Below are 230,686 nucleotides of genomic sequence, written 5' to 3'. Positions count from 1 at the left end.
GCAGCTGGTGTGAAAGGGATTAACCTAAAAGAAAATGATTTTGTTGTGAGAGGGTTATTAGTATCGCCTGAGCAAGATCAAGATATTTTCTTATTAACACAGCGCGGTTCTGTGAAGAGAATGAAAATGAAAGTATTTGAAAAAGCAAGTCGCGCGAAGCGTGGAGTAGTATTATTAAGAGAATTAAAAACAAATCCGTACCGTTTTGTAGGTGCGGAGCTTGTCAAATTGACAGATAAAGTAATGATTCAAACAGAGAAATCAGGTATGGTTGAAGTTGATCCAAGTGGATGTAAGCCAGCAGATCAATATAGTAATGGTTCATTGGTTATTGATATAGATGAGGCTGGTAAAATTATTAAGATGTGGAAAGATACAACGCCAGAATGATGAAACAACTGGCTCGGAAAATTGATGTTAGTCGATTTTTTCGAGTCAGTTTTTCTTATTTGTATATAATTGGATGCATAATAACTATTTTCTATGTGAAAAAAGGATAAAGTTACATGATATATGTAGAAATATCATGGGAATACATTCATTTTCCTTTTGTAACATGGTATGATAGTATACATGTGAATTTGTATAACTTGGAGGAAAGTAAATGATCGCAGTTAGTAATGTAAGTTTAAGATATGGAGATCGTAAATTATTTGAAGATGTTAACATTAAGTTTACGCCAGGAAATTGTTATGGATTAATTGGAGCGAACGGTGCAGGTAAATCAACTTTCTTAAAGATTTTATCTGGTGAAATTGAAGCAAACACAGGTGATGTTATTATTACACCTGGTGAGCGTTTAGCAGTATTAAAGCAGAACCACTTCGAGTATGAAGAAATGCAAGTGTTAGAAACAGTTATTATGGGTCATACTCGTCTGTATGAAGTAATGCAAGAGAAAAATGCTATCTACATGAAAGAAGAGTTTACAGATGAAGATGGTATGAAAGCAGCTGAATTAGAAGGTGAATTCGCTGAATTAAATGGTTGGGAAGCTGAATCAGAAGCTGCAATCGTACTAAAAGGTTTAGGTATCGGTGAAGATCTTCACTACAAAACAATGTCAGAATTAACAGGTGCGGAGAAAGTAAAAGTATTACTTTCACAAGCATTATTCGGACAACCTGATATCCTATTACTGGATGAGCCGACGAACCATTTAGACTTAAAAGCGATTCAGTGGTTAGAGAACTTCTTAATGAACTTTGAGAACACTGTAATTGTTGTATCCCATGACCGTCACTTCTTAAACAAAGTATGTACACACATGGCTGATTTAGACTACGGAAAAATCCAATTATATGTTGGTAACTATGATTTCTGGTATGAGTCAAGTCAATTAGCTGCTAGAATGGCAAATGATGCAAATAAGAAAAAAGAAGAGAAGATTAAAGAATTACAAAACTTTATCGCTCGTTTTAGTTCAAACGCATCGAAAGCGAAACAAGCAACTTCTCGTAAAAAGTTATTAGACAAAATTACGTTAGATGATATTAAACCATCATCACGTAAATATCCATTCTGTGGTTTTACACCAGACCGTGAAGCAGGAAATGACTTATTATTTGTAGAAGGTATTTCAAAAACAATCGATGGTGAAAAAGTATTAGATAACGTATCATTCACAATTAATAAAGGTGACAAAATTGCATTTATTGGTCGTAATGATATCGCGTTAACTGCATTATTCAAAATTTTAATGGGTGAAATGGAAGCGGATAGTGGATCATTCAAGTGGGGTATTACAACTTCTCAAGCATACTTCCCACGCGATAACTCTGAGTTCTTCGACAACAGCGAATTAAACTTAGTTGATTGGTTACGTCAATTCTCACCGAACGATGAGAGCGACAGCTTCTTACGTGGTTTCTTAGGACGTATGTTATTCTCTGGTGAAGAAGTAATGAAGAAATCAAGCGTTCTATCTGGAGGAGAGAAAGTTCGTTGTATGTTATCAAAAATGATGCTTAGCGGAGCGAATGTATTAGTATTTGATGACCCAACAAACCACTTAGACCTTGAGTCAATTACATCCCTGAATGAAGGATTAATTAGCTACAAAGGTACGTTATTATTCACATCTCATGACCATCAGTTCGTTCAAACAATTGCGAATCGTATCATTGAAGTAACACCATCTGGTATTGTAGATAAGCAATGTACGTATGATGAGTATTTAGAAAATGATGAAGCACAAAAACAAGTAGACGGTATGTATAAATAAGTAAGCATGTGAAAGCGAACTAGCCTATGGCTAGTTCGCTTTTTTATTATCCGTTTTCCACAAATAATCCTTCTAATGGTTTCCAAGGATGAACTTCGTAGGTGAATTTTTCTTCTAGTACAGCAGGATCGTTTTCCGTAACTTCTTCCGCTTCTTCTAACGTTTCAACATTGATAATGACTAAACCACCAGTATGGTCGGTGAATGGTCCAGCAGAAACTAAGCGGTCTTGTAAGACATCGACTAAGTAAAGACGATGTGGATGTAATCCCTGTTCCCAAAATGGTTTATCGTCAATCCAAGCAGGCCCCTTTGTGTAAATAATTACTGCTCGCATTATTTATCCTCCACCTTAATTGTGATTTTCTTCACAATTAATTATAATATTTATTTCTATATGCTGTTTTATTTTTATTTCGATAAATTTTGCATCTGCATACGATGGAAAAATAGTCGCTTGTCTCATGCAAATATGTGTATCTAAACGTATGTTATAGGGAAGAGGCTATATGTTAGGTGAAAGGGGGCTGTAAGATGGCGGAGTATAGAGAAAAGCGCAGAAAAGATTCTTCGTACAAAGACGAAAAGTCTTATAGAAGACGTGATAAAGAAAGTGTGCGTTCAGATAGAAAAGACCGTGATAAGAGCGATTCAAAGTATGGAAGTAGAAAAGATCGTGATAAGAGTGATTCAAAGTATGGAAGTAGAAGAGACCGTGATAAGAGCGATTCAAAGTATGGAAGTAGAAGAGACCGTGATAAGAGCGATTCAAAGTATGGAAGTAGAAAAGATCGTGATCAGAGCGATTCAAAGTATGGAAGTAGAAAAGACCGTGATAAGAGCGATTCAAAGTATGGAAGTAGAAGAGACCGTGATAAGGGCGATTCAAAGCGTGAAGGTAGAAGAAATCGTGATAAAAGTGATTCAAAACGTGAGGGTAGAAGAGATAGTTCGAAGCGAAAAGAGAAACCTGTGCATAGTGAATGCGAAAAGTCTAAAAAGCGTGATCGTCCTGAGAAGAATGAGTACAAACAATCTTCGTATGATAACCACGAATATCAACAGCATGGTTGCGGATGGCATTGTTGGTAGAGAGATAGGTAGGTCAAAAAGCCAATGTATGCTTAATGTACATTGGTTTTTTCTTTGAAAAAGGTACCCGCCTTTTTTTCAAAACAAAGACAAGTATCCTTACATATTTTTCTTTCTTTCATATGTTAGTAGAGAAATAAGATTACCAATTTTAGAAGGAGGAAAGAGAATATGGGATATCATGAAGAAGAATTCACTAAAGAACATGACTGTGGTTGCAACGGTGGCGGAAACAACGGTGGAAACAATTGCACTTGTAAATGTAAATGTACTTGTACGTGTAAGGGAAATGATGATGGCGGTCATAGCGGTTGCGGATGCAAAAAACGTTGTGGATGCGGTGGACACGGAGGCGGCTCAAGCAGTGGTTGCGGATGCAGAAAATCTAGTTACGGCGGTCATAGTGGTGGCCATAGCGGCGGTTGTGGATGCAAGAAACAAAAAGGTCCTGGTTGTAGAACGTTAACTGGCTATTCAAGAAATTGTAACTGCGGTTGCAAAAATCGCTGGTGGTAATCAAATAAAAAGACCTCACACATTTCTGTGAGGTCTTTTTATTTATACATTATGCTATTCGAACTGACGTAACATTAGACAGAGGCACTCGTACTATACCTTGAGAAGCGGGAATAGTAAATAATGCAATTTCATTAACTAAGCCTTGAAAAACGGCTCTTCTTTCTGCCCTAGTACCAATGCGAATATATACTGTTGTTCCAACAGGTATACCAAATAGAACGCCAGCGCCTGTGGAGCGAAAGCGACGTCCATCTTCTTCTCGTCGGATATTATTATTAGAATTATTGTTAGTGCTGTTATTGTTAACGCCATCGTTGTCCCTAATAGTATTTGTATTCGTATTTGTGTCAGTGTTGGTATTTGTGTTCGTATTCGTGTTTGTATTATTAATGTTAATACTACGACGATTATCTATTCTATTGCTTCTATTTTGTCTATTCTTTTTCTTTCGTCTCCGCCGTCTATCTTGGCTCTCTTCTTGATTTCGTCGGTTTCGCCGATTTCTTGGTCCAAAGAACATGTTGTCCATATTCTCGATGAGTGACACATGTAACAACTCCTTTTCATTATTTATTCTTCATTAACAAGCGACAATAAGCCCACTAATTGAAGTTTAACTTTATAGTTATCTTATTCTTGTGATAGACAATGGGATTGTGTTTATGGTGTATAAACATAGAAAAATAGATTTTGAATTGTACATGAAAATGTTTATACATGATGGAGGCGATACATATAATTATATAAATACTCCATCTACGTGAAATGGGAAGTGAGTTACGGAAGGAGAATATGTTATGAATAATTGTAGCTACTTTGACTTGTTAGCATATTTAGGTGTAGAAGAGGCCCACCCAGGTGGATTTGAATTAACAAAAAAAATGTTAGGAGCTGTTAGAATTGCGAGTGGAATGAGTGTGTTAGAAGTAGGGTGTGGAACAGGAAAAACAGCTGGTTACATATATGAACAATATAAATGTGATGTTTCAGCGATCGAACCGAACAGTGAGATGTTTGCAAAAGCACAACGGAAATTTCATCAATTACAGCTGCCTATTAAATTATTCAATGCACAAGCAGAGAACCTACCTTTTCAAGATTCAAGATTTGACATCATTATTTCTGAATCAGTAACAGCTTTTTGTTATATCCCAGCTGCGCTAAAAGAGTATACGAGAGTGTTAAAAAAAGATGGAGTATTACTAGCTATTGAAATGACAAAAGAAAAGCAACTTCAAAAGGAAGAAGAAAAAGAGATTTGTCAGTTATATAATATTCCTAACATCTTAACTGAGGAAGAGTGGCGTATGTCATTTGCAAGAGCAGGATTTTCCAAATACAAAGTATTGTTGAGACAAACAATTGCGGAAACAACCCCTCATAATGGTGAGACAATGTTGAATCACCCCATTCCTTCACACTTATGGAATGTATGGAGTACGCATCAACATATCACCGAGAAATATAGAGAGGTATTAGGGCACCGGGTATTTATATGCAAAAAATAAAAGCCGACGATGAAGTCGGCTTCTCGTATTTTATTAGAAGAAGAATAAAGCAGCAAGAGCGATACCAGTAATGAAACCAAAGGCGATAGGATAGCCGCCCCAGCCCCAACCCCAGCCGCCACCACGACCATATCCGCCATCATAAGCGCATACGTCACCGCCGCAATCACGTTTTTTACGACGACGGCGACGTTTCTTGCCATTATTATCATACCCGCCATCACCGTTGTAGAAGAAGCTGTTATTGAAGAAATCATCTCGTTCTCTTCTATGTGAATTTTTGTGCTCACGTCTTTTTTTATCTTTACGAGAACATTCTTTTTCACCTTTGCGTCCATCACGATCGGATGAAGTTGGTTCAATCCACACGCGGTCACGCTCTACTTTTGTAATTTTTCCAACGTGTAGCTGACCATGCTTATCACGGATTTTTACTACTTTACCTTCGTACTTACGACATGTATCATAGTACATGAATAATCCCTCCCTTTCTTTAGTCACTATATGTATAACGTCCATGCCTTGCTTGTACGTTTAGCTCATTTATCGAAAATATATAGATGCTATTGTCTAGAAAAATAAAAGGAGAATGCAGAGATGATTTGTTTATTGGATGTAGATAATCAAGAAACAGCGAAAGAGTTATATACTATGCAACTAGAGTCATATAAGGTAGAAGCGAATTTAATTGATTTTCATGATTTGCCACCATTAAAGGAAACATTGGAAGTATTGCAAGCTTCACAAGAAACATTTTATGGATATTACATGGAAAACAAGTTAGTAGGTGCAATTTCCTATAAGGTAGTAGATAATGTTCTCGATATTCATCGTGTTATTGTGAAACCAACGCATTTTCGAAGAGGAATCGCGCAGGAATTGATGAAGAAGGTACTATATTTACCTAAGCAACTAGACAAAGTTATTGTGTCGACAGCAAAGAAAAATACTCCTGCAATTCATCTATATAAGCGATTTGGATTTCGATTAGTAGAAGAAATCTATCTAACTGATAAGCTGACACTAGTAAAGATGGAGAAGTCGTTCGTGTAAGTAAAGGGAGAGGTTTGTTTACATATCTCATTAAAAGGTATAAAATTCAGAATATAAAAAACTTTTTAAAAAAGGAAGGTTAATGTATGAGACATGTAGACACGACTCTTTCTTATGCGCAACTTTTAGACCAGCAAGATGCATTGGCATCATTCCGCGGAGAGTTCTATCAAAAAGAAGGTACGATTTATTTAGATGGAAATTCTTTGGGATTGTTATCCAAAAGAGCAGAGAAATCATTATTGTCTTTATTGAATTCGTGGAAAGAATTAGGGATTGACGGGTGGACATTAGGAGAAAATCCATGGTTTTATGTATCTGAACAGCTAGGATCATCTCTTGCTCCCTTAATTGGCACCGCTTCAGAAGAGATAATTGTAACTGGTTCTACTACGACGAATATTCATCAGGCAGTTGCAACATTGTATAAGCCTACTGCAAAAAGAACAAAAATACTTGCTGACGAATTAACATTTCCCTCTGATATTTATGCATTACAAAGCCAACTTCGCTTGAAGGGATATGACCCGGATGAACATCTTATTCGTGTGAAAAGCACTGATGGCCGTATACTATCCGAACAGGCTATTATCCAAGCAATGACAGAAGATGTGGCACTTATTTTATTACCGAGCGTGTTATATCGAAGTGGACAAATATTAGATATGAAGCTTCTGACAGAGGAGGCACATAAACGAAATATTATAATAGGATTTGATTTATGTCACTCAATTGGTGCAATTCCTCATGAATTATCTGAATGGGGTGTAGATTTCGCTGTATGGTGCCATTATAAGTACTTGAATGCAGGACCTGGGGCAGTTGCTGGTTTGTATATGAACAAGAAACATTTCGGTACGATGCCGGGCCTCGGCGGTTGGTTTGGTTCAAAGAAAGAGAAACAATTTGATATGGAACATATGTTAACACATGCTGAACATGCTGGAGCATACCAAATTGGTACACCACATATGTTAAGTCTTGCGCCGTTATTAGGTTCTCTCGAATTATTCCAAGAAGCAACGATGGGACGATTACGAGAAAAGTCATTACAGTTGACTCGTTATATGATGGATTTAATTGAAATAGAATTAAGTAACTATGGCTTTATTATTGCGAATCCATTAGAAGATCATCGACGTGGTGGACATGTTTATTTGGAACATCCAGAAGCAGCTCGTATATGTAAAGCATTGAAAGCAAATCAGGTTATTCCAGACTTCCGTACACCGAATGGTATTCGTCTCGCACCTGTTGCCCTTTATAATTCATTTGAAAATGTACATAGAGCAGTACAAACGCTAAAAACAATTATGGAAAAAGAACAATATAAGCAGTTTGAAAATACACGAGAGGTAGTTGCATAGCCAATGAAGAAATGGATAGATATTTCACAAGCGTTAACGAATGATATTGCTGTTTGGCCAGGTGATACCCCTTTTTCCTATGTAGTAAATTGGCCGATGGAACAAAGTGGCTCAGTAAATGTCGGCAAAATAACAATGAGTACTCATACTGGAACACATGTAGATGCACCATTCCATTTTGATAACAACGGAAAAAAGGTGCTAGATTTAGATATTAACGTATATATAGGAAAAGCAAGAGTAATTGATGTCTCTATGTTTGAGCAAGTTGGGATAAAAGAGTTAGAAAACTATCAGTTAGGTGGAGTGAGTCGTCTTTTACTCAAATTATCGCCAAATGCAAGTGATAGTGAATTCCCTCGTTATATTCCGTATATCGAAGAGGCGGCTGCATCGTATTTATGTGCGAAAGGCGTTCAATTAATTGGAGTCGATGTTCCTTCTGTTGATCCAGTGGAAAGTAAAGAGTTAGTAGCGCACCATGCTTTGTTTGCACATGGTATTCACATTTTGGAGAATCTAGTTCTTCACCATGTAAAAGAAGGGGAATATGAACTTATTGCTTTGCCATTAGCATTGCAAGACGCTGATGGTAGCCCGGTTCGCGCTGTATTACGAGAGATAGAGGGGGAGAAGAGTGATGACAGATAAACAAGTGGATAAAATAGAAGCTGGCATTCATACTGATTTTCGTAACAATATGACGTATGGTGATTATTTAAAGTTAGAAACGTTACTTAGTAGCCAACAGCGTTTATCAGATCATCATGATGAAATGTTATTCATCGTTATTCATCAAGTAAGTGAGTTGTGGATGAAGCTAATGTTGCATGAAATAAGAGCTGCGATTATAAGTATAAGTAACGGAGAACTTTCTCCGGCTTTTAAAATGTTAGCACGTGTATCGAAAATTCAATCACAAATTATTCATGCATGGGACGTACTCTCAACGTTAACGCCGTCGGAATATTTGGAATTCCGAGACGAACTTGGTCAATCTTCCGGGTTCCAGTCCTATCAGTATCGTATGATTGAATTTGCACTGGGATATAAAACACCGCATGTTCTTACTATTTATGAAAAAGATACAGAACTTTTGAACATATTACAAGAGGCATATGCAGCACCTAGCTTATACGATGTAGCGATTCGTGCACTTGCAAGAGAAGGGTTGCATATTAACGAAGAAATACTTACACGTGATGTGACAAACCCATATAAGAGTGACGATTCAGTCGCAAAGGCGTGGTGTGCTGTCTATTCTAACGTGGAGAAGTATTGGGATTTGTATGAACTTGCGGAGAAGTTAATTGACATTGAGGATTGGCTTCAACAGTGGCGTTTCCGTCATATGAAGACAGTTGAACGTATTATTGGGCATAAAGTAGGAACTGGTGGATCATCAGGTGTTACATATCTAAAGAAAGTATTAGATCATCGCTTTTTCCCAGAGTTATGGGATGTACGAACGACGTTGTAAGTTTATTCTGATGGTATGAAAGAGAGGAAGAAAATGAAGATAAAAGAGGTTACGGAATTATTGTACTCAGAGCAAGAGGAATTAATCGATCTTCTTATAGATGTGGTAGCGGAGGGGGCGTCTCTTGGGTTTCATGATCCCGTTCAGGAAGAGATTGCTCGGACATACTGGGCAAATCTTTTGAAAAAAGGTGTGATTTTATTCGTCGCATATGATAACAATGAATTAGTTGGCACGGTACAACTACATGTATGCAATCGTGAGAATGGATTACACCGCGGGGAAGTTGCCAAATTAATGGTGCATCCTAACGCTAGAAGAAAAGGAGTAGCGCACCGACTCATGCGTCAGCTTGAAGAGAAGGCAAAACAAAAGAAATGCACATTGTTAGTGTTAGATACACGTGCAGGGGATGGTTCGAACGACTTCTATCAAACAATTGGATATACGATATGTGGAAGAATTCCGAAGTTTACATATTCACTTTCAGAAAATGTCTATCATGATACGGTTTTATATTATAAGGAAATAGGTGAGTGAAAGGAAAGGAAAGGGGAGTGGAAGTAGGTGAAGTTAGGAGAGAGGATTAATAATTGGATTGATTCATACGATCGAAACAGTTATTTAAAAGGTTCGATATTAGTTGCATCGAATGAAATGCTTCTTGTGAATAAGGGATTTGGGATGGCCAATATAGAATATAACGTGCCTAATGAGCCTACAACGAAATATCGTATCGGTTCTATTAGTAAATCCTTCACTGCGATGGCTATTTTTCAATTACATGAAAAAGGAAAATTACATATAGATGACTATATCGCACAGTATCTCCCACACTATCCGAACGGCCACCAAATTACAATTTATCATTGTTTAACACATAGTTCTGGTATTCCTAATTATACGGGATTTCCAGACTTTTGGTCATATACAATGCGACTGCCATTGTCTTTACCACAGCTTATCGAAACGTTCAAAGATAGAGGAGTAGAATTCGCGCCTGGAAGTAAATTTGCTTATTCTAATTCTGGCTATGCACTGTTAACATCTATTATTGAAGTTGTTTCTGGGAGAACATATCCAGAGTATATACAAGAGAATATATGTGAACCGCTTGGGATGAAAAATACAGGTTGTGATAACGGGAAGAAAATCATTCCGAATCTTGCTGCCGGCTACTCATTTTGGGAAGAAATGATTTATCCGGCTCATGCTGACTTATCTTTTCCTTTAGGCGCGTACGGATTATATTCTACAACAGAAGATTTATTTATTTGGGATTATGCGTTGAAAACCTCTCATTTATTAAGCAAAGATTTAACGGAGAAAATGTTAACACCTAGTCTTACGCCATATGCATCTGGTTGGATGGTGTCCAAAGTATTAGGGCGAAAATGTATGTATCATTGGGGAGATATTAGTGGTTTTTCTAGTATATTTCTTCGCTTTGTTAGTGAGCAATTGACAATTATCTTTTTAAGTAATGTGAATATGACACCAGCAATGCCTTTAATGAAAGACTTAGCAAAGGTCATTTTTGGTGAAGATGTTATGTTGCCAGCTCCACTTGTACCAGTACCATCAACGAAGAAGATAGAATCTATTACGGGTAAGTATGTTCTTCAAGAAGATGAAACAAAAGTTCTCGAGATTTCTCTGCAACCAGAAGGTCTCTATTTAACACTTTCTAAAAAATATGGGGAACTATATAAATTTCAACTGATCTTAACAAATGAGGAATTAACAAGAACAATTTTTTCAACAGAGATGATTCATGAGCAACTAATCTTTCACTATACACTATCAGGTGGTATCGAAAGTATAGAATACCTAGATTGTGATGGTGGGAGTTTCACGCTTAGGAAGATATAAAAAGAGAAAGGAGAACAAAATGAGGATTATTTCCATTTGTCCAAGTAATACAGAACTCATGGCCTATTTAGATTGTCTACATATGCTAGTAGGCGTAGATGATTATTCAGACTGGCCGGAATCTGTCAAAGATTTACCACGACTTGGGCCAGATTTATGTATTAATATGAATCTTGTTGAGAGGTTACAACCAGATTTGGTAGTTGCTTCTTTAAGTGTACCGGGAATGGAGCGGAATATTGAGGAGTTAGAGAAGAGGCGGATTTCGCATATTGTGTTGAATCCACAGTCGCTAGAAGATATTAGTAATGATCTCCTAACATTAGCTGCCAAATTAGGTATACAAGAAAAAGGAGAGCAAGTCGTTGCTCGTTATCGTGATTTCCTTGCAGAGTATAGGAATATATCCGCTACAATTCAAGAGAAGCAGACACTTTATTGGGAATGGTGGCCAAAGCCGGTATTTTCACCTGGAAAGGTCAATTGGTTAACGGAAATTAGTGAATTAGCTGGTGGGGTGAATATATTCCAAGATGAAGATGTTGCGAGTGTACAAACAGGCTGGGAGACAATACGAAAGAAAAATCCAGCACATATTTGTTTAGCATGGGTTGGTGTACAGACGAATAAAATGAATCCAGCTATTGTTGCAAAGAGAGAGGGATGGAACGAGATAGAAGCAATACAAAAGGGGCACATTCACATTATGGAGGAGTCATTATACTGTCGACCATCGCCGAGATTACTTCTTGGTTTAAAGAAAGTAGCCGCACTTATTCATCCAGAAAAATACCCAGTAAATGATGGAGTAGATCCATTGTTAAGAGAAGAGATGAGGGAAAATAGAACGAACTAAATAGCACCTTTAAGTGATTTATTATCCTTAAAGGTGCTATTTAGTTTACATAAAAAGATACCAATATACATACGCAAGACCACAACCGAGCCATGAAATAAATCCGAAAATCGTTACAATTTTATTTTCGCTCCAGCCATACTTAATGCTGAAGTGATAGTGAATAGGTGACATCCTGAAAATTCTCTTACCCGTCATTTTGTAGAAATATACTTGAATGATAACGGAGAATTGCTCAGCAAAATAGATGATGAATAAGAGTGGTACAAGAATTTCAACATGCTCAATAACAGAGAAGAATACAAGAATTCCACCTATTGCTAAAGAACCTGTGTCACCCATGAAGCCCTTTGCAGGGTAAATATTGAAAATAAAAAAGCCCAATAGACAGCCTACTAAAGCAATAGATAAAATTTGTATTTCAATATGACTACTCGTTAAAAAGAAGAAAATAAAAGTTGGAATTGCTACATTTGTTAATAATCCGTCCATTCCATCTGTAAAGTTAATGGCATTTGCTGATCCTACTATAAAAAGTGAAATGAGAGGTACATACAAGAAGAGTGGCATGATAATGGAGAACTCTTTTGTAATATGTATCGTCGCATCAAATTCAAAGTAGTGAATTAAGAAAAATAAAAAGATAAATGTAAAGATAAATTGAAAGATTAGTTTCGTCTTTCCTGATACACCACCGGGATCTTTCTTCACTGCTTTCCATGAATCATCTAAAAATCCGATGAACCCAAACGCCACAAAGATTGCGCATAACAGAAGCATGAAATTGCTCGTTGAATAAAACAAGGCGACAAAGACTCCAATATAGAATACGATGCCAACCATAAGTGGTGTGCCTTTTTTTTGTTGATGATCAGGGGGTAATTCTTTCCTAATTGGTTGAATAACATTCATTTTTTTAAAGAAGAAGATAACAAAAGGTGTAATAAGTGTCACGAGTAAAAAGGAAAAAATGCCCGGATTAAACACTGTATACATTCATTATTCAGCTCCACTCATTAAAGAAAATTCAAACAATACGTTTTTATGTTATGACGTGAGTTGGAAGAAGGTACGGAGGCGAATGACATAACAAATCCATCATACCATTTATTGGTTATTTTGTGCACGTATAATTAATTATGTACAAGAAAAAAGAACATGAGCCATCATATGCTCATGAATATACATATTATGTGCTACTAAAGGAAGGATAAAGGACCAAGGAGACCTTTGTTCTTCCTTTAGTAACTATTTACTTAGTCTGTAAGAAAGAGTCATCGCGATGCAAATTGATTCTCTTCGATACTTGGATGGAGGAAGAGGATGAAGGGAAGAAGAAGTACAAGTACGAAGATTGCAGGAATCCAACTGACAAATATCCATCCTTTCGTGTAAGAAATATCGAATACATACGAGTACAATAGTCCGCTTGTGACTACTAACAATAACAGAAATATCATTTGAATCACCCACCTTATTTCACGATATGTTCCTTTTTTTAAAACGTGAGTATAGGGTATGGGGAGTAGAATGAAAATATAGTTCAAATGTATTCGTTTTCATAAATTTTGATTGCTTTATTTATTTTATGATTAGAAAGTTATCTTTATGGTCACTAGAAAAAAATAACCTTCTCCATGTGATGAAGGTTATTTTGCACCGGCTTGCAGCAGAATTTGTTCAATTTCTGTAAAGCCTTTTTCTTTTGCGTGTTGAAGAGGAGTAATGCCATCTTTATCTGGAATATTGACGTCGGCACCGTGCGTAATTAATAAAGAGATAACTTCTTGTTGTCTCGGGCCACCACTATTTAATACAATTGCCTCCATTAGCGCTGTCCATCCGAGGTTATTAATGTGATTGACATCTACTTTGGTACGAGTTAGTAGTTCTTTTACAACTTCTACGTGCCCGTGTTCCGAGGCAGGGATTAACGGTGTACCACCATATCGATTTGTTAATGTTGGATCTGCACCGGCATCAATTGTTAATTTCAAAATCTCCAAATATCCTTCTGCACCTGCATAAAGAAAAGGATTATCTTGTTGTTTATCTTGAATATTTACGTCAGCTCCGTTATCAATTAATAATTTAGCCATATCGTAATCATTGTTATGTGTCGCAATCATTAATGAGGTTCGACCTTTTGCGTCTTGGGCATTGATAGGTATGTCATCTTTAAGAAGCGTAAGTACTTTTTGTGTGTCCTTTGCCTCTACTGCTTGAAATAAGGTTATCTCTTGTTTGTTACAACCTTGTAAGAGTAGAGCGCTTAAAAGTATTACTATGTACCGTTTCTTCATCATTATCTCTCCCTTCTATATAAATAAAAATAGCCTCCTAATAGAACGGAAGGAGACTATTTCTAGTGTTATTGTAACGGATAGTTAGAACAAACTTCAACTAACAGGTTGTTATTTATGTTGGTTTCCGCTGACTATGCATTCTTCCAAGTAATAAAACACCAACAACTAGGACAATTGTTAGCCCCCATTTCAACATAGGATTGTTTAAGAAGAATGCTTGTAAAAATGGTTCATCAACAATCATTTTAGAAGCTGTCCATGCTAATACGGCAGATCCGATGTAAATAATGATTGGATAACGATCAATTAATTTAAGGATGAGGGTACTTCCCCATACAACGATAGGAATACTTATTAATAAGCCGAGAACAACCAATAAGAAGCTACCGTGGGAGGCACCAGCGATGGCAAGAACGTTATCAAGTCCCATTACAGTATCAGCAATAATGATTGTTTTGACAGCTGTCCATAAACTGTCGGACTTTACATCGCCATGTTCTTTTTCATCTACTAACAACTTGTACGCAATCCAAACGAGCAAAATCCCGCCGACAAGAAGTAATCCTGGTATTTTGAGTAACCACGTTACTGCTAGTGTGAGCAAAGCACGAATAATAATAGCACCAGCTGTTCCCCAGAAGATTACTTTCTTCTGTTGGTCTTTTGGCAAATTACGTGCGGCTAAGCCAATTACGATAGCGTTATCTCCTGCTAACACTAAATCAATAACGACGATGGATAATAAGGCTGACCAAAAGTCTGCTGTGAAAAAATCCATGAAAAACACCCCCTCATCTTAAAATTTTCCTTCCTGAACGAAAATATCCGTAGCAGTGTTATCCACTTAATCCTAAAAAAGAAGGAAGAGGGAGCTCGCTCTATACTTATTGTACGTATGTGTAGAAAAATGGAGTGGACATAAAAATAAAAAAAGAGAGCTGTTATAGCCCTCTTAACATGAAAGGTGTTTTAAGATGAATGTGCAACTTCTTCATACAATTCTATAGCTTCTTTCACTTGAAGTTTGTTTTTCACGATGCCATGAATCGCTTGTATCATGGCGAGTGGATACTCCGATTGCCAAATATTTCGGCCCATATCAACACCAGTAGCCCCTTGTTGTATAGCGTTGTATGTTAGTTCAAGGGCTTCTTCAATTGTATTAAATTTTGGACCACCTGCTATAACAATTGGTACTGGGCATGTAGAGGTGACTTTCTCAAAGTTATCACAATAGTATGTTTTTACGATATCAGCGCCTAGTTCAGCGCATACACGAGAAGCGAGTGCGAGGTATCGTGCTTCACGTTTTTGTAGTTCTTTCGCAACAGCAGTAATGCCTAGCACTGGTAAACCGTAGTCGTGGGCATTTGTCACGGTAAATGCTAAGTTTTCTAACGTTTGTTTTTCATAAGCTGAACCGACAAATACGGATACTCCGACACCGATTACGTTGTGGCGCAGTGCTTCTTTCATAGATGTTACGATAGCTTCATTTGCTAAATCTTCACCGACAACAGTGGAGCCTCCAGATACACGTAAGACCATTGGAGTACGGCAAGTAGTTGGCATTGTCGAAGATAGGACACCACGTGTTAAGAAGAGAGAATCCGTATATGGCAATAAAGTTTCTACCGTTTTATGAGGATGTTCTAATCCATGAATAGGGCCAAGGAAATAACCGTGATCTATTGCAAGCATGACAGCTCCACCATCTGGGAGAATGGTTTTTAATCTATTTTGAAATCCCCAAGTCATCTATTATCACTCCTTTGAAATAATTGGATTTGGTACTGTCACTGTATCTTTTTTAGATAAGTGAGGAGACTTAATAAAGAGAGCTTTGAACGGTGCTGTTGAATTATTAATAAGATAGTGTGATTCGTGTGGGCGTAATTGAAGAAGATCCCCTTTTTGAAGAGGCACTCTTACATCATTTATATAAAAATCTATTTCTCCTTCTAATACGTAGAATACTTCTTCGCATGTGGAGTGATGATGATTTGGAAAGTCTTGACCGGGTTTAATTACAACAATTCCACAATCAATGTTAGGGCCTTTCACTAAATATTTTGGTCCGCTATCTCCAAAGCGATAGTCGAAATCATTTTCGTTTACTTTTAACAAGGCATGTCGTCCTTCCGTATAGATTTCAAATAGAACCAGGTGCTTTCCACATATGTGATGTATAGCCGTTATCAGCTAAAGTAAGCTGCGTAGCATACACGGTTCGCCAATTTTCATAGAGAGAGGAATATTGCTTATGAACGTCCATGTTTGGCTCATACGTTGTATCCCATTTGACGAAAGTTTGAACGGCATCTTCAATTGTTTTGAATACACCAACACCAACGCCTGCCATTAGTGCTGTTCCTAGAGCTGCAGCCTCTTTAACGACAGGTACTTTTACACGGACCCCCAAGACGTCAGCGAGAATCTGACACCATAGCTTTCCTTTCGATGCTCCGCCAGCAAATATGACTTCTTGTGGAAAGGAACCAGTTAGCTGTTCAATTAGCTTCAAATTTCCTAGTGTAACGAAGCATGCATTTTCTTCAATAGCTCGGAATATTTCTTTCTTACCGCATATAGTAGAATCTAATGATAAATTGAGGAAGGACGGAGCAGCGTGTCGCCATGAAATAAAGTTCATTGTGTTAGAGAAGATTGGAATGATACCGTTAGAGCCAGGTGGTACGTCTTTAGCTTGTTCTTCTAATAATTCGTATGGATCCATATCAAGAGCGAGTGCTTTCTTTTTTTCTTCTTCACAGAAGGTATCACGGAACCATCTCATCACAAGCCCTGGAAAGAATGCGATTGTTTCATATTGCCACATGTTAGGGATGGCATGACAATTAACCCGTATGCGAGCGTCGGGGTCTGTATATGCTTCTGTAATATTTACTTCCTGTTGCCAAAAGCTACCACCACATATAAATGTTTCACCGTCTTTAATAACAGCCGATCCAATAGAAGCCATCTGTGCATCACCACCGCCAGTAACGACTGGGGTATTAATTGCTAATCCGGTTTCTTTGGCACTTTCTTTTGTAATGCTACCGATGATTGTACCAGCTTCGTTGACGGTAGGGGTATGGGGGAGATGGATCGTACACATTGTAGAAAGGGAAGATTCCCATTTGCGATCCGCTAGATGAAAGATTCCTGTTGTACAACCATTAGAAGGATCTACTTGCAGAACACCGGATAGTTTGTATAGAATCCAATCGTTAATCATCGAGAAGCTATGCATGTTGCGATAAATAGTTGGTTCATGAATTTGAAGCCAAAGAAGGCGCGGCAGGGCAGCTAGTGCTAATGTTTGGCCGGAAACAGTATAGATTGTTCTCTCCATGTTTTCTTCGATTTGTTTTAGTGCGACAACTTCATTAGAGGCCCTAGCATCAACGTTTGCGCACCCCCATATCTCTTTCCCGTCTTTGTCATACAAGACGAATCCTTCTCGCATACTTGTGGCACTAATTGCTTTAATAGTAGTAGGCCCTATCTTGCTTTTTTGAAGTACTTCACGTGTGCATTCTTTTACTAACTCCCAGTTTTTTTCGTAATCAAAGTCCATGGAACCTAGATAGGAGAGGTTTGGCGGATGGACCCATTCACGCTGTGCAATTGCCAGCTCATTCCCTTGTAAATCAAATAAGATAGCACGGATGCTGCCTGTACCTGCATCGTAAGCTAATAAAGCAGACATTAAGGTCCCCCTTTCTTCTGGAAAAATCCTGCTGTATCAACGTATGTCGCTGTTTATCCGTTTATGCGTACAGGTAGAATTGTCGTTGGAATTTTCTGGTGGTCACACGTTTGGTCACGCTTTTCCAAATACTTCGTCTAGCTTGTCCGATACAGTTCGCTGCATTTTCGGTAATACATGACTGTAGATATTCGAGCGTGACCAATCTTTCCGAAATTAGCTTAACATTCACGTTTTGGGCGATAAGTAAAGTCGCATGAGTGTGTTGTAGATTGTATATTCGGATACGGGGAAGTCCTGGTTTTTTCAGTCACTTTAAGTCGGAGTGCTTTAATCTATATTCCTTCAAAAAAGCTGATGAAGTTATAATTACTGCTCACAAATACATACGTTTTTATAATTATCAAAGGTTTCAAAAGAAATTAAACAACCTGAGTCCTTATAAATATAGAACGCAGGCTGCTTAATTGTGCTCTTTTAATACTGTCTACTTGACAGGGGTCACTGCATTAATGGGATGTGCCGCTTTTTACGTTGTAGAAAATGTGGTCTGCACTATGCACTAGTACAAGAAGACGACGCAATTTCCCAATATATTTGTGAGTGAAATTGGTAGGGGAAACCGAGTTTAATAGGAGTCTTGGAATCGCTATAAAAGGTGGATTAAGCGAATATACACAAGAAACTTTTATAGGGATTTGAACAATGGAGGTTGGTGGTAGGGGATTAAAGAGATGTAAAAGTCGATTTATTTTCCCAGCATATAGTCAACATCATATTACATTTTTTTACTTTCCGTGGTGTTATGATTAGCTTAACTCTCAACAGACAATTTGATAGAAAGACTAATTTCGAAAAGAATAGTTTTTTTGTTGAAAAATGGAAATAGGAGCATTAGCGACTGGAATTATGTTATCCGGAGGAACCGGTGCTGTATCAGCAAATACAGAAGGTGTAGATAATACTAAACAAGTTGCACCACTTGCATATTATTATAATTATGAGTACGGATTTCCTTATGAGGATGTTGATGGACAAAATAGCTATAGAACTACTAGTTTTTATAGACATGATGGCATTTTTGCCAATTCTTTTTATAGTGAAGGAAAAACGTGGTACTTGAAAGGTATTTCTCAATATAACCAAGATAGCAGTGCATATGGTCACTATGAGGCAAGCAAATAAAGTTTGAAGAAAAAAGCACTCATTTGAGTGAGGGAGGGACCTTATAGAACTATAATACAACACAAAAAGACGTATAACTCATGACGAGTTATACGTCTTTTCTACCTATGGAGTTCTCAAATACATTCCTGATGTACGATTATTATAATCACATCGTGTGTGGATTATGCAATAAAATTGGAATGCTTTGTATATGCATGTTACTCAATTAATACATATAGAGGTTAATGGATTATCAGAATCGACAAGAGTGCAGAGTTAGCAGAAAGCTATTTTAGAAAGCATACTTCTGTTGATCATGCTATTGATAGAAGCCCTCAACAAAAATAACCAAAGTGGATATAAAAAAGAGGCATCCTAATGAAAGGATGCCTCTTTTTTATCGTTACATTAATAAAAATTAAAGTTTTACGATGTTTGTAGCTTGTGGTCCGCGTTGACCTTCTTCTACTGAAAACTCAACTTTTTGACCTTCTTCAAGTGATTTGAAACCGTCACCTTGAATAGCTGAGAAGTGTGCGAATACGTCTGCTCCGCCTTCAACTTCGATGAAACCGAAACCTTTTTCTGCGTTAAACCATTTTACTGTACCTTGTGTCATTTTAATGACCTCCATTAATATATTTAATAAGATGACATTTCTTCAAAAAGAAAAAATTCACATATTACAAAAAGTAAAAAATAAACACTAATACTCTTTGTAATAGGTGAATTTATTGTTTTCTTGTAACAAATCTTATTGTATTTAGTATACAATAAGAAATTACATTTGTCTAGTACAGAGAGCACATACATTTAAAAAATATTGAAATGAAATTTGACAGTACTGAAAATAAAGAAGGCTTTAGTGAGTTTTACTCAAACAAATTAATAAATTCGGTATTTTATTATAGAAAGCTAACATTAACCACAGGACAAACACCTATGTCTATACGTCGCCAGATAGAAATGTTATATCAAGATTATCTAATACATGATATAGAGGGAATTAAAATTCTTAATAAAGTCATAGAAGATGAAGGCGATTTAGAAATTAAGAATATATAAGCATGAGTTAGTTCATGAGGGAATTTATAGTACAACAAAAGGATAGAACAACCGTTAATGAGAGCGTTTGAACTATCCAGTGTTTATTTGAAGTATAAAAACGGAGTAGGTAAGGAACTACGTATTCTTCCGATAATACATTCGATAAAAGAGCACACTGACCATACTACGGTTACTCGACGGTATCAACCCGCAGTTACTCGAGAAGCAGATATACTTATTTCAACAGGTGTTTGGCGAGCCTGTCTCATTCGACGGAACGCTAAAGCAATTCACGTTAACCGTACGCAAAAAAACTATAGATGTGGAGCCGTTCGACTACGATTATGCTACGGTTAAACCTTTGTTGAAAAAATACAGAATCCCGATTTATTGTAGAACTAGTATCGTAGATAATCGCCGGAGAAATGAGGAGCGGAAAGTCTACGCAATTACGTTCCGTGTTGACTACGCTGATATTAAATAACGCTCCGTCGCAATTGCTCTTATACTTAAAGGAAGGATATCTTTCGTCTTATTTGATTCTCCCTCTAATGGGGGATTTTAAAGAGGGGCTTTCAATCCTATAATGGAGAATAGAAGAGCTCTTGAATGCTTAGGGAGGAATAGAGATATGACATTCAACTACTTTGAAGAATTTTCGCGGAAAGTTGGAAATACCCCTTTAATTAAGTTAAAGTGTCAAGAAACAAAGAATCTTTCTATTTATGCTAAATGTGAGTGGCATAATCCTACAGGATCAATAAAAGATAGAGCAGCAATCGGAATGATAAAAAAATATCTAGATGAAACCAATGGAAAAACACATATTCTAGAGTATAGTGGTGGGAATTTAGCAAAATCAATTGGGCAGATTTGCTATCATCTAGGTATTGAATGTACTTTAGTATTGAGTTCTGGATCAGGGAATTCTTTATTAAAGGAATTAGATAATTACGGGGTTGAAATTGTTTTGGTGGATAAATCAGAAGGTTTTTATGCTGTTATTGAAAAAGCACTTGAGATTAGTAATAAAAAATTAGATTACTATTTTTTATTTCAACACTATAACCATGCTAACATTTTAAGTCATATAGAGGGAACGGGCCACGAAATTATTAGTCAAATGAATGAGAAACCAATTAATGCTTGGGTAGCATCTGCTGGAACGGGTGGAACCTTAATGGGAGTATATAAAGCTGTAAAGGAGTACACGTCTGATGTTGAATTACATTTGGTAATGCCTAAGGAACTGCCTTATGGTTCTGAACAGCCTCCAAATGGATTAAAGAAGTATGCTGGATCAGGCGGATTTGGTTTAGGACGGAAACAGTATTTTTTAGAAAAGGAAGATTATCTAATAAATAAGCAATGGAATTATTCATATGAAGATACTTTGTATGAAATGGCACGTTTTTATAGTGAGACTGGAATTAAAATCGGTACGTCTGCTGCAGCAAACTTATTAGCCGCAAAACAACTCGGGAGAGAAAAAGGAAAAGACTTCAATATTGTGACCGTTTTTCCTGATGCAGGGACTATAGAAGAGTGGTTAGATGTAGAAACCTTGTTATCAGAAAAATGAAGGTTGTATAGGCAGGTCTCTGGAGAAAGATACTTATTGTTTGAGCTGAAGAGTTTAGCATTGTAGGATGCATATCATATCGGTTAAATTGTATTCTTAAGTAAAATGCAGAGAGCTTGGGCAAGGAAACCAAGTTTGTAAAGAAAGCCTCATTAACAGTTACCATTATTAAAAACAATACTACTATTTAACAAAGTGAGAAACGAATATTTGATTGTTTTAACGCTAACTATTCATCCGTATTCTCGTCCTCATCATACTTATCTTCTATGTCTTCTATTAAGCTGAGTAACAACGTTAAGATAATTGCGGAAATAATGGCTACGATTGAAACTCCAGTAAGAGATAATTCAACAGCAGTTAATCCTAATGTTGATATGATGAAATAACCTGCACATAAATAAAAGAACTGGCTAAATACTGCATCTAAAATACCGATAAGACCTCTACCATTTAACCCTTTATCCTTATATCCAAAAAGCTTTAAAATACCGTAAAAAATAAAATCTGTAATAACTAACATGATAGATAAAAAGAAAACGGATGAAACTTTTGGATATGTAATTTCATTTGGCATCCAATCACTTACTATCAATATAAGGAATGCTGGCAGAACGAATGGTAAAGTTGAGGATAAAACCCCGATAAATATTGCTTGAGTGTGATTTGTTTTCCCCTTCATAAATTCTCCTAGTTGTTAATTAGTCTGTATTTTCTTCGATGTCTACTATTTCAGCTAGTTTATAAGACATCTTGTAACTTTTGCGCATCTATATAAATCCTGCTAAATGCTCTTAACGTAATTATAAGACCATTCAGTTTACCTGTAAATTAAATATCGGCATTCCCTTTAACCGAATGCATTGCTTTGTCTGAAACGATAGGAGTACATATGAAGTGAAGCAAGGTTAGTTATTCATAGGGATAAAGGACGAATTCATTTTGTCTTCGTTTCGTATTAATAGTATAGTAGAGATAGAGTTTTGTTAGAAAATTTTAAAAATAGGGGAGAGAGCAGAAGATGAATATATCAATCAATAAAGAGTTTGTATTACAAACAGCGAAAGAACTATTACAAATGGATAGTCCAAGTGGTTTTTGCTTCGATATTATGGAGAAAATTCATGCATATGCGAATAAATTTGGTTATGCATTTGAAACAACGAATAAGGGATGCGGCATTATTACGATACCTGGTAAGAGCAATGAAAAGGTAATTGGTCTATCAGCACATGTTGATACGTTAGGCGCAATGGTTCGTTCTATTACACCGAAAGGAACGCTGAAATTCACGATAATTGGTGGTCCAATCGTTCCAACGCTAGATAGCGAGTATTGTAAAATTCGTACAAGAGACGGGGGAGTTTACACAGGTACATTTTTAAGTACAAGCCCAGCTGCTCACGTATTCGTAGATAGTTCAACGAAAAAGCGTGATCCAGAAAATATGGAGATTCGTATTGACGAGAAAGTACGTTCAAAAGAAGATGTGGAAAAGTTAGGTATCTGTGCAGGAGATTACATATTTATCGATACGAAAACAACGGTAACAGAAAGTGGTTTCTTAAAGTCTCGATTTATCGATGACAAAGGTAGTGTAGCAGCGCTAATTGCGTTAATGGAATATATGAGCAGAGAGAAAGTAGAACCGTTATACACGACGAAAATGTTCATTTCTACATACGAAGAAGTAGGACACGGAGCGGCATACGTGCCGGAAGATATTACAGAAATGATTGCGGTTGATATGGGATGTATTGGAGATGACTTGAATTGTACAGAATACGATGTTTCGATTTGTGCAAAAGACTCTGGAGGCCCATATGATTACAACATGACGACGAAATTAGTAGAGCTAGCAAAAGCGAATAACCTTGATTACGTTGTTGATATTTATCCGATGTATGGATCAGATGTAACGGCGGCACTTAGAGCTGGAAATAATATAAGGGGTGCATTGATTGGACCGGGTGTACATGCTTCTCATGGTATGGAGAGAACACACTACAATGCACTTGAAAATACAATTAAATTATTATATGCATACGTAACGAAGGATTGATTTAGAGGGATACGGTGAAAAAGACAGTGGTGTTGTTGTACCCGCAGTTTAGTGAGTATGAATTAAGTGTTGCTTTGTCTATTTTAATGCAAGGAAAGAAACCAGTTGTGACAGTGGGAGTAACAAATGCGCCTGTGACGAGTGAAGCTGGGTTAACGTGTATCCCAGATACAACGATTGAGGATGTCAATTTGGAAGAGGTAGATAGCTTACTATTACCTGGTTGCATGGATATTGGTGTTGTGATGGACGATGAGGAGTTACTTGCTTTTATCGAAAAGGTTGCAACAGAAGAAAGAGTAATCGCAAGTATTTCTAGTTCACCTCTTCTATTAGCAAAATCAAGAGTACTAAAAGGAAAGAAATACACAGTCGGATTAACGGAAGAATGTAGGAGAGATACAGGTGTATTTGAGTTAGAGAATTATAGGGATGAACTCGTCGTACGAGATGGCAATGTTATTACAGCAAGAGGAAGAGGATTCATTGAGTTTGGGAAGTGCTTTGGTGAAGCACTGGAGTTGACGTTTGAAGAAGCATGGTACCGATAATAGTGTAAAACGTAAGAACTCGTCGATAGTAGACGAGTTCTTTTCATTATATACGTTGCAATAACCCATTAGGGCGTAAGCGGCCCATAACAATTTCATCGGCGAATGTACCATTTGTTTTCAAGCTACCTTTTTTACGTCCTTCTTCTACAAAGCCAAACTTTTCGTACAATGCTTTTGCTTTTGGATTAATGTGTAATACGGTTAGATCAACTCTCTCTAGTAGTAACCAATTATCAGCAAGATTGATTATTTTTGTTAACAATGCACTGCCGATGCCGTTGTTATGAAAAGAGCTATCGACAGCGATGTACATATCTCCTACGTGAGAGCGACGAGCTTGACCTTGTACTAATCCAATCCATCCAACAACATTCCCATTATGTTCAGCTACGAATTCATATTGAGTAGCGCTTAAATTCTTAATACGATTTTCCATCATATCAATTCGCATGCTAGGTAGAAATACTAAATAAGGAAAAACGTCTTCTTGCATGGCAATTCGGTGTATATCAGTAGCATCTTTCAATTGAATAGGACGAATAGTTAGTTCCATCAGATAGCCTCCTTAAAAATGATTAGAAGTATTTCGACAGCTGAAAAGAGGAATCCTTCCACCTAGGAACAATTCGTAATTTCACATACCATATTTTATGTGATTTTTAATAAAAACTAAAACAATAAATAAATTCGAGTTCGATGTGGTATTTATACGTTCATTTCACTTATAATAGGACAATACGTACATAAAAAGTAAAAGAGGATACATGATGAACAAAACATTTAATGAATACAAATTAAGTACTGACATTACAAATGCCTTAGAGCAGTTAAACTATACGAATCCAACAGAAGTACAAGTAAATGTGATTCCAGTTGCATTAGAGAAGAAAGATATCGTTGTGAAATCACAAACGGGTAGCGGAAAAACAGCATCATTTGGAATTCCTTTATGTGAACTTGTCGAATGGACAGAAAACAAACCACAAGCGTTAGTGTTAACTCCAACACGTGAGCTTGCGGCACAAGTGAAAGAAGATATCACGAACATTGGAAGATACAAACGGATTAAAGCAACAGCTGTATACGGGAAATCACCATTTGCGAAACAAAAATTAGAATTAAAGCAAAAGACACATATTGTTGTAGGTACACCTGGTCGTGTATTAGATCATATGGAAAAAGGTACGCTGCCATTAGAACGTATCGAATACTTAGTTATTGATGAAGCAGATGAAATGTTAAATATGGGCTTCATCGATCAAGTAGAAGCCATTATTAATCAGTTACCGACAGATAGAGTAACGATGCTATTCTCGGCAACCCTACCAGAGGACATCGAAAATTTAACAGTGAAGTATATGAAAAATCCGCAGCATATTGAAATTGCAGCAAAAGGGATTACGACAGATAAAATCGATCATCGTGTCATGGAAGTAGAAGAGAAAGCTAAATTTGATTTATTAAAAGATGTGACAACAGTAGAAAACCCAGATAGTTGTATCATTTTCTGTCGTACACAAGAAAATGTGAACACATTAGTAGACCAGTTAAATGAATTAGATTATCCTTGTGACAAATTACACGGTGGGATGATACAAGAAGATCGTTTTGCAGTAATGAATGAGTTTAAGCGAGGAGAATATCGTTATTTAATCGCAACAGATGTAGCAGCTAGAGGAATTGATATTGATAATATTAGCCTTGTTATTAATTACGATATTCCATTAGAGAAGGAAAGTTATGTTCACCGTACAGGAAGAACAGGACGTGCTGGGAAAAAAGGGAAAGCTATTACGTTCGTAACGCCTTATGAAGATAGGTTTTTAGCAGAGATTGAAGAATATATCGGATTTGAAATTAACAAAGTGAATGCACCGTCTACAGAAGAAGTTCAGGCAACTAGATTGGCATTCGAAGAGAAACTACAAGCTATGCCAAATTTAAAAGAAGATAAAAGCGAGCAGTTAAATAAAGGTATCATGAAGTTATATTTTAATGGTGGAAAGAAGAAGAAGATTCGTGCGGTTGATTTCGTAGGAACAATTGCAAAAATCGATGGCATAAGCGCGCAAGATATTGGGATTATTACCATTCAAGATAATGTATCATATGTAGAGATTTTGAATGGAAAAGGCCCGCAAGTATTACAAGTGATGAAGAATACGACAATTAAAGGGAAGTTGTTAAAAGTACATGAGGCACGTAAATAAGCTGTGACGGTCAAACTTTTGCTACAGATAGTTAAAAAAGAAATGCGAATCAATCTATGATTTGCATTTCTTTTTTTGTATAATCCTTATTATTTAGATAGTTTTTATCGGAGATGGATTTTTGAAAATAGGTGCATTCATTAAGAACAATAGCCAAGTATTGCCCATACTTTGGTTGGGAGAGTACTTCATACTAGGATTCTTTTCCACATATATGTTGTCTATTTTATTTTCAATATGCTTTCACTCGTTTACATCATAAGGGAATAATGAATTTAATACATGGAGGGTATGAAAGTGAATAATTTTCAACATGATTTACAAATGTTAAACCTCGGGAATTTCCAAACAGGAGATGTAACATACTGGGATCCATATAGTCAAAATTATGTATCATATGACTATCGTCGTTGTGGTGGTTGTGGTGGCGGAGGACGCTGTGGCGGTTGTGGCGGAGGACGTTGCGGAGGCTGCGGAGGACGTTGTGGTTGTGGAGGACGTTGCGGAGGCTGCGGAGGATGTGGCGGTTGCGGTGGATGCTTCCCATGCTTCCCATGTTTCCCTTGTGCAGTTGTTGTGTAATATAAATACATGTAGAGCCTTTGTACGATTAACATACAGAGGCTCTTTCCTATGGAAACAAGAGCATAATAGACAAAGTGTTGTACATAAAATGAAGATGAATATTTGTAAGGGAGGGGCGAAATGGAAAAGGTACATGAGATGATGCGACCTAAAATAAAGCGTGATACATTTTTTTATTATGATAATAAAAAAGGAGTCTATTTCCGTAATAACGTCAACTCTTTTTGGATGGAAGGAAACACCGTTGCTCAATGGATTGAAAAACTATGGCCGATGTTAAATGGTGAGCATAGTTTGCATGAACTAACGAATAGCTTACCTGAAGAGTATCGAAGGAGAGTCTATGATATTGTTGGGGCATTAGCAAAAAATGATTTTGTTCGTGACGTAAGCTCAGATAGATCACATGATTTGCGTCAAGATATTATTCATCGATATGCCTCACAGGTTGAATTTTTAGATAGCATCGGGAACTCTGGAGCAGCACGTTTTGAAAGCTATCGTCAAACGAAAGTGTTAGCAATTGGTTCGGGTTCGTTCCTTTTATCACTCGTTTCGTCTTTACTGGAGTCTGGTTTAGCGAAGTTCCATGTATTCGTTACGGACTCAAGCGCAACAAATAGAAAACGACTAGAAGAAGTTGTTGTTCATCATCGGAAATCAGATCAAGAAGTATCTGTTGGGGAAATGAAAGGAGATACATTTATACCAGGGATTATTGGGTCATATGATGCTATTTTATATGTATCACCAAATGGAAATAGAGAAGAGTTACAATTTTTTCATACACTGTGTAAGCAAGAAGGGAAATTGTTTGTCCCAGCTATTTGTTTAGACGGAGTTGGATTAGCAGGGCCGATTGTACATCCAGATTATGAAGGGTGCTGGGAAACTGCCTGGCGTTCGCTGCATAAACAGCTATTTACGACGAAAAAAGAAGAATGTGCACCAACAGTAGAATCGATATTGGCTAATATTATTACGTTTGAATTAGTAAAGAAAAGAAGTGGATTGGCAGAAGCTACGCAAGAAAATAAAGTATATATCATGAATCTGGAGACGTTGGAAGGACAGTGGCATTCATTCATTGGTCATCCTTCTCCTATCAATGTTGAAAGCATTCGTTATGTAGAGGATATTCTCACGCATATCGAGAAAGATACTCGCACTTGTTCTTCAACTGAATTATTTCAAACGGCTACTTCTATCACTTCCGAAGAGACAGGGATTTTTCATAAGTGGGAGGAAAGAGAATTATCACAAGTGCCGTTAGCACAATTTTGTGTGCAAGCAGTGAATCCTTCTTCAGATGGGCCTGCTGAACTTTTACGAGAAATTATTTGTGTTGGTTTGACACATGAAGAAGCACAGCGGGAAGCAACCTTATGTGGATTAGAGTCATATATGAAGTCTGTATATCCCTCTGTCCATGTGGGTGTAGGTACGAGTTCTATAGAAGGAATTTCAAGAGCATTACAGCAATGCTTAACGAATGAATTGCAGAAGAAAGAGAGAGAAATGAAGTTTGCACGTGTTCAATTAGAACCGATAGAAGATAAGCGCTGTGAGTTCTATTTACAAGCATTAAATACGATGAAACAAGAGTACACGATTGGGATAGGAGAAAATATTTGTGGTTTCCCTGTTATGTGTCTGCAAACAAATAACAATTCTTATTGTAGTGTCGCGTTGAATCAAACGTTAGCATTGCGGAATGTATTACAGTGTGCGCTAAGGGACCTTCAAAATAAAGTGAAATCATCATCTTTCTTTTCAATACAGTTACTTGAAGAGAAACCATCACCGTATATAAGTATTCCGGTGTACGAAGAAACCGAACAGCGTGAAACACTTCAATATGCGCTAAACGTGTTGCAAAAAGAAAAGAAGAATCCACTTGTATATGAACTCCCTCTGCATAGTTCTTTCCAACATGATGTTGTGATATATGGTGTCACATTGAGGGAGGAGGAGTAGAATGCGTGAACACATTACGTTAGTTGGAGATGGAATGTTAGCAAACTATGTATATCAAGAGTTAGCCACACAAGTAGAAATAATTCGCCAGACAGATTTTCACACACCTATTTCACCATCAACATCATTATTACTTGTCCTACATGATTACTGTGATGCAGTTGTATATAAAGAAGCCGAGCGTGTTTCTAGCTCTTTAGCTATTCCCTGGTTACGAGGGATGATTTCATTTGGAGAAGGAGTGATTGGTCCGTTAGTAAAACCATCAATTCCTGGATGTTCGCAATGTGCAGATATGCGTCATTTAATGGCGGGATCCGATCGACGAGAAACATTACAATTAAAGCGGGAAATTGCAGCATCTGGATACACGGGGAGAGATATGTGGGCATCTCGTACAGGGATATTACACATGGCACATATTGTTGTAACAGAAGTAAAGAAGATTCTAAAGAAAGAGGAAAGTCGATTATATCGTCACGTTAGCCTTGTTCATTTAATGACGTTAAATACGAGTACTCATTCGTTTGTTCCTGTATCGCTATGTTCGATATGTGGAACTGTTCAAGATGATTCTCCAGAATTAGCGACGATTACACTTAAGGAAAGTCCGAAGGTTAGTTCACATCACTATCGTTCTCGTTCTATTGATGATTTAAAGAAGTTTTTAGTAAAAGATTATTTAGATTACCGTACAGGATTTTTAAATGGGAAAGTACATGACCTTACTCCACCATTTGCGGATGTTGGAGTTAATCTTCCGATGCTAGTTGGAGATGAAGCAACAGCTGGAAGAACGACCTCTTATGCAATGAGTGAGCTAACTGCTATTTTAGAAGGATTAGAAAGATATTGTGGCATTGAACCAAGAGGGAAAAGAACGGTTGTACATGATAGTTATAATAATGTAAAAGAGCATGCGCTTTATCCTCCCAAAGTGGGGATTCATGCCAAAGAGAAATATGAAATGCCACGTTTTCCATTTCAACCATTTGATCCAAATCGAGCGATAAATTGGGTATGGGCATATTCATTTAAGGGAGAGCGCCCAATTTTAGTTCCGGAGTTATTAGCGTATTATAGCTTAGGGCATGAACGTGGATTTGTATATGAAACGTCTAATGGTTGTGCGTTAGGTGGCAGTTTAGTAGAAGCAATCTTTTACGGCATATTGGAAGTCGTAGAGCGTGATTCATTCCTCATGACATGGTATGCCCAATTACCATTGCCGAAGTTAGATAGTTCTTCGATACGGGATGAAGAATTGCAGCTAATGATGGAGCGCGTCGGTGCTGTAGCTGGATACGATATTTATTTATACAATGCTACGATGGAAAATGGTATCCCAAGTATATGGGCGTTAGCAAAAAATCAGAAAGAAGTAGGAATGAACATTATTTGTGCAGCGGGTGCACATCCAGATCCAGTTCGAGCAGCAAAAAGTGCAATATTTGAACTAGCAGGAATGATGCTTGTTTTAGATGAAAAGGCAGATAAAAACCGTAAGAAGTATCAAAAAATGTTACGTAATCCATCACTTGTTAGGCAGATGGAAGACCACTCGATGGTATATAGTTTGAAAGAAGCGGAAGAGCGATTGGGTTTCTTATTAGAGGAGAATCGCCCAATTCAAACTTTCGAAGAAGCGTTTCCTCCTCGACCACAACATGATGACTTAACAGAGGAACTAAAAGATTTACTACGAGTATTCCGAGAAAGAGACTTGGACGTAATTGTTGTTAATCAAACAACAGATGAGATTGTTAGGAACGGCCTTCATTGTGTAAAAGTAATTATTCCAGGAATGCTACCAATGACATTTGGATACGATTTAACTCGTCTAACAGGTCTAGATAGAGTATTAACAGTTCCAATGGAGATGGGCTATCGTGAGAATCCTTTAACCTACGAAGAGTTGAATCTGCATCCACATCCATTCCCATAGAAAAAGATAGGAGGGTGGATTATGCATTTAGATACGTTTCTATATCAGTTGCATTTTGATACAGAAAAAGCAATGTCGAGTGGTCATTCAGTTAATTGGGATGATAAACCATTACCGTACAAATTGTATCGTAATGTATCTAGCATTCCATTATGTACAGAAGTTCCTTTTAACATAGATTGTTTAGATGATACACGCCCGACTCTTCGTACTATTAGCCATTTGCTTTGGTACACATTTGGACTTACGCAGTTTAGTGAGCAAAATTTTCTAGAATATACGGCAGAACCACTATATTCTTATCGACGCTTTGTTCCCTCTGGAGGTGCCTTGTATCCAAATGAAGTATATATATACTTGAAAATGGATGACGTATCTCATGGTGTTTATCATTATGATGTTGCTCATCACCGCTTAATCTTAATAAGAGAAGGGAATATAGACAGTTATTTAAATCAAGCACTCGGTAATCGGTGTGAGATAGAGAAAGCATGTTGTACGGTATTTGTATCAACGATGTTTTGGAAAAATTTTTTTAAGTATAAAAATTTTTCGTATCGCCTGCAAGGTCTTGATGCGGGAGCTCTTATTGGTCAACTACTTGAAGTGACGAAGCGTTATCGATATGAAACAACTGTATACTTTCAATTTTTGGATGAAGCAGTCAATCATTTGCTCGGTTTATCGACAAATGAAGAAAGTGTCTATGCGGTTATTCCACTATCTGTAGATTCGACGATGGAGTGGTGTAAGAAGGCTGATGACAAGATAACAGCTACTGAATTATGTCAGGAACTTCCTAGAATTACGCACAATTATTATATTCGTTCTCGTCATATAGAAACGTATCCATTTGTACAAAAAGCGAACGAAGCGTGTATGTTGGAGCAATTTTCACCGATTCAACAGATGAAACAACAAAATAAAGAAATCAGAACCTCTAATAATATTCCGTTACCGAATGTAACAAGAATGACATACGATTTTGTGTCTAGTTGCCGAAAGCGATATTCTCCCGAAATGGATTTTATTTTAAAAAAGATGAATGTTTATGAGATTGCTAGTTTGTTTCATGAAGCAATGACTTCTTATAAGTATCGAAATGATATAGATGATTTAATAGAAAGTCCATCTCCACGTATATCCATATACAGTTCTTTCTATTTAGTAGAGGGTGTATTAAACGGTGCATATTACTACGATGTAAAGAAACATGTACTACAAGGAATACGGCACGGTGATCAACGAAGTGTATTACAATCCGCAATGACATTAGATAATGTTAATCTTCAACAAACACCAGTGTGTATCCACCTTGTCGGTGATAGAGAGTATATGAAACATTCATTAGGCTATAGAGGTTATCGAATACAGCAAATGGAAGCAGGTATGCTTCTCCAGCGATTATTACTTGCTGGAGGTGGGCTGAATATAGGAGGGCATCCCCTTTTAGGTTACAATTCTGTGCAATGCGATCAACTTTACGAGATTGATAAGTTAAATGAAACTACGCTTATTCAGCTTCCGATGGGGGCTCATTATCAGCGTTCATGGCTTAAAGCAGGGCTACATCATTAAAGGAAGGGGAATAATAAGAACCTTCCTTTTTTGTCGTGAGAAGAAAATTATACTGTCACAATCTTGTCATAAATGGGAAAATTTGATATGTTAAGAGAGAACGAATGATTTTGTACATATACATTACCTCTATTATGTACAAAGGGCTTACCGATGTAGAATCTTATATTCTACATCCATCAACTAGAAAAATGAAAAGGCTTCCACTGTTTTGAACGAAAATCTAGTATAGATTGGAGGAAGACAAAATGAAAGCTGAGAAAAATTTTTCCCCGGGTCTTGACGGTATTGTTGCTGCAGAGACAAGTATTTCTTTCCTCGATACGGTACAAAGTGAGATTGTCATTAGAGGATATGACCTTATTGAACTGTCTAAAACAAATACGTATTTGGACATCGTTCATCTTCTATTAGAGGGCGTTCTTCCAACTGAAGAAGAGAAACGGAAAATTGAAGATGAACTGAAAACAGAGTATGAAGTTCCGCAAGAAATTTTTAATATTCTTCACCTTTTACCACAACAAACACATCCTATGGACGGCTTACGAACAGGTATCTCAGCACTAGCAGGTTATGATAACGATATTGATAATTGTTCTGTTGAAATGAACAAAAATCGTGCCTACAAATTGCTCGGGAAGGTTCCAACCATTGTCGCAAATAGTTACCGCATTCTAAATAACCAACAACCATTAACTCCACTACAAGACTTATCTTACAGTGCAAACTTCTTTTATTTAGTCACAGGAAAGAAACCAACTCCACTAGAAGAAAAAATATTTGATACATCCCTTGTTTTATACAGCGAGCATGAAATGCCAAATTCAACATTTACTGCGAGAGTTATTGCTTCTACACGTTCGGATTTATACGGGGCATTAACGGGGGCAGTTGCTTCTTTGAAAGGAAACTTACATGGCGGTGCGAATGAAGCGGTTATGTATATGTTACTTGAAGCGAAAACAGTAGCTGAATTTGAAGAGTTGATTGAAACGAAGATATACAAAAAAGAGAAAATTATGGGCTTTGGTCATCGTGTCTATATGAAAAAGATGGATCCAAGGGCATTAATGATGAAAGAAGCATTAAAGCAATTATGTGATCAAAAAGGTGATTACCTTCTTTATGAAATGTGTGAAGCAGGAGAGCGGGTAATGGAGCGTGAAAAAGGAATCTATCCAAATTTAGATTATTATGCAGCTCCTGTATATTGGATGCTTGGAATTCCAATTCCGTTATATACACCAATTTTCTTGAGTTCTCGAACAGTTGGATTATGTGCACATGTTATGGAACAACATGCGAACAATCGAATCTTTAGACCGAGAGTCAATTATATAGGAGAAAGAAACCTTACAAGTAAACAATAGTATATACCATTAGGAAAATGGGAGCTAATCGGCTATCCATTTTCCATCCTTACATTACATTTTCGAGAGGTGGGAACGATGATGATTAAAACGAATGATATAACAAAAACAGATGTATTGTTAGAAGAAATTGCAGAGTATGTCCTACATAAAGAGATTACGAGTGAGGAAGCTTATTCAACTGCACGCTACGTATTACTAGATACGTTAGGTTGCGGTATTTTGGCGCTTCGTTATCCTGAATGTACGAAACTATTAGGACCAGTTGTACCAGGAACAATTGTACCAAATGGTAGTAGGGTACCAGGAACATCATATGTGCTAGACCCTGTACGAGGAGCATTTAATATCGGCTGTATTATTCGCTGGTTAGATTATAACGATACGTGGTTAGCGGCAGAGTGGGGACACCCATCAGATAACCTTGGTGGGATTTTAGCAGTAGCTGACTATATTAGTCGTGTACGTATTGTAGAAGGGAAGGAAGCATTAACTGTACATGATGTATTAGAAATGACAATTAAAGCACATGAAATTCAAGGGGTACTCGCATTAGAGAATAGTTTGAACCGAGTAGGATTAGACCATGTACTATTTGTCAAAATCGCAACAACGGCGGTTGTCGCAAAAATGTTAGGTGGAACGAAACAAGAAATTATTAATGCATTATCAAATGCATGGATTGATAATTCGAGTTTACGTACGTATCGTCATGCACCGAATACCGGTTCTCGTAAATCATGGGCAGCTGGAGATGCGACAAGTAGAGGGGTGCATCTAGCAATGATGGCGTTAAAAGGTGAAATGGGATATCCGACAGCATTATCAGCACCAGGATGGGGATTCCAAGATATTTTATTTAATAAGAAAGAATTGAAACTAGCACGTCCTCTTGGTGCGTATGTAATGGAAAATGTTTTATTTAAAGTATCGTATCCAGCAGAGTTCCATGCGCAAACAGCAGCGGAGTGTGCAATTAAACTACATGCAGAGATAAAAGATCGTCTTGATGAGATTGATCGAATTATCATTAAGACGCATGAATCAGCTGTACGTATTATTGATAAAGTTGGTCCACTCAATAATCCGGCAGACCGTGATCATTGCTTGCAATACATTACAGCTATCGGCTTATTATATGGTGATATTGTGGCAGACCATTATGAAGATGAAGTAGCAGCAGATAAGCGTATTGATTTCTTACGTGACAAGATGGAAGTAATAGAAAGCAAAACATATTCAATTGACTATTTAGACCCGAACAAACGCTCAATCGCTAATGCGGTGCAAATTCATTTCAAAGATGGTACTACAACAGAAATGCTAGAATGTGAATACCCATTAGGTCATCGCTTCCGCCGTGAAGAGGCAATTCCGAAAATCATGGATAAATTCTCAGCGAATATTCGAACACATTTTGCGAAGAAGCAAGTCGAGAAAATGGAAGAAGTGTGCTACAACGAAGAAGTAATGAAAGATATGCCAATTACGAAGTTCATGGAGCTATTTGTTACGCCATAAGGAGGAAATGTGATGTCTTGGATTGTAAATAAACAGCTTACACAAGTAGAGCTTGCAACACAATTTCGTGAACATATTTCGGCACCGGGAATTGTTCAAATTCCAGGAGCACATGATGCAATGGCCGGTCTTATTGCGAAAAAAGCTGGTTTTTCTACCTTATATTTGTCGGGAGCCGCGTATACAGCTAGCAAGGGTTTACCAGACTTGGGAATCGTAACATCAACAGAAGTAGCTGAGCGTGCAAGGGAGATTACTCGTGCAACAAACTTACCGTTACTTGTAGATATTGATACAGGCTTTGGTGGAGTGTTGAATGTAGCAAGAACAGCGAGAGAAATGCTTGAAGCGAATGTCGCGGCGGTACAAATCGAAGATCAACAAATGCCAAAGAAATGTGGGCATTTAAATGGTAAAAAACTAGTATCGACAGAAGAGCTAGTTCAAAAGATTAAAGCTATTAAAGAAGTGGCACCTTCTCTTCTAGTTGTAGCAAGGACAGATGCTAGAAGTGTAGAAGGAATGGAACAAGCGATGGCAAGAGCCACTGCATATGTAGAAGCGGGAGCGGATGCGATTTTCCCCGAAGCGTTGCAATCAGAAGAGGAGTTTCGTCTATTTGCCCAACGTGTAACAGTACCACTGCTTGCGAATATGACTGAGTTTGGTCAAACACCTTATTATACAGCAGAAGAATTTGAAGCAATGGGATTCAAAATGGTTATTTATCCTGTAACATCGCTTCGTGTTGCAGCAAAGGCATATGAACGTATTTTTCAGTTAATTAAAGAACAAGGTTCACAAAAAGAAGGACTTGATGATATGCAAACAAGAAGTGAACTATACGAAACGATTTCGTATTATGAGTTTGAAGAATTGGATAATACAATTGCAAAAACAGTGCTGTCAAAAGGGCAGTAAGTAGGAAATACCAGTAAATGTTCAATCATTTACTGGTATTTTTTGTCTTTACGTACATAAAAATCATTTTGTTCATAAAAACCATATTAATTACAGAAAATTCTATTTTTTCTAAAAACAGACATGCTATAATAATAGCGGAAGAAAAAGCGACATATTTTGACCTTTTCATAAATTTGACATATGATTAAGAAGGGAATGGGAAAAGTATGTAATAGTCTCTAAAACTTCCAGAATAACTATTAGTCTACATAAATTGATTTATAGTTCCATGGACTACTTTGTAGGCGAATTGGTGGAGGGAGAGGATGTTACGGAATCGTCATGAAAAGGTTGGAAAAAGGATCAATCATCGGTCATGGTTCTAGTAATCCTTTAGCATATTTCACCATGCCCGGGAGAGATGCATAATGTAACGACACAAGGGGGATTTAAATGGAAAAATCGGTTATGAAGCAAGCGTGGAACATGAGCTGGGATGCACATTATAAACTGAAACGTCTATTGAAGTTTTCAATGCCTGGCGGTACTTCATCTGTACAAAAAGCAGATAAATCATCACAAGTATCTACTGGAACAAAGAAAGATCCAAGTTATACTCCTGTTCAATTGACGGGTCTATTATTAGGTCCATTGATGTTTGCGTTAACATTATTATTCTTTTATCCAGAAGGACTTACTGATAGCGGAAGAGCCGTATTAGCCTGTACACTGTGGGTGGCAATTTGGTGGATTACAGAAGCAATTCCGATACCGGTAACATCGTTATTACCACTTGTTATTATGCCTGTAACGAAAGCCCTCGAAGGTGGCAAAGTATCAGCAGCGTACGGAGACCCTATTATTTTTCTTTTTTTAGGTGGATTTTTGATAGCGCTTGCAATGGAGAAGTGGAACCTTCATAAACGTATTGCGGTTATGATTATTATGGCAATTGGAACAAGCCCAAAGCGAATTGTACTAGGTTTGATGTCTGCAACTGGTTTCTTATCAATGTGGGTATCGAATACAGCAGCTGTAATGATGATGCTTCCAATCTGTACATCGATTGTTTATCAAGTAATAAAAAATGCGAAGGAAGCTAATATCGAGGAAGCTAAATTAAAGAGCTTTGAAAAGACGATGATTTTTGGGGTTGGTTTCGCAGGAACAATTGGAGGAGCTGCTACATTAATTGGTACACCTCCAAATATTATTTTGGCAGCAACGATTCAAAAGTTATATAATGTTGAAATTTCGTTTGCTAAATGGATGTTCTTTGCAACACCGATTGTTGTTTTTCTACTAATAGCTGTATGGTATTATCTTGTAACAGTCGCATTCCCAATTAAATTCAAAGAGTTACCTGGTGGGAAAGCAGTTATTAAGGAAGAAGCAAAGCGCCTAGGGAAAATATCATATGAAGAAACAATTGTACTTATTATTTTCTTGTTTACTGCATTTATGTGGATTTCAAGAACGTTCTTATGGACAGATCTTATCCCAGGTATTAGTGATACGATGATTGCTATTTTTGCAGGTATTTTATTCTTCTTAATTCCAGCAAAAAACAAGAGTGGCAAATTACTAAGTTGGGATGTATCTAAAGAGTTACCTTGGGGTATCTTGTTACTATTCGGTGGTGGCCTTGCGATTGCAGCTGGTTTCAAAGAATCAGGACTAGCTACTTGGATGGGAGAACAATTAAATGGATTAGCTGGTCTAAATTTATTAGTTATTATTATCATTATTACAACGATGGTATTATTCTTAACGGAAATTACATCAAATACTGCAACAGCTACAATGATTTTACCAATCTTAGCAGCTCTTGCAACGGCAATGGAAGTACATCCATTTGCATTCATGGTACCAGCAGCAATGGCAGCGACATATGCATTTATGTTACCAGTTGGTACACCGCCAAATGCGATTATCTTTGCTACTGAAAAGATTACAATTGGTGAAATGGTGAAATCAGGATTCTGGGCTAATATCATTGCAGTAGTTCTAATTGTATGTGGAACATACTTCTTATTACCAGCAATTATGGATATTCAGTTAGATGTATTCCCAGCAGATTTCAAAAAATAAACGATAGTTACACATAACCCGTAAGTGAGAATTTGTTCATTTGCGGGTTTTTTAACGAGAAAAAAGCCACGTTGAGTGTAGTATCAACAAGGCTTTACGTTTATTTTTTATTCTGCGTGATTTTCTTTAACTTTTTGATAGAACAATGCTACACTTGTTTGAATATATGGGTGTAACCATATATATAGGAGTCCCAATGTTGGGATGCAAAGTAGAAACCAACCAATAAAAGAAAGGTATAAGCAGAATAGTTTCCATCTGTAGCCCTTCATCATTTTACGGCTCTTTGTAATTGCTTCATTTGGTGAGAGTTCTGGATATTCATTTAAAATATACGGAGCTAACGCATATTCTAGCCCTTTTATGTAGATAAGCGCATATAGAATTATTTGAACTCGTAATCTGTAATCTCTATTACAGATGGCTTATTGTATCGTCCACCTTTACTTTGGTAAATAACCTTAGGTGTTATGCTTTTAAAGATACTACGAATAGAGAGCATCTTTGTTTCTTCGGAGAAACTGTGCCAGTTCTTGTGCAGCATTTCCATTGTACTTTTAATTTGTTGTTTATTAGCTTTTTGTTTAAACGACTCTAAGTTTTCGAGTATTTCTTCTTCCAAATCCTGCAGATTATCCATTCTTTTGTGGTAGTCTACTTTGCTGATTTCACCTTCGATATAAAGCTCTTTAATCCGTATTTTTTTATCCGAGAGGTGTTTAAGTTGCGTGCTTGTATCAAGACGAAACTCGTCCGAATTCGTTTCATCTTCAATTTTAAAATCTTTAAGGGTTATAATTAGTTTTTCTAAGAAAGCCTTTTGAACAGATTCATAACGTAATGTTTTTTGTGGGCATAAGCCTAGCTGGTTACGGACACATCTATAAGAATAGTAGACCTTACCGTCATCGTTTCGGCCATTTCGAGCAACACCTACAGTGCTTTTTCCACATTTCGGGCACTTTAATATACCTGTAAAGGGGTGGAATATGTTATTACGTGGTCGAGGGATGTATCGAGGAGGCATATTTTATTCTGTAAAGCTACTAATATGCAGAGAAGATATTATACGGTACCAGTAGAAGAACCTGTAGGTGACCTTCCAGAAATTGATGAGAACGGAATACCTATATATTATCTTTGTTTTATAGGAAAAGATATTATTGAAGATTTTCACGAGAAGGCTGATGGAAATGATGACCTCGCCAGGCAGTGGGCGAAAAACGGAGTCAGGCATGTAATAAAGTACGGGCTTAATACAGCTGATTATATTTATAACAGAAAGTTTGTTAGGAGATAAACACGAATGATATTCTTGAAATTATAATACAAAATGATGTGTCCTGTGATAGGATACATCATTTTTCTTTTTATATTGTTTTCTCAGTTTGAAATGCTTGCTGGAAATATAATTTATTAGGTTAGTTAATCTGTTTTAGAATGTAATTTTTATAAGATATATAAAACTGATAAAACATCAATATAATTCATCTTTCGATTTGAAAAGACAAATTTAGGTAATAAATGATATAATATCCTGCGTTGCAGTTTTTATAAAAAAAGGAGGTATTATAAAATTGAATAAGAACTTATTTTTAAGTTTTTCAATCTTTATACTATTGTTGAGTAATTCTTTAGGCGTAATACATGCAGAGCAAAAGAATCAAAAAAACAACATTGCATTTGTAGATGTACCTAAAGATCATCCATCTTATAAAGAAATAATGTTTATGGTGGAAAAAGATATAATTCAGGGTCATGAAAATGGCCATTTTGGTGCCAAAGACAACTTATCTCGAGAACATTTGGCTCTGTTTTTATATAATTATTTAAAGCCTAAAAATCGAGTGGAAAACCCATTTGTTGATATTGATTCTAATAGTTATAAGGATCAAATTTTATCTATGACAGCATTAGGTGTATTCAGTGCTGATTCAGAAAAAAAGTTTAATCCGAAAAGTATTGTAACAAGAGCAGAATTAGCTAAAGCTTTAGTGAAACTTTTTAACTTTAAATCATCTGATAACTATGAATTTATTGATATGAAAGATCACTGGGCTAATGAGTACGTAAAAACTTTGTATAGTAACGGAATAGTAAGTAAGACCAAAAATAATAAATTTAACCCAAATGGACCTGTAACTAGAGAGCAATTTTCGATTTTTTTCTCTAAAGCAATTCAAAAGATAGAGAAGGGTAGTGAGCAATCTGAATCAGAGAAGCCAACGTCTAGCCCTTCTATTAATCAGAAAGTGCTTAATACACCTCCTAAGCAAGCTGTAAGTGATAAGAAAGCCTCGAGTCCTGAACGTATTCATATACTGACAAAATTTGATTTGTACGAGGCCGAAGGTTTTTTCATGTCAAAAAAAGTAGCTTCGAATCTTAATCCACAGTGGGTAGATATAATAAAAAGAAGCGAGACAGATAGCAATTGGCTGTTAATAAAAAGCCATTTAGGGGAGAAATGGGTATACTACAACCCTAAACCAGAACATATCAATATACCAATAAATTATGATTTATATGAGTCAAATGACTTCCATTATGAAAAAGTAGCTTCGAACCTTACTCCACAATCAGTAAAGGTACTGGCTAGGGATCCTTTTAATAAGCACTGGATGTTAATAGATAGTCACCTTGGGCAAAAATGGGTTTACTATAACCCGGAATTAAAGCCTATTCATGTCAAATATGATTTTGATACTTATGAAACAACTAATCTAATTGGAGAAAAATCAGCTACTTTTGCGCCACAAACGGTAAAAACAGTAGCAAAGTACGAGGATAACTGGTATCAAATTGAAACAGGTAAAGGTAGGAAATGGTTGTATTATACAGGTGAACCTAAAGAAATAGCTATAAAGAGTTCATTTGATACATATGAAAAACCAATGACCTTCATGCAAACAAAATTACTGAGCTTTGCACCACAAACTGTAACTGTATATGCGAAGTATGATAACAATTGGTTATTGATTCAGACTTCAAAAGGGAAACAGTGGGCGTATTACAATCCTACACCCGAAAAGGTTTATATACCAATAAGTTTTGATTTATATGAAGAAGCATCTATTTATTCAAAAAAAGTAGCTTCAAATCTTACTCCACAACCAGTAAGTGTAATTAAGAAAGGCGACTTATTTGATGAAAACTGGATACTAATAGAAAGTAGTTTAGGGAGATACTGGATTTACTATAACCCAGAATTAAAACCTATTACATTAACAAACACATTTGAAGTCTATGATACACCGGATTTTACTAGACCTAAGGTAGGAACATATGATCCTCAAACGGTTAGACCATTTATAAAATCAGGAGAATTTTGGTATCAAATTGAAACAGCACAAGGTAAGAAGTGGATTCATTATAACCCTACTCCTGAAAAAATGTATATCTCTACATCATTTAATAGTTATGAAAAGATGTCCAGAAAGTCTCGAGTTACAGGTACATACAACCCTCAAACCGTAACAGTCATAGAGAAGTTAAATACGTTTTGGTACCTCATCAAAACTGAACAAGGCAACCAGTTTATCTATCTAGATAACTATAAACCTGGTGAAGTGCCACAATGGATAATTGATTTAGAAGAAGCTATGGATGATTTAATAGTACTTGACTTTAATATATACTTTGACTTCAATATGGACTTGACTGAGTTAGAGAAATGGCTTGCTGACTCAGATAAATGGCTCGCTGATTTAGACAAGATGAATGCTAATTTGGACAAGATGAACGTAGCGATTACAAAAAACATGAAGAAGGCAAAAGAGCATTTCAATGCAATAAATTGGAGGAACAATTCCACTTTAATCGAAAAGTTATCAGAAGGAATGAAAGACCTTGATTTTTCTGGTATTGTCCCTAAAGGTTCCTCTAATCGACAGCAAAATGATCAAGCCTTATATAATACAATGCTTCTTATGCCGATTCTTGGTAATGGTATGGCATTAGCAGAATTAATTTCCGGAAAAACTCTAACAGGTAAGGACCTTGACTCTACAGAATACTTAATAGCAGCATTGTCTGTTGTTGGTGGCGGTGGAATTAAAACTTTAGGTACCGTAACAAAAGCCCAGAAATTCTCTAGTAAACAAGTAGATTTATCATGGGCTAAAAAATATCAAGATAATTTTAGTGCTTATGAAATTACAGGTACAGTTAAAGTAGGTAAAGAAATCAGGGATGTAAGTAGAAGGGTATATAGATTAGAAGATATAGATTGGAAATATGTAGCGCCTAAAAATGTTAACCCAACTGGTAAATCTAATTTAGAAATTGCACTTCTTGGGAATGCCCCATATACTAAAGATAATCAGAAAATAGAATTGCATCATCTAACACAGAAAGAACCTGGTGCAATGGTAGAGATGTCAGAAAAGATACATGGAGATCTTTATGATGCTTTACATATAATTAAACCGGGAGATAGTTTTAGAAATGATCCGGCGTTAGAGAAACAATACAACAATTTTAGAAGTAACTATTGGAAGTTGCGTGCGAAAGAGGCTAACGGAGGGAAGTAAGGAAAATGAAGAATGAAATTATAAATATAATTAAAACCTACCAAAAAGAAAGAGATTTCATGGGAGGGGTACAAGAAAGTACTATCCAATATGCAGAACAAGTATTAAACGTGAAATTTCCTGAGAGTTATCGATGGTTTGTGGGGAATTACGGTAGCGGAGGTCTTATTGGTATAGAAATCTATGGTTGTGAAGAAATTGGTGTAGATTCATCTGTCATATACCAAACAAGAAGGTATAGGGAAGATTATAAATTCCCTTTAAATTATATTATCTTAAATGATATTGATGGGAAGGTCACTTGCCTAGATGTTGACGAAATGGATTCAGGAGAATGTCCGATAGTTTTTTTAGATAGACATACTAAATACCGCTATGAATACAATCATGAAAACTTTTATGAGTACTTTTTAGACTGTCTACAAAATGCTGTAGATAACTTTTATGAGGAAGAATAGTTAAGTCGCATATAAAGAAACCTATATGGTATAGTTCTAAAGATAAAAACCCTCGATTCACTTTAGCCGAGGGTTTTTATCTTTAGAATAATTTTATTTAATCCATTCAATTAATGTTAATTTTCTACACTTAGCACACGTATATTGCCCATCGTCTTTAGTAACACGTTGTTTGTAATCACAATTAGGACAAGCTATTACTTGCTTCGAAAGTCCTCCGGTGATAAAAGCGATTGATGTCCCGAAGAGAGGGATTGCTACGATTAATCCGATTAATGTAATCGCTAATGCTGCAGATACAATCAATCCACAAATACCTAGAATCACAAACATTATCCTAGAAAAAATATTTGATTTTTTATCTTTCTCCCTGATGACTTCTATTATAAAAGAATTTCCGTCTGCTGTTTTTCTTAACTCCATATACATACCTCCAGTGCTTTGTACATTCTATACATTATTTTTGCGAAATATGAACTGGAAACGAAACTGGAAATACTTCGATATTTTCATCAAGTATGTATAAATCATAAACAGAACATCTAAGCAGGGTAGCCATTTTATATAAGAGATCTGCTGGAGGAAATGTTCTATCATTGGTCCAGTTGTCCATTGTCTTATCAGATACTTCGAGCTGTTCAGCCAGCCATTTCTTTTTTATCCCACGTATTTTTCTTATCTCATCAATTCTATTTTTCATTGTAATCACCGATTATTTACTTCTATTCTAGAACATTAAAAACCTTTTTAAAAATAAAACTTAGAAAAATTTATAAGAAAACATGTAATAAATTACATGAACTGAAAATATTATTTATTAAAGTCTTACCTAAGTCACACCTGATAGTTTGATAGCTTGTTTAGGTCCTACCTAAGTCACACCTCAAAGTAGAGGAGGAGATGTCATCATGATTTTGTCCATTGATGGCGGTAGTGAAAATGTAAAAGCAGCAGGTGAAAACATCATAGATATATTTCCATCAGTAATTGGAGAATACAGAGATCGTAAAAAGAAAGATAAGCATGGCAGCAGTGATATGGAATTTGAAATCAACGGAAAAAGGGGTTTCGCTGGAAGCTTAGCAATAGTAGAAAGTGTGTTTACATCTACAATCAGAGGAGAAACAAAAGCTCATCATTATTTAAAAATACGTGTTTTATTGGCGCTACATCGTAATTGTAATGAGAGAAACGTGAAGATTGTAGCGGGTCAACCGATTAGCATGCATACAGACACAGAAAAAAATAAAATCATCGTAATGCTGAAAGGTGAGCACAAAATAACGGTAAATGGAGTGACGAAGGAGTTTTTTATAGAAGAATGCGTAGTGGGCTTAGAAGGAGCGGCAGCATATTTATGCATACAACGTCCAGGAAAGATAAGAATTATTGATATTGGAGGTGGAACGGTTAATTTAGCAACAATTTTGAATGGTAGTTTTGTAGATAAAGAATCAAGGACTTTACCCTTTGGTTTCAATTCTTCAGCAGATAAATCAAAAGGGGAGCATATTATTCAGGCGACTTATAATGAGGCTTACAATTTAGGATGGAGAAGCGATGATGAAGTTTATTTTGTAGGAGGACCAGCGGAAACTCTTATAAGTAAGGTTATTAATTATTTCAGTAATACACAAGTAATTGCACCACTTCTCGATGGAGAAATGCTTGAACCTGTTTTCGGTACTGCGGTGGGCTTACTGCTAATTGGGAGGGCTGTTTATGCCAAGGATGGTCAAGAAAACAGTGGTGTTTAATATGGAGGATCCTGATCAAATTTTATTACATGAGCATGCAAATGAACGTAAGAATTTTTCAGGATATGTAAAGCGATTAATCCAACGTGATCGTGAAGGGGGTTATTCGGTTGCGCCAGTGAAGATATCATCAGTAGAGAACCGAGCAATAAACGTAAAAAGTTTTATTTGAGGAGCGTGAGGCTAATGAGAAACATGAAGAAAATCTGTTACGACTTAGAAACGACTCCACTCTTATATGGCTCGGGATATTTGAATGATGTTTATGAAGAAGCTATCACGAAGAAGCAAAAGATGGCCGTATATCAACATTTAAATAAGCATGACGTCTATGGAGATAAGCAGTACAAAGGTTACTATGCGCTCAGTCAACAAATCCAACGTGATTTTTTTAATGTGAAACAGAAAGTTAATTGGGAGGATTTCTTTCAGACTCACGAGGTCCTGTTAGATACATTCGGCGAGTACAGTATTCAAGAACGTGATCCAGGTGATGAAGAGGATAGAAGCTACTGGAATTTAATAAAAAACCTGTAGGGAGAGGTTAGAATGGTTATCGGTGAGCTAATGTTCATGTACGGGGCCACAGCGTCTACTGTAGCCATCATTAAGATGTTCGAAGGTCCTAAGTTCAAACTTCCAAAATCATTTCTCAAGTCGTTTCTAACAGTACTTGTACACAGCTCAGTTATTTATGTTCTCTACGACCTTCTAAAAGGACTTCTATAAGAGAAATAAATATGGAAATAGAAAGTCATTGATATAACAGTGTTTGTATGTGTTTTTAAATTTCCAACAAAACGCAACTACCTAAGGAGGTATTTAGGATTATGATTTCATTACTTTTAATACCTACAGTGCTTTTGCTGGCAGCTTCGTTCTCACCTTACTTTAAACAGACGGATAGGGAGAAAATTCAATTGTTTTTTGAAATTGCAGGGATTGGTGTAAAGCATAATAACGAGATTCAATATCCGTCTTATAAGGCTACAGAAGACGATGATTTAAGTACGACGTATATATTTAGACTACCTTTGGGGATCCCAAGCAAACTCTTAGAAAAAATAGGAGGGGTTGTCGGAGAAGGTCTGAATAAACCTGTTCTAATTAAATATGAGAATTATGAGTTACGTATTAGAGTTTTCACCCATGGGTTGAAGGATAAAGTAACTTGGTGTAGATCAATGGTGAGAGAAGATAGCTGGGAGGTTCCTGTTGGCCAAATGCTGGAGGGAATGGCTTACCACGATTTTGATAAGATTCCACATGCATCAGTTGGGGGAACGACAAGGTATGGAAAGACAGTCTTTTTAAAAAACATTGTTACAAATTTAATACTAGCTAATCCAGATAACGTGAGATTTTACATTTTTGATTTAAAGGGTGGGCTAGAATTCAGTAGATATAAAAATTTAAAGCAAGTAATGAAAGTTGCTGAAAATACAGTTGAAACTTTTGAGGTATTAGAAGCTTTACTCACAGAAATTAGAAAGAAAATGGAATACATGAAACATAACTATATCACTAACATTGTGGAAAGTGATGAAAAAGAAAGGGTTTTTATACTTGTAGATGAAGCAGCTGAACTTTGTCCTGATAAAAGTATGCCAAAGCCTAAACGTGATTTACTCGGCGCGTGTCAGCATATGTTAAGCGAGATTGCAAGGCTAGGTGGGGGATTAGGGTATAGGTTAGTTTTTTGTACCCAGTATCCTACAGCAGATACTTTACCGAGGCAGATTAAACAGAACTCTGACGCGAAGATTGGATTTAGACTCGCTACGGGAGTTGCTAGTCAAGTTGTGATTGACGAGGACGGATTAGAAAAATTACCTTCATTATTACCTGGGCGCGCGATTTACAAAACAGATTGTAAACATGAAATGCAAGTCCCTTATATTTCTGATAAACATATGTGGCACGTTTTAAAAGATTGGGAGGTGACAAAAGATGAGCCGAAGCCAGTCTACGAAGTACCAGCAACAGAGCAAGCTAGACCGTCAGATACAAGTTTTATTGAGTTTAAGTAAATTAGAATTCGCAACAAGACGACAACTTATGGCCATCCACGATTTAGGTAGTATCCGAAATGCGAACTACTTTCTTAAAGATATGCAGAAATATATGAACGTTACGCAACATAAAAAGGAGTATGTTTATTATCTTAATAAAACAGGAGCGGAATTGATTGGGCATGCAAAACTTTATAAAAAGAATAACCGATTATCTCATACACTAATGAGAAATGAGGCATGGTTATTATGTTATTGCCCTGAGAGCTGGGAAATCGAGAGGCCGATTGAATTCGGAGCTGACGGCGAGAAGAAGGTAATCATACCAGATGCTCGTTATATGGATAATAGAATTCCCTGCTTTGTGGAAATAGACCGGTTACAGAGTATAAAAGAAAACGAAAATAAGATACAGACGTATAAGATACTATGTAATCTTTATAAGCAACGTGGGGTTACTCCAATCATACAATTCTTTACGATCTCTAAGATACGTCAAAAAAACCTTGAAAATCTAGGAGTTAAATATGACGTTTATCTGCAATCCCATGTTGTAGAGGAAATTTATTAATGAAAAACCCCTTCGCATATGTAGCGAAGGGGTTTTTCATGTTATTCAGTTTCCTCGATGGTAAACAAGTCTTCAATCTTCAAGTCAAGAGCGCGACTTACACGAATCAATGTTTCAATTTCATACCTAGACTGACGGTTAAAACGACTAATAGTAGCTTCTGTAGTTCCTGCCATTGCCGCTAAATCCTTTTGTCGTAATTCCCGTTCTTCTAAGATTGCCGATAAACGTGGCGTTACTTTCATAGTTATAGTACCTCCGTACATAATCGTTAATTACATATTACACTTGTGAAATTATTTCGTCAATAATCTATTGACTTACTAATTACACAAGTGTAATATGAAACTAATAAATTACTTAAGTGTAATTTGTAATTTTGTAAGTGAAATGAAAAAATACTGGATATTCTGCATCGAGCTTCTTGAGATTCTTCGTTTTTAAAACTGTGATTCAAGGGGCTTATTTTCTTATTGTCTTTTTTAGGACAAGCTGTAGAAATTTCCGAACGAGGAATGACCTAACACTCGTTAAACTTGAACAGGTTAGCTGAGCCGACGTCAGAAAGTCAAGCGTCCTAATGTGTAACGTTTCCTTGTTTGCGTTTTTAGGAGTCTAGGCGAGTACGGCCATAAACGGTACGGCGGTTGCTTGGCGTGTTACGGCACGGGTAGCAATGGATAAAAGAGAATACCAGGTTACGAGTAATTAAGAATAGACCAGTAGCGTAATTCTTCCCTGATCTCTCAACAAGTAGGACAAGCATTACTTGTAAAAAGTCTGTTGTGTAAGAAATTACAGTGTTGAAACAAGGTGTTACTATACGGATTCCTTAACCCGATAGACAATGTGGGAACGGTAATGAACGTCTACTTTATGTCACATTACTTTTTCGTTTTTGTGACATAAGGTAGTAGTTTTCTGCCCTAGCCGTTGTCCTATACCACTCAACCAATGTTGAAAATTGGCAAAGAAAAGTCAAGAAAAATCCTAAAAATGACTGAAATAAATTACAGGTTTTGTAAGTGAGTTAGAGTGCAGTGTAATAGGGTTAGTATTTTAATAAAGTGTGTGAGAATGAAAGAAAGGTATATGAAGATAGTGAAACTAAACAAGTAGAGGTGGGAATGGGTTTGAAATGGTGGGGGAGTGTAGTGATATTTACAGGTTTTAAAAATTCGGCTTTTGTTACTAAAGGTTATTCAAGAATGTAATAAGATCTATTAGTTCTTATTAACATTAATAGTATTATATATACTATATATAAATTATATATTTAATATTATATATAATAATATACAAAGGTATAGAATCTTTTAGGGGGTTACTTTTTATTCCTGAGGTTTTAAATAAAAGGGATTCTTAATTTAACCATGTCTTAAAAATAAGAGATTTATATATTTTCTATATGCGCTTATCCACCTGTAAGTGAGCCCTTTTATAATGCCTGGCACAATAAGTAGAAGGCTCCATAGCATCGTATATACTGCACTTAAAAAATAAAGACCAATCGCTTTTAAATAAGAATGTATGCTTGTAAAGTGTGTGAAGATTATATTCGCTGAGTAGCTTTCTCCTTTAACGAGCTGAAGATAAAGCTTGTTCTCTCCTAAAAAAATGGGGCTTCCAAATATGAAAATATAAATGAATGTGAAAAGATCCACTTCGGATACCCAACTATCATTGGAGAAAAAAACTTCTTCGACAATAAAAGGAATAAGGGATGTTAATGCAATTACTAGTAGCGAATAACCTAAAAATGTAGTATTACGAGGGCTTTTAATCCGTGAGGCTTCTGCTTTTAATTCTGAAATACGCAATCAAATCAGCTCCTTCTACGAAAATATGTATTTATCTTAATTATATCAGGTCGCTTGTCTTGAATATACAGAAATATACATAAAATTTTAAATACCGTTAACAAGTTACGATGTTAGTTTTGTTGATTAGGTAATTTTGTTATTATACTTATTGAGTAGAGCAGATTGCATCCAATTATAGTAGATTAGTATTAAATAAGTTTCAGCTAGTTAACTACAATTAGCTGATAAAGGAGAGTAAATTTTTTTGGCAAAACGGTCTAATGAGGAGAAGTATTCTCTATTAGGAACTATAGTAAGTGCTATTTTTGTAGTAATTTCATTCATATTCGGTATTGTTTCTATTGATTCAAGCTTAAATACGCGTAAGATTGATAAAAATATCGAGTATTTAAAGAGATATGAATGGTTTCAGGAAATGTATAACGATGAAAAATATAGAAAGTTATTTTTCACACGTTTGAAAATACGTACTTATTTAAATAGTTCTATTAGGGTAAGATTATTAGTTAAAAATGAGAAGGCTAGAAAGAAATTTTTACAACTAATAGAATTAGAAGCTGAAAAAATAAAATGACCTTTAGCTACGAATGTTTTGTGAGTAATCTATGAGACTATACTGTTCTTTTGAAGTGAAAATAAATGGTTATCTAAAAAAAATATGGCTACAGGAGAAATATATATAGATAGAACAAGCGAAATACTGGACCTGAAACATACAGGTGTGATGCCCTTTAGTTATGTGAATAGTAAACATATTGAAAGAAACAGAAGAAAAGAGGGGAAGGTAGTAGTATGACAAGAGGTATCTTCAGTTATTTAGAGGAGTTACAAAATGATCTATTTGTTTTAAAACCAGCGGATATTGAGCAGAAGTATTTTGATATTTGTAGAGAGTTGGCTGATTTAAAAGAAATAAATAAGATATATAGGATTAGTATGGAAGATTATAAGAACTCATTAGAGGAAAATTTAAAAGCAGCACTGGAACATATAACAGATGATGTAAAGGCAATTTATTTCGAGTATGACATAGATAATAATTGGGATGGCAATTATTATCTATGTCAGGAGTACAATGAGCTTTCCGAAGAGGATGATGACTGGGCATGTGAGTGGGAAATTTATATACAGGGGCCTGACTTTTATGAGTTTTCTGAAATGTATCAGATGAAGGGCGGATTTGGTGATGAAAAAGAGGAAATAGGTATAACGTTATTTTTAATAGTCAGAACAATGACTTTATTTTTAGGTTTGGCAAAAAAATATGATACACATATCCCTGTTTGTATAGCATACCATGATCAAGATCCTATTATGAGGACTAAAAAAGGTTAACTTTCTACGTTATATCTTATTTGATGGACAAGTCTAGAAGCTGTAGTTTTAAAGTGAGTAAATTAATCTCGATTGGTCTTAGAAATATATAATAGAAGGTGAATATAAATGTCGAATGAAAATTTTAATATTAGTGAAAAGATTATTGAGAAACAAATGAACATATTTAAAGAAATGGTCTCTTTCTACCAATGTGAAAATAAACAGTTTCCTACTCTTCAAGAAATTGAACAAACGTTAGTTATTGCATTGAAACATCAACAATCCATAGACTTTAAAGGTAACTATGAACTACTTTAACAATAGGGAGAAGATGGGATGATAGAAATTCATTTTAAGGACTGGGCAAAAAATCGCCCTAAAAAACACTATAATCACTTGCATGGATTACGAATATTTGAGTTGCTTCTCTCAGAAAAGATAAGAAAGCTAGGAATAGATTTAGGATAGTTTAACTATATGCCTGTTAATCCTAACAAAGAAGTATCAATTAAGATAAGCGAAGCTCTTGGGGAGATTAGCATATTCATTCCAGATGATTATATGGATTTTATAAATATCAAGTTAACAGAAGAGAAGTTCCAACATTTTTCTACGTTAATTCGTCAATATGTTATTCCGGTTTTGGAAAAACATTGTGATTTAGAACCATCAGAAATATCCGTATATATAGAGGAAGCACTTGATTATGTTATACAAGAAAATTATGAAGCAATCTTTTTAGTAGATAAAACACCGAAAAAAAGTCCTAGTCGTAAGAGAACAGCTATTTTAAAAGGGATACATCGTTCAGAAGGGTTTCAGTTATGGTGTGAAGTATATAATGAAAAAGGAAGAAGAGTAGTAAATCAGTTGTTTGTAGAAGAAGTTGGGAATGAAATTGTATATGCTAGATTCCTTGGTACGTTGAAATGGGAGAATGAAAACCATATTGTAATAAAGTCTAAAAAAAGTAGTTGGACGGCGGAAGTACATGTGGAGTGAGGATTTAAATATAAATAGATATTAATGTCTTTAATCATCCGAAAAAATAGTTAATTAAAAGGTCAATGATTTAGGGGAGATGAAGAGTGGATAAAGGAGTTATATTTAACGCACTAGATTATCAATTACAAGTAGGCGAAATTTCTATTTCAGTACCTGATCATAGTTCAAAGGAATATAGCATTTTTACTGATTTAGCAGATTTTTTTGGTGTGGAGACAAATAATGAAGCTCAGAAAATGTTAACGGTAAAAGTAAAAGATGAGGGAATAAGAGGTAAATTACACTTTGATGCAGAAAGTGATTTTGTTGGAATCTATTCGAGGAATGGAAAAGCAATATTAAAAGTGGCTGTATTATTGAATAAGTTAATGAAGGAGGATTTCAATTTATTAAATATACAAGAGTATGAGCAATTTATCGATTCATGGAAAAGACCTAAAAAACAGAAATGGGGAATTGGTGATATATTTTCTATTAAATTACCGAGTGGTACATACTTTTTCGGTCAAATTGTTGAGTTAAATGAGGGGGTAGCTCCTATTTGCTTAATCTTTGATTTGAATAGCAAACATATGCCCTCCACTCAAGAAATTTATGATGCTGAGATTATAACAGCAGTATGGATTAACTCTTATTACTTTGATGATTACACATTTAATGTCCTATTTAGAATGGAGATTATCGGTGAAGTAGGTTCAACAAATCGACGGGATCCAGTGCGAAATGTAACATGGTCTACCAGCTCTTTAGAAGAATTTTGTATGAATTATCAATTAGAATGGAAATCGGAAGTCATCGAAAATATGCTTTATAATAGGCATTTCGTACGGAGAAGAAAGTGCATGATAGAATAAAAAGATAAAGGTGATAGTATCAACAGGAAATAGTAAAAGGATAATTTTTTAATTGTAGAAGGTGAAGACGTTGTTCTTCATTATTTGTGTAGTCATGAATATGATATTTCCATCCGAATATAATACCTAATGTTCCTGCTTGTATTGTTTCACTGTTTGAAATATAGTGGATGCTATGCAATGGAATTTCTTCATGCTTTTAGCAAACTACTTCATATTAAACTTTCCTTATTATCGTGATACATTCACTAAAAAGTATTTTTTTCTGAAAAATCAAAATAAAAATCTTGACTTAGAATCTTCATATTGGATACAATGATACTCCGACTGTAAAAAATTGTGTCAATGGAGGTGCAGAAAGATAATGAATATATACGATGTAGAACAAGAAAAGTTAATTGAAACACTGCAGATGATCGACGAGCAATTGCATAGCTTAGAACAAGTGCCAGTGTATTACGGAGAAGATTTGACAGAGCAAGTGCTTGAAAGTGTGCGGAAGAATAGCCGTCAACGATTGCGTATTGCGGCGAATGAAAGTTACTTTGCTCGGTTGGATTTCCAAGAAGAGCATCAAAAAGATTCCACTCCAATCTATATTGGAAAAGTTGGAGTATCAGATGAAGAAACACAGCAACCACTTGTTATTGACTGGCGGGCACCAGTAGCAAGTATGTTTTATTCATTTACAGGTGGAGACGAAATGGCATTTTATGATTCACCAGAAGGAATGGTAGAAGGGTATGTTCATTTAAAGCGAAACATTGCGATTCGAAAGCGAGAGATTGAGCGAGTAGTTGATACATATATAAAAGGTAGCGAAGATTTGTCCTTATCAGATGACTTTCTCTTGTATCGTCTTGGTGAAAATAAAGATAATAAATTAAAAGATATCGTTTCAACAATTCAAGCAGAACAAAACGATATTATTCGTGCGGAAAAAAATGCACCTCTTATTATACAAGGAGTGGCGGGAAGTGGAAAAACAACAGTAGCCTTGCATCGATTGGCATACTTAATTTATGAATACCGTGAACAAGTGAAGGCAGAACGAATGATTATTTTTGCACCGAATAGTGTTTTCCTTGATTATATATCGAATGTTCTTCCCGAATTAGGAGTTGGTGATATTGCACAAACAACGTTTCAGGATTGGGTAATACAATTGCTTGATCATAGCGTATCGTTGCGTTCATCTGAGAAACAGTTGCTCCAACAATTTTCAATTCACCAACAAAAGGATGAAATGCAGGCTGGTCAATTAAAAGGGTCGCTGACTTTTCAAAGGTATATAGATGAAAGTCTTACACAGTTTGAACAAGAAATTCTTCCAATGAAAGACTTTGAAGCATGGGAATTTAGTATCTTACAAGCAAGTGTGATAAAAGAGTGGATGAAAGAATATGAGCATTATCCACTCGTAAAGCGAAGGGAACGTGTAGTAGCTCGTATAAAGCGTTGGATTGAAATTGAATTGAAAGAAGTGGGCGATGCTAACCGTCGGAAGCAGTTAAAAAAACAAGCGACGTCGCGCCTTACTTCATATTTAAAAAGCTGGCCAAAAGTAAATGCCATGACATATTATAGTTCGTTGATGCAAAAAGAGTCATTAGAGAAAGTTCTCCCAGTAGAAGTAATCAATGAAACGGGAAAAAATTGTCGTAAGAAAGAAGTAATGCTAGAAGATTTAGCGCCTCTTGCATATATTTACTTTAAATTAGAAGGCATTCAGCCAAGTCAAAAGTTTCATCACGTTGTCATTGACGAGGCACAAGATTTCTCACCGTTCCAACTTGCGGTATTGAAAGATGTAACGATTGGAAATTCGTTCACTATTTTAGGTGACTTATCTCAGGCTATTTACAATTATTATGGAATCGATGATTGGAATTATTTCCGCTCGTTATTTCCACAAGATGTTCATTACTTCGAGTTAACACGTAGTTATCGTTCTACAATGGAGATTATTTATTTTGCGAATGAGGTAATTAAGACAGCTAATATACCAGTCAGTCTTGCAACACCAGTATTCAGGAGTGGAGAAGCGGTTAAGGTGATGAAGGCAGATAACCAAATAGAATCCCTCCTAAAGGAAATAAGGAGACTACAACAAAAAGATACGAAAACAATAGCTATTATTGGCCGAACAGCGGCAGAATGTGCCACAATCTATGAAAGTATGCAAGAGATTGGAATAGAAGCAAGTCTTATTGAATCCAAGAATTTCACCTATACGGGTGGTATTTCCATCGTACCTGTGTATTTGGCAAAAGGATTAGAGTTTGATTCCGTATTAGTAATAGATGTAGATAGCCTTCATTATACGAAAACAGTACAAGATGCACGGTTGTTATATGTAGCGTGTACTCGTTCCTTACACGAGTTGACACTTTTCTATACGGATAAGATGTCGCCATTGATAGAACAGATTGATACTTCTTTATATGAAAATAAATGAGAAAAAGAGATGTGTTGCTATAGTAGAAAGCAACACATCTCTTTTTTATGATGCAGTGGAAGTATGGTTAACAATCGCTTCAATAATCGTATCCCAGTCATTGAAATGAATTTCATGACCTGTTCCTTCGAGAGGTAATAGAGAGGCGTGTGGAATTTCTTCTGCAAGTGCAATTCCGTGTGCGTATGGGAGCATGGTGTCTCCTGTACCATGTATAATTAATGTAGGAGCACTTATTTCTTTTATTTTTCCTTCATAATAATCATCACCTGTAAGGGAAGTATGATTAAATATGCTAAGTATATTATTCGCTCGTTGTACTTCTGTTCGTACTTGTTTTTCTACTCTCTCTTTGTCAAATGGATGTTTTGGGCCACACATTAAGCTAGAACCTTCAACTAAATAATCAATGACAGCTTCTTTATCCGACCAATCTAATGTAGCACCTTTCTTATGAAAAATGAAAATTCTTTCATCCATTGGAGGTAAATCTCTATCATTCTCCTCCGCACCGTATAAACAAGAAGCAATTAATGTTAGAGTTTGAATTCTTTCAGGTTTATTGACTGCCATGATTTGAGCAATCATTCCTCCTAATGACATACCTATAATATGTGCTTGTTCAATATTGTATATGTCTAGTACGCCAAGAGCATCGTTCGCTAAGTCTATAACAGTGTAGTTTGAACTACCAGGTGTATATGTAATAGAACGCCCAACATCTCGGTGGTCATAACGAATAACAAAGTACCCTGTATTGGCGAGTCGCTTACAGAATTCATCATCCCAATATACCATTGAGCACGTAGCACCCATAATTAATAAAATAGCAGGATTTGCTTTGTTTCCGAAACTTTCCGTACATATTGTAATACCATTAATATCGTTTATTTGTTCACCCATCATAATCCCTCGCTTCATTTAATAAATGAACTAGCCCTATTAGTTTAACATGGAAAAAGAAGGATATTTGTTCGTTCTTGTCGAATAAATTAATTATTATATTCGACAAGAAAAATGAAAGATGAGAACAGGTTCTTTCACATCGATTGACATATGATTTTCTAATATAGTCATACATAGTAAGGATTTTTAGTGATGATTTCTAAGGAGGCGTATGAAATGGAGACAGAGAGAATTTCAAAGTGGTTTGAGCATTTTGCTGATAGGGAGTGTGTAGGTTCTAGTGAACTATATGATTACTTATCACGACAGATAGCAAAAGATGAGGAATTAGTACAATTGGCTTCTTATGCTAGAGAAGGACAACCTGTTCCTAATTTGTTTTTAGGAGCGGTTCATTATTTATTGTTGGGTGGAAAAGATCATCTACTTAAATATTACTATCAAAGTATGACAGATAACCCGAAGAACATCGAAGAATCATTCCCGCATTTTAAAGATTTCTGTATAACACATAAAGAAGAAATTATTCTACTTCTTCAACAAAAAATCGTGCAAACAAATGAAGTAAGGCGCTGTGCATATTTGTATCCAGCTTTTTGTTACATATATGAAAAGACGAAGAAGCCATTAGCATTTATTGAAATTGGTACAAGTGCAGGATTGCAGCTTATTTGGGATAAGTATGCATATTCGTACGGTAAAGAAGAAGTATTTGGACATAAAGAGTCAGATGTACATATTCATGCTGAAATCATAGGGGAGAATAAGCCTCAGTTCCTTCAAGAGTCACCGCCAGTTACAGCGCGCATCGGTTTAGATTTACACATTAACGATGTGAAGAAAGCACACGATTCTTTATGGCTACGAGCATTGATTTGGCCAGAACATACAGAACGAGTAATACTCTTTGATCAAGCAGTGCAGAAATTACGAAAAGAAGAAGTAACATTGATAGAAGGAGACGGTGTAGGATTACTTTCTAAAATTGTGAAAACGATTTCGATTGATAGCACGTTATGTATTTATCATACACACGTTGCAAATCAAATGCCGTTAGAAGTGAAGAACTTATTATTAGAGAACATACAAAAGATTGGAAAAGAGAGAGACATTTTTCATCTTCATAATAATATATGCGATACAAAATTGCGATTAGATTCTATTGTGAGCGGTGTGGAGTCATCTGAACTTGTAGCGGAAACAGACGGACATGGTAGATGGTTTAAATGGGAATTAGTAAGTGTTAATAGTTGATACATGTATGTCGAAAGTTATTGATATTCACTTTATATGACCTTTGTTAGGATGAATATGTAATAAATCGATTAGAAAGGGTGAGAAACATGACAGTTAAGAAATTATATTGTTTACAAGTAGGTACAATTTCAAACGAACAATCACTTATTAATAGTTCACTGCCGCCTGGGAAATTTATCGATATTCCAATTTGGGCATATATCATAGTAACCGATAAAAATATTATGTTAATTGATACAGGTATGCCAAAAATCGCACTGGGAAATCGAGATGTTTTCAAAGGCACGCATGTAGAGGGGTTAATATTGCCTAATATGGTTGACAAAGATTTAATAAGTAACGCTCTGCAACAAATAGGGTATACAGTTGAGGATATTACATGTGTCATCAGTACACATCTTCATTTTGATCATGCTGGTGGTAATGAATTATTTAAAGATATTCCTATTTATGTACAAAAAGTAGAATATGAAGCTGCATTAGAAGATTATAATTACTTGAGAGAATGCGTACCGACAGATTTGAATTATCACTTCATTGAAGGTGATTATACAGTAGAAACGGGAGTTGAACTCTTATTTACACCCGGTCATTCGGCAGGACATCAATCTGTACTGCTTACAACAGAAAAATCAGGGAAAATACTGCTTACTATTGACGTAGCTTATACGAAGGATACTCTTGATAAGGAGCTACCAGCTGCTTACTACAATACAGATATGGCATTAGCATCAATAAAGCGGTTGAAGGATATAATTGATAAAGAAAACCCACTTGTTTTTTATGGACATGATATTGAACAAGGAAAAGAAATTAAGTCATACCCAGCATATTATTAAATTGTAAAGGATGGAAGTATGAATATAACAAAGATCACCACAATAATTGTAGCAGTGACGGTCATTATTGTAGGTTCTCTTTATTGGTATAAAAACAAAGGAATTAGTGAAGAGACTGCGCAAAAAGTAGAGCGAGCTGTCATTACTTATTCAAAAGAGAAACACAACGTTGATGTGGTCATTGAACGTGTACATCAGCCGATGCCAGAAGGTCAATTTGGTCCAGAGAACGTAACAGTAACGGGGCATGTGAAAGATGATAAGACAAAAGAAATATGGGCATTAGTTAATTATAAGAACAACTTTGAAGTTAGTCAGATATCTGTGAATGATTCTGTTACACAGACATATTATTCATTAGATAGGTTATCTAACTAGTGGAGGGATTCATGTAATGAAATCTACTAGTATATCCCGACATTTTGACACGCTGGAGAAGCAAAGAGAGTTATTTATACCTAACGTAAAATTACTTTCTAAAGAGCAACTATGGTATCGGATGAATGATGGAAAATGGTCAATTGGTGAACATCTTTATCATTTATATTTGATGGTACGCATGATTAAGGTTGTAACGAAATGTTCATTTGTACTTCTTCCATACGCAAAGTTACGTAGAAATGCGCCGTTCGAAACAGAGATACATGATATTTTTGTAGCATTTCAAGAAAAAAAAGGAAGAGGTATGAGTGCACCGTTTGTCATAGCGCCACCTAAAAAGGTTCGTTACTCAATGGATATAATGGAATTAGAGAAGGTATTAGAAGGCAAAACAAATGAACTTAAAACGCTAGTGGCGAATATAGAAGAAGAGGTTGCAGGACATATTCGATTTTTTGATCCAATGGCGAAGTATCCGAATTTGATTCAAGTTATCCAATTAGTAGCGATTCATGAGCAGCATCATTTTCGTATCATACAGAGGGCATGCGATATAGAAGGGACACACAATCGGTATAACTAAAGTGTGTCTTTTTTTATGTTACCCGTATCTTTTTTATACGTTTCTTCGTTATAAGAGGAAAGAGTTACTTATAACAAAAGGAGGAAATAAAATGAACCTTATACCATATGTAGTGGAGCAAACAAAACATGGGGAGCGCTCGTATGATATTTATTCACGATTATTGAAAGACCGAATTATTTTAATTGGTGATGAAATCAATGACCAAATTGCAAATAGCGTTGTCGCACAGTTACTTTTCCTAGCAGCAGATGACCCAGACAAAGATATTTCCATTTATATTAATAGTCCAGGTGGTTCGACTTCAGCGGGATTTGCGATTTTTGATACGATGCAATATATTAAGCCGGATATTCGTACAATATGTACTGGTATGGCAGCGTCTTTTGGTGCAATGTTGTTACTTGCAGGAACGAAAGGAAAGCGTTTTGCATTACCAAATAGCGAAATTATGATTCATCAACCATTAGGCGGTGCAAGGGGGCAAGCGACGGAAATTGAAATATCCGCTCGTCGTATTTTACGATTAAAAGAACATACTAATAACATCATTGCAGAGCGAACTGGCCAAGATATTGAGAAAGTCAGAAGAGATACAGAGCGTGATTATTTTATGAGTGCCGAGGAAGCGAAAGAATACGGGATTATTGATCATATTGTAAGCGCAACGTAAAGAAAAAAAGCTGTTATGTATACGACATAACAGCTTTTTTCGTTTTGTTTACTCGTATATGATAAGATGGAATATATGTGACCCCGTATCTTTTTGGCGTGATGATTCGTTATAAAAAATAGAGAGGTAGTAAAGGAGTGAATCTAATGACTAGTGAAATAGTGAAATATGTAGATAATGAAATAAATCATCATACAGATACATTAACTGCGTTGCAGAAGTATTGTAACTTCTTAACAAAAAATAAATGGGACGCAGATGACTTATATCAAGAAACGTTATTAAAAGCATTTAAAGCATATCACTTACATGCGAAAGTACAACCATCTTTATTAAAGAAGATTGCATATCATCAATGGATTGATGTGATAAGAAAACGAACATTTGAAGTAACAACCGACAAAGAGATGGAGCTTTTCGGTGAATATAGAGAAGATTACAAGGAATATGAAGAGATTGATATGATTTTACACCTTTTAACTCCAAAACAAGCAGTTATCTTTGTACTCAAAGAAGCGTTCTTATATCAATCAAACGAAATAGCACAGATTATGCAAACGACGGAAACAGCGGTAAAAGCAGCTTTAAGACGTGCGAGAAAGCGAATTTCTTTTTTTGATACAGAGGAAGAAATAGTTGATGAATATAGCAATGAGGAAGACGAACTTTTGCAATTAATATACCATTCTCTTCAGACAGAAGATCCAACACTGTTAATACAACTGATTCCGTCTATGCCGTTATTATTACCAGATATAGATGTTAAAGCATTAACCCCATCATTTTCATTAGCCGCTTAATAAACAGCAACTTCCTCTTTCTATGTTCTAAACAATGAAGAAATTTAGATGAGTATCGTTGTGTATGATATAGAACCTGTAAGAGAAGTACGCCCATACGAAAAGTATGATGAAACAATAAGAAACAGGCCATTTTTATTTTTAATGAAATAGATGGTAATGTTATTGGCGCCTATCATATAAAAAGCATGGCACGTGAACATCGTGTCATGCTTTTTATTCGTCTTTCATAATTTTTCATCCATACTTGAAACAGGAAATGCATTACCAATAACAGCTGCCCCGAGCATTGGTAATAACAAATTAATTGGGAAGAACATAAGTAACAATAGTGTCACAGCAATTGGCTTTTGCATTGCGTAGGCTAAAAGAGCTGTCGTTACAAAGGCAACGGAAGCGATAGGGTCAATATGTACAACGATAGATAGCGCGTATCCAATGCATGCCCCTGAAAAGATAAGAGGGAAAATATGCCCGCCACGCCAACCTGTACTTAAGCAAACAGCTGTAATGAACAATTTAAATACTCCAGAAAGAAATAGTAGGGAAAAGGATAAGGAACTCCAGTCATGGACTAATTCTTTTAATTCATGTTCTCCTGAAAAGAGTGTATATGGTAAGAATGTTCCTGCTACACCTAATAAGATACCCCCGAGTATTCCTAGTGCTACCTTATGTCGTTGAAATGGGTGGAATATCTTCTCTAATCCGTGTTCTACTTGAAGGTAGACGTACCCTGCACTTGCACCTATGCAAGCAAGTGGTAAAAAAGCAAGCCATTCACGGAATGTTAAAATAGATGCCCCGAAATTAACGATGAAGGACCCTCTATTATCTAATTGACCTAAAAGCAGGAAGACTGAAAATCCAGCTAACGTAGTTGCCAAATAAACAATGGTTTTGTCAGCTTTTGATATTTTCGTACGTAATTCTTTTTCATTTTCACTTGGAGCTAAGTACCCAAACAACGGCGCATTAAAAATGATGCTAAGTGTAGCGCCAATACCGACTTCTGTTAATGCATTCATTTCTTTTATCGTGAAGGAAAAGCGATCTCCAACCCATGTACAAAGCCCACCAATAATCCCAACAAGTGCGGCTTCTGGCCCTAAGCTAGCTCCAAACAATAATGCGATAAGAGCAGCCAAAATAACTTGGTGGATAAACTTATAATGAACTCTGCCAGTTTTCTTATATTCAGCCATTACTTCTGGCATCAAACGAGGATATGGTCCAAAATGTTTTTGTGCTAATCCCACTAGAACGCCACCAACAGTTGTTACAAGAATAGTGTAATAAGGTTGATATCCTAATACGTTCGGTATATTATGCCATATGAAGTGAATGCCTATATTTACAACGAGTAAAAATAGCCATGCAGCAAATCCAACAATTGAACCTAAAAACATCCCATAAACCATAAACAAAAGGCGATTTTTAATTAGAATAGCCATGATTTTGCCTCCTTTATAAGTTAGTATGGAGAGTTTGGAGGTTCTGATACCGTAAGATGTGAAAACTAACATAATATCACGTACCGTATTTGTGTTAGTTTGTTTACATGTACGGTAAGCAATACTACAAATAACCAAATGGATATTTATTGTCAATCTCTACTTGTATTCCATATGATATAGAAAAATAATTTGCGAATGAGCACATAAAAAATCAAAATGCTTGATTTCTAAAAATAGAGAATATATAATCACCTTAATCAAAGAAGATTCGATAAGCGATGAGAAGGACACGAATTATTTTTACGGCTTTACAGAGAGGGAGAGTAGCTGAGAACTTCCAAGCGCAGGGAACTAATTTACCACCTTCGAGCTGTATTGGGGAAACAAAGTATCCAATACCGTACATGCTACGTTACAGCAATCAAAGCTACTATACTGATACAAGTAGTATAATAGAAATTTGGGTGGAACCACGGGTATAACGCACTCGTCCCTTTTATAGGGATGAGTGCGTTTTTTATTTTTATAAAGAAAAAGCAATGAGAAGGACACGAATTATTTTTACGGCTTTACAGAGAGGAAGGGTAGCTGAGAACTTCCAAGCGCAGGGAACTAATTTACCACCTTCGAGCTGTATTGGGGAAATAAAGTATCCAATACCGTACATGCTACGTTACAGCAATCAAAGCTACTATACTGATACAAGTAGTATAATAGAAATTTGGGTGGAACCACGGGTATAACGCACTCGTCCCTTTTATAGGGATGAGTGCGTTTTTTATTTTTATCAAACAAAGAAATGGAGAGTGTATGAGATGAGTAAAAACATAATGATTCGTTTTCCAGATGGAAACATGAAAGGATTTGATAAAGGTGTGACATTAGAAACTATTGCCTCATCAATTAGCATTAGTCTAAAGAAGAAAGCAGTCGCAGGAAAAGTAAATGGTATGTTATATGATTTACGTCGAAAGATCGAAGAAGATGCTGAAATTGAACTAATCTTGAATGATTCAGAAGAGGGTATTGAAATCATGAGACATACAGCTGCTCACGTATTAGCACAAGCTGTACGAAGAATATACGGAGACATTCAGTTAGGTGTAGGACCTGTTATTGAAAATGGCTTTTATTATGATATGGATTTATCAGATGCAGTTTCAAACGATGACTTACCACGTATCCAAAAAGAAATGAAGAAGATTGTTGCGGAGAACTTTCAAATTGAACGACTAGAAGTTAGTCGCCAAGAAGCGGAAGAAATATTCCAACATGATTCGTTGAAACTCGAGTTATTGGAAAGTCTTCCAGACGGAGAAATTATCTCATTATATAAACAAGGTGAGTTTTTAGATTTATGTCGTGGTCCTCATGTACCGTCGACTGGATTTCTTAAAACTTTCTCTCTAACAAAAGTATCTGGTGCATATTGGCGTGGCGATAGTAATAATAAAGTACTTCAGCGTGTGTACGGTGTCGCTTTCGCATCACAAAAGCAATTAGATGATCACTTCCTCTTCATGGAAGAAGCCGCAAAACGTAATCATCGTAAACTTGGCAGTGAGTTAGAACTATTCATGTTCTCAGAAGAAGCACCTGGTATGCCGTTTTATTTACCGAAAGGTCAACTTATTCGTAACCAATTAGAATTCTTCTTACGAAGTATTCAACAACAACATTATCAAGAAGTACGAACACCATTTATGATGAATCAACGACTATGGGAGAATTCAGGTCACTGGGATCACTATAAAGACAATATGTATTTTTCAAAAGTAGATCATGCTGAATTTGCATTAAAACCAATGAATTGTCCAGGACATATGTTGATTTATAAAAATAAATTGCATTCATATCGAGATTTACCAATTCGAATCTCAGAGTTTGGGCAAGTACATCGTCATGAATTTAGCGGCGCATTAAATGGGTTATTACGTGTCCGTTCATTTTGTCAAGATGATGCACATATCTTCGTAACACCAGAACAAATCGAAAGTGAAATGAAATCAATTGTTCAATTAATTGATGAAGTATATGGCATTCTTGGCTTTGAATATAGCGTCGCACTTTCCACTAGACCGGAAAAAGCGATGGGTGACTTAAACTTATGGAATCGTGCGGAAGTTGCATTAACAAATGTACTTGAACAACTCGATATGCCATATGAATTAAATGAAGGAGACGGAGCGTTTTACGGGCCGAAGATTGATTTCTATATAAAAGATGCGTTAAACAGAAGTCACCAATGTGCAACAATTCAATTGGATTTCCAAATGCCTGAGAAATTTGACTTATATTACGTTGATGCGAATAATGAAAAGCAACGTCCAGTTGTTATACACCGTGCAATATTGGGGTCAATTGATCGTTTCTTCGGTATCTTAATCGAACACTTCGCCGGTGCGTTCCCAACTTGGTTAGCTCCAGTACAAGTAATGATTATCCCAGTCTCCCACGAAGTGCATAGTGACTACGCACAACAACTAGAAGAGAAATTCCGTCAACAACATGTACGTGTCGAAGTAGATATACGTAATGAAAAGTTAGGATACAAAATCCGTGAGGCAGGACTACAAAAGATTCCGTATATCTTAATTGTTGGTGACGAGGAAATGAACAACAACAGCGTAAATATTCGCAAACGTGGTGAACAGAAAACAGAGGTTCAAGTGGTAGAAGATTTTCTTCAGTCACTTCAAAATGAAATTGAAAATAAAGTGTTGTAATGAAAGAGCACTAATGATTCATGAGAAATCATTAGTGCTCTTTCTATCTAAGTGTATTTTATTGTACCAATCTGCTACGTATATAGCAGATTGGTACAATAAAATATATGAAAACTCAACTGAAGAAAAGGTAGAAATCATACGATGATTTGTGGGTGGGAACGAGAAAAAAGAAAGGGGATTGAAATGAAAACATATCCTTTAACAGCTAATGATTTTGCGTTAATTGATGAAGCAAAACGAAAAATTTCTTGTTTATATGAAGACGACAAACATCATATAGGAGCAGCGCTTCAAACGCAGTCAGGGAGTATTGCTTCAGCGGTTCATATAGAAGCTTATGTTGGACGGGTTGCAGTATGTGCAGAAGCTATTGCAATCGGAAGTGCAATTTCAACTGGTGATAAGTACTTCGATACAATTGTTGCTGTTAGTCATCCATATTCAAATGAAGAAGATAGAGAGCTAAAAGTGGTTAGCCCGTGTGGAATGTGCAGAGAGTTAATTTTTGACTATTCACCGGAATGTTTTGTGATTTTAGAGATAGACGAGAAATTACAGAAAACTAAAATTGGTGAACTAATTCCTTTAAAGTATAAAAGAGAAATATAACGTAAAAAACCTTGATTACTCTGTAGAGTAATCAAGGTTTTTTAGTAATTTATTAAGTTAGAGTAGGTATCGATTTTCCATTTGTTATTTTCCGTTTTTCTTTATACCATTTACGTAGTTGGTTAATATGAGCTTGGTGATACCTATTGTGATCTGCGATGTGCCATATACCCCAGCGAATAGTTGCGCTTGCATCGTTTTCATAAGGAATGATGGTATTTAAGTGCTTGTCAGTTAGTTGCATGCAAACAGATTTAAACATGTGAAAGACTTCATCATAATCAGAAAGAAGTTGTTTTAATGAAATACCGACAATGGATGGGATTTCATTGTTTTCATCTAACAAAGGGCCATATTTCTTTTCAAGGAGCGCTGGTATGGATTCATTCTTAATTCTGAAAACCCAGTTTAAATCTACATATGTCAAATGCCGTATTAATTGTGCGGTGCTATTGTATGTTTGATTTGGCCCTTTATAATCTAATTCTTCTTGTGACATATCTGCAATCATAGATAGTAATCTCCTACAATTACCTTCAACAGTAGAATAAAACATGCCTACAATCGGTTCCATTTTGGGGTTTCCTTTTAAGTCTAGAATCATTTCTTCACACCTTGACAGATTACAAATTTTGGTCATAAATCTAGAAGAACATATCTCTATTTACTTCAAATAGAGTTTTATTATTAATGAAGAAGTTTGATTTCTCGTTTAGCAGCAGGTAGTGATACTTGTTTTTTATAATAAATTGTACATTTCTCTATAATGACTTTTTATGTTTTCTAGTTTGTTTCTCCGCTAATAGATACGCCTTTGGTTAATTGACATAATAAGAGGTTTGGGTGTAATCTTAACTTTTTGGATTCACTTCACATTCAATGACCACCTTCCATAATTTAATCCACATAGGTAAATAATAATAATTGATGTGTGTAGAAGGAATTGTTTTATTTACTATCTTTCCATTTTTCCCTTTTCTTTTTTCTGCACTTTATCTTTATGTGCAAAATATATAATTAGCTAACGTTATTAAATAGTCCAGAATGATAGGTGACGATATTTAATGGATATAGTAAGGAGGAGATATTCATGCAACGAACCGTCTTAATTGTAGAAGATGAAGCTATTTTACGTGAAATTATGAAAGATTATTTGGTAAATGAAGGATATGCAGTGTTAGAAGCAGGTGATGGAAAAGAAGCGCTAATTCAATTTAAAGAGAACGAAGTCCACCTAGTTATTCTAGATATCATGTTACCTGAATTAGATGGTTGGTCTGTTTGTCGTAGAATTCGTAAAGAGTCAAATGTGCCTATCATCATGTTAACTGCTAGAGCTGATGAAGATGATACATTACTCGGCTTCGAATTGGGAGTAGATGATTATGTGACAAAACCATATAGTCCAGCTATTTTATTAGCAAGAGCCAAACGATTAATTGACAGTCGATCTTCTTCGCCAGTTATGAGAAACGAAGACACGTTAACTAAGAATGGTATCCATGTGCATTTTCCTTCTCGTACAGTAACGGTTAATGGAGAAAACATAGGTTTGACGCACACAGAGTTTGAAATATTAACATATTTAATGAGAAATCCAGGAATTATTATTACAAGAGAACAATTAATTACTAAAATTTGGGGCTATGAATTTGTTGGTGATGAACGCACAATTAACAGTCATATCCGCAATTTACGCCAAAAATTAGGCGACAAAGCAATCTGTATTGCCACTGTGGTCCGATCTGGATATAAATTTGAGGGATAGGTATGAAAAAAGGAATAGTATTAAAATTATTTTTACTAACAACAGCATTATGTACACTTATTTTAGTAACAATTTTTATTGGTCAAACGCTATTTTTTAAGCAATATTATGCCAATCGAAAAGTTGATGATATTCAAACGAATATGGAATCATTTGAAAAAGAATATGTACAAGCTGAAGGTGACGCGCAGAGAATTAAAGAGTTGGAACAAAATTTCTACCAAGAGAATACAGCATGGATTACTATGTTAGATAATGTAGGAAATATCAAATATGCAAATGATTTTTCTGTAGAAATTCAATTAGATCCTAATCAAAATGAAGTTTTTTCTAATCGTATAATTCAGATACCACTATATAATTTTATTAATTTGGAAGATATACAGCGGATGAAATTCTATTTAGAAGAAGGAAATCGGATCATTATTGATGGATTGCAAAGAGATGATACGGTAATTCCTGCCATTCTAACACTAGAGAACAATAAAGTAGCATTGGAGAATAGACACCTATCTGAAAAATTATATGGAAAACCTGATACAGTAGATCCCTTACGAAAAAAAAGTTCACAGTTATACTTAGCAGGAAGTGTTAAGAAAGTACAATTTCCGGAAGGCTTTAATTTTATATATACAAATCATGTGTTTATAGACAAGATAAAGCAATTTCAAGTGGAGTTAATATTGGATGAAAAATACAATGATTTAGCTTTTACAGAAATAATAGACTTTGAACAAAATGATATTAAATATAAAATTGTGATTAAGCCAACAAAAGATGTAAATGGTAAAATAAATTATATTTTTGTTATGACCTCCTTACAGCCAGTTGATGAAGCAGTAATGATGATAAAAGATTATTATATATACTTAATTATATTTGTATTAGTTCTTATTGTTTTGGTATCGCTCTATTACTCCAAAAGAATTTCTAAACCATTGTTAGAAATAAATAAGAGTACAAAAAAAATTGCAGATTTGGATTTTTCAGAGATGATTCCTATTACTACAAAAGATGAAATAGGTGACTTATCACAAAATATCAATAAACTTTCCAAAACGTTGCATTTGCATATTAATCAATTGCAAGCGGATATCGAGAAAGAAAAGCAATTAGAAAATACACGTAAAGAATTTATTGCTGGGGTTTCACATGAGCTAAAGACGCCCTTAAGTATTATGAAGAGTTGTATTTCTATTTTGGAAGACGGAGTTGCTAGTAATAAAAAGGATTATTACTTTAAAGCAATGGCAAAAGAAGTAGACAAAATGGATATGCTTATTATTGATATGCTGGAGTTAGCGAAATTCGAGTCTGGCACATATAAAATGGAAATGGATAATTTCTATATTAATGAAGTTATCGAGTACATATGTGAGCAATTAGATTCAAATATAAGAGAGAAACAGCTGCGTGTTCATAAACAACTAACTAACATTAAGGTAGTTGCAAATCAACATCGAATAGAACAAGTTATTACTAACTTTATAACGAATGCGATTCGTTATACACCAGAGAATGAACGTATTATTATTTCGACTATAGAAGAAAATGAACGTGTGAAAGTGTGTATAGAAAATAAAGGAGCACATATTGCATCGCAGCATTTAGAGAAAATATGGGACCGTTTTTATAGAGGAGATACGTCTCGCCAACGCTCTAAAGGTGGGACTGGACTGGGTTTGGCTATTTCAAAGAATATTTTAGAATTGCATGGTGTACAATATGGTGTATTAAATACGGAAGATGGAGTGTTATTTTTCTTCTATTTAAATAAAAACGTGTAGAATTTTAGTTCTGCACGTTTTTATTATTTGGCTCTGTTAAAGAATAATGTTGAAAATTGATAACTTTAAAAAAGTGGTTCTACTAAGAAAAAATATTCGTGGCGGATGGTTCAAAGATGAGTAAAGCGTTTAGCAATTTATTAAAATATATCGACAAATTATCACATACCGATAAAGAACGAGTGTTTCAATGGGTGAAACGCTATGTTGAACCTTCCTCAACTGTTGGTGATCGTCTAATCGATGAAATGCGAGAAGCTCGTTTTAAAGAAAGCTTTGAATGCCCTCATTGTACTTCTGAACACATTAATAGATTTGGCAAAGCTAATGGTCGCCAACGTTATCGCTGTAAGGCTTGTCGTAAAACGTTTACGGATACCACAAATACAATTTTGTTCCGAACTCGAAAAGGAAATGAATGGATTACTTTTGTTGAATGTATGTTTAAAGGGTATTCCCTGCGAAAATCAGCGGAAATCGTAGGAGTTACTTGGGTTACACTCTTCTATTGGAGACACAAGCTATTATCAGCCCTTAAACAAATGGATTTTGAAAAATTTGACGGTATCGTTGAAATTGACGAGACTTATTTCCTATACTCTGAAAAAGGTAAGCGTGGTATTTCTGATCGCAAACCTCGTAAGCGAGGCGGAAAATCCAAGCATAGAGGAATAAGCAAAGAACAAGTCTGTGTTCTTGTCGCAAGAGACCGAACTAAATCAACTGTTTCAAAGGTAGCGTGTATGGGACGTGTTGTGAAAACTAGGGTTGATTCAATGAGTGGGACTAAATTGTCAACTGATAATGTTATTGTTACAGACGCTTGGAGAGCTTATAAAACTATTGGGCTTTAACGCAATAAGGATTGCAGGAAAAAATATATAACAAATAGAACTACTTAAAATAACAAACTAAGTGAGGAGATAATAATACTTTGAATATTTTAATTCTGATTTTAAGTTATTTAATAGGCTCAATCTCATTTGCTTTAGTAATCGGTAAAATGTTTTATAAGAAGGATATTCGTGATTACGGTAGTGGTAATCTTGGTGCAACTAATGCTTATAGAGTTTTAGGCATAAAAGTAGGAGTAATTGTTGCAATTGCTGATATATTAAAAGGTACACTTGCTTGTTTACTTCCACTAATACTTAGTTCTACGGTTAACCCTATTGTATGTGGTTTATTAGCCATATTAGGACACATATTCTCTGTATTTGCCAGTTTTAAAGGTGGAAAAGCTGTTGCGACAGCAACTGGAGTTTTCTTATTTTTGACGCCTTTAGGTGTTTTTGTTAGTTTTGTAGTATTTATGTTAACTTTGTTATTTACTAAGTATGTGTCACTAAGTTCAATGTTGGCTGGTATAGCATTATTCTTTTACAGTCTCATAGTTGAAGATAAAGTTATCATAGCACTTTCTCTACTAATAAGCGTATCAATAATCATTCTTCATCGACAAAATATAAAGAGAATTCTAAATGGAACAGAGAACAAAATAATCGAAAGATATTGAGTATTACTTGTTAAGCTAAAGGGTGCCCGTTAGTTCAAGAAGACGGTGAACCTCAACAAATGAAGGTTCACCTAATTAACTATTTAAAAATTAACATTTAAATTTAACAGAGCCTATTATTTTTAAATAAAGTCAATTTTATCTGCATTTTATCTTTATCAGCATTCATTAATATTTTCAGTAGGAAGTGAATGAAATGCTGATAAGGAGATTATTGAAATGAAAAAAAGAATAATATTATTTTTATGCATAGCATTAATAATAGGTACAGGGTGTGCATTTTTAACTGTTAAAGGACAAAAAAATGTATCGGAAGAAGAGTTACGTTTGAAAGGTAAAACAATTGTGATTGATCCCGGACATGGTGGAAGAGATAGAGGAACAAAAGGGAAGACGCTTGGAACGATTGAGAAAGACCTTAATTTGCAAGTGGCACAAAACATAAAAAAGGAGTTAGAAGAAAGAACAGATGCAAAAGTTATATTAACACGTGAAAGTGATACTAGTTTGCTTCCAGAAACAAGTCAAAAAGAAGAATTACAAGCACGTGTACAAGTGGCTAAAGATCATTCGGCAGATCTTTATATTAGTATTCATCATGATGCTTTTGAAGATGCAAATGTAAAAGGAATAACAACTCATTATGGGGCTAATAAAAGAAAAGATAAAAAGATAGCAAAAATAATCCAAGAGGCTATTTTTAACGAAAATATAGATACTCGAGATAGAGGAGTTCAGGGTAGTGATTTCCTTGTTTTAAGAGAAAATCCGTCGCCAGCTATTTTAATGGAGTTAGGATTTACGTCTAATGAGAATGATGAAAGAAGAATGAATTCAGCAGAATTCCAGAAAAAAGCGCAAGAAGGTATAGTGAATGGCATCATTGCTTATTTTACTAGCTAACAAAATAGATAAATAAAAAACATTATTCTTTCTATGTTTCAATTAGGAAGAATAGTGTTTTTGTCTGTATAGCTCTAATAAGTGTAATAGTATGCATAGTTATTACCGGCAAATACGTGTTCTAAAGAGTAAAATCCAAGGAATAGTTTTTTGATTTATTTCGATATTATCTGCATTTTATTTTTATCTTGCTCTATTAAGCTATTCATTGAAGCATCATCTTAAAATAATGAAGTAACGATGTAGCTTTATGAATAATTAATAGAGGAAGGATAGATAAATAATGAGAGTATCAAAAAAAGAAAAAAAGTGCAATAACGAAGGGGATGTTATTACTAGGAATGGGTCTAGCAATGACTTTTTTCATCTTCTTTGTAACGGGGAAGTTCAACTCTATTCCAGTGGAAGGAGTAGTTACAGAAAGTGTTAAACAAATTAATAAGCAACAGGAGCAGCAAAATGAAGTACCATCAACAGTGAAAAAAAGACCGGATGGAAAAGTCGTTTATTTAACATTTGATGATGGCCCTACTACGCTAACAAATCAGTTTTTAGATGTGCTGAAAGAAGAAGAGGTGAAAGCAACATTTTTCATGCAGGGAAGCAATTTGCAAAATACAAGTTTTCAAGAAAGTGTAAAACACGCCGTAAAAGAGGGGCATTATATTGGGGGACATAGTATGACACATAATAGTGATAAGCTATATAGCAAAGGGAAATTTGTTCCAGAGATGAAAGAAACGTTAACCCTAATTCAGGAGATTACAGGTACAAATCCTAAATTAGTTCGTCCACCATATGGTTCTGCACCAGGATTGAAAAGTGAAGAAATTCGTAATCAAATTGTAGAAGCTGGAATAAAAGTTTGGGATTGGACCATTGATTCTCATGATTGGAGATTAAAAGGTAATCCAAAGCAGATTGTCGAAAATATAAAAAAACAAACGACAGAAAATATAGAAGTTGTTTTGATGCATGAAAAGTCACAAACATTACAAGCTCTTCCCGAAATTATTGATTTTTATAAGAAGAGAGGATATGCATTCGGAGTATACAATGATGCAGAACATTTCCATCTCAATTTCCAGAAAGATCAACGACTATAAAAATTTTATTCATATAATTTTTAACAATACGAGGTAAAAAAATCAATAGCTGATTGCTGAGGAAGAGATTAATAGTATGCTCTGAGTTATAGGTTGGAACGAATAAGATTTTTATAAAGGTGAAATTATTTGGTTAGTATTAGTATATTAATAGCTTGAAATAGAAAGCTATGATGAGTTTATCTATACTTTATGAGGGAGATTTTCATCGGGAAAAACAGTTCATTTTTCTTTTTCTGCACTTTATCTTTACTTTGTTAGTGTATGATTAATTATAACTACAGAATCATACTTGTTAGAATCAAGGTACAGAATAGTACTTCTATAATTTTATAAGGAGAAAATGTGTATGCAAAGAACTATTTTACTTGTAGAAGATGAAGATATATTACGTGAGATTTTGGCGGATTATTTATTAGATGCGGGGTTTGAAGTCCTGGAAGCAATAGATGGCAAAGAAGCTTTATCTATTTTTGAAGAGAAAGAGATTGATTTAGTCATTCTTGATATTATGCTGCCTGAATTAGATGGTTGGTCAGTGTGTAGAAGAATTCGTAAAACATCTAATGTACCTATTATTATGCTAACTGCTAGATCGGATGAAGATGACACGTTACTTGGTTTTGAATTAGGTGCTGATGATTATGTAACAAAACCATATAGCCCACCCATTTTATTAGCGAGAGCAAAACGATTAATAGAAAGTCGTTATCTCGCTGTACGTGAACCAGAGAAAGAGGAAACGTTAGCTTTAAATGGAATTCGTATTCATTTTTCGTCAAGAAAAGTTACCATACAGGAGCAGCAGATTAATTTAACACATACAGAGTTTGAGATATTAGCATACTTAATGCAAAATCAAGGAATTGTAATTACACGAGAGCAATTAATTACAAAAATTTGGGGATATGAATTTGTAGGTGATGACCGTACAGTAAATAGTCATATCCGAAATTTACGTCACAAATTAGGAGAGAAATCAACATGCATTTTAACAGTGGTTCGCACTGGGTATAAATTTGAGGGGAAAGTATGATGAAAGGAATTGTCCTAAAATTATTTGTGCTAACAACAATATTATGTATGCTTATTGTAGCAATTATTTATATTGGGCAAACTGTATTTTTTGAACGGTTTTATGCGAACAAAAAAGTGGATAACATAAAAACAAATATACAATCATTTGAAAAAAAATATATAGAAGCGCAAGGTAATGCACAGGTAATTCAACAGTTAAAGCAAGAATTTTATCAAGAACATACGACCTTTATTACAGCGCTAGATAGTGTAGGGAATATTAAATATAAGGATGATTTTTATACAGAGGTTCGAATTAATTCTTCAGAAGAATCGGTATTTTCTAATCAAATTCTTAAAATTCCGTTGTATAGCTTTGTGAATGTTGAGGATATAAAGAAATTAGAGGGGTATTTCCTAGAAAAAAATGCTGTTTCGATTACGGGGATAATAAAAGGTTCAGTTATTGTTCCAGTGGAATTATATATACGTAACAATAACAAAAACTTTGAAAATAGACCATTGTTTGATGAGTTATTTCGAAACGGAGAGCCAATGGTGAAAAGTGCGGTTAAGCCACAAGTGCAATATCAAGAAGGGAATAAGATTGTTCTAGTTGGACAAATAACGAAAGTACAAATACCTGAGGGAAATGTGCCAACTAACTTTATTTATAGAAATCAACTGTTTATTGATAGGGTAAAAGATTTTCAATCAAAATTAATCAGAAATATAGAGTTTACAGAGGACTACAATTATGAGGAGAATGGTGTAAAATACAAACTGTTTATCAAACCTATTAAAGATATCGATGGTACAACAACATATATTTTCGCTATGACGTCATTACAACCTGTTAATGAAGCGGTACAAATGATCAAGGAGTATTATATTTATTTAATTATACTTGTAGTTATTCTAATCGTTCTTGCTTCTTTTTATTATTCAAAAAAGATTGCAAAGCCATTATTACAAATAAATGATACAACAAAGAAAATCGCAAACTTAGACTTTTCAGAGGAAATAGTCGTCACTTCAAAAGATGAAATTGGAGATTTATCACATAATATTAACACTCTTTCTGGCGCATTATCTTCGCATATTAACCAATTACGCGAGGATATCGAAAAAGAAAAACAGCTAGAAAATACACGAAAAGAATTCATTGCTGGTGTATCACATGAACTCAAAACACCTTTAAGTATTATGAAAAGTTGCATGTCGATTTTAAAAGATGGTGTTGCTAGCCATAAACGAGATTATTACTTCGAGGCAATGGAAAAAGAAGTAGACAAAATGGATATGTTAATCGTTGATATGCTTGAATTAGCGAAATTCGAATCCGGAACCTATCACATGAAAAAAGACGTGTTTTCTATTGATGAAGTAATTAGATGTGTATGTGAACAGCTATCTTTAGAAATAGAAATGAAGAGATTACGTATGTATAAGCAGTTTGCTAATGTCGATGTATATGCCAACCAAAATCGCATTGAGCAAGTCATAACAAATTTCATTACAAATGCAATTCGATACACGCCAGAAGGGGAGAAAGTAATTGTTTCAACTTTAGAAGAAGAGCATATAGTTAAAGTATGTGTGGAAAATAAAGGAGCACATATTCTAGAGGAACATTTAGATAAAATTTGGGACCGTTTCTACCGTGGTGATGCCTCTCGACAACGCTCTAAAGGTGGAACTGGACTTGGATTAGCTATTTCAAAAAATATTTTGGAGTTGCATGGCGTGAACTATGGTGTGACAAATACAGAAGACGGCGTATTATTTTTCTTCTATTTAAACAAAAACGTGTAGAAATTTTATTTCTACACGTTTTTGTTTTCTTTAAATTATTTCGATTTCATCTGCATTTTATATTTATCGTGCTTCATTAACATAGTCCCTATACAACTGCTAGCTAATCGTATAGGGGGCGTGAAAAATGAAAAGAGTAGTAGCTGTTTTATTCGTTATCGTATTCGTGCTTATTGTAGGTACAGTACTATTGGAGGGGCAAGCATCTGATGATAGAAATGCCGGGAATATATCATCTAATAAGAATTCAAATAGTATATCGCCAAGAAAGGAATCTCATAACATTGAAAAAAAAAGCGATGTATTATTAGAAGGAAAAACAATTGCGATAGACCCTGGCCACGGTGGGAGAGATGGAGGGACGACAGGATTAGTGCATGGGACAAATGAAAAAGAGCTTAATTTAAAAGTAGCCAAAAATATTAGGGACGAGTTACAAGTAAAAACAGGTGCGAAAGTAATTTTGACAAGGGAAGATAATAATAGTTTACTTGGAGGAACGAATCCAAAAGCAGAATTACAAGCTCGCATAGACTTAGCTAAGGGACACGACGCAGATCTTTTCATTAGCATCCACCATGATGCATTTGAAGATAAGACTGTACATGGAATAACAACTCATTATGGGAAAAACAAATCGATGTCAGATAAGAAATTAGCGGAATGTATTCAAAACGCAATTTTCAAACAAGATGTGAAGACACGAGATCGTGGAGTTAAAGAAAGTGATTATATGGTATTGAGAGAAAGCACTGTACCAGCTGTATTACTTGAATTAGGTTTTACTTCGAATGCAGATGATGAAAAACGAATGAATTCAGCATCCTTTCAAGATAAATCTAAGAAAGGAATTGTGGAAGGTATTATTGAATACTTCGAGTCTTAAAACTAACTCAGAATAAACACCTCTTTCGAATTTATATCGTAGGAAGAGGTGTTTTTTATTTATTTCTCTCTTAAGCTATTTATGGGGGACATGCATCTGTTCATCCAAATTTTTTTCTAATCCTGTCAAGAGTGAATTTTTCGCTTAACCACGGCTTTATATTTTTTATATAAATATATAAAATTTCTTCGTGCTATAATCCAGTCATGAAATGTGCACGTTTCAAAAAGTCTATAGTCATAAGGGAATTGAGGAAGACTTATATGTAACTTGATGACCTGTGAGGTTAGGAAGAGAAATAATATGAAACAAATAAACAATGGAATCATTTTCACTGCATTACCAAATAAATCAAATAACTACTATCGACCGTTTTATCAAGATATTCTTTACTTTAATGAGAGTCTGAATAAGAATAAAGGATTAACTGATGACCATAACGCCTTAGCAGTGGATGAATACTCTTTTGATACAAACCCTTTTGAGTATGATGATATTTGGTTGAGAGATGTTGCGCCAGTTGCAACAACTCACCTCGTTAAATTTAAGTATCAACCAGATTACTTACCTAAAAGTCAAAGTAGATACTTGCACCAACAATTCAATAAATGGTTGAATAAACATCATTTTAACTATACGACGTCTCCGCTAATACTAGATGGTGGAAATCTTATTTGGAATAGAAAAGATACTGTTATCGTAACGGATCGTGTACTTGATGATAATTTTAAGTGGACAAAAAAAGAAATCATCGAGCAAATGAAATGGGATTTAGATGTAAGACGTGTCATTATCATTCCTGCCGAACCAGGAGATGTACTTGGACATGCGGACGGTATGATTAAGTTTATTGATGAACATACGATGTTTATTAGTGATTTTTTAGGAGACAAGAAATTTAGGCATCGTGTTCAAGAAATTATTCGAGCGCAAATGCCGGAAGCGAAGTTTATCATTGTTCCTTCTTCTTATACGGAAGTAGGACAATATGACAAAGAGATAGCATCCGCTAAAGGGTTATATATAAATATGTTAGAAACAGACGATACACTCTATGTACCTAAGTTTGGGTTACCTACAGATCAAGAAGTGTTCCGATATATTCAAAAACATACGGATAAACACGTGATTCAAGTTCATGTAGGAGAGTTATCTACGATGGGGGGAGCAATTAATTGCTTAACATGGTATTGTCCTGCCCATTTGCTTCCTCATGAATTTAAAAGAAAGAGTAGCAAACAAAGTAAATTTTCTATCTTGGATTTCTTTAACTGGAAGTAATACAGGTAGTGTTGCTCACCTTCATCATTGTTATGAAGGTGAGCGTTGTAAATATAGTTAATTAAGGAGTATGTATATGTACACTATTACTGAATTTTCACGGATTTGTAAAATGAGCACTCGTATGTTGAGGCATTACGACAAAGAAGAAATTTTGAAACCAGCATATGTAGACCCTATAAATGGATATAGATATTACGAACAAGGTCAGTTGGAAATGGCACTACGGGTTAAGAAACTAAGAGAATATAAATTTCCTCTCCCGAAAATCAAACTCATTCTTCATTCATCCGATCAAGATACATTTATCGGGCATATGCAAGCACAAATTATAGAGTTATCGCATGAAGTGAAGCAGAACTTGCAAATTATTTCTGAGATGACGGAGATACTACATACGAATACGGAGTTAATTCCAAAACAACATAGAGCTTACGATATATTAAGTGGAATGAGAAATGAAGCAACTGTAATCACTCAACGATTCAAAATGAATATTCATGATATGGACATTCATTTTGAGTCCTTATATAAAAAAGTTCAAGAGAATGCCTTTCAAATAATAGGTTCTCCAGTTGCCATTTTTCACGATGAAGAGTATATTCCTAACGAAAGTGATATTGAATTAATAATTCCAATCATTTATGAAAACAATGAATGTACATCACAAGAGTGGAAGATGAAGACGGTAGCGAAACACCAAGTTGTTACGACTTTACACTACGGGAATTATGATTCTATTGGTTACGGTTATATAGCATTAGAAGAATGGATTGAAAAGAATGGCTATCTTGTAGATACTCCGCCGTACGAAGTGTATATAAAGGGATCTGAATGTAATTGCTCAGTAGACGAGTATGTAACGCAAATTTGTTTTCCGGTTATCAACATAGAACAATAATACTAGTTGACCTTGACACTATGTTAACGCTTATTCTATCTTCACGGGCAATTTAACTTATATAGAAGGAGCAAAAAACATGAAAAGATTTCCCTTAAAAGCAATAATGTCTATTTTTACGATTTTCAGTATGATCGTAGTTTCAGCATGCACGCCTACAGTAGGGGGCGCTAAACAAAACAGTACAGTCCCTGTTAATGAATTATCAGAAGATGTCGTGTTTAAGAATGGCACAATTTATACGTCTAATGAAAAACAAGATATGGTAGAAGCTATAGCAATAAAAGATGGGAAAATTACATTTGTTGGTTCCAACAAAGATGTAGAAAAATTTATCAATAAAGGCACCCAAGTCATCGACTTAAAAGGTAATCTTGTTCTTCCTGGTTTTATAGATAATCATAATCACTTATTTGAAGCGAAATCACCAGCAGCGGGGAACTGTGAGGTATCACCAGATGATTCGTTACAAGATCAACGTTCGTATTTAAAGGATTGCCAGAAAGGTGTAAAAGCAGGAGAGTGGATTAGCGGTACAGGATTTAGCTTAGAGAATTTATTGAAAGATATGGACAAACCATCAGAAGATCAAACTCCATTGCAACTCTTGGATGAGATGTTCCCAAATAATCCTGTTGTAATCATGGAAAGAACCGCACACTCTGTATGGGTTAACTCGAAAGCACTTGAGCTAACTGGACTGAATAAAGGTGCGAAAGATCCACAAGGTGGAAGAATTATTATGGATCCAGAAACAGGAGAACCTTTTGGAATTCTTTATGATGCAGCTGGCGATATTGTGATGGAAAAAGCATGGAGCGCACAACCAGATCTATTTAAGAAAAATTACGAAGGTTTACTGGATGGTTTAGATGAAGTTGCAAAGAATGGGATTACGACAGTTGGTGACGGTCGTCTCTATTGGAAACGAGGTTGGTTAGACGTTTGGGACAAAGTATATGATGAAGGGAAGCTAACATCGCGCGTAGTGCTTCGTCCCTGGGTATATCCGAACGTAAATGAAGCAGAACAACTGGAATATTTCAACAAAATTAAGCATGATGATTTATCGTCTCGAATGCTTATTAATCAAGTGAAAATGTATAGCGATGGAATTAGTATTAATAGTACAGCAAAAACCTTAGATAAATATAAATTTGAGTGGTTCCCAGGAAATCCGTATGGGTTGAACTATATTCCAGAAGAAAAAATGAAATGGTGGTTAGCAGAGCTTAATAAAATTGGCTACGGGGCATTTATTCATACAATTGGGGATGCTGGCGTAAGAGAGAGTTTGAATGCGATTGAAGCAACAAAGAAAGCTGGATCGACTCGTCCATATACACTTACTCACGTAGAAATGGTGGAAGATAGCGATATTAAGCGCTTTGCTACTTTAGGCGTTAGTGCGGATTTCCAAGTAGGTCATGATTTTGCAGAGGATCCTAATCAAGGCTGGGCAAGCGAATACTTTTCAAATAATCAAATGAAGCGCATGATGCCGTTAGGAAAGGTTTGGAAAACAGGAGCAAATGTATCGCTTAGCAGTGACTGGGATGTTAACGAACTTAACCCACTAGTTACGATTTCGAATGCATTAAGCCTTGGTGAGAAAGGTTTACCTGATGTGTATGCAGCTATTGATGCTTATACAATCAAACCAGCCAAATCATTAGGTCTTGACAAGATAACAGGCTCCATTGAAGTTGGCAAATCGGCTGATATTGTAGTCCTAGATGATGATATCACGGAGATGAAAGAAGAAAAAATTCCGAATGCTAAAGTGTTAATGACCATTTTACAAGGAGAAGTAGTTTACTCTAGGGGGAAATAGTTAGACTTGCGAGGAATGTGTTCTGTATGATACAGAGTACATTCCTTTTTATTTGTTTTCTCGAGATTTTGGTTGACCTTGACATAGTGTCAACATCTAGAATGGACTTACAGTCGTAGAAGGGGGAAATATGTATGGGAAGTACAGAAAATATTAAGTTTCATATGCCGGCAGAATGGGAAGAACATGAAGGGACTTGGCTTCAATGGCCTCATGATAAAACCCATAGAGGCGAAGGATACAAAGCCAAATTAAATGACATTTGGGTATCAATGGCGAAGGAGCTTCATTACGGAGAAAATGTGCATATTGTTGTATGTGATAATGAAGAAAAAGAATATGTTCAATTAAGGTTAAAGGAAGAGAAGGTAGATTTAACGAAGATTGATTTCTTGATTCACGAAGCAGACGATGTGTGGATACGAGATAATGGTCCTATTTTTGTGAAAGATAAAGAAGGGAATCTAACATTAACACATTGGATTTTCAATGGTTGGGGGGATAAATATCCTCATGCAAATGATATCATCGTTCCAAATAAAATCAGTGAGAATTATAAGATTTCAAAAGTGGACGTAGATATTTGTCTAGAAGGTGGAGGAATAGAAGTAAACGGTCAAGGTACGTTAATGGCTGCGAAATCTTCTATTATAAATGAGAACCGCAACCCGACGCTTAGTCAGGAAGAAATTGAGCGTGCGTTAACCAAATATTTAGGCGTAACGAACTTTATATGGATAACTGGCTTACGCGGAGAAGATAACTATGATGAAGATACGGATTTTCATATTGACGGTGCAGCACGTTTCACCAATGAGAATACAATTCTCTATGAGTACGATCCATTTGGAGAAAGTGAAGCATACCTTTTAGAAGCACATGAAAAGCATTATCAAGAATTACAACAAGCAAGAAATACGGATGGAAAACCATTTCAACTTATTCCAGTACCGTTAACGCGAAAAGATGTTAAAGAAGCAGGTTGTAAAGGTTCATATTTGAATTTTTATATCGGAAACGAAGTTGTATTAGTTCCTGTATATGATGATGAACATGACAAGTTAGCATTACAAATTATTGAAGGGCAATTTCCAGGGAGGAGAATTGTCGGTATTAATGTAAGTAAATTATATGCATACGGTGGTATGATTCATTGCGTGACACAACAGCATATTAAGTAGACTAACATTCTAGTAATTGTTCGTGAAATATTCGTGAAAAAGCCTTGATTATTATATAAAATAATCAGGGTTTTTATTAGTTTCTCAGGCTGTTTTTCCAGTATCTATATCATTCAAGCCAGAAATGATCGTTTTTTGTGTGAGGATAATGTATTCTTCAATTAATTTCGACGCTATCTGCATTTCATCTTTATATCTTTCTATTAACTTATTAATTGTCTAAAAGATAAAAGAGGAAGGGAATAGGAAGGACATATGAGGGTGAATAAATCTAAAAAGAAGCAGAAGTTGTTTAGTTTTCTCATTGTATTATGCTTTGTGTTAGTTGCTGCATTTGTAACACCTCTTTTAGTGGAAACGTTTACAGAGACAGTTACGAAAGAAAGTGCTGAAGCAACGACAGAAATAGTAGAAGAAAAGAATCAAACGAAGGGCACAGAAGATACGTCAAATGAACAAGAAAGAACAAATAATAATACAACTACTGCAGGACAAAGTGGGAAAGTAGTGTATTTAACATTTGATGATGGACCAAGTTCGTTAACAGGTCGATTTCTAGATATATTGAAGGAACATGGTGCTAAAGCTACATTTTTTATGCAAGGAAGTAATCTGAAGAATCCAGGTTATCATGAAAACGTAAAGCGAGTAGTAGAAGAGGGGCATTATCTAGGTGCCCATAGCATGACACATGATAGTCGTAAATTATATACGAATAAGCAATTCGTACCTGAAATGGTAGAAGCAATAGACTTGATTCGGAATATTACAAATACGAACCCTAAGCTAGTTCGTGCACCTTATGGTACGGCACCAGGTTTAAAGAACAAAGAAATTCGTAATCAAACTGCTGAAGCTGGATTGAAAGTTTGGGATTGGACGTTAGATACGGAAGATTGGAGATTAAGAGGTAAACCAGATAAAGTTATCCAAAAGGTCAAAGAAGCTCCAATAAGAAACGTCGAAGTAGTTCTAATGCATGAACAGTCTCAAACATTAGAAGCACTGCCGGCAATTATTAATTACTACAAAGAAAAAGGTTATCAGTTTGTCGCATACAATGAAAATAAGCATTTCAGCCTTAACTTCCAAAATGACGAGCGCTTATAAAATACAGTTAAAATTTGATGTACCGTATTTAATTTATTATGAGACCCATTTATTTGTTCTATTAGATAAAGCAATAAAATCCTTCCTTTGATTGATATCAAAGGAAGGATTTTTGTATATCACAAAAAAACACCTGGTAATTAGTTGAATTTTAAGAAAAATGGTAAAATTATCTAGAGTTCAATAAAAAGGAAGGATGAAATTACTGTGTTTACGAAAAAAGATATCAAAATTGTTATTGGTGCCGGCGGTTATAACAACAATCCAACATGGATACAAACAGAGGAAACAGAACTTGATTTATTAAAACGAGATGACTGGGAAGGAAAGTTTGAACCTAATACAATAACTGCTATTTTAGCGGAACATGTATGGGAGCATTTAACCTACAAAAAGGGTGTAGAAGCAGCCAAAGTTTGCTATGAATTTTTGAAACCAGGTGGCTATATACGTTGTGCTGTACCAGATGCTTTTTTCCGAGATGAAGCATACCAGAACATGGTACAAATAGGTGGGCCAGGACCAGCGGATCACCCAGCAGCTAGTCATAAAATCGTTCATAACATTCATACGATTACATCGATGTTTGAAGAGGCAGGATTCCATGTGAATGCACTAGAATATTGTGATGAGGACGGACAGTTTCATTACAATGAATGGGACGAGAAAGCCGGGCTTATTTACCGTTCGAAGAGATTTGATCAACGAAATCAAGATGGAAAGTTAGTTTTTGTTTCACTAATTGTCGATGCGGTTAAATAGGAGGGATATAAATGAAACGATTTATCCTTATAAGACATTGCCAAGCAACAGGACAAGAAATAGAGGCACCATTAACAAATAAAGGAGAAAGACAAGCTCTTTTGTTAAAAGATTATTTATTAGCTAGTGAGTATCACATTGACAAAATTGTCTCTAGTCACTATAAAAGGGCAATTGAGTCGATTGAGCCATTCGCCAAACACATTGATACACTAATACATATAGATGAACGATTAGGAGAACGTGTATTATCCGATACTTCTCTTAATAATTGGCAGGAACTATTAGCACAGACATTTATCGATTTAGACCTTTCCTTTCATGGTGGCGAATCTTCGCGAGAAACAATGGAGAGAGCTGTTGCGGTGATACAAGAAGAGAAGACTAGTTCAGCAGAGACTATTCTTCTTGTTACACATGGGAATCTTCTGACATTGTTGTTAAAGTATTTCGATAATCGATTCGGTTATGAAGAATGGAGTAAATTAAGCAATCCCGATATATATGAAGTTTGTATAGCGACAGATGGACAAGCTACGATTTCATGTTTATGGAAGGAGGTACCTGAATGTATGTAATAAATGTAGATGCAGCTATTCACCATGAAGGAAAGTGGTTAATTATTAGACGAAGTACGAAAGAAGAACATGCGGGTGGCTTGCTGTCATTAGTTGGAGGTACGGTTGAAAAACAAGGTAACACAATGAATCTTTTAGAAGAAACGGTAAAGCGAGAAGTGTATGAAGAAGTTGGTGTACTTGTTCATGATGATATGCAATATATTCATAACACCACGTTCATAACAGATAGAGGAGAACATGTCCTAAACGTTATTTTTCTTTGTACATATAAAGAAGGAAAAGCATACGTGAAGGCAGTAGACGAAGTAGATGCTGTACACTGGATGACAATAGATGAGATTTTGTCTCATCCAAAATCGCCACCGTGGTTATTTGATAGCATGAAGCATGTATATAAACATATGGAGAGAGCAATTTGTTCTTGAGGTGATACGTAGGTATCGATTAATGAGAGGAGGTAGAAAATATGCATCCTATTCAAGAAGTATTAACAGGTTATTTCAAAGCATGGAATGAGGGATTTATAACGAAAGATGCAAGTACTATTCGCAACTATATGTCTGAAAAATTCGTTGGTTATTGGTCACATGCGAACCTCGATAAACCTGAAGAGTATGGCTATCATTACGACATTGCGAGTGTCTTGCGAGAATATAATGATGCAGAGAAAAGTTTTGAGATATTCTCTAGTGTTGCACGAAAAAGTGAAGAAGAATATATTGTAGTAGGAAGAGAAGTGAATACAATTAACGGAGAAGCATATGCTGCGCAGTTTATGTTCATATGGAGAAAAGAGGAAGCTACGTGGAAACTCCTGAGAGAGTATATTGAACTTGAAAGATAGTTACTATTGACAGCTATAGAAGGAAAAAGATAGAATGAGAGAAATAATCAAAAGGAGCGGTGAAGATGGCATTTCTACAAGTATATTGATTCCTATAGGCATATATCGTAAAAACCACTCATGTAGAGGGGCTATTTGCTATGTGTACAGGATAGATATATTGTAGAATCTTCATCATTCTACGGGATATTTATACAGTTTTTTTGTACACAGAGCAATCTGTGTATTTTTTATTTGGAGGTATAAGTATGATGACATTGCTATTCTATTGATACGAGCTTTGAACGATAAATAAGCTCGTATCGATCCCTAGCTATCGATACGAAATCACATATTTCGGAGGTAGCGAACATGGAAAAAGTTTGTTTTGAATTAGAAAATATTGAAGTGAGTTATTTAGATAAAGAAGTAATGAAAATTGAACGATTAGCGGTACATCAATTTGATCGGATTGGCATTGTTGGGAAGAATGGTGCGGGGAAAAGTACGTTATTACAATTACTAGCTGATAAATTGAAGCCGACAAGTGGGAAAGTGCATCAATATGTCGAACCAGGTTATTTCGAACAATTAGCTGTATCTACTAGGAATGAAGCAGATATTGCATTACTTAGCAGATTAGCTGTACCAACAAATACCGATTCGTTAAGTGGTGGTGAACAAACAAGGTTGAAGCTTGCACAGCTCTTTTCATATTATCATGAAGCGCTGTTAATAGATGAACCAACGACCCACTTAGATGGTGAAGGCATTACCTTTTTACGTGAAGAATTAACGTATTATTACGGAGCACTTCTGTTAATTAGTCATGACCGTATCTTATTAGATGAACTCGTGACGACAATTTGGGAAGTGCGTGATGGAGAAGTCCATGTATATAAAGGGAATTATAGTGAGTACATCGCTCAGAAACAATTAGAACGAGAACAACAACAAGAAGGTCATGAACGTTTCTTAAAAGAAAAGAATCGTCTTGAACGGGCAGCAGCAGATAAAATGAAAAAGGCAAGAAAAGTTGCTCAAGCCGGAAGCATGTCGAAAAAGGAATCGAAATCATTGGCGAATCGAATGATCGAGACAAAATCAAAAGGAACAAGTCAAAAAGCATTGCACCGTGCAGCGAAAGCAATTGAACAGCGTATGGCGAAGCTTGAAGAAGTAGAAGCCGTTTGCAATGAAAGACATATTGTATTTCGACAATCAGAAGTATTAGCAATGCATAATAAGTTTCCGCTTATGGCCGAACAATTGAAACTCGAAATAAATGACAGAGTGTTAGTGGAAGATGTTAATTTTCAATTTCCACTAGGTAAGACGATAGCTGTTATTGGAGCGAACGGAATTGGAAAAAGTACGTTATTGCGCCACATTGCGCATAATGGTTCTAATTTAATCATCTCACCCAAAGCGAAAATCGGTTATTTCCGGCAAATGAGTTATCACTTTTCTAGTGATGAGACAGTTCTAGAATTTGTGAAGAGTCGTTCTGATTATGAAGAAGTCTTTTTAAGAACCGTGTTACACTCAATGCAGTTTGTTGGTACAGATTTACTCAAAAGTGTTCATTCACTTAGTGGTGGAGAGGCAATTCGTCTTCAATTATGCCTGTTGTTTTTAGGAGAATACAATATTTTATTATTAGATGAACCAACGAATTTCTTAGATATTCATGCGATTGAAGCGTTGGAGCGATTTATGAAGGGATATAAAGGAACAATTGTATTTGTATCTCATGACAGAGCGTTTATTCAAAATGTCGCAGACTTACAGTACCGTATTCATGAGAAGAATATGATACAAGTCTAGAGGAAGAGTGGTAGTATATTTCCCTCAAATCATGCACGGAAAGAAGTAATAGACAGTGAAAGACTTATTAATGAAAAAATGATTAAATAGTAAAAGAGCTCAGATTGTATTCTGAGCTCTTTTTATACATTATTCACTTTTCTTTGGTGTTACGTATAGTTGCTGTAAGAACAACGTTGCAGATACATATCGTTTTGCTAATCGTTGTACGTATGCTGTGTGTACGGATAATGTTGCAATAATAATTACATTGCGAATTGCTTCACGCTGTTCCGTGCTAGCTTGCTCGAAGTTAGCTGCAAGCGCGTCTGCACGTTCTTTAATAATTTCTTCAATTGCATGAATTGTGTCTGTCGATTGTAACGATGTAATTTCTTTGCTGTTTAGTTCTTCAAATAGTGAAGAGTACGTAGCGTATAGGTGCACAGGGTTAATTAAATCGTCATTGCGGTCTGCCGGATCGTTAACAATTAATGCTAACAATTTACGGATAGATTCAAAATCAAGCGCAGTTTTTAAGTCTTCTACAATAAATAAAATAGCGATTTGTTCAATCGAATATTTTTTTCCACGTTGCGGTGAACCAACCATTTCTTTAATATCTCTTTTTACCCAGTTTTGCATAGCGGTAATCGAGAAATTTGTATTTTCAATTTGATTTCCAAGTGCAACAATTTCATTTAGAGAGAAGCCTAAGTCTGGTTCCTCAATTTTAATAATTTTTTCAAAGATAGGTGCTAGTGCAGTTGTAATAAAAGCAGTAACACTTTGACCACTTTCAATGTCTTTTTGATGTGATTTAGCCCACACCTCTTGTAAAATTGTTAACGGCTTCTTCTCGCTCCATCCTTTAAGCGATAGAAGGAGCATGGACATTTCGTTTCGAGTGAGATGAAATGTTTCCATATGTTCACCTCCAAAAAAGTTCTTATGAACTAATCATATGCATTGTCGGTTGTGAAGTCAAATGAATTATTAGTTTTTTTATTAGAAATATAGACGTCTAGCACTAATATTGACTATTGTGTGAATAAAATGTTATTTAGACTTTATATATCATATGAGTAGAAGATACACGGAGGAAGTCTATACACATTGGTGAATCGTTTTACTTCATAAGATATAGTTAATTATTTCCTATTTAAATGTTTTTTATAAAGATATTCATCGGGACATATAAGATGTCAAGTTAGACGATATATGATTTAGTTAAATTAAGGGGTATTATAATAGAATTAATATATTAAGAGTGCATTGGAGTTTGAAAAGAAATAACTATCTATATCTTAAAAAAAATAAACAGAAGAAACAGCTTATGTTATAGGCTATTTCTTCTGTTTATTATCGTTGAGTTCATATGAACAGCTTTTTTATTAAAAAAAGAAACTATTACTTGCTTTTTTACAAAAAAGTTCATATAATAGGTTCATAAGAACTAATTGTTAGAACAAAATATAGAACCTAGCAACCAATTAAACTAGTAAAAGAGGAGAATGAAACGATTATGTTTAAGAAAATTATGGTAATATGTACAGCTTTTATGTTAGTATTCGCAACAGTATCATTTGTATCAGTAGGTACAGTTGACGCGAAAAGCTACAAATCAGGTAAAAAATCATATGATTCAAAACCAAAGCAAAACAATTCAAATGTAAATAAAAAAGAAGATAGCAACGTAAATGCAAAGAAAACAACGCCTGAGACAACAAAAAGCAGCAAAGGTGGATTCATGAAAGGTATGCTTCTTGGTGGACTTGGTGGTTTATTATTAGGAAGTTTATTCTCTGGCATGGGTATGTTTGGTGAAATTTTAGCATTTATGGTGAACGCTTTACTGATGGCAGGTATCGTTCTAATTGCTATTCGTATTTTCAAACACTTCAAAAACAAGCGTAAGAAAAAGGTGGAAGAAGCAGCATGGAAACAATAAAAATTTCTGAACAAGAAATCATTAACGCTCTTTGTGTCTACACCGCGGATAAGCGTCAAGTAACACCGCAAGAAGTAGATGTAGAATTAATGTATGATGACGAATATGGCTTCTCGGCAGAAGTAGAAGTTGATGGCCGTACACAAGTTTTAATCAAAATTAATTATATTGAAGCAATTCGTTTATGGCTTGATTCAGAATACAACATTGATCCATTTGCGGCACGCATTGAGCTAAAGTTAGATGACGAAGAAGGAATTATCGCAATCGCGAAAGTTTAATAGTTTTCTATAAAAAGCTGTTAAGACAAGAGACGTCTTAACAGCTTTTTTACATGATCCATATACATGAGTAGAAGAGCACATGATATAATAAAAGCCGTTTTTCTACATCATATACACAATAATGAAAGGGTTGGTGGGATGAAGAAACCTACATATGCAACATTATGGGAAATACTACTCGTTTCTATGCGTCTTGGCTGTACATCATTTGGTGGTCCAGTTGCGCACCTAGGGTATTTCTATGAAGAATATGTTCGAAAAAGAAAATGGATGGATGAGAAAAGCTATGTCGATCTTGTAGCACTTTGTCAGTTCTTACCTGGCCCAGCTAGTAGTCAAGTTGGTATTGGGATTGGTGTGATGAGAGGCGGCCTGCTAGGGGGGATTTTAGCATTTATTGGTTTTACCCTTCCTTCTGTTATTGCACTTATATTATTTGCATTATTACTACAAGGATTCGGAATTGGCGAAGCTAGTTGGATTCATGGATTGAAAATTGTTGCGGTTGCAATTGTAGCGCATGCAATTGTTGGTATGGCGGAGAAACTAGCGCCCGATTTACAACGAAAGTCACTTGTACTTTTTGCTTTAGTCGGAACATTAGTATGGCAAACAGCTTTTACACAAGTAGGTGTTATCTTAATAGCTGGGGCCGTTGGGTATCTATTATATAAGAATATAGAAAGCAAAGAAGAAGCATCTTTCCATTTTCCATTATCAAAACGATTTGGAGCTACTTGTTTAGCATTATTTTTCGGACTACTACTTGCATTGCCTATTATAAGAGAAATTACTTCGCTTGAATGGGTGACAATGTTCGATAGTTTCTATCGTGCAGGTTCGTTAGTATTCGGTGGGGGGCATGTTGTTCTTCCGTTATTAGAACGAGAATTTGTTCCGACAGGGTGGTTAAGTGAAGAAGTATTCCTAGCGGGGTATGGTGCAACGCAAGCTATGCCAGGTCCACTATTTACATTTGCTGCGTATATTGGAGCGATTATTAACGGATGGCAAGGTGCGTTAATTGCGACTATTGCTATTTTCTTACCAGCATTTTTATTGATTCTTGGTGCTTTACCATTTTGGGATAAACTAAGACGCAATCGTAACATTAAAGGTGCCTTTATGGGGGTTAATGCAGCAGTTGTTGGTATTTTAATCGCCGCATTTTATGATCCTATTTGGACGAGTGCGATTTTAACTCCTGTTGATTTTGCTTTTGCTGCTATTTTATTCAGTATGTTAATGTACTGGAAAGTAGCTCCTTGGATCGTTGTTGTTACAGGAGTTATTGGTGGGGTACTTTTAGGGCTACTTTAACGTATTCCCCCTGTTGGTCACACGTTTTTAAATACTTCATCTAGCTTGTCCGAGACTGTGCGTTGCATTTCTAGCAATACGTAACTGTACGTATTAAGCATTATACCAAACATAAACAACTTCTAAGGCGGAAATAATACTTAACTACTGTATGAATAACTAAAAGGCTTAAAATATTTGGTTTCATTTCTACTTCGTTACAATAATCGTAGTCTTACATTATCGATAATATAAGTATTAATTTAATTGATAAAATAATTAATAGATAGCGGAGAACGGAACGTAGTGGAGTGGAGGCGTAAGGGTTTAGGTTTTTATTTTGGTTATACATTAAAGGAGGACGTAAGATATCCTAAGCGCACATGAAAACGTCATATCCATTGCCGCTCTAAGTATTGACATGCTTTTTAGTATTATTTTCGAAAAAGGATTGCTAATGGTCGAATGTCCTTGGAGAATACGTAAAGGGAAAGAAATTATATTAGGTGAAACGGATTGTATTTCCGAACAAAAAAATTCTCACATGCAAATGTAAAAGAACTACTTATTTCAAAGAAGATAGTAGATATCTCTTTTTATGAACAATTAATATTTATTATCAAGTTGGAAGACAGTCTAACCTTTGAATTATTTCACGCAAGTAGTTACTTTGAAGGCTGGACGTTACAAGGAAACGATGGGTTTGATGTATGTACATTGCCTGGAGGAGAAGTCTCTATGTTTTGATTAAATAAAGGACAATACATATTCGTCAGATGAAATATGTATTGTCCTTTATTGATTGAGATTTTTTTATGTTATACTATGTATTTTATATATACATGAATGCTAAACGTGAATCTTTGTTCAAAAATACATGTGTAAATAAGAGGGAAATAGGCTTTGATTTTGATGTTTTTTGTGTTCTAAGGAATTTATTATGATATGCTAGTAATTAAGTATAGAAAAAAATTGATAAATTAGTTTGTAAAATTAAATTATTTTATCATAAAAGGAGTGTTTACATATGGCATTGCTTTGGGTCTTTTTCATGCCAATACTTGTAGCATGTGGAACGATTGGAGGAATCGTCTTAATAATAGAAGGAATTAAACACCGAAAAATTTTTGCTGGTGTAATGGGGTTAATTTGCTTTTTATTTATTGCTATGCCTTTTATAGGTTGGGCAGTGGGAATTGATCTTGAGCAGGACCTTCTAATTTCAACTGTTACATACTGGAGTATTTTTTCTTTCGTTGCTTTATTAGCATGTTTGAGTGGAATACGTAATCAAATTAAGAGCATTAGAAATATAGGATTTTTAATTTGTTTGGCAGGGATATTGGGAGTAGTTTTTTATCAATCGATGTAACCATTTTTTATTTACTGTACATATTATAAAAATTAGTATGGTAATTTAGTTTTTAAGAAATAAAAAGTGCATGGCCAGTTTAAGATAAGCACTTTTTATTAACAAGTTCCATTAACTTAATAATTTGATTGTTTTCCAAAATGAAAAAATGAGAGAAATAACTGTAGAGATATAAATTTTTCATTTTGAAAATATCTCAATAGCTTAGATTGGGCTAATGCTAGCCTATAAAGAAAACCCTTTTGAAATAACTCTATTTCAAAAGGGTTTTCTAGCTTATTATCTAGTATAAAATCATTATAGTGTAATGATTTTAGTAATTAAGGAGGGATCTATGTTGCATAGTAAATATATTACATTTCATGGTTTCGGTAGCCCTAAAGATGTGTTAAAAGTTGAATACAAAAATATAGAGCTTCCAAAAGACAAAGAGGTTCTAGTTCGAATGCTAGCACGACCTATGAATCCATCTGACTTAATTCCAATAAGGGGAGCATATGCACATAGAATTCCGTTGCCTAATATACCTGGTTATGAAGGCGTTGGCATTGTCGAAAGTGTAGGGCCTCTCGTTTCCAAAAGTTTCATTGGTAAACGTGTTTTACCTTTACGTGGGGAGGGTACGTGGCAAGAATTTGTTAAGACATCAGTAGACTTCCTTGTTCCTATACCTGCTTCTATTGATGATTTGACAGCTTCACAAATGTATATCAATCCAGTTACAGCGTGGGTGACTTGTACGGAAGTTTTAAAACTAAAATCTAATGATGTTTTATTAGTAAATGCTTGTGGTTCTTCTATCGGACATCTTTTTGCTCAATTATCGCAGATTTTAGGTTTTCGATTAATTGCAGTTACAAGAAATAATACATATACAGAGGAGTTACTTCATCTTGGTGCTTCTTATGTAATAGATACTTCTACTATTCCACTCTATGAGTCAGTGATGGAACTTACAAACGGAATAGGTGCAGATGCTGCTATTGATTCTATTGGGGGCTTAGATGGAAATGAATTGGCTTTTTGTTTGCGTCCTAATGGGAATTTTTTAAGCATAGGTCTTCTATCGGGAATACAAGTAAATTGGACAGATATTGTAAATAAAGTAGGAGTAAATGCTAATATGTTTCATTTACGAAATTGGAATAATAATGTTTCAATAGATACATGGCACAAAACTTTTAAGCACATAATTAATTTGATTGAGGATAAGAAGTTACATTTAATGAGCGTGAATTCTATGTATGACCTAATCGATGTAATAAAAGCTGTTGATGTGGTTGAATCTGTCAATAAAACAAAAGGAAAAGTATTTTTAACAAGCTATTGAGTTAATGTTTTTTAACTTATGGAGACAAGTCCAATATGTAAACTATACATACAATAGAGAAGGCGAAAAGTCTGATTTTTTATAAATATAAAAAATCAGACTTTTTTCTTAGTGCAAGCGGTTGCATTAAATGATAAAATGAAAGCGGATACACTAGTGTCTATTATTAAGTGAAGGGAGAAGATGGGCTACATATTCGTATGAACAAGTCTTACTCTATAAAAAGGAGAATGTGTATGAAAAGAAAAAGTAACTTTATGAATGTTGCAATCTTATCTATTCTTATTTTGTTAGCTAGTACGTTATTTCCAACTCACAGCTATGCGGCCGTAAACGGTCAATCAATGAATTCTAATTACAAGTCATATTTAATGGCACCTTTAAAGAAGATACCAGAAGTGACAACGTGGGAAACATTTGAAAATGATTTGCGATGGGCAAAGCAAAATGGCTTCTCGGCTATTACAGTTGATTTTTGGTGGGGGGATATGGAGAAAAATGGCGATCAACAATTTGATTTCTCTTACGCACAGCGCTTTGCGCAATCTGTACGTAATGCTGGGATGAAAATGATTCCGATTCTTTCAACACATCAATGTGGTGGAAACGTTGGAGATGATTGTAATACACCAATTCCGTCTTGGATATGGAATCATGCATCTGATGACCGACTATACTTTAAGTCAGAAACAGGTACAATTAATAAAGAAACATTAAATCCAGTAGCTTCTGATGTAATCCGAAAGCAATACGGAGAGCTATACGAGGCATTTGCAAATGCAATGCTTCCTTATAAAGATGTCATCGCAAAAGTATACTTATCAGGTGGGCCGGCTGGTGAAATTCGTTATCCATCTTATACGAATGCCGATGCATCTGGTTATCCATCACGTGGTAAATTCCAAAGTTACACAGAATTTGCGAAAACAAAATTCCGAACATGGGCAGTACAAAAATATGGCTCACTAGCTGGAATTAATGCAGCATGGGGCACAAATCTTACATCATTATCACAAGTACTTCCGCCATCTGATGGAAATCAATTTCTAGCAAATGGATACAAAACAGCATATGGTGTGGACTTCTTAAAATGGTATCAAGGTGTACTAGAAGATCATACGAAACTATTAGGTGAGTTGGCACATACAGCGTTTGACGATACGCTTCAAGTACCAATTGGAGCAAAAATAGCAGGAGTACATTGGCAATATAATAACCCTAACTTGCCACACAGCGCAGAGAAACCAGCAGGATACAATGATTATAATAGATTACTAGACGCATTTAAAACTGCTAACTTAGATTTGACATTTACATGTCTAGAAATGGAAGATAAGGGAACATATCCAGAATATTCAATGCCCAAAACACTTGTAAAGACGATTGCACAGCTTGCGAATGAAAAAGGTATTGTTTTAAATGGAGAAAATGGATTAAGTATTGGAAATGAAGCAGAGTATAAACGAGTTGCGGAGATGGCGTTCAATTATAATTTTGCAGGATTTACATTACTTCGCTATCAAGATGTGCTATACAACAATGCGTTAATGAGTAAATATAAGGATATTTTAGGTATTACTCCTGTTGCGCAGACGGTTGTTGTTAAGAACGCCCCAACAACAACTGGTGACACAGTGTATATTGTCGGAGATCGACCAGAACTAGGTCAATGGGACACAACACTCTATCCAATTAAACTAACATATAACGCTACGCATAAAGACTGGAGAGGAACTGTTTACTTCCCAGCAGAGCGAAATGTGCAGTTTAAAGCATTCATTAAACGTTCAGACGGAACAATTAAATCATGGCAGCCAAATCAACAATATTTAACACCAGTTCCATCGACATCAACAACGTATACGAATTGGTGGTAAGAGTTTGGATGATTTCTTCTTGAGTGGAAAAGGATGTATTTGTTATAATGAGACTTCATTATGAAAGTTCTATTAGGATAATAAATGAATTTTTGTGAAATCCAATTAATTTAGAAGGATAAATAGTATCATGATTAAAATGCGCTTAAGTGGAACAGAAGAAGAAATCTTACAATATATTAATCTCTTGCAAAAACAACAAGATGTCATTGTTCATTACGTGCGTGAACCGCAAAGAGGGAACAATCCAAAGTATAGCTCATCAAAAGAAGTGCTGAGTTATATTAATATTGAATTGAAAAAGAAGTAAGATAAAAGCCAATTCCTCTCTATATAATGAGGGGGATTGGCTTTTTATTTTAAAGTGATAAAACTATATATGAATGATTGACTCATATGAATATTTCTTAATTAATGTAGTACTTAGCTTCTTTCATGAATTGTTTTCTCAATTTTATGTAATACTCCTGGTAAATCGTTATGTATTTTTGACCCTGTAAAGCGTAACACAGTCCATCCCTGACTTCTTAAATAATGATTTTTTTTGCTGTCATGTGCTTTTTGTTCTGGCGTTGAATGATACGCTTTCCCATCACACTCTATCGCAAGCCAATCGTACAATGTGAGATCAATTCTATAAGGTCCACAGTATGTTTGGGAGCGAACCGGATATCCTTGCTGCTCTAAACTTTGGTATAATCTTGTCTCTATATAGGAGTTTCCTTTTAACCTTTCCAAAGCCTCTCCATTATCGTACTTTCCATACATGGTGTATACAATTAATATAACCGCTATCAATCCGAAAAAGACAATATAGTTAAGCATGATGTATGTTCACCCTTTTCTTCATATTTTCTATAGTATGTAGCATATTTTTACCATTTAATCCCTTTGAGGCGAATTACACTTATTTGATTGACCGATCAAATTCTCTATGTTAAAATTTGATTAATTAATCAAATAAGTGATTGTATAACTAAAAAATGAGGAGGAGCTTTAATTAATGAATGAAAAAGTAAAGAAATCAAAAGAATGGCAAGGATTTGTCCCACTTGGAGCATTGTTTGTCGCAGCTGCAACAAGTATGTTCGCATGGTTCCGATACAACAAGTTAGTGGAAGGGCAAGGGATTGAATGGTATAACTGGATTTCTTTTATTCTTCTTGCTGGGGTTATTGGATGTAGCGTTATTGCTTTACTACTATCTGCTACAAAACATAGTGAACAGGCAGTATCTTATTTTCAATTAAGTATTAGTCTCATTCCGATCTATTTCTTCTACAATTTAGTGAAACTATTATTAAATCTTGTTTTTAACTTTCAAAGCGAAAAAGTTTCTATTTTCTTAGATCGTGTCTATACTAGCCCAATCGACAAGACAATTCTTTCTGTTCTTGGTATTATTATCATAGTGAGTATTATTAAGAAGATACTAAAAGCAAGTAAGGTGAATTAAATGACAGAAGAACAGACGAAAGCAAGTGGAAAACAGTCTTTCATCGCAGAAGCAAGACGCGAACAAATTATGAATGCAGCAATCCAAACTTTAAATGAAATCGGTTATGTAAAAGCAAGTTTAGCTCAAATTGCAAAGCGTGCTGGAATAAGCACAGGGCTTATTTCGTATCATTTCTCGGACAAAAGTGATTTGATGAATCATCTATTAATGAACTTAGTTGAAAAGTCTGCAACGTATATTTTAGAACGTGTTCATAGGACAGAGACAGCAACAGCTAAGTTGAGCGCTTTTATTGATGCAAGCTTAGCTTATCAAGGTACACAACCGATGCACTTCACAGCATTAGTAGAAATTGTCTTTAATGCACGAACACCAGATAATACACCGTACTATAAGTTAGAGGATGAATTAGAGGAAGATATTTTACTTTGCGAGTTAATCCAAATTTTACGTACAGGTCAAGAACAAGGGGAATTCGGTACATTTAACGTATACGTTATGGCAAATTCGATTCAAGGAGCAATTGGTGAATACATGTCAAGTAGCTCCATTCGCGATAAAGTGGACTTAGAAGCATACAGTAAAGAATTAATTCAAACATTTGAGAAAGCAACGAAAGCATGACACTATGTCATGCTTTTTTCTTTGTATAAAGACTTGAGAATGTATGACAGAACGGTGCATAATAGATATAGATTGAAGAAAAGAGGCTTTGTATAATGGAACTAACAATTAGACAAGAACGAGAACAAGAGTATAAGCAAGTAGAAGAGATTGTAAGACTTGCTTTCCTAAATGAAGCATTTAGTGATAAGAAAGAACATCAATTAGTCGCTAGGTTAAGAAAATCAGACGCATTCATCCCAGAGTTATCATTAGTAGCGATACATAACGATGAAGTGATTGGTCATGTCTTACTAACAACAATTACGATTGTCCACGATGAGAAAGCAGTACAATCATTAGCATTAGCTCCCGTTTCTGTTGAGCCTACGTACCAAGGAAAAGGAATTGGGAGCAAGTTAATTGTAGCTGCTTTAGAAAAAGCAAAAGAACTTAGTTACCAATCTGTCGTTGTCTTGGGGCATCAAGATTACTATCCAAAGTTCGGATTTAAAAAAGCAAGCTTATGGAAAATTAAAGCACCGTTTGAAGTGCCAGATGAAGTATTCATGGCATTAGAATTAAATGAACATACGCTTGATGCTGTACAAGGAGTTGTACATTATTCAAAAGCATTCTTTGAATAATATAAAGAGAAGCATGGTGAAAACCGTGCTTTTTCTATAGTCGAATAAATAATTATGAAGAAAGGATCAATAAAAGATGAGGCTAGAGAGTAAAAGGATTTATTTAAGACTTCCTTGTGAATCAGATGCACGAATCATGTTAGAAAGTACACTAGACAAAGAAATAAATTATATGACTGGAACGAAATCGACATTTACATTGGAGCAAATTCAATCTCATATAAAGAGGATAACGAATGATCCTAATCGCCATGACTTTGCAATTTGTTTACAAGGTACGGACGAAATAATCGGAGAACTAGCGATTGTTGATATAAATGAAGAGGACAAAAAAGCAGGATTTAGAATAGCGATGAATTCCATTGGATTAACGGGAAAAGGATACGGAACGGAAGCTATTAAACTAGTTCTACGCTTTGTTTTTGAACAACTGAAATTAAATCGCTTACAATTAGGTTACCCTAGTATTGAATTGCTAATTAAGTTAAGTGACATATTTGATATTTCTCTTGATGAATTAGTAAAGGAGGATAACTCTTTGAAAGAGAAACTTATAAAAGATAGTCGAAAATTATCCTATCCAAAATGGAAATTATTTTTTGATATTCTTCTAATGATTGGATTTTTAATCATACTAGCTAAGATATTCATTATTATAGGTAATAAGTTATTTGATTTAAATATTGTGTTCTTACAAGATTCTCTGTTACTTCAAGTTGGACCGTTTTTTATGACTATCATTGCAGCAATTGGTAGCGAATCTCTAGCCAAAAAATACAAATAATTATTTTGGATTTTTTAAAACGCCCCCCAAAACGTCAGTTTGGAGGGCGTTTTAATTAGGGACATACAATAACATGTTACTTATCTTGGGGTTTGTGTAGCAATGGAACCAAATAACACAATAAGTATTAACGGACATTAACATATCTGTTTTCAGATAAGCATTTACCTATCGTGAAATTGATTCATTTATAGTTATTAAAAAGTACAATTAAGGGAGGGAAATACTTGTACTTCATTGCAACATTCTACCTGCCATTCTGGAACCGTGTAAGGGGAATTTTTATCTTTTTGGAACTGAACCGGCAAAATATATGTAAGAGATGGAATATGGGCTCTTGAAAATGCTCATTTATTTATAATCGTACCACTTAATAATAAAGAATACTTGGTGGATGTAGATATGGGAGGTAATTCACCTCGACTTCCTGTTCCACTAAGCGGAGATGAAATTGTTGATAGTGATGGAATATACCGCGTGAAGAAGGATGACGACAAATCGTTTTACTATTTACAAAAGAAGACCGATGATGAGTGGGAAACTCTATATCGATTTGAAAAACCCTCTCATCAATGGGATTTGGAGAACATTCATCCAATCTGTATTCTAACTGAAACATCTCCTGAATCAATGTTTAACAAAATGTATTTCCTTTCAAGAGTGACGGAAAATGGGCGTATCACCCTGTTAGGAGATACGTTGATTATCGTCAACGGCAAAGAGAAAACAAAAGAAAAAATCGAAAAACACAAGATTGAGGAAGTTGCTCATCGTTATTTTCAAATTAAGGTTTAACCAACATTCCGCACCAGTTGTTCGAAAGTTTGGTGAGAGTAAAAATAAAATTATCACATATGAAGAAATAAATTTATCGGTAAGTAGTGAATTATCCCACCCCGTGTTCAGATAAAAACACTGAATTTTTTTATTAAAATAGGTGAGAACGCTCCTTGCATAAGTGATGCGAAGGAGTGTTCCTACCTATTTTTTGATATAACTACTAAATAACCTAACGATATTTCCTATGATTAGCAATAAATTATTCATACTTCTGAAATACTATTATCATGCGAGATTTCGAAAAAATATGCAATACTGCATAAATAGATAGTTTAAAGTTGAATTAGACTATACTTTATCTAGTATAAGAATTTCCTACATCGTTTTTAAAGGGGCTCATGGTAGGAAAAAATTATATATTAATTTATTCATATACTAGAAAGTAGAGGGCTAATTAATGAAACGGTTTAAAAGAATACTTGTTGCTACAACTATACTCACAGCTGTTATAGGCTTAGGAACTACGACAACTATTGTGAGTGCCGCTCCAAGTGATGCAATCGAACAGAAAAAAGAATCTAATCTAGAAAAAGGGAATGCTAAACAATTAATTGTAAAGTTCAAGAATGAGGTAGATCTACCTTATGAAGACGGTCTTGAACAGCAAATAGAATCTGAGAAAAACGACTCTACATTAGAGGCAGTTTTTTCTGAATTTCCTGATTTAACATTGACCCGTTTGTTTACATCGGTAAATCCTAAAGAGATTCAAAAACTAACTGAAAATGGGAAAAAACATGACAATCATTCATCTTCAAATCTATTAAACTACTATGTTGTTCAAATTCCTAAGGGCGAACAAGCAGAAACATTACTAGAGAAATTAAAAAAATCTCCTTTGATAGAAGATGTATATATTAAAGATTTGAAAGAACTAGCACCACCTGAAATAAAAGTACCTAATCTTTCACTTAAACCATTGGATGACCCTAGGTTTAAAGACCAAGGGTACCTTAAAGCAGCACCATATGGTATTAATGCGCCTTTTGCGTGGAGTATTAAGGGTGGAGATGGAAAAGGTACAACATTTGTAGATATGGAATACGGATGGCTATTGAATCATGAGGATTTAGTAAATCAGAAAGTTGAACTTATGTCTGGTCAGAATATAAACCAGCATGTTGGTCATGGAACATCAGTACTAGGAATTGTTTCGGCGGAAGATAACGAAAAGGGGAATATCGGTATTGCACCAAAAGCTAAGGTAAAAGTAATATCTCAAATCAGGGATAATGGTGATTATAATACAGCTGATGCGATATTAAGTGCTGTAAATAATCTAAATGCTGGGGATGTATTATTACTAGAGGCTCAAGCGGCTTATGAGGGATATGGTGATAACTATTTACCTGTTGAAGTACACCCCGATGTATTCGATGCAATTCGTACTGGGACTGATAAAGGAATTATTATTATAGAGGCAGGCGGAAATGGAGGAAATGATTTAGATCAATTTAGAGATAGAAATGGAAAACAAGTTTTGAATCGTAATAGCAAAGATTTTAAGGATTCAGGTGCGATAATAGTAGGAGCTGGTTCATCAGATGTCCCCCACGAACGTTTATGGTTTTCAAATTATGGAAGCCGTATTGATGTATATGGATGGGGAGAAAACGTAGATACAACTTCAGCCACGGAAAATAGTAGTGCTATAAACTTATATACTTCTAGTTTTAGCGGAACGTCTAGTGCTTCGCCTATTATTGCTGGTGCAGCTATTTCAATACAGGGTATTGCTAAAGAAAATCTAGGTAAGTACTATACACCAAGCCAATTAAGAAAGATTTTAAGTAATACTGGAACAGGTACAAAATCTAAAAATCCATTTGTCGACAAAATTGGTGTTTTACCAGATTTAAAAGCAATATTAGTAAATTTAGGATTTGAATCAAAGGTTTCAGATTCAGAGAGCCCAGAAATCTCACAGGTAACTGAACAAGAACCAAATAATCAACCTAAAGAGGCAAATACGTTAGAATTTAATAAAATGATAAAAGGTACCCTTAACGATGGTGATAATACAGATGTATATACCTTTAATGTTAATTCAACGCAAAAAATTAACATTTTTACATTAAATGAAAAGCAAACCGGAATGACATGGGTGCTTCATCATGAATCCAATTTACAAGATTACGTTGCATATGGACAAAATAATGGTAACGTCATTAAAGGAACATACGAGGCAAAACCAGGGAAATATTATCTATATGTCTATAAATATGATAATAAAAATGGTTCTTATTCATTGAGTGTAAATTAGATCTGATACACAAGATAAATTAAGAAAGAAGGACTCACATAGGGGTTCCTCTTTTTTGGCGTACATCATTCTTATAATCATAGTCTTAAATACTACTGTCTAACCAAGAATATATGCTAACATCAGGGAGTAATTGTGAAAAAAGGAAAAATGGAGGGGGTTATGAAAACTTTCATATATATGGTGAGACACGGGGATTCACCTAAATTTGGAAAAGAAGAGACAAGAGGATTAACTGAAAAAGGAAAATTAGACGTTCAACGAATAACAGATGTATTACGAGGTGAGGGAATTGACGTTGTTATTTCAAGTCCGTACAATCGTTCAATTCTAACTGTTCAGCAGTTAGCGAAGCAAATAGGACAAGAAGTTTTAGTATTTGAAGACTTAAAAGAGAGAATTTTTATTGCTGAAGAGGAACGAATGTCGGATGAAGAATTATTCCCTTTGATAAAAAAGTCATTCTTAGACCCCGACTTTGCTTTAACGGGAGGAGAGTCTAATGTTGATTGTCAGAAACGTGCTATAAAAGTCTTAAAAGAATTATTAAACACCTATCAAGGACAGAAAGTAGTATTAGGCACTCATGGAGCTGTAATGACTTTGATGATGGGGTATTATGACAGTAAGTATGAATTGAATTTTTTACTACAGACATCAAAACCAGATATATATAGAATGGAATTCAATGGACAGGAATTGGTGGAGATTAAAAGATTGTGGGAGATTTCATAGATTGACCTTACTTATCCATAGCTTCTCTCAATGATGTGTATTATAAGCAATAGGGTTACTAAGGTAACTCTTTTTCTTATGGTACTGACGGTGGATTGAGTTCAACAATCTAATATAAAAAGACATGAAAGTAGGAACTTATTTTATAGTGTAATATGTTGAATTATCTATGGTGAAAGTTTATTTAGTATCCATTTTCACATACATACAGACAACAACCAAGTGGGTACTTTTTAAAACTAGCTGCAAACACAATGAAATTTTAACTACTATACGTTGAATTTTTAGGAGCTGGTTTCAATTTTAATATCTAACTCTTATATCTGAGCTATTGAAATAAAAAGGGATTAGATAAGTTTTTGTAGAATATATAAAGGTTAAATTTCTGACTTTCAATAAAGCTGCTTAACAGTAGACTAAATAAATGAAAAACAATATATTTATAGGTTAGTAACCAGATTTTGTTAAGTCGTATGTACTATTTTTAGTTTAGCGTTGCCCAGAAAGTACACCAATTAATCTCGCGAATTACAAGGAAACTATTATTGAAATGAGGCGTGCATTGTGAAGTTGGACGTGAATGAGTTAGCAGAGTATCTTGCCAATACTCCTTTCCGAGTAGAAGGAGTATATCGTTATGCTAAAAATCCAGGTGTGCCTTGTGCTGAGTCTACAGATTCTTTCCCAGGATTTGTATTTCCGCTTACAGGGAAGACGCAATTTCAATTTAATGGTACGCCGTATACCCTTTCCCCAGGAAAAGTTATACATGGGGGTGCAAAAATGACATTAGCCCATAAAATGCTTGGTGAAATAAACTGGGAATATATTCTTGTTTTATATCGGATAAGCAATTCAGAACGAGAAAACTCTGGCTTTACTCATCAGCATTTTGAATTATTAACAGGACAATCTCCTCGTCTTGTCGAATTACTTATGCGTCTTTGGGATGTGTATAATCAGCGTGGAGGCATTTCGATGTTTCAGACCGAAATGCTGTTTCGCGAAGTGTTGAATGAAGCTTTATTAAGTGTTGTCAATAGAGAAAACAACTATAATTCGCATACTTTATTCGAACGAATATCTAGTTACGTTCATAAATACTATTATAAAGATATTACAATACATACGCTTACAGAACAAAATAATGTTAATCGAAATCGTCTTTCTTACGTGTTTAGAAAGCATGCAGGTATGGGGCCAGCAGAATATTTATTGAACTATCGTATAAAGATGGCTCAAAAAATGTTATGTACAAGTGGTGTGCCTGTACAACAAATTGCGCAGGCTGTTGGAATCGCAGACCCTTTTTATTTTAGTAGAGTTTTCAAGAAGCGAGTTGGCATTTCGCCTACTAAATATCGCGAGAAGTTCATCAATAATCCATACTAATATCAACAGGGGTCCATTCTTATTTGAAAATCACTGTTCTATACTTATGGAGAGTTAAAGGAAACATTGGATTGAAAGAACTTTCATTGAAATCACTCCTTTGTACTATCTGAATGAAAAGTTCTCGCCTGAGCATTTTCATTTTAAGCGTAATGACGACTTTCCCACTTAGATTACTGTAATATAGTGGAAGTTAAAAATGAGGAGGGATTATTATCCATTACCAACCTATTAAACTAAATGACGAGTTATCTAAAATTAACGATTATTGGTATCCACGAGTGATTGGTGAAATGAATGATGATCAAATTCAGCTTTTTAAAGCTGATGGAGATTTTATATGGCATGAGCATCCTAATACGGATAAGCTATTTATCGTGCTTGAAGGGGAGCTGTTCATCGATTTTCGTGATGGACAGGTGAAAATTTCTAAGGGCGAGATGTTTATTGTCCCGAGAGGCGTTGAGAATAAACCTTTCACTGAAAAGGAATCCCACATCATGTTGGTAGGGCCTAAAAGGGAAATGGATTGATAATTGTATCTAATGTTTCGTTAGCAGATAAGAAAGTGTAGATACAATTGAGAAGTTAGGATTTAAATGCTCTATTATGGAATAAAGCATGCATCCTTAATTGATACCCTATTATAGAAATATTATGCAGTAACCTCTTCCTTATTAATTCGCCCGTATCCCTATTCTAATATCTAAAATAAAAACACATCACTATTAAATAGTGATGTGTTTTTATTTTAGAAAGAATCGTTATACGTAACTGTACCTTTTAATTAACAGATTTGCTATTAAAAATCATGGTAAAGATGTACGTAGACATATATAACTAAAGTAATTCCTTTATAAAAAAGTATCCACTTTCTTGACTAAAAAGTATCCAGAGGTGTAACGTCTTTAACGAGAATTAACCGTTTTTCATTTAATTGCGTTAGCAAAATGTTAACATCTGATTTAAATACTGCTTCATACATCACATGTGTTGTGTACATTTCATATACTGTTCATATCAAATTGCAGAATTAATTATTAACATTCTTGGCAGGTTACCGAAAAATTATACATCCATAGAATGCAACAATATGCCCTAACGAGACCTTAAGTTTGATCGATAACAAAGGATAAAATAGATATTTCTAATGCCACTGCAAATTGATAAGAAGGCCAACAGTGTAAAAAGAGTTCTTTGTTTAACAGACACAGATCTGAATTTAATTGATAACTCAGATTTAGGAAAAGGTCCATTTGGAAATATTCAATTGAAACCACCTTTTACCTTTGCTTTTGGCAGAATAGATTATGGAACATTTACCTAAACATTCATTATTTTATACAAAAAAACATAACTAGAAAAGGCTTGGTTATTTATCACTGACACCTTTTCTAGCTACGCATTGTGAGAATGCTTAGTGGCACAATTTAAGCAATTATTTCATTTCCATTATCATGGGGCATGGCCACTGGCACATTATTATAAAATCAAATGTTCAAACCGAATTATCTTGATTCTAAAGGTTTATAAGTCTCGTCCATTATTAGAATAGGCTTGATCACTTCTCCACTAATTGAATCTTTAGCAGCTTGGTTAATATCTTTGAAATTATAAAATTTCACCAGTTCGTCAAATGGGAAGCGTCCTTCTTTATAGAACTTCACTAATTGAGGAATAGACAATTGTGGGATTCCATCACCCATAAGCACACCAATAATACTCTTATTTACCAGGATTAAATCAGTCGTAGGGTTAAGTTCAATACTTTTACCTGATATTGCAACTGGGGCCATAACCCCTCCAGTTGCTAATACAGTTAATGCTGTATTCATGACAGGGGGTACACCTGTTGTATCAACAGAATATTTAACGCCTATTCCGTTTGTTATTTCTTTTATTTTTTCGATAGGATCTTCATTTTTACTATTTATGATATGTGTTGCTCCGAGATTTTTAGCTACTTCTAAACGGCTATCATGAATATCTACAGCAATAATAGTAGAACAACCTTCAATTTTGGCCGCCATCATAGCTGCTAATCCTACTGCACCTGTACCAAAAACAGCAATAGATGAACCTGATTCAGGCTTCAAACCATTAACAACCGTTCCACTACCCGTTAAGAAACCACAACCTAATGGTCCAATGAGACGTAAATCAACATCTTGATCGACTTTTATTAAGTTACTTTCATGAACTAATGAATGAGTAGTAAAGGATGAGTGGCCATATAAGTTATTAACTGGGGTACCATCTTCTTTATGGAATGTATAACTTCCATCTTCTCTAACACCTATACCGTTTAATTTCCCCCAATCATCACATGCAGCTGGACGCCCAGTGCGGCAATTTGGGCAACTTCCACAATAAGCATAAGACAGAACAACCTGATCTCCAGGTTTGAATCCTTTCACAACATTCCCGACCTTTTCAATAATACCAGAACCTTCATGACCAAGTACATTTGGAAAAGGGACTGTTCCGCCACCGTTTTTGAGTGTCTCATCAGACATACACATACCTGATGCGACCATTTTTACTAATACTTCATCTGGTTGCATCTCTGCTAATACCAAGTCTTCTAATTGATAATCTTCCCCGATACTGTTTACAACTGCTGCTTTAATCTCCATTACACTTACCCCCTGAAAGTATTTTTAGAGATATTTAGATGATCAAAAACTAATGAATGAATCCATACTTACATACATATCAAGATTAAACTTAAATGTTTAAGAGAAATCTATAATCAATAAACATTGTATGTATTGAATGTGTAAAGGCCATTAGAAAATACATAAAAATTGAAGTGAATTTCGTTATAAAAATAACGGAAATTTTCTCAAGTAAAGATGCCAGTTATTCATTCAAGATTTCAAATAAATGTTCTCTAATTTGACACATTTCCATCTTACTACACTCAATTTGGAATACTATCCTATAAAATGCTGTATAATAACTCTGTATACACCCTTCATTTGTAGGGTTAATTGTTGCAAGGAGATAAAATTATGACTTATGTCTTTCATCCAAAAGAAGAAATTAAATTTCAAGAATTTGTATTGTTCCATAAAACACATTATAAGCAAATTGAAGTAAATATAAATATCTATCTCACTTTAGAACCTTCCATTCCCGAGTCAGTTCGGAAAAACACTGAAATGTTGTTGCAATCATTTTTAAGTCTACTAGTTAATTCAAATATAGAAGATATCGATGAGGATTATGCTAGCCACTTACAAAAGTGGTATCAATCTCAGTTATCAAATGTAAATCAGAAAAGTTATAACCTATTTCAATTGGTTTATCAGAAATCATTGATGGCACTGATGATTCAATTAAAGTATAAAAATAAGATTCCTATGTTAATATTTTTATTATCCGTTTTAACCTATATTTTACATATCAATAACGATTGGGTAAATGAAGATGTAACAAAGAACAACCAACATAAACTCCATGAAAGCAGTCAACTTAAAAGACTTCAATCCATGGAAAAATTGAACAAGCTTCTAATACGTTCTTCAGGAGTTCGAGATTTAGCCTATATATTAAAAAAATGTCAGGAGTATTTTAATTACAAGCGATGTATTTTTTACGCTTATGCCCCATGGTCGGATCAATTCTACGGTGTGATTGGAGAAGAACTTCTCAAGATACAGAGCATGAAAGGGCAGGTGACTGAGGAATATAAAATTTTCAACCGTGAGAAACCAATTTATTTGAAAAACCCTAAAAATTATGTGAAAGATGAAAATATAGAATTATTTAATCTGTCTTCCGTTGTCTTTATACCGATCACTTATCAAAATCAATTGTTTGGATGGGTTACTTTTGATCAGTTAGGAAAAGAATTTAATTGTTCGAAAGATGACCTTGAATTACTTGAACAAGTGGGGAAACATCTTGGATTATTTTTATCAAGAGAGGGTGCAGAAGTAGTAAAAACTTCGGACATTCACTTAACAGAAAGAGAATACAGTATTTTGGGTTTGCTAGCGGAAGGATACGATAATAAAAAAATCGGCGCATTATTGTTCATAAGTGAACATACGGTGAGAGAGTATGTGAGTAGATTAATGACCAAACTAAAAGCGAAGAATCGAACACAAGTTGTTGCCTTTGCTTTTCGATTAGGTCTATTAAATTAAATCTACCTTTACTTTCCTGGTGATTTGAAGTGAAAGTAAAGGAATGTAACAATGTTTCCGCTTTATCTGTGAGACTGTACTCGACTTTAGGGGGAACTTGAGGATACTCTTTTCGTTTCACCATACCATCTGCTTCCAATTCTTTAAGTTATGAACCTGTTAAAGGGATTTTATGAATACGATTCTACGATTAACTTACATAAAATCGGTTGTGTTCGTTTGTTTTGTACGCTCCACGTCTTCTGTCCCTAGCGTTGTGACGCTATTCCAAGTAGTAAAAAGTCTTCGCAACTAATGTAATAGGGTTTTACTTCAGTAAAATAAGGTGTATTATATTTGTTGAATAGATTCTCTTTAAAGACAAAAAAGTAGGTGAACAAAGTGGGAAAATATCAATTGGATTCCAAAAGTCAGATAGCTGTGACAAAGTTTCATGAAAAACAGATGCCTGCCAAATTTGATAAAAAGCAACAACTTGAAAAAGCGCGTGCAGAGTATTTGAAAAATAAGCAAAAACAAACAGATAAATAACACGTTATATTAATGAACTCAAAAGTCGATTCCTTAATACTGAAATCGGCTTTTTTCCTGACACTAGCCCTAATTAAAATCCCGTTTAGGGATAAATGTAAGACTATGACTCAAAATTACATGTATCTCGGCTGTACCCCATACGCGGTATTAAAGCATATAAAAAGGTTGGATTTGTAAAAGAAGGCGTCTTACGCCAATCTTTATATTATAAGGGTACATATTCAGATGAAATTATTATGGCGATGCTTAGAAGTGATTATAAAGGAGATTAAATATGTACTCTTTTCAGGCGCTATGGTAAATTATTGTCTTAGTAACGCTTTGTTTTGCACTAGATGACAAGGGCAATTACAATAAATAAAAGGAAGATTCTATAGGAAAAAGAGGAATGAATATTGGCTATTCCAAGTTATCAAATGATGATGCATCCACTATTACAGCAACTTAGTGATAATAATATTCACACACAAAAAGATTTGTTGACATTTATTATCTCTCATTTTAATTTAACCGAAGAAGAAATAAATGAAATGTTGCCAAGTGGAAGACAAACATACATAAAGAACCGCCTGGGGTGGGCTATTACATATATGAAAAAGGCATAGCTAATTTCTGCACCAAGTAGAGGGGTTGTTCAAATTAGCACTAGAGGGATAGAATTAATTTCTTCTAACATATCTTCCATAGATAAGCAGACGTTATTAAATTATACAGAATTCCGTACATTTGTACAAAAAGACGCAAGTGATAAATTAGTTAATGAACCAGTGAAACACCAAAATGATAACGAAACACCAGAAGAAAAAATTGAATCAACGTATGCGCAAATAAAACAAGAATTGGTAGATGAACTTATCTCTACTATTAAAGAATGTTCACCAGTCTTCTTTGAACGGTTAGTTGTAGAATTACTAGTGAAAATGGGTTACGGTGGTTCAATCGATGATGCTGGAGAGGCTGTTGGAAGAAGTGGTGATGGTGGAATTGATGGGATTATAAAGGAAGACCAATTAGGGCTTGATGCAATCTATTTACAAGCGAAACGCTGGGAAAACGTTGTAGGTCGCCCTGAAATTCAAAAGTTTGCAGGAGCATTACATGGATTCAGAGCAAGAAAGGGTGTCTTCATCACAACATCAAATTTTACGAAAGAAGCAAAAGAATACGTAAAGATAATTGACAGTAAAATTGTATTAATTGACGGGGAATACTTAGCGAAATTAATGATTGATTTTAATTTAGGTGTTTCCACAGTAAAAGTATTCGAAGTAAAACGTCTCGATCGTGATTACTTTGAAAATGATTAACGAGTAGCTAACTTCTAGCTACTCATTTTTTTATACATAATGTCGGACTACTAACTTGCCAGTTTAAGAGAAAACAAATGTATATTTACATGATATTTTCTTTTTTAGTTATCTTTAATAATACGGCTTATTTGCGTACAGATTGACGACTATATCTCCGCTATGTTAGTTTTAAAATGTAATAATATGTAAAATGGTGATATATCTATTCCTATTAAAAGGGATTTAATACATAGATGGCTAAACTAATTTTTACTTATACAAAAGTTAATAGATGTTTGTATCAAATCTGTTAATTAGGAAAAAGCACAATAAAAGATTACTAGTGATTGTTTGAAACAATGGCTATTTTAGTACAAGGAATAGATAGGTATCATTTCTTTTAACGAAACGGAGGAAGATATTCACATGGATGTGCGCTATAAGCATGGACCGTGGCAAGAGATGAAGGAAACGATAATAAGGCTAAAACGAGATTCAGAACGAACATTCCTTCAAATGGATGATCTATTAGGCAGTATCGAACGGAAAATTGACCGACTAGACTCTGATCGAAGTATTTCGTTTCATCATACGAGTAAGAAAACAACGATTAACCATCTATTTGATGACTATGATCAACTAGTAAACTATTGTCATCGTGTCGGAGAAACCGTATCAAGACACATCGACGAACCATTCTATCATAAAATGGACGAATTCGCAGGCAAGATGCGAGACCTCTCCATCCGCAATTACACCACAGAAAACCGTATTGGTTCCACAGAATACAAAGCAATGCCAACCGCTCATTCGTACGGAAGGCTAGAAACATCCAGCGTACAAAAAGACACCATCACCATCGATGATATTTTCAAAGACTCCGTCGCATTCGATGAAATACTCAACCTACAATATGAAGAAATGAAGAGAAACAACCCAGAAGCAAAGTTAGACTACAACGAATATCGGAAACTTATCCCATCTATGCGAGGGTTTGAATACGAGACAATGGAAGAAGAACAACAAGACTTAGAAATGTGGCGAGACCTCGCCATCGCAGCTGGGATTATCGTCGCAGCTGTTGTATGTCCACCAGTAGCCATCGCAGCGACTGCCGTATTCACAGGACTTGAAGTGAAAAGTGTTGTGACCGGAGAGGACTGGGGAACAGGCAGGAAGCTAAGTACCGGCGAACAAATAGAACGAGGAGCATTCAGTGTTCTTGGCGTTATTCCGGGTGTCAAAGGAGTGCGGCAAGCCTTCCGAGGGACAGATGATCTCATCTCTTTAACGAAGCAATCCATCGCCCAAAACCTAGCTAAGTTTAATCCAAATACCGGAAAAAATGTGGTACAATCATTAAAAGATAGCAACACATATTGGACCCATAAGCTCAGACTAGAAGGATTGAAAGCAACAGATAAATTAAATGATGTGAACTACGCCATCAAAGGCGCATTTGCCCGTTCCCTTGATAACATGAATAACCTAGCAGCGCAAAGTATAGACGTCGCATCAGGTGGCGCAGCAGCTTTAGGCCGAGGCGGATCAAACGTTGAAGATGTAGTCAAAGCAAGCCATCTAGAGAGCAAAGGAATTATTCAGAGTAAAATAGAGAAGATTGAAGGTACGAGTGAATTAAGAAAAGTTAATGAGGCGGAACAATTACCCAAACCTTTATTGTATCAGCTACCGAATGGTGTAGAGATAACCCCGAATTATAGTCGTGAACAATTGTCAGATTACGGAAAGGAAGGTTTTTCTTCTAAATTAGACAGCGTTTTAAATGAAGTAGACTTGTCTAGAGAAAGATTCTATGAATTACAGCAGAAGATGTATTTTGAATTGACGACAAAAGAAATAGAGATGGTTAAAAAGATACGTGACAGTGTTTCATCCCCAACTCGGGATATATTAATGCAAAAAGTAATCACTTTAGAAGGCGTGGAAGGATATCTTAAGGCAGAGAAACCTTATAACACTATTGGTGGATGTATCGCAAAAATGGAGGATGTTCAAGATATACATACTCCAGCAGATGTATTTAATTCTTTGCGTTTAGATTACAATGGAACACCTTATACATCTTCAAGTGATTATGCGGTAATTAGATTTAAAACTGATAGTATAGATGAATTTAAAATCCCATATGCTGAAAATTTCGGCGATAAGACTAATACAAAATTAGACATAACGCCACCACAATCAGGTCATGGTTTTACTGCATCAAAGACTGGTAAAGTTGTACCTGAATATGAAGCACCTAGAGGGAAATTTCTTGAGCCGAGAGATGGTGCAGAAATATATACGGTAATAAATGGGATAGAAAAATTAGTAGGAATATATATTAAAGATTTAAAGAGGTTTATACCTGTAATGGGAAAGTAAAAAAGGAGGGGTTAACGAATGATTAAACGTGGTCAATACGGAATATATCAAGGAAAAGAATATTCCCTAGGTTCAGAAGATGGAGAGTTTGTAAATTTAATATCAAGAGATTACATTGAGCTAAAGCATGGTTTTATACCTCATCCTTTGGATAATAAATTTTTATCAAAGAAAGTAAAAAAAGAAGATTTAGAGAAAGCATACTATATAACTCCATATGTAATTTATAAAGGAAGGGAATTTGGAATTGCTGCTGGAGATGGGAGCACGAGTTCTATTATTATTGGAACAACGTATAAGTCAGAGGCTGATGAACTTGGTATGAGAAACGTAAATAAATCAGAATATGAGTTGGAAGTAGAATTAAAAGATGTACAACTGATGGAAGAAAGAAAGCCAATATGGGGATTTTCTTTCTAACAAATGATACTATTAAAGCATTGGTATATCGCTGATGAGTGGTTTTAATTGCTGAATCATGAAGAGGATAGAAAACCGCTTATTGGAACATGTACAGGTAATTGATAAACAAAGTAAGGATGAATTGGACAAACAGAAAATATTACTTGAAAGAACTAAACTGTACCTCAATTGTTAGATATGAACTACAAATTGAGGTACAGTTTTTTATAGTTAAATATTTTCCAGGAACAAAAACTGAATTTTAGCCTGCGATTGTAACACTATGATGTCCATATGGCTTTTCACCGTATAATACTCTAGCAATTACATTGCCTTACAATTGTATAGCAATATTTTGATATTAAGCTCGCTGTACTTTAGTGTCGATACGAAGACGATTATTGCAATAGGGTAAAAACGTGACTTAGATAGGAAAGGTACATATCTAAGTCACGTTTTCTTCTCTTTGAATCTCTTCTAAATATTTCAGTAAAGCACACGCCATAAATAAAAGGTAGCGTATGATTCCCAGTTTTTCCATGGAATCGATAGTTCTAAGATTTCATCTTTCGTAGGCTTTCGGTTCATATTATGTACTATTTTTATTGAATTAATAAGACCCACATCATCGATTGGAAAGGCTGTCTGGAATCTAAGGCAGCGCATTAGCACATAATTGGCTGTCCAAGGACCGATTCCTCGTATTTTGATTAAGCTTTTTTCAGCATCTTTAAAGCTCATTTTCATTAATCTTCCCCTCGATAATTCTCCCCTGGCCATTAATTTGGCAATTCCAATGATATATTCACTCTTTTTTACCGTCATTTTAATATCTGCCAGGTCAGCAGGTGTTAACTCTGCAATTCGTTCGTACGATGGGAATACCCAATACTTTTTACCATTCCATTCGATAAAATCGCCAAACCTTTCTACAAATTGCCTCTTTAATGAGTATGCGAAGGCCAAGTTAATTTGTTGTCCTAAAACTCCCCAACATAAAGCTTCAAATAAGTCGGGGATACCGATAACTCGCAATCCATAGAACTTTTTGGCAGGCATTTTCAGTAGTGAATCTGCTTTTGCCATTTCATAAAACGGCGTTAAATCGTTATCAAGATCAAACCATTCATGAATATATGTTACAATTTCTTCTCGTTGCCACTTTTCAATAGGTCTAGAATTATTTAGGAATTGAACAACCATTTGTTTATTACTGATTACGCTTATTTGTACTAAGGACCGAATTCCCCCAAGGGTTATAACTTTTGTAATGATATCGCTCTCTATTTCATACATACATTCATTTTTTTCCCTTGATAGATAGCCTAGGTTTGCATTCATATCAAAACCTTCAGGTAATGTAATTACAATAACATCATTGACTTCATGCCATATCACTTTATCATTCTCCTCATCTTATGATCATAATACTATTTACCAAATAACGATAAGAAAATTCACGTTGATTGCAATTTTACTTTATCACATAATAACCTTTAATAATTTCAATATCTTGCTATTATATCTGTAGAACAATCTATTCTGAATGTATAAGGGCTATAATGTAAGAAGATTAGATGAGAGGTGAAGTAAATGCCGGGCAGTATCAATAATAGATATGAAGAGAGTCATAATCAAGAAATTTCAAATGATATAGGAATTATGACAGATGAAAAGTGGCAAGCAATTATAGATAATGATGCATCGTACAATGATCAATTTTTCTATGCTGTAAAAACCACAAGAATCTTCTGTAAACCGTCTTGTAAATCTCGCATTCCTAAAAAAGAAAATGTATGTATTTTTCAAAACGCAAACCAAGCTCTCCATGCAAATTTCCGACCGTGTAAACGTTGCAAGCCTACTAATGATAAATTACCTGATAGTGAGTGGATAGATCTTATCACTGAATATATAGATAAGAATTTTACAGAAAAATTAGATCTAGAAGTGTTAGCAAATATTGCTCACGGGAGTCCTTATCATTTGCACCGAACATTTAAAAGGGTTAAAAGTATCACGCCTGTTGAATATATCCAACAAGTTAGATTACATGCTGCTAAAGAGTATTTGGTTCAAACAAATAAAGCAATTGCGGATATTGCCACATGTGCAGGTATACCTAACACACCGTATTTTATTACGTTGTTCAAAAAGAAAACAGGATGTACACCTGCACAATTTCGTCAAATGAATAAAATGGGGGAAATGTAAAATGGAATCAAAGAATAAACAATCACTTTATTGGTCTTTGCTAAAGGTTAAGGATTTGAATTTTTATATTGCTGCAACATCTCGGGGACTTGTGTTTGTTGGTTCACAGAATAAACCATTCGAGGAATTGTCAGAATGGGCTAAGAAACACTTTACGAGAAGCCTTCTCGTTGAGGATGATGAAAAGCTTGAACCTTATGCGGTTGAAATCACCGAGTATTTAGAAGGAAAACGGACAACATTTACTGTTCCAATTGATTACAATGGAACAGCATTCCAACTTGCAGTTTGGAACGCACTTTGTGAAATTCCTTTCGGACAGACTAGATCTTATTCGGACATTGCAAGTTATATAAATAAACCAGCAGCTGCCCGAGCTGTAGGCGCAGCAATTGGAGCTAATCCAGTATTAATCGCTGTACCATGTCATCGTGTAGTAGGAAAGAATGGAGCATTAACCGGCTATCGTGGCGGATTAGAAATGAAGACATTGCTTTTGGATCTTGAAAAATAAGAATCACTTAGCAATAATTATCATTGACGTACAATTCTTAATAATGGATTATTTACACATTAACAGGCGTAATTGTGGAATCCTGCATCTATAAAATGAATTTTCTAACACTTTATATCTCGCAAATCGACATGGACTATAGTACATAAGCTTGTTTCTCGATACGCCTCAGAAGCTGACTGTTATTTGGAAAATCTACCACGAATGAGACACTAGCTCCAGTAGAAAATAGAAATAAGAAAGGAGCGTGTCATCATATGGCATGGGTGTTTCTGATTGTGGGAGGTATGTTTGAAATTGGTTGGGCATTTGGTTTGAAATTCTCTAACGGTTTTACAAATCTCCCTGTCTCCGTTATAACTGTCATATTAATGGTTTTAAGCTTTTGGTGTTTTTCAAAATCATTAAAGTTTTTGCCTGTTTCAACTGCGTATGCGGTATTTACGGGAATTGGTTCATTTGGAACAGCGGTTATTGGTATGATATTTTTAGGCGATTCTGTGAGCGTGTTAAAAGTCCTGTTGCTGATTATATTAATCATTTGTATTATTGGCTTGAAATTAGTATCAAATGAATCTCCACATGAAGAAGGTGAAATCCGGTGAGCTGGTTCTTTTTAGTGTTTGCTGGATTAATGGAAGTTGGCGGTGTCATTTTCCTGAAAGTATCCGATGGTTTCACGAATTTAAAAGGCACAATTGGATTCGTTTTTTTTATGGGATTGAGTTTTCTTTTTCTTTCTTTATCGCTACGAGAAATCCCTATTAGTGTCGGTTATGGTATATGGACTGGGATTGGATCAGCAGGAAGTGTTTTATTGGGCATGTTTGTTTTTAAAGAAACAAAAAATATGAAAAAGCTAGTACTAGTAGGAGGAATTATTCTTTGTATAGTCGGTCTCAAATTTGTATCGTAATAAATGACGAGTAGAGCTTCATACTACTCGTTTTTTTGTGCTTCTTTTGGAGAAAGGAATTTAGCATGTCTTTATCGAATAATGTAAGAGTAAAAAATTAACTCTCCAATAGTCTCCAAAAAAATTCATCAGCAATGTTTTTTGCTCTTTGTTTGTCTTAATTTGCAGTATCGATATACGTTAACATTTCTTAATCAATAAAGAATTAATAACCAATCTTATGTATATTCTTCCAATAATTACGGGGTTTATAAAAATGAATATGAATAAATATCGAAAAATGTCAATAAGAAAGGAGGAAGCAAAATGAATAAACAAAAGCCAAAAGTCTTTATCGGATCGTCACGAGAGGCAATGAATTATGTGAATGCTGTTCAAAAATCATTGCAATATTATGCTGAAGTCAATCCGTGGTATGCGGGAGTTTTCACACCTGGTAACTATACGATGGACGATTTGGAACGGCAATTAGAAATAAATGATTTTGCAGTATTTATATGTTCACCAGACGATATTATTGATATACGAGGTAAGACGTATTTAATTACACGAGATAATACATTGTTTGAAATGGGGCTTTTTTGGGGAAAGTTAAAACGACATCGTGTTTTTTATTTAATTCCAAATACGGTACCGAAGAAGCGTAATGATATCGACATTCAGGAGTATCATTTACTTTCAGATTTACTTGGAATGAATGCTTTAACATATCAAGCAGATTCATCAAACGATGATGCGGCAGTGAGTGTGGCATGTCAGCATATTCTACATAAAATAAAAGAACTACAATGTTTTCAAGATCCAGAAGTCTTACTTCAAGAAGCACGTCTACGACAAAAAGAACGTGATGAAGTATCACTTTTTACGCTTAAGTTAGCAAAAGAACTCATACAATATGATAAGTCACAAATGTATGAGTATGTATCAGATGCCTTAAGGAGTGTGTATGCCATTCATCCATCGTTCAAAATGGATGGTGTTGGTGTGTGGAAACGAGAAGGATGGGATGGACTTAGACATGTAGCTGGGAAAGCTGGTGCAGTGACATTTTATCCATTTCATATAAATGATGAGAAGCAGGACGATGCAGAAGATCGGATTTTAGTTGTAGATAGTTTTCTAAAAGGAGAAGAATTAGTTCTTTTAACGAAAAATCATCTGTTTAAAACATATTTAATATGCTATCCTATTGAAAATGAATTAGTGTTAACAATCACAATTTCGGGTTCGTCGTTACTAACAGAAGCGGAAACGAAGTATCAAATGGTTGCGAACGAAGAGTTAATTAAAACCATTCATTATTTGTTTGGAGGTGGTTCGGAATGACAAAGTTTATTGATTTAGCAGAAGTAAAGAAAATGATTTCTGAGAAAGAATTAAAGAAATTTGGTGAATCCGTGGTCGGTGAGAAAGCAGTCGCATCTGTAAACGGAAAAGAGCAAGTAGGCAGCGTTGTCTATAGAAGAAAAGCAACATATGATGAACCGTTCGAGCGTAGAGCGTAAAGGCACTTCAATTGAGTAGATTGAGGTGCTTTTTTATGGAGATGTGCCGGAATTCAACCTTTTGTTACAGAATTATACTAGTCCAATAAAAAGCGGAGGTACGAAGAAATGAAGAAACGATTCCACTATATTACAAGAGGTAGATTACTAAAAGAGGGAAAAATTATTAGTTGTCGATTACATAGGACATTATTATTTTCTACTTGGAGGACATGTTGAACTAGGTGAACGTGTGGAAGATGCACTTATTCGTGAATGGGAAGAGGAGTTAGCTAGCTCTTGCTTGGTTGAGAAGTTTCTCGGTGTGATTGAAAATCAGTGGACTACAGAAGGACACATGGCATTATGAAATTGCCCATGTCTTAAAAGTAATAAGTGATTCCTTGCAAGTAATTAAAAGAAGCTCATTTAGCTTTCCATTGGATAAATCCAAATGATGAGAATTTGAAAAGATACAACGTTATGCCCGATGTTGCGGTACAAACGCTTATAAGAAAAGTGCGAGAAACAGATATAGAGGCATGTTGGATTAGTTCATTGTAACAATAACAAAGACCCTAATTAGGGAGGATTTTCATGGGAAATCAATACGAAAAAGAAGCAACACTATCAGGAGGAAATGTCTCCAGTGTATATCGTTTAGGAAATACAGTACGCCGTGAGTTAAAGCCTAATAGTGGTAACATTCATATATTGCTAAAGCACCTTGAAAGCAAAGGCTTAAATGGCGTGCCAAAGTTTCTAGGTATTGATGAAAAAGGAAGAGAAATCTTATCTTTTATCGAAGGAGAGGCTGGCAATTATCCGTTGCAACAATATATGTGGTCGGATGAGGTTTTAAAAGACATCGCAAAAATGCTTCGTCTCTATCATGATGCGGTGAGTGATTTTCCAATAGAAGAAAGTTGGCGAATCATTGATAACACTCCGCAACCATTTGAGGTGATATGTCATAACGATTTTGCTATTTATAATATTATTTTTAATGGCGAAAAACCCGTAGGTATCATTGATTTTGATTTTGCTGCTCCTGGTCCAAGAACCTGGGATATTGCTTATACGCTTTACACGTGCGTACCTTTAAGTAGGCTTTATCATACAGAGACAAGTGAAGTCGTGTATTATGACTCGTTAAAAGATGCTGAGCGAATCAAACAAAGAATAATATTATTTTTTGACTCTTACGGCATAGAAGGAATAGAAAAAGGATTTTTAGAAATGGTATTGCTACGAGTAGAGGGATTATGTAAAACGATGCAAAGGAAAGCGCAAGAAGGCGATATGGCGTTTCAAAAAATGATGGATGAAGGGTATTATGATCATTATCAAAAAGATCTTCTATTTATTCGCAAGCACGGAAAAGATTGGATTTGAGGCAGAAGTGCTGATGAACGAATATGGTGTAAGTATGAGAAAAGAGATCATCTTTTGATGACCTCTTTTTAATCGGCTTTAATGTGAAAGTATGAATTTAGGTTAATATTCCTCTTTAATCCACTTCTTTTTCTTTCGCAAGGCGTACATATTGACCTTTTCGCTGATCTTTAATCACAACACCTAGTTTGGCTAAATCTTCTCGTAAATATTTCGCTTCATCTCTTTTATCCTTCTTTAATGCTTTTTCTCGTGCACTTAGTAGGACGTTTATTTTTTCAGGGAAGTCTGGATGTGCAGGAACCCAGCGTTCATAGGCATCTGCGAATGGATCTTCTTCTGCCCACGGATATTCGTAACGTTCAAACACTTCACGAGCAGCCTCTTGTTTCACATCGATTATTTCTCTATACAGTTCATTCCCGGTATTTCCTAAAATAACTAAATGTTTATTTTCTAAGTAGAGATTTTCTTGACGTTGTTTTTTATCAAGCATATGAATATAAATTGTTGAAATATCATTTTTCTCAATCGTCTTCACGTTATCTTTGAACTTTAACTGCACATTGCTAGAAGATACCGTAACTTCAAGACTTTCGTGGAAAATAAATAGTGTTAGTGCAGAACCAGCGGCAATACCAAGGATAGTTCCGATAATAGATACCCATAAATGATGAAAGGATGTGATTGTTTCAAGAAGTCCTTCCATTGGAACAATAGGAAGCGTTAATACCCAATTTGCAATTGCTGGAGCAAACCAGCCAAGAACACCACCAATTATGGCAGGAAGCGTTGTGATAAGTGTTTTTTCGGATTTATTGAGTCCTAGAACGGTTTGATTGTCTTTCATAGTTTATCCTCTCTTATAGCATTTTAATTATATATATTATTTATTGGTCGCTCAATCAACTTTCTTATTATATGTACTGTTGTTTACTCTGTCAAATATAAATGGAGGTATGACGAGAGATGAATATTCGTTGGAATCATGATGTGGTTACGCTTGAAACGATGCGAGAGGCAGAAGTATGGGCGGATTCAATCGCAAATGAAATATATGGTCGAATCTATGAGGGTTATACGACATCCGATTATAAAGTAGCATACGCGTTAGCTTTTATGCTTGCCTCTATTCGACAGTTTCATGTACACACAGAAATTGAAAATACATCTGTGTATAAAGTTTGGATTACAATGTCTGATATACAGTGTTCGGAAGCTAATATTTCAATAAAGACCAATGGAAACAATAAAGGTACTCACTTCGAATAGTTATTTTTAGAAAATTCAAAAACAATCGTTTGACAATAGTATATATTAATATTACAATATTTTCTAATTAAAGCATACAAATTCAATGACGAGAACGAGTAACCTATGACGCTGTTCTACAGAGAGCCGGTATTTGCTGCAATCCGGTGTTCAGCCCATTTGTGAAGATCCTCTCCGAGAAGTCAAGCTGAAGCTAGTAAGTTTGACCGGTTGTCTACCGTTAAAAGGAACACGTATGATTGTACGTGACTAAGTGCTATTGACGAACGGACTTCTTCAATAGAATTAGGGTGGTATCGCGGTTGAACCCGTCCCTTTACTAGGGGCGGGTTTTTTGTATGCTTAAAAAACGAATAAAAGGAGCGGTATCAAATGAAAAATGACAAAGAAACAGTCCAACAACGAGAATTACGTATACGAAAACAATGGGTAAAAGAAGATACATTTAAACAATCTGTCACAGGACGAGAAGGAAAGCCTTCGTTTGTCTTTTATGAAGGGCCACCTACCGCGAATGGTTTACCCCATGTCGGCCATGCTTTAGGAAGAACAATTAAGGACGTTGTTGCAAGGTATAAAACAATGGCAGGATATCAAGTTGTCCGAAAAGCAGGATGGGATACACACGGACTACCTGTGGAACTTGGTGTTGAGAAACAATTAGGTATCTCAGGAAAAAGTGAAATCGAAAACTACGGTGTAGAGGCGTTTATTAAAAAGTGTAAAGAAAGTGTTTTCGTCTATGAGAAGCAATGGCGTGAATTTACGGAGCAATTAGGATACTGGGTAGACATGGATGATCCGTACGTTACATTGAATAATTCCTATATCGAAAGTGTATGGCACATTCTCGGAACGATTCATGAGAAAGGCTTGCTGTATAAAGGACATCGTGTATCACCGTATTGTCCAAGTTGCCAAACATCACTTAGCTCTCATGAAGTTGCACAAGGATATAAAGTCGTAAAAGATTTAAGTGCGACAGCTAAATTTAAAGTAACAGGCCGTGACAATGAATATTTTCTCGCATGGACAACAACTCCCTGGACCTTACCAGCAAACGTTGCCTTAGCGGTTCATCCAGAAATGAATTATGTTCGTGCAAAACAAGGAAATGACGTCTTTATTGTTGCTGAGTCGTTAGTGGAACGTGTATTAAAGGAAAGTTACGATGTATTATCCGTTCATACAGGCTCTGAATTAAAAGGAATTTCATACGAAGCACCATTTTCTTTCGTAGAAGTAGAAAAAGGGCATCAAGTAGTCACAGCGAACTATGTAACAGACGAAAGCGGAACAGGTATCGTACACACGGCACCAGCTTACGGAGAGGATGATTATAAAACTATCCAAGAACATAACTTATCGTTTGTGAATGTTGTAAATGAGAAGGGTCAATATACAGAAGCTGTCCCATTTTTACAGGGACGTTTCGTCAAAGACTGTGATGTCGATATTGTCCGTTATCTTGCTGAAAAAGGCTTACTCTACAGCAAAGAAAAATATGAACATAATTATCCGCACTGTTGGCGCTGTGATACGGCATTATTGTATTATGCAAATGACAGCTGGTTTATTAAAACAACTGTACTACAAGAACAATTTATCCAAAACAACGAAGAAGTTACGTGGCATCCAGATCATATTAAACACGGACGCTTTGGAAACTTCTTAGAACAAATGGTAGATTGGAACATTAGTCGTAAACGTTATTGGGGAACACCACTTAATATATGGCAATGTGATTCGTGTGATCATGAAGTAGCACCGAAAAGTATCGAAGAGTTAAAGCAATTGTCTACAGATTCGCTTCAAGAGGATGTCGAATTACACAAACCGTATGTAGATCATGTACACCTAGCATGTCCGTCATGTAGCGGGACAATGACAAGAACGCCAGAAGTAATTGACGTATGGTTTGATAGCGGAGCAATGCCGTTTGCACAGTATCATTATCCATTTGAGAAGCATGATACATTCGCGCAGCAATTCCCAGCCGATGTTGTAATTGAAGGAATCGATCAAACCCGCGGATGGTTTTATAGTTTACTTGCTGTATCAACATTATATACAGGTAAAGCGCCGTATAAGCGTGTACTATCATTAGGTCATGTATTAGATGAACATGGACAAAAAATGTCAAAGAGTAAAGGAAATGCGCTAGATCCAGTAGAGTTAATTAATCAATACGGCGCTGATGCTTTAAGATGGGCATTGTTAGTCGACAGCGCTCCGTGGAATCCAAAACGTTTCTCCGAACGAGTTGTTCAAGAAGCAAAATCAAAATTAGTCGATACGTTTATGAATGTGCATAGTTTCTACGTGTTATATGCAGAGTTAGACGGCTTTAATCCGAAAACAAGTTATGAAGTGAAGCGAAACAAATTAGATGATTGGGTGTTATCACGTTTACACAGTGTAGTGAAAGAAGTACATGAACAACTAGAAGCATATAATTTTACGAATGCGACGAGAAAAATCGCCCAGTTTGTCGAAGAAGTAAGCAACTGGTACGTAAGACGCTCTAGAGAACGTTTCTGGTCACAAGGCATGAATGAAGAGAAAGCAGCGGCATATACGACGTTATATGAAGTGTTAACAACTGTAAGTAAGTTATTAGCGCCGTTTACTCCTTTCCTTGCAGAGAATGTATATACGAACTTAACAGGAGAAAGTGTCCATCTTGCCGATTATCCTACTTGTAATGAATCATGTATCAACCAACAGTTAGAAGAGGAAATGGACGCAGTCTTACATGTAGTCGAATTAGGCAGAAATATCCGGAACACGACGTCACTAAAAGTAAAACAACCTCTTGCTAAGTTATCTTTATTAAGTAATAAAGAAGGACTAAATTGGTCCGCGTACGTAGCAATCATTCAAGACGAATTAAATGTAAAGCACGTAGACGTACTAATAGATGACGGGGAAATCGTTTCAGTCAAATTAAAACTAAACTTTAAACAAGCAGCCGCTACATTAGGGAAACATGCAAATACCGTAAATAAATGGCTACAAGAACACTCGAATGAAGATGCTAAGAGTTTCTTAGAGAGAGGATACGGAGAATGGAATACAGAGAGTGAAACAGTAACTATCCGTATGGAAGACGTACTCGTGGAAAAAGGTGCAAAAGAAGGATTCGCCTCTGCATCAAACGGAGATTATACAGTCACATTAGATATTGTGTTAACAGATGAACTCGTCCAAGAAGGGATTGCTCGCGAATTCATTCGTGCGGTGCAAGAATACCGAAAACAACTTAACTTACCAATTAACATGCGTGTCGATATCGCAATATATGCTAACAAAGACGTACAAGAGGTCGTAACGAAATATAAAGGCATGTTACAAGAGAACTTACTCATGCGTGATTTAATCATGAAAGAACACGTAGGAGAGGGAAAAGAAATAAACGTAGGGAAATATGTTACATCTATTGAATTGATTTCGGTTTCTTAATGTAACGAAAGATGAGAGGTCTACTTAGGGCCTCTCATCTTTTTTCGTTACCATAATTGCTTTTCACCCAAATCGAGGTAGATATCTGCCTCTTCAAAAGATAAACGAGTTTCCTTAGCTTTTGAAGAGAATAAATGAATCATTGTTGCCAATCCTAATGAATCACTTCTAAATGGTTTACTACGAGTGCCACCAACAAGCATTGTATGTTGGTGATGCTTCCAACCTCCTTTTGTATAAAAAGGGACTAATGATGGATGGCATGTATAGATGCTAATATCTGGATTATTGTTTTCTATATGTAAATACGCCTCTTTTATTAACCGTAAACCTAATCCTTGCTTTCGATAAGAAGGGTGTGTCATAACTTCACTTAAGCCAAATGGGTTATACGTTTCACCTTCATGCTCGATATACTTATACGGAACTGCTACATGACTAACAACAAGATCTCCATCCATTAGAACGAAAGAAGTCGGATGTGTTTCCGGATTATCTGGCCAAGTAATAGGCTTATCCTCATCAAATGCTTGGGGCCATTCTTGTCGTATTAGCGAAATAAGTTGCTCTTTCATGTGTGCTGGACAGTCTGTTTGAAGAAAGTGTAATAGCTTCATCGTACAATCTCCTTTTGTAAAATGTGTATACATAAAATTTTATCATATGAAATGTTATTAAAAATCTAAAACATTCGTTTATACTTAATGTAGTCAGAAAATTATAATTCCTAATCAAGAGGTGTCTTATGAAAATAATTGGCTTAATTGGCGGAATGAGTTGGGAATCGTCTGTATTGTATTACCGAATAATCAATGAAGAAATAAAGAATAGATTAGGTGGCTTACAGTCAGCAAAATGTTTGTTATATAGTGTGAACTTTGCAGAAATTGCAGATTATCAAGCAAAAGGCGAATGGGAAAAAGCCGGGAATAGTTTAGGAGACGCTGCATATGCGTTAGAAAACGCTGGAGTGGATTTCATCTTAATATGTACAAACACGATGCATAAAGTAATTGACCAAGTACAAGAAAGAGTAACAGTACCTATTTTACACGTTGCAGATGCTACAGCTCTCGAAGTGAAAAAGTGTGAATTAACATCTGTCGGATTCCTCGGAACGAAATATACGATGGAGCAAGACTTCCAATTATCGAAGTTACACTCGCATGGACTGGATGTACTCGTACCGAACGAACAAGAGCGTGAAGTTGTAAATAAGGTCATTTTTGAAGAGTTATGTGTCGGATCGATACGGAAAGAGTCAAAAGAGTACTATATGCAAGTAATCAACAGGTTAATAGAGGAAGGCGTAGAAGGCATTATATTAGGTTGTACAGAAATTGGGTTATTGATTAAACAAGAAGATGTCTCTGTCCCAATATTTGATACCGCATATATCCACGCAATGGCAGCTGTAAATAAAGCGTTAGAAGAATAGGAGGGATAACTACGTGAAACAAGTTGTATACAGTACGGAAGAACCTATGTCTTTTGAGGAATTAAAATCACTCTATGAATCATTAGGATGGAATTCTCTTAATCTATCAGTAGAAGACTTAGCAAACATGTGTAGACAAAGCTGGTATGCGTTATACGTGTATGAGAATGATAACTTAGTAGGAATGGGCCGGATACTATCCGACGGAGTTATTACAGGAATTATTTGCGGATTATGCGTATTACCTATTTATCAATCACAAGGAATCGGAAATGAATTACTGCACCGTCTTGTACATTACTGTGAAGCGAATAAAGTCATTCCGCAGCTTATGTGTAAAGAGGAGCTAATCCCTTATTATGAGAAACGTGGTTTTGAACCCTTTACTGTTGGCATGATGAAACAAATAAATAGATAGCAATGTAGCAATTCGTTTAATGGAGGAGACGTTATGGTGAGCGAAATAGATAAACGAAACAAATTAAGTGAAGAACCGTTTTCTTATCAAATAACGAAAAAAGGAACGGTAGTTATCTATTACAAAGGTAAACAAATTAAAATTGTAAAGGATAGGGAGGCTGAACGTCTTATAGCAAGGATCCAAGAGGTTAAAGAGAGTATAACAGACGTACAGTTATTACTAGCTAAAATCACAGGAAACTTTAAACGAGGTAATGAGAAATTGGATAAAAACAAACGAAACTTTTGATTTGGATAAAAAGAATTATTAGAGGAGAGCCATGAGTGAATTTAAAATGAAAAAGATAAAAAATCTATTGTACAAGGACATAAAACATGTAATAGAGGAAAGTAAGGAAGAGGGATTTCTATTTCTCGAAAGACTAATACATGATTATCAAAATGATACAAATACGTTTAATAAGCTAGGAGAGGCTTTATACGGAGTGTTTAATCGTGAAGGTTTACTAGTTGCGATTGGGGGATTGAATATAGATCCTTTTGCAAATAGAGAACTAGTCGGACGACTGCGCAGGTATTATGTTTTAAAAGAGTACCGAAGATTAGGTCTTGGAAAGCAATTGTTAACAAAGATTATTGAAGATGCCAAAAATCATTTTCATGTATTAGTTCTTTATACAGATACGGAACAAGCGGACAAATTTTATACTTCGTGTGGATTTACAAAAGAAAAGAAGTTCCCTAAATCAACGCATTTTTTGAATATAAAAGAGTCCCCTTCAATAGATAAATAGAAGGAGATTCTTGCTAAATAAAAGGATATTATGTCGTAATTAACGAGCGGGTGGATAAGAAGCGTTTATTGGAAGGACAAGTGAATAAATAATACCAAATAGAACAAACAATTCACCATTACTCGGAAAATTGTTTGTTCGTTTAACTATAATTCTATAAATCTAAAAAACACCTTTAAGAAACGAGAACCGGTACGTATTTAATAAATGAAAAATAGAGGAGAGAAATGACATGAACTTTAGAAAAGCTACGAAAGACGATGTACAAGCTATCGTTCGTTTACTAGCGGACGATGAATTAGGAGAAAAACGCGAAAACTACAAAAACCCTTTACCAAATGAATACTACGACGCATTCGCAGACATAGAGGCACAAAACGGTAATCAAGTCCTTTTAGTAGTCGATAATCAAACCGTTATTGGCTGTCTACAATTAACGATCATCCCAGGCTTAGCACAACTCGGCATGAAACGAGCACAAATCGAAGGCGTCCGTGTCGATAAATCATATAGAGGAAAAGGTATAGGAGAGGCTTTATTCCAAGAAGCTATCCGTATCGCCAAAGAGGCGAAATGTCGTATCGTTCAATTATCAACAGACAAACAGCGTAAAGACGCACATCGCTTCTACGAACGTTTCGGATTCGTGGCAAGTCACGAGGGTATGAAATTACATTTATAAAAAAACTGGAAAATAAATGAACTTTTTGCTATGCTCATTACTCTTATAAGGGAGAGGTGAAGGAATGAACATAGCACGTTTAGTGAAACAAGCAAGGAGAGGCGATAAAGAAGCACTGCTACAATTAATTATCGCAAAGAAAGATGAGTATTACAGATTGGCTCTCACTTATACAGGTAATGAGCATGACGCAATGGATACGATGGAAGAAATGATTGTTAGTGTCTATGACAATATAGAGAAACTTAGAGATGCAGAAGCCTTTTATAGTTGGAGCAAAACAATCTTAGTAAATAATTGCAGGGCATTAACTAGAAAGAAACAGAAAGTTGTACTGGTAGATGAATGGGAAGAAATAAATACACATGCCTCTACAATAAACCCATATACAAATAGTGAACACCAAATGGATATTCAAATGTTACTTGAACAGTCGAATGACCAGCAGAAAGAAGCAATTCAATTAAAATACTTTCATGATTTTGATAATCAAACGATAGCAAAGATAACGAATGTATCAATTGGAACAGTTAAATCACGAATATTTCAAGGGTTAAAAAAGCTAAGAAAGTATTATGGAGGTGATGGTAATGAATAACATAGAAAAACGTTTAGAAGAAGAAAAAAAGCGTATACAGACGATAAACGCACCAGATGATTTAGAGATGCGATTAAGAAGCGCTTTACATAAAACAAAGCAACGGAAAACAAGGCGTACTAAGTTCCGTTGGTCATTAATCGCAGCGACGTTATTCTGCACACTTACCATTGGCTATCATTACAATGCCCTTGCTTTTTATAGCAAGAAAATATTTGGATTTGACAGTATTCTTACGGACACATTAAAAGAGCTAAACGATGAAGGGATGGGCCAAATCATCAACAAAGAAATAGAACTAGCAGACGAAACAACCTTCACGATTAATGGCATTATCGCAGACTCGAATCAATTAATTATGTATTATACATTAACAAACGAAAAGGGATTAGACTTGAAGAACGATCCCATTACATTTGCGAGTATAACAGGTTTCTTTACATCGTCCTCTTTAATAAGTAGCTCCGGGTTACTCAATGAAGAGAAGACTGAATTGAAAGGAACAATGTCTTTCGGGTCTGTTAATCCATTTGCGAAAGAATTAACCCTACATTTCAGAGAAGAAACAAAGAATAATCAACAAGTAGAGCGAAGTATCGATTTCTCTTATAATCCGAATAAAGCAATGCAAGCAAAAGTGAAACAATCCATAAATAAGACATTTAAAGCTGATAAAGGTACGGTTACATTTAAGTCTATTACAGCTACTCCGACATTAACGGTTGTGAAAGGGTCTTTGAATGTCGATAATTTTGACAGAGTAAATGAATCATTTGAAGGAATCGAATTAATTGCTAACGGCGAGCCAATAGAATTAACAGGAAGCAGTAATAGCTCAACGTTGATAGGAGATAAGTTTGAAATTAGGTATGATGCATTACCAAAACAACTTGATTCATTACAACTTGTCATAAAAGAGTTTGCCGGATATGAAACGTTACATACGGAGATTCCACTCACTATGACTAAGAACGATCCTATTATGCTTGCGAATAAAGAGTTATGGATCAAGAATGTGGCAAATACATCACGCGGCGTCGAAGTCACGATTGCGACAGATGATGATATGATGTTAGACGGTGTATCGATAAAAGGCCAGAATACATCTGTTTCCCTACAAACAACTGTGATGCAAAATGATAAAAAACAAGAAAACGCTCAAATGATGAAAGAGCGTACGTTACTATTTGATACAACAATAAAGCCTGAGTACTTGGTAATAGACGGAATGCATTATATGAAGGCGTATGATGAAGTGGTAGAGATAGTTATAGACTAAGTGAGCGCATGTATTTTAAAAAACATCAAAAGCTAAGAAGAAAAGAAAGTTGTGATATTCTTGGCGAAAAGATTTATCTATCTTATCGTGTTCTTTCTTTGGTGGAATTTATGTACACCAGCACGCGCAACATCAAATGAAACAATATATGCTGTACTGACAGTTGAAGTAATGGCGAATCAAGAAGAAACAGAAAAAGATACAAAGCCAATAGAACATGCAAGGGTTATTGTTATTAACTCATTCGGTCATATTCTCGCGACAAAATTAACGAATGCAAACGGGGAAGTAAATATGCATATTACAATCCCTAGAGATGCAAGGTTCCCAATGAAAAACATGGGAGAAGCAACGATAATAGTTGTAGCGAATGGCTATAATGAGTTCATTAATTTCAGTGTCCCGGTTAATGAATATACGTATCTCCCTTCAAGGATACGTATTCCTTTATGGAAAATCAATCCTACTAGACGAAATGAACCGCGATTTATAAACGGATCATTTCACCGCTTTACCGTTTTTGGCATGTTGGACTATTATGCACAGAGAATAGGATTAAAGAGACAACAAGTTAAGTTAGTCGACGAATCACTAGCTCCATGGGGGCCTTGATTTACGATAGTAGAAACAACCTGTATAGATATTCTCTATACGGGTTGTTTTATTGGACCAAGTATATTCTTGCGATATAGAGTATATAGAAAGGAGGGGATAATATGCGATTTTCATATGATGAGATTCGTAGTGGAAATGCTGTATGTACGTTAGAAATAGACAATCAAACATTCACATTTCATCCTGCATTTCATACAGATGCACTTGGGGATTTTGTTACATACTTAGCGTCTGTACATCCTTTATGCAAACTTAGTTGGAAAGACGGGGCGTTTCATAAAACAAATGGTGGCATTACGTGGCGCACCAATCCAGTGTTAACACGCTGGGAGTTCAGGCGGAATTTTGAAGACTTACAAATGACGATTACAGAGATTCAAAATCCAATGATTGATGAGAAAAAGAATAAGAAGTTGCCTAGAAAGGTAGTAACAACAACATGTAATTTCAATGAGTTTGTGTTATGTGTCGTAAAAGAGCTAGATCGACTTATTAAGCGACGTGGATTGCTAGGGTACCGTCAAGCGTGGCAAACTCACACATTTCCGCTGGATGCATTTTTAGCATTAAAGCATGCATGTCTGTATAATCGCCCGTTTGAACTTACTAAGAATCATAGTGGCACATCACTTGAAGAAGAGTTAGTTTTGTTAATGAAAGACATTGATTAAAAGAAAAGGCCACCTTTAAAAGGGGCCTTTCTCTATGCAGGTATTTACTTTATGTCGTCCCATGAACTTAGACCTTCGTAGGAAATACTATGCTGATCTTGGGCCATTTTCATCGGATCCTCATGAGAAAGGGTAAAGACCATCTTTGGTTTCTCATCTTTTATGTATAAGATGTACACTGTATCATGAACCAAATCGATTGGCTGACCTGGGACTTTTTCTAACCGCATTGTACCCTTTGTTTTTACTAGTGTGTAGTGAGAATTAAGGGGGATTTCTTCAACTGGAATGGTTTCAACGAATTGAAAACCGAGAGATTGTAAGTATGTTTGACTTTTTTCAGTACCTGTTAAATATTCTTCTTTCGAAATGATTTGAATAGTACCATTAGGATCGGCACCAACAAGTGGATCAATCACGTGGGGTTCCAAAAGATCCGCTTTAAACGCATTATGTGCTCGGTTAAATTCCTCAAAGTATGTTCGGATTCTATCACTAATTTGGTTCATCATTTTACATCAATCCTTTCTCAATGACTAAGATATTCTATTCATTTGTACGTTTGTATTTTCCTTATCATGCTGATTATCAAAAAGATAACTTCATTTTTTAGTACATGAATCTGAATAGGCATAATTTTGATGGAGGAAGGATGGAGAAGGATAATAACGAATTAAGCCAATTTCCTTCACGTATGGAAATCGGCTGTTGCTTTAATTATAAAAACTTATTTATTTCACTTTATAATGTAATTCAACAAATTGACCAAATCGCTTTGTATTTACCAGTTCTAAATCAATTTCTGGATTCTTTTCTTTAAATAATGAAATACCAGTCCCTAATATATGAGGGGTAATCGTAATAATATATTCATCGATTAAGTTATTCTTTAGAAAATCAACGAGTAGATTCCCTCCACCAACCACCCATATTTTAGATCCGTCTTGTTCTTTTAATCTGTTCGTAAATGTTACTATATCTTCATTTACGAATTCCACATGCTCATTTGAACCTTTTTCTGTAGTAGAGAAGACGTAACATTTCTTATCCGGATAAGGGAAATCATCTACTTCCTTTAGAATCCAATCATATGTCCTTTTCCCCATAATAACAGTATCAATTGATTCATACATTTCCGCATAGCAACCGTTGTCGCCTCCTGCATCTGTTTCCGTTAACCATTGTAAATCGTCATCTTCTTTCGCGATAAATCCATCTAAGCTAGCCGCAATAAATAAAATTACTTCACGTGTCATGTTGTTCCTCCTGATATACTATAAATAAAATTATTGTTTACAGTATTATATTAACCATAAAACATGACAATTGCTGTCGTGTTTTAAGAAAAAAAAGGTGAAAAAACATGTCAAAAGCAAAACGTTTATTAGATATCCTTGTTTTTGCTACCACAAAACGAGTATTTACTGCCCAAGAAATTGCAGATGAATTTAACATATCTATTCGTACTGTCCATCGATATATCATTGATTTAAGTGAAATGGGCTTGCCAATTTATGCAGAGCAAGGACGTAATGGTGGGTATAAAGTTTTAACAGGTAAAATGCTCCCACCGATTTTATTTACCGAAGAAGAAGCTGTTTCGGTCTTCTTTGCTTTTCAGTCTTTACGTTATTATCGGAACTTACCATTTGATACGGAAATAAACTCTGTTACTCATAAGTTATATACGTATCTTAAACATGATGCGAAAGAGAAAGTTGACGCGCTGCGCTCATACATCGCATTTTGGAATCCGAAACGAACAATTAATACGCCGCTTTTAAAAGAAATAGTAAAACTAACGATTGAAAATAGAAACGTACGTTTTTGCTATGAATCTAAGTCAGGAATAAAAGAAAAATATGTTCATCCCATCGGTGTATATGCACATGATGGTTTATGGTATTTACCGGCTCATGACTTTCAGAGAGAAAAAATAATCCTGTATCGTGTAGACCGCATTGTTTCCATACTTTCTACTGAAGAATGTGAAGAGAAATTTATCAATTTAGAAGAATGGTTCTCCTCGTACAATATCAGCAATCCAATTCAACTCAAGGTTGAACTAACAAAAGAAGGAGTTCGTCAATGTAAAAGTGTTCCGTATCTTCAAGAACTCGTAAGTATACATGAAGATGGGGCAGGGGAGATTAACGCAAGCATTGACAAAAATGAAATTAATTTTATTACCCCAGTATTTTATAGACTCGGAAAAGATGCAAAAGTTCTAGAACCTAGGGAGTTAAGAGACTCTATACGTGCACATGCAAAAGAAATTTTAAATCTATACACAGACTAAAAGTTTGCGCAAAGTAAACTTTTATAAAGAAAAAGCCACAATTTCTTCATGTAAGAATTGTGGCTTTTTCTTTATCTATCACTTAGTAGTAATGCCTTTTCCTTATTGGTTATTTCTTGAGATTGCTGGGAAAGTTGGGTACATTCACGAAAAGCGAAATGTCTACACCCTATACATTTCTTCGTATCCAGGTCGTTTAAAGCGTAATTAATCGCTTCTCCTGTATGATCAAAGAAGTTTTTTTCTCCAATCTCTGCATACAATCCATCTTTCTCTAAAATAGATTGTAGATCTGGTTGAACTCCTGAGATAAGAAGTGTACCGCCTTGTTTTTTAAAATGGTGAACAATATTTCTGAAATAGGCTTCTCCTGTTGTATCAATAAATGGTACTTTTCCCATACGTAAAATTAAAACTTTCGGTTTAGAATTAATCTTTGCCAAAATGGTTTGCTCAAACGTTTGGGCAGCACCAAAAAATAATGGGCCTTCGATTGTATAGATATTAATTTGTGGACAATCATGGGCTTTATTTACCACATTCGGTAACAATTTTTCATTATGATCAGGAAGGACTTTCGATATTACAAGCATGTTACTCATACGCTTTGTAAATAAAATGATAGCTAAAATAAGCCCAATTTCTACTGCTGTAGTTAAACTAGTAAATACAGTAAGTAAGAATGTCACAAGTAAGACAAGAGAGTCTCCTGTTTTTAGCTTAAGTATATGAATGAAATGTTTTTGCTCACTCATATTCCAAGCGACTACCATCAAAATAGGAGCCATGCTTGCAAGTGGAATATGTGAGGCGTATGGCGCTAACAGTAGGAGTGTAAGTAACACAAATATCCCATGAATAACTCCTGACATTGGAGAAGTGGCTCCGCTTTTAATATTGGTTGCCGTTCGAGCGATAGCCCCAGTTGCTGGAATTCCTCCGAATAACGGTGTAACAATATTTGCAAGTCCTTGGCCAATAAGCTCTTTATTACTGTTGTGTTTACTATTTGTCATACCATCTGCCACGACAGCAGATAAAAGAGATTCAATTCCTCCCAACATGGCTATAACAAATGCAGGCCCAATTAGCTGCTCTATACGCTCTAACGTAATTTCAGGTATATGAAATTGAGGAAGTGTGTTTGGAATTGTACCATATGCTGTGCCAATGGTAGGCACCTGATTAGAGAAAAATACAGTTGCAATGAAAGTTGAAATAATAATACCCACTAGTGAGCCGGGTACTTTTGGTAAGATTTTTGGTGTGATTAGTATAACGAAGAAACAGACTAAGGCAGTTATAACATTGTAAAAATTAGTACTATCAATATGAGTGATTATTTCCGTTATATTTGCTATAAACTCCTCGTGTTTTTCTATATTAGTTAAACCTAAGAAACTAGCAATTTGTCCTGTGAAAATAATAACGGCAATACCTGATGTAAAGCCAATCGTTACAGGACGGGGGATAAATTTAATGAGAGACCCTAATTTAAAAATCCCCATAAGACATAAAATAATTCCAGCTAACAAGCCAGCAAGTAAGAGATCTTCATAGCCATAGGTAATAACAATGCCTAAGAGAATCGGAACGAAAGCACCTGTAGGTCCTCCAATTTGATATTTAGAACCACCAAATAATGAAATGATAATTCCAGCAATACATGTTGTATAGATTCCATACTCTGGCTTAACGCCAGAAGCGATAGCAAATGACATAGCTAGTGGGATAGCAACAACCCCGACAATCAACCCCGAAAGAAGATCTTTTTGAAAATGTTGCAATGAATAGCCTTGAAATCTTCCCGTAAATAACTTTCTCATTATAAACCCTTCTTTTCTATTTTTAATGAATACCAATCTATTGTTTTTACAATGACATTTTAATTCACCTAAATCTCCTCCATTTTTTAATTATTCCATCTAGACTATCTAGTTGATTCATGTCTATAAAAAGCATTACCCGTGCTTTATCTGGAGCCGTATCTTGATGGTACATTTACCATTGAACGTCATTTTAGAATGTATGAAACAAAAAAATGAATGCCAAATACCCAAGATGGAATAGGCTATATGTCCTTTTGACATCCTAATCTATCTTGGATATGTCTTTTTTTCGTCTACATCATTCTTTTCCATCTAGTTCTTCTAACATTGAGATTGTGTCAATTAAGTGGTTATTAAATATTTCCTTCGTAACTGCTAGTAAGTTCATAATCATAGGATCCCGAAGAGAATATAACACGCGTTTTCCGTCTTTTTTACCGACAACAATATTTTTAGAACGTAGTACGCTTAACTGTTGAGAAACAGCAGACCCGTCTTTATTAAGAATGCTTTGGATTTCGTTTACGCTTTTTTCGCCTTCTGATAATAATTCAAGAATGTGTATTCGCAAAGGATGTGATAAAGCTTTAAAGAAATCAGCTTTAAATTGTTGCATTTCGCCGCTCATGTAAGCTCCTCCAGTACATGTCATTGATTTTAAATAGTCTAGAAGTATTATATACATATTCAAATGTTTGAATATGTATATAATACTTCTAAATCCAACAATATTCAATGAAAACCTTTATTTTTACTTTTTTATAATAGTAATACTATGTTATTCGTTCTATTTAAAAATAAAGAAAACGAGTAAATGTAAAATAACAATGAATGTATGTTATAGAAAGCAGGGTTTTAGAGAGAGAAGGGAGGTAAACTATTTATTTTACTTGGATTTCATAGTGAATTTTACAATATGAATCATATTTGTAGTTGTGTCTTCGTCTGATATTATTCTTGTATTTTAAGTAAAAGCGCAAAATACTTCTCAGCTATGCGTGCAACTATGAGAAGGGTACATTAATCATTCCGAAGAAGAACTATTTACAGTTTCACTTCACATATGTTAACTTTTATTATAAATAAGTTAACATATGTGAAGGAGCTTGATTATTATGGGACAAAACTTCTGGGTAGTCGGAACTGATACTAATATAGGTAAGACAATAATAACTACATATCTTATGCGTTATTTTCAACTGCAAGGTAAATCAGTTATACCTTATAAACCTGTTCAAACGGGGATTGTTGTGGAAGATTTACAATCATATTATGAAGATACAACATTTTATCAAATGTTTAGTGAAAGTAGTTTAATAGAAACTCATTTGAATAGTTATTCGTTCAAAGAAGCAGCATCACCACATTATGCAGCTAAGTTAGAAGGTGCTGGAGTTGAAGAAGAAATCATTCTTAATCATATTCAACAGTTAAAGATGATGTATGATTCCGTAATATGTGAAGGAGCAGGGGGCTTATATGTTCCGTTAAACGAACAACCACATTATTATTTTATTGATTTGATTAAACAAACACAGCTACCAGTTATATTAGTCGCCAGTTCAAAGCTAGGTACGATTAATCATACGTTATTATCGATTGAAGCACTTAAAAACAGAGATATTCCTATCGCTGGGATTGTTTTCAATATGTTTGAAGATACAGAACTTGAGATTAACAATATCGAAACAATTAAACAAAGAACGAATATACCTGTTATCGTTATGCCTAAATTACATAAACTTTCTGATTTAAAAGATGTCCAAATTGAGGGAATTGATTTCCTTGAAAGGATGTTAGCGATACAATGTTGAAGCTTTCTAATTTACAAAAAAAAGATTTGAATTATGTATGGCATCCATGTTCTCAAATGAAGGATTATGAAGAATTCCCTCCTATCGTTATTACAGAAGGAAAAGGAGTTTATCTGTATGATGAAAACAACAAGGAATACATGGACGTCGTTTCTTCATGGTGGGTAAATTTATTTGGACATGCAAATGAGCGAATAAGTAAATCCTTGACGGAACAAGCTTTTCAATTAGAGCACACTATATTTGCTAATTTTACGCATAAACCAGCCATTTATTTGGCTGAAAAACTTGTTAAGTTAACACCCGATGGTCTAGCGAAAGTATTTTTTGCAGATAATGGATCGTCCGCAATAGAAATTGCGTTGAAAATGAGTTTTCAATATCATTTACAGAAGGGAAAAGCAAATAAGACACGATTTTTAGCACTAACAGATGCTTATCATGGTGAAACGCTTGGTGCGTTATCTGTTGGAGGGGTAGAGCTGTATAACCAAATCTATCACCCTTTATTATTGGATACAATTCGGGCGCAAGGGCCTGATTGTTTTCGCTGTCCATTCAACAATACCCCAAATAGTTGTGATACACCTTGCATTTCATATGTAGAAGAGCAATTGGAGCTATACCATGAAGAGATAAGCGCAATTATTGTTGAGCCATTGATTCAGGCAGCAGCTGGAATGAAAATGTATCCGCCTCGTTATCTCAAGAAATTAAAAGATCTTTGCCTACAATATGATATTCATTTGATTGCAGATGAAATAGCAGTAGGGTTTGGCCGTACAGGAACGTTATTTGCATGTGAGCAAGCAGGGATATCACCTGACTTTATGTGTTTATCTAAAGGACTAACAGGTGGCTATTTACCACTATCCGTTGTTTTAACAACAGATGATATATACGATGCATTTTACGATGATTACAACAGTATGAAAGCATTTTTGCATTCGCATAGCTACACTGGGAATCCTTTGGCATGTAGAGTGGCACTTGAAGTATTAAACATATTCGAGGACAATAATTATCTAGAAATAATCAAAGAGAAAAGTGCATACATGAAGAAAGTGGCTTCTGAAACGTTTACATATCAACCTTATGTTGGAGAATATAGACAAACAGGTATGGTTGGAGCAATTGAATTAGTAAAAAACAAAGAAACGAAAGAACCTTTTCCTAGTGAAGAAAGAATAGGATATAAGATTTATCAATTAGCTTTAGAGAAAGGATTACTTTTAAGGCCTTTAGGACATGTCTTGTACTTTATGCCACCGTATATTATTACAAAAGAAGAAATAGACAGGATGATTTCTATAACAAATGAAGTTATTCAAGAATATTTCACAAACACGAAAGAAGTTTAGACTATATAAAGATTATTTCATTTAAAAAAGAAATAGATTTTGATGCTGCTTACATTAACTTAATGTAAGCAGTTGAAGGATGAGTATAAGTAACAAAATAAAAGCCTTGATTATTGAATTATTAAGGTTTGTTATTTTGTGAACACCTAAGGATGTACTGTTTAATCAAAATAAATTGATTTATAGGTTGCGTGATACAAATATTTTCGCATATACTGTAAATATCAAAAAAAGTTGATGAAAGGAAATGAATATAATGGTACAACAGTTCCAGCAATATGAGAAAAAATTTAAAGCATTAGCTGATCAGAAACGCTTAGAAATTATGTATGAGCTTTGTCAACGAGGAAAAACATGCGTGTGCGATCTTGTAGAAATATTCGATATGACTCAATCAAAATTATCTTATCATTTAAAGATTTTGTTGGATGCAGGTTTAATCGTTAAAGAAACAAAGGGAACATGGAGCTATTATGATTTAAATGATGTAGAAGTAAACAATTTACTTTCTGAAGAACTGTGTTGTATTTTTAGAAAAACTGGAAAAGGAAGTTGTTGCTAGTTTTTCTTATCTAATAAATCAACTTTTTTTGATTTATTAGAACGGTAAGGGAGAATTATGTATGAAATACCTACATCTGAGAATTCTCCTAGCCGAGTGATAACAACTTCTTGTTGTTAATAAAGAAAAGGGGGATCAAATGAAAAATTTATCATTTCTAGATCGATATTTAACACTATGGATATTTTTTGCAATGGCAATTGGGATTGGAATAGGATATATTTCTCCTGGATTTGTAGACAGCATCAATAGTCTTCAAGTCGGAACGATTTCTGTGCCATTGGCTATCGGCCTAATCCTGATGATGTATCCACCATTAGCAAAAGTCCGATATGAAGAAATGGGAAGAGTGTTTAAAGATGTAAAAGTTTTAGTATTGTCTTTAGTACAAAACTGGATTATTGGACCTGTACTCATGTTTGCACTAGCAATTATTTTTCTTCCTGATAAGCCTGAATACATGGTAGGGCTTATTATGATTGGCTTGGCTCGTTGTATCGCAATGGTTATAGTATGGAATGACCTTGCCGAAGGTGATTCAGAATACGCAGCTGGACTTGTGGCATTTAATTCTGTATTCCAAACGATTTTCTTCTCTGTATATGCTTATGTATTTGTAACAGTTATTCCAGAATGGCTAGGAATACAAGGAGCTGTCGTAAGCATTACGATGTCAGAAGTAGCTAAGTCTGTATTCATATACTTAGGTATTCCATTCCTTGCTGGTATGTTAACACGCTTTATACTAGTAAAGCTAAAGGGTCGACAGTGGTATGAAAAAGTATTCATTCCTAAAATTAGTCCAATCACATTAATCTCACTGTTATTTACTATTATTATCATGTTCTCTTTAAAAGGAGAAATGATTGTTAGCGTACCATTAGATGTAGTACGAATAGCAATTCCATTACTCATATATTTTGTTATTATGTTCTTTGTTTCGTTCTTCATGGGACGAAAGATTGGTGCTAACTATAAGGTTACAACAACACTAGCATTTACAGCAGGCAGCAATAACTTTGAATTAGCAATTGCAGTCGCAGTAGGAGTATTTGGTATTCACTCTGGTGCAGCCTTTGCAGCCGTTATAGGACCATTAGTCGAAGTGCCAGTTATGATTGCCCTTGTAAATGTGGCTTTATGGTTTAAGCGTAAGTATTTTAATAATCAACTACAATAAATTTTACAACTAAGGTGGAAAACAACATGGAAAATAAAAAAACAATTTACTTTTTATGCACGGGAAACTCATGCCGTAGCCAAATAGCTGAAGGGTGGGGGAAACATTATTTAGGTAATCAGTGGAACGTTTACTCTGCCGGTATTGAAGCTCACGGAGTAAATCTAAATGCAATCAAAGCTATGAATGAAGTAAATATTGATATTACAAACCAAACATCAGATATTATCGATACGGAAATCTTAAATAATGCTGATTTAGTAATCACACTTTGCAGCCATGCTGATTCAGTATGTCCAACAACTCCGACACACGTAACACGTGCTCATTGGGGATTTGACGATCCAGCAGGGAAAGAATGGACTGAATTCCAACGTGTTCGAGATGAGATTAAAACCCGTATCAAGAAATTTGCTGAGACAGGTAAATAGTTTAGAAAGAAACACTCCCTAATAAATTCTATTATTAGGGAGTGTTTCTTTCTGCAGCTAATGCTTCTTCCTTGGTAACATGAACCGTATTAAATGGATGATTTGGAGGAGCATATATTGAATACAGTTTTAGTGGAATGTTACCTGTATTAGTTAAGTTATGCCATGTTCCGGCAGGTATCATTATTGCAAAATCATCATAAACATTTCTACTAAAATTTAAATTGTCTTTACTTTTGCCCATTTGAACAATTCCCTGGCCTTGTTCAATACGTAAGAATTGATCAACATCAGGATGTATTTCTAAACCAATATCTTCGCCAACTTGAATACTCATCAACGTCACTTGTAAATGTTTACCCGTCCACAATGTGGTACGATACGTATTGTTTTGCTTCGCTGCTTTATTAATGTTAACTGTAAAGGCTTTTGGTCCATAGTCCGTTAATGAAATACTTCCATTATTGTTGGAAGAGCGATAATAATTCAATCTTTTTTCATGTTCTATCTCATTAGGGAAAGGCCAATAAGCAGGTTGTCGCCAATAGTTATATATTAGAAAGTCATCATAACAAGGATATCGATATATATAAGGTTCATAGTACATTTTTCTCCATCCTTCACATTTTTTATGGAATTATTTTATGTGTTTATTAAGGAAATGTACGTAGAAGATATCAATTATTAAAAAGATAGGGGAGACTCCAACAAGTCAAAACTCATTTAACATCGGATTTTTTATAAATTACGTTGTCCCTGGTTGTAGCAATACTTGTATCGGCTCTAATAAAAAGGTATAATCATTATTTATTTTGATGTCAGTCAATAAGAGCAATCCCAAAGTAGATTTAGAAACAGAGAAGGGAGAGAAAACTCATGAAAACAAAAGACATTGCAGCATTATTTGGGCTAGCTGCATTATGGGGGGCATCATTTTTATTTATGCGAATTGCATCCCCTGCAATTGGTCCCTTTTTAACAACTCAAGGACGTGTAACAATTGCGGCAATTGCATTGTTAATTTACATAATTATAATTAAAAAATCAACTGAATGGAGACAACGGTGGAAACAATATTTAATCATCGGTGCATTAAACGCTGCAATTCCATTTACACTAATTTCTACAGCTTCGCTACATTTGAACGCATCGATAATGGCTATTATTAATTCGATGACACCACTATTTACGGCTCTTATTGTATGGCTATGGTTGAAAGAAAAGCTAGGTGTTCGAAAGTGGATTGGCATTATGGTTGGTATCATTGGGGTACTCTTCTTGGTTGGCTGGAGCCCTATATCATTTACGCCAGAAGTAATAATTGCTATTATTCTCTGCATACTCTCAACCGTATTTTACGGAATTGGTGGCGTTTATGCTAAAAAGGCTTTTAATGGTGTACAACCTTTGTTAGTTGCTTTTGGACAGCAAATCGGAGCGTCTTTCCTTCTTATTCCGTTTACATTATTCCATTTACCTACATCCGCATCAACGATTACACCTACCGTAGTATGGTCTGTTGTTTGTTTAGCTCTTTTATGCACTGCTATTGGGTATCTTTTATATTTTTATTTAATCACAAGTGTAGGACCTACTAAAGCATTAAGCGTAACCTTTCTGGTTCCTTTATTCGGTATGATATGGGGCGTTGTTTTTCTAAATGAACAAATTAATATCGGAATGATTGCTGGCCTTATGGTTATTTTAATTAGCATCTTTTTGATTTCAGATATACGTATTAATGCTAAAAGTAGTCACAAAAAAATGGGGGATACATAAACTCTGGAAGGGGTACTGCGAGCAAATTTCCAGTATGAAAAGAAGTGATTTTAATAATATTAAATTTCAATGCAACACAATGCCATTTGTGTTGCATTTTTGTACATAGTGGCCAACAACGAGAGATTCTAAAAAGAATATATCTACAAAAGTATTTTTATTAAGAAAAGAAGAGTATTCGCATCTTATTAATAGATGGTGTACTGGAAAGCTAGATATTATATAATTTGATGAAATAGAGCAAATTAAGGATTAGCTAAAAACATTTATTAAGTGCGTATAAATGTGGCATTAAGGTAGGAGTATCGCTTATTGTCGATTTATCAAAAACAATCTTTTTTCTAGTTAACATAATATATATTCTAGGAAGTTGTAAAAATGAACAAATATCCAGTCTCATATCAGAAGTAAACTCTTAATAGTGAGACGGAATCAAAAAAGTTAAGTGATATGTAATAAAACGAATTTCTACATATCACTTAACTTATTAAAAAACATTTGTATATTGCAGCAACAATATTAAGATTCCAAGTGCCCATACATAATACGCGAATATCTTTAAAGAATGTTTCTTCAAGTAATTAATCATCCATTTTACAGCTATGTATCCGAAGACTGCTGATGAAATGCATCCGATTATTAATGAACTCGTTGAAATTTGTTCATAACTTCCTTCTACAAGGTCTTTTGACTGTAAAACAATTGCACCAAGTATTGCTGGTGTCGACAGCAAAAATGAAAAATATGCTGCTGTTCCACGGTCTAACTTTCTAAATAATGATGCTACAATTGTCATTCCAGATCGTGAAATAGCTGGGAAAATGGCTAACGCCTGAAATGAACCGATAAATAATGCGTCTGCATACGTAATATCGTCTAGTTTCTTATGACCATTCTTTATTGAATCAGCTACATATAAGAAAAGTCCTGTTATAAGGAATTCCCAACCAATTGTCACGCCTGTCCTTGAAATTTCTTCGAAAAAGTCCTTAAATAATAATCCGACGATAATGGCCGGGACTGTTCCGACAACGAGTAAAAACGTTCGTTTTCCAAATGGATCCTTTGCCATACGAATGAATTCGTCTTTATAGTACACGAAAATTGCTACTAACGTTCCGATATGAAGCATCGTATCCAAAAATAATCCAGCATCATCTAAACCAAACATATGGCGCCCTAAATATAAATGTCCTGTACTACTGATTGGCAAAAACTCAGTTAAACCTTGGATAATTCCTAGTATGAATGCCTCTATCCAACTCATCACGTGTCCCCTTTATCATTCATCTAGTCGTTTTCTTTTTGTGAAATCGCAATGATTTCGTTAACGGATTCAGGATTTACTAATGATGATAAATCACCTAAATCCTCTCCTAGAAACGAAGCTTTAATAACGCGGCGCATGACTTTTGCATTTCGTGTCTTTGGTAAATCTGAAATAAAATGAATTGCTTCTGGACATAGCGCCTTTCCGATACTTCCTTGTAAGAGTTTCTTTAATTCTTGTTCAAATTTTTCACTATCGCCTCTCTCCTCTTTCGTTACAACAAAGCAATAGCATACTTCTCCCTTTTTCTCATCTGGTACGCCGATTGCGGCTGCTTCTACGACGTTATCATGTTGAACAAGGATAGATTCATAGTCTGTAGGTCCGATTCGTTTACCGGCAATGTTTAATGTGTCATCTGATCGTCCATTAATTGACCAATATAAGCCATCTGTAACTGCTAAGTCGCCGTGTACCCATATGTTTTCGTATTTGTTCCAGTATGTTTCTTTATAGCGTTCATCCTCTTCCCAAAATCCTTTTGTCATGCCTACCCATGGTTTTGTTAAACATAATTCCCCTACCTCTCCTACAACATGTTTTCCTGTTTTATCTACAATAGTAGCTGCCATACCAGGTAAAGGAGAGTTAAATGTTACAGGTGAAATAGGTTTGACAAGAACATTCCCAAAAATTCCTCCCGCTATTTCAGTTCCACCTGAATAATTGAAAATAGGTACGTTTTCTTTGCAAATCTGCTTAAATAACCATAACCAAGGCGTTTCGTTCCATGGTTCACCAGTAGATCCGATGACTTGTAAACTAGTTAAATCATAATCTTCTACATGTACATCGTCTTTTGTCATGAGTGAACGAATTAACGTTGGCGAAATGCCTAAGTGAGTGACGTCATGTTTATCAATTAATTCAAACAATCGATTGGATGTTGGATAATCAACGACACCATCATACATGACGATAGTTGCACCGTTTATAAGCGATGAAAATACTTGAAAAGGCCCCATCATCCAGCCCATATCTGTTATCCATAGTAATTTGTCTCCCTTAGAGATATTCATGCCGTATTTCCCGTCAAATGCTGCTTTAATTGGGAATCCAGTATGCGTATGAACGGTTCCTTTTGGCTTTCCTGTCGTTCCTGATGTATAAAGCAACATGCAAGGGTCATCACTTCTCATCTCTTCAATCGGGAGTACATCTCCTCCTTGCTCGAGTTCCGCCCAGCAACAATACATAGGATTGTCTGAGATTGTTGTATCGCTTACCATAACAACTTTTTCAAGAGACGGTGTGGAGACAATTGCTTTTTCTATTTCATCGTGTAACGATACGTACTTATTTCGTCGTGAAAAGCCATCAGCAGTAATAAGCATCTTTGAGTTAGCAGCGTTTATACGTGTTGCCAATGCATGATGACCGAATCCAGAGAATACAGGTGAGACGATTGCTCCAATCGTAATCGCACCTAACATAGCAATAACAATCTCTGGTGTCATAGGCATATAGATTGTTATGCGATCTCCTTTTTTGATTCCTTGTTTCTTTAAACCGTTCGCAACAGCTGTTACACGCTTATATACCTCCTCATACGTAAGTTGTGTATATGTTCCATCTTCTCGCTCAGAAACAATAGCTAGCCGATTCTTTGTTTCTCCATTCGTTACCCATTGTTCTAACGCACTTTGAATAATATTGCATGTACCATTTGCATACCAATAAGGAAATGCGATATCTTCTCCTTCTAATACGCTCGTATAAGGAGTCATCCACTTTATCCCTAATGTTTGTTCAACCTCTCCCCAAAACCAATCTGTCTCTTCAATGCTCTTCTTATAAAACGTATCGTAATCATCGAATCCTAGTGACTGCATCCACTGAAATAGGTTTGTCTTCTCTATATAATCCTTATTCGGTATCCAAACTGCTTTATGCATATTTTTCCTCTCCCTTGACCGTCGTTATACTGGATAGACAGGGTGTTTACGCTCACTAAATTGTTGATATTTACTCGTATACATTGAAAAACGTTGGATTAATTCCTCTCGTAACTGATCTGGTTCGACAATAGCATCTATTACGAGCTCAGACGCCAAGTGATAAATATCAATGTCACGTTTGTACTCTGCTCGTTTTTCTTCGATAAATGCTTTTCTTTCTTCCCCTTCTAAAGAAGCAATCTTATTTGCATATACCGCGTTCACGGCTGCTTCTGGGCCCATTACGGCGATTTGTGCAGTTGGAAGGGCTAAGCAGCAATCAGGTTCGAATGCAGGTCCTGCCATGGCGTACAAGCCTGCACCGTATGCTTTACGTACAATAACGGATATTTTAGGTACAGTTGCTTCACTCATCGCCGCAATCATTTTTGCTCCGTGACGGATAATTCCGGCTCTCTCTACTTTTGTACCAATCATAAATCCTGGTACGTCAGCAAGAAATAATAGCGGGATGTGGAATGCATCGCAAAGTGTAATGAACTTTGCTGCTTTATCTGCTGAATCATGGAATAATACGCCACCTTTTACACGTGGTTGATTAGCGATAATTCCGATTGGTTGTCCGTCTATACGAGCAAATCCTGTAATTAGTTCTTGTGCGAATAACTTCTTTATTTCGAAGAACGAGTCGTTATCGATAACATGTTCAATAAACTCGATCATATTAAACGGTGCATTTTGGTTCTCGGGTATTAAGTCTTGTAACGCCTTTGTTGATTCTTTGGGTAGAAGCGCTGTCTCTTTTGGAGGAGTTTGTTCATAATTACTAGGTAAATAAGATAAGTATGTCCGTGCTTTTATTAAAGCTTCTTCTTCCGTTTGACATAATACATCACCACATCCAGAAACAGAGCAATGCATACGTGCCCCGCCCATTTCTTCTAACGTTACTTTTTCTCCGATTACCATCTCAGCCATACGCGGCGAACCTAAATACATCGATGCATTCCCTTCTACCATGAACACCACGTCGCAAAATGCTGGTATATAGGCCCCTCCTGCTGCAGAAGGTCCGAATAATAAACATATTTGTGGTACCTTTCCTGATAGTTTCACTTGGTGATAAAATATCTTACCTGCACCTCTTCTGCCTGGAAACATTTCTACTTGATCCGTGATACGGGCACCTGCAGAATCAACTAAATAAAAAATAGGTACACGAAGCTTGTCTGCGGTTTCTTGCAAGCGCAACATCTTCTCAACCGTCTTCGCTCCCCATGATCCGGCTTTAACAGTAGAGTCATTTGCAATGACACAGACTGTTCGTCCGTCTATTTTCCCGATGCCTGTAATAACACCGTCTGCTGGGAGTCCTGTCGCTTCACAATTTGCAAATAATGCATCTTCTACAAAGCTATCTTTATCTAATAAGAGTGCTAGACGATCTCGTACGAATAATTTTCCTTTTTCTTTATTTTGTGTATGGTATTTTTCTGCTCCGCCTTTATGAATTGTAGCAACTTTATCACGGTATATATCTTGTGAGGTTGAGCGATGGATCATGATTATTCCCCCTTGTACGCTGGTTTTCGTTTCTCTTCAAAAGCTCGTAATCCTTCCCGCCGGTCGTTCGTATAAATAATGGCTTCATACGCATGTGCTTCTACTTGTAATGCGTCGTCCATATGCTTTCCGTATCCTTCTTGAATCGCATATTTTGCTTGTTGAATGGCTAATGGCCCATTCTTGGCAATTCGTTCACAAATAGAAAGAGCCGTTTTTTCTAGTTCATCGTGAGGAACAATATATTCAATAAGTTTATATTCATACGCTTCTTGTGCAGTAATTTTCCGAGCAGTCAAAATCATGTCTTTTGCTCGTCCAATTCCTACTAATCTACTAAGACGCTGTGTACCACCGGCACCAGGTATAATCGCTAAGGATGTCTCTGGCAAAGAAAATAAAGCCTCTTCAGAAGCGACGCGTATATCACACGCTAAACAAAGCTCAGTACCACCGCCTAATGCAACTCCGTTAATTGCAGCTACGATTGGTTTCCTTATTAATTCCAATTCATGGATGACACTCCTAATTTTTGCGACTGTCCCTTTTACTTGTTCTTCATTCATGTGCAGGCGCTCTTTCAAATCTGCCCCTGCACAAAATGCTTTCTCCCCAGATCCAGTAAGAAGAACAACACGAATTGTGTCATCCTTTTTTATCATTGCAAGTACTTCTTTCAATTCAGATAAAAGCTGAAGAGACAATGCGTTCGCTTGCCTCTCCCTATCTAGTGTTAGTTTCATCACGTGTGGAGCTATTTTTTCTAGTTTCACTGTTTGAAACATGAATAATCACCTACTTTTTTACTTGTTCGTTTTTTATTTGGAGTAAATGACTTGAGAATCGTTTTCCTAATTTGTCATCAATGATTCTCCTGGCCAAGGTTAACGCTCGTTCATCGATTCCCGTTTGTACATGCATTGTATGTAGCATATTCACAAGATCATTCGTTGCGACGTTGCCACTTGCTCCAGCCGCATATGGACAACCTCCTAGCCCTCCAAAAGAGCTATCATACGTTGTAATACCTTGTTGCAAAGAAACAAGGATATTAGCTAACCCACGACCATACGTATTATGAAAATGCATTGCAAAGATAGATAAAGGGAATGACTTCTTTAATTCTTCTAATGTATGTTCTACTTGGAGAGGATTTGCGATGCCAATTGTATCTCCTAATGAAATTTCATAAATCCCCATGTTAAGTAGAGAATCAATTATTTTCTTTATTTTATCTAGGTTTATTTTCCCTTCATAAGGGCACCCAAAAATAGTAGAGACGTATCCTCTTACTTTTCTGCCTGTAAACAGACTTTGATCTGCTACTTCTTTTATGACATCTAACGTATCGGAAATAGATTTATTTACATTTCGCTTATTATGAGTTTCACTGGAAGACACGAAGACATTTATTTCATCGATATTTGCTTGAAGTGCACGCTCTAAGCCATATATATTCGGGACAAGGGCAGCATAGGTTACACCTTTCTTTCGTTCGATAGTAGACGCTACTTCCAAAGCATCTGCTAAAGCTGGTATCCATTTTGCAGGAACAAACGATGTTACTTCAATGTAAGACAGTCCTGTTTGTGATAACCGATTAATCCATGCAATTTTCTCTTTTGTGGATAAAATGACTTTTTCATTTTGTAAACCATCACGTGGACCAACTTCTTTAATCGTGATATGTGAAGGGATATCCATAGAAAATCACCTCAATTATTCTATTTCTAGTAACACATCTCCCTCGTTCACGAAGTCTCCCTCATGAACGAGTACATTCTTTACAACCCCTGTTGCCTCCGAAGCAAGTGGAATCTCCATCTTCATTGATTCTAAAATAATGAGTTCTTGTCCGATTTCAACTGACTCTCCCGTTTTTACATGTACTTTCCATACACTTCCTGCCATCGGCGCAACTTGTTTCATCATTTTCGAGCCGCTCCTCTCTTTGTTATGAAATCTGTTGTATAAACTCCTTTTACAACATCTCGATCTGTCAAAAGTTCAAGTAGTAATGGGATATTTGTTTTAATCCCTTGTATATCGCATTGCATGAGTGCTGTGTGTAGATGAGAAATTGCTTCTTCTCTTGTTTCAGCATAAGCAATGACTTTCGCTAACATTGGATCGTAAAAAGGTGTTACTTTCATATTTGGTTGAATATAGTGATCGATTCGTATATTGGAAGGTAATGCTACGTGTGTAATTGTTCCAGGTGAAGGATAAAAAGTTGTAGGATCTTCTGCATAAATACGTGCTTCAATGGCATGACCGTTTGGAAGGATAGATGTTTGTTTGACGGATAGTCCGTTTCCTTGTGCGATATAAATTTGTTGTTCTACTAAATCTAAGCCAGTGATACATTCGGTTACCGGATGTTCTACTTGGAGACGTGTATTCATTTCAAGAAAATAAAAATGTTGATTCTCATCAACTAAAAACTCCATTGTACCTGCATTTTCATAACCGATATAACTTGCTGCAGCTACAGCACATTTACCCATCTTTGTTCTTGTTTCATCTGAAATAAAGGGAGACAATGTTTCTTCGATTACTTTTTGATTTCGCCGTTGAAGTGAACAATCCCTTTCGAAAAGATGGATAATGTTTCCATATTTATCTCCAAGTAATTGAATTTCGATATGATGAGCATTCGTAATTAATTTTTCGATATACATTTCGCTATTATTAAAGAACATTTGTGCTTTTTTCTGTGTTGATACGAAAGCTGTTTCTAATTCTTGTTCATTTTGAATGAGCTGCATACCAATTCCACCGCCACCACCAGCTGCTTTTAGCATAACAGGGTAGCCAATTTCTTTCGCAAGAGCCACAGCTTTGTCCACATCAGCAATTGCCTCATCACATCCAGGGACAACAGGAAGTCCAGCTTCTTTCATCATTTTCCTTGCTTCAATTTTATTTCCCATGCTTTGAAGGTGTGAAGCGGATGGGCCAATGAAGATAATTCCAGCTTCAATACATTGGGATGCAAAATGAGCATTTTCTGATAAAAAACCGTAACCTGGGTGAATAGCATCTACGCTAGCATTTCTCGCAACTTCTAGTATTTTCTCAGCATTTACGTAACTTTCTTGTACACGTGGGCCACCAATACAATACGCCTCGTCAGCTAGTTGAACATGCATAGCATCTTCTTCAGCAGTGGAATAGACTGCCACTGTTTGAATTCCCATTTTTTTGCATGTTTTTATAATCCGTACTGCGATTTCACCACGATTTGCAATTAATAATTTATTAATCATCGTTTCATCTCCATTCAACAACCTAATTGTCGTGAGATAACGAGTCGTTGAATTTCAGATGTTCCTTCGCCTATTTCTAACAACTTCGCATCTCGTATTAATCGTTCTACGCCGTATTCACGCATGTATCCATAGCCGCCATGAATTTGAACAGCTTGATTTGCGGATCTACTTGCTGTTTCAGAAGCAAATAACTTCGCAAATGCGGCTTCTTTCGTAAATGGTTTGTTGTTATCCTTTAGCCAGGCTGCCTTGTATACCATATTACGTGCTAATTCTACTTCCATTGCCATATCAGCTAATTTGAATTGAATAGCTTGGAATGACGAAATACTTTTGCCAAATTGTTTTCTCTCTTTTGCATAGTGAAGAGCTTTATCAAGAGCTTGTTGAGCGATGCCAACAGCTAATGCAGCAATTGATATACGTCCTCCATCTAACGTATACAAAAATTGTTTAAAGCCTTTCTGTGGATCACCTAATAAATTCTCTTTTGGGACACGCACTGCGTCTAATACTATTTCACATGTGTTAGATGCACGAACCCCCATTTTGTCATACGGACTTGTAATTGTTAGACCTTTACTATTTGTTGGGACAATGATTGCAGAAATGATATTTTTCCCCCGTTCATCTTTGCCTGTTACGGCTGTGACAATGATGGTATCGGAGTATTCAGCATTTGTAATCCAACACTTCTCACCAGAAATAACAAATTCATCTCCGTCTTCTATAGCCTTCGTCTGTGTTCCTCCAGCATCTGAGCCAGCGTTCGGTTCCGTTAAACCAAAAGCACCGAGCGTTTTTCCTTCCGCCATCGGGACTAAATATCGCTGTCTTTGTTCTTCTGTTCCGAAGTAGTAAATAGGTGCCGACCCTAGCGAAATAGTCGCTGCATAACTAAGTCCTGTTCCTGCACATGCTTTCCCAATTTCCTCTACCGCAATGGCGTACGAAATAGTGTCTCCGCCAGAACCGCCATATTTCTCTGGGAAAGGAATACCTAATAAACCTAATGACCCTAATTTCTTAAAGATTTCTTCTGGGAAAGCAGACGTAATATCAAGCTGTTCTGCATATGGTGCTATCTCGTTCTCCGCAAAGTCCCGAACCATATTTCTAATAAGCACATGCTCGCGTGAAAGTTCAAAATTCACGATAATCCACTCCTTTTTGTATGCGTTTTCAAAACGCATACAGTATTTATTCGACTAACTTTTCAAAAGTCCTACTCTATTTCATTGATATTCGTCTATTCATGGGATAATACAAAAATAAAAAAGAATCCAAACTAGTCACAATAAAATTTTGATAAGTGTGAATGATAGCAGAAGGTATGTTTTATACTACTACAGTGTTTATTTTTAGGAGAAGAAGGTTAAAGTGTAATGGAGAAAAAACAAAAATGGGCGTTATGGGCTCTTTCATCTGTACCACTCGTTATGACGCTGGGAAATTCAATGCTAATTCCGATTTTGCCAGTCATCGAGCGACAGCTAAATATCTCACATTTTCAAGTGTCCCTCATTATTACGGTGTACTCTATTTCAGCTATCTTACTAATCCCTATAGCTGGTTATTTATCCGATCGATGGGGACGGAAAAAAGTAATTATCCCAAGTTTAATCATTACAGCAATCGGAGGTATCATTACTGGATGGGCATCGTGGAAATTAGCTAATCCTTATATGTGGATTCTCATAGGACGTGTTATTCAAGGAATTGGTGCCGCTGGAGCAATGCCGGTTGTCATTCCATGCGTTGGAGATATGTTCAAAGACGATGATGAAGTAAGTAAAGGACTTGGATTAATTGAAACCTCTAATACACTTGGTAAAGTACTAAGCCCTATTCTAGGATCTGCGCTTGCCATGATTATTTGGTTCATGCCCTTTCTATTTATTCCTGTACTATGCGCAGCCGCTATTATATTAATTTTAATGCTTGTTAAACCACCTACATCAAAACAAGAAAAAGTACCTGTGAAAGAGTTCATCTCTGTCATTAAAGAAATTCTACATGAGAACGGTCGCTGGTTATATACAATCTTTCTTATCGGTGCAATTATTATGTTTATTTTATTTGGTATGCTCTTTTATTTATCTAATGTATTAGAAGACAGATACCATATTAATGGAATTACTAAGGGGTTTGTGCTAGCTATTCCATTATTAGCGCTATCGATAACATCTTATATTACCGGGAAGAAGATTGGTGATAATCAAAAAGCCATGAAATGGTGTATATGTATCGGCCTTGTTATGTTAGGTGGCTCATTACTTATTCCTCTATTCTCTAAATCCCTTTATATTCTTATTGCAACTTTCGTTATAGGAGGTATCGGTATTGGTGCAGCGTTGCCGTCTTTAGATGCATTTGTAACCGAGGGAATTGATAAGAAGCATCGTGGAACTGTTACATCCCTTTATAGTTCAATGCGTTTCATTGGTGTTGCAGCAGGTCCGCCGATATTTTCCCTCTTAATTAAGGGAACGGATAACATTATCTTTTATGTATCTATTGCGCTTAGTTTTATTGGAGCATTTCTCACTCTCCGTTTCATTAAGCCCACGAACGAAGAAAAAGTTTCTAAGCACGAATAGTAAAAACCTCCATTTCATTTGAAGTGGGGGTTTTTACTATTGAGTCGTATTTATTGTTTGAGTAAACCTGTTACAATATGACGGTAAAGAGCTATATCAAGACCTGTATTCTGTACGATATCAATCGAAACAAATCCTATCTCTGCAGCATGCTGTAAGTATTCCTTCTTTAGCTGGTTCATCTTCCCTCTACTTTCACGGGCATTTCCAACAGTTACAGACTCTAAACAACTAATCATTTCATCTACCGTTTTCAAATAATTTTTTTTAGCATCCGCTAATTGTTGAAGCTCATTTTTATTTGAAACAGTAACTTGTTGCAAGAGTGCTTGAGATTCATAAATCAATTCTTCTATTTTCGGATTAAACTGTTTTACTTGATTTTGAAGAACACCGTGCACTACCTTTATTTCTGAGTCTGTCATCTTATCGTATAACAAGAATTCTGCATTTCCAATTCCATGATCATACATTAAAATAGCCTTATTAAAAAGTGCGATTACAATAGCTAATTGATATTCTGGCTGAAGCATCTGGAATTTATCTAAATCTTTTAATCGTATGTCTTCTATTTTCCCAACTGTATCTTCTTTTTCTTGCGTCTTAGGCTCTTCTTTTTGTTTCTCTTCTTTCTTTGGTTCAAGTGCTTTCATTCCACCTTTTTCCGCATTTGAGCTGCATGCTATTAATCCAGTAGTTAAGAGTATACACATTAATATGCTGAAAAGTTTTTTCATGAATCCCATCCTTCATGGTGAATTTTCTCGCTGTTATACAATGTGTATGCTTATGATAAGTAATGTTGTTAGTCCTGATACGAAAAATACCGAACACATAGAGCCCTCATCAGGCTACTTGCGGTCGGTATTTTTTGTTCCTTAAAACCGTCAATAATCGCGTCCTTTTCCAGAGTCGCTAATTGCTACAAGATCTTCTGGATACGGCTGAAAGTATGTTTGGCTTTTTAAATACGTATTATTAAAACGTAATGTCCAAGATTTCAATAGTGATGTTAGTGTACTTAACGGTAATTTCTTTTTCACATACTTATCTAGTAGAGATAAAAAATGTATTCGTTCGTCTTGATGTAATTGTTTAGAGAAGTAGCCGAAAATATGTTGGCATACATTCACATGTGATGTATATCGTGCAGACCGAGCAAATAACTCGTACAGTTTGTTTTCATAAAGAGACGTAACGACTACAATATCTTTCTGTTCATGGTTCGCAACAATCCTACCTAATTCTTTCAGTCGTGTTTGGTTATATGCCATAAATAGGTATTTATTATTAGAATGAAAGCTCAATAATTTTTTCAGTGTTGGCGCATGCTTAATCTCACGAAATGATGCTAGTGTAAATAATTTAGTAAAATAGTGCTCTCGAATCGTAAAATTCTTTAAACGTCCTTCTTCTTCAACTGCTAAATGTCCGTATGTATCAAGAACTTTTCCACCAAACAACCCGCTCCCTTTCTCTGACATCGCTCCTTTTTGTGTACCTTTATATACTTTTACCTCACGTATTCCGCAACTAGGAGATCTATTTTTCAACAGGAAGCCATCTACTTCAGGAAGCGATTGCAAGAATGTATCCGAGAATGTATTCATCTCATCTGTCACATCTTTTCCAGTTGAAGGTTGAATAAGTCGTATTTCACTGCTTTCAGATATGATTCTAATTGTTTCGCGTGGTATCCCTAATCCAATTTCCACCTCTGGACAAACCGGAATAAATGTAACAAACGGCCTGAGACTTTTTACGGTTTCATCAAAGATTACATCACCGTTATAACGACACGCTTCAAACTCAAGGCATTTGCTAACGACAACTGTAGGCGTTGAAAATTCATTCATATAGTTCCTCCATTATTTTTGTGCATAATTAGTTCTATCATAGTGTAACCAATACAGTAACACAAATAATGGGAAATGTTTAAGTCATCGTTTCGTTGCTTTTTGAAGAATTTCTTGAATGAAAGGGCCTTTTAATTTTGTATAAACAATTCTATCATGACATGCTGCAAGTTTGAGCTTCAATTGTTCATAAGTACCCCTTGCATCTCTATGTTTTCTTATGTAGTCTCTGAATGTAATAATATCTTTCCATTCCTTATTTTCTGTTCGGATTATATGTTTCCAATACAACAAATGAAGACACTATCACTCACGTCCCTTTCAAAAATAGTACCTATTAATATTTAATTAATAGGTACTTGTTTGTCATATAAACAACCATTTATTTCATAATCAGCATATCACCAGTTCCAAACGATGAATTTAACATAGTATGTTAATGTGATAAGGGACAGACCTTACTAGACACAAATACTTATGTATAGGGGGTTATGAAGATGGGAAAAAAACATGATAGCAAAAAATCTAAACGCAGCAAAGATAAAAGCAAAGACAAAAGAAAGAAAAAGAAATGCCGTAAATAGCTAAACTCTTTTATCTACTTTCGAAAGAAGTCTTCATATTCTCATACACATATAAGTTAATAAGAATAGAGACTTCTTTCTACTTATCTATGTAATGAATTTGTTTACAGTACATTTTTTACATATAAATATAAGGATTCAAAATCCCTTTCGGTCATCTCAAAATTAGGCTCAACCCAACTGAAACCATCATCTTTGAATCGTGATACGATATGCATATGATAGTGATCTACATCTTTGAAAATACCGTTATTTTGCATGAATGTTACACCATCTGCATCTAGTAACTTTTCTAAGGCTATACCTATCTTTTGGGATGCGAGAGCTACTTCCTGAAGTGTAATAGCATCTAGTTCACTAAATTCTACATAATGTTTCTTAGGAACAACGAGCACATGTCCCTTATTAATAGGGAATTTATCTAAGAAACAACAAACATGTTCATTTTCGTACACAATATATGCTTTTTCTCGCTTCGAAATAATTTCACAAAAAATACAGCTGTTCACATGAATCCTCCTTTTCATTTCAGAAATATATTTCGCCTTTCTTCGTGTTATTTCCTGTTAAAACCCAACAAAAAAGACTGTGTCTCTACAAACATGTAAAGATACAGTCTTTTTTAATAGTAATTATTTCACCACAAACGTCGTTTTACTAAATCCTTCTTTTGTCTTTTTGACTTCTAATACAGCTGGCATTGCATCTTTCAGTTCTTGCACGTGGGAGATGACACCAATTAAACGACCTGCTTGTTGTAACTCAATCAAGGTATCAATAGCTTTGGCAAGCGATTCTTCGTCTAAAGATCCGAATCCTTCGTCGATGAACATCGTTTCAATGGAAATACCACCTTGGAATGCTTGAATGACATCCGCCATGCCTAATGCTAAGCATAGAGAGGCGTTGAATTTCTCTCCACCGGATAATGTTTTTACGTCACGTAATGTTCCCGTGTATGAATCGTACACATCTAAACCTAAGCCACTTTGACGATTACGTTTTTCTACTCGTTCGCTACGTTGTAAAGAGAATTGCCCGTTTGATAACTTATGTAGACGGAGGTTTGCTGCTTCGATGATTTGTTCTAAGTATTCAATGAGAATATAACGTTCAAAGGAGATACGGCTTTCATTGTTCCCTTTAATGACTTCGTATAGGTCAATTACTTGTTGATATACTTTTTCTTCGTCATAAATATTTGTATTAACAGCCTTTATATTCGTATTTAATTCTTTCATGGCCTGAATGAGGTTCTCTGTACGTAAATATAATTCTTTTTTAATATCGAGTTCAATGCTTGTTTGCTCAATTTTTTCTTGAAGAGCGGATACATCTGCCCACTGTGCTTCTTTTACATCACCTTTTAGTTGTTCCATTGTAGCTAGTACCTTTTGAAGTGTTGTACGATAGTTTTCAATTGTTTGTTTCAATGTTTCTTTTTCTACGTTTGTACGTTTTGCGGCTGAATATGCTACGTCATCCGTGAACTTCGCTTTTTCTAGCTCTTGGAGGAATCGTTGTTGCTCTTTAGTATGTTTATCTGTTGCTACTGTTACTTCTTTTTGTCCATGTTCGTAATCAGCTTGAATACGAATGTTTCGTTGCATTGTTTGTTCATACACTTGCTGAACGTGTTGCCATGCTTGTAGAAGCTGTTGTAAGGATGCTTGTACATGGTGATACGCCTCTTGCCATTCATTTAATGTTGTCATGCTTTCTGGAAGTTGCTTTATATCCATCTTGTATGACGTTTCGTGTTGAACGAGTTGTAATTTCAATTCTTGTAATGTTTGTTGGTATTTTTGTTGCTCTCTTAGGCTATGTTCTAGTACCTTTTCTATATGTGAAAGTTCTTCACGTAATGTATTGACGCGTTCTACATCTTGTTCAAGTGTTTGAACTTCTTTGCCGATCGTTTTCCCTTGTTCTACGACATCGTTCCATATTGAGTCGATATCTTCATGGCTATATCCAAAATCTTTTAGTTCTTGCTGTAATTCACGAAGATTTGATTCAATCTGTGTTTTTGTTGCTGATAACGCTAAAAATTGTTTTTCTGTTGCATCTCTTTTCTCTTTTGCTGCCGCTAACACTGGTTTGTCAATAACGTTACCGTGAGAAGTTGCTTTTGATGGGTGTTCCGTGCTGCCACAAACAGGGCATAATTCCCCATGTTTTAAGTGAACAGCTAACATGCTTGCTTGCCCTTCAAGCCATTCGTTTTCTAATACGTCATATTTTTTCATTGCTTGTTCATATTGTGCTTGAAGTTGTACATAGTTTGTATACGTTTCTTGTCCCTTCTTATACTCCTCGATGTACTTTTTAATAACCTTTCCACCTTGGCGAAGTTTGTGTAGCTCTTCTTGTTTCTTTGTAAGAAGTAAGACACTTTTCTCTTTATCAGCAATTGTTACCTGAAGAGAATGACGTTCTTTTGTCTTTTCTTCGTAACGAAGAGTTTCTACTTTCACTTGTTCTTCAATGGCTTTAATTTGGTTATTTAGGACAGTGATTGTTCGTTCTTTTTCGTGTAACTGCTCGATAATTTCTTTTAAACTAAGTAAATGATCATGTTCTTTTTGTTTCGTTATACGTAGTAGTTCTTTTTGTTTTTCTTCTTCATATTGCTTTGTTACCAATTCTACTTGCTTTGAAAGAATTTCTTTCTCGCTTGTTAAATGTTCTAGCTGTTGCTTCTTTTGGCTTAATTCGTTTGTCGCTTTTCTGAATAATTCTTCATATATCGCAAGAGCTTCCGCTTTTTCTGCTAATAAAAGAGTTTGTTCTTGTTGGCCAATCGTTTCTTGTTGTTGCGTTAACGCTTCATATTCACGTTCTTTATGCTGTAATGCTTCAAGCTGTTGGTTCATCGTCTTCGCATGATGAAGATTTGTTTCTTGTTGCTTTAACAGTAGCTCTTCTTGTTGAATAATATCTTTATCATGATTCATCTTTTCTTCATGACGAGCAATTTCTTCTGCTAATCCTTGTAAAATAGCGTTGCTATTTTTATATTCTTGATTCGCAGCTTGTAGTAACGATGAGTCGTCTTGGAGAGGGAGCTTCGCCACGTTACGGAAATAAATATCACGCTCTGCTTGTTTGCCTTGTAAGCCTTTTTCGAGCTTCTTTCGACGTGTATCTAACAAGTCACGGATTAACTTGTAATGTTCTGTTTTGAACACACGACGCAAAATTTGCTCTTTATTTTCCGTTTCAGATGTTAATAACTTACGGAATTCCCCTTGTGGTAGCATCACAATTTGGCTAAATTGTTCTTTCGTTAGGCCAATTAAATCGTATATTTTATCTTTTACATCATTCACATGAAAACGATCGACTGCTGGAATGTGTTCGCCGTTTTTTACCTCATATAATTCAATACTTCCACCCGTCTCTGTTTTGTTGTTTCCTTTCTTGTGTGGCATCTGACGGACAATATAGTATTCATCGCCTTTTAATGAGAAATGAAGTGCTACAGACGTATGTACTTCTTCGTCAGCAAAGTGACTTCGTAATGTCTTGCTGTCACTACGCTCTTCACCGCTTGCTTCTCCGTACAATGCATAGCTAATAGCATCGAAGATTGTTGTTTTCCCTGCACCTGTATTTCCAGCAATCGCAAATAATAAATTCCCCTCTAATTTGGAAAAATCAATCGTTTCTGCTCCTTTATATGGACCAAATGCCGTCATTTGTAGTTTTAATGGTTTCATTGATTACACCTCGCTTTTTCGCATCTCTTCCACAACTTCAGTAAAGAGATTTTCCTTTTCCTCAGATAGTTCTTCACGTTTCATCTCTTTATAGAACGCTTTAAAGAGTGATAGCTCGTCCATTTTATGACGTTGAATAATTTCTTCTGTTTCTTCTAGCTCTCGCTTCATCATTTGACGTTCTACATGCATCGCATTTGGATAGACAGATCGGATTTTTTCCATTGGATGAAGGACAGGTGTATCATTTTGTAATGTGACAAATACATAGTCTTCTGATGGTGTGTGTTGTAAAATTTCTTCTATGGTTCCTGTAATTCGTCGCATGTCTCGCTTTGGCGTAAACAAACGCTTTTCAAGTACTACTTCACCGTTTTCTTGTAGGTCTACAACATAAAAGCCTTTTTTATGTTTTTCTTCTGAAATCGAATATTTCATTGGAGATCCGGCATAACGAATATTCTCTTGGTAGACGAAATGAGCTTGATGAAGATGTCCTAAGGCAGTGTAATGAAAATGTTTGAAGTATCTAGCATTCACATATTCAGCACCACCTATCGCGAGAGGACGTTCTGATTCACTTGTATTCTCTTCTTTTTCACCAGTCGGTGTGACAAAAGCATGTCCAACGAAGACATGACGTGCGTCTTTATCCATCGTTTCTACTAGTTGATCAACAATGGCTTTCATCGCATCATCATGCGTACGAATATCTTCGTTCTGTAATGCGTAACGTACTTTCCCAGGGTCCGCATAAGGGATTAAGTGAAAATGCACTTCTCCATGCTCATCTGTTCGTTTAATTGTTGTGAGCGGATTACGTAACTCTCCAACAAGATACAACCCTTGCTCCTTCATCATAGACGAACCAAAATCAAGTCGTTGAGGACTATCGTGGTTTCCAGAAATCGCAATAACAGGTGTTTTCAAATCAATGACGATTCGCTTTAATACGTCATCTAGTAATTCAACTGCTTCAATTGGTGGAATTGCTCGGTCGTATAAGTCACCTGCAATAACCACAACGTCTGGCTTTTCTTCTTTTATGTATGTAATAAATTGATCTAATATATGTTGTTGATCATTTGTCATATATACATTATGAATCAACTTGCCTAAATGCCAATCGGCCGTATGAAATATTTTCATCGTATTCCTCCTGCTCGTTCTTATCCTTTTATCATAACAAAAAACAATGGTTATGTATTCATGAAAAAAGCCTTTTATAGGAGAGGATTCCTCGCTATAAAAGGCTTTTTATCTAAATTAAAGGTGCAGTTCTAATTTTTCTAAACCTCTCATCAAATAATTACCTCGCCATTCCACCTCTTTTTCTGCTAGTTGCATGGATGGAAAGCGATTAATCAATGTCTGAACCGCTATTTTCGCTTCTAATTTTGCTAACATAGCACCTAAGCAGAAATGTATTCCCGAACCAAAGGAAAGATGGCGATTGTTCTTCCGCGTAATATCAAAGATGTCTGGGTTATCAAACATCCTTTCATCACGATTAGCAGCAGCGATGGATACAATGATAGGATCTCCCTTTTGGATGTCTTGACCGTGAATCGTCATTGCTTCAGAAGCCCATCTTTCGGTCGCTAATTCAACCGGACTGTAAAAACGTAATGATTCGTCAATTGCAGAATCCAGGAGAGATGGATTATCTTTTAGTAGTTGAAATTGATCTGGATGTTGAAGTAATGCGAGGACTGTGTTTGTAATTAAATTTACTGTTGTTTCATGACCAGCCACAATTAGTAACATTAATGTTGAATATATTTCCTTTTCATTTAACCGTTGTCCGTCTTCTTCTGCAAAGATTAATGTGCTAATTAAATCTTCTTGTGGTTCTTGACGCTTTTGTGCAGTAATAGCACGTAAGTATTCTAGAAATTCTTTTAATAAAATGGCATTTTCGGCTATTTGTTCTGGGTCTTCTGAGGAGTCAATAATCGCATTTGACCATTTTCGGAACTTATCGCGATCTTCTTTCGGAATACCAAGAAGGTCACAAATAACGATAATTGGTAGCGGGAACGAATAGTCATCCACAAGATTGATTGTTTGTTTCAGTTCCACTTTATTCAGCAAGTCGTCTGCAATATGTCGAATTTTTTCTTCGAGCCGTGCAATTGCTTTTGGTGTAAAAGCTTTTTGAGATACTGCTCGTAATCTAGTATGATTTGGTGGGTCTGCATTTAACATGTGATTAAATAAATACTCACTTTCCTCAAATCCAGCTGCAACTAATAGCTCTTCGCCTTCATCTTCTACCGATGCTGTGTGATAGTCTTTACTAATACGAGGATCTTTCAACATTTGCATCGCATCTTCATAACGTGTGAAAAGCCATGCATTTTTATTAAGATAAAACTGGACTGGACACACTGGGTGATGTATCCTTATTTCTTTATACATCTCGTGTGATGAATGTTTAAACTCTGCTGAACAAAGATCTACATACGTTAATAATTCACCTTTTTCTACTTTTTGTAGCAACATGAACGAATCCTCCCATTATACAAGTGAGATACTGTGTTACTAGCCATACAATGTCAATTATAAACTAACTTTGTTACGTCTGTGTAAACAAATGTAAAATCTAGGTTGAGAAAAAATGTGTATAAAAGTAAAGTTTAATAGACTAAATACAAGAAACTTTTATACTTATTGAAGTAAAGAAGACTTGTTGATGATATGAGCGATTATTGATTCATACTAAAAATGACACCTATTTTTTAGTAAGGTGTCATTTTCTCCTTTTATGCAATGGTTATGGGAATGAAAGGAATTTATCTTTTCCATTTTCAAAAAATGTTTAAACGTATACTAATTTAAACTTACTTTAGAAACCTTTCCTTTTTTAGAGGTTGTAGTCTCTTTATAATGAACTCCTTTAAGCTGAGCCACAATCATAATACTAATAACAACTAGTAAGAACCATGAACTAATTTTCCCAATATGGACAAGGCTCCAAGAATCTTGTTGGTTTGGATATTGCCAAGCTCCAAAAAAAGTAGCAATATTCTCTGCAATCCATATAAAGAAACCAATCAGGATAAATGAAATAGGAAGTGACATTTTATATATAGTATTTTGTACTGTAAATTGCACATACGTCTTAAAAAACACAATAAACAGTAGTATAGTCAAGATCCAACGAAAATCTAAAATGAAATGATGTGTAAAAAAATTCAAATAAATCATCGTTCCAAGTGGTATTGTCCAAATAGATTTTGGCCAATGATTCATTTGTAAATTAAATCGTCTCCATGCCTGACAAATATAACTTGCAACACTTGCATACATAAAACCACTGTATAATGGTACTCCAAAAATCTTCGTCCACGCCTCTTCTGGATAGGACCATGAACCAATATTCACTTTATATAGTTCTAATAGTAATCCGATAACATGGAACACACTAATTACCTTTAATTCCTCTTTTGTTTCTAAACTTGTTTTAACCATAAGATATTGCATAATGAGACAAATAAGTAAAATAAAATCATAACGATATAATCCAGGAATGGAGATTATCTTTGAAACAGCTAGTGTTACAAAAATACCTACTGGAAAAATACAAGATAAAGCCTGATGATAACCAAAATAAAAAAGATTTTTTAAATATATCATGTTTTCCCCCTTCTTACAGACCCTAATGACTCTATTACATAAGAATAATCAACATCCATTAATACTTAATGAAAACTCCCTATTTACAATGAATATATTCAAGTTAAGTAACATTATAACTCAATAAAACTTTATTGTAAAACAATAAATTTTTATTGAGTTATTTACGTATGATGAAATAGATTACATCAAAATGAAACCAGCATAGCCCCATCCTACATTTAGAACGGGGCTATGCTGGTTTCATTTTGAATTATTGTTTTTTTAAGTGTGGCTTTCCATTCTACCACGCTTTTTAGCTATATCAGGTAATTCCTTGAATATTTACATGCTTCTTATTTATTTTCTGCAAAACGTAAAAATCTTTTCTTTCCCTTTGTCAACAGTTTGACTTTGCCATTAGCAAATGTATGTAATTGTTTATATTCTAGGTCTAAAATGCTTTAAATCCTTTTCCTTCATCTTCGTTATATAAGCCATCGATTTCAATTATTTCATATGTTGTGAATGGTGATATTAACTGGAAAAATTGATGAAAACAATCGTATTTCCGTTCATCTACTAGGGGGTACTTTACGTCGTCTATATGTTCCTCAGGATAGACAGTCGTATTGTGTTCTCGAGTCGCAAAAACAAGGAGATGAAGTAACTTAATAGAAAAATACTAGCGAAAAGCTCACTAGTATTTCTATTGCTCTCTTTACAGTTTTACTAACGTTAAAGAAGCGCTATTCGCCCCGTCTGCTGAGCAAACATCAATCTGATTCACCCCAACATTACGTACTTGGAATATAGTTCCCTTCGGAATGGTATAAATGCCCGTTCCATTAATTTGAAAAACATGATTTACATCGTCAACGCATGTTGCTCGTGATGCAAAACGACTTTGAGAAAATGGAATTTCAATATCGTTAATGAATAAAGCAACACTATCTGTTTCTGTCACGTTACCATTAGCAATAAATGAAATCGCAAGACTTATTAAATAATCCCCAGCTTCTTCAATTAGAAGTGTGTGATTATTAATACGTGTAATTCCCCCAGCAAGTGGGCCATTTCTTTCAAATGAAATCGAATTATTTTGCGCCACTACTTGATTTACTCGACTCCATACGTTAATGTACGTATGTTTAGAGGGAAAATGACTCTCCTCGCCTATGTCTGTATCTATTTCTTCTCTAGCTGGAACAAAATCTACTTCTGATTCATTATGCACATGTTCCTGCACTTGTTTAACTTGAAATTGCTCCATTATTTGCTCTTGAAATTGTTGGTGCATTTGTATTTGGTGATCTAGTTGCTCTTGTATATATCGCAATTCATTCTTCCATTCAGGTTCATACGCATGTTCATGGATATGTTCGTGCTCATGGGCGTGTTCACACCCGCAACCACAGCCACAACCATGTTTTCTATTCTTTTTTTCTTTCCCCACTATGATGATTCTCCCTTCTCTATTAAATCGCTGTCTATTAAAACAAGTCTCTTTACATATATGTAATATAAAAGAAGAAAGGAACGGCCTTTATCGCTAGAGATACTATTTTATTCCATAAAAAAGGCAAACTCCATATAAGGAATTTGCCTTTTATTCGACTATTTACGCATCATACGCATAATAAAGCTTACGATGAAAATAAGTATAATTGCTCCGATAAGTGCAGGGACAATTGCATATCCACCAATAACCGGCCCCCATACACCGAAGATTAAACCACCTAACCATGCTCCAATGATACCTGCAATAATATTACCAAATATTCCACCAGGAATATCTCTTCCTACAATAAGACTTGCAATCCATCCTAATATACCACCAACAATTAAAGACCAAATAAATGACATATCATTTCCTCCTTTATCTTTTGTGGCATGTAAAAAAACTAATAATGGCTCACCGTTAGTTATGCTTCATGGAAGAGAAATTATGCATAAAAGCATGACAAAGTCGGAAATGATAAAAAAACCTTCTTAAATATATATTCAAGAAGGTTTTATATGCATTATGATGTTGGACGTTGGTGTTCATCTTCTAATAAAGAAGCACCTGAAATACCTGGGTGTGTCATTTCATATGGATCCAAAATGATGTTTAGTTCCTCTTCTGTTAACACATCGTATTGTAGACATAATTCACGGACTGATTTCCCATTTAAAATAGCCTCTCTCGCAATACGTGAAGCTACTTCATATCCAAGATGTGGGTTAACTGCGGTAATAATACCAGCGCTCTTTTCTACGTATTCTTTTAGACGTTCTTCGTTCGCTTCAATCCCTACTAAACAGTAGTCTGTGAATGCACGGAAGCCGTTATTCATAATACTGATTGATTGTAGTAAGTTGAATACTAACACTGGTTCCATTACATTTAATTCTAATTGACCTGCTTCTGATGCTAAGCAAATCGTATGATCGTTTCCGATAACCTGGAATGCAATTTGATTAATCATCTCAGGCATTACTGGATTTACTTTTCCAGGCATAATCGATGAACCTGGTTGACGTGCTGGTAATGAAATTTCTCCTAACCCTGCTCGTGGACCAGATGCCATTAAACGAAGATCGTTCGCAATTTTTGACATATTAATCATACATACTTTCAGTGCTGCAGATACTTCTGTATATGCGTCTGTATTTTGGGTTGCATCTACAAGATGTTCTGCCTTTACAAGTGGTAATCCACTAATTTCCGCTAAATATGTAACAACCTTTTCAATGTACGCTGGGTCTGCATTTAATCCTGTACCGACTGCTGTTGCACCCATATTCACTTCGTATAAGTGATCACGCGTTTGGCTAATACGCTTAATATCACGTGTTAGAGCACGGCTGTATGCAGCAAACTCTTGACCAAGACGAATTGGTACTGCATCTTGAAGATGTGTACGTCCCATTTTAATAACGTGGTCAAACTGTTCTGCTTTCTTTTTAAATACGTTGTTCATATAATGCATTGTATCTAATAACTGCTCTAACACGTTTAATGTTGCAATATGAATTGCTGTTGGGAACGCATCATTTGTTGATTGTGCCATATTTACGTGTGTGTTAGGGCTAATCGTACCGTATAATCCTTTCTCATGACCAAGTATCTCAAGGGCACGGTTTGCAATAACTTCATTTGCATTCATGTTAATTGATGTACCTGCTCCACCTTGAATTGGATCAACGATGAAGTGATCGTGTAGCTTTCCTTCAATAATTTCGTCAGCTGCTTGTACAATTGGGTTTCCAATCCCATCATATAAGTGCTTAATATCCATGTTCGCTTGTGCTGCCGCTTTCTTTACAATTGCAATTGCCTTTATTAATTCATAGTGAATACGGTATCCTGTAATCGGAAAATTCTCTACTGCACGTAACGTTTGAATCCCGTAGTAAGCGTATACAGGAACCTCTTTCGTCCCTAGAAAATCTTTTTCTATTCTCACATTTCCCATTGTCATTTGAACTCTCACCTTTTTTCGTTTCATTTTGCTTCGTCTATAAGTACAACCATTTCATGATTTGTGGAAATACGTGTATCAACTAGTATGTTTCATAAAAATATATGTATCTTGCCTTTACTATAACATTCTCGTTTCCGTTATACCACTATAATACTCTTCTATTCATCATTTCTAGTTGTTTCATTCATATGAAGCATCTGTTCTCCAACTGCTTCCTCTAAAAATAAGATGACTTCTTGTTTAATGGGGTATAAGTTCAGGGATGCAGATTTGTTCTCTGATTTCCGTACTTCCCAAAATTTCTGTTCTAATTCCTTGTCACCGCCAAACATTTCATCTGATAATATGACGACATCTTCTGCGATAATTTGCCCTTCTAGAGAAAATGGGGTGATATTCTTATGCAAGCACAATTCGATACGCCGAATAATATTCATCCATTTTTTAATTGTTGAATCATCTTGTTCCATTTTTGGAAGTTTAGTAGCTAATGCTTTTTGTTCCTCATTACTAAAGTAATCCGACCAGCACTCTGCTTCTTCTTTGTGTTGTAGTTCATTTCGTACTAATGGAATTAAATGTTCCCAGTTCACTTGTCCTTCTATCTTCGAAATATTTAATAGTTCGTTTGTATGAGCAAGTGAAAGTTCTAATTGCTCCTTTTTTTCGTGTAATGACTTTTTGTGTGCGAGTAATAGCTGTTCTGTGGTGATGTTATTTAATAGCTCCTGTATTTCCGATAGAGGTAGTTGTAGATTCTTAAGGATTGTGATTTTTTCAATATGTAATATATCTTCATTTGTGTAATATCTTGTACCATTTTCTTTTCGTATAGACGGAGATGCGAGTTCGATTTCATCATAGTAGCGCAGTGTTCGAACAGTAATATGAAGCTTTTTTGCTACTGATCCTGTTGAGTAATAATCCAAAATAAAATCCCTCCTAAAAAAGTACTTGCAGGTCACGTTACGTAACCTTTTATGCTTACTTTAACACATCAATTATTAGGAGGAATAATAATGAATACTGTCTATTTCAAATCTACTTTATGGTCATGGAAGGAGTTTGTTGTTGTATTAAGCCTTATGTTGATCGTTGTACCGATCTGTATTGAATATGTCTTACAAGAAGTACTTGTCGATTTCTTTCAAAATAACCTCTACTCTGGAACATTCACTGGACTAATTATGAGCATTGTATTTATGACAGGACTATATCTCGTTGCATTACGTCCATCACATTTATCTTGGAGAGAAGTTGGATTAACATCCTTTTCACATCACTATTGGAAAGCTATTATCGGATGGACTATCTTTCTTATCATTGGGTCAATTATTCTTGTAGTTGGTATGGAAATGATCGGGATAACGCATGAAAATAGTAAAACAGAAAGTATACAATCACACGTAACACCTTTTCATTTTCTTATCGCATTTGTTTCAGCAAGTATTATCTCACCTGTATACGAAGAAATCTTATATCGTGGCTTCTTGTACCGCTGGATTCGTATGAGATATGGAGTTATGACAGGAATGATTACGAGTTCACTAATCTTCATGCTCGTGCACATTCCGACTTATAACACCTTACCAGTTAATTTTTTATCTGGTTTAGTTTTTACTTGGACATACGAGAAGACGCAATCCGTTGTTCCAGCTATCATTATACATGGGACTGTGAATGGCATTGGAGTTATCCTTACTACCTTAGCATCTTAGCTGAAATAGTTATTGTCAATTTCTGTACACGAAACACGTGATTTTAGGAATCGATAAATAGAAATACATAAGAAAAGACCTCTTAATTGAGGTCTTTTCTGTCACATCGACGTAGTCAGTAACTTTATTCCAAGTAAAACAAAAATAACCGCCGCTGTTACATTCATGTACATATTAAACTGCGATTTCGCTAGAAAGCGATCTCGGAAAAATCCGGCAAAGTATCCTAATAGTCCAAAGATAATAGCTGTTAATACGATAAAGATAAATCCAAGTATCATCATCTGTGCGGGTACATTCTCATCTTCGTAATTAATGAACTGTGGCAAAAACGTTAAAAAGAAGATTGCCACTTTTGGGTTTAAAATATTCATAAGTAAACCTCGGAAAAACAATGCTTTTGCGTTACTCTTCGTTTGACTCTCCATATTCATTGCATCGCGGCGATGTGTGAATGCTCCGTATGCTAAGTAAAATAAATAAAGCGCCCCAGCTGTTTTAAATATTGTAAAAACAACAACAGATGTTTGTACGATAAGAGACAAACCAAACGCTGCGGCAAGTGTATGTACAATATTTCCGAAGCTTAATCCTAATGCTGTAGCTAGTGCCGCTTTTCTACCATTGGACATGCCTTGAGTAATAGTGAAAATTAGGTCTGGTCCAGGGATAATAATTAACACAATAGCTGTTACTAGGAACATAGACAACGTTGTACTATCAAACATGCCAAAACTCCTCTCAACTTGCAAACTAACTAGTACATACAATCATACACCATTTTATTCTCTTTGTACGAGCAAAATAAAACACCCACGGCTTCATTGGGAAACGGTGGGTGCATAACTCTTCTTATTCTGATAATGAATGAATAAATAGTCCGCTACGTAATTTTGGCTCGAACCATGTTGATTTCGGTGGCATTACTTCCTTCGCATCTGCAATGGCAAATAAATCTTGGATTGCTGTTGGATACATTGAGAATGCTACGGCAGCTTTTCCTGAGTCAACAAGCTTTTCTAATTCTCCTAACCCTCTAATCCCTCCAACAAAGTCAACTCGCTTATCACTACGAGAATCTTGCACGCCTAATATAGGTGTTAGTAATGTGTTTTGTAAAATAGAAACATCTAATCGTTCAACAGGATGAATTCCATCAAATGTTCCTTCTTTTGCTTGTAATTCGTACCACTTCCCATCAACATACATACCAAATGTATGTTGTTCTACCGATTTGTATGGTGTTGATATTGCTTCTTTGACAGTAAATGCTTTCGATACTTGTTCAATGAATTGTGATACAGATAAGCCGTTTAAGTCAGAAACAATGCGATTATAATCTAGTATGTGTAATTCGTTATCCGGGAACATGACAGATAAAAAGTAATTAAACGGTTCGTCCCCCGTATAATTACCTAGCTGTTCACGACGTTTTAAGCCAACTTTTACCGCAGAGGCTGAGCGATGATGACCGTCAGCAATGTATAGAGAATCCACATCTGAGAATGCTAACGTAATTGTTTCTACGACTTTTCTATCATCTATCACCCATACTGTATGTGTGATACTATCATCTGCAGTGAAATCATAGACTGGTTGATTTGTTTGTATCCATTCGTTTAGTACATTTTGTATTTGCTTCTTTTCTCGGTACGTTAAGAAAATAGGTCCTGTATGCGCATCGCACGTATCAACATGGCGGATACGGTCTACTTCCTTCTCTGGGCGCGTATGTTCATGTTTCTTAATGACACCTTCCATATATTCATCGACAGACGTACACCCAACAAGTCCAGTTTGTGTACGTCCATCCATTGTTAATTGATAAATGTATAAGGACTCTTCTGTATCTTGGACAAGAATATGTTTCTCTATTAACGTCTGTAAGTTTTCTTTTGCTTTCTCGTATACTTTGTCGTCATACAGTGAAATAGAAGAATCTAAATCTACTTCTGCTTTATCTACATGTAAAAATGAATAAGGATTGTCCTTTACTACTTCACGTGCTTCGTCACTATTTAATACATCGTATGGCAATGCTGCTACTTGTGCGGCAAGCTCCCGTACAGGGCGAATTGCCTTAAAAGGTTTTACTGTTACCACTAAACACCATTCCTTTCTTTAAAGAACCCTTGCTGCAATAATTCCTTCAATCGCATGAATTTTATCTAAATGAATCTCTTCATTTAAGTGATTATCAATATCAATAATAGTATATGCAAATGCACCTCTACTACCATTAATCATGTTCGCAATGTTAATGTTATTTGCAGCTAGTACACTCGTAATCTGTCCGACCATGTTCGGAATATTTTTGTGTGCAATTGTAATGCGACGCTTTCCGATATACGGTAATTCAATATTTGGATAGTTGACGGAATGACGAATGTTCCCCGTTTCTAAGAAGCTTTTCAGTTGCTTTGCAGCCATTAATGCACAGTTTTCTTCTGATTCATACGTAGAAGCACCAAGGTGTGGAATTGGAATAACATTTTTCATGGTTAGAACATTATCGTTTGGGAAATCCGTTACATATGTCGCCACTGTACCATCTTCAATCGCCTCTTGCAATGCTTTTTCATCAACCAATTCTCCACGAGAAAAATTCAAAATGCGCATTCCTTTTTTCATTTGTGAAAACGTCATTCTATTGAACATTTCTTTTGTTTGTTCATTTAATGGAACATGCACAGTAATGTAGTCACACGTTGCATATAATTGCTCTAATGTCGTTGCACGTTGTACATTGCGAGATAATGCCCATGCCGTTTCTACTGAGACATATGGGTCATATCCCATAACATCCATTTCAAGCGCTAATAAGTCATTAGCAATTAGTGCTCCAATTGCACCAAGTCCGATAATACCGACTGTTTTGCCTCGCAACTCTGTTCCGACATACTCTTTCTTACCAGCTTCTACTAATTGTGGAACGAGTTCTCCGTTTCCTTGTAGCGATTTCGCCCATAGTACACCGTCCACTAAGTTTCGAGAAGATAGTAACAAACTCGCAATAACAAGTTCTTTCACCGCATTTGCATTTGCTCCTGGTGTATTAAAGACAACAATTCCTTTTTCAGCATACGCTTCAGTCGGAATATTGTTTACTCCCGCCCCTGCTCTAGCTACTGCTTTCAAGTTAGTAGGTAGGTCTAAATCATGCATGTAGAAACTACGAACGAGAATGCCATCTGGATTTTCGTGGTTGTTCGTTACTTCATATTGATCTTTCGGAAATACATTCACACCACAAGGTGCAATATTGTTTAACGTTTGAATATGAAACACGTGCAGATCCCCCTATAGTTAACGATTGTTATATTCGAATTTTTTCATGATATCTACTAATGCTTGAACGCCTTCTATTGGCATTGCGTTGTATATACTTGCGCGCATCCCACCTACAGAACGGTGTCCTTTTAAGCTTTCTAGCCCATTAACTTTTGCTTCTTTCAAAAATTGATTGTTTAGTTCGTCTGATGGCGTTGTGAACGGGATATTCATAAGGGAACGATCTTTTACCGCCACTGGAGAGCTAAATAGTGCAGATTCATCGATGAAGCCATATAGTAATTTCGCTTTTTCATGGTTTTGCTTTTCTATTTCTTGAACGCCACCTAAATCTCGTAACCACTCAAATACTAGCTTCGCGATGTAAATGCTATACGTTGGTGGTGTATTATACATAGATTGTGCCTTCACGTGCGTTGAATAATCCAACATAACTGGACAATCCGCTCCTGCTTTTCCTATCAAATCTTCTCGGACAATGATAACTGTTAACCCTGCTGGTCCGATGTTTTTCTGTGCGCCAGCATAGATTAAGCCAAATTTCGGTACATCGTAGTGCTCGGATAAAATATTTGATGACATATCCGCTACGAGTGGAATAGACTTTGTATCTGGCAAGCTAGTAAAACGTGTGCCTTCAATTGTATTGTTTGTTGTAATATGCACATAGTCAGCGTCATCATCCCATGTCATGTCTGTTAGGTTAGGAATATAAGAGAAATTTTTATCTTCTGAAGACGCGACAACTCGAACATTACCGTATTTCTTTGCTTCTGCGATGGCTTTTTTCGACCATGTTCCTGTGTGAATGAAATCTGCTTTTTTACTTGTTGTTAATAAGTTGAGAGGTATCATTGAAAACTGTAAAGAGGCTCCACCTTGAAGGAATAGTACTTTATAGTTTTGTGGAATGTTCATTAGTGTGCGTAACAATTGTTCTGCTTCTTCTATTATGTTCATATACGCACTTGAGCGATGGCTCATTTCCATTACAGACATACCTGTATTTTCGTAGTTGAGTAATTGGTGCTGTGCCTTTTCTAAGACTGGTAGTGGTAGCATAGATGGGCCAGCTGAAAAATTGAATACTCTGCTCACGTAAATTTCCTCCTATTATGAACTTATCAGAAAATTTAAATAAAAACTAAGATTTCTGAATTATACCCCAAATATGTAGTACGGTCAATGAGCAGATGTATAGTCAAAGGTAAAAACATCGTTTATTTCTGCTTTTTCCTTTGTTTTTGTTACTTTTCTTCTAATCTTCTTCGCTCTTCTTCGATTTTTCCTATATCAATCCGTTCAAATAGGATAGTAATGTTCGGGATTTGCTTCTCTTCTATTTGGATATATCTCCATACTAGATTTTCTATACGGAGAATATGTTGGATTTCTGCTGTAGAAAAAGGTAAAAATGGGGCTAATAATTGCGACAGATTTGCAATTATTTGGACACATGTAAATATTGTGTTATCACAGCTTTCCTTCGCATCTTTTATCTGTTTCCATGGTTGCCTCTCATCAAAATATTTGTTTGCTTGGCGAATGAAAGTAAAAATATTTTCGAGTGCTTTTTTCACATGTGTACGTTCTAATTCTTGGCCAGTTTCTTGATATAAGTTTTTAATTGTTTGTTCCAAGTTTGCATCCATCTTCCCTTGTGGAATCGTATTGCTGTAATACTTCTCCATGAATTTCAGTGTACGATTCACAAAATTCCCAAACGCTCCAAGTAATTCGCTGTTGTGGCTGTATATAAATTCTCGCCAGGAAAAGTCTGTATCACGTCCTTCTGGTGCATTTATCGTCAAGAAGTAGCGAATAGAATCTGGATGATAGCGTTCTACCATATCAGGAACCCATACAGCCCAGTTACGACTCGTTGATAACTTTTTCTTCTCTATGGTTAAATATTCATTCGATACAATATGTGTTGGTAATGCTTCGCCCTCTATCCCTAGAAGGATTGCTGGCCAAATAATTGTATGGAACGGGATATTGTCCTTACCGTGTACATAATACCTTTTGGCTGCTCCGTTCCAAAATGGTATGACATCATTTCCAGTACGTTCGGCCCATCTCTTACTTGCTGAATAATAGCCAGCAACTGCTTCAATCCATACGTATACTTTCTTTTCCTCAAAACCTTCAACTGGAACAGAAACACCTACTGGTAAATCACGTGTCGCAGCCCGATCATGTAACCCTTCTTTTACATAACGCTCGGTTAGTTGGATTGCATTGTCTCGCCATGCACCTATTTTTTTTCGTTCTTGTACGTATCGCTCTAATTCTTGCTGAAACGTAGATAAGCGGAAGTATAAATGTTCATTCTCTTGTATCGTTGGGGTGTTTCCACATAGTTTACACGTCTTATCAATTAACTCAACTGGATCAAGAATGGCAGAACAATCATCACATTGATCGCCACGCGCTTTATTCCTACAATGTGGACAAATCCCTTCTACATAACGATCTGGGAGAAATTGTGTACACGTATCACAATATACCTGCTCTATTTCTTTTTTGTATAAATGATTATTATGATGAAGTGTTCTAACAATCTCTTGAACAATTTCATGATGCTGTATATCATCTGTTCGACTATAACAATCATATGAGAAACCAAGTAACGCAAAACATCGCTCAAATTCTTCATGGTAACGAGTTGCGATTTCTTCTACTGATACTCCTTCTTCTTTCGCACGAATTGTAATAGGTGTACCATTACAATCACTTCCTGATACATATAATACGTTATCACCTTTCTGACGATAATATCTCGCTAAAATATCCCCAGGTAACAAACTCGCAATATGACCTAAATGTAGGGAACCATTTGCGTATGGCCAAGCTCCTCCAATAAAAATATTCATCTTAAAAAACCTCCTATTATTTTGTAAAATAAAAAAAGTCTCGTCCTCAACAATTACTTGTTAAGGACGAGACTTTTGCTCGTGGTACCACCTTGGTTTATTCACCATTCACATGATGAACCTCTATAAGTACGGAATGCAACGATTCGATACTCTGACTTTGATAACGAGGGTCAAATCTCGGCGCAGCCTACTTATATCAATTTGATACATTCAGTACGCGGTTCAGAGGCCATGTTCAGGTTGGTTTTTCTTTGCTTCCTCACACCAGTTAGAAGCTCTCTGAAAAAGAAATAATCCACCTTACTCTTCTCTTCAATACCTTTATATATTGTACGTATTATATCCAATTCCGGAACTTTGAGTCAACCTATTCAGACTAAAAGGTTGAATAATGTAGGATCATGATTAATTTCCGTATATTGAATTCGATATGTTTCCATTCGGTCAATTAATGCTTTGTAATCATGCTTATGTTGTAATTCGATACCTACTAATGCTGGTCCACTTGATTTATTCGTCTTTTTCGTATATTCAAAGCGAGTAATATCAACATTTGGTCCTAATACGTTATCAAGAAATTCACGAAGTGCACCTGCACGTTGTGGGAAATTAATGATGAAATAATGTTTCATTCCTTCATAAATAAGCGAACGCTCTTTCATTTCTTGCATACGATCAATATCATTATTTCCACCACTAATGATACATACAACGTTCTTCCCTTTAATTTCTTCTTGATAAAAGTCTAATGCAGCAATAGAAAGCGCCCCAGCTGGTTCTGCTACAATAGCCGACTGATTATATAAGTCTAAGATAGTTGTACACACTTTTCCTTCTGGAACGATAATAATATCATCTAATACATCTTGGCATATTTGGAAGGTAAGCTTCCCTACTTGCTTTACTGCGGCACCATCCACAAATTTATCAATTTCTTCTAATGTCACAACTTCATTCTGATCAAACGATGCTTGCATGGAAGCAGCTCCAGCTGGCTCTACACCAATTACTTTTGTTAGCGGACTTGCACTTTTCATGTATGTTCCTACACCAGCTGATAGCCCACCACCACCAATACTAGCGAATACATAATCTACTGGCTTTTCTGCGTCATGCAAAATTTCTAATCCAACTGTTCCTTGTCCTGCAATGACGTTCATATCATCAAATGGATGAATAAATGTCATATGATGTTCTTTACAATAGCTCATTGCTTCGTAAAATGAGCTATCGAATGTATCACCGGCGAGGATTACTTCTACTGCATCACCGCCGAAGAATTTTACTTGTGAAACTTTTTGATTTGGTGTCGTCGTTGGCATAAAGATTTTCGCTGGAATACGTAGTAAGTTGCACGTATATGCTACACCTTGAGCATGATTGCCCGCACTTGCACAGACAACGCCTGTTTCTAGTTCTACATCTGGTAATGATTTAATACAGTTATATGCACCACGAATTTTGAATGAACGTACAATCTGTAAATCTTCACGCTTTATGTACACGTTACACTTATAACGATTTGACAATACTTCGTTATATTCAAGAGGTGTCTTTCGAACGACGTCTTTTAATTGATTGTATGCAACAAGAATATCTTCTACCTTTACTTTGTCCATTTTATCCCCATCCTTATCTTCTAGCTAATGTATATTTTATATATTATACATTATTATCTGAAAAATAAGAATATTTTATTCTACACTCTTCGGGTGCAGTTATTTACATAATAATATTATTGCCCTTGCCCACCGATTAGCCAAGGACTATCTTCGCTGTCACGGATAACTACAAAGGATATATCATGTACTCCATTTGTCAAAGGTTCAATGTTTTCATCCTTATACGTAACTTCATAGGTTACATCATATGCCTTGATATTTTCTTTTGTAATACCTTGCGTTTTTCCAGGACCGTATTTCAAGTAGCCTTCTGTCATGCGATTCGTTACGTCTTCTTTAATATAGCGCAGTTTAATTGATTCTACATTATCAAGCCTAAAGTCACTTATTTCTTCATAATACAAAGCATTTAATTTCTCGACATTCCGTTCGTTCTTATATTTAAAATAATCTTCTATTACTTTTTGAGGATTCTTATTAATGACTTCTTTGTTAGTCGCTTCTGTGTCACCTTCTTTTGCCCATCCAAAGAAAACGCCGAGCATCATAGACAAAATACCTAGTATAATAATTTTTCTCATCAAAAATCACCTTCACTTATTGTGATTCTTTTCATTGTCCAAGAGGTCCCCTCTATTCCAACTCGTTCAAAGCCTAACTTCTCGTATAAACGAATAGCATCTTTATTTTTCGAATCAACACTCAATGACAGTGCCGAATATCCATCTAGTCGTGCTTCTTGTATCATTGCTTTCATTAACAGATGTCCAATACCTTGCTGTCGAAATGCAGGTAAAATCGCAATGCCTAGCTCTGGTGTGCTGTCATTTATAAAACCATATCCTTTGTTCGGTTCATCAAATAGCCGGTACCATACAGCTCCTACTAGTTCATTATTCTTCACGGCTACTAAAGCTTTATCACCAATTCTTCCCCAATCTTCATTGTATTTCTTCAGCGCAGGAGTATGAAGTAATTCTTCTTTCGGTGGTTTATTTTGTTCAATATGAATAGATTCATAGTGCATATCCATGAGAAAATCAAGTTCTTTGTTTCTTAATTCTCTTATTGAAATCATGACATCACTCTCCTCATAATGTAAGCAACAGTACTTTTTTGTCATAGTGATCCAAACACCAGTGATACTTCTTTATGATGATATTGTTAATCGTTTTATGCTTGTAATCAACTTCTTTAAAACCAAACTTTTCATAAAAGGAACGCAGCTCTTCAAACGGTAGACAATATACTTCTTTCAAGTTACTATTCTTCGTTTCTTGTACTAAAGAATCAACTAATTCATATGCAAGGGAAATCCCTCTAAATGCTTCTAAAACATAGATTCCACCAATCTCAGCTTCGTCCTCATTTACATACAAAATCCTTCCAAGGCCTGCATATTCCTCCTTGTATGTCACAATAGCAATTCGTTCATTTTCAAGATAACTTGGCATAAAATCAACTTTCTTATATTGCTCATTTATCCATTCAAGATCATTGTTTGTTGCCCATACTATCGCCATTTATTCACCTCCCTATATTTAATAGTTTACATAATATTATTATCATCTTATAACCATTTATCCAGAATAGTTACCTTTTTATTTGTTGAATCTAGTTCTACTTTACTGCCTATCGGAACAGTTAACATCGGATGTGTATGGCAACAATCGAAGTCTGCTAGAAACGGGATCTTCGTATCTCCTAATACTTCTAATAAAATTTCATATGGCTGTCTATTCGTACCATTATCGATGAATTGCTCGTGTTTTCCAAGGATAATACCCGATACCTTCTCAAATACTCCATTCACCTTTAATAACGAAAAACTTCGTTCAATTGTAGCGGCATCTTTCATCGTATCTTCAATGAAAAGAATATCGCCTTTCTTTATTTCTGGCATATACTCACTCCCCCAAATACCTCCTATCGTATTTAAATTACCTCCTATTAATCTACCAGTTGTTTTTCCTTCGATAACAGAGATCCAATCATTTTTTATGCGTTCTTTCTCTTTTGTCTTTTCTTCCCAATTAGCACGTTCATCCGTCCAATACAGTGGTTTTTTGAAGGAATATGGTACAACTTGTTCTTCTACTAGAATGTCATGGAAATATTCATACGTATCATGAACAAATGGTTCAAACTCGCCAAATGAAGGAACTAATGCAGGGCCATAAAACGTCTGAATCCCTGTTTTTGCATAAATACCAAGTAAGATGGCCGTTACATCTGAATAGCCAATCATAATTTTGGGGTTCTTTTTAAATGCTTCGTAATCGATATACGGTAATAAGGAATTAGAATTCATGCCACCTATCGTCGACATGATACATTTTATCTCTGGGTTACGTATTAGTTCATTTAATTCTTCGACTCGCTCTTGAATACTACCAGAACGATAGTGATTATGCTTCCCTGTTAAAGTACCTTCTACGATAGTAAATCCCTTCTCCTTTAAAAATTGCTTTGCTCGTTCAAATCGTTTTGGTGCTGTGTATGTTGCAGGTGATGATGGAGAGTAAATACCAATTGCATCTCCTCTTTGTAACGTACTAAGCTTCATTGTTACGCCTCCATTTATTCTTAATTTCATAATTATTAGTACAACTGTAAATGATTCCTTTAAATTTGACACGTAAAATGAATTACAAACATTGTTTACATAATAAAATTATATTTAAGTTGAATAAAAAAGACAGAAACAATTTGTTTCTGTCCTTCCTAGTTGGCATTTATTCTGCATCATTCTTTTTATCGACAATTGTTATTTCATTGATATTCCCATCTTCAACTATATGCTTAAGCATCGATATTTTATTCTCCCAAAAGCGTTCGTAAAAGGATAACCATTCTTTTAGTTCTGCTAACGGTATTGGATGTAAGCTATATCGCTTCTCTCTTCCGACTTTCCTTGCACGCACAAGATCTGCTTCAGAAAGAATTGTTAAATGCTTTGAGACAGCTGTACGACTCATTGGGTAATGGTCACTTATTTCCGTAATCGGTAATTCCTTTTCTGCCAATAATTTAAGGATACTACGTCGTGTTGGATCGGCTATTGCTTGAAAAACATCATGTTTTTTAGCCGTAGACATGATTATTCAACAGCCTTTCGCAAACCTTCTTGTACAATCTTGTTCCATCCCATGTTCATTCTGTCACGGATTGTTTTCTGATCTGCTTGTGCTTTTGGAACCATTTCATCTTCTCGTCCCCATCCACCATGCGTTAATGTGAATTCTGTTTTCCCATCTATTTCTTTTAATTCAAAGGAAACAATCCAACCAGATACATCCCATGAAAATACTAATTTATTCGGTGGATTTAGTTCTAGTACTTTACAAGGTGAAGGACCGAATGGTGATTGTACATGGAATTCAGCTCCGACTTCTGGTCGAAAATCATTTGGCATGAACCACGTAGCAATTCCTTCTGACGTGGAAACAGTTGCCCATACTTTTTCAATTGGTGCGTTTAACGTTACAACTTGTACGATATCTTGTACTAATTTACTCATTTTTCATTGCTCCTTATTTAAATATACAACCAAAAGGTTTCGTTTTTATAATACAAAACCTTTTGGTTGTATGTCAATAGAATATTTATATAACGTGTACACTCATCAATGGCAAATAGCGTTCTGGAAATACTGTTGATTGTATTTCTCCTACTCGCTTTGCCCCCATTTTGAGATAGAATTCTTCTGCATACGGATCGCTATCGATAGTGAATTCGTTGAGTTGTAATTGTTTTGCTTGTTGTAGTGCATGGGACCAGAGCTTTCTACCTAATCCTTGTCCGATATAGGATGGACTGATAAATAGCGCTTCTAGCTTCGTCTCTTGTAAAGAAAAACTATAAAAGGCAATAAGCTTATTATCCACTTCCATTACATAGACCAGATTTCTATCGATATATTCTTTCGTTATTGTTAAATCATTTTTGCACTGCGTTAGAAATTCTTCTGAATAACCCCAATATGCTTTGGATTGATAAGCAATCTTACTAAGAATTTCGCAGTCGCTATGTATTGCGCTTCTTATTATCATGTTTCTCCTCCTCTATTATGTACATGTACATATGAATTAGTAACGTTGTCCCACTTACATAAAGTGAAATGCTATTCTCAAAGATATGTTTATTGTAACAAGCACAGCTTCTTGTTACAATTTTTGTAATTTAATTCGTACAACCTCATTAGTTTACATAAAATAATTATTGTTTATAGGATACTTTGCATATTTTTAACAATCCAGCTCATCCTAATAGAAAAAACGATGAAGGAGAAAACGTGTAATGCTTTCAATTGCAGTTGAACTTGTTATTGGATTCGTATCGCTTCTATTAATAACAAAATTGCTCGGTAAAATGACACTCGTCCAAATTACTCCCTTTGACTTTATCTCTGCGTTAGTATTAGGTGACTTGTTAGGAAATGCAATCTATGATGAAGATACTGGCCCTTTTATGATTATTTTTACTGTCGGAGTTTGGGGTGCATTGATTTATATAAGTGAATGGCTAACACAAAAATTTCGAGGTACTCGCCTCTTTTTAGAAGGAAAACCATCTATTATCATCTATGATGGGCGTCTCGACCGCAATGAGATGAAGAAAAATAAGTTAGATATTAATCAACTCCAAAATTTATTAAGGCAAAAAAACACATTTTCTGTCCGAGAGGTTGCCTATGCCTTTTTAGAAACAGATGGCACAGTAAGTGTATTGAAAAAACCAGAATATGCTCCTCCTACACTTTCAAATTTAAGGATACATGAAAAGCCACCGTGTATTTCTCTTACATTTATTAGCGATGGAGAAGTTGATTGGGAAACGATCAACTCAGCTGGTTTCGATGAAAATTGGCTAAATGAAACACTGCATAAACATCACATAAAAAACTACAAAGATGTTTTCTATTTTGAATGGAAAAAAGATGAGGGAGCATTTATCGAAAAGATGTAAAATAACGAAAAGAAGGTTCCATGGTAGAACCTTCTTTTCGTTATTTCATTTTAGCAGCAATGTGGCTTGTACCAACAAATAGGAAACTTGTACATAAAAAGATTAATGCCATCCTTGTCATCTTATCTGTATGAAGAAATTCCCCAGTCTTTAATTCCGAAATAGAAGTCATATACACCAATTTATATAAGATAAGGATAAAAATAATACTAGAGATAGAAACAATAACAGCTTGTTTCATGTGCTTTTTGTTCATAGAAAGAATATACATAACAAGTGGAATAGAGATTGCTAAAAAGAGAAATGCATAGCCTTGATCTAGTATGCCATTAGCAAATAAATATGTACCTTTCCACACATTCATCACGAATGCCATTCCGTAAACAAGAACAAATGATATAACTACCTTACTTAATGCCAATGCAATCTTTGACACTTTCATTATCATGCCTCCTTTATGGATTTTATAAGACATTCGCTATAATTTCGTTATTCCCTTCTCTTATCCATAACAAAAAAAGACTCAACGTAGCTGAGTCTTTTAATCATTCCACTTATAGATATAGAAGGATTCGTTCGATAACCATTTCATCAAGTTACCACTTTCTTTCTCTAATGATGCTTCTATATCTTTCAGAAGCCCACCAGTTTGAGATGCATGAGCTTGTAATGCTTTGATTTTTTGTTCGACAACCTCTGTTACATCATGAACAACATCTGGCTTTCCTAATACATCATATTTATTCCTCGTAATAGCAATGCAATAGACAGTCGGTCTTTCTTCTTTTGGCATACGTGATACAGCTGCAATAACAGCTTCTCCGCACGCATCATGATCTGGATGAACAGCTTCACCAGGATAGAAGGTAATAATAGATGTAGGATTCGTATCTTGAATAACCTCTTCGATTTTATCTGCTACAAACTCTGTATCTTCAAACTCAAGTGTCTTATCACGGAAACCAAGTAAACGAAGATCTTCAATTCCAAGTACATTACAAGCATCTTCTAATTCTTTCTTGCGTAATGCCGGAATTGTTTCACGATTAGCAAGAAGTCCTTTTCCCATGTTACGTCCCATCTCGCCTAACGTTGCGCACGCATATGTGACAGGTACTCCTTTTTGTGTTGCTAACATAATTGTCCCTGCCGCTCCAAATGATTCGTCATCTGGATGTGGAAACACAACTAATATATGTTCTTTCATCTTTTCTTCCTCCTTAGAACGGCTCATTACTTAGTTGGAATGCAACAGCTAATCTGCCCTCTTCATCATATCCAGCTAATAATAATCGTCCTTTTTCATCTATTTCGTAATGCGTTAAGCCTTCTGCATATACCCATCCTAATTGCATTTTGACACCTACACGATATGGGCCGTTTCCTGCTAACTTGGCACGCTCTATGTCAATATGACCGTTGCGGATGAATGCGCCAACCGTCATGACTTTTTCATTATGGTGCGATGCATATGCACCGTTTGTCGTTTCTAAATGTAAGTAAGCTGATTTATTGCAATAAGACTGCAATGCTCTACTTACTTCTTCTTGTTGTATTGGAATCATTGTCGTATCCTCCGTTCTTCCTAATAAGCTTTTCTATAGTATACTAAACAACTCGGAAAAATGCTTTAGAAAAGATTTTTTTCTTACATATTCTTTAACTGATCCCGAAGCATCGCCACGACAAGTTCTTCTTGCCCGACACCACGTTGCTCGCATAATCGCTTAATTAATTCCTTTTCTTCTTTGGAAACATGTACCGTAATTGTTTCCGTATCGCTTTCTAAAAATAATCCATTCGGTCGAACGATAACTTGTCCATCACGAACATATTGCTGTAAGTATTGAGTTTCTGCTTCTAGTTCCATTGGCGATACTGGGAAGTGTGTCGGTTTTACTTCTACTTCAATCGTCTTCTCCGTTATATCTAGACGAATATTTTCCGCACCGCAATAACGATAGAACAGATCCGTAATTTTGTATACTGTCGCATAAATAAATAGTGGTTTTGGGAATGAGAACGTAATATATCCTCTTCTTGACGTATATGCCTGCTTTACGATTTTTTCTGTTGGTTCAAATCCTTGCTTTAATGCATCAGTTAACGCAATTATTCGCTCATCTTCTAGTAGAATATTTCCATTAGAACCCATCACCTCTATTAATCTACCTTTTTGATTCGTTTGTGGATGCTGGAACAATTGAAATAAAACGTACTTTTCTTTTCCTTTTTTTAAGACGAAATTTTTTCGTTTCGTCACTGGCTGCTCGAACGTTTGCTCAAATCGATGAAATTCCTCTTCGCTAATAAAGAATGTATCTTTTCCTTTATATTGTTCTTTCCTCGCTACTAACTTTCCCTCTTTTATATGTTTCATAATTGTCGATACAGAAACACATAATCGCTCTGCTAGTTCTTTTACTTTTAGTCCCTCTACTTCTTCTTGTTTACGAAGTGCTTCGACATCTTCCTTATAGTAAAATTTTGACCCTTCTTTATGCCACGTATATTTAAAAGTCGGAGTTAGCTTTCCCTCTTTCTCATATCGATAAATGGTATGTTTTGTCACACCTAATAATTTTGCGGCATCTTCTGTTGAAATTCGCTCTTGTTGATTGAAAAAATCCATCGTATTATTACCCCTTTCTCTCACTTTCGATGTGTGAGAATGAATCTATGTATCTTTCTCATATTTTATCTGTTTCTTCATTACATATTATTTGTACATTTATTATAACATACATTTTAATTTTTAACTTAAAAACAATAAAAATGAAATAGATACATTTAATGATAAAGAATGGACTATTTTTTATTATTTAATTGGTATATAGCTTTTTTATAAGGTATGTTACACTTAATATGTAACTTCGTAGTAAGTTTCCTAAACCATGTAATAATAAAATAAATGAAATTGATTATATAAAGAAGAAATATGAGAGAAAGTGAGAGTACTAGTAGATGGATAAATACCTTCCAATGCGTCATACCCTTCCATCTGATGCTACGCAGTCATTAGACGAAGTCTTACTGCAAGATCATTACCTTCCTGCTTTAATGGATGATATCGAGTATGCAGAAAAAGATGGATTAGCCAAATTCCATTATTTCACTGATGTTGAGATGATCTATTATTACGTCCATGAACAGAAGGATCTTGATGAGAAGAAAAATAGACGTGAAAACACGAAAAAAATATACATATATGAATTAAAGTCATTTCTTGAATCTCTTGTCCAACATGCAGAAACGTTTCAAGTAGATGGTCAACTTGTGAACGAACGTCATTCATTATTAAAGGCATTAACGCCATGGAATATTCGACGTTATCAACAATGGTTGAAGACCGCTCCTTTAGGTCGTAAAAAACTACCGTATGCGATTGCTACCCTTTCTAAAAAAAGTGTCATCGTTAAATCGTTCTTAGCTTTTCTATATAAGTGGAACTATATTACATATCCACTTCATGAAGAAATGCAACGAAGTAACGTACGTCCGGAAGATCGGCCAAATAGAGATTTATCCTATGATGAAGTGCAGGAAATTCTCCATTATTATAGAGAACGAAATGCAGTTATTGAATATACAATTTTGTTACTTCTCTCGACAACAGGTCTTCGTGTACGTGAACTATGCCAAGCAAAGATAAACGACTTATTTTATATAGAAGGAAGTTATTGGTTAAAAATAGTAGGAAAACGACAAGAGTACAGAGAAGTATATATTAGTGACTATGCTTTTCGTTGCATTCACGCTTTTCGTTCTATACGCGGGCTATCTACTACCTTGCATGAAGATGACAGTACACCGTTATTAACAACATTACGGAAAAAAGCATATAACCCAACACAATTATCTGCACAAGTAACGGATATGATTGAACAAACAAATTTACCATTTCTCGCATATCGGGAACACCGTATTACACCGCATACATTCCGACATGCCTTTGCAATTATGGCTGCAGAAAAAGGTGCCGATATTTTCCGTATCCAACAAACATTAGGTCATAAGAAATTAGAGACAACGAAGATCTATTTAGAGAAATATATGAAACGCAAACATAATGCTGCGTTAGCTTTTGCGGATGATATATATTAAGCTAAACAATTTTATATGACAACACAGAAATCTCTTACAGTAATCAGCACCGTAAGAGATTTTTTCGTTATTATTTCGGATTGTATGGGTTAATATTGTTTTTCGGTAAGCTATTTTCTTCATTAAGTGCTTGAATAAAATAATAAAAGAAGACAACAACTAATGTGATGGGATATAAAATCGTGAGAATTAACACACTTGCTGCAAATACGCTCATCAACAACCCCTCCCATGTTCAGTTATTTGTTTATCTATATGAAGAGGGTGCTATATTTTATGTCACGATTGTTTATGCTAAAGAAAATAAAGTTTAACAAAATGTTCATTATTTGACCATTCATCCAAAAATACTTTCCTGGGAGGATCCCTATGTTATTTTCATCTAAAAAAGATAAATTTTCCATTATGCTTGGAGATATTGCAATGAACTTAAAAGACTGCTCTAAATATTTTGTTGAATATAAAATCAAGAACATTAGCAACTTAAAAGAACTATCCCAAAAAATGAAAGAATATGAAACAAAGGGCGATGAATACATTCATCAAATTATTCTGGAATTAAACAAAACATTCATTACACCAATTGAGCGAGAAGATATTCTTCAATTAGCTATGCGAATGGACGATGTATTAGATGGATTAGAGCATTGTTCGGCACGGTTCGAGATGTACGCTATTACACATGCTGATGAATACATTATTAAGTTCGTCGAGTGGATATATCAATGTACACTTGAAATTTCACAGTCTGTGGAATTATTAGGTGAAAAAAAGTTGCCGCATATTCGTATTCATGCAATTAAAATTAAGGATTATGAATCTCAATGTGACGATATTTTGCGTGCAAGTATTAAACATTTATTCGCACATGAAACAGATCCCATTAAAATTATTCAGTACAAAGAAATGTATGAGCTACTTGAGGATGTGGCAGATAGCTGTCAAGACGTTGCGAATACACTTGAAACAATCATCATGCGAAATGCTTAAAGGGAGTAATTGAAATGGATATTACATTACTTATTACCGTTTTAATCGTCGTCTGTGCATTGTCTTTTGACTTCATTAATGGCTTTCATGATACAGCAAATGCAATTGCAACTTCTGTTTCAACGAAAGCGTTAAAGCCTAGACATGCTATCATCTTAGCAGCTGTCATGAACTTCATCGGGGCAATGACATTCACAGGTGTAGCCAAAACAATTAGTAAAGATATCGTAGATCCATACACATTAGCGAATGGTTCTATTGTTATTTTGGCCGCATTGTTAGCTGCTATTACCTGGAATCTCATTACATGGTATTACGGTATTCCAAGTAGTTCTTCCCATGCACTTATTGGTTCAATTGCAGGAGCAGCTATTGCATCTGCTGGATTTGCTGCATTGAACTACAGTGGATTCATTAAAATTATTGAATCACTCCTTCTTTCACCACTGTTAGCGTTTGGACTAGCTTATATTGTCTACTCCATTTTCAAAGTCGCTTTCAAAAATTTGAATTTAGCAAAAACAAATAAACACTTTCGAACGTATCAAATTTTCACTGCGGCACTCCAAGCTTACACCCATGGCACAAACGATGCTCAAAAAGCGATGGGGATTATTACGATGGCTTTAATCTCAAATAATTATCAATCATCTGATGAAGTAGCGCTTTGGGTACAAATTTCTTGTGCTACAGCAATGGGATTAGGTACTTCTGTAGGTGGCTGGAAAATCATCAAAACAGTTGGTGGTAAAATCATGAAAATCCGCCCTGTTAATGGTGTAGCTGCAGACTTAACATCATCGGCTATCATTTTCGGTGCTACATTCATCCACTTACCAGTAAGTACGACACACGTTATTTCGTCTGCTATCATGGGTGTTGGCGCTTCTCATCGTGTAAAAGGTGTACACTGGGGAACTGCAAAACGAATGCTCATTACATGGGTTATTACGCTACCAATATCCGGTGCACTAGCTGCTGTTACATATATGATATTAGACCTCTTATTCTAATAAAAAAGGCGGAGATCAGGTTAACCTCCGCCTTTTTTTATTCCATTTTATACTAAATATTATGTCTGTACAGTAACTAGATTAACTTTTGTAAATACTTTGTAAATGTTTTGTAAATTAAAAAAAGTTATATTGATTTTTTATTCTTATTCATGGTAAATTTACAAACAGAGTTTATTTTCTTACTATTTATACAAATTTACATACGTTAAAGAAAAAGTTCTTTTTTGCAAGATAACTTTTAAATGATGAAATGAAAACAAGCATGATGGGAATATAAGTACAAACATGTATATACAAATTCATCCCTCTAGGCCCTTTCAGCTTCTAACCATATCTTTAGGTATGCTTGGATCTTAATTGTTTCTAATGAAAACAACTCATTCACATTTAACGTCTTTCCTTTTTTAAGTAGTCAGAATACTCTATCATTAATAATTTTCAGGGGGTTTCCTAATGCTATTTTCTTCTAAGAAAGATAAGTTCTCAGTAATGCTAGGTGACATTGCAACAAATCTAAATGAATGCTCTAAATATTTTGTTGATTACAAAATCCAAAATATTAACAGCCTAAAAGAACTTTCTGAGAACATGAAAGAATATGAAACAAAAGGTGATTCGTACATCCACCAAATCATTATGGAATTAAACAAAACATTCATCACGCCAATCGAGCGCGAAGACATTTTACAATTAGCAATGCACATGGACGATGTATTAGATGGATTAGAGCACTGTTCTGCTCGTTTCGAAATGTACTCTATTACAAATGCAGATGAATACATGATTAAATTCGTAGAATGGATTCACCAATGTACGATTGAAATTTCTCACGCAGTTGAATTATTATCTGAGAAGAAATTACCAAACATGCGTGTTCACGCAATTAAAATTAAAGATTATGAATCAAAATGTGATGATGTGTTACGTGCAAGTATTAAGCACTTATTTGCTACTGAAACAAATCCTATCAAAATTATTCAATACAAAGAATTATATGAAATGTTCGAGGAGATTGCTGATAGCTGTCAAGATGTTGCTAATACGCTTGAAACAATCATCATGCGAAACGCTTAATAGGGAGTATATCAGATGGATATTACATTATTTCTTACCATTTTAATCGTTATCGGTGCCCTAGCGTTTGACTTCATTAATGGCTTTCATGACACAGCAAACTCTATTGCAACTTCTGTTTCAACGAAAGCATTAAAACCTAGACATGCTATCATCTTAGCAGCTGTCATGAACTTCGTCGGTGCGATGACGTTCACAGGTGTAGCAAAAACAATCAGTAAAGATATCGTCGATCCTTTTACATTAAACAACGGATCTCTTGTAATCTTAGCAGCTTTAATTGCTGGTATCACATGGAACCTTATTACATGGTATTACGGAATTCCAAGCAGTTCCTCACATGCTCTTATCGGTTCTATTGCTGGTGCAGCTATCGCATCTGCTGGATTTGCAGCTTTAAACTATGGTGGATTCTTTAAGATTCTTCAATCCCTTATTATTTCACCACTATTAGCATTTGGACTAGCTTATCTTGTTTATTCAATCTTCAAAATTGCACTTAAAAACTTTAATTTATCTAAAACAAATAAGCGATTCCGTATGTATCAAATCGCTACAGCTGCCTTGCAATCTTATACGCATGGTACAAACGATGCGCAAAAAGCAATGGGTATTATTACGATGGCATTAATGGCTAACAGCTACCAATCAACAGATGATGTTGCATTCTGGGTACAATTCTCTTGTGCCGCTGCAATGGGATTAGGTACTTCTGTTGGCGGTTGGAAAATCATCAAAACAGTTGGTGGTAAAATTATGAAAATACGCCCTGTTAATGGTGTAGCTGCAGACTTAACATCATCAGCTATTATTTTTGGTGCTACATTCATTCACTTACCGGTAAGTACGACACACGTTATTTCGTCTGCTATCATGGGTGTTGGTGCATCTCACCGTATAAAAGGTGTTCACTGGGGAACAGCGAAGCGTATGCTTATTACATGGTTCATTACGTTACCTATCTCTGGTACACTTGCAGCGCTTATCTATTGGTTACTAACATTAATCTTTTAATGAAAAAAGACAGAGTTTTCGAACTCTGTCTTTTTGTTTATTTGCTCTTCTTCAAAAAGGCTATAAGCTCTTCATGCGTTTTCTCTGATCCCTTTCCAAGCCAAATTAGATGTCCCCATGTATCCAATATACAAAGCGTTGAATTAGGGATATAAGCATGAGCATGATTAGGATGTTCCATTTGCACAGCATGATCATTCTTACTATGCAAAATTAGCGTTGGACACGTAATACGTTGTAAATCCAGATTTGATATATCCCCCGTTTGCATCAAATCTAACATGAAACCTCGTCCAGAACGTTGGCGACTATTCATCTGTCGAATCATCTCTATATCTTCTTCTATATATGTTGTTACTTCTGTATATGGGAGTGTACTAAAAGAAGGCACCATTTGCTTGAAAATAAATCGTGGAAATAAAGTATTAAACGTATTCATTACCTTCCATGTATATTTCTCTACAGAAGGATGAAATAGCATTTTTGCTACTTTATATTCTTTATCTTTTGAAGTAAGCCACTCTTTTGTCACTGCCGATTGCAGCGTAAGGCTTTTTACACGTTCTGGATAGCATGATGCAAAGAAAATACCACTCGGTCCACCAGCTGAAACGGCAATCACATGGACTTTGTCTAACTGTAAATGCTCTAGTAGTTTTGCATATGCTTGTATGGCTGTTTGTAGCGTCTCACCTATTATATAGGATGTTTCTCCATAACCAGCTCTAGAAGGTGTGATGATACAATATCCATTTTCTAAAATTTCCTTGTAACCAAACTCTTCTTGGCAATTAGAATGTCCACCATGAAATAATAAGATTGGTTCGCCAGTTCCTATAATGGAGTATTCAATCTGTATCTTATTCTCATTGTAAAGATACGTTTCTCTCTTTGGATATTCTTTTGTCATCATCCCATCCCCCTAGTTATCCCTATACTAATCATTCAATTTGTAAAAATTATAGCATCAATTGAAGTGAAATTTTAACATTAATTTATATACAAATAAAAAAGATAATCGTTCATGAACGATTATCTTCGAATGCGTTTACATATAAGACTACTATAGACTCTGATCTTTCTTACCAACATCTGTTGTAATCTTTTTATCATTTACTTTCTTCCAAATGATATATGCAATAGAAATAAAGATTAACCACGGGAATCCTAAAATGAGCGTGTCTTTGAACATATCGGAAAACCAAGTTGATAACACAACAGATACTAATAATAATGCACCAATGATTGTTAAATACGGATAACCAATCATTCTCACTGGCAGTTTCCGTCCGCCCATTGCATCCCACTTTTTACGAAAAGCCAAATGTGTAACGAAAATCATAAACCACGCGAACATAGCACCAAAGCTGGAAATGGAAATCATCGTCATAAATGCGGTATCTGGAGAGAAAATGGTATAGAGTGTTGCAATTGCAATCCCTATAGCTGAAGTAGCTAGCGCTAGTGTTGGAACATTCTTTTTGCTTAACTTTCCGAATGCTTTTGGTGCATAACCTGCCCTTGATAAGGAGAACATCATACGAGTAGATATATATAATTGACTATTCATTGCGGATAAAGCCGCGATTAATATAACAAAATTCATAATTCCTGCTGCCCCTGGAATATTAAGCAGTTCCATTACTTTTACAAAGGGACTCTTATCCGTACCAGCCATTGACCATGGAACAATCATCAACATAAGTGTTAATGTTAATAAATAGAAGACAATTAAGCGAATAACTGCAGATTTTAGCGCAATTGGTACAGCTTTGTCAGGCTCCTTCGCCTCTCCTGCACTAACCGCAATCATTTCAATACTTAAATAACTAAATAAGGAAATAAAAATAGCAATCCACATGCCCCAAATACCATTTGGGAAGAAACCGCCATCATTTGTTAAGTTCACTATACCGATACTAGAGGAATTATCACTGCCAACGATAACGTACATAGCTAAAATAATAAATGCTGCAATTGCTACAAGCTTAATAAATGAAAACCAATACTCAACCGCACCAAACATATTAACGCTAGTGGCATTAACAAATAATAATAACCCGGAGAAAAGTAGTATCCAAACAAACCCTGGCACAGTTGGGAACCAATGTTTCATATAAATGGCCACAGCTGTTACCTCTGTACCAATTGCACACACCAAACTAAACCAATATGAATACCGAACAGTAAACCCAGACCATGGATTAAGATAACGTTCTGCATACGCCCCAAATGATCCAGAAGTAGGATGGGCAACTGTCATTTCTGCTAAGCATCCCATCAATAACAAAGCGATAATTGCACCTATAGCATAGCTTAAAATAACACTCGGTCCAGCTGTACCGATTGCTAATCCACTTCCTAAGAATAATCCAGTACCGATTGCGCCCCCAATTGCAATCATCGTTAACTGGGATGTTTTCAGGCTTCGACTTAACCCTTTTTCTCTATCCATAATATCTTGAAAGTGATTATTGTCTTTCATTCCTTTTCCCCCTCAAGTCGTTTTTCATCTCTTTATTTCTTATTTACTTTCACTTGCCCTGCAACTGCCCATCGCGAAGGTGGAATTTCATGAATGATGATACGTACTTGATCTTCCTTTACTTTTAGTCGTTCCACGGTGATGCACGTTATTTCTTCCATGAATCTGATTATTTGATCTTCACTTCTTCCTTCTAACATGTGTATATGAATAACTGGCATCTCCTAATCTCCTATTTCTTTCTTATTTACAATGAAAAGATATGCTACCTAATGACGAAAACTGAGCAATTACTGTATCTCTGTGTCCAAAGGCAATAGCTTCTGTTAAAGCACCCGAAAGAACAATCTCGCCTTTCTTCAGTCCATCATTTCGCTCTCCTAATTTATTCACAGCCCAAGCTACTGCCTCAGCTGGATGATTAAGTACCGCAGCTCCTGCTCCTACTGTTTGTACTTCCCCATTCTTTGTCATAACAACCCCTTCTTGCTCTATCTTTAATGCAGATGGTTTGATCCATTTACTTCCAAGAATAAATGCAGAAGAAGAACAGTTATCGGCAATTACATCTGGGAGTAGAAAACGAAAATTCTCATACCTACTATCAATTATTTCGATAGCTGGGGCAACATATGCTGTGACATGTAGTACATCTTTTGCAGTAATCGTTGTTCCTTGCAAATCCTCGCCCATAATAAAGGCAATCTCAGGCTCTGCTTTTGGATGAATTAATTTTCTCCCATCGATTGGTTCCCACTCATATGCAAGCATATTGTGCAAAAGATAACCGTAAATTGCTTCATTTATCCCAATCATTTTTTGTTTCGCTTTGCTTGTTAAACCAAGCTTCACTCCTATTCGCTTCACTCCTGTACGCATATATGTTTCAATTAATTGGTGTTGGATATCATACGCACCATTTATTGTTAATTCAGGATATTGGTCTGTAAATTTTGTAATAGTCTTTCCTTCTTTTTGTGCATACAAAAGCGTATCAACAATCTCTTTGTCTATTCCTTGTGCAAGCCTCATCTATTTATCACCTCTACTTTCTGTTTTACTAGCTCTGATGTTACATCTACAATCATATCTTCTTGCCCTCCAACTGCTTTTCTTCTCCCTAGCTCTATTAAAATATCTCTAGGATCAATTCCATATTTTTTTCCTGCACGTTCTGCGAATAAAAGAAAACTAGAATATACCCCTGCATACCCGAGCGTTAAACTTCCTTTTTTAATCTCCTGAGAACTTGGTAAGATCGGTCCTATTATTTCCTCTGCAATATCCATTATTTTATATAAGTCAATACCCAAATTCATACCCATTCTGTTTAATACAGCAACTAACACTTCTGTTTGTGTATTTCCTGCACCCGCACCTAAGCATCTCACACTCCCGTCGATTCGCGTCGCTCCTTCTTCGATTGCTACGAGCGTGTTTGCTACTGCTAAGGACAGATTATTATGTGCATGAAACCCTATTTCAATATTCAAAGATTCACGCAATGCTTTTACACGTTCTTTCACTTCGCTAGGAAGCAACGCTCCCGCAGAATCTGTTATATATACTGCTCCAGCACCGTATTGCTCCATTAAGTTTGCCTGTTCTACTAATTTACTTACAGGTGCTGAATGGGCCATCATTAAAAAGCCATGTACTTCCATTCCTAATTCACGGGCAAACGAAATGTGCTGCTCCGCGACATCTGCTTCTGTAACATGCGTTGCAACTCTTACTAATCCTGCACCTCTTTTGTATGCTTCCCGTAAGTCATGAACAGTTCCGATACCTGGAAGTAACAGTGTAGATATCTTTGCATTCGTACAAACCTTACTTGCTTCTTCAATTAAAGTCATTTCATCAACAAGGGACTTGCCATATTGTAGCGTAGAGCCGCCAAGCCCATCACCGTGACTTACTTCAATGTATGGAACACCAGCATCGTCTAATGCTTTTGCGACTGTAACAACTTGTTCCACACTATATTGATGGCGTACGACATGGCTACCATCTCTTAAGCAAACTTCTGTTAGTTTAATAGGCTTATCACTATGACGTTTCATGCTACTACCACCTCCTTTTAATGGGACACCGATACTAAATATTTTGCATACATTTCTCCGACCTTTACTGCCGCAGCTGTCATAATATCCAAGTTCCCTGCATATACCGGAAAATAATCTCCGGCTCCTTCTACTTCGATAAATACTGTTACACGACTTTCTTCAAGCAACGGTTCTAACTTCAAACGATATCCAGGAACATATTCTTGTATCGTATTAGCTATTTTCTTAATAGCCTCTATTATTTTCTCTTCATCAACTTTCTTTACTTCACAGTAAACTGTATTTCTCATTAAAATTGGTGGATTTGCTGGATTTAAAAGAATAATTGCTTTGCCACAATCAGCACCACCTACTTCTTCAAGTGCTCGCTTTGTCGTCATTGTAAATTCATCAATATTTGCTCTCGTCCCAGGACCAGCACTTGCGCTTGAAATTGTTGCAACAATTTCTGCGTATGAAACGTCAGCTACTTCGTTAATCGCATGCACAATTGGAATTGTAGCTTGCCCCCCACATGTAACCATATTTAAATTTTCCTTATCCAGGTGGTGGTGAAGATTTACAGATGGAACAACAAATGGACCTAACGCTGCGGGAGTCAAATCAATTAACTTGATAGGTGTATCTTTTAATAACTCAGCATGTTTTTTATGAGCTTTAGCAGAAGAGGCATCAAAAATAATACGTGCAAACGACATATCATCAAGTAAAGATTCCAGGCCATCACTACACGTACGAACTCCCATTTCTACCGCTCGTTTCAATCCATCCGATGTTGAATCAATCCCAATAACCATTGTTAATTCTAAGAAACGATTATCTTTCAGCTTATACATTAAATCTGTTCCGATATTTCCACTACCAATAATAGCAACCTTTACTTTCTCCACCTGTTAGCCCTCCTTTCTATCACTACTGAAATTCCACTGATACCGAACCTAATCCTCCAAAAGTAGCAACGATTTGATCACCTTTTTTAACAGGAACTGCAGCCGATAGTGCACCTGGCAAGATTAATTCTCCGGCTTTTAAAGAACGATTAAATGTGTGTAATTTATTTGCTAACCAAGCTACAGCATGAGCTGGATGACCAAGAGCGGCTGCACCAGCGCCTGTCTCTACGATATGACTATTTTTGTAGAGAGTCATGCTTGTATTTCGTAAATCAAGTTCATCTATCGCTCTAGATTTATCTCCTACTACAACTTTCGCTGAAGAACCGTTATCTGCAACTGTATCGATCAAACGTATCTTCCAATCGCGAATACGACTATCGATAACTTCAATAGTAGGTACAACGTAATCTGTAGCCATTAAAACATCTATATACGTGACATTCGGACCTACTAAATCTTCTTTCAACATAAATCCTATTTCTGCTTCAACCTTAGGGCTGATCAAATTACCCATGGATACGCTTTCATTATTTTCAATAAGCATATCGTCAAATAAATGTCCGTAGTCTGGCTCATCAACACCAAGCATTATCTGCATCGCTTTACTTGTAAGGCCGACCTTTTTCCCGATAACTCTTCTACCCTCTTCGAGTTTCTGCTTAGCAACTTCAAGTTGAATAAAATAAGCATCCTCTATTGTTAAATTGCTATGTGTCATTGTCAGAGGCTCAATAGTTTTGCAATGCTTTTCTGCTTCTAGTAGCTCTTCCGCTAATTTACGTATGCTCGTCTGCATATGTATCTCCCTTCTCTTCTTCGCTACAATTTCATCGTAATTGTCTTCGCTTCTGTATAAAATTCAAAACTATGCCTACCACCTTCACGACCGATACCACTTGCTTTTGTCCCACCAAATGGCGTTCGTAAGTCTCGAATATACCAACAATTCACCCATAATAATCCAGCATCCACTGTTGCGGTCACTCGCTTAGCTCTGCGTATATCATTCGTCCATACAACACCTGCTAGACCATAAATAGAGTCATTCGCTATTTCAATTGCTTCTTCTTCTGTCTTAAATGGAATAATAACGACGACTGGACCGAAAATTTCCTCTTGTGCTACACGCATCTTATTGGACACATCATATAAAACCGTTGGCTCATAAAAATTCCCGCGCGCTAATCCAGTAACCCTTTTACCACCGTATGCTAATTTAGCGCCTTCATCAATACCGACTTCTACATGACGATGAACCGATTGTAGGTGGCTTTCTGACACAAGTGCTCCCATTTCTGTAGCTAAATCAAGTGGATCTCCAACTTTTATGTTACGAGTTGCATGTACGAATTTCTCTAAAAAGAGATCATAAATACTTTCTTGTACGAGTAAACGCGAACCTGCTAAGCAAATCTCTCCTTGATTTCGATAGATAGCTTCAATTGAACCTTTTACCGCTTCATCAATATCAGCATCTTCAAATACGATATTAGCTGACTTTCCACCTAATTCTAATGAGACAGGTATTAAGTTGTTAGCTGCATTTTTCATAATTGTCTTTCCGGTATTACTTTCACCAACAAAAGAAATTCTTCGAACAGATGGATGATTCGTCATGGCAGTTCCGACTGTACTTCCTGGACCGGTAATAATATTTAGCACGCCTTTTGGCAGTCCAGCTTCATTTGCAATTTCTCCAAGCATAACAGCACTTAGTGGTGTGTAAGATGCTGGCTTGATTACAACCGTATTACCTGCCGCTAATGCAGCAGAGACTTTCCATGTCATCTGCATAAATGGTAAATTCCAAGGAATAATTAAACTCGTTACACCAGCTGGTGCATACTTTGCATAAGACATAAAATTGGTTTGATCATAATGTTCGTGTACAATGTATTTCGCCATTTCCGCGAAAAAGCGAAAGTTTTGAGCTGCACGCGGAATATCAAACCCAATACTTTCTTTAATTGGTTTCCCTACGTCTAACGTTTCGACTAGTGCAATTTCTTCCATCTTTGCAATAATTAAATCCGACATGCGGCATAAAATAGCAGAGCGCTCTTCTACTGAAATCTTACTCCATCTACCACAATCAAAAGCTTCTTTCGCACATGTAATAGCTCGTTTCACATCTTCTACTCCGGCATTCGCTACTGAAGCTAATCGTTCATTCGTCGCAGGGTTTATGCTATCAAAACTATCACCAGAAATGGCATCTACATATTCTCCGTCAATGAATAATTTCGCATCCCTCACGATTGGAATTGTCTTCATTCACATGCCTCCTCACTAACGATTTCTACGATCATTTCGATTTCAACAGCTGTATTATTTGGTAGTTGTGCCATTCCAACAGCAGATCTCCCATGCTTCCCCTTCTCACCAAACACCTCCACAAGTAAGTCAGATGCACCGTCCAACACTTTAGGCTGACTCGTAAAGTCTTCTGCGCTATTCACAAATCCAAGTATTTTCACGATTCGCTTCACCTTGTTTAAATCTCCAAGTTCGTGACGGATAACGCTTAATAAATTCAACATACAGAGACGAGCTGCCATATACCCATCTTGTACATGCAATTCTTTACCTAACTTTCCATGATACTGATCCACACCTTGCCCAGCAGTAAATAATAGATTACCTGTTCTCACACAACTAACATAGTTGCCAACAGATGGACGAATGGCAGGTAGCTCAATTCCTAATTCTTTTAATTTACTCTCTGGATTGTAAGCTACTAACATACTCAGTGCTCCTTTTCAGGTTAATATTCAAGAAACGCAAGGTATTTTTACCAAGTAAATCCGCCCGTTCGTCTGATGTTAATTGGATTGTGTCATCTATATTCTTTCCTGGATCTATTTCTCTTAATAAGAATGGGTAATCTGATCCCATCAAAATTTTCTCATGACCAAAACGGTTTATCATATATGAAATATTCATTGAATCATAATTTAACGAGTCAAAATACAATTGCTTTGCATAATAACTAGGTGGATAAGTTGTTAATCGTAAATGTGGCCATACATTCCACCCCTGATCTAATCGTGGAAGAATATATGGTAAGGATCCACCACCGTGAGCTAAGCATATTTTTAATTTTGGGAATTTCTCAAGTACACCACTCCAAATTAGCGAAGCACCAGCTAATGCCGTTTCACTTGGCATCCCTACTGTATACATAAAGTTGTGATGATTCATTCGATCTTTCCCTAACGTCTCCCAAGGGTGGATAAATAATGGAACATTCCATTCTTCTGCCATTTGAAAGAAAGGGACAAAATAAGGATCATCTAAGTTCTTCCCATTAATATTCGTTCCAATTTCAATACCATGTAAGTGAAGTTCTTCTATACAACGTTTCATTTCTTGAATCGCGACATCTGTATCTTGCATAGGGACTGTTCCTAATCCAACAAACCGAGTTGGATGTTCAGCTACCGTCTCTGCAATGAAATTATTTTGAATCATTGCCATTTCTAACGCTTGATTTGAGGGGGCCCAGTAAGAAAACGTAACAGGAATTGGAGATAATACTTGAATATCTACTCCTTCACGGTCCATGTCGGCTATGCGCTTTTTCGGGCACCACACTTGATCTGTCACGTCACGAAAATTCTTACCTGAAACCATTATAGTTGCACCACATGCACAGGTCTTTTCCAGTGTAGGCCATCTCTGACCACCATGTTTTTCCGTAAAATCGGGGAGATATTCTGGAATGATATGTGTATGGAAATCTACACGCATTTCCACTCCTCCACTTCTTCCGTCATGACATGCCCACAATTCTTACACGTTCTAATCTCTTCACTGGAATTAAAACTATAAATCGCATTTTTCACTTGTGTCTCAATGTCATTTAACTGTACCGTTACACGGTGCATCTCGACATTACACTTCTCGCAAAACCAAACAAAATCTTCTAGCTCTCCTTCTGCCCTCTTTCTTTCAATAACAAGCCCATACGTATCTTTTACACGATGTGGAGAATGTGGAATCATTGCTGGCAGCATGAATACTTCGCCTTCTCTAATTGTCACCACTTCACGCTCTCCTGTTTCTGTAATACATTCTACATAACAATCCCCTTTTATTTGATAAAAGAACTCATCAGATGGATCCACATGAAAATCGCGTCTTCGATTTGGACCACCAATAATCATCGCAATAAACTCAGAATCTTCCCAAATGACTTTGTTGTTAACAGGTGGTTTTAATAATTCTTTGTTCTCCTCAATCCACTGCTGTAAATTAAAAGCTTGCAAACTTCTCGCACACATGTAAATCCCTCCTACTTAATTAAGTATCCGTCGTTAAATTTTCTGTATTTTCTTACAATTAAAATTATAGTATATGTTTATGTAGGTGTCCATAACAAATGCGACATAATGTCATAATCATTACGTAGATTTTTTCGACAAACTTCTAATAAATTTTCATCTAGAAAAAGAAGAGAAATTATTAAATATGTAGATAAAGTATATCTTCCCGAGCGAATTTGTCTCCATTCACTTCATATACTGTATGTAACAACTTTGAGTAAATAACAGAATATTTTATAAACTTATAGACATTATGTCGTATTTATTTTATATTGGGATTATTAAGGAAAATAATGATTGTGAGGTGTTTGTTCATGACGGTAAAAATTGATACTTCATACGAGTATGCCCTAGCAATGGATAAAAAAGATGCATTAGCTACATTTCGAGAGGAGTTCCATCTCCCAAGCAAATCTATTTATTTAGACGGTAATTCCTTGGGCTTAATGTCTAAGCGAGCTGAACAAAGCTTATTTCAACTCATCAATTCTTGGAAGCATTTGCAAATAGATGGTTGGACACAAGGAGAGTCTCCTTGGTTCTTTCTCTCCGAGCATTTAGGAGATTTAATGGCCCCTATTGTCGGCGCTAATTCAGATGAAGTAGTCGTGACTGGATCTACAACTGTTAACATACATCAACTTATTTCTTCTTTCTACAAACCCCACGGCAATAAAACAAAAATTATCGCAACAGAATTAGATTTCCCAACAGATATCTATGTACTACAAAGTCAACTACAACTACATGGATATAATCCTGACGAGCATCTCGTGCGTATTAAAGCTGATAGTCAAGGGCTTATTAATGAAGAGGATATTATTTCTGCCATGCATGATGATATTGCTCTCATCTTCCTTCCAACTGTTTTATACCGTAGTGGACAACTATTAGACATTGAACGCCTTACGCAAGAAGCACATAAACGAGACATCATAATCGGGTTTGATGCATGTCATTCAGCTGGAGTCATTCCACATGCCTTTAGTAAGTGGGGAATTGATTTTGCTTTGTGGTGTAACTATAAATATTTAAATGGTGGACCTGGAGCGGTTGCTTCTCTATATGTGAATAGACGCCATTTTGGAAAAGTACCTGGTTTAACTGGTTGGTATAGCTCGACGAAAGAGAAGCAATTTGATATGGAACATACATTAACAATTGAGCAAACAAGTCGCGCATATCAATTAGGAACACCACATATCTTCAGCCTAGCTACGTTAATAGGAAGCTTAGAGTTATTCCGTGAAGCAACAATGGAAGAGGTGTATAAAAAGTCTAGAAATTTAACTAGATATATGATGGATCTTATTCAGCACGAACTCCACGATATGGGATTCTCCATCCATAATCCTGATGATGACGCAAGGCGTGGAGGACATGTTAGCCTAAAACATGCAGAAGCGGTTCGAATTACAAAGGCATTAAAAGATCATCAGATTACTCCAGATTTCCGTGCACCGGATATCATAAGACTGGCTCCTGTCGCATTTTACACATCCTTTGCTGAAGTTTGGAAAACAGTTCAAACATTAAAAAGTATTATGCAAAATAAAAGTTATGAAAAATATAATAGTAATCGAAATGTCGTAGCATAATAAAAAGAAGTGCCATCATAGTTGGCACTTCTTTTTATTGCTTTTGATAAATAGCATCTACATACATCGTTGTTAATGTTTCTGCAATCTCCTCTAATGACTCTTCGTTCTTTTCAAAAACGATTTCCCATTGATACATTTCATTTGAATAAAACCAACCTCTTGCCACTAACTCCGCTTTTAAATCCATTCTGGCTAGACCTTTTGCCTGTGAATATGTAATATCCTTTGTAATACTTTGGATAAATTTCTGTCTAATTTCATCCCACTTTTGATTAACACTCTCAGATAAGCCGATTGCTTCTGAAAATACTTTCATCATTTGTCTCTCTGTATCTGCAATACGTAAAAAATCTAGTACTTGACTTAAAATAATTCCCCTCGCTTCGTCCCTTGAACTTGGAAAAAATGGTGTATGTGCAATATCAAAGAACCTCTTCATCACATCTTCCATTAAGACAATTAAGAGCTCGTCTTTCCCTTTGAAATGTCCATAAGCTGTACCATAACCAATTTGAGCTACATTAATAATTTGCTTAATCGTAGTATGTTGAAACCCTTCTTGTTGAAAGATCTTCTCTGCCGCATGAATAATCTTATTTCTTGTAATAAGTGCCCTTAAATGCCTACCATCCTCCGTTTTATAATGATTTTTCATTTTTTTATCCCCCAACATCTTTCCTATATAAATACTATTGTAAATAATTGTAACATAATATGAAGGGTTAGCTAACTGAAAATATTACGGTGGCTTTAAATTACACTCTTCTCCAAATCCCTTTTGTATAAGCAACCTCAAGGCCAACTCGTTGCATGTTTTGTTGGCTTATACTTCCGAAGCTTGCTTGAGCTACAACTAAGTCACATCCTAATGTGTAAGCATGATCGATTCGCTTACGTAGCAATAGTTGATGTGCCCCTTTTCTTTGATAGTCCGGTAGTGTTGCAGATGCAGCTAATGTTGCAATGTTATTTGCCACATACATAACGCCAATACTCACTGGCTGTTCTTCTAGACAAGCAACGTAAACTTCCCATCCTTCTTTTCCATGAAGAATCTCATTGTTTTGCCGAACTCCTTCTAACGTAAAATCCGGCATTCCAAACCCTTTGGTGTAAATAGATGCAAACTGATTGAATTCATCTTTCTCTAATTTCCGTATCGTCAGCGCATTATGTACTAGTTGTTGCGGGCAAGGAACACCATATAATGCTGTATGAAAGCTAGATTGATAATATCCTTTCTTATGTAATGCACTTGCTAATTCGTTATTTAATTGTGTTGGTGCTATCTCAAACTGACATGATACATCGTGCTCCTTATAAAAGGCTAAAATCTCATCAAGAACCTCAATATGCTCAGATGTTATTCCTCTTACCGTATTAAATGATGGACCAGGTATTCCTGCCGAGATAAACGCGACAGCTTCTCCGTATGAACGAATATGAATTCCCATGGGGTTTCCTTCTCGTTCTTGAATAGCAGATAACCGTGCATGTAATACATGTAAATCAGACTGTTCAATTCTTTTCGCCAATTCATATGTCATGTACATATATTCTTTCCTCCTTATTTTAGGTTGGTATAACAATAGAATTGAATTGCACGTTAGCTAATAGGATTTCAGTTTTTTGGGATATCTCATTCTTTTTGACTTGATAGTAATGTGGTAACACTACCTAAAGCGAGTTTACAAATCATTATGATTTTTATATGTTACATTCTTTTTCAAGAATGTTTTTTTAATAAGCAATGCCTACACGACTATTCTCATATCCTTCTTTCTTTACCAAAGACCAGGTAAAATGAGCAGTATCCCCCACTGTAATTTTTGATCCGTTCAATGGTAACATATCTACTTCCGTTCGGTACGTACCCGTTTTTTCGCCATCGATTAAATGGGTAGGACAAATATTCGTCCAGCATAGCCCACTACTCTTCAAAGATAGATAAGCAGCTAAATGATCTTCGGCAGCTGTTGTACTTCTTCTTTTTGATTCTTCTGATTGAAATCGATAGATCTTCGGATTTGTGCGTGCTTGTAAAATACCCGCTGTTCCAATTGTAATGATTCGTCCTATCTCCTCTTCTTTCATATGCTTAATAATGTGCAGCATGCATTTCGATAACGTGCCATTCCCATCTGTTCCAAGAGCACTTATAACGATATCCGTTTCCTTTAATACCTTCTTCACATCATTTTCATCTAATACATTTCCTTCAATGATATGTAGATTCCTATGCGAAACTGTAAGCCTATTCTTATCACGCACTAGTACTTTAATATCATGCGAGTCTTGTAATGCTAGTTGCAATAGCTCTGATCCAACTCTTCCTGTTGATCCAAGTATACATATTTTCATTTTTTCTTCTCCTTCTTATCTATTTCTCTCTATTTTTTCTCAAAAACGGGAAATATACAACGAAAAAGGCTTCCTCAACATATGAGGAAACCTTAATACTCAAAATATTTTTCCCTTTGGATCTGAAAAAATTATTATCCTTACTCATTTCCTTCTCTTTCTATACAGGGGTATCATTGAAGCCTGAAATTCCACTAATAAATTTTAATTGGATTGCGCTGGGGTGATTTCTCTAGAAATACTACCTATTTAATCGCTTATGTTATTCATTCCACTTAATGAATATTGGGATTCTACTAATTCTAGTAAAATTATATTCTTTGTTGTTTATTATTATTGAAAAACCATTATTTTTATTAGGATAAATTCCCTTACCATCAAAATATTCACTTTCTAAAATAAAAGAGTCTTCTGACGCTTTAGAAAATGTCCCTTTTTCTACAGTCTGAGTGTGAAGAAATTCATCATAATGATAATAATAAAAAGTATAATTATCTTCTGTATCAAAAACAAATGAGTTGAAAGGTAATTGCTTAGATGTATATGTTCCCTTAAGGTATGCATGGACAGAATTTTCTTTTGTTTTCTTCATTACAAAAACAACAACAATCAAACACGTAATTATTAAAATCACAAATGTTGTTTGTCTTTTCAAAATCCGTCCCCCTTTCATTTCCTAAGTTCTCATAGAAAGACTAAGGATAAACGCCATTTTCCTGACAATCCCGTATTTTAAGTTATTTATCTTTATTTGCTAATACTTGTTTCAGTAAATTCGTAGTTTCCTTGTCTAATTTTCCATATTCGTTAGGACCGTGTACCGTTGCTGTACCATCATCTTCATACCAAATGTAATAATCTTCTTTTCCCATTAAATAACCATCAGTATTACTAAAGTATAAAATCAAATTTACATCGTATCTTCTTGCATGCGTGTGTTTAGACTTTTTATCTCAATTAATTTTTTTAATTATTTCTTTTATGGAATTTATCGTATGTTCCCCTAAAGATGAAGATGTTTCGATTATATCTCCACCTGATATAATCTGCTCAATTTCAACTTTCGATACAAGCTTCATATCTTTATGATAGTTCGATCCGCATCCAATTAATGCTGTCATCAATAATGTAAGGAAACATAAAGCCAATTTTTTCTGCATAAAATCCCCCTTTAATAATCAACATTCCGCTTAAAACAAACTTTTTTGTTCTAAGTGAGCAATGTATTTAATGTCATAAGCCAAAAAGAACTTTTCATTTCACTGTAGGAAATAGGACGACACTACTAATTCTCAAGTCCAAATAGAAAACTCCTTACCTTTGATCAACTAGTTTCCGTATTTCATTTCTCAATATCTTTGGAATAACTAAATGTTCTGCTATTATATGTATAATAAAAAAGATAAATGAAATAAACTTTATACTTAGATTCTGGCCTCCTGTATATATAACCAAAACAGAAGTAATAAGAAAACCGATTATTCCAATTAAAGAAATATAATAGCCATACAAAACTCTTTTTTTATTGGCAAAGAAAATCTGATGATTTTTTGTGTAACATGAAATTTCTTGCATGTGCTTCTTGATCACAAAAGGTAAAGATACAGTTATTAAAATCACTACAACAATAATAAATAAATTCATTTATCCTTCTCTCCTTCTATTTGAAATTCCTCTATTCTCATTTAAAAAAGCTTTTGATACGAAAACAAAAAACATGGATATAAGTTGGTTAAAACAATTTTAGTTAATCTCTTCGACTTTAAATATGTGAATCGTTGAACAAATTGTACTATATACAATACTTATTAGTAAAATAATATATAAAATGAAGCTGTCTTATGTGAATGCTATATACTTTCACCGCTATCAGTTTACATAATATTATTATGTTTTTGTAAAAAGCTAGTCTCTTATTAGAAACTAGCCCTACTTTCTTATATTCTCTCTATAATCATCGCCACTGCCATACCGTGACCGATGCAAATGGTTTGTAAACCGTACCTCGCTTCTCTTCTTTCTAATTCATGTACTAAGCCAGTCGTTAACTTCGCACCTGTTGCACCGAGTGGATGACCCAATGCAATGGCACCACCATTTACGTTTACTTTCTGCCTGTCTACTTCTAATGTCTTTTGCCACGCTAATACAACAGAAGCGAATGCCTCGTTAATTTCGAATAAATCGATATCATGAATGGACAACCCACTCATCTTCAATACTTTTTCCGTTGCTGGAATAACACCGTCTAGCATAAGCGTTGGGTCTGATCCGACAACTGTTTGTGCGATGATTTTAGCACGCGGTCGCATGCCAAGTTCGAGTGCTTTATTTTTCTCCATTAATAATACTGCAGCGGATCCATCACTTATTTGACTAGCGTTTCCTGCTGTGACAACCCCATCTGCTTGAAATACTGTTTTCAAATTTACTAATGCTTCAATAGACGTATCCTTTCTTGGACCTTCATCTACTCTTACTTCTACTGCGTCCCCTTCTTTTGTTACTCCCTGTACAGGTACAATCTCTCGATCGAAATAACCTTCTTGCTGTGCGTATAAAGCTCGTTGATGACTATTAAATGCATATTCATCCATTTCTTTTCGAGTAATATCATATTTCTTCGCAATCATTTCAGCAGAGATACCTTGATGAACAAACGAATACTTTTCATGAAGTGTCGATGGGATTGTTCGTTCATTCCCGTCTGCTAGAATAGGCACGAGTGACATATGTTCTACACCGGCTCCAATTGTTATATCCATATCTCCCGCTTTCATTTCTTGCGTCGCAAAATGAATGGCTTGCTGGCCAGAACCACACATACGATTTATTTGTACAGCTGGTACAGTAACTGGAAAATCAGCTTGTAGCGCTGCTAATCGCCCAATATTATATCCCTGTTCCGCAATTGGTGTAACACATCCCATCACAATATCTTCTACCATTTCTTTGCTAACACCTGCTCGTTTCGTCACTTCATCTAACGTGAAGGATGCTAGCGTAACAGGATGAATATCACGAAATACGCCGTTTCTTCGTCCTACTGGTGTACGGACCGCTTCCACAATAACAACTTCTCGATTCATCTTATCTCCCAACTTTCTCTAATGTTTGTTTCGTATAATCATAGAACCCTTTTCCGGTTTTACGTCCATAATGACCTGCTTCTACTAACTTCACAAGCATTTGTGGTGCCCTGAAACGGTCGCCGTATGCGTGCTGCATCCCTTCACTTGCATATAACATCGTATCTAAACCAACATAGTCCGCAAGTTCAAACGGGCCCATTGGATAATTTAATCCTAGTTTAATTGCTTTATCAATATCTTCCATACTAGCTATTCCTTCTTCATACATTCGAATGCACTCATTCAAATGTATCGCAATCGCACGTGACGTTACAAAACCTTGCATATCCTTCACAATAACTGTTTCTTTTCCTACTTCTTGTGAAATTCGCTCTACTGCACGCAATGTTTCTTCACTCGTATCAACACCACGAACAATTTCAACAAGTTTCATGAGTGGAGCTGGATTAAACCAATGCATACCAGCAACTAAATGTGGACGCTGCGTTGCACTTGCAATTGCCGTCACACTCAGTTCTGATGTATTTGTCGCTAAGATAGCATGTGGAGGAGCATATGCATCTAATTTGGCAAAGATCTCTTTCTTTAATGCTAGGTTCTCAGGTACTGCTTCAATTACTAGGAAAGCATCATTACAGGCTTCTTGTAATGATAGTAACGGATTAATATTATCCACGACTGTATTCCTTTCTTCCTCTGTCATTTTCCCTACTTTGACAAAGCGATCCAAACTTTTCTGAATGGTATGCATTGCTTTATGAAGAACCTCTTCTGAAATATCATATAAATGTACTTTTTTCTCTTTCATTGCTAAAGCTTGCGCAATCCCAGATCCCATAATCCCTGCACCAATAACTGCAATCTTTTCCATTTACTCCACTCCTTGTTTTTGTTTCGCTTTCTCTCTTAATATATGCTTTAGTACCTTACCAGAAGCATTACGAGGAAGTGCCTCTATTTCTATTAATTTTTTCGGTAATTTATAACGTGCTAGCTTATTTTCACAATGCTTCACCATTGCTGTGAAGTTTAACATTTCGCCTTGTTTAGGGACAATATATGCTAATACAGACTCTCCCCATTTTTCATCTGGAATACCAATAACGGCTACTTCTAATATAGAAGGATGTGCATATAGTACTTGCTCTACTTCCGTTGAGTAAATATTTTCCCCGCCAGAAATAATCATGTCCTTTTTTCTATCAACAAGGGTGAGAAATCCATCTTCATCAATCGTCGCTAAGTCACCGGTGTATAACCAGCCATCGCGTAACACTTCTTTCGTTTCCTCTGGTTTCTTATAGTACTCTTTCATCACTGTTTCACCTTGAATAAGAAACTCTCCAACTTCTCCTACCTTTACATCATTACCTCTGTCATCCACAACACGTGCAAATGTGTTTAACATCGCTTTTCCGCTTGTACCTAGCTTGGTCTCATGTTCTTTTGGATATAGAACTACCCCACCTGGACCAGCCTCTGTTTGTCCACAAAGATTATAAAAATTCCGATGTCCAAATAGCTTCATGCTTCCTTCAATAAGCGTGACTGGCATTGGTGCTGCACCGTATGCACATCTCGTCACAGAGCGCATATCATACTCACTTGCATTCGGTACTTGGAGAAGAAAGTTATACATAGCTGGTACACCAAAGAAGAAAGAAATACGATGAGTTTGAATATCTTCCAGCACTTTCTGTGGTCCGAACTCTTTATGGATAACTTGTGTTGCACCAACATATGTTGCTGGTATCATAAACAAATTCAGCTGTGCACAGTGGAATAACGGTGCCACATGTAGCATTACATCTTCATTATTAATCATCATCATTGCCATCACACTAACTCCGACATGAAACACACGATGATGATCAAACAATACGCCCTTTGGCCTGCCCGTCGTTCCTGATGTATATAAAATTTGGCAGTCATCTTCTTCATTCACTTGTATATTCGGTTCTTCTTCATTAGAGGAGATAAATGATTCATAGGATGTATGCATATTTATCCTTAATACAAGTAACGGACAATTTTCACTAGCTTCTTGAATTAAATTCTCATATTCCCTATCATACAAACAAACGGTAGAGTCACTATCTTGTAGAATATAAGATGATTCAGACACCGTTAATCGAAAATTTACTGGAACAGCAATCGCACCAACTTTCATAATTGCAAAGTATGTGATGAAGAAGTACGAAGAATTCTTCATCATCATGGCCACTTTGTCCCCTTTACGAATACCTTCACGGAGGAAGGCATTCGCTAATTTATTTACTTCTTTATTTATCTCACCGTATGTGTACGTTTCTTCTTCAAAGATAACTGCGATTTTATGTGGGATTCGTTTAGCATGGACAGTTAAACTACGACCGATATCCATCTATTCGCCCCCTTACGATACAAAATGGTTATTTAGCTGTTCTCGCAACGCTTTCTTCAAGAACTTCCCTACAGACGTACGTGGAATCTCATTCATAAAGACTACTTCGTCTGGTAACCACCACTTTGCAAATGATGGTACTAAATATTCAATTAACTCTTCCTTCGATACGGTTACTCCTTCTTTTAAGACAACACAAGCAATTGGTCGCTCTTGCCAACGATCATGTGGGACCCCGATAACCGCTGCTTCTAATACAGCTGGATGCCCCATCAATACATTTTCTAAATCAACGGATGAAATCCATTCGCCACCACTCTTGATCATATCTTTCATACGATCGACTATTTTAATAGAACCTTCTTCATCAATTGTTACGACGTCACCTGTGTAGAACCATCCATTTTCAAATGCTCCTTCACTACGTTCATCATTGTAGTACTCCGCCGCAATCCAATGACCTCTAATTAATAACTCTCCCATTTCTTTTCCGTCCCACGCAATCTCACCATTTTGTCCAATTGCTTTTATTTCCAGACCTGGTGCAACAAATCCTTGTCTTGTAAGATATGATAGCTGCTCATCCATAGAAATCCCTTGTTGATACGCTTTTAACCTAGATACAGTTGCAAGTGGTGAGGTTTCTGTCATACCAAACGCATGGATAAACGGAATGTGATGCTTATTTACAAAAGCATCAATCATTCCTTTTGGTGCAGCTGATCCACCGCACAATACAGCACGAAGACTGCTTGTATCATAGGATTGTCGCTCTAATTCTTGAAGTAATCCAATCCAAATGGTCGGTACACCTGCCGCAAGTGTTACTTTTTCTTCTTGAATTAATTCAAGTAATATTTTCGGTGTGAACATTGGTCCTGGCAGTACTAATGTAGAGCCGAACCATACACACGCATAGGGCATACCCCAAGCATTCGCATGAAACATTGGAACAACTGCCATTGCAACGTCTCTCTCACATATAGCTGCTGTATCAACGAGCCCTAATCCATAACTATGAAGGCACGTACTACGATGCGTATATACAACCCCCTTTGGATTACCAGTTGTCGCAGATGTATAACACATCCCGACTGGATCATTTTCATCTTCTACTTCTACAAATTGAAAATTCGGGTCTCCTTTTTGTAATAAATGCTCGTAATGATACACGTTCTTCAATGTTGTTTCTGGAAGTTCCGGACGGTCTGTCATCACAATATACGTATGAACGGTCGTTAACTGATCTTGTACATTCTCGATTAATGGTAGTAATTCTTCATCTATAAGTAACATCGTATCTTCCGCATGATTTATCACATATACAATATGTTGCGGAGATAAACGAATATTAACGGTATGCAACACACCGCCTGCACCAGGAATTCCAAAATATGCTTCTAAATGACGATGATGATTCCATGCAAATGTGCCTACTCGTTCTCTCTTTTGAATACCTAAATTCGTTAGTGCACTTGCTAAACGTCTTGTGCGTTCACTAATTTCTTTGTAGGTAATCTTCGTAACACCACTTGATGTACGTGATACAACGTATTTCTTTCCAAAATACTTCTCCGCGTGTTCTAACATAGCTGGAACTGAGAAAGGCATGTTCATCATCATTTTGTTAACCCCCAATAATTTTATTTTTCATTAATTCTTCTATCTGTTCTTCTGTTAAACGATAGATGTCTTTTGTATGTTCGCCAAGCAATGGTGCGCTTGTTGAGTCTGGGGTAATAGATATATTTTCTTTCGTATAAGGGGAAGTACATAGCTCATGAGGTTCATATACCGGTGTAATACAACAATCTAAAATGAATGATTGTTCCTCCCATTCTTTCCATGTGCGTGATTTAAAGACTTCTTTCACCACTTCGTATGTTTTATGTCCATCCATAGCTTTATCAAACTGTTGCGTAATAAGTGAATAGCAATTCATTTCATGGCAAAACTTCTCCCAAAATTTATACTCTAATGCCGCAAACGCAACATATCGATTGTCTTTCGTTTCATACAAGTGATAACATACTGCTTCTCCATGTAAAAAAGAAAGCTCGTTATCCTTGACTCTGCTATTTACTTCAATCATCTTTGTTAGTGCAGCTGTAATAGAGATGTCAAGATAAGATCCTCGTTTTCTTTTTTCTCTTTCATATAAGGCAGCCAAAATTTTCTCAAAAGCGTATGTTCCTCCAATTAAATCTGCAATCGTTATCGTTGGATGAATAGGGTTACCTTGTGCATTTTTCCACTGGGATAATAAACCACTTATAGCCATGAAATTTAAATCGTGCCCAGCTAGCTGTTTTGTTTCTGTTCGTTGACCATAACCAGTAATAGAAACGTAAATCATTGAAGGATTCATGTGAACAATATCTTCATAAGCTAATCCTAATTTTCTCATTACTCCAGGACGAAAACTCTCTAGTATAATATCTGTTCCTTTTATTAAATCCCTTGCTAGCTCTTTTCCTTGTTCTGATTTTAGGTGCAACGAAACACTTTTCTTGCTACCATTAAGCACCTGAAAAACCGTTTCGCTAATCCGTGCTGGATCTCCTGATAATGGTTCAACTTTGATAACTTCAGCCCCAAATTCGACAAGTCGTCGACTCGCTAATGGACCAGGAATTGTTTGTGTAAAATCAAGAACACGAATTCCATCAAGCATTACGACACCACCTTTTTATAAAGATAATTGTTTCGCAATAATGGTTTTCATTATTTCATTGCTTCCTGCATAAATACTTGTAACTGGTATATCACGGTATCTTCTTGCAATCTCATACTCTTCCATATACCCATAGCCACCGTGTAATTGTAGACATTCTGTTGCAATACGTTTGGCCATTTCAGTTGTCCACCATTTTGCCATCGATACTTCAGATACGATACGTTCTCCTTTCACATGTCGCTTTACTAATTCATACACGAATGTTTGTCCAATTGTAATTTCTGTGTGCATTTCTGCTAAGCGGAATTGTACCGTTTGTAGTTTACTAATACTTGATCCAAATACTTCTCGTTCTCTCGTGTATTTCATCGTAAGTTCAAGCATAGACTGTGCAGCTGTCACCGCACTAATTGCTACGACGAATCGCTCTTGTTGAAGCTTGTCCATTAAATAATAAAAACCCATATTTTCTTGTCCTAATAAATGTGTATGTGGCACTTTCACATTGTCGAAGAGGAGTTCGGCTGTGTCTTGACTATGCATGCCAATTTTTTGAAGTTTTTTTCCACGTGTGAAACCTTTCATTTCACGTTCCAAAACGAGTAAACTAATACCTTTATGAGGAGGATTTGCTTGAGGATTTGTTTTGCAAACGACAATAACTAAATCACTATGAATGCCATTTGTAATAAAAGTCTTTTCTCCATTCACGATATAATAATCGCCTTCTCTATACGCGGTTGCTTTAATATTTGCTAAATCCGAACCAGCACTTGGCTCTGTCATTGCAATAGCAGTAATTGTTTCTGCTGTTACACATTTCGGTAACCACATTTGCTTCTGTTCGTCTGTGCCATAGGAAGAAAGATAAGGAACAACAATATCATTATGTAGCCCTATTCCAGTAAGACCTGCCCCGACTCTTTCTAATTCTTCAATTAAGACTGTTGAATAAATAAAGTCTGTATTTAATCCGCCATACTTCTCTTCGACAAAGGGGCATAAGAAACCATGCTCCCCCATCTTTCTCCAAAATGACCGAGGGATAATTCCATCTTGTTCCCATGCATTGTAATAAGGAATAGCTTCTTTTCGTAAAAATTTCCGTAACGATGTACGAAACATTTCGTGTTCTTCTTGAAAAATGTCCGCTTTCACCTATCCACCCCCACTATTTTAAAGCGCTTTCTTTTTATTATAACAAGCTTTTTTGGACATAGAACGAATAAAAAGCGACAAAAAAGAACATAAATCTTTTATCTATATCGAAGAAAAATTTCACTACACTAATTGTTATATCATGTAAAATAAAAGAAATGATGCACAGGGAGGGTTTTCAAGATGAAAACAAAACTATTACATAATTATTGCCAGAGACAAGTCGGGGCGATACATGATTACAAAGCTGAATGGAATGCCGATCGGTACTTAATTGGAGGAAAAATGTTTGTAATGTTCCACAGTGATGCGGCAGGAAGGGCTATTTTATCATTAAAATGCGACCCTATTCGCGCTGAACACTTGAGAAGAGAATACGAAGATATTATTCCTGGTTACTATATGAACAAAACACACTGGAATAGCATTTATTTAGATGCCACGTTCCCAGATGATTTATGGAAAAATTTAATTGTTCACTCCTATGAACTAATCTACAGTAAATTAACAAAAAAAGTGAAAGAAGAAATTGCAACCGAGCAAAAAAGTAAAGAGCAAATCCGATAATGCTAGCGGATTTGCTCTTTACTTCCTATTTATTAATTTTTCACTTTCACAAATACCGTTTCCGCCTCTTCCTTCTCAAAACATAAATTAACCGTTCTTACTTCTGAACGTGTACGGTGAACAAGACCAGCTGGAATTTTCACAATTTCGTTTGGTTCCACAATGATTGTGTCGCTATTCTCCACATCAATAAATAATTGGCCTTCTAAAACCATAAATACTTCATCAGAGTCTGGATGTTTGTGCCAATCATATTCCCCAGTGAACACGGCTAAGCGAATACAATGATTATTTACATTCTCAAGAACAACATTTTTATATGTTTCTTCTACACTACTACTGATTTTTACTGCATTCTTTTTCTCCATTTTAATCCCCTTTTATTTGATTAATCCGACTAACACTTTTCCCCGTTCCATGTAACGAGATAAATGTTGTTCCAATTTGTCATACCCTTCTACAGACTGATTCAATACATCCATCGTTGCACGAACAAAGTTATAGTTAAAGCAGCCTGATAACCATAGAAGCGCTCTAAGTCTTTCTTTATCCTCATTCTTCATGATACTTTTCGCCCCGTATCCTTTTAATACAGCGGAAGCTAAAGATGGTGAAACATGATGTGATTCAATGCCTTCGATTCTCGAATACCATTTAATTAGCCAAGCTAAGTCTTGAATTCTATCTGAATATGCAATATGTTCATGATCAATAATACCTATTATTTTTTCTTGTTTATCCCATAATATATTTAAAGAGTTTAAGTCAGATGTGATAATTTTAAGTTCAGGCCGGATTTGAATATGGTTAGCAGTATCTATGTGCTGCTGTACGGTTTCTATATATGAAGTCAACAGCCTTCTCGTTTGGGTAGGAATGGCTTGTTTTAAATATGTACGAATACTGTTTACCCATTTTTGATAAGCAGTTGTATGACGGACATTTGGAAGTACTCTAGATGCATATGTTAACGAAACATCATGAAATTCTCTTGCAAACTCTCCCATTCTTTCTGCAGTTCGGATTGTATTATGCGTAATATGCTCTCCCTCTAGCCATTCAAACATACAACATCTCCACTCAGCACCGTCATGATGAATTTTTGTAAAGTAACGATTCTGTTGTAATTCGGTCCGCCTCATAAATGGAATTCCTTTTCCAACTAAATAATCACCGTACTTTAATTGTTCCTCTAGAACGGCATCCGTGAGAAGAGAGAAAGTTGAATCTTTATATCTTGTGTATGGAATTAATCGAAGAGAATAATAGGTCTCATCCAATTTAATTTTGAAATGGTTATCGCCATGTTTCCCCGTTGACGTAATTATTTCTTCAATTGTTAATTGTTGCATAGATGGACGATAACTACGACATGCTTTATACACTAATTCACGATTAGAATTCATTAGTACACTCATTTATCAATGCCTCCTTCTTGTTATTTACATTGTATTCATCAAGAGAATAAGAATTCAAGGAATACAATTTGAGAAGGTATCTCTTCGCTTGTTTGTATAGACCGGTAAAAAACGACAACTTCTTGCATAGCTTGTCAAAAATAATCGAACAAATGTTTCTTTTTTCTCTTCCAAATTAAAAAAGTATATGATAAAATAATCAATAGAAACATACATTCGGTTCCCTGATACATATGTTTGTTTCACTACTCACTAAATATGAATGAAAGAGGTGCTTTTCATGATTTTAGGTGTTAATCCTTACTTAGTAACTAACGGTAATGGTAATGAGGCTGTTGAATTTTATAAGGCTTCATTAGGAGCTACTGTTCAAGATGTTCGTACATTTGCTGATATGCCAGAAAGCCCTGATTTCAAAGTTCCAGAAGAAGTAAAAAATTACATTTTACATGCACATTTAAAAATTGGTGATGCAGACTTAATGATCTCTGACACATTCCCAGGTCAACCGCATAATGTTGGTGACAATATTACAATTGCAATTCATCTAGACAATGTTGAAGAGGCGAAAGAGTTATTTGCAAAGCTACAAGATGGTGGTAACGTAATTATGGAGTTACAAGAAACATTTTGGAGTCCTGGCTACGGGCAACTTGTAGATAAATTCGGCATTAGTTGGCAACTGAACGTTCATCTGCCTTCTAAGTAATAATTATCAAAAACATTCTATTTATTCTTCCTTATCAAGAAGCCGAGAATACATATACTCTCGGCTTCTTCTATTTATATATGCTGACTATTAATAATCGCTAATGTTTGATGATCTTCCCACGTTCCGTTAATTTTTACGTTTTTCCTCGCAATTCCTTCTTTATGGAAGCCTGCCTTTTCTAATACTTTCATCGAACCAATATTATGTGGCATCACTCCCGCTTCAATACGATGTAAATTCAGTTGTTGAAACGCGTAATCTACGACTAATTTAACCGCTTCTGTCATATATCCTTTCCCGTTATATTCCTTATCTAAAAAGTAACCAATCCAGCAGCTTTGTAAATTAATCCGAACCACTTCCGTTAGCATAACCTCGCCGATAATCTCTTCCGGATCTTTTTGCATGATAACAAATAAATAGCCGTGGTCATTTTCTTTTTGAATAATTGCCTTTTTTATTCTGTTTAGTTGCCCTTGCAACGTATAAAAAGATTCATCACGCACCCCTGTGAATTGTTGAAAGAAGTCGTTATTACGTACCTCTAATTGTAATAGCGATTCAACATCTTTTTCTTCTACCAATTTTACATCAATAGTTGTTCCTTTTAGTTTCATAAGTCTTCCTCTCCTTGTTATTAAATAAAAAACACTACACGTATGCTGTAGTATTTTCAAAGGTCGCCATATCAATAGCTACATTACGCGTTCCTGCTGTTTCTTCTCATAGTAAGAACTAGTCGCTCATTATCCAATGTTGGACAGACTTCTCCTATCAAGAGCAACTTTAAAGAAAACAGAGGTAGAATATCTAATGCCTTTCGATGATGATTTCAACGATATTTTATTCATCGATACTCCCTGCTCTTCAAACGGAATTTTCTGATAATATATAGCAACTGTAAACTTTTTCTATCATGTAGGTCAAATAAAAAACACGATACAATTCGTACCGTGTTCTCTCTATCATTTTCTATGTGCAAATAAGTATGCCTTAATCATCGTGTATGTTATTTCTTCTGGTAGCAGTTCTTTAATTGCTTTTAATCCTTCTTTTCCATATCCTGTTTTCTCAGCTGCTTGCCCAATTAACACTTCGTATTCTTTTGGTACGAGTGCGAGCCAGTCTACTTCTAATCCTTCTTCACTACATTTCACAAGGTGATTTTCAATTGTATAAGGACTTAATCCTCGCTCCACGGCAATTTCTTGAATGGTTTTCCCACCTTTATATAAGTCGTATGTAGCTAAATGAGAATTATTCGTCGCTTTTGCACGCTCTTTTTTTACTGGTACTTCAACAGACTCTGCTTGGAATGTAGGATTATCCTCACAAAATGCATGGATAACTTGTACAAAACGCTCTCCGTATTTCTCTTTCTTCCGCTCACCTATACCTTTAACTGATAATAGTTCATTTACTGTCTTAGGTAATCGTACACACATGTCTTGCAATGTCTGATCGGAGAAAATAACAAATGGTGGTACATTCTCTTCATCTGCAATTTCCTTACGGAGATGGCGTAATTCCTCAAATAAAGGATTATCTTTCACAATTTGTTTAATATGTAGTGCTTCTTTGCGCTGGACTAGAATGTTCCCAAGTAATACATCTCTCCCTAATGGCGTCACAAGAATCGTTGGAAACTGTCCGTGCTCTACTCGGATATATTCTTCTGAGATAAGAAATTCAATGAAATCATTGACTTCTTTCACACTTTTATGTGAGAGAATACCGTATGTAGTTAGCTCGTGAAAACGGAAATCTAGCACTTTTTTATTTTTAGATCCAGTCAGTACTTGAGCAATCATCGTTTTTCCGAAGCGTTGACCAGTACGAATAACGCAAGATAAAACCATTTGAGCTTCCTTCGTTACATCCATACTAGTTCGCTCATCCGTGCAATTTGCACACCTTCCACACGATTCGGTATGCTCTTCACCAAAATAATGTAAAATGTATGCTTGAAGACATTGTTCAGTATGGCAATAATCGACCATTTGTTGAAGTTTTTCTAATTCACTTGTAAATCTTCCTTCGTTCGCCGATTGCTCAACTAAGAAGCGCTGTACTTGTACATCTTGTGAACGATAGAGTAAGACACATTGGCTATCTAGACCGTCTCGACCAGCACGGCCTGCTTCTTGATAATAACTTTCCATGTTTTTCGGTAATTGATAATGAATAACATAACGAATATTACTCTTATCAATCCCCATCCCAAAAGCAGACGTCGCAACCATTACTTCTACTTCATCATTTAAGAAACGATCTTGTTGCTCCATTCGCTCGGCATTGGACATTCCAGCATGATACTTCGCCACTCGGATGTTTTCTTTTTGTAAATGATCACATAATTGATCTGCCACTTTACGTGTCGCTGTATAAACAATACCTGCTTCATTCTTGTTCTTATGAATATAATCGAACAAATACGCATTTGAGTCTTGTCCTTTTATAACAGAAAATGCGAGATTTGTTCGTTCAAAGCTTGTCATCACTGTATTGTCTAACTCAATATGTAACGACCGACAAATATCTTCTTGGACTTGTGGTGTCGCAGTTGCCGTTAACGCTAATACAATAGGTTGTTGGGGTAAGCTATTAATCACCTCATGAATATGTAAATAACTAGGACGGAAATCATGTCCCCACTGAGAAATACAGTGTGCCTCATCCACTGCGATTAAAGGAATATGCATATCCTTGATTTGTTCTAAAAACTCGATTGAATCAAGACGTTCTGGTGCAACATACAGTAGTTTATACCGTCCTTCTTTCGCACCTTTCATCCGTTCATACGCCTCTTTTCCACTAATAGAGCTGTTTATATATGTCGCAGCAACACCAACCTGCTCTAGTGCATCTACTTGGTCTTTCATTAACGATATTAACGGAGAAATAACTAACGTTGTTCCTTCCATCACAAGAGCAGGAACTTGATAACAAATCGATTTCCCGCCCCCTGTCGGCATAATACACATCGTATTGTTTCCTGAAAGAACATTGCTAACTGTTTTTTCTTGCCCCAGTCGGAATGACTCGTATCCAAAGTACGCTTGGAGCATTTCTTGTGCTTTTGCGAACATGTTACGTTCACCTTCCTTTTCAAACAACTATGTTACCATAGTATCACTTTCTCCCAGTACTTTCATAGGGATAATGTACATGTGACGTAATTTTCAATTTTGTAGCCCTCTAAAACAAACTTTCTTATCTATTCAGGATTCAATTATACTATCTTACTCTTTTACATTAGATTTCTACCAACAAAGTGTACGGATACAGGTTCAATCCCTAATTCTCTAGTCCAAATAGATAGTTGTCCGATATGATGGGTTTCATGAGCAATTACATGTCTAATGACCTCTCCCTTTAAAAATGTTTCTTCTAACCATGATATGTACACTTGTTCTTGCTCTATGTTCTCACTCCAATCTAACAAATACGGCTCGCTATCTAATCGAAGAGAATCTGATAATTTTTTCACTGCCTCTAGCGATTGATAATTTTCAAAATGAATTGGTATGTCTGGCTTTCCTTGCATTGCACATATCCAGCTATGCTCTACTTCTACAATATGAAATAGCGTATAAAGAATACTTCCTGGCCCGCCAACTCGTTCTTTCCGTAACTCTCGTTCGGGTAATTGTTCACATAGTGTAAACCACTCATCACGAATTTGCCAGTTATATTGAAACAAATGGATCATGTCTCCACCTCCATTTACATTATATGTTAACAAATTTCATAACAAAAGAAATAAACGTAGAATTATATATGTGTTTCAGACTAATTTTTCTAGCAAATCAAATAAACACATATACCTACATTGCGTTTTATTTTTCCTCTATCGACAAAGTTTTACAAATATCTATGAAATAATCCCCCTAATATTCCTATTATATGATAATCTATTATTTGTAATCATACGTTTAAACAAACTAGGTATGGATACATTTATTAGAGGAGGATACATCAGTGGAAAGAGTAGTTATAACAGGTATGGGAGCAATCACCCCTCTAGGACATACTGTCGGCACATTTTGGGGAAATTTAGTAGAAGGGAAATCAGGAATTTCTCCTATCGATACATTTGATACAGAAAACTACAAAGTAAAGATTGCAGGAGAAATTAAAGACTTTAGCGCCTCTGATTTCTTTGAACAACGTGAAACACTGCGCTTAGATCGTTTCTGTCAATTTGCTTTAGCAGCGGCGGATCAAGCGTGGACAGATTCAGGACTCGATATGAAATTATTAGATTCTGATCGTATTGGGGTATACGTCGGGTCTGCGATTGGCGGTATTGAAACATTACTACGTAACATTAAAGTACATAATAGAAGAGGTCCAAGAAAAGTACAGGCATCATTAGTACCGATGTTTATTAATAATATGGCTGCGGCACAAATTAGTATTAAATGGGGAACGACTGGTCCGACGATTGCACCTGCAACCGCTTGCGCTATTGGTAACACTGCTATCGGAGAGGCGTTTAAATTAATTCGTAATGGTGAAATGGATGTCATGTTTGCTGGAGGTACAGAAGCATCGATTAACGAAATTGGCATGGCGAGTTTTGGAAACGCTACAGCAGTATCTACTCGCAATGATGAACCAACGAAAGCGAGTCGTCCATTCGATGTAGATCGTGACGGATTCGTTATGTCTGAAGGTGCAGGAATCCTTATGCTTGAATCACTATCACATGCGAAAAAACGTAATGCAAAAATTTATGCTGAAATCATTGGATATGGTATAAGCTCTGATTCCCATCACGTTGTGTCACCACATCCAGAAGGACAAGGGGCATACAAAGCTATGACAAAAGCATTAGAAAGTGCAAATATCTCACCAGATAAAGTAGATGTGATTAACGCGCACGGAACAAGTACAATTCTAGGTGATCGTATTGAAACATTAGCTATTAAGAAAGTCTTCGGAGAACGTGCTTACACCATTCCAGTTACATCAAATAAGTCTATGATTGGTCATATGCAAGGAGCTTCAGGTGCTATTGAAGCAATTGCATTAGTAAAAACGTTACAAGACGGTATCATTCCGCCAACGATCAACTTAGAAAATCCTGATCCAGAATGCGATTTAGACTACGTTCCTAATGTTGCTCGTGAAGCTGATGCGGACATCGGGTTATCAAACTCATTTGGTTTCGGTGGTCATAATGCCGTTATTCTAATGAAAAAATATACAAATTAATTAGTTAGGTTGTTCAAGTTAGAAAACCTTTCTTTATATAAAGAAAAGGCTATACCTCTGTACTAGTGTACAAAGGTATAGCCTTTATTCGTTAAAAAGCGCCAACTATTTAACAGCAATATTCACTACACGATAAAGAATCTTGTTCTTTTCATCTAGCAAACTCACTCTCCTAATTCATATTGTACAGTAGCCTATTTGCTATTGCAATGCATGACATAGATATACCAAAAACTACATAAATGGACTATTAATACCCAACATTTATATTTCCTTCTCTTCTTCGACTGCTCTATTTAATCGTTGAAGCATATAACCAATACCCTTCAAGCCTTGCAGTGGAAACGTTAATTTCTCTTTTGGATAAAGATTCTCGACTACTCTATAATGTTTCTTACCACCTAGTACAACTACTTCATCATATTCTATTAGCTGTTTCTTAATCATTTGCTCATATAGCTCTTCTCCCGTAATAACCTTGCTGTCTTTCGAATCAAATGCTAAGTCATAGTTCTCATCTACTACATCATCCGGAAATAAAAAACCGTGCTTAGCTGATAAAACTACCCATGTACAGAAAAAAGTAGAAGCATACTCCTGACACGCTTTTCCAAAAGGGCTAATGTATACTTGCTTCGCAATTGTTGGGCCCACTTCAGGAATAACGTCCCAAATTTTTTTCTTTCCACACGGAATAATACATAATCGCTTCATCTTCTTTACTCTACTTTCTTTTATTCATTAATTTACGTACAGATTCTTTTGGATCCCAACAATTAAATGTATATGTTGGCTTTGTCTCATACCCTAATCGTACGCACAAATATTTCATACCGTTTGATTGTTTCTTTGCTTGAAAATGAGTACAGGTTGCACAGCAATGAAACTTATTCATTCCATATTTCATCCTCTCTTACCTTTTACCACGACAAGTACCTATTAATTTATATTGTATTATACTTTTCATCTATACGTTCAATTGTTTTAACGATTTCTAAGTGGTTTTGTTATTAATTTTCACTTCTTGTTGGTTATTCTTAACATTAGAGGTATAATAATAACGGCAATATAATGAAAAAAGTAAGAGGTGCAGCAAACATGGCAAAAATTCGTGTTTATCAAGCAAAAGAAGAGCATTTAGAAACAGTAAAAGACTTAATTGAAGTAAAAGAACAAAATCCATCAAGCAGTGATTTAAATAATTACTACACATGTGTATTTGAAATGAATGAAGTTTCTTTATTCGATGCAGGAATTGATGAAGACATTTTATTAGACTCTGTAGAAAGTATGGTAAATGCTTCTCAACAAAAACTTCGTCCTTTAAGTGCATATGACTTAATCAACGTACAAAATGCAAACGAAAAAATGCAAATTTTAATTCTTCAAGATAGCGAATACGAGATTATTGCTGAATAATCTCGTTACATAAAGAAAAGGTTGTCTACTTTATAAAAATAGACAACCTTTTCTTTATGTAAAAAATTTTTTGATGATGTGACTGAATCTACTTGCCTCTTCATAGTGTGGAGAGTGTGCGCTATGTTCAAATTCAACTAATTCCGCTCTCTTCACATATTGGAGAAAAGATTGCTTTTGAACTTCGCATGTTACAGTATCATACTTCCCTATAATTAACAAAACTCGTTGCTTTACTTCTTTTAACCTTGGTAGTAGCGAGCTGAAAATAGCTCCTTCTTCACGTAATTGAAGAAAATGCTCATCTGATTTCTTATCAAATTCTTCCCATTCTGAACTTGAGTACAAGGAATAGTCTGTTGTAACAAGGTTATTATGCACATAAATTTCAGCCCGCTTATCTCCTAGTTCACAGCTTAAATCGATGTATGTTTCCACAAGTTCCCGTGGCGAGACATGGCTTTTACATGCCAGCTGACATAAAGTTGCTAATTCTTTTTCCTCATATTTTTCGAATAACCAAGCCGTTTTCCGTAATAAACTTTTCGCAGTTAGCTCAAAATCGAACGTTGGGCACTCTAGAATTATTTTTTCGATAGAAGTTGGATATAGGCACGCGTATAGTACTGCTAAATAGCCGCCAAATGAATGCCCAATAACCGACCATTTATCAATAAATAACTTTTCCCTTATCGCCTCGCAATCCTCAATTAAATCCATCAACCTTAGCTTTTCTCCTATTAATAGCCCTTCAGATCGGCAAACACCTCTTTGATCCAAGGTTATTACTCTGAGGGAATCTTTTAATCTATCTGCTTGATGATAAGAGAAATCATAACAACTTTCCCCAGGCCCACCATGCAAATACAATACAGCTGGATTTTCTCGCTCCCCATGTTCCTCTATATACAAATCTTTTCCTCGAATATGTATCATCTTCCCCTTCATCTATTCACCTCACTACATATTCGTTCCTGTTATTTATGTATACTCCTTTTGAATAAGCATATTCCTCGCTTTATTTTGTCACGAATATCTTCTCTCTTTTTCTGTTAGACAAAAGAGTCACAAATTAGACATAATTATTAATTATGAAAGTAACAGTATATATATGAAATATCATATTCCTTCTTTCTAGTGATTCCTTCGATAGGAGTAAGCTTTTGTATAATTAATTGCTTTTTCAGCATAGTTCATAGTGCTTTATTATACATTTCTAATGATAATAATTCTCACACCATTAAAAACCATATATTTACAAAAGAGAACCCCTTATGTAATGTCTTAGGTGAAAGCTTTCAATATATGTTGGAATGTGAGAGCGCACACTTTCCATCAAAAAATTGTACATTCGGGGGAATGACAAATGAAAAAACTAGTAACATATTCATTAGCAGCAACTATTGGCATGAGTGGATTAGTAGGATTTGCAAGTACAGGTGCTGTAAGTGCGGCAGAAGTCGATACGACCACCGTTCGTTCAACAATTACTGAACCACGTCCATCAATTGTTCCTGAAGAAAGAGCTGTAAAGCACCATCATGTTTTCTATAAAAAGTCACAGTATAAAACCATTGCGGATATACCAGAAGAAGTAAATTACTACGATAAAGAAGGCTTTAGAGGCGTTGTACAAAAAGAATCCATTATTGAACTTGGAAACTATTACATCGTTTGTTATAGCGGAACAGTTATTCGCTGTTAATTACCAAATTATATAGGTAAGGGAAAAATAAAAAATTGTTTGTTTGTAAGCGTATTTTTTAATAAAGAGACACTAGGACAATTGCGTACAAATCAGCCCATGTTAGACTTAATGATGGGCTGATTTGTATGTATCTTACATTCGTTCAATCACCTAAATAATGACTAATATTTTCATAAACTCTCTTTCTGTATAGCAAATACAGACTGCTTCTCACCGAAGCGCTCCAATGTGTGGATGAGTGTCATTCCTATACGTTCAAGCAGTCTACAAGATGCTATATTTGCAGATTGTGTCTCTGCTACAATGATTGGATAGTGTAATGTTACTAATCCATGATGAACTAATTCACTAATCACTTCTTTTGCATATCCTTGTCCCCAATATTCCGGTAAAAACTGATAGCCAATTTCCATCTTCACACCATCATGATATGTATCAAAACATACTAATCCGATGAATTCGTTACCGTCTTTTGTATACACACTCCAATGCAGATGAATATTTGGAGATTCCATCATTAATTTATAACGTGCTGCAACGCCATCTTCATTAACAATTCCACCTAAAAACTCCCTTACTTTCTCGTTCATATAGAGTTTTCTCATATGCACATAATCAGTTCCAGATATAACTCGTAATTCACATCTATTTGTTTGTAGCACTGTTTACACCTTCCGACATTTCATAATTATCGTTGTTGGGATGTAACTTGCCTTTTCAAATGAGTACCAACTGTTAACATCTCTTTTCCTATCTTCTTCTGACAGACATACATCTTCTATTACTCTTTCAACGATAAAACCATATTCAACTAATGTGTTGATATATGTACTAAGTTTATATTGTTGCATAATAGCTGGATGAATCCATGCTTCATGATCATATGGTCCTTCTTCGTGATACGATTTATCCATCATTAGCATATTATCATTGTAGTGAACGCGGCTGTAAAGAGGATGTTCCCAACTAAAGATGAATACGCCATCTTTTTTTAAATAGTGGTGCACATTCTCAATTGTTTGATGCAAATTTGTCGTCCAACCCAACGCTTGAACTCCCCCCACTTTCACTTCGTTTAAAAGTGGAGGATTCCTAAATAAAGAGTTCTATCGAACTCTAATTTATTAGGCTATCTCCGTAGTCCCTACGGTTAGAATCCTTATAGCTTCATTCTTTAGATTGATACTTGCATTAATATCTCTATCGTGATGTATCTTACAAGCAGGACAATCCCATTCACGAAGATTTAGATTCTTAACGTCTTTATTTTGATATCCACAAGATGAACATAGTTGACTGGATGCAAATGTTTTAGATACTGCAATTACTTGCTTACCGTACCACTTTGCTTTATATTCCAACATCGTTCGAAATTGAGACCATGATACTTCACTAATTGCTTTTGCTAATTTGTGATTCTTCAACATGTTTGATACTTGTAAGTTTTCTATACCGATTACATCGTGGTTTTTGATGATTTCAGTTGAGACTTTATCCAAGTAGTCTTTTCTTGCATTAGTAATGTGTTCATGAATTTTTGCTACTTTTATTCGTTGTTTATTCCAGTTAGAAGAACCTTTCGTTCTTCTTGAAAGAATCCGTTGTGCTTTCGCTAATTTTTCTTCCAATGTTCGAAAGAACTTCTGATTTTCATACCTTACTCCATTTGACAGGATGGCAAAATCTTTCAATCCAACGTCAACCCCTACGTAAAAACCATATTTCGGAAGTTCTTCAACTTCTGTTTCAACTAACAATGACACAAAGTATTTACCAGAAGGATTACGCCTAACTGTAGCATTTAAGATACGTCCATCTACTTCACGACTTTTGGCAAAGCGAACAAGACCTAACTTCGGTAATTTAATCTTGTTGTCCATAATAGCAATGTTTTCATTCGTTTGTTTTGTTGTGTAAGATTGTACGTTGTTCTTCTTCGATTTGAAACATGGAGCAGCATTTTGCTTCTTGAAAAAACGTGTGTAAGCATCCGCAAGGTTGCGAACTGATGATTGAATTGCGATACTATCTACTTCTTTCAACCAAACAAGTTCCTTCTTCATTGCAGGAAGTTGAGAAGAACATGCACCATATGTTAAACCTTTTCCTGTTTCTTTGTAGGTGTTATTCCACAAAGACAAGAAATGATTAAATACAAAACGAGAACAGCCAATCGTTTTATTGATTAGAGTCGTTTGTTCTTTGTTTGGATATATACGAAACTTGTATGCCTTATTAACCAACATTGATTCCACCTCCTTTCGAATGTATATTCATTATACAAAGAACACACATTCGAAAGCTAACAAAATGATTAAGTCAAATTTTCCAATCTCATGATATATGTCGAACAATCGAGATGGCGTAATGCCATCCCTTGTCCGAAGGCGATTCATCCCCCACCTACTCAATAGACTACGTCCTTCACGTTCCTTGAGGAAGGGGTATTCTCGCCTACTTCAGATAAATGGAATACACGATATCAAAATGGTTATGGGGTATACCAGGATTTTCTTCCATTGGTGCTTCAAACAATTCTGCACGTCCACCCAATAAATTTCTCGCTGCTTCAATTTGCTTAGTCGATAAATCGATTCCCCATGCCTCGGCTACATTTCTATTAAGCATGTACTCCAGCGAATGTCCACTTCCACATCCAATATCTAAGACGTTTAAATTCGATACATTACCAAATAAATTCAATTCCACTTCAGTAGGTGCTAGTGGACCGTACTCTGGAAGTGGATTTCGTCCGTAAAAGCGCTCTGCTACTTCATTCCAACTTTGCTTATTCGTCGTCAATACTTTCGCATCCATTTTGTAATCCCCTCACTTTATCAAGAATGATTTGATTTGCATGACCATCTACAAACGTTGGTAAATCTCTGTCCAACATATTCATCGTAATATACGTATACACTTTTTCTAAAAATGGATAGAAGGCTGGATAATAACGCTTTGCATTCTCTGATAGGTAACTAGGAATATCTGTGCTAGGAATACGCATTTCTGTTAATTCTTCCTTTCCTTTCGCAACATGTAGATGCTTATCGTTTGTCACCGTAATAGTTCCTTCATTCCCGAATATTCGTAACTGCGATCCAAAACCGTGATGAATACCCGATAGGAATTGAATAGAAAACGTTGAACCGCTTTTCATTTTGCCATGAATGAAAAATGCATCATCTGCATCACGCACTTCTTCGCCAGCTTCTGGTACGTGCGTATGTATGAAGCCATTTACCATATGTACTTCGCTCTCTGTAAACCATCTCAAACTATCAATCATATGCGATCCTAATGCACCTAACATACCACCAGCTTGTTCCTTCTCGTCTATCCACCCGCGTTTTCCTTTTATTAATTTCTGATACTCTGCATACGAAACATGATACTCGAAATGCTTCACGTCACCTATATCACCTTGCAGAATTGCTTCTTTTGCTTTTTGGCGAATCGGTAAGTAACGCCATTCGAAATCAAGTAACGCTTTCACATCATTACGCTCTGCTAATTCACATAGTTCCAGCGACTCTTTACTAGTTACTGTGAAAGGCTTCTCGCACACAATAGAGATACCTTTTTCTATTGTATATTTAGCCATTTCATAATGATGCATTGGCATAGAACTAACGAAGATGATATCTAATTCTTCTTGATCCAACATTTCTCTCCAGTTTTCATAGTGAATGAAGTCATTCGTCGCCTCTAGCAATTCTTTTGGTAACTGATGCCTCTTTACTGTACTGACAGCTACTACTTTCATGAACGGATGTGTTTCAATAATGGGTGCCTGAATTTTCAAACCAAAACCTCCACCAATAATCCCCACTCGCATCGTATCTTCGACCTCCAAGATTAATAATTCTGTCTATTCAATGTGCACCTTATTCAATCTTTCAATTGCTTCGTTCAATTCTGTCAAGCTATTTATCACAATATCGGCTTGTGCAAGCTCATTTTCTTGTGCAAAATCAAAACGGCATCCAATCGAAATCAATCCATTATCCTTTGCAGCTCGGATATCAGATAATCGATCCCCAATAACAGCACTTGTGTGAATGTTGTACTTCTGTATAATCACTCCAACTAAATCACTTTTATTCTGTGAGTCTATTTGTTCAATACTAAAGGTTTCCGTCACCCATTTGTCTAAACGATAATGTGCTACAATTGCTTGCAGATAACTCACTAAGCCATTACTTGCTATATATAAGTGATAGCCATTCTCTTTCAGCTGTTGAAACACTTCTTCAACATGTGGATATAGTGCACCGTTCCCCTGCTCAATGTGGTAAATTAGTTTTTCATGGAACAACTCATTTGCCTCATGCCTAATTTCTTTAGACTGATGTGGTAATAATGTTGCCCACACAACTGGTAACGGAACACCCATAATTTCACGATACTTCTCAATTGGCGTTTCTTTGTCCCATACGTTTACTGTTCTTAAATGTACAAAGGTATCTTCTAATGCTGTCTCTAAAATTTTATCTGTTTGAAACAGCGTACCATCCATATCAAAGATTAATGATTTTATCATCTTCTTCATCTCCTACTATTCTTTAATGATTAATCCTAATGCTCGTGAGAAGGCTACTGCTTGCTCTGCTGAAATGGTACATCCTTCTAAGTATTCAGCTGTTACTCCAATCGTATCGAATTTCGTATCACTTAAATCAATGCCATTCAACGGAGTCATGAAAAATTGCACTTTATCAATAATTGAACTGCCGTATTCTATTTTCTGTAGTGTTGCATTTCCAAAATCCGCTTGGTTCAATACACACTCTTGAAACTTCACTTGTTTACAGTTCGTAAAATAAAAAGAGGCATAGTTCCCGTTGCATGTGTCAAAGAAGATATTCCGTAAATGCGCACCGTCAAAGTTTGTTCCTACTAGTTTACAATTTTTAAAAAGAACACGGTGCATAATGGCATTGCTAAAATCCACATTGGACAAATCACACTTCTCAAATATTACGTCTGTTAACTCCACATACTTAAGCGACACATCCTCAAATACAACATCTTGAAATACAATTTCATTAAAGATTACTTTTTCTGCTGTTTGATAACGAATAATAGTACCTTCTACTCGTCCAATTTCAACTATATCTTCATATTCAAATGTGCGGTTTTCCAACGATAACGCCGATAATTGTTTTCTTACTTTCGGCTTTTGTATAGCAATCTTTCGTTCATTTTTCACCTAACATCACCACCCTTACTATTCTGCAAACCACACGTCGAATCCTGTTTAAATGTGTAAAAAACCGAACTCACTTTCGCTCTTTGAACCAAATATGATGAAAATCAATCCATCCCTCTGCGTTCAACTGAACATTTTGTACTGTTTCATGATGCTCAATATGTACATTATGACGATAAAGAGGAAGTAAGTTCCCTTCATCTATAAGAATATATTCCATTTCATTGAACATACGGTTCCTTTCTTCCTTCTCCATTGCCAATAGTTCCTGTATATGATGACACATCCATTCTCGCATGCTAGATCCGATATGATGATACACAGGACCACTTGATGATAATAATAAATGTAAGAAGCTGAGTTCCACTTGTCCACCTATCGTTGCGCTTTCGTGAATAAGATCTGCGTATTGAAGTGTCAAAGGTTGCAGTAATTCTTCTGCACACACGAATTTTGGTTCTATGTTAATTCCATACTTAGCACACTCTTCTTGAATCCAAGTACAATCTTCCATGTGATCTTTATCAGCGAACGTAACGATATGTAGTAATTCTCCTTGATAATTACTCCTTTCTAGCAAATACTCTACTGTATATAGTTCATTTTTGTCACCCGGTGAAGATATGAAACTTGGTGCACGTTCTCCACGAAAATCTCGTAGTTGCTCTATTAACTTATCCCGATTAATAATTTGTTGCAGTGCTTTACGAAAATATTTATTTTGCATTGGACCACTTTTATTTGCATTCAAACTAATATACGTAACGTTTGTTTCTCGTTGGATATGATGCTTCCACGAAGAATCCCCTTCATGGTGCTCTGTCATCCCGAACGATATATCATCTAAGTAATTGTCTTCTTCCATGTTCCAAATCTCTATACGGTCTAAGAACGACCTTTCACGAAAATAATGTTCATACGCCTGTATAACAAACATCGAATCATCATTTCGAAGCAGTTGAAAGGATCCTGTCCCAATCAAATCTGTATCTAAGTTCCGTTCAAATTCCTCTTTTGGTAAAATAGATAAATGCTCGTCACTTAAAAAATGTAAGAACAATGCATTTTCCTTTTTGAGTTTTATCTTAAAGCAATGTGTTTGGATGACTTGCATTGATTCAACATTTTCCAGTAACCACTTATACTTATTGTCCTCATGGAATAAAAAACGTTCAAATGTATACAAAATATCATGTGCATCTAACTTTTTCCCATGATGAAACGTAATGCCTTTTCGAATGTAAAAAGTCCATTCCAAACTATCCATACTCTTCTCCCAGTGAAACACGATGTGTGGTTCAATTGTATTTGTCGTACAATTAAAGTGGACAAGTGTATCACATATATGTTTCACAAAATGACATTCGGATCGAAGCGTAATATGTACTGGGTCTAATTGGGTATGACCTAATTCCATCCTTAAGCGAAGTACATCATATTGTGCGTCATTTTCCCTTTCAACATGATATCCAAATAACGTATGTATCCAAGTATCAAACTGTAAGCGTAGAGTCCCAAACATCGTTTGATACGTATCAATTACCTTATTCGCCGCTTTTATATTCCCTTGTTTTACTAGCTCTTGTGCTTTACTAAAGATAAGTTGTTCGGTATTCTTAAGAAACGTAATTTTAGAGCTGTTTCCTCTTCCTTTTCCAGGGATCCATACAATCCACCCTGCCTCTTCCATTTTCTTTATAATTAGCTTACTGTTGCGTATCGTACAAAAAAGCTTGTCCGAAATGAGCTGTAACGATATATCATATGCTACTCCACATCTCACATGTGCTTCCTGTGCCAGCCATAAGCGCACATAATGTTCTAACGTTACCATATTAACTCCCCTATATAAAAAGATGAAAAATTCTCCTCTTCGATTCTACCCTTTTTACCAATCTACTTCCAATATATACTCCTTTTATACAGAAAGGAGATGTAGAATATGATACACAAATGGATAGATCGATATAATGAACTTATTTGGATACGACTTGTTGGAGAATTATTAACAAGTACGACGGGTGCTATGATTGCTCCTTTTATCGTACTCTTCTTGCATGATAAGTTAGACGGCAATATCTTACTTGCAATGATTATTGTTGCGATGCAACCACTTAGCGAAATTATTCTTACATTGCTTGGTGGAACGATGACCGATCGTATTGGACGTAAGAAAATCATTCTAGTAGCTTTATTCTTACAAGCTATGGCAATGACTGGATTTATCTTTGCAGAGTCTGTCTGGTTATTTGCTGGAATGTACCTATTAAATGGAATGGGACGTGCACTTTATATTCCTGCTTCCCGTGCTCAAATAGCAGACTCTGTTGAATCTAGTAAGAGATCAGAGGTATTTGCGCTTATTAATACAGTTGGAGCAATAGGATTCTCGATTGGTCCAATTATTGGATATTTTGTCTTTACTACAGATCCATCTCTCTTATTCGCATGTGAAGCAATCGCATTAATACTCTATTTCTTCGTTGTTCTCGTAAAACTACCTGAAACAGCACCAGAATACAAAAGAGACACACATACCCCACGTTCGGTCATTACATGGAAAGAACGAATAGTTACACATCGATACGTGTTAGGATTGATGGCATTCTCGTTACCAATTAGCTTTTTCTACGCACAGAAAGAATCGACGTATCCACTTTATATGAAAGAGATGTTCTCTGATTACTTACTTATCTTAACGACAATCGCAACTGTAAAAGCAATACTCGATATTGTCTTTCAATTCGTATTAACGAAATGGGCAGAAAGGTTCTCCATGAAGAATATTACCCTTATTACGTATAGTTGTTATATACTTGCAGCGCTTGGATATGGATATTCGTCATCATTATGGATGTTACTATGTATACAAGTTATATTAGTCATCGCAGAAAGTATTGGATTAAACCACTTCTTACGATTCGTCTCTGAATTGGCACCAGTGACACTACGTGGGACATACTTCTCCATATACGGTACGCATTGGGACATTTCAAGAATGATTGGCCCATTTACCGGAGGCATGATTTTAGTAGATTTAGGTGGTTTGGCATTATTTTATCTAACAGCAACGATGCTTCTCATCGGTTGTACTGCGCAGTATTTACTTGTTCGACGTATCGAAACAAAAGCTTCAATCAAAACAAAGGTTATCTCCACCTAGGAGATAACCTTTATTTACAACTGCTTTCATATATTCTCGAACTATTTCCCCATGGATGATAGCCATCCCCTATATACGTGAATCCATATTTCTCGTAATAACCAACATGGTCTGTACATAAGAAAACTTTTTGAAACCCTGCTTTATGTGCATCTATTTTCGCCTGTATTAACAATTCTTTTCCTAATTCTCTACCACGATAACTTTCTTCGATATAAATAGCACATATCCACGGCCACAAATCCATACGACTAATAAAATCATTCGTAACAAGTCCTGCACAGCCAATAATCTGATTATCGTCCTCCATCACATACCAAATCGGAAGTGGATTGTCCGT

The 230,686-nt window shown here is 35.7% G+C and carries 240 protein-coding genes, 7 pseudogenes and 4 other annotated features (2 of these 251 running past the window's edge); of the genes and pseudogenes, 133 read left to right on the top strand and 114 right to left on the bottom strand.

What is annotated here, in order from left to right; all coding sequences use genetic code 11:
• Positions 1-390 carry the 3' end of a DNA topoisomerase IV subunit A gene (parC, locus tag IEV41_RS05370; RefSeq protein ID WP_188387389.1) on the top strand. Its footprint begins 2,034 nt before the window's first position, so only the last 390 of its 2,424 coding nucleotides appear in the window; its start codon lies beyond the left edge, outside the window; the stop codon is at positions 388-390.
• 214 nt (positions 391-604) lie between these two features.
• Positions 605-2,224 (top strand): ABC-F family ATP-binding cassette domain-containing protein, encoded by a 1,620-nt coding sequence (locus tag IEV41_RS05365; RefSeq protein ID WP_188387388.1) that lies wholly within the window; start codon positions 605-607, stop codon positions 2,222-2,224.
• A 46-nt stretch (positions 2,225-2,270) separates the two neighbouring features.
• On the opposite strand, the gene IEV41_RS05360 is transcribed toward IEV41_RS05365, so the two are convergent.
• Entirely contained in the window at positions 2,271-2,561 is a 291-nt protein-coding gene (locus IEV41_RS05360) for a YciI family protein (protein ID WP_188387387.1), read from the bottom strand.
• A 197-nt stretch (positions 2,562-2,758) separates the two neighbouring features.
• Here IEV41_RS05360 and IEV41_RS05355 point away from each other — a divergent pair, with 197 nt between their 5' ends.
• The gene (locus tag IEV41_RS05355) at positions 2,759-3,316 is read left to right on the top strand and encodes a hypothetical protein (RefSeq protein ID WP_188387386.1); all 558 of its coding nucleotides are present in this window, start codon (positions 2,759-2,761) and stop codon (positions 3,314-3,316) included.
• 181 nt (positions 3,317-3,497) lie between these two features.
• Entirely contained in the window at positions 3,498-3,782 is a 285-nt protein-coding gene (locus IEV41_RS05350; protein ID WP_188387385.1) for a hypothetical protein, read from the top strand.
• Between the two features lie 99 nt (positions 3,783-3,881).
• Here IEV41_RS05350 and IEV41_RS05345 read toward each other — a convergent pair whose 3' ends face one another.
• The gene (locus IEV41_RS05345) at positions 3,882-4,382 is read right to left on the bottom strand and encodes a hypothetical protein (protein ID WP_188387384.1); all 501 of its coding nucleotides are present in this window, start codon (positions 4,380-4,382) and stop codon (positions 3,882-3,884) included.
• A gap of 250 nt (positions 4,383-4,632) precedes the next feature.
• Between IEV41_RS05345 and IEV41_RS05340 the strand changes: the two genes are divergently transcribed.
• Complete coding sequence (locus IEV41_RS05340) at positions 4,633-5,343, top strand: class I SAM-dependent methyltransferase (protein WP_188387383.1); 711 nt, start codon at positions 4,633-4,635, stop codon at positions 5,341-5,343.
• Between the two features lie 33 nt (positions 5,344-5,376).
• Here the strand turns inward: IEV41_RS05340 and IEV41_RS05335 are convergent, their stop codons facing one another.
• The gene (locus IEV41_RS05335) at positions 5,377-5,817 is read right to left on the bottom strand and encodes a hypothetical protein (protein WP_188387382.1); all 441 of its coding nucleotides are present in this window, start codon (positions 5,815-5,817) and stop codon (positions 5,377-5,379) included.
• Positions 5,818-5,940: 123 nt separating this feature from the next.
• Between IEV41_RS05335 and IEV41_RS05330 the strand changes: the two genes are divergently transcribed.
• The 7 genes from IEV41_RS05330 to IEV41_RS05300 all read left to right on the top strand — a co-directional run bounded on the left by IEV41_RS05330 (position 5,941) and on the right by IEV41_RS05300 (position 11,971).
• A complete protein-coding gene (locus IEV41_RS05330; RefSeq protein WP_188387381.1) occupies positions 5,941-6,396 on the top strand; it encodes a GNAT family N-acetyltransferase in 456 nt (151 codons plus the stop codon).
• Between the two features lie 86 nt (positions 6,397-6,482).
• Positions 6,483-7,763: a kynureninase gene (kynU, locus tag IEV41_RS05325; RefSeq protein WP_188387380.1), complete on the top strand. Its 1,281-nt coding sequence runs from the start codon at positions 6,483-6,485 to the stop codon at positions 7,761-7,763.
• A 3-nt stretch (positions 7,764-7,766) separates the two neighbouring features.
• Positions 7,767-8,414: an arylformamidase gene (kynB, locus tag IEV41_RS05320; protein ID WP_188387379.1), complete on the top strand. Its 648-nt coding sequence runs from the start codon at positions 7,767-7,769 to the stop codon at positions 8,412-8,414.
• Positions 8,404-9,243 (top strand): tryptophan 2,3-dioxygenase, encoded by an 840-nt coding sequence (gene kynA, locus IEV41_RS05315; protein WP_188387378.1) that lies wholly within the window; start codon positions 8,404-8,406, stop codon positions 9,241-9,243. Before kynB ends, kynA begins: the two co-directional genes overlap by 11 nt.
• 33 nt (positions 9,244-9,276) lie before the next feature.
• Positions 9,277-9,783 carry a GNAT family N-acetyltransferase gene (locus tag IEV41_RS05310; RefSeq protein WP_188387377.1) on the top strand — a complete coding sequence of 169 codons (507 nt, stop codon included), beginning with the start codon at positions 9,277-9,279 and terminating at the stop codon, positions 9,781-9,783.
• Between the two features lie 27 nt (positions 9,784-9,810).
• Entirely contained in the window at positions 9,811-11,115 is a 1,305-nt protein-coding gene (locus IEV41_RS05305; protein ID WP_229722151.1) for a serine hydrolase domain-containing protein, read from the top strand.
• A 19-nt stretch (positions 11,116-11,134) separates the two neighbouring features.
• Positions 11,135-11,971: a cobalamin-binding protein gene (locus IEV41_RS05300; protein ID WP_188387376.1), complete on the top strand. Its 837-nt coding sequence runs from the start codon at positions 11,135-11,137 to the stop codon at positions 11,969-11,971.
• A gap of 45 nt (positions 11,972-12,016) precedes the next feature.
• Here the strand turns inward: IEV41_RS05300 and mraY are convergent, their stop codons facing one another.
• The 8 genes and pseudogenes from mraY to IEV41_RS19965 form a co-directional block, all read right to left on the bottom strand.
• Positions 12,017-12,967, bottom strand: coding sequence for a phospho-N-acetylmuramoyl-pentapeptide-transferase (mraY, locus tag IEV41_RS05295; RefSeq protein ID WP_188387375.1), 951 nt, complete (start codon positions 12,965-12,967; stop codon positions 12,017-12,019).
• 278 nt (positions 12,968-13,245) lie between these two features.
• Positions 13,246-13,431 (bottom strand): hypothetical protein, encoded by a 186-nt coding sequence (locus IEV41_RS05290; RefSeq protein ID WP_188387374.1) that lies wholly within the window; start codon positions 13,429-13,431, stop codon positions 13,246-13,248.
• 189 nt (positions 13,432-13,620) lie between these two features.
• A complete protein-coding gene (locus IEV41_RS05285) occupies positions 13,621-14,274 on the bottom strand; it encodes an ankyrin repeat domain-containing protein (RefSeq protein WP_188388687.1) in 654 nt (217 codons plus the stop codon).
• A gap of 115 nt (positions 14,275-14,389) precedes the next feature.
• Entirely contained in the window at positions 14,390-15,055 is a 666-nt protein-coding gene (locus IEV41_RS05280) for a TerC family protein (protein ID WP_188387373.1), read from the bottom strand.
• A 191-nt stretch (positions 15,056-15,246) separates the two neighbouring features.
• Positions 15,247-16,035: a 3-hydroxy-5-phosphonooxypentane-2,4-dione thiolase gene (gene lsrF, locus IEV41_RS05275; RefSeq protein ID WP_188387372.1), complete on the bottom strand. Its 789-nt coding sequence runs from the start codon at positions 16,033-16,035 to the stop codon at positions 15,247-15,249.
• 6 nt (positions 16,036-16,041) lie between these two features.
• Complete coding sequence (locus IEV41_RS05270) at positions 16,042-16,404, bottom strand: cupin domain-containing protein (protein ID WP_188387371.1); 363 nt, start codon at positions 16,402-16,404, stop codon at positions 16,042-16,044.
• A gap of 25 nt (positions 16,405-16,429) precedes the next feature.
• Positions 16,430-17,992 carry an autoinducer-2 kinase gene (gene lsrK / locus IEV41_RS05265; RefSeq protein WP_188387370.1) on the bottom strand — a complete coding sequence of 521 codons (1,563 nt, stop codon included), beginning with the start codon at positions 17,990-17,992 and terminating at the stop codon, positions 16,430-16,432.
• A 114-nt stretch (positions 17,993-18,106) separates the two neighbouring features.
• Positions 18,107-18,299, bottom strand: a pseudogene (locus IEV41_RS19965) (site-specific integrase); the annotation flags it as partial.
• On the opposite strand from IEV41_RS19965, the gene IEV41_RS20340 reads away from it, so the two are divergent.
• Both IEV41_RS20340 and IEV41_RS05255 read left to right on the top strand, forming a co-directional pair.
• On the top strand, positions 18,253-18,459 hold the full coding sequence (locus IEV41_RS20340; RefSeq protein WP_373284157.1) for an IS3 family transposase: 207 nt from the start codon (positions 18,253-18,255) through the stop codon (positions 18,457-18,459). The pseudogene IEV41_RS19965 and the gene IEV41_RS20340 sit on opposite strands and share 47 nt — an antisense overlap.
• 412 nt (positions 18,460-18,871) lie before the next feature.
• A complete protein-coding gene (locus tag IEV41_RS05255; RefSeq protein WP_188387368.1) occupies positions 18,872-19,177 on the top strand; it encodes an LCI fold-containing protein in 306 nt (101 codons plus the stop codon).
• 400 nt (positions 19,178-19,577) lie between these two features.
• Here the strand turns inward: IEV41_RS05255 and IEV41_RS05250 are convergent, their stop codons facing one another.
• Positions 19,578-19,778 carry a cold-shock protein gene (locus tag IEV41_RS05250; RefSeq protein WP_188387367.1) on the bottom strand — a complete coding sequence of 67 codons (201 nt, stop codon included), beginning with the start codon at positions 19,776-19,778 and terminating at the stop codon, positions 19,578-19,580.
• 1,059 nt (positions 19,779-20,837) lie between these two features.
• On the opposite strand from IEV41_RS05250, the gene IEV41_RS05245 reads away from it, so the two are divergent.
• The gene (locus tag IEV41_RS05245; RefSeq protein WP_188387366.1) at positions 20,838-21,788 is read left to right on the top strand and encodes a PLP-dependent cysteine synthase family protein; all 951 of its coding nucleotides are present in this window, start codon (positions 20,838-20,840) and stop codon (positions 21,786-21,788) included.
• Positions 21,789-22,017: 229 nt separating this feature from the next.
• Here IEV41_RS05245 and IEV41_RS05240 read toward each other — a convergent pair whose 3' ends face one another.
• Positions 22,018-22,470, bottom strand: a complete 453-nt coding sequence (locus IEV41_RS05240) for an epimerase (RefSeq protein WP_188387365.1) — start codon at positions 22,468-22,470, stop codon at positions 22,018-22,020.
• 339 nt (positions 22,471-22,809) lie between these two features.
• Between IEV41_RS05240 and IEV41_RS05235 the strand changes: the two genes are divergently transcribed.
• Together IEV41_RS05235 and IEV41_RS05230 are read left to right on the top strand one after the other, a co-directional pair.
• A complete protein-coding gene (locus IEV41_RS05235) occupies positions 22,810-23,850 on the top strand; it encodes a M42 family metallopeptidase (RefSeq protein ID WP_188387364.1) in 1,041 nt (346 codons plus the stop codon).
• 14 nt (positions 23,851-23,864) lie between these two features.
• Positions 23,865-24,401 (top strand): DJ-1/PfpI family protein, encoded by a 537-nt coding sequence (locus IEV41_RS05230; RefSeq protein WP_188387363.1) that lies wholly within the window; start codon positions 23,865-23,867, stop codon positions 24,399-24,401.
• Positions 24,402-24,447: 46 nt separating this feature from the next.
• Here the strand turns inward: IEV41_RS05230 and IEV41_RS05225 are convergent, their stop codons facing one another.
• Positions 24,448-24,957, bottom strand: coding sequence for a GNAT family N-acetyltransferase (locus IEV41_RS05225; RefSeq protein WP_188387362.1), 510 nt, complete (start codon positions 24,955-24,957; stop codon positions 24,448-24,450).
• 211 nt (positions 24,958-25,168) lie between these two features.
• Between IEV41_RS05225 and IEV41_RS05220 the strand changes: the two genes are divergently transcribed.
• The 9 genes from IEV41_RS05220 to IEV41_RS05180 all read left to right on the top strand — a co-directional run bounded on the left by IEV41_RS05220 (position 25,169) and on the right by IEV41_RS05180 (position 38,584).
• On the top strand, positions 25,169-26,614 hold the full coding sequence (locus tag IEV41_RS05220; protein ID WP_188387361.1) for a DEAD/DEAH box helicase: 1,446 nt from the start codon (positions 25,169-25,171) through the stop codon (positions 26,612-26,614).
• A 297-nt stretch (positions 26,615-26,911) separates the two neighbouring features.
• Positions 26,912-27,196, top strand: a complete 285-nt coding sequence (locus tag IEV41_RS05215) for a heterocycloanthracin/sonorensin family bacteriocin (protein ID WP_188387360.1) — start codon at positions 26,912-26,914, stop codon at positions 27,194-27,196.
• Between the two features lie 123 nt (positions 27,197-27,319).
• On the top strand, positions 27,320-29,176 hold the full coding sequence (locus IEV41_RS05210) for a putative thiazole-containing bacteriocin maturation protein (RefSeq protein ID WP_188387359.1): 1,857 nt from the start codon (positions 27,320-27,322) through the stop codon (positions 29,174-29,176).
• 1 nt (position 29,177) lies between these two features.
• The gene (locus IEV41_RS05205; protein WP_188387358.1) at positions 29,178-31,121 is read left to right on the top strand and encodes a TOMM precursor leader peptide-binding protein; all 1,944 of its coding nucleotides are present in this window, start codon (positions 29,178-29,180) and stop codon (positions 31,119-31,121) included.
• Between the two features lie 21 nt (positions 31,122-31,142).
• Complete coding sequence (locus IEV41_RS05200) at positions 31,143-32,699, top strand: SagB family peptide dehydrogenase (RefSeq protein WP_188387357.1); 1,557 nt, start codon at positions 31,143-31,145, stop codon at positions 32,697-32,699.
• Between the two features lie 248 nt (positions 32,700-32,947).
• Positions 32,948-34,069 carry a citrate synthase gene (gene mmgD, locus IEV41_RS05195; protein ID WP_188387356.1) on the top strand — a complete coding sequence of 374 codons (1,122 nt, stop codon included), beginning with the start codon at positions 32,948-32,950 and terminating at the stop codon, positions 34,067-34,069.
• An 81-nt stretch (positions 34,070-34,150) separates the two neighbouring features.
• On the top strand, positions 34,151-35,590 hold the full coding sequence (gene prpD / locus IEV41_RS05190; protein ID WP_188388686.1) for a 2-methylcitrate dehydratase: 1,440 nt from the start codon (positions 34,151-34,153) through the stop codon (positions 35,588-35,590).
• Between the two features lie 12 nt (positions 35,591-35,602).
• Positions 35,603-36,511 (top strand): methylisocitrate lyase, encoded by a 909-nt coding sequence (gene prpB, locus IEV41_RS05185; protein ID WP_188387355.1) that lies wholly within the window; start codon positions 35,603-35,605, stop codon positions 36,509-36,511.
• A gap of 435 nt (positions 36,512-36,946) precedes the next feature.
• Positions 36,947-38,584 carry an SLC13 family permease gene (locus tag IEV41_RS05180; RefSeq protein WP_188387354.1) on the top strand — a complete coding sequence of 546 codons (1,638 nt, stop codon included), beginning with the start codon at positions 36,947-36,949 and terminating at the stop codon, positions 38,582-38,584.
• Between the two features lie 107 nt (positions 38,585-38,691).
• Here the strand turns inward: IEV41_RS05180 and IEV41_RS20335 are convergent, their stop codons facing one another.
• A complete protein-coding gene (locus tag IEV41_RS20335) occupies positions 38,692-38,916 on the bottom strand; it encodes a DUF975 family protein (RefSeq protein ID WP_373284199.1) in 225 nt (74 codons plus the stop codon).
• A gap of 53 nt (positions 38,917-38,969) precedes the next feature.
• The gene (locus IEV41_RS05170; RefSeq protein WP_188387353.1) at positions 38,970-39,611 is read right to left on the bottom strand and encodes a recombinase zinc ribbon domain-containing protein; all 642 of its coding nucleotides are present in this window, start codon (positions 39,609-39,611) and stop codon (positions 38,970-38,972) included.
• A 24-nt stretch (positions 39,612-39,635) separates the two neighbouring features.
• On the opposite strand from IEV41_RS05170, the gene IEV41_RS05165 reads away from it, so the two are divergent.
• From IEV41_RS05165 to IEV41_RS05155, 3 genes are all read left to right on the top strand, one after another.
• A complete protein-coding gene (locus tag IEV41_RS05165; protein ID WP_188387352.1) occupies positions 39,636-39,884 on the top strand; it encodes a hypothetical protein in 249 nt (82 codons plus the stop codon).
• Between the two features lie 277 nt (positions 39,885-40,161).
• Positions 40,162-43,116 (top strand): S-layer homology domain-containing protein, encoded by a 2,955-nt coding sequence (locus IEV41_RS05160; RefSeq protein WP_188387351.1) that lies wholly within the window; start codon positions 40,162-40,164, stop codon positions 43,114-43,116.
• Between the two features lie 5 nt (positions 43,117-43,121).
• Positions 43,122-43,574, top strand: a complete 453-nt coding sequence (locus IEV41_RS05155; protein ID WP_188387350.1) for an SMI1/KNR4 family protein — start codon at positions 43,122-43,124, stop codon at positions 43,572-43,574.
• 93 nt (positions 43,575-43,667) lie between these two features.
• Here IEV41_RS05155 and IEV41_RS05150 read toward each other — a convergent pair whose 3' ends face one another.
• Together IEV41_RS05150 and IEV41_RS05145 are read right to left on the bottom strand one after the other, a co-directional pair.
• Complete coding sequence (locus IEV41_RS05150; RefSeq protein WP_188387349.1) at positions 43,668-43,997, bottom strand: hypothetical protein; 330 nt, start codon at positions 43,995-43,997, stop codon at positions 43,668-43,670.
• A gap of 34 nt (positions 43,998-44,031) precedes the next feature.
• Complete coding sequence (locus IEV41_RS05145) at positions 44,032-44,274, bottom strand: helix-turn-helix transcriptional regulator (RefSeq protein WP_229722214.1); 243 nt, start codon at positions 44,272-44,274, stop codon at positions 44,032-44,034.
• A gap of 208 nt (positions 44,275-44,482) precedes the next feature.
• Between IEV41_RS05145 and IEV41_RS05140 the strand changes: the two genes are divergently transcribed.
• From IEV41_RS05140 to IEV41_RS05120, 5 genes are all read left to right on the top strand, one after another.
• Entirely contained in the window at positions 44,483-45,331 is an 849-nt protein-coding gene (locus IEV41_RS05140) for a ParM/StbA family protein (protein ID WP_188387347.1), read from the top strand.
• The gene (locus tag IEV41_RS05135; RefSeq protein ID WP_188387346.1) at positions 45,297-45,503 is read left to right on the top strand and encodes a hypothetical protein; all 207 of its coding nucleotides are present in this window, start codon (positions 45,297-45,299) and stop codon (positions 45,501-45,503) included. Before IEV41_RS05140 ends, IEV41_RS05135 begins: the two co-directional genes overlap by 35 nt.
• A 14-nt stretch (positions 45,504-45,517) precedes the next feature.
• A complete protein-coding gene (locus IEV41_RS05130) occupies positions 45,518-45,868 on the top strand; it encodes a hypothetical protein (protein WP_188387345.1) in 351 nt (116 codons plus the stop codon).
• A 293-nt stretch (positions 45,869-46,161) separates the two neighbouring features.
• Positions 46,162-47,361 (top strand): FtsK/SpoIIIE domain-containing protein, encoded by a 1,200-nt coding sequence (locus IEV41_RS05125; RefSeq protein ID WP_188387344.1) that lies wholly within the window; start codon positions 46,162-46,164, stop codon positions 47,359-47,361.
• Positions 47,282-47,914, top strand: coding sequence for a replication-relaxation family protein (locus IEV41_RS05120; protein ID WP_188387343.1), 633 nt, complete (start codon positions 47,282-47,284; stop codon positions 47,912-47,914). Before IEV41_RS05125 ends, IEV41_RS05120 begins: the two co-directional genes overlap by 80 nt.
• Before the next feature lie 41 nt (positions 47,915-47,955).
• On the opposite strand, the gene IEV41_RS05115 is transcribed toward IEV41_RS05120, so the two are convergent.
• Positions 47,956-48,159, bottom strand: coding sequence for a helix-turn-helix domain-containing protein (locus IEV41_RS05115; RefSeq protein WP_188387342.1), 204 nt, complete (start codon positions 48,157-48,159; stop codon positions 47,956-47,958).
• A 1,122-nt stretch (positions 48,160-49,281) separates the two neighbouring features.
• A complete protein-coding gene (locus IEV41_RS05110) occupies positions 49,282-49,734 on the bottom strand; it encodes a DUF975 family protein (protein ID WP_188387341.1) in 453 nt (150 codons plus the stop codon).
• A gap of 247 nt (positions 49,735-49,981) precedes the next feature.
• Between IEV41_RS05110 and IEV41_RS05105 the strand changes: the two genes are divergently transcribed.
• The 7 genes from IEV41_RS05105 (at position 49,982) to IEV41_RS05080 (ending at position 55,371) form a co-directional block, all read left to right on the top strand.
• Positions 49,982-50,311, top strand: coding sequence for a hypothetical protein (locus IEV41_RS05105; protein WP_229722150.1), 330 nt, complete (start codon positions 49,982-49,984; stop codon positions 50,309-50,311).
• A gap of 218 nt (positions 50,312-50,529) precedes the next feature.
• Complete coding sequence (locus IEV41_RS05100) at positions 50,530-51,072, top strand: hypothetical protein (RefSeq protein WP_188387340.1); 543 nt, start codon at positions 50,530-50,532, stop codon at positions 51,070-51,072.
• Between the two features lie 108 nt (positions 51,073-51,180).
• Positions 51,181-51,372 (top strand): hypothetical protein, encoded by a 192-nt coding sequence (locus tag IEV41_RS05095; RefSeq protein ID WP_188387339.1) that lies wholly within the window; start codon positions 51,181-51,183, stop codon positions 51,370-51,372.
• 18 nt (positions 51,373-51,390) lie between these two features.
• A complete protein-coding gene (locus IEV41_RS20150) occupies positions 51,391-51,522 on the top strand; it encodes a hypothetical protein (protein WP_268235130.1) in 132 nt (43 codons plus the stop codon).
• 9 nt (positions 51,523-51,531) lie between these two features.
• Positions 51,532-52,056 carry a hypothetical protein gene (locus tag IEV41_RS05090; protein WP_229722149.1) on the top strand — a complete coding sequence of 175 codons (525 nt, stop codon included), beginning with the start codon at positions 51,532-51,534 and terminating at the stop codon, positions 52,054-52,056.
• 86 nt (positions 52,057-52,142) lie between these two features.
• Positions 52,143-52,913: an Imm26 family immunity protein gene (locus IEV41_RS05085; protein WP_229722148.1), complete on the top strand. Its 771-nt coding sequence runs from the start codon at positions 52,143-52,145 to the stop codon at positions 52,911-52,913.
• A gap of 361 nt (positions 52,914-53,274) precedes the next feature.
• Positions 53,275-55,371: a HelD family protein gene (locus IEV41_RS05080; protein WP_188388682.1), complete on the top strand. Its 2,097-nt coding sequence runs from the start codon at positions 53,275-53,277 to the stop codon at positions 55,369-55,371.
• Between the two features lie 45 nt (positions 55,372-55,416).
• Here the strand turns inward: IEV41_RS05080 and mle are convergent, their stop codons facing one another.
• A complete protein-coding gene (gene mle / locus IEV41_RS05075; protein ID WP_188387338.1) occupies positions 55,417-56,274 on the bottom strand; it encodes an alpha/beta fold macrolide esterase in 858 nt (285 codons plus the stop codon).
• 219 nt (positions 56,275-56,493) lie between these two features.
• On the opposite strand from mle, the gene IEV41_RS05070 reads away from it, so the two are divergent.
• The 6 genes from IEV41_RS05070 to IEV41_RS05045 all read left to right on the top strand — a co-directional run bounded on the left by IEV41_RS05070 (position 56,494) and on the right by IEV41_RS05045 (position 60,810).
• Positions 56,494-57,531: a DUF2332 domain-containing protein gene (locus IEV41_RS05070; protein WP_188387337.1), complete on the top strand. Its 1,038-nt coding sequence runs from the start codon at positions 56,494-56,496 to the stop codon at positions 57,529-57,531.
• An 89-nt stretch (positions 57,532-57,620) separates the two neighbouring features.
• Complete coding sequence (gene aiiA / locus IEV41_RS05065; RefSeq protein WP_188387336.1) at positions 57,621-58,373, top strand: quorum-quenching N-acyl homoserine lactonase AiiA; 753 nt, start codon at positions 57,621-57,623, stop codon at positions 58,371-58,373.
• Between the two features lie 18 nt (positions 58,374-58,391).
• Positions 58,392-58,751, top strand: a complete 360-nt coding sequence (locus IEV41_RS05060) for a hypothetical protein (protein ID WP_188387335.1) — start codon at positions 58,392-58,394, stop codon at positions 58,749-58,751.
• Positions 58,752-58,767: 16 nt separating this feature from the next.
• A complete protein-coding gene (locus IEV41_RS05055; RefSeq protein WP_188387334.1) occupies positions 58,768-59,337 on the top strand; it encodes a DinB family protein in 570 nt (189 codons plus the stop codon).
• A 91-nt stretch (positions 59,338-59,428) separates the two neighbouring features.
• Positions 59,429-60,010 (top strand): ATP-dependent Clp endopeptidase proteolytic subunit ClpP, encoded by a 582-nt coding sequence (clpP, locus tag IEV41_RS05050; protein ID WP_188387333.1) that lies wholly within the window; start codon positions 59,429-59,431, stop codon positions 60,008-60,010.
• Positions 60,011-60,156: 146 nt separating this feature from the next.
• Positions 60,157-60,810 (top strand): sigma factor-like helix-turn-helix DNA-binding protein, encoded by a 654-nt coding sequence (locus IEV41_RS05045; RefSeq protein ID WP_188387332.1) that lies wholly within the window; start codon positions 60,157-60,159, stop codon positions 60,808-60,810.
• 227 nt (positions 60,811-61,037) lie between these two features.
• Here the strand turns inward: IEV41_RS05045 and IEV41_RS05040 are convergent, their stop codons facing one another.
• Complete coding sequence (locus IEV41_RS05040) at positions 61,038-62,264, bottom strand: chloride channel protein (RefSeq protein ID WP_229722147.1); 1,227 nt, start codon at positions 62,262-62,264, stop codon at positions 61,038-61,040.
• A gap of 272 nt (positions 62,265-62,536) precedes the next feature.
• Positions 62,537-62,765, top strand: a binding site (T-box leader).
• A 32-nt stretch (positions 62,766-62,797) separates the two neighbouring features.
• Positions 62,798-63,026, top strand: a binding site (T-box leader).
• Positions 63,027-63,082: 56 nt separating this feature from the next.
• Here IEV41_RS05040 and thrS point away from each other — a divergent pair.
• Together thrS and IEV41_RS05030 are read left to right on the top strand one after the other, a co-directional pair.
• Positions 63,083-64,993, top strand: a complete 1,911-nt coding sequence (gene thrS, locus IEV41_RS05035; protein WP_188387331.1) for a threonine--tRNA ligase — start codon at positions 63,083-63,085, stop codon at positions 64,991-64,993.
• Between the two features lie 186 nt (positions 64,994-65,179).
• Positions 65,180-65,605, top strand: a complete 426-nt coding sequence (locus IEV41_RS05030; protein ID WP_188387330.1) for a cytidine deaminase — start codon at positions 65,180-65,182, stop codon at positions 65,603-65,605.
• 52 nt (positions 65,606-65,657) lie between these two features.
• Here the strand turns inward: IEV41_RS05030 and IEV41_RS05025 are convergent, their stop codons facing one another.
• Positions 65,658-66,179, bottom strand: coding sequence for a DinB family protein (locus IEV41_RS05025; protein WP_229722146.1), 522 nt, complete (start codon positions 66,177-66,179; stop codon positions 65,658-65,660).
• 516 nt (positions 66,180-66,695) lie between these two features.
• On the opposite strand from IEV41_RS05025, the gene IEV41_RS05020 reads away from it, so the two are divergent.
• The 19 genes and pseudogenes from IEV41_RS05020 (at position 66,696) to IEV41_RS04930 (ending at position 86,703) form a co-directional block, all read left to right on the top strand.
• Complete coding sequence (locus IEV41_RS05020; protein ID WP_188387328.1) at positions 66,696-67,373, top strand: response regulator transcription factor; 678 nt, start codon at positions 66,696-66,698, stop codon at positions 67,371-67,373.
• Positions 67,374-67,375: 2 nt separating this feature from the next.
• Positions 67,376-69,160: a sensor histidine kinase gene (locus IEV41_RS05015; protein ID WP_188387327.1), complete on the top strand. Its 1,785-nt coding sequence runs from the start codon at positions 67,376-67,378 to the stop codon at positions 69,158-69,160.
• Positions 69,161-69,276: 116 nt separating this feature from the next.
• A pseudogene (locus IEV41_RS05010) lies at positions 69,277-70,002 on the top strand (IS1595 family transposase); the annotation flags it as partial.
• A 92-nt stretch (positions 70,003-70,094) separates the two neighbouring features.
• A complete protein-coding gene (gene plsY, locus IEV41_RS05005; RefSeq protein WP_188387326.1) occupies positions 70,095-70,676 on the top strand; it encodes a glycerol-3-phosphate 1-O-acyltransferase PlsY in 582 nt (193 codons plus the stop codon).
• A 219-nt stretch (positions 70,677-70,895) separates the two neighbouring features.
• Entirely contained in the window at positions 70,896-71,579 is a 684-nt protein-coding gene (locus tag IEV41_RS05000; protein ID WP_188387325.1) for an N-acetylmuramoyl-L-alanine amidase family protein, read from the top strand.
• Positions 71,580-71,905: 326 nt separating this feature from the next.
• Positions 71,906-72,685, top strand: coding sequence for a polysaccharide deacetylase family protein (locus tag IEV41_RS04995; protein WP_188387324.1), 780 nt, complete (start codon positions 71,906-71,908; stop codon positions 72,683-72,685).
• A 349-nt stretch (positions 72,686-73,034) separates the two neighbouring features.
• Entirely contained in the window at positions 73,035-73,721 is a 687-nt protein-coding gene (locus tag IEV41_RS04990) for a response regulator transcription factor (protein ID WP_188387323.1), read from the top strand.
• Positions 73,718-75,517: a HAMP domain-containing sensor histidine kinase gene (locus IEV41_RS04985; protein ID WP_188387322.1), complete on the top strand. Its 1,800-nt coding sequence runs from the start codon at positions 73,718-73,720 to the stop codon at positions 75,515-75,517. Before IEV41_RS04990 ends, IEV41_RS04985 begins: the two co-directional genes overlap by 4 nt.
• A gap of 127 nt (positions 75,518-75,644) precedes the next feature.
• A complete protein-coding gene (locus IEV41_RS04980; RefSeq protein ID WP_188387321.1) occupies positions 75,645-76,403 on the top strand; it encodes an N-acetylmuramoyl-L-alanine amidase family protein in 759 nt (252 codons plus the stop codon).
• 303 nt (positions 76,404-76,706) lie between these two features.
• Entirely contained in the window at positions 76,707-77,684 is a 978-nt protein-coding gene (locus IEV41_RS04975) for an agmatine deiminase family protein (protein ID WP_188387320.1), read from the top strand.
• A gap of 76 nt (positions 77,685-77,760) precedes the next feature.
• A complete protein-coding gene (locus IEV41_RS04970; protein WP_188387319.1) occupies positions 77,761-78,585 on the top strand; it encodes a MerR family transcriptional regulator in 825 nt (274 codons plus the stop codon).
• Positions 78,586-78,664: 79 nt separating this feature from the next.
• On the top strand, positions 78,665-80,419 hold the full coding sequence (locus IEV41_RS04965; protein ID WP_188387318.1) for an amidohydrolase: 1,755 nt from the start codon (positions 78,665-78,667) through the stop codon (positions 80,417-80,419).
• 134 nt (positions 80,420-80,553) lie between these two features.
• Complete coding sequence (locus IEV41_RS04960; protein ID WP_188387317.1) at positions 80,554-81,600, top strand: agmatine deiminase family protein; 1,047 nt, start codon at positions 80,554-80,556, stop codon at positions 81,598-81,600.
• Positions 81,601-81,855: 255 nt separating this feature from the next.
• Positions 81,856-82,710 (top strand): polysaccharide deacetylase family protein, encoded by an 855-nt coding sequence (locus tag IEV41_RS04955; protein WP_188387316.1) that lies wholly within the window; start codon positions 81,856-81,858, stop codon positions 82,708-82,710.
• A 207-nt stretch (positions 82,711-82,917) separates the two neighbouring features.
• Entirely contained in the window at positions 82,918-83,472 is a 555-nt protein-coding gene (locus tag IEV41_RS04950; protein ID WP_188387315.1) for a class I SAM-dependent methyltransferase, read from the top strand.
• A gap of 11 nt (positions 83,473-83,483) precedes the next feature.
• Positions 83,484-84,050 (top strand): histidine phosphatase family protein, encoded by a 567-nt coding sequence (locus IEV41_RS04945; RefSeq protein WP_188387314.1) that lies wholly within the window; start codon positions 83,484-83,486, stop codon positions 84,048-84,050.
• A complete protein-coding gene (locus IEV41_RS04940; RefSeq protein ID WP_188387313.1) occupies positions 84,041-84,478 on the top strand; it encodes an NUDIX hydrolase in 438 nt (145 codons plus the stop codon). Before IEV41_RS04945 ends, IEV41_RS04940 begins: the two co-directional genes overlap by 10 nt.
• Positions 84,479-84,519: 41 nt before the next feature.
• Positions 84,520-84,897 (top strand): DUF4440 domain-containing protein, encoded by a 378-nt coding sequence (locus tag IEV41_RS04935; protein ID WP_188387312.1) that lies wholly within the window; start codon positions 84,520-84,522, stop codon positions 84,895-84,897.
• 351 nt (positions 84,898-85,248) lie between these two features.
• Positions 85,249-86,703 carry an Msr family ABC-F type ribosomal protection protein gene (locus tag IEV41_RS04930; protein WP_188387311.1) on the top strand — a complete coding sequence of 485 codons (1,455 nt, stop codon included), beginning with the start codon at positions 85,249-85,251 and terminating at the stop codon, positions 86,701-86,703.
• A gap of 129 nt (positions 86,704-86,832) precedes the next feature.
• Here the strand turns inward: IEV41_RS04930 and IEV41_RS04925 are convergent, their stop codons facing one another.
• Positions 86,833-87,609, bottom strand: a complete 777-nt coding sequence (locus IEV41_RS04925; RefSeq protein WP_188387310.1) for a DUF1836 domain-containing protein — start codon at positions 87,607-87,609, stop codon at positions 86,833-86,835.
• 598 nt (positions 87,610-88,207) lie between these two features.
• Here IEV41_RS04925 and IEV41_RS04920 point away from each other — a divergent pair.
• The 8 genes from IEV41_RS04920 (at position 88,208) to IEV41_RS04885 (ending at position 95,105) form a co-directional block, all read left to right on the top strand.
• Positions 88,208-88,633, top strand: coding sequence for a hypothetical protein (locus tag IEV41_RS04920; protein ID WP_188387309.1), 426 nt, complete (start codon positions 88,208-88,210; stop codon positions 88,631-88,633).
• A complete protein-coding gene (locus IEV41_RS04915) occupies positions 88,621-88,914 on the top strand; it encodes a YxcD family protein (protein WP_188387308.1) in 294 nt (97 codons plus the stop codon). Before IEV41_RS04920 ends, IEV41_RS04915 begins: the two co-directional genes overlap by 13 nt.
• A 141-nt stretch (positions 88,915-89,055) precedes the next feature.
• Positions 89,056-90,237 carry a chromate transporter gene (locus IEV41_RS04910; RefSeq protein WP_188387307.1) on the top strand — a complete coding sequence of 394 codons (1,182 nt, stop codon included), beginning with the start codon at positions 89,056-89,058 and terminating at the stop codon, positions 90,235-90,237.
• 495 nt (positions 90,238-90,732) lie between these two features.
• Positions 90,733-90,963, top strand: a complete 231-nt coding sequence (locus IEV41_RS04905; RefSeq protein ID WP_229722145.1) for a hypothetical protein — start codon at positions 90,733-90,735, stop codon at positions 90,961-90,963.
• A gap of 280 nt (positions 90,964-91,243) precedes the next feature.
• On the top strand, positions 91,244-91,588 hold the full coding sequence (locus tag IEV41_RS19960; protein ID WP_229722144.1) for an ammonia permease: 345 nt from the start codon (positions 91,244-91,246) through the stop codon (positions 91,586-91,588).
• A 337-nt stretch (positions 91,589-91,925) separates the two neighbouring features.
• On the top strand, positions 91,926-92,918 hold the full coding sequence (locus IEV41_RS04895) for a zinc-dependent alcohol dehydrogenase family protein (RefSeq protein WP_188388679.1): 993 nt from the start codon (positions 91,926-91,928) through the stop codon (positions 92,916-92,918).
• A gap of 257 nt (positions 92,919-93,175) precedes the next feature.
• The gene (locus tag IEV41_RS04890; RefSeq protein ID WP_373284198.1) at positions 93,176-94,795 is read left to right on the top strand and encodes a family 14 glycosylhydrolase; all 1,620 of its coding nucleotides are present in this window, start codon (positions 93,176-93,178) and stop codon (positions 94,793-94,795) included.
• Positions 94,796-94,925: 130 nt separating this feature from the next.
• On the top strand, positions 94,926-95,105 hold the full coding sequence (locus IEV41_RS04885) for a DUF3970 family protein (RefSeq protein WP_188387305.1): 180 nt from the start codon (positions 94,926-94,928) through the stop codon (positions 95,103-95,105).
• 113 nt (positions 95,106-95,218) lie between these two features.
• Here the strand turns inward: IEV41_RS04885 and IEV41_RS04880 are convergent, their stop codons facing one another.
• Positions 95,219-95,620, bottom strand: a complete 402-nt coding sequence (locus IEV41_RS04880) for an endonuclease domain-containing protein (RefSeq protein WP_188387304.1) — start codon at positions 95,618-95,620, stop codon at positions 95,219-95,221.
• Positions 95,621-95,798: 178 nt separating this feature from the next.
• On the opposite strand from IEV41_RS04880, the gene IEV41_RS04875 reads away from it, so the two are divergent.
• The 9 genes and pseudogenes from IEV41_RS04875 to IEV41_RS04835 all read left to right on the top strand — a co-directional run bounded on the left by IEV41_RS04875 (position 95,799) and on the right by IEV41_RS04835 (position 104,051).
• Positions 95,799-96,251 (top strand): hypothetical protein, encoded by a 453-nt coding sequence (locus IEV41_RS04875; RefSeq protein WP_188387303.1) that lies wholly within the window; start codon positions 95,799-95,801, stop codon positions 96,249-96,251.
• Positions 96,252-96,878: a TetR/AcrR family transcriptional regulator gene (locus tag IEV41_RS04870; protein ID WP_188387302.1), complete on the top strand. Its 627-nt coding sequence runs from the start codon at positions 96,252-96,254 to the stop codon at positions 96,876-96,878. It abuts the gene before it with no gap.
• Positions 96,879-96,973: 95 nt separating this feature from the next.
• Complete coding sequence (locus tag IEV41_RS04865) at positions 96,974-97,504, top strand: GNAT family N-acetyltransferase (protein WP_188387301.1); 531 nt, start codon at positions 96,974-96,976, stop codon at positions 97,502-97,504.
• A gap of 76 nt (positions 97,505-97,580) precedes the next feature.
• Positions 97,581-97,958, top strand: a pseudogene (locus IEV41_RS04860) (GNAT family N-acetyltransferase); the annotation flags it as partial.
• A gap of 639 nt (positions 97,959-98,597) precedes the next feature.
• The gene (locus tag IEV41_RS04855; protein ID WP_308420334.1) at positions 98,598-99,083 is read left to right on the top strand and encodes an arylamine N-acetyltransferase; all 486 of its coding nucleotides are present in this window, start codon (positions 98,598-98,600) and stop codon (positions 99,081-99,083) included.
• A 442-nt stretch (positions 99,084-99,525) separates the two neighbouring features.
• On the top strand, positions 99,526-101,391 hold the full coding sequence (locus IEV41_RS04850) for a S8 family peptidase (protein ID WP_188387300.1): 1,866 nt from the start codon (positions 99,526-99,528) through the stop codon (positions 101,389-101,391).
• A gap of 162 nt (positions 101,392-101,553) precedes the next feature.
• The gene (locus IEV41_RS04845) at positions 101,554-102,126 is read left to right on the top strand and encodes a histidine phosphatase family protein (protein WP_188388678.1); all 573 of its coding nucleotides are present in this window, start codon (positions 101,554-101,556) and stop codon (positions 102,124-102,126) included.
• A 564-nt stretch (positions 102,127-102,690) separates the two neighbouring features.
• Entirely contained in the window at positions 102,691-103,518 is an 828-nt protein-coding gene (locus IEV41_RS04840; RefSeq protein WP_188387299.1) for an AraC family transcriptional regulator, read from the top strand.
• A 293-nt stretch (positions 103,519-103,811) separates the two neighbouring features.
• On the top strand, positions 103,812-104,051 hold the full coding sequence (locus tag IEV41_RS04835; protein ID WP_188387298.1) for a cupin domain-containing protein: 240 nt from the start codon (positions 103,812-103,814) through the stop codon (positions 104,049-104,051).
• Positions 104,052-105,026: 975 nt separating this feature from the next.
• Here IEV41_RS04835 and IEV41_RS04830 read toward each other — a convergent pair.
• Entirely contained in the window at positions 105,027-106,154 is a 1,128-nt protein-coding gene (locus IEV41_RS04830; protein WP_188387297.1) for an NAD(P)-dependent alcohol dehydrogenase, read from the bottom strand.
• Between the two features lie 378 nt (positions 106,155-106,532).
• Between IEV41_RS04830 and IEV41_RS04825 the strand changes: the two genes are divergently transcribed.
• Complete coding sequence (locus IEV41_RS04825) at positions 106,533-107,672, top strand: LuxR C-terminal-related transcriptional regulator (RefSeq protein WP_188387296.1); 1,140 nt, start codon at positions 106,533-106,535, stop codon at positions 107,670-107,672.
• A gap of 46 nt (positions 107,673-107,718) precedes the next feature.
• On the opposite strand, the pseudogene IEV41_RS04820 reads toward IEV41_RS04825, so the two are convergent.
• Positions 107,719-107,820 (bottom strand): annotated as a pseudogene (locus tag IEV41_RS04820) (winged helix-turn-helix transcriptional regulator); the annotation flags it as partial.
• Positions 107,821-108,053: 233 nt separating this feature from the next.
• Here IEV41_RS04820 and IEV41_RS04815 point away from each other — a divergent pair.
• The 6 genes and pseudogenes from IEV41_RS04815 (at position 108,054) to IEV41_RS04800 (ending at position 112,303) form a co-directional block, all read left to right on the top strand.
• Positions 108,054-108,203: a hypothetical protein gene (locus tag IEV41_RS04815; protein ID WP_188387295.1), complete on the top strand. Its 150-nt coding sequence runs from the start codon at positions 108,054-108,056 to the stop codon at positions 108,201-108,203.
• 140 nt (positions 108,204-108,343) lie between these two features.
• Positions 108,344-108,478, top strand: a pseudogene (locus IEV41_RS19955) (GNAT family N-acetyltransferase); the annotation flags it as partial.
• A 123-nt stretch (positions 108,479-108,601) separates the two neighbouring features.
• Complete coding sequence (locus IEV41_RS20245; protein WP_308420325.1) at positions 108,602-108,811, top strand: winged helix-turn-helix domain-containing protein; 210 nt, start codon at positions 108,602-108,604, stop codon at positions 108,809-108,811.
• Positions 108,812-108,973: 162 nt separating this feature from the next.
• Entirely contained in the window at positions 108,974-109,513 is a 540-nt protein-coding gene (locus tag IEV41_RS20240; RefSeq protein WP_308420324.1) for a restriction endonuclease, read from the top strand.
• A gap of 408 nt (positions 109,514-109,921) precedes the next feature.
• Positions 109,922-111,883 (top strand): hypothetical protein, encoded by a 1,962-nt coding sequence (locus IEV41_RS04805; RefSeq protein ID WP_188387294.1) that lies wholly within the window; start codon positions 109,922-109,924, stop codon positions 111,881-111,883.
• An 18-nt stretch (positions 111,884-111,901) separates the two neighbouring features.
• On the top strand, positions 111,902-112,303 hold the full coding sequence (locus IEV41_RS04800; protein WP_188387293.1) for a UCP033725 family protein: 402 nt from the start codon (positions 111,902-111,904) through the stop codon (positions 112,301-112,303).
• A 468-nt stretch (positions 112,304-112,771) separates the two neighbouring features.
• Here the strand turns inward: IEV41_RS04800 and IEV41_RS04795 are convergent, their stop codons facing one another.
• Positions 112,772-113,683, bottom strand: coding sequence for a DNA glycosylase (locus IEV41_RS04795; protein WP_188387292.1), 912 nt, complete (start codon positions 113,681-113,683; stop codon positions 112,772-112,774).
• Between the two features lie 195 nt (positions 113,684-113,878).
• Here IEV41_RS04795 and IEV41_RS04790 point away from each other — a divergent pair, with 195 nt between their 5' ends.
• The 8 genes and pseudogenes from IEV41_RS04790 to IEV41_RS04755 all read left to right on the top strand — a co-directional run bounded on the left by IEV41_RS04790 (position 113,879) and on the right by IEV41_RS04755 (position 118,808).
• On the top strand, positions 113,879-114,499 hold the full coding sequence (locus tag IEV41_RS04790) for a bifunctional transcriptional activator/DNA repair enzyme AdaA (RefSeq protein ID WP_188387291.1): 621 nt from the start codon (positions 113,879-113,881) through the stop codon (positions 114,497-114,499).
• A gap of 1 nt (position 114,500) precedes the next feature.
• Complete coding sequence (adaB, locus tag IEV41_RS04785) at positions 114,501-115,013, top strand: methylated-DNA--[protein]-cysteine S-methyltransferase (RefSeq protein WP_188387290.1); 513 nt, start codon at positions 114,501-114,503, stop codon at positions 115,011-115,013.
• A 257-nt stretch (positions 115,014-115,270) separates the two neighbouring features.
• Positions 115,271-115,618 carry a DMT family transporter gene (locus tag IEV41_RS04780; protein WP_188387289.1) on the top strand — a complete coding sequence of 116 codons (348 nt, stop codon included), beginning with the start codon at positions 115,271-115,273 and terminating at the stop codon, positions 115,616-115,618.
• On the top strand, positions 115,615-115,929 hold the full coding sequence (locus IEV41_RS04775) for a DMT family transporter (RefSeq protein WP_188387288.1): 315 nt from the start codon (positions 115,615-115,617) through the stop codon (positions 115,927-115,929). Before IEV41_RS04780 ends, IEV41_RS04775 begins: the two co-directional genes overlap by 4 nt.
• A 306-nt stretch (positions 115,930-116,235) precedes the next feature.
• Positions 116,236-117,255 carry a TIR domain-containing protein gene (locus IEV41_RS04770; protein WP_188387287.1) on the top strand — a complete coding sequence of 340 codons (1,020 nt, stop codon included), beginning with the start codon at positions 116,236-116,238 and terminating at the stop codon, positions 117,253-117,255.
• Positions 117,252-117,434, top strand: coding sequence for a hypothetical protein (locus IEV41_RS04765; RefSeq protein ID WP_188387286.1), 183 nt, complete (start codon positions 117,252-117,254; stop codon positions 117,432-117,434). Before IEV41_RS04770 ends, IEV41_RS04765 begins: the two co-directional genes overlap by 4 nt.
• A gap of 108 nt (positions 117,435-117,542) precedes the next feature.
• Positions 117,543-117,977, top strand: a pseudogene (locus IEV41_RS04760) (NUDIX domain-containing protein).
• A 33-nt stretch (positions 117,978-118,010) separates the two neighbouring features.
• Positions 118,011-118,808 (top strand): phosphotransferase enzyme family protein, encoded by a 798-nt coding sequence (locus tag IEV41_RS04755; RefSeq protein WP_188387285.1) that lies wholly within the window; start codon positions 118,011-118,013, stop codon positions 118,806-118,808.
• 115 nt (positions 118,809-118,923) lie between these two features.
• Here the strand turns inward: IEV41_RS04755 and IEV41_RS04750 are convergent, their stop codons facing one another.
• The gene (locus IEV41_RS04750) at positions 118,924-119,658 is read right to left on the bottom strand and encodes a YqeB family protein (RefSeq protein WP_188387284.1); all 735 of its coding nucleotides are present in this window, start codon (positions 119,656-119,658) and stop codon (positions 118,924-118,926) included.
• 125 nt (positions 119,659-119,783) lie between these two features.
• Between IEV41_RS04750 and IEV41_RS04745 the strand changes: the two genes are divergently transcribed.
• Positions 119,784-120,080, top strand: a complete 297-nt coding sequence (locus tag IEV41_RS04745) for a hypothetical protein (protein WP_229722213.1) — start codon at positions 119,784-119,786, stop codon at positions 120,078-120,080.
• 76 nt (positions 120,081-120,156) lie between these two features.
• Positions 120,157-120,399: a binding site (T-box leader), on the top strand.
• A 53-nt stretch (positions 120,400-120,452) separates the two neighbouring features.
• Complete coding sequence (gene ileS / locus IEV41_RS04740; RefSeq protein ID WP_188387283.1) at positions 120,453-123,542, top strand: isoleucine--tRNA ligase; 3,090 nt, start codon at positions 120,453-120,455, stop codon at positions 123,540-123,542.
• 47 nt (positions 123,543-123,589) lie between these two features.
• On the opposite strand, the gene IEV41_RS04735 is transcribed toward ileS, so the two are convergent.
• Positions 123,590-124,159: a GNAT family N-acetyltransferase gene (locus IEV41_RS04735; protein ID WP_188387282.1), complete on the bottom strand. Its 570-nt coding sequence runs from the start codon at positions 124,157-124,159 to the stop codon at positions 123,590-123,592.
• A gap of 128 nt (positions 124,160-124,287) precedes the next feature.
• Between IEV41_RS04735 and IEV41_RS04730 the strand changes: the two genes are divergently transcribed.
• The 9 genes from IEV41_RS04730 (at position 124,288) to IEV41_RS04690 (ending at position 130,039) form a co-directional block, all read left to right on the top strand.
• Positions 124,288-124,980 (top strand): aspartate/glutamate racemase family protein, encoded by a 693-nt coding sequence (locus tag IEV41_RS04730; protein ID WP_188387281.1) that lies wholly within the window; start codon positions 124,288-124,290, stop codon positions 124,978-124,980.
• 46 nt (positions 124,981-125,026) lie between these two features.
• Entirely contained in the window at positions 125,027-125,398 is a 372-nt protein-coding gene (locus IEV41_RS04725) for a GNAT family N-acetyltransferase (protein ID WP_188388677.1), read from the top strand.
• Positions 125,399-125,431: 33 nt separating this feature from the next.
• Complete coding sequence (locus IEV41_RS04720; RefSeq protein WP_239534454.1) at positions 125,432-125,689, top strand: hypothetical protein; 258 nt, start codon at positions 125,432-125,434, stop codon at positions 125,687-125,689.
• 31 nt (positions 125,690-125,720) lie between these two features.
• Complete coding sequence (locus tag IEV41_RS04715) at positions 125,721-126,194, top strand: GNAT family N-acetyltransferase (RefSeq protein ID WP_188387280.1); 474 nt, start codon at positions 125,721-125,723, stop codon at positions 126,192-126,194.
• A 232-nt stretch (positions 126,195-126,426) separates the two neighbouring features.
• Positions 126,427-126,876, top strand: a complete 450-nt coding sequence (locus IEV41_RS04710; protein WP_188387279.1) for a GNAT family N-acetyltransferase — start codon at positions 126,427-126,429, stop codon at positions 126,874-126,876.
• A gap of 64 nt (positions 126,877-126,940) precedes the next feature.
• Complete coding sequence (locus IEV41_RS04705; protein WP_188387278.1) at positions 126,941-127,474, top strand: sigma-70 family RNA polymerase sigma factor; 534 nt, start codon at positions 126,941-126,943, stop codon at positions 127,472-127,474.
• The gene (locus IEV41_RS04700) at positions 127,467-128,753 is read left to right on the top strand and encodes a DUF4179 domain-containing protein (RefSeq protein WP_188387277.1); all 1,287 of its coding nucleotides are present in this window, start codon (positions 127,467-127,469) and stop codon (positions 128,751-128,753) included. The genes IEV41_RS04705 and IEV41_RS04700 overlap by 8 nt, the downstream gene beginning before the upstream one ends.
• A gap of 60 nt (positions 128,754-128,813) precedes the next feature.
• A complete protein-coding gene (locus IEV41_RS04695; protein ID WP_188387276.1) occupies positions 128,814-129,365 on the top strand; it encodes a hypothetical protein in 552 nt (183 codons plus the stop codon).
• Positions 129,366-129,469: 104 nt separating this feature from the next.
• Positions 129,470-130,039: a hypothetical protein gene (locus IEV41_RS04690; protein ID WP_188387275.1), complete on the top strand. Its 570-nt coding sequence runs from the start codon at positions 129,470-129,472 to the stop codon at positions 130,037-130,039.
• A gap of 44 nt (positions 130,040-130,083) precedes the next feature.
• Here the strand turns inward: IEV41_RS04690 and IEV41_RS04685 are convergent, their stop codons facing one another.
• On the bottom strand, positions 130,084-130,551 hold the full coding sequence (locus IEV41_RS04685; RefSeq protein WP_188387274.1) for a hypothetical protein: 468 nt from the start codon (positions 130,549-130,551) through the stop codon (positions 130,084-130,086).
• A gap of 219 nt (positions 130,552-130,770) precedes the next feature.
• Positions 130,771-131,295 (bottom strand): dihydrofolate reductase family protein, encoded by a 525-nt coding sequence (locus IEV41_RS04680; protein WP_188387273.1) that lies wholly within the window; start codon positions 131,293-131,295, stop codon positions 130,771-130,773.
• Between the two features lie 107 nt (positions 131,296-131,402).
• Between IEV41_RS04680 and IEV41_RS04675 the strand changes: the two genes are divergently transcribed.
• Complete coding sequence (locus IEV41_RS04675; RefSeq protein WP_188387272.1) at positions 131,403-132,338, top strand: helix-turn-helix transcriptional regulator; 936 nt, start codon at positions 131,403-131,405, stop codon at positions 132,336-132,338.
• A gap of 71 nt (positions 132,339-132,409) precedes the next feature.
• Here the strand turns inward: IEV41_RS04675 and IEV41_RS04670 are convergent, their stop codons facing one another.
• Positions 132,410-134,164, bottom strand: coding sequence for a SulP family inorganic anion transporter (locus tag IEV41_RS04670; protein WP_188387271.1), 1,755 nt, complete (start codon positions 134,162-134,164; stop codon positions 132,410-132,412).
• Between the two features lie 301 nt (positions 134,165-134,465).
• A complete protein-coding gene (locus tag IEV41_RS04665; RefSeq protein ID WP_188387270.1) occupies positions 134,466-134,795 on the bottom strand; it encodes an ArsR/SmtB family transcription factor in 330 nt (109 codons plus the stop codon).
• 487 nt (positions 134,796-135,282) lie between these two features.
• Between IEV41_RS04665 and bioD the strand changes: the two genes are divergently transcribed.
• The 5 genes from bioD (at position 135,283) to arsC (ending at position 139,515) form a co-directional block, all read left to right on the top strand.
• Positions 135,283-135,981, top strand: coding sequence for a dethiobiotin synthase (gene bioD, locus IEV41_RS04660; RefSeq protein ID WP_188387269.1), 699 nt, complete (start codon positions 135,283-135,285; stop codon positions 135,979-135,981).
• On the top strand, positions 135,975-137,342 hold the full coding sequence (gene bioA / locus IEV41_RS04655) for an adenosylmethionine--8-amino-7-oxononanoate transaminase (RefSeq protein WP_188387268.1): 1,368 nt from the start codon (positions 135,975-135,977) through the stop codon (positions 137,340-137,342). Before bioD ends, bioA begins: the two co-directional genes overlap by 7 nt.
• 256 nt (positions 137,343-137,598) lie before the next feature.
• Positions 137,599-137,904 (top strand): arsenical resistance operon transcriptional regulator ArsR, encoded by a 306-nt coding sequence (gene arsR, locus IEV41_RS04650; protein WP_188387267.1) that lies wholly within the window; start codon positions 137,599-137,601, stop codon positions 137,902-137,904.
• Positions 137,905-138,043: 139 nt separating this feature from the next.
• A complete protein-coding gene (gene arsB / locus IEV41_RS04645) occupies positions 138,044-139,084 on the top strand; it encodes an ACR3 family arsenite efflux transporter (protein WP_188387266.1) in 1,041 nt (346 codons plus the stop codon).
• Positions 139,085-139,110: 26 nt separating this feature from the next.
• Complete coding sequence (gene arsC / locus IEV41_RS04640; RefSeq protein ID WP_188387265.1) at positions 139,111-139,515, top strand: arsenate reductase (thioredoxin); 405 nt, start codon at positions 139,111-139,113, stop codon at positions 139,513-139,515.
• A gap of 34 nt (positions 139,516-139,549) precedes the next feature.
• Here the strand turns inward: arsC and IEV41_RS04635 are convergent, their stop codons facing one another.
• Positions 139,550-140,122 carry a cupin domain-containing protein gene (locus tag IEV41_RS04635; protein ID WP_188387264.1) on the bottom strand — a complete coding sequence of 191 codons (573 nt, stop codon included), beginning with the start codon at positions 140,120-140,122 and terminating at the stop codon, positions 139,550-139,552.
• Between the two features lie 269 nt (positions 140,123-140,391).
• Here IEV41_RS04635 and IEV41_RS04630 point away from each other — a divergent pair, with 269 nt between their 5' ends.
• On the top strand, positions 140,392-141,294 hold the full coding sequence (locus IEV41_RS04630; RefSeq protein ID WP_188387263.1) for a DMT family transporter: 903 nt from the start codon (positions 140,392-140,394) through the stop codon (positions 141,292-141,294).
• Positions 141,295-141,781: 487 nt separating this feature from the next.
• On the opposite strand, the gene IEV41_RS04625 is transcribed toward IEV41_RS04630, so the two are convergent.
• The 8 genes from IEV41_RS04625 to IEV41_RS04590 are packed head-to-tail and all read right to left on the bottom strand — an operon-like array spanning position 141,782 to position 150,511.
• Positions 141,782-142,561: an undecaprenyl-diphosphate phosphatase gene (locus IEV41_RS04625; protein ID WP_188387262.1), complete on the bottom strand. Its 780-nt coding sequence runs from the start codon at positions 142,559-142,561 to the stop codon at positions 141,782-141,784.
• A gap of 23 nt (positions 142,562-142,584) precedes the next feature.
• On the bottom strand, positions 142,585-144,519 hold the full coding sequence (locus IEV41_RS04620; protein ID WP_188387261.1) for an AMP-binding protein: 1,935 nt from the start codon (positions 144,517-144,519) through the stop codon (positions 142,585-142,587).
• A 24-nt stretch (positions 144,520-144,543) separates the two neighbouring features.
• Positions 144,544-146,085, bottom strand: a complete 1,542-nt coding sequence (locus IEV41_RS04615) for an acyl-CoA carboxylase subunit beta (protein WP_188387260.1) — start codon at positions 146,083-146,085, stop codon at positions 144,544-144,546.
• A gap of 2 nt (positions 146,086-146,087) precedes the next feature.
• Complete coding sequence (locus IEV41_RS04610; RefSeq protein ID WP_188387259.1) at positions 146,088-146,870, bottom strand: enoyl-CoA hydratase; 783 nt, start codon at positions 146,868-146,870, stop codon at positions 146,088-146,090.
• Between the two features lie 10 nt (positions 146,871-146,880).
• Positions 146,881-147,789: a hydroxymethylglutaryl-CoA lyase gene (locus IEV41_RS04605; RefSeq protein WP_188387258.1), complete on the bottom strand. Its 909-nt coding sequence runs from the start codon at positions 147,787-147,789 to the stop codon at positions 146,881-146,883.
• Positions 147,790-147,804: 15 nt separating this feature from the next.
• Positions 147,805-148,017 (bottom strand): acetyl-CoA carboxylase biotin carboxyl carrier protein subunit, encoded by a 213-nt coding sequence (locus tag IEV41_RS04600; protein ID WP_188387257.1) that lies wholly within the window; start codon positions 148,015-148,017, stop codon positions 147,805-147,807.
• Complete coding sequence (locus tag IEV41_RS04595) at positions 148,014-149,354, bottom strand: acetyl-CoA carboxylase biotin carboxylase subunit (protein ID WP_188387256.1); 1,341 nt, start codon at positions 149,352-149,354, stop codon at positions 148,014-148,016. Before IEV41_RS04595 ends, IEV41_RS04600 begins: the two co-directional genes overlap by 4 nt.
• 14 nt (positions 149,355-149,368) lie before the next feature.
• Positions 149,369-150,511: an acyl-CoA dehydrogenase family protein gene (locus tag IEV41_RS04590; RefSeq protein WP_188387255.1), complete on the bottom strand. Its 1,143-nt coding sequence runs from the start codon at positions 150,509-150,511 to the stop codon at positions 149,369-149,371.
• Positions 150,512-150,742: 231 nt separating this feature from the next.
• On the opposite strand from IEV41_RS04590, the gene bcbE reads away from it, so the two are divergent.
• The gene (gene bcbE / locus IEV41_RS04585) at positions 150,743-151,957 is read left to right on the top strand and encodes a bacillibactin exporter BcbE (RefSeq protein ID WP_188387254.1); all 1,215 of its coding nucleotides are present in this window, start codon (positions 150,743-150,745) and stop codon (positions 151,955-151,957) included.
• A 50-nt stretch (positions 151,958-152,007) separates the two neighbouring features.
• On the opposite strand, the gene IEV41_RS04580 is transcribed toward bcbE, so the two are convergent.
• From IEV41_RS04580 to IEV41_RS04525, 12 genes are all read right to left on the bottom strand, one after another.
• Positions 152,008-152,694, bottom strand: coding sequence for a hypothetical protein (locus IEV41_RS04580; protein WP_188387253.1), 687 nt, complete (start codon positions 152,692-152,694; stop codon positions 152,008-152,010).
• 150 nt (positions 152,695-152,844) lie between these two features.
• Positions 152,845-153,813, bottom strand: a complete 969-nt coding sequence (locus IEV41_RS04575) for a YbgA family protein (RefSeq protein WP_188387252.1) — start codon at positions 153,811-153,813, stop codon at positions 152,845-152,847.
• 84 nt (positions 153,814-153,897) lie between these two features.
• Positions 153,898-154,104, bottom strand: coding sequence for a GrpB family protein (locus tag IEV41_RS20330; RefSeq protein WP_188387251.1), 207 nt, complete (start codon positions 154,102-154,104; stop codon positions 153,898-153,900).
• A gap of 397 nt (positions 154,105-154,501) precedes the next feature.
• Positions 154,502-154,924 (bottom strand): HIT family protein, encoded by a 423-nt coding sequence (locus tag IEV41_RS04565; RefSeq protein WP_239534452.1) that lies wholly within the window; start codon positions 154,922-154,924, stop codon positions 154,502-154,504.
• Positions 154,925-155,029: 105 nt separating this feature from the next.
• Positions 155,030-158,119 carry an SbcC/MukB-like Walker B domain-containing protein gene (locus IEV41_RS04560; protein WP_188387249.1) on the bottom strand — a complete coding sequence of 1,030 codons (3,090 nt, stop codon included), beginning with the start codon at positions 158,117-158,119 and terminating at the stop codon, positions 155,030-155,032.
• A gap of 3 nt (positions 158,120-158,122) precedes the next feature.
• Entirely contained in the window at positions 158,123-159,268 is a 1,146-nt protein-coding gene (locus tag IEV41_RS04555) for an exonuclease SbcCD subunit D (RefSeq protein ID WP_188387248.1), read from the bottom strand.
• A gap of 117 nt (positions 159,269-159,385) precedes the next feature.
• Positions 159,386-160,624 carry a cytochrome P450 family protein gene (locus IEV41_RS04550; RefSeq protein ID WP_188387247.1) on the bottom strand — a complete coding sequence of 413 codons (1,239 nt, stop codon included), beginning with the start codon at positions 160,622-160,624 and terminating at the stop codon, positions 159,386-159,388.
• Positions 160,625-160,951: 327 nt separating this feature from the next.
• Positions 160,952-161,758: a DUF817 domain-containing protein gene (locus IEV41_RS04545; protein ID WP_188387246.1), complete on the bottom strand. Its 807-nt coding sequence runs from the start codon at positions 161,756-161,758 to the stop codon at positions 160,952-160,954.
• A gap of 700 nt (positions 161,759-162,458) precedes the next feature.
• Positions 162,459-163,193 carry a hypothetical protein gene (locus IEV41_RS04540; protein ID WP_188387245.1) on the bottom strand — a complete coding sequence of 245 codons (735 nt, stop codon included), beginning with the start codon at positions 163,191-163,193 and terminating at the stop codon, positions 162,459-162,461.
• A 161-nt stretch (positions 163,194-163,354) separates the two neighbouring features.
• Positions 163,355-163,603, bottom strand: a complete 249-nt coding sequence (locus IEV41_RS04535; protein WP_188387244.1) for a GlsB/YeaQ/YmgE family stress response membrane protein — start codon at positions 163,601-163,603, stop codon at positions 163,355-163,357.
• 158 nt (positions 163,604-163,761) lie between these two features.
• Positions 163,762-165,204 (bottom strand): aspartate ammonia-lyase, encoded by a 1,443-nt coding sequence (aspA, locus tag IEV41_RS04530; RefSeq protein WP_188387243.1) that lies wholly within the window; start codon positions 165,202-165,204, stop codon positions 163,762-163,764.
• A gap of 161 nt (positions 165,205-165,365) precedes the next feature.
• On the bottom strand, positions 165,366-166,136 hold the full coding sequence (locus IEV41_RS04525; RefSeq protein ID WP_188387242.1) for a MerR family transcriptional regulator: 771 nt from the start codon (positions 166,134-166,136) through the stop codon (positions 165,366-165,368).
• Positions 166,137-166,226: 90 nt separating this feature from the next.
• On the opposite strand from IEV41_RS04525, the gene IEV41_RS04520 reads away from it, so the two are divergent.
• Complete coding sequence (locus IEV41_RS04520; RefSeq protein ID WP_188387241.1) at positions 166,227-166,925, top strand: CPBP family intramembrane glutamic endopeptidase; 699 nt, start codon at positions 166,227-166,229, stop codon at positions 166,923-166,925.
• Positions 166,926-167,026: 101 nt separating this feature from the next.
• Here the strand turns inward: IEV41_RS04520 and IEV41_RS04515 are convergent, their stop codons facing one another.
• From IEV41_RS04515 to IEV41_RS04455, 13 genes are all read right to left on the bottom strand, one after another.
• The gene (locus IEV41_RS04515) at positions 167,027-167,653 is read right to left on the bottom strand and encodes a LysE family translocator (RefSeq protein ID WP_188387240.1); all 627 of its coding nucleotides are present in this window, start codon (positions 167,651-167,653) and stop codon (positions 167,027-167,029) included.
• A 124-nt stretch (positions 167,654-167,777) separates the two neighbouring features.
• Positions 167,778-169,028, bottom strand: coding sequence for a DUF1015 domain-containing protein (locus tag IEV41_RS04510; RefSeq protein ID WP_188387239.1), 1,251 nt, complete (start codon positions 169,026-169,028; stop codon positions 167,778-167,780).
• Between the two features lie 18 nt (positions 169,029-169,046).
• Entirely contained in the window at positions 169,047-170,213 is a 1,167-nt protein-coding gene (locus tag IEV41_RS04505; protein ID WP_188387238.1) for a 3-phosphoglycerate dehydrogenase family protein, read from the bottom strand.
• Positions 170,214-170,231: 18 nt separating this feature from the next.
• A complete protein-coding gene (gene serC, locus IEV41_RS04500) occupies positions 170,232-171,314 on the bottom strand; it encodes a 3-phosphoserine/phosphohydroxythreonine transaminase (RefSeq protein ID WP_188387237.1) in 1,083 nt (360 codons plus the stop codon).
• Positions 171,315-171,463: 149 nt separating this feature from the next.
• Positions 171,464-173,092 (bottom strand): methionine--tRNA ligase, encoded by a 1,629-nt coding sequence (gene metG, locus IEV41_RS04495; RefSeq protein ID WP_188387236.1) that lies wholly within the window; start codon positions 173,090-173,092, stop codon positions 171,464-171,466.
• A 59-nt stretch (positions 173,093-173,151) separates the two neighbouring features.
• Positions 173,152-173,420: a binding site (T-box leader), on the bottom strand.
• Between the two features lie 46 nt (positions 173,421-173,466).
• Positions 173,467-174,714 (bottom strand): threonine ammonia-lyase IlvA, encoded by a 1,248-nt coding sequence (gene ilvA / locus IEV41_RS04490; protein WP_188387235.1) that lies wholly within the window; start codon positions 174,712-174,714, stop codon positions 173,467-173,469.
• A gap of 116 nt (positions 174,715-174,830) precedes the next feature.
• Complete coding sequence (locus IEV41_RS04485; RefSeq protein ID WP_188387234.1) at positions 174,831-175,298, bottom strand: DUF4829 domain-containing protein; 468 nt, start codon at positions 175,296-175,298, stop codon at positions 174,831-174,833.
• Positions 175,298-175,795 (bottom strand): GNAT family N-acetyltransferase, encoded by a 498-nt coding sequence (locus IEV41_RS04480; RefSeq protein WP_188387233.1) that lies wholly within the window; start codon positions 175,793-175,795, stop codon positions 175,298-175,300. Before IEV41_RS04480 ends, IEV41_RS04485 begins: the two co-directional genes overlap by 1 nt.
• A gap of 13 nt (positions 175,796-175,808) precedes the next feature.
• Positions 175,809-176,240 (bottom strand): GNAT family N-acetyltransferase, encoded by a 432-nt coding sequence (locus IEV41_RS04475; protein ID WP_188387232.1) that lies wholly within the window; start codon positions 176,238-176,240, stop codon positions 175,809-175,811.
• 47 nt (positions 176,241-176,287) lie between these two features.
• Positions 176,288-177,283 (bottom strand): S66 family peptidase, encoded by a 996-nt coding sequence (locus IEV41_RS04470; RefSeq protein WP_188387231.1) that lies wholly within the window; start codon positions 177,281-177,283, stop codon positions 176,288-176,290.
• A gap of 169 nt (positions 177,284-177,452) precedes the next feature.
• Complete coding sequence (locus IEV41_RS04465) at positions 177,453-177,818, bottom strand: ArsR/SmtB family transcription factor (RefSeq protein WP_188388675.1); 366 nt, start codon at positions 177,816-177,818, stop codon at positions 177,453-177,455.
• Positions 177,818-178,237, bottom strand: coding sequence for an SRPBCC family protein (locus IEV41_RS04460; protein WP_188387230.1), 420 nt, complete (start codon positions 178,235-178,237; stop codon positions 177,818-177,820). Before IEV41_RS04460 ends, IEV41_RS04465 begins: the two co-directional genes overlap by 1 nt.
• Positions 178,238-178,322: 85 nt before the next feature.
• On the bottom strand, positions 178,323-178,769 hold the full coding sequence (locus IEV41_RS04455; protein ID WP_188387229.1) for a GNAT family N-acetyltransferase: 447 nt from the start codon (positions 178,767-178,769) through the stop codon (positions 178,323-178,325).
• Positions 178,770-179,016: 247 nt separating this feature from the next.
• Between IEV41_RS04455 and IEV41_RS04450 the strand changes: the two genes are divergently transcribed.
• The gene (locus IEV41_RS04450) at positions 179,017-179,685 is read left to right on the top strand and encodes a DUF421 domain-containing protein (RefSeq protein ID WP_188387228.1); all 669 of its coding nucleotides are present in this window, start codon (positions 179,017-179,019) and stop codon (positions 179,683-179,685) included.
• 40 nt (positions 179,686-179,725) lie between these two features.
• Here IEV41_RS04450 and IEV41_RS04445 read toward each other — a convergent pair whose 3' ends face one another.
• The 4 genes from IEV41_RS04445 to IEV41_RS04430 form a co-directional block, all read right to left on the bottom strand.
• Positions 179,726-180,127, bottom strand: a complete 402-nt coding sequence (locus IEV41_RS04445) for a hypothetical protein (protein ID WP_188387227.1) — start codon at positions 180,125-180,127, stop codon at positions 179,726-179,728.
• 99 nt (positions 180,128-180,226) lie between these two features.
• Entirely contained in the window at positions 180,227-180,892 is a 666-nt protein-coding gene (gene bshB2 / locus IEV41_RS04440) for a bacillithiol biosynthesis deacetylase BshB2 (RefSeq protein WP_188387226.1), read from the bottom strand.
• A 13-nt stretch (positions 180,893-180,905) separates the two neighbouring features.
• Complete coding sequence (locus IEV41_RS04435) at positions 180,906-181,250, bottom strand: YojF family protein (protein ID WP_188387225.1); 345 nt, start codon at positions 181,248-181,250, stop codon at positions 180,906-180,908.
• An 83-nt stretch (positions 181,251-181,333) separates the two neighbouring features.
• Positions 181,334-182,317, bottom strand: coding sequence for a helix-turn-helix domain-containing protein (locus tag IEV41_RS04430; RefSeq protein ID WP_188387224.1), 984 nt, complete (start codon positions 182,315-182,317; stop codon positions 181,334-181,336).
• 332 nt (positions 182,318-182,649) lie between these two features.
• Here IEV41_RS04430 and IEV41_RS04425 point away from each other — a divergent pair, with 332 nt between their 5' ends.
• Positions 182,650-183,789 (top strand): tyrosine-type recombinase/integrase, encoded by a 1,140-nt coding sequence (locus tag IEV41_RS04425; RefSeq protein ID WP_188387223.1) that lies wholly within the window; start codon positions 182,650-182,652, stop codon positions 183,787-183,789.
• A gap of 70 nt (positions 183,790-183,859) precedes the next feature.
• On the opposite strand, the gene IEV41_RS04420 is transcribed toward IEV41_RS04425, so the two are convergent.
• The gene (locus IEV41_RS04420) at positions 183,860-184,006 is read right to left on the bottom strand and encodes a hypothetical protein (RefSeq protein ID WP_188387222.1); all 147 of its coding nucleotides are present in this window, start codon (positions 184,004-184,006) and stop codon (positions 183,860-183,862) included.
• Between the two features lie 152 nt (positions 184,007-184,158).
• Here IEV41_RS04420 and IEV41_RS04415 point away from each other — a divergent pair, with 152 nt between their 5' ends.
• From IEV41_RS04415 to IEV41_RS04400, 4 genes are all read left to right on the top strand, one after another.
• On the top strand, positions 184,159-184,779 hold the full coding sequence (locus IEV41_RS04415; protein WP_188387221.1) for a DUF47 domain-containing protein: 621 nt from the start codon (positions 184,159-184,161) through the stop codon (positions 184,777-184,779).
• Between the two features lie 14 nt (positions 184,780-184,793).
• Positions 184,794-185,792: an inorganic phosphate transporter gene (locus IEV41_RS04410; protein WP_188387220.1), complete on the top strand. Its 999-nt coding sequence runs from the start codon at positions 184,794-184,796 to the stop codon at positions 185,790-185,792.
• Positions 185,793-186,248: 456 nt separating this feature from the next.
• Positions 186,249-186,869, top strand: coding sequence for a DUF47 domain-containing protein (locus tag IEV41_RS04405; RefSeq protein ID WP_188387219.1), 621 nt, complete (start codon positions 186,249-186,251; stop codon positions 186,867-186,869).
• Positions 186,870-186,884: 15 nt separating this feature from the next.
• Positions 186,885-187,883, top strand: coding sequence for an inorganic phosphate transporter (locus IEV41_RS04400; protein WP_188387218.1), 999 nt, complete (start codon positions 186,885-186,887; stop codon positions 187,881-187,883).
• Positions 187,884-187,920: 37 nt separating this feature from the next.
• Here IEV41_RS04400 and IEV41_RS04395 read toward each other — a convergent pair whose 3' ends face one another.
• The 11 genes from IEV41_RS04395 to IEV41_RS04345 form a co-directional block, all read right to left on the bottom strand.
• A complete protein-coding gene (locus tag IEV41_RS04395) occupies positions 187,921-188,796 on the bottom strand; it encodes an alpha/beta fold hydrolase (protein ID WP_188387217.1) in 876 nt (291 codons plus the stop codon).
• A gap of 150 nt (positions 188,797-188,946) precedes the next feature.
• Complete coding sequence (locus tag IEV41_RS04390; protein ID WP_188387216.1) at positions 188,947-190,368, bottom strand: amino acid permease; 1,422 nt, start codon at positions 190,366-190,368, stop codon at positions 188,947-188,949.
• 32 nt (positions 190,369-190,400) lie between these two features.
• Complete coding sequence (locus tag IEV41_RS04385; RefSeq protein WP_188387215.1) at positions 190,401-190,589, bottom strand: tautomerase family protein; 189 nt, start codon at positions 190,587-190,589, stop codon at positions 190,401-190,403.
• Positions 190,590-190,611: 22 nt separating this feature from the next.
• Positions 190,612-191,400, bottom strand: a complete 789-nt coding sequence (locus IEV41_RS04380) for a 2-keto-4-pentenoate hydratase (protein ID WP_188387214.1) — start codon at positions 191,398-191,400, stop codon at positions 190,612-190,614.
• Positions 191,397-192,431, bottom strand: a complete 1,035-nt coding sequence (gene dmpG / locus IEV41_RS04375) for a 4-hydroxy-2-oxovalerate aldolase (protein WP_188387213.1) — start codon at positions 192,429-192,431, stop codon at positions 191,397-191,399. The genes IEV41_RS04380 and dmpG overlap by 4 nt, the downstream gene beginning before the upstream one ends.
• 17 nt (positions 192,432-192,448) lie before the next feature.
• A complete protein-coding gene (locus IEV41_RS04370) occupies positions 192,449-193,324 on the bottom strand; it encodes an acetaldehyde dehydrogenase (acetylating) (RefSeq protein ID WP_188387212.1) in 876 nt (291 codons plus the stop codon).
• 22 nt (positions 193,325-193,346) lie between these two features.
• A complete protein-coding gene (locus tag IEV41_RS04365; protein ID WP_188387211.1) occupies positions 193,347-194,126 on the bottom strand; it encodes a 2-keto-4-pentenoate hydratase in 780 nt (259 codons plus the stop codon).
• A 23-nt stretch (positions 194,127-194,149) separates the two neighbouring features.
• Positions 194,150-195,604 carry an aldehyde dehydrogenase gene (locus IEV41_RS04360; RefSeq protein WP_188387210.1) on the bottom strand — a complete coding sequence of 485 codons (1,455 nt, stop codon included), beginning with the start codon at positions 195,602-195,604 and terminating at the stop codon, positions 194,150-194,152.
• A complete protein-coding gene (locus IEV41_RS04355) occupies positions 195,601-196,074 on the bottom strand; it encodes a RidA family protein (RefSeq protein WP_188387209.1) in 474 nt (157 codons plus the stop codon). The genes IEV41_RS04360 and IEV41_RS04355 overlap by 4 nt, the downstream gene beginning before the upstream one ends.
• A complete protein-coding gene (locus IEV41_RS04350) occupies positions 196,046-197,080 on the bottom strand; it encodes an amidohydrolase family protein (protein WP_188387208.1) in 1,035 nt (344 codons plus the stop codon). Before IEV41_RS04350 ends, IEV41_RS04355 begins: the two co-directional genes overlap by 29 nt.
• Positions 197,071-197,613 carry a 3-hydroxyanthranilate 3,4-dioxygenase gene (locus IEV41_RS04345; protein ID WP_188387207.1) on the bottom strand — a complete coding sequence of 181 codons (543 nt, stop codon included), beginning with the start codon at positions 197,611-197,613 and terminating at the stop codon, positions 197,071-197,073. The genes IEV41_RS04350 and IEV41_RS04345 overlap by 10 nt, the downstream gene beginning before the upstream one ends.
• A 356-nt stretch (positions 197,614-197,969) precedes the next feature.
• Here IEV41_RS04345 and kynU (IEV41_RS04340) point away from each other — a divergent pair, with 356 nt between their 5' ends.
• Entirely contained in the window at positions 197,970-199,253 is a 1,284-nt protein-coding gene (gene kynU / locus IEV41_RS04340) for a kynureninase (protein ID WP_188387206.1), read from the top strand.
• A gap of 34 nt (positions 199,254-199,287) precedes the next feature.
• Here the strand turns inward: kynU (IEV41_RS04340) and IEV41_RS04335 are convergent, their stop codons facing one another.
• The 13 genes from IEV41_RS04335 to IEV41_RS04280 all read right to left on the bottom strand — a co-directional run bounded on the left by IEV41_RS04335 (position 199,288) and on the right by IEV41_RS04280 (position 210,894).
• Complete coding sequence (locus IEV41_RS04335) at positions 199,288-199,911, bottom strand: TetR/AcrR family transcriptional regulator (protein ID WP_188387205.1); 624 nt, start codon at positions 199,909-199,911, stop codon at positions 199,288-199,290.
• A gap of 100 nt (positions 199,912-200,011) precedes the next feature.
• Positions 200,012-200,809 (bottom strand): GNAT family N-acetyltransferase, encoded by a 798-nt coding sequence (locus IEV41_RS04330; RefSeq protein WP_188387204.1) that lies wholly within the window; start codon positions 200,807-200,809, stop codon positions 200,012-200,014.
• 187 nt (positions 200,810-200,996) lie between these two features.
• Positions 200,997-201,617 (bottom strand): NAD(P)-dependent oxidoreductase, encoded by a 621-nt coding sequence (locus tag IEV41_RS04325; RefSeq protein ID WP_188387203.1) that lies wholly within the window; start codon positions 201,615-201,617, stop codon positions 200,997-200,999.
• A 262-nt stretch (positions 201,618-201,879) separates the two neighbouring features.
• Positions 201,880-202,272 carry a hypothetical protein gene (locus IEV41_RS04320; RefSeq protein WP_188387202.1) on the bottom strand — a complete coding sequence of 131 codons (393 nt, stop codon included), beginning with the start codon at positions 202,270-202,272 and terminating at the stop codon, positions 201,880-201,882.
• 82 nt (positions 202,273-202,354) lie between these two features.
• Positions 202,355-202,489 carry a hypothetical protein gene (locus IEV41_RS20145; RefSeq protein ID WP_268235129.1) on the bottom strand — a complete coding sequence of 45 codons (135 nt, stop codon included), beginning with the start codon at positions 202,487-202,489 and terminating at the stop codon, positions 202,355-202,357.
• Positions 202,490-202,570: 81 nt separating this feature from the next.
• Positions 202,571-202,777, bottom strand: coding sequence for a hypothetical protein (locus tag IEV41_RS04315; protein WP_188387201.1), 207 nt, complete (start codon positions 202,775-202,777; stop codon positions 202,571-202,573).
• Between the two features lie 154 nt (positions 202,778-202,931).
• On the bottom strand, positions 202,932-203,261 hold the full coding sequence (locus IEV41_RS04310) for a hypothetical protein (RefSeq protein WP_188387200.1): 330 nt from the start codon (positions 203,259-203,261) through the stop codon (positions 202,932-202,934).
• A 293-nt stretch (positions 203,262-203,554) separates the two neighbouring features.
• Entirely contained in the window at positions 203,555-204,706 is a 1,152-nt protein-coding gene (locus IEV41_RS04305; protein ID WP_188387199.1) for a thiolase family protein, read from the bottom strand.
• A 1-nt stretch (position 204,707) separates the two neighbouring features.
• A complete protein-coding gene (locus IEV41_RS04300; RefSeq protein WP_188387198.1) occupies positions 204,708-205,580 on the bottom strand; it encodes a 3-hydroxyacyl-CoA dehydrogenase family protein in 873 nt (290 codons plus the stop codon).
• Positions 205,581-207,092: an acyl-CoA synthetase gene (locus IEV41_RS04295; protein WP_188387197.1), complete on the bottom strand. Its 1,512-nt coding sequence runs from the start codon at positions 207,090-207,092 to the stop codon at positions 205,581-205,583. It abuts the gene before it with no gap.
• Positions 207,093-207,104: 12 nt separating this feature from the next.
• Positions 207,105-208,715, bottom strand: a complete 1,611-nt coding sequence (locus tag IEV41_RS04290; protein WP_188387196.1) for a long-chain fatty acid--CoA ligase — start codon at positions 208,713-208,715, stop codon at positions 207,105-207,107.
• A gap of 4 nt (positions 208,716-208,719) precedes the next feature.
• A complete protein-coding gene (locus IEV41_RS04285; RefSeq protein ID WP_188387195.1) occupies positions 208,720-209,766 on the bottom strand; it encodes a CaiB/BaiF CoA transferase family protein in 1,047 nt (348 codons plus the stop codon).
• 15 nt (positions 209,767-209,781) lie between these two features.
• Positions 209,782-210,894, bottom strand: a complete 1,113-nt coding sequence (locus IEV41_RS04280; protein ID WP_188388674.1) for an acyl-CoA dehydrogenase family protein — start codon at positions 210,892-210,894, stop codon at positions 209,782-209,784.
• 216 nt (positions 210,895-211,110) lie between these two features.
• Between IEV41_RS04280 and IEV41_RS04275 the strand changes: the two genes are divergently transcribed.
• Positions 211,111-211,494, top strand: coding sequence for an MmcQ/YjbR family DNA-binding protein (locus IEV41_RS04275; RefSeq protein ID WP_188387194.1), 384 nt, complete (start codon positions 211,111-211,113; stop codon positions 211,492-211,494).
• 32 nt (positions 211,495-211,526) lie between these two features.
• Here the strand turns inward: IEV41_RS04275 and IEV41_RS04270 are convergent, their stop codons facing one another.
• A complete protein-coding gene (locus IEV41_RS04270; protein ID WP_188387193.1) occupies positions 211,527-211,862 on the bottom strand; it encodes a cupin domain-containing protein in 336 nt (111 codons plus the stop codon).
• A 12-nt stretch (positions 211,863-211,874) separates the two neighbouring features.
• The gene (locus IEV41_RS04265) at positions 211,875-212,912 is read right to left on the bottom strand and encodes a phosphotransferase enzyme family protein (RefSeq protein WP_188387192.1); all 1,038 of its coding nucleotides are present in this window, start codon (positions 212,910-212,912) and stop codon (positions 211,875-211,877) included.
• 280 nt (positions 212,913-213,192) lie between these two features.
• Between IEV41_RS04265 and IEV41_RS04260 the strand changes: the two genes are divergently transcribed.
• Entirely contained in the window at positions 213,193-213,621 is a 429-nt protein-coding gene (locus tag IEV41_RS04260) for a VOC family protein (protein ID WP_188387191.1), read from the top strand.
• Positions 213,622-213,704: 83 nt separating this feature from the next.
• On the opposite strand, the pseudogene IEV41_RS04255 reads toward IEV41_RS04260, so the two are convergent.
• From IEV41_RS04255 to IEV41_RS04245, 3 genes and pseudogenes are all read right to left on the bottom strand, one after another.
• Positions 213,705-214,241: pseudogene (locus tag IEV41_RS04255) on the bottom strand (GNAT family N-acetyltransferase); the annotation flags it as partial.
• 348 nt (positions 214,242-214,589) lie between these two features.
• Complete coding sequence (gene recQ / locus IEV41_RS04250) at positions 214,590-216,713, bottom strand: DNA helicase RecQ (protein ID WP_188387189.1); 2,124 nt, start codon at positions 216,711-216,713, stop codon at positions 214,590-214,592.
• 161 nt (positions 216,714-216,874) lie between these two features.
• The gene (locus tag IEV41_RS04245) at positions 216,875-217,336 is read right to left on the bottom strand and encodes a DinB family protein (protein WP_188387188.1); all 462 of its coding nucleotides are present in this window, start codon (positions 217,334-217,336) and stop codon (positions 216,875-216,877) included.
• Positions 217,337-217,605: 269 nt separating this feature from the next.
• Here IEV41_RS04245 and fabF point away from each other — a divergent pair, with 269 nt between their 5' ends.
• On the top strand, positions 217,606-218,844 hold the full coding sequence (gene fabF / locus IEV41_RS04240; protein ID WP_188387187.1) for a beta-ketoacyl-ACP synthase II: 1,239 nt from the start codon (positions 217,606-217,608) through the stop codon (positions 218,842-218,844).
• A 264-nt stretch (positions 218,845-219,108) separates the two neighbouring features.
• Here fabF and IEV41_RS04235 read toward each other — a convergent pair whose 3' ends face one another.
• A complete protein-coding gene (locus IEV41_RS04235) occupies positions 219,109-219,558 on the bottom strand; it encodes a DUF6884 domain-containing protein (RefSeq protein ID WP_188387186.1) in 450 nt (149 codons plus the stop codon).
• Between the two features lie 10 nt (positions 219,559-219,568).
• Positions 219,569-219,739 (bottom strand): hypothetical protein, encoded by a 171-nt coding sequence (locus IEV41_RS04230; RefSeq protein ID WP_188387185.1) that lies wholly within the window; start codon positions 219,737-219,739, stop codon positions 219,569-219,571.
• Positions 219,740-219,942: 203 nt separating this feature from the next.
• Between IEV41_RS04230 and IEV41_RS04225 the strand changes: the two genes are divergently transcribed.
• Entirely contained in the window at positions 219,943-220,263 is a 321-nt protein-coding gene (locus IEV41_RS04225; protein WP_188387184.1) for a hypothetical protein, read from the top strand.
• Between the two features lie 54 nt (positions 220,264-220,317).
• Here the strand turns inward: IEV41_RS04225 and IEV41_RS04220 are convergent, their stop codons facing one another.
• Positions 220,318-221,211 (bottom strand): alpha/beta fold hydrolase, encoded by an 894-nt coding sequence (locus IEV41_RS04220; RefSeq protein ID WP_188387183.1) that lies wholly within the window; start codon positions 221,209-221,211, stop codon positions 220,318-220,320.
• A 418-nt stretch (positions 221,212-221,629) separates the two neighbouring features.
• On the opposite strand from IEV41_RS04220, the gene IEV41_RS04215 reads away from it, so the two are divergent.
• Positions 221,630-221,968 (top strand): hypothetical protein, encoded by a 339-nt coding sequence (locus tag IEV41_RS04215; RefSeq protein WP_188387182.1) that lies wholly within the window; start codon positions 221,630-221,632, stop codon positions 221,966-221,968.
• Between the two features lie 173 nt (positions 221,969-222,141).
• Here IEV41_RS04215 and IEV41_RS04210 read toward each other — a convergent pair whose 3' ends face one another.
• The 8 genes from IEV41_RS04210 to IEV41_RS04175 all read right to left on the bottom strand — a co-directional run bounded on the left by IEV41_RS04210 (position 222,142) and on the right by IEV41_RS04175 (position 229,017).
• Complete coding sequence (locus IEV41_RS04210; RefSeq protein WP_188387181.1) at positions 222,142-222,633, bottom strand: GNAT family N-acetyltransferase; 492 nt, start codon at positions 222,631-222,633, stop codon at positions 222,142-222,144.
• Positions 222,634-222,636: 3 nt separating this feature from the next.
• Positions 222,637-223,017, bottom strand: coding sequence for a hypothetical protein (locus IEV41_RS04205; protein WP_188387180.1), 381 nt, complete (start codon positions 223,015-223,017; stop codon positions 222,637-222,639).
• Positions 223,018-223,095: 78 nt separating this feature from the next.
• Entirely contained in the window at positions 223,096-224,217 is a 1,122-nt protein-coding gene (tnpB, locus tag IEV41_RS04200) for an IS200/IS605 family element RNA-guided endonuclease TnpB (protein WP_188387179.1), read from the bottom strand.
• 208 nt (positions 224,218-224,425) lie between these two features.
• On the bottom strand, positions 224,426-224,788 hold the full coding sequence (locus IEV41_RS04195) for a class I SAM-dependent methyltransferase (protein ID WP_188387178.1): 363 nt from the start codon (positions 224,786-224,788) through the stop codon (positions 224,426-224,428).
• Positions 224,760-225,809 carry a Gfo/Idh/MocA family protein gene (locus IEV41_RS04190; protein ID WP_188387177.1) on the bottom strand — a complete coding sequence of 350 codons (1,050 nt, stop codon included), beginning with the start codon at positions 225,807-225,809 and terminating at the stop codon, positions 224,760-224,762. Before IEV41_RS04190 ends, IEV41_RS04195 begins: the two co-directional genes overlap by 29 nt.
• A 33-nt stretch (positions 225,810-225,842) precedes the next feature.
• Positions 225,843-226,514 (bottom strand): HAD family hydrolase, encoded by a 672-nt coding sequence (locus IEV41_RS04185; protein ID WP_188387176.1) that lies wholly within the window; start codon positions 226,512-226,514, stop codon positions 225,843-225,845.
• A gap of 15 nt (positions 226,515-226,529) precedes the next feature.
• Entirely contained in the window at positions 226,530-227,183 is a 654-nt protein-coding gene (locus tag IEV41_RS04180) for a pentapeptide repeat-containing protein (protein WP_205181460.1), read from the bottom strand.
• Between the two features lie 70 nt (positions 227,184-227,253).
• Complete coding sequence (locus IEV41_RS04175; RefSeq protein ID WP_188387175.1) at positions 227,254-229,017, bottom strand: ABC transporter substrate-binding protein; 1,764 nt, start codon at positions 229,015-229,017, stop codon at positions 227,254-227,256.
• 108 nt (positions 229,018-229,125) lie between these two features.
• On the opposite strand from IEV41_RS04175, the gene IEV41_RS04170 reads away from it, so the two are divergent.
• A complete protein-coding gene (locus IEV41_RS04170) occupies positions 229,126-230,346 on the top strand; it encodes an MDR family MFS transporter (protein ID WP_188387174.1) in 1,221 nt (406 codons plus the stop codon).
• Between the two features lie 10 nt (positions 230,347-230,356).
• Here the strand turns inward: IEV41_RS04170 and IEV41_RS04165 are convergent, their stop codons facing one another.
• Positions 230,357-230,686, bottom strand: the 3' portion of a protein-coding gene (locus IEV41_RS04165; RefSeq protein WP_188387173.1) for a GNAT family N-acetyltransferase. 126 nt of this gene lie beyond the right edge of the window; 330 of the gene's 456 nt are visible here — the last part of the coding sequence; the start codon falls outside the window, past its right edge; its stop codon occupies positions 230,357-230,359.

The sequence above is a fragment of the Priestia taiwanensis genome (assembly GCF_014638355.1).
GTDB classification, from domain to species: domain Bacteria; phylum Bacillota; class Bacilli; order Bacillales; family Bacillaceae_G; genus Priestia_D; species Priestia_D taiwanensis.
The sequence above is the reverse complement of the archived record's forward strand: the minus strand, read 5'-3'. Positions and strand labels throughout refer to the sequence as shown.

Excerpts from the sequence above, each read along its gene's own strand:
- IEV41_RS05365 (WP_188387388.1), top strand. The coding sequence starts at position 605 with ATGATCGCAGTTAGTAATGTAAGTTTAAGATATGGAGATCGTAAATTA.
- IEV41_RS05360 (WP_188387387.1), bottom strand. The coding sequence starts at position 2,561 with ATGCGAGCAGTAATTATTTACACAAAGGGGCCTGCTTGGATTGACGAT.
- IEV41_RS05355 (WP_188387386.1), top strand. The coding sequence starts at position 2,759 with ATGGCGGAGTATAGAGAAAAGCGCAGAAAAGATTCTTCGTACAAAGAC.
- IEV41_RS05350 (WP_188387385.1), top strand. The coding sequence starts at position 3,498 with ATGAAGAAGAATTCACTAAAGAACATGACTGTGGTTGCAACGGTGGCG.
- IEV41_RS05340 (WP_188387383.1), top strand. The coding sequence starts at position 4,633 with ATGAATAATTGTAGCTACTTTGACTTGTTAGCATATTTAGGTGTAGAA.
- IEV41_RS05335 (WP_188387382.1), bottom strand. The coding sequence starts at position 5,817 with ATGTACTATGATACATGTCGTAAGTACGAAGGTAAAGTAGTAAAAATC.
- IEV41_RS05330 (WP_188387381.1), top strand. The coding sequence starts at position 5,941 with ATGATTTGTTTATTGGATGTAGATAATCAAGAAACAGCGAAAGAGTTA.
- kynU (WP_188387380.1), top strand. The coding sequence starts at position 6,483 with ATGAGACATGTAGACACGACTCTTTCTTATGCGCAACTTTTAGACCAG.
- kynB (WP_188387379.1), top strand. The coding sequence starts at position 7,767 with ATGAAGAAATGGATAGATATTTCACAAGCGTTAACGAATGATATTGCT.
- kynA (WP_188387378.1), top strand. The coding sequence starts at position 8,404 with ATGACAGATAAACAAGTGGATAAAATAGAAGCTGGCATTCATACTGAT.
- IEV41_RS05310 (WP_188387377.1), top strand. The coding sequence starts at position 9,277 with ATGAAGATAAAAGAGGTTACGGAATTATTGTACTCAGAGCAAGAGGAA.
- IEV41_RS05300 (WP_188387376.1), top strand. The coding sequence starts at position 11,135 with ATGAGGATTATTTCCATTTGTCCAAGTAATACAGAACTCATGGCCTAT.
- mraY (WP_188387375.1), bottom strand. The coding sequence starts at position 12,967 with ATGTATACAGTGTTTAATCCGGGCATTTTTTCCTTTTTACTCGTGACA.
- IEV41_RS05290 (WP_188387374.1), bottom strand. The coding sequence starts at position 13,431 with ATGATATTTCTGTTATTGTTAGTAGTCACAAGCGGACTATTGTACTCG.
- IEV41_RS05285 (WP_188388687.1), bottom strand. The coding sequence starts at position 14,274 with ATGAAGAAACGGTACATAGTAATACTTTTAAGCGCTCTACTCTTACAA.
- IEV41_RS05280 (WP_188387373.1), bottom strand. The coding sequence starts at position 15,055 with ATGGATTTTTTCACAGCAGACTTTTGGTCAGCCTTATTATCCATCGTC.
- lsrF (WP_188387372.1), bottom strand. The coding sequence starts at position 16,035 with ATGACTTGGGGATTTCAAAATAGATTAAAAACCATTCTCCCAGATGGT.
- lsrK (WP_188387370.1), bottom strand. The coding sequence starts at position 17,992 with ATGTCTGCTTTATTAGCTTACGATGCAGGTACAGGCAGCATCCGTGCT.
- IEV41_RS05255 (WP_188387368.1), top strand. The coding sequence starts at position 18,872 with ATGGAAATAGGAGCATTAGCGACTGGAATTATGTTATCCGGAGGAACC.
- IEV41_RS05250 (WP_188387367.1), bottom strand. The coding sequence starts at position 19,778 with ATGACACAAGGTACAGTAAAATGGTTTAACGCAGAAAAAGGTTTCGGT.
- IEV41_RS05245 (WP_188387366.1), top strand. The coding sequence starts at position 20,838 with ATGACATTCAACTACTTTGAAGAATTTTCGCGGAAAGTTGGAAATACC.
- IEV41_RS05240 (WP_188387365.1), bottom strand. The coding sequence starts at position 22,470 with ATGAAGGGGAAAACAAATCACACTCAAGCAATATTTATCGGGGTTTTA.
- IEV41_RS05235 (WP_188387364.1), top strand. The coding sequence starts at position 22,810 with ATGAATATATCAATCAATAAAGAGTTTGTATTACAAACAGCGAAAGAA.
- IEV41_RS05225 (WP_188387362.1), bottom strand. The coding sequence starts at position 24,957 with ATGGAACTAACTATTCGTCCTATTCAATTGAAAGATGCTACTGATATA.
- IEV41_RS05220 (WP_188387361.1), top strand. The coding sequence starts at position 25,169 with ATGATGAACAAAACATTTAATGAATACAAATTAAGTACTGACATTACA.
- IEV41_RS05210 (WP_188387359.1), top strand. The coding sequence starts at position 27,320 with ATGGAAAAGGTACATGAGATGATGCGACCTAAAATAAAGCGTGATACA.
- IEV41_RS05205 (WP_188387358.1), top strand. The coding sequence starts at position 29,178 with ATGCGTGAACACATTACGTTAGTTGGAGATGGAATGTTAGCAAACTAT.
- IEV41_RS05200 (WP_188387357.1), top strand. The coding sequence starts at position 31,143 with ATGCATTTAGATACGTTTCTATATCAGTTGCATTTTGATACAGAAAAA.
- mmgD (WP_188387356.1), top strand. The coding sequence starts at position 32,948 with ATGAAAGCTGAGAAAAATTTTTCCCCGGGTCTTGACGGTATTGTTGCT.
- prpD (WP_188388686.1), top strand. The coding sequence starts at position 34,151 with ATGATTAAAACGAATGATATAACAAAAACAGATGTATTGTTAGAAGAA.
- prpB (WP_188387355.1), top strand. The coding sequence starts at position 35,603 with ATGTCTTGGATTGTAAATAAACAGCTTACACAAGTAGAGCTTGCAACA.
- IEV41_RS05180 (WP_188387354.1), top strand. The coding sequence starts at position 36,947 with ATGGAAAAATCGGTTATGAAGCAAGCGTGGAACATGAGCTGGGATGCA.
- IEV41_RS05170 (WP_188387353.1), bottom strand. The coding sequence starts at position 39,611 with ATGCCTCCTCGATACATCCCTCGACCACGTAATAACATATTCCACCCC.
- IEV41_RS05165 (WP_188387352.1), top strand. The coding sequence starts at position 39,636 with ATGCAGAGAAGATATTATACGGTACCAGTAGAAGAACCTGTAGGTGAC.
- IEV41_RS05155 (WP_188387350.1), top strand. The coding sequence starts at position 43,122 with ATGAAGAATGAAATTATAAATATAATTAAAACCTACCAAAAAGAAAGA.
- IEV41_RS05150 (WP_188387349.1), bottom strand. The coding sequence starts at position 43,997 with ATGGAGTTAAGAAAAACAGCAGACGGAAATTCTTTTATAATAGAAGTC.
- IEV41_RS05145 (WP_229722214.1), bottom strand. The coding sequence starts at position 44,274 with ATGAAAAATAGAATTGATGAGATAAGAAAAATACGTGGGATAAAAAAG.
- IEV41_RS05140 (WP_188387347.1), top strand. The coding sequence starts at position 44,483 with ATGATTTTGTCCATTGATGGCGGTAGTGAAAATGTAAAAGCAGCAGGT.
- IEV41_RS05135 (WP_188387346.1), top strand. The coding sequence starts at position 45,297 with ATGCCAAGGATGGTCAAGAAAACAGTGGTGTTTAATATGGAGGATCCT.
- IEV41_RS05130 (WP_188387345.1), top strand. The coding sequence starts at position 45,518 with ATGAGAAACATGAAGAAAATCTGTTACGACTTAGAAACGACTCCACTC.
- IEV41_RS05125 (WP_188387344.1), top strand. The coding sequence starts at position 46,162 with ATGATTTCATTACTTTTAATACCTACAGTGCTTTTGCTGGCAGCTTCG.
- IEV41_RS05120 (WP_188387343.1), top strand. The coding sequence starts at position 47,282 with ATGAGCCGAAGCCAGTCTACGAAGTACCAGCAACAGAGCAAGCTAGAC.
- IEV41_RS05115 (WP_188387342.1), bottom strand. The coding sequence starts at position 48,159 with ATGAAAGTAACGCCACGTTTATCGGCAATCTTAGAAGAACGGGAATTA.
- IEV41_RS05100 (WP_188387340.1), top strand. The coding sequence starts at position 50,530 with ATGACAAGAGGTATCTTCAGTTATTTAGAGGAGTTACAAAATGATCTA.
- IEV41_RS05095 (WP_188387339.1), top strand. The coding sequence starts at position 51,181 with ATGTCGAATGAAAATTTTAATATTAGTGAAAAGATTATTGAGAAACAA.
- IEV41_RS20150 (WP_268235130.1), top strand. The coding sequence starts at position 51,391 with ATGATAGAAATTCATTTTAAGGACTGGGCAAAAAATCGCCCTAAAAAA.
- IEV41_RS05090 (WP_229722149.1), top strand. The coding sequence starts at position 51,532 with ATGCCTGTTAATCCTAACAAAGAAGTATCAATTAAGATAAGCGAAGCT.
- mle (WP_188387338.1), bottom strand. The coding sequence starts at position 56,274 with ATGGGTGAACAAATAAACGATATTAATGGTATTACAATATGTACGGAA.
- IEV41_RS05070 (WP_188387337.1), top strand. The coding sequence starts at position 56,494 with ATGGAGACAGAGAGAATTTCAAAGTGGTTTGAGCATTTTGCTGATAGG.
- aiiA (WP_188387336.1), top strand. The coding sequence starts at position 57,621 with ATGACAGTTAAGAAATTATATTGTTTACAAGTAGGTACAATTTCAAAC.
- IEV41_RS05060 (WP_188387335.1), top strand. The coding sequence starts at position 58,392 with ATGAATATAACAAAGATCACCACAATAATTGTAGCAGTGACGGTCATT.
- IEV41_RS05055 (WP_188387334.1), top strand. The coding sequence starts at position 58,768 with ATGAAATCTACTAGTATATCCCGACATTTTGACACGCTGGAGAAGCAA.
- clpP (WP_188387333.1), top strand. The coding sequence starts at position 59,429 with ATGAACCTTATACCATATGTAGTGGAGCAAACAAAACATGGGGAGCGC.
- IEV41_RS05045 (WP_188387332.1), top strand. The coding sequence starts at position 60,157 with ATGACTAGTGAAATAGTGAAATATGTAGATAATGAAATAAATCATCAT.
- IEV41_RS05040 (WP_229722147.1), bottom strand. The coding sequence starts at position 62,264 with ATGGCTATTCTAATTAAAAATCGCCTTTTGTTTATGGTTTATGGGATG.
- thrS (WP_188387331.1), top strand. The coding sequence starts at position 63,083 with ATGAGTAAAAACATAATGATTCGTTTTCCAGATGGAAACATGAAAGGA.
- IEV41_RS05030 (WP_188387330.1), top strand. The coding sequence starts at position 65,180 with ATGAAAACATATCCTTTAACAGCTAATGATTTTGCGTTAATTGATGAA.
- IEV41_RS05025 (WP_229722146.1), bottom strand. The coding sequence starts at position 66,179 with ATGGAACCGATTGTAGGCATGTTTTATTCTACTGTTGAAGGTAATTGT.
- IEV41_RS05020 (WP_188387328.1), top strand. The coding sequence starts at position 66,696 with ATGCAACGAACCGTCTTAATTGTAGAAGATGAAGCTATTTTACGTGAA.
- IEV41_RS05015 (WP_188387327.1), top strand. The coding sequence starts at position 67,376 with ATGAAAAAAGGAATAGTATTAAAATTATTTTTACTAACAACAGCATTA.
- IEV41_RS05000 (WP_188387325.1), top strand. The coding sequence starts at position 70,896 with ATGAAAAAAAGAATAATATTATTTTTATGCATAGCATTAATAATAGGT.
- IEV41_RS04995 (WP_188387324.1), top strand. The coding sequence starts at position 71,906 with ATGTTATTACTAGGAATGGGTCTAGCAATGACTTTTTTCATCTTCTTT.
- IEV41_RS04990 (WP_188387323.1), top strand. The coding sequence starts at position 73,035 with ATGCAAAGAACTATTTTACTTGTAGAAGATGAAGATATATTACGTGAG.
- IEV41_RS04985 (WP_188387322.1), top strand. The coding sequence starts at position 73,718 with ATGATGAAAGGAATTGTCCTAAAATTATTTGTGCTAACAACAATATTA.
- IEV41_RS04980 (WP_188387321.1), top strand. The coding sequence starts at position 75,645 with ATGAAAAGAGTAGTAGCTGTTTTATTCGTTATCGTATTCGTGCTTATT.
- IEV41_RS04975 (WP_188387320.1), top strand. The coding sequence starts at position 76,707 with ATGAAACAAATAAACAATGGAATCATTTTCACTGCATTACCAAATAAA.
- IEV41_RS04970 (WP_188387319.1), top strand. The coding sequence starts at position 77,761 with ATGTACACTATTACTGAATTTTCACGGATTTGTAAAATGAGCACTCGT.
- IEV41_RS04965 (WP_188387318.1), top strand. The coding sequence starts at position 78,665 with ATGAAAAGATTTCCCTTAAAAGCAATAATGTCTATTTTTACGATTTTC.
- IEV41_RS04960 (WP_188387317.1), top strand. The coding sequence starts at position 80,554 with ATGGGAAGTACAGAAAATATTAAGTTTCATATGCCGGCAGAATGGGAA.
- IEV41_RS04955 (WP_188387316.1), top strand. The coding sequence starts at position 81,856 with ATGAGGGTGAATAAATCTAAAAAGAAGCAGAAGTTGTTTAGTTTTCTC.
- IEV41_RS04945 (WP_188387314.1), top strand. The coding sequence starts at position 83,484 with ATGAAACGATTTATCCTTATAAGACATTGCCAAGCAACAGGACAAGAA.
- IEV41_RS04940 (WP_188387313.1), top strand. The coding sequence starts at position 84,041 with ATGTATGTAATAAATGTAGATGCAGCTATTCACCATGAAGGAAAGTGG.
- IEV41_RS04935 (WP_188387312.1), top strand. The coding sequence starts at position 84,520 with ATGCATCCTATTCAAGAAGTATTAACAGGTTATTTCAAAGCATGGAAT.
- IEV41_RS04930 (WP_188387311.1), top strand. The coding sequence starts at position 85,249 with ATGGAAAAAGTTTGTTTTGAATTAGAAAATATTGAAGTGAGTTATTTA.
- IEV41_RS04925 (WP_188387310.1), bottom strand. The coding sequence starts at position 87,609 with ATGGAAACATTTCATCTCACTCGAAACGAAATGTCCATGCTCCTTCTA.
- IEV41_RS04920 (WP_188387309.1), top strand. The coding sequence starts at position 88,208 with ATGTTTAAGAAAATTATGGTAATATGTACAGCTTTTATGTTAGTATTC.
- IEV41_RS04915 (WP_188387308.1), top strand. The coding sequence starts at position 88,621 with ATGGAAACAATAAAAATTTCTGAACAAGAAATCATTAACGCTCTTTGT.
- IEV41_RS04910 (WP_188387307.1), top strand. The coding sequence starts at position 89,056 with ATGAAGAAACCTACATATGCAACATTATGGGAAATACTACTCGTTTCT.
- IEV41_RS19960 (WP_229722144.1), top strand. The coding sequence starts at position 91,244 with ATGGCATTGCTTTGGGTCTTTTTCATGCCAATACTTGTAGCATGTGGA.
- IEV41_RS04890 (WP_373284198.1), top strand. The coding sequence starts at position 93,176 with ATGAATGTTGCAATCTTATCTATTCTTATTTTGTTAGCTAGTACGTTA.
- IEV41_RS04885 (WP_188387305.1), top strand. The coding sequence starts at position 94,926 with ATGATTAAAATGCGCTTAAGTGGAACAGAAGAAGAAATCTTACAATAT.
- IEV41_RS04880 (WP_188387304.1), bottom strand. The coding sequence starts at position 95,620 with ATGCTTAACTATATTGTCTTTTTCGGATTGATAGCGGTTATATTAATT.
- IEV41_RS04875 (WP_188387303.1), top strand. The coding sequence starts at position 95,799 with ATGAATGAAAAAGTAAAGAAATCAAAAGAATGGCAAGGATTTGTCCCA.
- IEV41_RS04870 (WP_188387302.1), top strand. The coding sequence starts at position 96,252 with ATGACAGAAGAACAGACGAAAGCAAGTGGAAAACAGTCTTTCATCGCA.
- IEV41_RS04865 (WP_188387301.1), top strand. The coding sequence starts at position 96,974 with ATGGAACTAACAATTAGACAAGAACGAGAACAAGAGTATAAGCAAGTA.
- IEV41_RS04850 (WP_188387300.1), top strand. The coding sequence starts at position 99,526 with ATGAAACGGTTTAAAAGAATACTTGTTGCTACAACTATACTCACAGCT.
- IEV41_RS04845 (WP_188388678.1), top strand. The coding sequence starts at position 101,554 with ATGAAAACTTTCATATATATGGTGAGACACGGGGATTCACCTAAATTT.
- IEV41_RS04835 (WP_188387298.1), top strand. The coding sequence starts at position 103,812 with ATGAATGATGATCAAATTCAGCTTTTTAAAGCTGATGGAGATTTTATA.
- IEV41_RS04830 (WP_188387297.1), bottom strand. The coding sequence starts at position 106,154 with ATGGAGATTAAAGCAGCAGTTGTAAACAGTATCGGGGAAGATTATCAA.
- IEV41_RS04825 (WP_188387296.1), top strand. The coding sequence starts at position 106,533 with ATGACTTATGTCTTTCATCCAAAAGAAGAAATTAAATTTCAAGAATTT.
- IEV41_RS04805 (WP_188387294.1), top strand. The coding sequence starts at position 109,922 with ATGGATGTGCGCTATAAGCATGGACCGTGGCAAGAGATGAAGGAAACG.
- IEV41_RS04800 (WP_188387293.1), top strand. The coding sequence starts at position 111,902 with ATGATTAAACGTGGTCAATACGGAATATATCAAGGAAAAGAATATTCC.
- IEV41_RS04790 (WP_188387291.1), top strand. The coding sequence starts at position 113,879 with ATGCCGGGCAGTATCAATAATAGATATGAAGAGAGTCATAATCAAGAA.
- adaB (WP_188387290.1), top strand. The coding sequence starts at position 114,501 with ATGGAATCAAAGAATAAACAATCACTTTATTGGTCTTTGCTAAAGGTT.
- IEV41_RS04780 (WP_188387289.1), top strand. The coding sequence starts at position 115,271 with ATGGCATGGGTGTTTCTGATTGTGGGAGGTATGTTTGAAATTGGTTGG.
- IEV41_RS04770 (WP_188387287.1), top strand. The coding sequence starts at position 116,236 with ATGAATAAACAAAAGCCAAAAGTCTTTATCGGATCGTCACGAGAGGCA.
- IEV41_RS04765 (WP_188387286.1), top strand. The coding sequence starts at position 117,252 with ATGACAAAGTTTATTGATTTAGCAGAAGTAAAGAAAATGATTTCTGAG.
- IEV41_RS04755 (WP_188387285.1), top strand. The coding sequence starts at position 118,011 with ATGGGAAATCAATACGAAAAAGAAGCAACACTATCAGGAGGAAATGTC.
- IEV41_RS04750 (WP_188387284.1), bottom strand. The coding sequence starts at position 119,658 with ATGAAAGACAATCAAACCGTTCTAGGACTCAATAAATCCGAAAAAACA.
- ileS (WP_188387283.1), top strand. The coding sequence starts at position 120,453 with ATGAAAAATGACAAAGAAACAGTCCAACAACGAGAATTACGTATACGA.
- IEV41_RS04735 (WP_188387282.1), bottom strand. The coding sequence starts at position 124,159 with ATGAAGCTATTACACTTTCTTCAAACAGACTGTCCAGCACACATGAAA.
- IEV41_RS04730 (WP_188387281.1), top strand. The coding sequence starts at position 124,288 with ATGAAAATAATTGGCTTAATTGGCGGAATGAGTTGGGAATCGTCTGTA.
- IEV41_RS04725 (WP_188388677.1), top strand. The coding sequence starts at position 125,027 with ATGTCTTTTGAGGAATTAAAATCACTCTATGAATCATTAGGATGGAAT.
- IEV41_RS04720 (WP_239534454.1), top strand. The coding sequence starts at position 125,432 with ATGGTGAGCGAAATAGATAAACGAAACAAATTAAGTGAAGAACCGTTT.
- IEV41_RS04715 (WP_188387280.1), top strand. The coding sequence starts at position 125,721 with ATGAGTGAATTTAAAATGAAAAAGATAAAAAATCTATTGTACAAGGAC.
- IEV41_RS04710 (WP_188387279.1), top strand. The coding sequence starts at position 126,427 with ATGAACTTTAGAAAAGCTACGAAAGACGATGTACAAGCTATCGTTCGT.
- IEV41_RS04705 (WP_188387278.1), top strand. The coding sequence starts at position 126,941 with ATGAACATAGCACGTTTAGTGAAACAAGCAAGGAGAGGCGATAAAGAA.
- IEV41_RS04700 (WP_188387277.1), top strand. The coding sequence starts at position 127,467 with ATGAATAACATAGAAAAACGTTTAGAAGAAGAAAAAAAGCGTATACAG.
- IEV41_RS04690 (WP_188387275.1), top strand. The coding sequence starts at position 129,470 with ATGCGATTTTCATATGATGAGATTCGTAGTGGAAATGCTGTATGTACG.
- IEV41_RS04685 (WP_188387274.1), bottom strand. The coding sequence starts at position 130,551 with ATGATGAACCAAATTAGTGATAGAATCCGAACATACTTTGAGGAATTT.
- IEV41_RS04680 (WP_188387273.1), bottom strand. The coding sequence starts at position 131,295 with ATGACACGTGAAGTAATTTTATTTATTGCGGCTAGCTTAGATGGATTT.
- IEV41_RS04675 (WP_188387272.1), top strand. The coding sequence starts at position 131,403 with ATGTCAAAAGCAAAACGTTTATTAGATATCCTTGTTTTTGCTACCACA.
- IEV41_RS04670 (WP_188387271.1), bottom strand. The coding sequence starts at position 134,164 with ATGAGAAAGTTATTTACGGGAAGATTTCAAGGCTATTCATTGCAACAT.
- IEV41_RS04665 (WP_188387270.1), bottom strand. The coding sequence starts at position 134,795 with ATGAGCGGCGAAATGCAACAATTTAAAGCTGATTTCTTTAAAGCTTTA.
- bioD (WP_188387269.1), top strand. The coding sequence starts at position 135,283 with ATGGGACAAAACTTCTGGGTAGTCGGAACTGATACTAATATAGGTAAG.
- bioA (WP_188387268.1), top strand. The coding sequence starts at position 135,975 with ATGTTGAAGCTTTCTAATTTACAAAAAAAAGATTTGAATTATGTATGG.
- arsR (WP_188387267.1), top strand. The coding sequence starts at position 137,599 with ATGGTACAACAGTTCCAGCAATATGAGAAAAAATTTAAAGCATTAGCT.
- arsB (WP_188387266.1), top strand. The coding sequence starts at position 138,044 with ATGAAAAATTTATCATTTCTAGATCGATATTTAACACTATGGATATTT.
- arsC (WP_188387265.1), top strand. The coding sequence starts at position 139,111 with ATGGAAAATAAAAAAACAATTTACTTTTTATGCACGGGAAACTCATGC.
- IEV41_RS04635 (WP_188387264.1), bottom strand. The coding sequence starts at position 140,122 with ATGTACTATGAACCTTATATATATCGATATCCTTGTTATGATGACTTT.
- IEV41_RS04630 (WP_188387263.1), top strand. The coding sequence starts at position 140,392 with ATGAAAACAAAAGACATTGCAGCATTATTTGGGCTAGCTGCATTATGG.
- IEV41_RS04625 (WP_188387262.1), bottom strand. The coding sequence starts at position 142,561 with ATGAGTTGGATAGAGGCATTCATACTAGGAATTATCCAAGGTTTAACT.
- IEV41_RS04620 (WP_188387261.1), bottom strand. The coding sequence starts at position 144,519 with ATGCATAAAGCAGTTTGGATACCGAATAAGGATTATATAGAGAAGACA.
- IEV41_RS04615 (WP_188387260.1), bottom strand. The coding sequence starts at position 146,085 with ATGATCCATCGCTCAACCTCACAAGATATATACCGTGATAAAGTTGCT.
- IEV41_RS04610 (WP_188387259.1), bottom strand. The coding sequence starts at position 146,870 with ATGTTTCAAACAGTGAAACTAGAAAAAATAGCTCCACACGTGATGAAA.
- IEV41_RS04605 (WP_188387258.1), bottom strand. The coding sequence starts at position 147,789 with ATGGATATCCCTTCACATATCACGATTAAAGAAGTTGGTCCACGTGAT.
- IEV41_RS04600 (WP_188387257.1), bottom strand. The coding sequence starts at position 148,017 with ATGATGAAACAAGTTGCGCCGATGGCAGGAAGTGTATGGAAAGTACAT.
- IEV41_RS04595 (WP_188387256.1), bottom strand. The coding sequence starts at position 149,354 with ATGATTAATAAATTATTAATTGCAAATCGTGGTGAAATCGCAGTACGG.
- bcbE (WP_188387254.1), top strand. The coding sequence starts at position 150,743 with ATGGAGAAAAAACAAAAATGGGCGTTATGGGCTCTTTCATCTGTACCA.
- IEV41_RS04580 (WP_188387253.1), bottom strand. The coding sequence starts at position 152,694 with ATGAAAAAACTTTTCAGCATATTAATGTGTATACTCTTAACTACTGGA.
- IEV41_RS04575 (WP_188387252.1), bottom strand. The coding sequence starts at position 153,813 with ATGAATGAATTTTCAACGCCTACAGTTGTCGTTAGCAAATGCCTTGAG.
- IEV41_RS04565 (WP_239534452.1), bottom strand. The coding sequence starts at position 154,924 with ATGAAAAGGAGGATTCATGTGAACAGCTGTATTTTTTGTGAAATTATT.
- IEV41_RS04560 (WP_188387249.1), bottom strand. The coding sequence starts at position 158,119 with ATGAAACCATTAAAACTACAAATGACGGCATTTGGTCCATATAAAGGA.
- IEV41_RS04555 (WP_188387248.1), bottom strand. The coding sequence starts at position 159,268 with ATGAAAATATTTCATACGGCCGATTGGCATTTAGGCAAGTTGATTCAT.
- IEV41_RS04550 (WP_188387247.1), bottom strand. The coding sequence starts at position 160,624 with ATGTTGCTACAAAAAGTAGAAAAAGGTGAATTATTAACGTATGTAGAT.
- IEV41_RS04545 (WP_188387246.1), bottom strand. The coding sequence starts at position 161,758 with ATGATATATTTAAAAAATCTTTTTTATTTTGGTTATCATCAGGCTTTA.
- IEV41_RS04535 (WP_188387244.1), bottom strand. The coding sequence starts at position 163,603 with ATGTCATTTATTTGGTCTTTAATTGTTGGTGGTATATTAGGATGGATT.
- aspA (WP_188387243.1), bottom strand. The coding sequence starts at position 165,204 with ATGACAATGGGAAATGTGAGAATAGAAAAAGATTTTCTAGGGACGAAA.
- IEV41_RS04520 (WP_188387241.1), top strand. The coding sequence starts at position 166,227 with ATGAATACTGTCTATTTCAAATCTACTTTATGGTCATGGAAGGAGTTT.
- IEV41_RS04515 (WP_188387240.1), bottom strand. The coding sequence starts at position 167,653 with ATGTTTGATAGTACAACGTTGTCTATGTTCCTAGTAACAGCTATTGTG.
- metG (WP_188387236.1), bottom strand. The coding sequence starts at position 173,092 with ATGAATATTTTTATTGGAGGAGCTTGGCCATACGCAAATGGTTCCCTA.
- ilvA (WP_188387235.1), bottom strand. The coding sequence starts at position 174,714 with ATGGACAAAGTAAAGGTAGAAGATATTCTTGTTGCATACAATCAATTA.
- IEV41_RS04485 (WP_188387234.1), bottom strand. The coding sequence starts at position 175,298 with ATGAGAAAAATTATTATACTAGGTATTTTGTCTATGATGCTCGGCGTT.
- IEV41_RS04480 (WP_188387233.1), bottom strand. The coding sequence starts at position 175,795 with ATGATTTCAATAAGAGAATTAAGAAACAAAGAACTTGATTTTCTCATG.
- IEV41_RS04475 (WP_188387232.1), bottom strand. The coding sequence starts at position 176,240 with ATGGCGATAGTATGGGCAACAAACAATGATCTTGAATGGATAAATGAG.
- IEV41_RS04470 (WP_188387231.1), bottom strand. The coding sequence starts at position 177,283 with ATGAAGCTTAGTACGTTACAAAGAGGAGATGCAATTGGTATTTACTCT.
- IEV41_RS04460 (WP_188387230.1), bottom strand. The coding sequence starts at position 178,237 with ATGAGTAAATTAGTACAAGATATCGTACAAGTTGTAACGTTAAACGCA.
- IEV41_RS04455 (WP_188387229.1), bottom strand. The coding sequence starts at position 178,769 with ATGATAATAAGAAGCGCAATACATAGCGACTGCGAAATTCTTAGTAAG.
- IEV41_RS04450 (WP_188387228.1), top strand. The coding sequence starts at position 179,017 with ATGCTTTCAATTGCAGTTGAACTTGTTATTGGATTCGTATCGCTTCTA.
- IEV41_RS04445 (WP_188387227.1), bottom strand. The coding sequence starts at position 180,127 with ATGAAAGTGTCAAAGATTGCATTGGCATTAAGTAAGGTAGTTATATCA.
- bshB2 (WP_188387226.1), bottom strand. The coding sequence starts at position 180,892 with ATGAAAGAACATATATTAGTTGTGTTTCCACATCCAGATGACGAATCA.
- IEV41_RS04435 (WP_188387225.1), bottom strand. The coding sequence starts at position 181,250 with ATGATTCCAATACAACAAGAAGAAGTAAGTAGAGCATTGCAGTCTTAT.
- IEV41_RS04430 (WP_188387224.1), bottom strand. The coding sequence starts at position 182,317 with ATGGATTTTTTCAATCAACAAGAGCGAATTTCAACAGAAGATGCCGCA.
- IEV41_RS04425 (WP_188387223.1), top strand. The coding sequence starts at position 182,650 with ATGGATAAATACCTTCCAATGCGTCATACCCTTCCATCTGATGCTACG.
- IEV41_RS04420 (WP_188387222.1), bottom strand. The coding sequence starts at position 184,006 with ATGAGCGTATTTGCAGCAAGTGTGTTAATTCTCACGATTTTATATCCC.
- IEV41_RS04415 (WP_188387221.1), top strand. The coding sequence starts at position 184,159 with ATGTTATTTTCATCTAAAAAAGATAAATTTTCCATTATGCTTGGAGAT.
- IEV41_RS04410 (WP_188387220.1), top strand. The coding sequence starts at position 184,794 with ATGGATATTACATTACTTATTACCGTTTTAATCGTCGTCTGTGCATTG.
- IEV41_RS04405 (WP_188387219.1), top strand. The coding sequence starts at position 186,249 with ATGCTATTTTCTTCTAAGAAAGATAAGTTCTCAGTAATGCTAGGTGAC.
- IEV41_RS04400 (WP_188387218.1), top strand. The coding sequence starts at position 186,885 with ATGGATATTACATTATTTCTTACCATTTTAATCGTTATCGGTGCCCTA.
- IEV41_RS04395 (WP_188387217.1), bottom strand. The coding sequence starts at position 188,796 with ATGATGACAAAAGAATATCCAAAGAGAGAAACGTATCTTTACAATGAG.
- IEV41_RS04390 (WP_188387216.1), bottom strand. The coding sequence starts at position 190,368 with ATGAAAGACAATAATCACTTTCAAGATATTATGGATAGAGAAAAAGGG.
- IEV41_RS04385 (WP_188387215.1), bottom strand. The coding sequence starts at position 190,589 with ATGCCAGTTATTCATATACACATGTTAGAAGGAAGAAGTGAAGATCAA.
- IEV41_RS04380 (WP_188387214.1), bottom strand. The coding sequence starts at position 191,400 with ATGAGGCTTGCACAAGGAATAGACAAAGAGATTGTTGATACGCTTTTG.
- dmpG (WP_188387213.1), bottom strand. The coding sequence starts at position 192,431 with ATGAAACGTCATAGTGATAAGCCTATTAAACTAACAGAAGTTTGCTTA.
- IEV41_RS04365 (WP_188387211.1), bottom strand. The coding sequence starts at position 194,126 with ATGCAGACGAGCATACGTAAATTAGCGGAAGAGCTACTAGAAGCAGAA.
- IEV41_RS04360 (WP_188387210.1), bottom strand. The coding sequence starts at position 195,604 with ATGAAGACAATTCCAATCGTGAGGGATGCGAAATTATTCATTGACGGA.
- IEV41_RS04355 (WP_188387209.1), bottom strand. The coding sequence starts at position 196,074 with ATGTTAGTAGCTTACAATCCAGAGAGTAAATTAAAAGAATTAGGAATT.
- IEV41_RS04350 (WP_188387208.1), bottom strand. The coding sequence starts at position 197,080 with ATGCGTGTAGATTTCCATACACATATCATTCCAGAATATCTCCCCGAT.
- IEV41_RS04345 (WP_188387207.1), bottom strand. The coding sequence starts at position 197,613 with ATGTGTGCGAGAAGTTTGCAAGCTTTTAATTTACAGCAGTGGATTGAG.
- kynU (WP_188387206.1), top strand. The coding sequence starts at position 197,970 with ATGACGGTAAAAATTGATACTTCATACGAGTATGCCCTAGCAATGGAT.
- IEV41_RS04335 (WP_188387205.1), bottom strand. The coding sequence starts at position 199,911 with ATGAAAAATCATTATAAAACGGAGGATGGTAGGCATTTAAGGGCACTT.
- IEV41_RS04330 (WP_188387204.1), bottom strand. The coding sequence starts at position 200,809 with ATGTACATGACATATGAATTGGCGAAAAGAATTGAACAGTCTGATTTA.
- IEV41_RS04325 (WP_188387203.1), bottom strand. The coding sequence starts at position 201,617 with ATGAAAATATGTATACTTGGATCAACAGGAAGAGTTGGATCAGAGCTA.
- IEV41_RS20145 (WP_268235129.1), bottom strand. The coding sequence starts at position 202,489 with ATGGGAAAAGAAGATTATTACATTTGGTATGAAGATGATGGTACAGCA.
- IEV41_RS04315 (WP_188387201.1), bottom strand. The coding sequence starts at position 202,777 with ATGCAGAAAAAATTGGCTTTATGTTTCCTTACATTATTGATGACAGCA.
- IEV41_RS04310 (WP_188387200.1), bottom strand. The coding sequence starts at position 203,261 with ATGAATTTATTTATTATTGTTGTAGTGATTTTAATAACTGTATCTTTA.
- IEV41_RS04305 (WP_188387199.1), bottom strand. The coding sequence starts at position 204,706 with ATGAATCGAGAAGTTGTTATTGTGGAAGCGGTCCGTACACCAGTAGGA.
- IEV41_RS04300 (WP_188387198.1), bottom strand. The coding sequence starts at position 205,580 with ATGGAAAAGATTGCAGTTATTGGTGCAGGGATTATGGGATCTGGGATT.
- IEV41_RS04295 (WP_188387197.1), bottom strand. The coding sequence starts at position 207,092 with ATGGATATCGGTCGTAGTTTAACTGTCCATGCTAAACGAATCCCACAT.
- IEV41_RS04290 (WP_188387196.1), bottom strand. The coding sequence starts at position 208,715 with ATGATGATGAACATGCCTTTCTCAGTTCCAGCTATGTTAGAACACGCG.
- IEV41_RS04285 (WP_188387195.1), bottom strand. The coding sequence starts at position 209,766 with ATGCTTGATGGAATTCGTGTTCTTGATTTTACACAAACAATTCCTGGT.
- IEV41_RS04280 (WP_188388674.1), bottom strand. The coding sequence starts at position 210,894 with ATGTTTCGTACATCGTTACGGAAATTTTTACGAAAAGAAGCTATTCCT.
- IEV41_RS04275 (WP_188387194.1), top strand. The coding sequence starts at position 211,111 with ATGAAAACAAAACTATTACATAATTATTGCCAGAGACAAGTCGGGGCG.
- IEV41_RS04270 (WP_188387193.1), bottom strand. The coding sequence starts at position 211,862 with ATGGAGAAAAAGAATGCAGTAAAAATCAGTAGTAGTGTAGAAGAAACA.
- IEV41_RS04265 (WP_188387192.1), bottom strand. The coding sequence starts at position 212,912 with ATGAGTGTACTAATGAATTCTAATCGTGAATTAGTGTATAAAGCATGT.
- IEV41_RS04260 (WP_188387191.1), top strand. The coding sequence starts at position 213,193 with ATGATTTTAGGTGTTAATCCTTACTTAGTAACTAACGGTAATGGTAAT.
- recQ (WP_188387189.1), bottom strand. The coding sequence starts at position 216,713 with ATGTTCGCAAAAGCACAAGAAATGCTCCAAGCGTACTTTGGATACGAG.
- IEV41_RS04245 (WP_188387188.1), bottom strand. The coding sequence starts at position 217,336 with ATGATCCATTTGTTTCAATATAACTGGCAAATTCGTGATGAGTGGTTT.
- IEV41_RS04235 (WP_188387186.1), bottom strand. The coding sequence starts at position 219,558 with ATGAAGCGATTATGTATTATTCCGTGTGGAAAGAAAAAAATTTGGGAC.
- IEV41_RS04230 (WP_188387185.1), bottom strand. The coding sequence starts at position 219,739 with ATGAATAAGTTTCATTGCTGTGCAACCTGTACTCATTTTCAAGCAAAG.
- IEV41_RS04225 (WP_188387184.1), top strand. The coding sequence starts at position 219,943 with ATGGCAAAAATTCGTGTTTATCAAGCAAAAGAAGAGCATTTAGAAACA.
- IEV41_RS04220 (WP_188387183.1), bottom strand. The coding sequence starts at position 221,211 with ATGAAGGGGAAGATGATACATATTCGAGGAAAAGATTTGTATATAGAG.
- IEV41_RS04215 (WP_188387182.1), top strand. The coding sequence starts at position 221,630 with ATGAAAAAACTAGTAACATATTCATTAGCAGCAACTATTGGCATGAGT.
- tnpB (WP_188387179.1), bottom strand. The coding sequence starts at position 224,217 with ATGTTGGTTAATAAGGCATACAAGTTTCGTATATATCCAAACAAAGAA.
- IEV41_RS04195 (WP_188387178.1), bottom strand. The coding sequence starts at position 224,788 with ATGGATGCGAAAGTATTGACGACGAATAAGCAAAGTTGGAATGAAGTA.
- IEV41_RS04190 (WP_188387177.1), bottom strand. The coding sequence starts at position 225,809 with ATGCGAGTGGGGATTATTGGTGGAGGTTTTGGTTTGAAAATTCAGGCA.
- IEV41_RS04185 (WP_188387176.1), bottom strand. The coding sequence starts at position 226,514 with ATGATAAAATCATTAATCTTTGATATGGATGGTACGCTGTTTCAAACA.
- IEV41_RS04175 (WP_188387175.1), bottom strand. The coding sequence starts at position 229,017 with ATGGTAACGTTAGAACATTATGTGCGCTTATGGCTGGCACAGGAAGCA.
- IEV41_RS04170 (WP_188387174.1), top strand. The coding sequence starts at position 229,126 with ATGATACACAAATGGATAGATCGATATAATGAACTTATTTGGATACGA.